166 protein-coding genes, 6 tRNA genes, 1 other RNA gene and 2 pseudogenes (1 of these 175 only partly in view) are annotated in these 185,803 nt (G+C 40.8%); 77 read left to right on the top strand and 98 right to left on the bottom strand.

Annotated features, from left to right (window positions below; genetic code table 11):
• Positions 1 to 268 precede the first annotated feature (268 nt).
• From AB6T38_RS03705 to AB6T38_RS03695, 3 genes are read right to left on the bottom strand one after another with little or no spacing between them, the layout of a single operon-like run.
• Entirely contained in the window at positions 269 to 1,309 is a 1,041-nt protein-coding gene (locus AB6T38_RS03705; protein ID WP_372546024.1) for a hypothetical protein, read from the bottom strand.
• Positions 1,302 to 1,901 carry a sigma-70 family RNA polymerase sigma factor gene (locus tag AB6T38_RS03700; RefSeq protein WP_372546023.1) on the bottom strand — a complete coding sequence of 200 codons (600 nt, stop codon included), beginning with the start codon at positions 1,899 to 1,901 and terminating at the stop codon, positions 1,302 to 1,304. The genes AB6T38_RS03705 and AB6T38_RS03700 overlap by 8 nt, the downstream gene beginning before the upstream one ends.
• A gap of 21 nt (positions 1,902 to 1,922) precedes the next feature.
• Positions 1,923 to 3,836: a von Willebrand factor type A domain-containing protein gene (locus tag AB6T38_RS03695; RefSeq protein WP_372546022.1), complete on the bottom strand. Its 1,914-nt coding sequence runs from the start codon at positions 3,834 to 3,836 to the stop codon at positions 1,923 to 1,925.
• A 340-nt stretch (positions 3,837 to 4,176) separates the two neighbouring features.
• Between AB6T38_RS03695 and AB6T38_RS03690 the strand changes: the two genes are divergently transcribed.
• From AB6T38_RS03690 to AB6T38_RS03680, 3 genes are read left to right on the top strand one after another with little or no spacing between them, the layout of a single operon-like run.
• Complete coding sequence (locus tag AB6T38_RS03690) at positions 4,177 to 5,286, top strand: efflux RND transporter periplasmic adaptor subunit (protein WP_372546021.1); 1,110 nt, start codon at positions 4,177 to 4,179, stop codon at positions 5,284 to 5,286.
• A gap of 14 nt (positions 5,287 to 5,300) precedes the next feature.
• Entirely contained in the window at positions 5,301 to 8,657 is a 3,357-nt protein-coding gene (locus AB6T38_RS03685; protein ID WP_372546020.1) for an efflux RND transporter permease subunit, read from the top strand.
• The gene (locus tag AB6T38_RS03680; RefSeq protein WP_372546019.1) at positions 8,650 to 11,718 is read left to right on the top strand and encodes an efflux RND transporter permease subunit; all 3,069 of its coding nucleotides are present in this window, start codon (positions 8,650 to 8,652) and stop codon (positions 11,716 to 11,718) included. Before AB6T38_RS03685 ends, AB6T38_RS03680 begins: the two co-directional genes overlap by 8 nt.
• A 110-nt stretch (positions 11,719 to 11,828) precedes the next feature.
• Here AB6T38_RS03680 and AB6T38_RS03675 read toward each other — a convergent pair whose 3' ends face one another.
• Positions 11,829 to 12,233, bottom strand: coding sequence for a TerB family tellurite resistance protein (locus AB6T38_RS03675; RefSeq protein WP_372546018.1), 405 nt, complete (start codon positions 12,231 to 12,233; stop codon positions 11,829 to 11,831).
• A gap of 74 nt (positions 12,234 to 12,307) precedes the next feature.
• Here AB6T38_RS03675 and AB6T38_RS03670 point away from each other — a divergent pair, with 74 nt between their 5' ends.
• From AB6T38_RS03670 to AB6T38_RS03645, 6 genes are all read left to right on the top strand, one after another.
• The gene (locus AB6T38_RS03670; protein ID WP_372546017.1) at positions 12,308 to 12,886 is read left to right on the top strand and encodes an RNA methyltransferase; all 579 of its coding nucleotides are present in this window, start codon (positions 12,308 to 12,310) and stop codon (positions 12,884 to 12,886) included.
• Positions 12,887 to 12,988: 102 nt separating this feature from the next.
• Entirely contained in the window at positions 12,989 to 14,161 is a 1,173-nt protein-coding gene (locus AB6T38_RS03665) for a hydroxymethylglutaryl-CoA reductase (RefSeq protein WP_372546016.1), read from the top strand.
• Between the two features lie 222 nt (positions 14,162 to 14,383).
• Positions 14,384 to 15,682, top strand: coding sequence for an efflux RND transporter periplasmic adaptor subunit (locus AB6T38_RS03660; protein WP_372546015.1), 1,299 nt, complete (start codon positions 14,384 to 14,386; stop codon positions 15,680 to 15,682).
• A gap of 89 nt (positions 15,683 to 15,771) precedes the next feature.
• Positions 15,772 to 16,488, top strand: a complete 717-nt coding sequence (locus AB6T38_RS03655; RefSeq protein ID WP_372546014.1) for an ABC transporter ATP-binding protein — start codon at positions 15,772 to 15,774, stop codon at positions 16,486 to 16,488.
• Positions 16,489 to 16,497: 9 nt separating this feature from the next.
• Positions 16,498 to 17,811, top strand: a complete 1,314-nt coding sequence (locus AB6T38_RS03650) for an ABC transporter permease (protein WP_372546013.1) — start codon at positions 16,498 to 16,500, stop codon at positions 17,809 to 17,811.
• A 10-nt stretch (positions 17,812 to 17,821) separates the two neighbouring features.
• Positions 17,822 to 19,051, top strand: coding sequence for an ABC transporter permease (locus AB6T38_RS03645; RefSeq protein ID WP_372546012.1), 1,230 nt, complete (start codon positions 17,822 to 17,824; stop codon positions 19,049 to 19,051).
• Between the two features lie 98 nt (positions 19,052 to 19,149).
• Here the strand turns inward: AB6T38_RS03645 and modC are convergent, their stop codons facing one another.
• From modC to AB6T38_RS03600, 9 genes are all read right to left on the bottom strand, one after another.
• Entirely contained in the window at positions 19,150 to 20,232 is a 1,083-nt protein-coding gene (modC, locus tag AB6T38_RS03640) for a molybdenum ABC transporter ATP-binding protein (RefSeq protein ID WP_372546011.1), read from the bottom strand.
• Positions 20,229 to 20,909, bottom strand: coding sequence for a molybdate ABC transporter permease subunit (gene modB, locus AB6T38_RS03635; RefSeq protein ID WP_372546010.1), 681 nt, complete (start codon positions 20,907 to 20,909; stop codon positions 20,229 to 20,231). Before modB ends, modC begins: the two co-directional genes overlap by 4 nt.
• Positions 20,909 to 21,715 (bottom strand): molybdate ABC transporter substrate-binding protein, encoded by an 807-nt coding sequence (gene modA / locus AB6T38_RS03630; protein WP_372546009.1) that lies wholly within the window; start codon positions 21,713 to 21,715, stop codon positions 20,909 to 20,911. The genes modB and modA overlap by 1 nt, the downstream gene beginning before the upstream one ends.
• Complete coding sequence (locus tag AB6T38_RS03625; protein ID WP_372546008.1) at positions 21,693 to 22,355, bottom strand: SDR family oxidoreductase; 663 nt, start codon at positions 22,353 to 22,355, stop codon at positions 21,693 to 21,695. Before AB6T38_RS03625 ends, modA begins: the two co-directional genes overlap by 23 nt.
• Positions 22,355 to 23,122 carry a 3-deoxy-manno-octulosonate cytidylyltransferase gene (kdsB, locus tag AB6T38_RS03620; protein ID WP_372546007.1) on the bottom strand — a complete coding sequence of 256 codons (768 nt, stop codon included), beginning with the start codon at positions 23,120 to 23,122 and terminating at the stop codon, positions 22,355 to 22,357. Before kdsB ends, AB6T38_RS03625 begins: the two co-directional genes overlap by 1 nt.
• Before the next feature lie 2 nt (positions 23,123 to 23,124).
• Entirely contained in the window at positions 23,125 to 23,325 is a 201-nt protein-coding gene (locus AB6T38_RS03615) for a Trm112 family protein (protein ID WP_348493125.1), read from the bottom strand.
• Positions 23,326 to 23,330: 5 nt separating this feature from the next.
• The gene (gene lpxK / locus AB6T38_RS03610; RefSeq protein ID WP_372546006.1) at positions 23,331 to 24,323 is read right to left on the bottom strand and encodes a tetraacyldisaccharide 4'-kinase; all 993 of its coding nucleotides are present in this window, start codon (positions 24,321 to 24,323) and stop codon (positions 23,331 to 23,333) included.
• The gene (gene msbA / locus AB6T38_RS03605) at positions 24,324 to 26,075 is read right to left on the bottom strand and encodes a lipid A export permease/ATP-binding protein MsbA (protein ID WP_372546005.1); all 1,752 of its coding nucleotides are present in this window, start codon (positions 26,073 to 26,075) and stop codon (positions 24,324 to 24,326) included.
• A gap of 147 nt (positions 26,076 to 26,222) precedes the next feature.
• Positions 26,223 to 28,451: a DNA internalization-related competence protein ComEC/Rec2 gene (locus AB6T38_RS03600; RefSeq protein ID WP_372546004.1), complete on the bottom strand. Its 2,229-nt coding sequence runs from the start codon at positions 28,449 to 28,451 to the stop codon at positions 26,223 to 26,225.
• 140 nt (positions 28,452 to 28,591) lie between these two features.
• Here AB6T38_RS03600 and AB6T38_RS03595 point away from each other — a divergent pair, with 140 nt between their 5' ends.
• Positions 28,592 to 29,116 (top strand): DUF2062 domain-containing protein, encoded by a 525-nt coding sequence (locus AB6T38_RS03595; protein WP_372546003.1) that lies wholly within the window; start codon positions 28,592 to 28,594, stop codon positions 29,114 to 29,116.
• A gap of 47 nt (positions 29,117 to 29,163) precedes the next feature.
• Here the strand turns inward: AB6T38_RS03595 and AB6T38_RS03590 are convergent, their stop codons facing one another.
• The 4 genes from AB6T38_RS03590 to smc all read right to left on the bottom strand — a co-directional run bounded on the left by AB6T38_RS03590 (position 29,164) and on the right by smc (position 36,892).
• A complete protein-coding gene (locus AB6T38_RS03590; protein WP_372546002.1) occupies positions 29,164 to 29,586 on the bottom strand; it encodes a DUF1801 domain-containing protein in 423 nt (140 codons plus the stop codon).
• A gap of 247 nt (positions 29,587 to 29,833) precedes the next feature.
• Positions 29,834 to 31,867, bottom strand: a complete 2,034-nt coding sequence (gene ligA / locus AB6T38_RS03585; RefSeq protein WP_372546001.1) for an NAD-dependent DNA ligase LigA — start codon at positions 31,865 to 31,867, stop codon at positions 29,834 to 29,836.
• Between the two features lie 97 nt (positions 31,868 to 31,964).
• Positions 31,965 to 33,392: a cell division protein ZipA gene (gene zipA, locus AB6T38_RS03580; protein WP_372546000.1), complete on the bottom strand. Its 1,428-nt coding sequence runs from the start codon at positions 33,390 to 33,392 to the stop codon at positions 31,965 to 31,967.
• A gap of 20 nt (positions 33,393 to 33,412) precedes the next feature.
• Positions 33,413 to 36,892 carry a chromosome segregation protein SMC gene (smc, locus tag AB6T38_RS03575; RefSeq protein ID WP_372545999.1) on the bottom strand — a complete coding sequence of 1,160 codons (3,480 nt, stop codon included), beginning with the start codon at positions 36,890 to 36,892 and terminating at the stop codon, positions 33,413 to 33,415.
• Positions 36,893 to 37,034: 142 nt separating this feature from the next.
• Between smc and cysZ the strand changes: the two genes are divergently transcribed.
• Positions 37,035 to 37,787, top strand: a complete 753-nt coding sequence (cysZ, locus tag AB6T38_RS03570; RefSeq protein WP_372545998.1) for a sulfate transporter CysZ — start codon at positions 37,035 to 37,037, stop codon at positions 37,785 to 37,787.
• Positions 37,788 to 37,877: 90 nt separating this feature from the next.
• Here the strand turns inward: cysZ and AB6T38_RS03565 are convergent, their stop codons facing one another.
• The 3 genes from AB6T38_RS03565 to nlpI form a co-directional block, all read right to left on the bottom strand.
• Positions 37,878 to 39,560, bottom strand: a complete 1,683-nt coding sequence (locus AB6T38_RS03565; RefSeq protein WP_372545997.1) for an EAL domain-containing protein — start codon at positions 39,558 to 39,560, stop codon at positions 37,878 to 37,880.
• A 95-nt stretch (positions 39,561 to 39,655) separates the two neighbouring features.
• Positions 39,656 to 41,092: a hypothetical protein gene (locus AB6T38_RS03560; protein WP_372545996.1), complete on the bottom strand. Its 1,437-nt coding sequence runs from the start codon at positions 41,090 to 41,092 to the stop codon at positions 39,656 to 39,658.
• 16 nt (positions 41,093 to 41,108) lie between these two features.
• On the bottom strand, positions 41,109 to 42,002 hold the full coding sequence (gene nlpI / locus AB6T38_RS03555) for a lipoprotein NlpI (RefSeq protein WP_372545995.1): 894 nt from the start codon (positions 42,000 to 42,002) through the stop codon (positions 41,109 to 41,111).
• Positions 42,003 to 42,268: 266 nt separating this feature from the next.
• Here nlpI and cdd point away from each other — a divergent pair, with 266 nt between their 5' ends.
• The 4 genes from cdd (at position 42,269) to AB6T38_RS03535 (ending at position 45,737) form a co-directional block, all read left to right on the top strand.
• Complete coding sequence (gene cdd, locus AB6T38_RS03550) at positions 42,269 to 42,670, top strand: cytidine deaminase (protein ID WP_372546046.1); 402 nt, start codon at positions 42,269 to 42,271, stop codon at positions 42,668 to 42,670.
• Positions 42,671 to 42,836: 166 nt separating this feature from the next.
• Positions 42,837 to 44,075, top strand: coding sequence for an adenylate/guanylate cyclase domain-containing protein (locus tag AB6T38_RS03545; RefSeq protein ID WP_372545994.1), 1,239 nt, complete (start codon positions 42,837 to 42,839; stop codon positions 44,073 to 44,075).
• Positions 44,076 to 44,103: 28 nt separating this feature from the next.
• Entirely contained in the window at positions 44,104 to 45,255 is a 1,152-nt protein-coding gene (locus AB6T38_RS03540; RefSeq protein WP_372545993.1) for a cupin domain-containing protein, read from the top strand.
• 23 nt (positions 45,256 to 45,278) lie between these two features.
• On the top strand, positions 45,279 to 45,737 hold the full coding sequence (locus tag AB6T38_RS03535) for a GNAT family N-acetyltransferase (protein ID WP_372545992.1): 459 nt from the start codon (positions 45,279 to 45,281) through the stop codon (positions 45,735 to 45,737).
• Positions 45,738 to 45,759: 22 nt separating this feature from the next.
• On the opposite strand, the gene AB6T38_RS03530 is transcribed toward AB6T38_RS03535, so the two are convergent.
• The 3 genes from AB6T38_RS03530 to AB6T38_RS03520 all read right to left on the bottom strand — a co-directional run bounded on the left by AB6T38_RS03530 (position 45,760) and on the right by AB6T38_RS03520 (position 50,234).
• The gene (locus AB6T38_RS03530) at positions 45,760 to 46,188 is read right to left on the bottom strand and encodes a DUF4826 family protein (protein ID WP_372545991.1); all 429 of its coding nucleotides are present in this window, start codon (positions 46,186 to 46,188) and stop codon (positions 45,760 to 45,762) included.
• Positions 46,189 to 46,200: 12 nt separating this feature from the next.
• Positions 46,201 to 49,254 carry an FAD-binding and (Fe-S)-binding domain-containing protein gene (locus AB6T38_RS03525; RefSeq protein ID WP_372546045.1) on the bottom strand — a complete coding sequence of 1,018 codons (3,054 nt, stop codon included), beginning with the start codon at positions 49,252 to 49,254 and terminating at the stop codon, positions 46,201 to 46,203.
• A 152-nt stretch (positions 49,255 to 49,406) separates the two neighbouring features.
• Positions 49,407 to 50,234, bottom strand: coding sequence for a hypothetical protein (locus tag AB6T38_RS03520; RefSeq protein WP_372545990.1), 828 nt, complete (start codon positions 50,232 to 50,234; stop codon positions 49,407 to 49,409).
• Positions 50,235 to 50,305: 71 nt separating this feature from the next.
• On the opposite strand from AB6T38_RS03520, the gene AB6T38_RS03515 reads away from it, so the two are divergent.
• Positions 50,306 to 51,244 (top strand): fatty acid desaturase, encoded by a 939-nt coding sequence (locus AB6T38_RS03515; protein WP_372545989.1) that lies wholly within the window; start codon positions 50,306 to 50,308, stop codon positions 51,242 to 51,244.
• A gap of 203 nt (positions 51,245 to 51,447) precedes the next feature.
• Entirely contained in the window at positions 51,448 to 51,666 is a 219-nt protein-coding gene (locus tag AB6T38_RS03510; RefSeq protein ID WP_372545988.1) for a tellurium resistance protein TerC, read from the top strand.
• Between the two features lie 79 nt (positions 51,667 to 51,745).
• On the opposite strand, the gene ppsA is transcribed toward AB6T38_RS03510, so the two are convergent.
• Positions 51,746 to 54,118 (bottom strand): phosphoenolpyruvate synthase, encoded by a 2,373-nt coding sequence (gene ppsA / locus AB6T38_RS03505; protein WP_372545987.1) that lies wholly within the window; start codon positions 54,116 to 54,118, stop codon positions 51,746 to 51,748.
• A gap of 211 nt (positions 54,119 to 54,329) precedes the next feature.
• On the opposite strand from ppsA, the gene AB6T38_RS03500 reads away from it, so the two are divergent.
• Together AB6T38_RS03500 and AB6T38_RS03495 are read left to right on the top strand one after the other, a co-directional pair.
• Positions 54,330 to 55,142, top strand: a complete 813-nt coding sequence (locus AB6T38_RS03500) for a pyruvate, water dikinase regulatory protein (protein ID WP_372545986.1) — start codon at positions 54,330 to 54,332, stop codon at positions 55,140 to 55,142.
• Between the two features lie 11 nt (positions 55,143 to 55,153).
• The gene (locus AB6T38_RS03495) at positions 55,154 to 55,837 is read left to right on the top strand and encodes a DUF2461 domain-containing protein (RefSeq protein WP_372545985.1); all 684 of its coding nucleotides are present in this window, start codon (positions 55,154 to 55,156) and stop codon (positions 55,835 to 55,837) included.
• A gap of 161 nt (positions 55,838 to 55,998) precedes the next feature.
• Here the strand turns inward: AB6T38_RS03495 and AB6T38_RS03490 are convergent, their stop codons facing one another.
• From AB6T38_RS03490 to AB6T38_RS03470, 5 genes are all read right to left on the bottom strand, one after another.
• Positions 55,999 to 57,219: an EAL and HDOD domain-containing protein gene (locus tag AB6T38_RS03490; protein ID WP_372545984.1), complete on the bottom strand. Its 1,221-nt coding sequence runs from the start codon at positions 57,217 to 57,219 to the stop codon at positions 55,999 to 56,001.
• Between the two features lie 197 nt (positions 57,220 to 57,416).
• Positions 57,417 to 58,811: a diguanylate cyclase gene (locus AB6T38_RS03485; RefSeq protein ID WP_372545983.1), complete on the bottom strand. Its 1,395-nt coding sequence runs from the start codon at positions 58,809 to 58,811 to the stop codon at positions 57,417 to 57,419.
• A gap of 134 nt (positions 58,812 to 58,945) precedes the next feature.
• Positions 58,946 to 59,938, bottom strand: a complete 993-nt coding sequence (ylqF, locus tag AB6T38_RS03480; RefSeq protein WP_372545982.1) for a ribosome biogenesis GTPase YlqF — start codon at positions 59,936 to 59,938, stop codon at positions 58,946 to 58,948.
• 199 nt (positions 59,939 to 60,137) lie between these two features.
• A complete protein-coding gene (locus AB6T38_RS03475; RefSeq protein ID WP_348493152.1) occupies positions 60,138 to 60,470 on the bottom strand; it encodes an RnfH family protein in 333 nt (110 codons plus the stop codon).
• Complete coding sequence (locus AB6T38_RS03470; protein WP_348493153.1) at positions 60,467 to 60,898, bottom strand: type II toxin-antitoxin system RatA family toxin; 432 nt, start codon at positions 60,896 to 60,898, stop codon at positions 60,467 to 60,469. The genes AB6T38_RS03475 and AB6T38_RS03470 overlap by 4 nt, the downstream gene beginning before the upstream one ends.
• Positions 60,899 to 61,038: 140 nt before the next feature.
• On the opposite strand from AB6T38_RS03470, the gene smpB reads away from it, so the two are divergent.
• The gene (gene smpB / locus AB6T38_RS03465; protein ID WP_303473886.1) at positions 61,039 to 61,518 is read left to right on the top strand and encodes an SsrA-binding protein SmpB; all 480 of its coding nucleotides are present in this window, start codon (positions 61,039 to 61,041) and stop codon (positions 61,516 to 61,518) included.
• A 173-nt stretch (positions 61,519 to 61,691) separates the two neighbouring features.
• On the opposite strand, the gene AB6T38_RS03460 is transcribed toward smpB, so the two are convergent.
• Positions 61,692 to 62,930 carry an NADH:flavin oxidoreductase/NADH oxidase family protein gene (locus tag AB6T38_RS03460; protein ID WP_372545981.1) on the bottom strand — a complete coding sequence of 413 codons (1,239 nt, stop codon included), beginning with the start codon at positions 62,928 to 62,930 and terminating at the stop codon, positions 61,692 to 61,694.
• A gap of 367 nt (positions 62,931 to 63,297) precedes the next feature.
• On the opposite strand from AB6T38_RS03460, the gene ssrA reads away from it, so the two are divergent.
• Positions 63,298 to 63,657, top strand: a transfer-messenger RNA (tmRNA) gene (gene ssrA, locus AB6T38_RS03455).
• A 94-nt stretch (positions 63,658 to 63,751) separates the two neighbouring features.
• Positions 63,752 to 64,078 (top strand): Arm DNA-binding domain-containing protein, encoded by a 327-nt coding sequence (locus AB6T38_RS03450; protein WP_372545980.1) that lies wholly within the window; start codon positions 63,752 to 63,754, stop codon positions 64,076 to 64,078.
• A gap of 100 nt (positions 64,079 to 64,178) precedes the next feature.
• Here AB6T38_RS03450 and AB6T38_RS03445 read toward each other — a convergent pair whose 3' ends face one another.
• The gene (locus AB6T38_RS03445) at positions 64,179 to 65,045 is read right to left on the bottom strand and encodes a hypothetical protein (protein WP_372545979.1); all 867 of its coding nucleotides are present in this window, start codon (positions 65,043 to 65,045) and stop codon (positions 64,179 to 64,181) included.
• Between the two features lie 279 nt (positions 65,046 to 65,324).
• On the opposite strand from AB6T38_RS03445, the gene AB6T38_RS03440 reads away from it, so the two are divergent.
• Positions 65,325 to 65,588 (top strand): substrate-binding domain-containing protein, encoded by a 264-nt coding sequence (locus tag AB6T38_RS03440; protein WP_372545978.1) that lies wholly within the window; start codon positions 65,325 to 65,327, stop codon positions 65,586 to 65,588.
• A gap of 23 nt (positions 65,589 to 65,611) precedes the next feature.
• Here AB6T38_RS03440 and AB6T38_RS03435 read toward each other — a convergent pair whose 3' ends face one another.
• Positions 65,612 to 66,472, bottom strand: coding sequence for a hypothetical protein (locus AB6T38_RS03435; RefSeq protein WP_372545977.1), 861 nt, complete (start codon positions 66,470 to 66,472; stop codon positions 65,612 to 65,614).
• A gap of 562 nt (positions 66,473 to 67,034) precedes the next feature.
• On the opposite strand from AB6T38_RS03435, the gene AB6T38_RS03430 reads away from it, so the two are divergent.
• The 20 genes and pseudogenes from AB6T38_RS03430 (at position 67,035) to AB6T38_RS03335 (ending at position 85,117) form a co-directional block, all read left to right on the top strand.
• Positions 67,035 to 67,958 (top strand): triacylglycerol lipase, encoded by a 924-nt coding sequence (locus AB6T38_RS03430; RefSeq protein WP_372545976.1) that lies wholly within the window; start codon positions 67,035 to 67,037, stop codon positions 67,956 to 67,958.
• 6 nt (positions 67,959 to 67,964) lie between these two features.
• Positions 67,965 to 68,858: a lipase secretion chaperone gene (locus tag AB6T38_RS03425; protein WP_372545975.1), complete on the top strand. Its 894-nt coding sequence runs from the start codon at positions 67,965 to 67,967 to the stop codon at positions 68,856 to 68,858.
• Between the two features lie 154 nt (positions 68,859 to 69,012).
• On the top strand, positions 69,013 to 70,086 hold the full coding sequence (locus tag AB6T38_RS03420; RefSeq protein ID WP_372545974.1) for a 6-phosphofructokinase: 1,074 nt from the start codon (positions 69,013 to 69,015) through the stop codon (positions 70,084 to 70,086).
• Between the two features lie 194 nt (positions 70,087 to 70,280).
• Positions 70,281 to 71,693 (top strand): annotated as a pseudogene (gene atpD / locus AB6T38_RS03415) (F0F1 ATP synthase subunit beta).
• A complete protein-coding gene (locus tag AB6T38_RS03410; RefSeq protein WP_372545973.1) occupies positions 71,683 to 72,072 on the top strand; it encodes a F0F1 ATP synthase subunit epsilon in 390 nt (129 codons plus the stop codon). The pseudogene atpD and the gene AB6T38_RS03410 overlap by 11 nt, the downstream one beginning before the upstream one ends.
• A 6-nt stretch (positions 72,073 to 72,078) precedes the next feature.
• Positions 72,079 to 72,447 (top strand): AtpZ/AtpI family protein, encoded by a 369-nt coding sequence (locus AB6T38_RS03405; protein ID WP_372545972.1) that lies wholly within the window; start codon positions 72,079 to 72,081, stop codon positions 72,445 to 72,447.
• Between the two features lie 2 nt (positions 72,448 to 72,449).
• Positions 72,450 to 72,737 (top strand): ATP synthase subunit I, encoded by a 288-nt coding sequence (locus tag AB6T38_RS03400; protein WP_372545971.1) that lies wholly within the window; start codon positions 72,450 to 72,452, stop codon positions 72,735 to 72,737.
• A 55-nt stretch (positions 72,738 to 72,792) separates the two neighbouring features.
• Positions 72,793 to 73,518: a F0F1 ATP synthase subunit A gene (locus tag AB6T38_RS03395; RefSeq protein ID WP_372545970.1), complete on the top strand. Its 726-nt coding sequence runs from the start codon at positions 72,793 to 72,795 to the stop codon at positions 73,516 to 73,518.
• Positions 73,511 to 73,789 carry a F0F1 ATP synthase subunit C gene (locus tag AB6T38_RS03390; protein WP_372545969.1) on the top strand — a complete coding sequence of 93 codons (279 nt, stop codon included), beginning with the start codon at positions 73,511 to 73,513 and terminating at the stop codon, positions 73,787 to 73,789. The genes AB6T38_RS03395 and AB6T38_RS03390 overlap by 8 nt, the downstream gene beginning before the upstream one ends.
• A 3-nt stretch (positions 73,790 to 73,792) precedes the next feature.
• Positions 73,793 to 74,629, top strand: coding sequence for a F0F1 ATP synthase subunit delta (locus AB6T38_RS03385; protein WP_372545968.1), 837 nt, complete (start codon positions 73,793 to 73,795; stop codon positions 74,627 to 74,629).
• 22 nt (positions 74,630 to 74,651) lie between these two features.
• A pseudogene (locus AB6T38_RS03380) lies at positions 74,652 to 76,230 on the top strand (alternate F1F0 ATPase, F1 subunit alpha).
• Between the two features lies 1 nt (position 76,231).
• Positions 76,232 to 77,134 carry a F0F1 ATP synthase subunit gamma gene (locus AB6T38_RS03375; protein WP_372545967.1) on the top strand — a complete coding sequence of 301 codons (903 nt, stop codon included), beginning with the start codon at positions 76,232 to 76,234 and terminating at the stop codon, positions 77,132 to 77,134.
• Between the two features lie 150 nt (positions 77,135 to 77,284).
• A complete protein-coding gene (gene uspE, locus AB6T38_RS03370) occupies positions 77,285 to 78,202 on the top strand; it encodes a universal stress protein UspE (RefSeq protein WP_372545966.1) in 918 nt (305 codons plus the stop codon).
• Positions 78,203 to 78,670: 468 nt separating this feature from the next.
• The gene (locus tag AB6T38_RS03365; RefSeq protein WP_372545965.1) at positions 78,671 to 79,117 is read left to right on the top strand and encodes a hypothetical protein; all 447 of its coding nucleotides are present in this window, start codon (positions 78,671 to 78,673) and stop codon (positions 79,115 to 79,117) included.
• Positions 79,118 to 79,250: 133 nt separating this feature from the next.
• Complete coding sequence (locus AB6T38_RS03360; protein ID WP_372545964.1) at positions 79,251 to 79,595, top strand: helix-turn-helix transcriptional regulator; 345 nt, start codon at positions 79,251 to 79,253, stop codon at positions 79,593 to 79,595.
• Positions 79,589 to 80,908 (top strand): type II toxin-antitoxin system HipA family toxin, encoded by a 1,320-nt coding sequence (locus AB6T38_RS03355; protein ID WP_372545963.1) that lies wholly within the window; start codon positions 79,589 to 79,591, stop codon positions 80,906 to 80,908. Before AB6T38_RS03360 ends, AB6T38_RS03355 begins: the two co-directional genes overlap by 7 nt.
• A gap of 60 nt (positions 80,909 to 80,968) precedes the next feature.
• Positions 80,969 to 82,633, top strand: a complete 1,665-nt coding sequence (locus AB6T38_RS03350) for an FMN-binding glutamate synthase family protein (RefSeq protein ID WP_372545962.1) — start codon at positions 80,969 to 80,971, stop codon at positions 82,631 to 82,633.
• 17 nt (positions 82,634 to 82,650) lie between these two features.
• A complete protein-coding gene (locus AB6T38_RS03345; protein WP_372545961.1) occupies positions 82,651 to 83,538 on the top strand; it encodes an NAD(P)-dependent oxidoreductase in 888 nt (295 codons plus the stop codon).
• Positions 83,539 to 83,841: 303 nt separating this feature from the next.
• Positions 83,842 to 84,528 (top strand): hypothetical protein, encoded by a 687-nt coding sequence (locus tag AB6T38_RS03340; protein ID WP_372545960.1) that lies wholly within the window; start codon positions 83,842 to 83,844, stop codon positions 84,526 to 84,528.
• A gap of 205 nt (positions 84,529 to 84,733) precedes the next feature.
• Positions 84,734 to 85,117, top strand: a complete 384-nt coding sequence (locus AB6T38_RS03335; protein ID WP_372545959.1) for an MAPEG family protein — start codon at positions 84,734 to 84,736, stop codon at positions 85,115 to 85,117.
• Between the two features lie 66 nt (positions 85,118 to 85,183).
• On the opposite strand, the gene rluB is transcribed toward AB6T38_RS03335, so the two are convergent.
• From rluB to AB6T38_RS03310, 5 genes are read right to left on the bottom strand one after another with little or no spacing between them, the layout of a single operon-like run.
• On the bottom strand, positions 85,184 to 86,041 hold the full coding sequence (gene rluB / locus AB6T38_RS03330; protein ID WP_372545958.1) for a 23S rRNA pseudouridine(2605) synthase RluB: 858 nt from the start codon (positions 86,039 to 86,041) through the stop codon (positions 85,184 to 85,186).
• Positions 86,041 to 86,709, bottom strand: coding sequence for an SMC-Scp complex subunit ScpB (gene scpB, locus AB6T38_RS03325; RefSeq protein ID WP_372545957.1), 669 nt, complete (start codon positions 86,707 to 86,709; stop codon positions 86,041 to 86,043). The genes rluB and scpB overlap by 1 nt, the downstream gene beginning before the upstream one ends.
• Positions 86,697 to 87,536 (bottom strand): ScpA family protein, encoded by an 840-nt coding sequence (locus AB6T38_RS03320; protein WP_372545956.1) that lies wholly within the window; start codon positions 87,534 to 87,536, stop codon positions 86,697 to 86,699. The genes scpB and AB6T38_RS03320 overlap by 13 nt, the downstream gene beginning before the upstream one ends.
• Before the next feature lie 13 nt (positions 87,537 to 87,549).
• A complete protein-coding gene (locus AB6T38_RS03315) occupies positions 87,550 to 88,170 on the bottom strand; it encodes an L-threonylcarbamoyladenylate synthase (protein ID WP_372545955.1) in 621 nt (206 codons plus the stop codon).
• 28 nt (positions 88,171 to 88,198) lie between these two features.
• Complete coding sequence (locus tag AB6T38_RS03310; RefSeq protein ID WP_372545954.1) at positions 88,199 to 89,044, bottom strand: PHP domain-containing protein; 846 nt, start codon at positions 89,042 to 89,044, stop codon at positions 88,199 to 88,201.
• 402 nt (positions 89,045 to 89,446) lie between these two features.
• On the opposite strand from AB6T38_RS03310, the gene AB6T38_RS03305 reads away from it, so the two are divergent.
• The 13 genes from AB6T38_RS03305 to AB6T38_RS03245 all read left to right on the top strand — a co-directional run bounded on the left by AB6T38_RS03305 (position 89,447) and on the right by AB6T38_RS03245 (position 100,423).
• Positions 89,447 to 91,045, top strand: coding sequence for an anthranilate synthase component 1 (locus AB6T38_RS03305; RefSeq protein ID WP_372545953.1), 1,599 nt, complete (start codon positions 89,447 to 89,449; stop codon positions 91,043 to 91,045).
• Positions 91,042 to 91,644 (top strand): aminodeoxychorismate/anthranilate synthase component II, encoded by a 603-nt coding sequence (locus tag AB6T38_RS03300; protein ID WP_372545952.1) that lies wholly within the window; start codon positions 91,042 to 91,044, stop codon positions 91,642 to 91,644. The genes AB6T38_RS03305 and AB6T38_RS03300 overlap by 4 nt, the downstream gene beginning before the upstream one ends.
• A 2-nt stretch (positions 91,645 to 91,646) precedes the next feature.
• Positions 91,647 to 92,675: an anthranilate phosphoribosyltransferase gene (trpD, locus tag AB6T38_RS03295; RefSeq protein ID WP_372545951.1), complete on the top strand. Its 1,029-nt coding sequence runs from the start codon at positions 91,647 to 91,649 to the stop codon at positions 92,673 to 92,675.
• The gene (gene trpCF, locus AB6T38_RS03290) at positions 92,676 to 94,058 is read left to right on the top strand and encodes a bifunctional indole-3-glycerol-phosphate synthase TrpC/phosphoribosylanthranilate isomerase TrpF (RefSeq protein WP_372545950.1); all 1,383 of its coding nucleotides are present in this window, start codon (positions 92,676 to 92,678) and stop codon (positions 94,056 to 94,058) included.
• Between the two features lie 77 nt (positions 94,059 to 94,135).
• A complete protein-coding gene (gene trpB, locus AB6T38_RS03285) occupies positions 94,136 to 95,317 on the top strand; it encodes a tryptophan synthase subunit beta (RefSeq protein ID WP_372545949.1) in 1,182 nt (393 codons plus the stop codon).
• A complete protein-coding gene (gene trpA / locus AB6T38_RS03280) occupies positions 95,314 to 96,120 on the top strand; it encodes a tryptophan synthase subunit alpha (protein ID WP_372545948.1) in 807 nt (268 codons plus the stop codon). Before trpB ends, trpA begins: the two co-directional genes overlap by 4 nt.
• Positions 96,121 to 96,145: 25 nt before the next feature.
• The gene (locus AB6T38_RS03275; RefSeq protein ID WP_372545947.1) at positions 96,146 to 96,445 is read left to right on the top strand and encodes a YciI family protein; all 300 of its coding nucleotides are present in this window, start codon (positions 96,146 to 96,148) and stop codon (positions 96,443 to 96,445) included.
• A gap of 10 nt (positions 96,446 to 96,455) precedes the next feature.
• Positions 96,456 to 96,878 carry an alternative ribosome rescue aminoacyl-tRNA hydrolase ArfB gene (gene arfB / locus AB6T38_RS03270; protein ID WP_372545946.1) on the top strand — a complete coding sequence of 141 codons (423 nt, stop codon included), beginning with the start codon at positions 96,456 to 96,458 and terminating at the stop codon, positions 96,876 to 96,878.
• Between the two features lie 167 nt (positions 96,879 to 97,045).
• The gene (locus AB6T38_RS03265) at positions 97,046 to 97,504 is read left to right on the top strand and encodes a hypothetical protein (RefSeq protein WP_372545945.1); all 459 of its coding nucleotides are present in this window, start codon (positions 97,046 to 97,048) and stop codon (positions 97,502 to 97,504) included.
• 94 nt (positions 97,505 to 97,598) lie between these two features.
• On the top strand, positions 97,599 to 98,105 hold the full coding sequence (locus AB6T38_RS03260; RefSeq protein ID WP_372545944.1) for a glycine zipper 2TM domain-containing protein: 507 nt from the start codon (positions 97,599 to 97,601) through the stop codon (positions 98,103 to 98,105).
• A gap of 49 nt (positions 98,106 to 98,154) precedes the next feature.
• Entirely contained in the window at positions 98,155 to 98,427 is a 273-nt protein-coding gene (locus AB6T38_RS03255) for a PepSY domain-containing protein (protein ID WP_372546044.1), read from the top strand.
• Positions 98,427 to 99,101, top strand: coding sequence for a response regulator (locus tag AB6T38_RS03250; protein WP_372545943.1), 675 nt, complete (start codon positions 98,427 to 98,429; stop codon positions 99,099 to 99,101). Before AB6T38_RS03255 ends, AB6T38_RS03250 begins: the two co-directional genes overlap by 1 nt.
• Positions 99,098 to 100,423 (top strand): ATP-binding protein, encoded by a 1,326-nt coding sequence (locus AB6T38_RS03245; RefSeq protein WP_372545942.1) that lies wholly within the window; start codon positions 99,098 to 99,100, stop codon positions 100,421 to 100,423. The genes AB6T38_RS03250 and AB6T38_RS03245 overlap by 4 nt, the downstream gene beginning before the upstream one ends.
• Here the strand turns inward: AB6T38_RS03245 and AB6T38_RS03240 are convergent.
• Positions 100,404 to 101,483: an AI-2E family transporter gene (locus AB6T38_RS03240; protein ID WP_372545941.1), complete on the bottom strand. Its 1,080-nt coding sequence runs from the start codon at positions 101,481 to 101,483 to the stop codon at positions 100,404 to 100,406. The two genes, AB6T38_RS03245 and AB6T38_RS03240, sit on opposite strands and share 20 nt — an antisense overlap.
• A gap of 111 nt (positions 101,484 to 101,594) precedes the next feature.
• Here AB6T38_RS03240 and folX point away from each other — a divergent pair, with 111 nt between their 5' ends.
• Complete coding sequence (gene folX / locus AB6T38_RS03235) at positions 101,595 to 101,960, top strand: dihydroneopterin triphosphate 2'-epimerase (protein WP_348493203.1); 366 nt, start codon at positions 101,595 to 101,597, stop codon at positions 101,958 to 101,960.
• Positions 101,961 to 102,035: 75 nt separating this feature from the next.
• On the opposite strand, the gene AB6T38_RS03230 is transcribed toward folX, so the two are convergent.
• Positions 102,036 to 104,552, bottom strand: coding sequence for an ABC transporter permease (locus AB6T38_RS03230; protein ID WP_372545940.1), 2,517 nt, complete (start codon positions 104,550 to 104,552; stop codon positions 102,036 to 102,038).
• A gap of 2 nt (positions 104,553 to 104,554) precedes the next feature.
• The gene (locus tag AB6T38_RS03225; protein ID WP_372545939.1) at positions 104,555 to 105,286 is read right to left on the bottom strand and encodes an ABC transporter ATP-binding protein; all 732 of its coding nucleotides are present in this window, start codon (positions 105,284 to 105,286) and stop codon (positions 104,555 to 104,557) included.
• Between the two features lies 1 nt (position 105,287).
• Here AB6T38_RS03225 and AB6T38_RS03220 point away from each other — a divergent pair, with 1 nt between their 5' ends.
• Both AB6T38_RS03220 and AB6T38_RS03215 read left to right on the top strand, forming a co-directional pair.
• The gene (locus tag AB6T38_RS03220; protein ID WP_372545938.1) at positions 105,288 to 105,944 is read left to right on the top strand and encodes an arylesterase; all 657 of its coding nucleotides are present in this window, start codon (positions 105,288 to 105,290) and stop codon (positions 105,942 to 105,944) included.
• Positions 105,945 to 106,023: 79 nt separating this feature from the next.
• A complete protein-coding gene (locus AB6T38_RS03215; protein ID WP_372545937.1) occupies positions 106,024 to 106,203 on the top strand; it encodes a hypothetical protein in 180 nt (59 codons plus the stop codon).
• 77 nt (positions 106,204 to 106,280) lie between these two features.
• Here the strand turns inward: AB6T38_RS03215 and AB6T38_RS03210 are convergent, their stop codons facing one another.
• The 11 genes from AB6T38_RS03210 to gltX all read right to left on the bottom strand — a co-directional run bounded on the left by AB6T38_RS03210 (position 106,281) and on the right by gltX (position 114,477).
• The gene (locus AB6T38_RS03210) at positions 106,281 to 107,579 is read right to left on the bottom strand and encodes an amidohydrolase family protein (protein ID WP_372545935.1); all 1,299 of its coding nucleotides are present in this window, start codon (positions 107,577 to 107,579) and stop codon (positions 106,281 to 106,283) included.
• The gene (locus AB6T38_RS03205) at positions 107,576 to 108,985 is read right to left on the bottom strand and encodes an amidohydrolase (RefSeq protein WP_372545933.1); all 1,410 of its coding nucleotides are present in this window, start codon (positions 108,983 to 108,985) and stop codon (positions 107,576 to 107,578) included. The genes AB6T38_RS03210 and AB6T38_RS03205 overlap by 4 nt, the downstream gene beginning before the upstream one ends.
• A 182-nt stretch (positions 108,986 to 109,167) precedes the next feature.
• Complete coding sequence (locus AB6T38_RS03200; protein WP_372545931.1) at positions 109,168 to 109,695, bottom strand: YaeQ family protein; 528 nt, start codon at positions 109,693 to 109,695, stop codon at positions 109,168 to 109,170.
• A 48-nt stretch (positions 109,696 to 109,743) separates the two neighbouring features.
• Positions 109,744 to 110,673 (bottom strand): tRNA dihydrouridine(16) synthase DusC, encoded by a 930-nt coding sequence (gene dusC / locus AB6T38_RS03195; RefSeq protein WP_372545929.1) that lies wholly within the window; start codon positions 110,671 to 110,673, stop codon positions 109,744 to 109,746.
• 59 nt (positions 110,674 to 110,732) lie between these two features.
• Positions 110,733 to 110,936: a DUF1289 domain-containing protein gene (locus AB6T38_RS03190; protein ID WP_372545928.1), complete on the bottom strand. Its 204-nt coding sequence runs from the start codon at positions 110,934 to 110,936 to the stop codon at positions 110,733 to 110,735.
• A 19-nt stretch (positions 110,937 to 110,955) separates the two neighbouring features.
• Positions 110,956 to 111,249, bottom strand: coding sequence for a DUF1272 domain-containing protein (locus AB6T38_RS03185; RefSeq protein WP_372545926.1), 294 nt, complete (start codon positions 111,247 to 111,249; stop codon positions 110,956 to 110,958).
• Positions 111,250 to 111,261: 12 nt separating this feature from the next.
• Positions 111,262 to 112,062, bottom strand: a complete 801-nt coding sequence (locus AB6T38_RS03180; RefSeq protein ID WP_372545924.1) for a YiiX/YebB-like N1pC/P60 family cysteine hydrolase — start codon at positions 112,060 to 112,062, stop codon at positions 111,262 to 111,264.
• A gap of 266 nt (positions 112,063 to 112,328) precedes the next feature.
• A tRNA-Glu gene (locus tag AB6T38_RS03175) sits at positions 112,329 to 112,404 on the bottom strand.
• A 223-nt stretch (positions 112,405 to 112,627) separates the two neighbouring features.
• Positions 112,628 to 112,703, bottom strand: a tRNA-Glu gene (locus tag AB6T38_RS03170).
• A gap of 177 nt (positions 112,704 to 112,880) precedes the next feature.
• Positions 112,881 to 112,956 (bottom strand) — tRNA-Ala (locus tag AB6T38_RS03165).
• 111 nt (positions 112,957 to 113,067) lie between these two features.
• Entirely contained in the window at positions 113,068 to 114,477 is a 1,410-nt protein-coding gene (gene gltX / locus AB6T38_RS03160) for a glutamate--tRNA ligase (RefSeq protein ID WP_372545923.1), read from the bottom strand.
• A 250-nt stretch (positions 114,478 to 114,727) separates the two neighbouring features.
• Here gltX and AB6T38_RS03155 point away from each other — a divergent pair.
• The 6 genes from AB6T38_RS03155 to AB6T38_RS03130 all read left to right on the top strand — a co-directional run bounded on the left by AB6T38_RS03155 (position 114,728) and on the right by AB6T38_RS03130 (position 119,422).
• A tRNA-Val gene (locus tag AB6T38_RS03155) sits at positions 114,728 to 114,803 on the top strand.
• A 28-nt stretch (positions 114,804 to 114,831) separates the two neighbouring features.
• Positions 114,832 to 114,907, top strand: a tRNA-Val gene (locus AB6T38_RS03150).
• A gap of 365 nt (positions 114,908 to 115,272) precedes the next feature.
• Positions 115,273 to 116,895 carry a response regulator gene (locus AB6T38_RS03145; protein WP_372545921.1) on the top strand — a complete coding sequence of 541 codons (1,623 nt, stop codon included), beginning with the start codon at positions 115,273 to 115,275 and terminating at the stop codon, positions 116,893 to 116,895.
• A gap of 131 nt (positions 116,896 to 117,026) precedes the next feature.
• Complete coding sequence (locus tag AB6T38_RS03140) at positions 117,027 to 118,814, top strand: ABC transporter ATP-binding protein/permease (protein ID WP_372545920.1); 1,788 nt, start codon at positions 117,027 to 117,029, stop codon at positions 118,812 to 118,814.
• 14 nt (positions 118,815 to 118,828) lie between these two features.
• The gene (locus AB6T38_RS03135; RefSeq protein ID WP_303474229.1) at positions 118,829 to 119,050 is read left to right on the top strand and encodes a DUF3820 family protein; all 222 of its coding nucleotides are present in this window, start codon (positions 118,829 to 118,831) and stop codon (positions 119,048 to 119,050) included.
• Positions 119,051 to 119,080: 30 nt separating this feature from the next.
• On the top strand, positions 119,081 to 119,422 hold the full coding sequence (locus tag AB6T38_RS03130; protein WP_372545918.1) for a hypothetical protein: 342 nt from the start codon (positions 119,081 to 119,083) through the stop codon (positions 119,420 to 119,422).
• A 69-nt stretch (positions 119,423 to 119,491) separates the two neighbouring features.
• Here the strand turns inward: AB6T38_RS03130 and rpsO are convergent, their stop codons facing one another.
• The gene (gene rpsO / locus AB6T38_RS03125) at positions 119,492 to 119,761 is read right to left on the bottom strand and encodes a 30S ribosomal protein S15 (protein ID WP_216047418.1); all 270 of its coding nucleotides are present in this window, start codon (positions 119,759 to 119,761) and stop codon (positions 119,492 to 119,494) included.
• A 241-nt stretch (positions 119,762 to 120,002) separates the two neighbouring features.
• Here rpsO and AB6T38_RS03120 point away from each other — a divergent pair, with 241 nt between their 5' ends.
• Positions 120,003 to 122,339: a M20/M25/M40 family metallo-hydrolase gene (locus tag AB6T38_RS03120; protein ID WP_372545916.1), complete on the top strand. Its 2,337-nt coding sequence runs from the start codon at positions 120,003 to 120,005 to the stop codon at positions 122,337 to 122,339.
• Positions 122,340 to 122,436: 97 nt separating this feature from the next.
• Here AB6T38_RS03120 and truB read toward each other — a convergent pair whose 3' ends face one another.
• From truB to AB6T38_RS03090, 6 genes are all read right to left on the bottom strand, one after another.
• Positions 122,437 to 123,387 carry a tRNA pseudouridine(55) synthase TruB gene (gene truB / locus AB6T38_RS03115; RefSeq protein ID WP_372545914.1) on the bottom strand — a complete coding sequence of 317 codons (951 nt, stop codon included), beginning with the start codon at positions 123,385 to 123,387 and terminating at the stop codon, positions 122,437 to 122,439.
• Positions 123,387 to 123,815 carry a 30S ribosome-binding factor RbfA gene (gene rbfA / locus AB6T38_RS03110; RefSeq protein ID WP_372545912.1) on the bottom strand — a complete coding sequence of 143 codons (429 nt, stop codon included), beginning with the start codon at positions 123,813 to 123,815 and terminating at the stop codon, positions 123,387 to 123,389. Before rbfA ends, truB begins: the two co-directional genes overlap by 1 nt.
• Positions 123,816 to 123,887: 72 nt before the next feature.
• Positions 123,888 to 126,497: a translation initiation factor IF-2 gene (gene infB / locus AB6T38_RS03105; protein WP_372545910.1), complete on the bottom strand. Its 2,610-nt coding sequence runs from the start codon at positions 126,495 to 126,497 to the stop codon at positions 123,888 to 123,890.
• 28 nt (positions 126,498 to 126,525) lie between these two features.
• Positions 126,526 to 128,019, bottom strand: coding sequence for a transcription termination factor NusA (gene nusA, locus AB6T38_RS03100; protein WP_348493222.1), 1,494 nt, complete (start codon positions 128,017 to 128,019; stop codon positions 126,526 to 126,528).
• Positions 128,020 to 128,068: 49 nt separating this feature from the next.
• The gene (gene rimP / locus AB6T38_RS03095) at positions 128,069 to 128,524 is read right to left on the bottom strand and encodes a ribosome maturation factor RimP (RefSeq protein WP_372545908.1); all 456 of its coding nucleotides are present in this window, start codon (positions 128,522 to 128,524) and stop codon (positions 128,069 to 128,071) included.
• A gap of 489 nt (positions 128,525 to 129,013) precedes the next feature.
• Positions 129,014 to 130,483: a mannitol dehydrogenase family protein gene (locus tag AB6T38_RS03090; protein ID WP_372545906.1), complete on the bottom strand. Its 1,470-nt coding sequence runs from the start codon at positions 130,481 to 130,483 to the stop codon at positions 129,014 to 129,016.
• 595 nt (positions 130,484 to 131,078) lie between these two features.
• On the opposite strand from AB6T38_RS03090, the gene AB6T38_RS03085 reads away from it, so the two are divergent.
• A complete protein-coding gene (locus tag AB6T38_RS03085) occupies positions 131,079 to 131,759 on the top strand; it encodes a response regulator transcription factor (RefSeq protein ID WP_372545905.1) in 681 nt (226 codons plus the stop codon).
• A 62-nt stretch (positions 131,760 to 131,821) separates the two neighbouring features.
• Here AB6T38_RS03085 and AB6T38_RS03080 read toward each other — a convergent pair whose 3' ends face one another.
• The 5 genes from AB6T38_RS03080 to AB6T38_RS03060 form a co-directional block, all read right to left on the bottom strand.
• A complete protein-coding gene (locus AB6T38_RS03080; protein ID WP_372545903.1) occupies positions 131,822 to 132,598 on the bottom strand; it encodes a CsgG/HfaB family protein in 777 nt (258 codons plus the stop codon).
• Between the two features lies 1 nt (position 132,599).
• The gene (locus tag AB6T38_RS03075) at positions 132,600 to 133,046 is read right to left on the bottom strand and encodes a curli assembly protein CsgF (RefSeq protein WP_372545901.1); all 447 of its coding nucleotides are present in this window, start codon (positions 133,044 to 133,046) and stop codon (positions 132,600 to 132,602) included.
• Positions 133,047 to 133,050: 4 nt separating this feature from the next.
• A complete protein-coding gene (locus AB6T38_RS03070; RefSeq protein ID WP_372545900.1) occupies positions 133,051 to 133,488 on the bottom strand; it encodes a CsgE family curli-type amyloid fiber assembly protein in 438 nt (145 codons plus the stop codon).
• Positions 133,489 to 133,556: 68 nt separating this feature from the next.
• A complete protein-coding gene (locus AB6T38_RS03065) occupies positions 133,557 to 135,020 on the bottom strand; it encodes a curlin (protein ID WP_372545899.1) in 1,464 nt (487 codons plus the stop codon).
• A gap of 30 nt (positions 135,021 to 135,050) precedes the next feature.
• A complete protein-coding gene (locus AB6T38_RS03060) occupies positions 135,051 to 135,446 on the bottom strand; it encodes a curlin subunit CsgB (protein ID WP_372545897.1) in 396 nt (131 codons plus the stop codon).
• Between the two features lie 529 nt (positions 135,447 to 135,975).
• Between AB6T38_RS03060 and AB6T38_RS03055 the strand changes: the two genes are divergently transcribed.
• Positions 135,976 to 138,474 carry a S8 family serine peptidase gene (locus AB6T38_RS03055; protein WP_372545896.1) on the top strand — a complete coding sequence of 833 codons (2,499 nt, stop codon included), beginning with the start codon at positions 135,976 to 135,978 and terminating at the stop codon, positions 138,472 to 138,474.
• A gap of 89 nt (positions 138,475 to 138,563) precedes the next feature.
• Here the strand turns inward: AB6T38_RS03055 and AB6T38_RS03050 are convergent, their stop codons facing one another.
• The 12 genes from AB6T38_RS03050 to AB6T38_RS02995 all read right to left on the bottom strand — a co-directional run bounded on the left by AB6T38_RS03050 (position 138,564) and on the right by AB6T38_RS02995 (position 151,842).
• Positions 138,564 to 139,322 (bottom strand): sulfite exporter TauE/SafE family protein, encoded by a 759-nt coding sequence (locus AB6T38_RS03050; RefSeq protein ID WP_372545895.1) that lies wholly within the window; start codon positions 139,320 to 139,322, stop codon positions 138,564 to 138,566.
• 89 nt (positions 139,323 to 139,411) lie between these two features.
• Positions 139,412 to 140,398, bottom strand: a complete 987-nt coding sequence (locus AB6T38_RS03045; protein WP_372545894.1) for an aldo/keto reductase — start codon at positions 140,396 to 140,398, stop codon at positions 139,412 to 139,414.
• Between the two features lie 173 nt (positions 140,399 to 140,571).
• Positions 140,572 to 141,207: a glutathione S-transferase family protein gene (locus tag AB6T38_RS03040; RefSeq protein WP_372545893.1), complete on the bottom strand. Its 636-nt coding sequence runs from the start codon at positions 141,205 to 141,207 to the stop codon at positions 140,572 to 140,574.
• 187 nt (positions 141,208 to 141,394) lie between these two features.
• On the bottom strand, positions 141,395 to 142,225 hold the full coding sequence (locus AB6T38_RS03035; RefSeq protein ID WP_372545892.1) for a prephenate dehydratase: 831 nt from the start codon (positions 142,223 to 142,225) through the stop codon (positions 141,395 to 141,397).
• Positions 142,226 to 142,362: 137 nt separating this feature from the next.
• The gene (locus AB6T38_RS03030; protein WP_372545890.1) at positions 142,363 to 144,438 is read right to left on the bottom strand and encodes an extracellular solute-binding protein; all 2,076 of its coding nucleotides are present in this window, start codon (positions 144,436 to 144,438) and stop codon (positions 142,363 to 142,365) included.
• An 88-nt stretch (positions 144,439 to 144,526) separates the two neighbouring features.
• Complete coding sequence (locus AB6T38_RS03025) at positions 144,527 to 145,699, bottom strand: mechanosensitive ion channel family protein (protein ID WP_372545889.1); 1,173 nt, start codon at positions 145,697 to 145,699, stop codon at positions 144,527 to 144,529.
• Between the two features lie 221 nt (positions 145,700 to 145,920).
• Entirely contained in the window at positions 145,921 to 147,873 is a 1,953-nt protein-coding gene (locus AB6T38_RS03020) for a response regulator (protein ID WP_372545888.1), read from the bottom strand.
• A gap of 22 nt (positions 147,874 to 147,895) precedes the next feature.
• Complete coding sequence (locus tag AB6T38_RS03015; protein ID WP_348489456.1) at positions 147,896 to 148,354, bottom strand: response regulator; 459 nt, start codon at positions 148,352 to 148,354, stop codon at positions 147,896 to 147,898.
• Positions 148,355 to 148,382: 28 nt separating this feature from the next.
• On the bottom strand, positions 148,383 to 149,855 hold the full coding sequence (locus tag AB6T38_RS03010) for an ATP-binding protein (protein ID WP_372545887.1): 1,473 nt from the start codon (positions 149,853 to 149,855) through the stop codon (positions 148,383 to 148,385).
• 40 nt (positions 149,856 to 149,895) lie between these two features.
• Entirely contained in the window at positions 149,896 to 150,123 is a 228-nt protein-coding gene (locus AB6T38_RS03005) for a histidine kinase (RefSeq protein ID WP_372545886.1), read from the bottom strand.
• A gap of 11 nt (positions 150,124 to 150,134) precedes the next feature.
• Positions 150,135 to 151,460, bottom strand: coding sequence for a sigma-54-dependent transcriptional regulator (locus AB6T38_RS03000; RefSeq protein ID WP_372545884.1), 1,326 nt, complete (start codon positions 151,458 to 151,460; stop codon positions 150,135 to 150,137).
• Positions 151,461 to 151,686: 226 nt separating this feature from the next.
• Positions 151,687 to 151,842, bottom strand: coding sequence for a hypothetical protein (locus AB6T38_RS02995; protein ID WP_372545883.1), 156 nt, complete (start codon positions 151,840 to 151,842; stop codon positions 151,687 to 151,689).
• 98 nt (positions 151,843 to 151,940) lie between these two features.
• On the opposite strand from AB6T38_RS02995, the gene AB6T38_RS02990 reads away from it, so the two are divergent.
• The gene (locus AB6T38_RS02990; RefSeq protein WP_372545881.1) at positions 151,941 to 152,930 is read left to right on the top strand and encodes a response regulator; all 990 of its coding nucleotides are present in this window, start codon (positions 151,941 to 151,943) and stop codon (positions 152,928 to 152,930) included.
• Positions 152,931 to 152,952: 22 nt separating this feature from the next.
• Positions 152,953 to 153,924, top strand: coding sequence for a diguanylate cyclase (locus tag AB6T38_RS02985; protein WP_372545879.1), 972 nt, complete (start codon positions 152,953 to 152,955; stop codon positions 153,922 to 153,924).
• A 54-nt stretch (positions 153,925 to 153,978) separates the two neighbouring features.
• Here the strand turns inward: AB6T38_RS02985 and AB6T38_RS02980 are convergent, their stop codons facing one another.
• The 7 genes from AB6T38_RS02980 to AB6T38_RS02950 form a co-directional block, all read right to left on the bottom strand.
• The gene (locus tag AB6T38_RS02980) at positions 153,979 to 154,695 is read right to left on the bottom strand and encodes an RluA family pseudouridine synthase (protein WP_372545877.1); all 717 of its coding nucleotides are present in this window, start codon (positions 154,693 to 154,695) and stop codon (positions 153,979 to 153,981) included.
• Positions 154,679 to 155,047, bottom strand: coding sequence for a YacL family protein (locus AB6T38_RS02975; RefSeq protein WP_372545875.1), 369 nt, complete (start codon positions 155,045 to 155,047; stop codon positions 154,679 to 154,681). Before AB6T38_RS02975 ends, AB6T38_RS02980 begins: the two co-directional genes overlap by 17 nt.
• 10 nt (positions 155,048 to 155,057) lie before the next feature.
• The gene (locus AB6T38_RS02970; RefSeq protein ID WP_372545873.1) at positions 155,058 to 155,582 is read right to left on the bottom strand and encodes a YgjP-like metallopeptidase domain-containing protein; all 525 of its coding nucleotides are present in this window, start codon (positions 155,580 to 155,582) and stop codon (positions 155,058 to 155,060) included.
• Between the two features lie 164 nt (positions 155,583 to 155,746).
• A tRNA-Met gene (locus tag AB6T38_RS02965) sits at positions 155,747 to 155,823 on the bottom strand.
• A 195-nt stretch (positions 155,824 to 156,018) separates the two neighbouring features.
• On the bottom strand, positions 156,019 to 156,321 hold the full coding sequence (locus AB6T38_RS02960; protein ID WP_372545871.1) for a 4a-hydroxytetrahydrobiopterin dehydratase: 303 nt from the start codon (positions 156,319 to 156,321) through the stop codon (positions 156,019 to 156,021).
• Between the two features lie 159 nt (positions 156,322 to 156,480).
• Complete coding sequence (locus tag AB6T38_RS02955) at positions 156,481 to 159,177, bottom strand: TonB-dependent receptor plug domain-containing protein (protein WP_372545869.1); 2,697 nt, start codon at positions 159,175 to 159,177, stop codon at positions 156,481 to 156,483.
• 232 nt (positions 159,178 to 159,409) lie between these two features.
• The gene (locus tag AB6T38_RS02950) at positions 159,410 to 159,856 is read right to left on the bottom strand and encodes a MaoC family dehydratase (RefSeq protein ID WP_372545867.1); all 447 of its coding nucleotides are present in this window, start codon (positions 159,854 to 159,856) and stop codon (positions 159,410 to 159,412) included.
• A 153-nt stretch (positions 159,857 to 160,009) separates the two neighbouring features.
• On the opposite strand from AB6T38_RS02950, the gene AB6T38_RS02945 reads away from it, so the two are divergent.
• The 3 genes from AB6T38_RS02945 to AB6T38_RS02935 all read left to right on the top strand — a co-directional run bounded on the left by AB6T38_RS02945 (position 160,010) and on the right by AB6T38_RS02935 (position 162,345).
• Positions 160,010 to 160,912: a LysR family transcriptional regulator gene (locus tag AB6T38_RS02945; RefSeq protein ID WP_372545865.1), complete on the top strand. Its 903-nt coding sequence runs from the start codon at positions 160,010 to 160,012 to the stop codon at positions 160,910 to 160,912.
• Positions 160,913 to 161,172: 260 nt separating this feature from the next.
• Positions 161,173 to 161,568 (top strand): DUF3718 domain-containing protein, encoded by a 396-nt coding sequence (locus AB6T38_RS02940; protein ID WP_372545864.1) that lies wholly within the window; start codon positions 161,173 to 161,175, stop codon positions 161,566 to 161,568.
• Positions 161,569 to 161,949: 381 nt separating this feature from the next.
• Positions 161,950 to 162,345 (top strand): DUF3718 domain-containing protein, encoded by a 396-nt coding sequence (locus AB6T38_RS02935; RefSeq protein ID WP_372545862.1) that lies wholly within the window; start codon positions 161,950 to 161,952, stop codon positions 162,343 to 162,345.
• A gap of 154 nt (positions 162,346 to 162,499) precedes the next feature.
• Here the strand turns inward: AB6T38_RS02935 and AB6T38_RS02930 are convergent, their stop codons facing one another.
• The 4 genes from AB6T38_RS02930 to AB6T38_RS02915 form a co-directional block, all read right to left on the bottom strand.
• Positions 162,500 to 163,399, bottom strand: a complete 900-nt coding sequence (locus AB6T38_RS02930; RefSeq protein ID WP_372545861.1) for an alpha/beta fold hydrolase — start codon at positions 163,397 to 163,399, stop codon at positions 162,500 to 162,502.
• Between the two features lie 93 nt (positions 163,400 to 163,492).
• Positions 163,493 to 165,292, bottom strand: a complete 1,800-nt coding sequence (locus tag AB6T38_RS02925) for an acyl-CoA dehydrogenase C-terminal domain-containing protein (protein ID WP_372545860.1) — start codon at positions 165,290 to 165,292, stop codon at positions 163,493 to 163,495.
• Positions 165,293 to 165,316: 24 nt separating this feature from the next.
• A complete protein-coding gene (locus AB6T38_RS02920; RefSeq protein ID WP_372545859.1) occupies positions 165,317 to 166,498 on the bottom strand; it encodes an acetyl-CoA C-acyltransferase in 1,182 nt (393 codons plus the stop codon).
• A gap of 61 nt (positions 166,499 to 166,559) precedes the next feature.
• Positions 166,560 to 168,680 carry a 3-hydroxyacyl-CoA dehydrogenase NAD-binding domain-containing protein gene (locus AB6T38_RS02915; protein WP_372545857.1) on the bottom strand — a complete coding sequence of 707 codons (2,121 nt, stop codon included), beginning with the start codon at positions 168,678 to 168,680 and terminating at the stop codon, positions 166,560 to 166,562.
• Between the two features lie 372 nt (positions 168,681 to 169,052).
• Here AB6T38_RS02915 and AB6T38_RS02910 point away from each other — a divergent pair, with 372 nt between their 5' ends.
• From AB6T38_RS02910 to AB6T38_RS02895, 4 genes are all read left to right on the top strand, one after another.
• A complete protein-coding gene (locus AB6T38_RS02910; protein WP_372545855.1) occupies positions 169,053 to 169,820 on the top strand; it encodes an SDR family NAD(P)-dependent oxidoreductase in 768 nt (255 codons plus the stop codon).
• Between the two features lie 180 nt (positions 169,821 to 170,000).
• A complete protein-coding gene (locus AB6T38_RS02905) occupies positions 170,001 to 171,647 on the top strand; it encodes a long-chain-fatty-acid--CoA ligase (protein ID WP_372545853.1) in 1,647 nt (548 codons plus the stop codon).
• Between the two features lie 162 nt (positions 171,648 to 171,809).
• Positions 171,810 to 172,346 (top strand): hypothetical protein, encoded by a 537-nt coding sequence (locus tag AB6T38_RS02900; protein ID WP_372545851.1) that lies wholly within the window; start codon positions 171,810 to 171,812, stop codon positions 172,344 to 172,346.
• Between the two features lie 39 nt (positions 172,347 to 172,385).
• Entirely contained in the window at positions 172,386 to 172,781 is a 396-nt protein-coding gene (locus AB6T38_RS02895) for a DUF3718 domain-containing protein (RefSeq protein WP_372545850.1), read from the top strand.
• A gap of 14 nt (positions 172,782 to 172,795) precedes the next feature.
• On the opposite strand, the gene AB6T38_RS02890 is transcribed toward AB6T38_RS02895, so the two are convergent.
• The 12 genes from AB6T38_RS02890 to AB6T38_RS02835 form a co-directional block, all read right to left on the bottom strand.
• Positions 172,796 to 173,755: a hypothetical protein gene (locus tag AB6T38_RS02890; protein ID WP_372545849.1), complete on the bottom strand. Its 960-nt coding sequence runs from the start codon at positions 173,753 to 173,755 to the stop codon at positions 172,796 to 172,798.
• Between the two features lie 106 nt (positions 173,756 to 173,861).
• Positions 173,862 to 174,836: an NADPH:quinone oxidoreductase family protein gene (locus tag AB6T38_RS02885; RefSeq protein ID WP_372545848.1), complete on the bottom strand. Its 975-nt coding sequence runs from the start codon at positions 174,834 to 174,836 to the stop codon at positions 173,862 to 173,864.
• Complete coding sequence (locus tag AB6T38_RS02880) at positions 174,833 to 175,876, bottom strand: phosphotransferase family protein (protein WP_372545847.1); 1,044 nt, start codon at positions 175,874 to 175,876, stop codon at positions 174,833 to 174,835. Before AB6T38_RS02880 ends, AB6T38_RS02885 begins: the two co-directional genes overlap by 4 nt.
• 53 nt (positions 175,877 to 175,929) lie before the next feature.
• The gene (locus AB6T38_RS02875) at positions 175,930 to 177,156 is read right to left on the bottom strand and encodes an acyl-CoA dehydrogenase family protein (protein ID WP_372545845.1); all 1,227 of its coding nucleotides are present in this window, start codon (positions 177,154 to 177,156) and stop codon (positions 175,930 to 175,932) included.
• Positions 177,157 to 177,501: 345 nt separating this feature from the next.
• A complete protein-coding gene (locus AB6T38_RS02870; RefSeq protein WP_372545843.1) occupies positions 177,502 to 178,656 on the bottom strand; it encodes a DUF1501 domain-containing protein in 1,155 nt (384 codons plus the stop codon).
• The gene (locus AB6T38_RS02865) at positions 178,653 to 180,020 is read right to left on the bottom strand and encodes a DUF1800 family protein (protein WP_372545841.1); all 1,368 of its coding nucleotides are present in this window, start codon (positions 180,018 to 180,020) and stop codon (positions 178,653 to 178,655) included. Before AB6T38_RS02865 ends, AB6T38_RS02870 begins: the two co-directional genes overlap by 4 nt.
• Positions 180,021 to 180,220: 200 nt before the next feature.
• On the bottom strand, positions 180,221 to 181,243 hold the full coding sequence (gene arsB, locus AB6T38_RS02860; RefSeq protein ID WP_372545839.1) for an ACR3 family arsenite efflux transporter: 1,023 nt from the start codon (positions 181,241 to 181,243) through the stop codon (positions 180,221 to 180,223).
• 16 nt (positions 181,244 to 181,259) lie between these two features.
• Positions 181,260 to 181,976, bottom strand: coding sequence for an arsenical resistance protein ArsH (gene arsH, locus AB6T38_RS02855; RefSeq protein WP_372545838.1), 717 nt, complete (start codon positions 181,974 to 181,976; stop codon positions 181,260 to 181,262).
• Positions 181,977 to 181,978: 2 nt separating this feature from the next.
• Positions 181,979 to 182,449 carry an arsenate reductase ArsC gene (locus tag AB6T38_RS02850; protein WP_372545836.1) on the bottom strand — a complete coding sequence of 157 codons (471 nt, stop codon included), beginning with the start codon at positions 182,447 to 182,449 and terminating at the stop codon, positions 181,979 to 181,981.
• 13 nt (positions 182,450 to 182,462) lie between these two features.
• Entirely contained in the window at positions 182,463 to 182,798 is a 336-nt protein-coding gene (locus tag AB6T38_RS02845; RefSeq protein ID WP_372545835.1) for a metalloregulator ArsR/SmtB family transcription factor, read from the bottom strand.
• Between the two features lie 109 nt (positions 182,799 to 182,907).
• Entirely contained in the window at positions 182,908 to 183,516 is a 609-nt protein-coding gene (locus tag AB6T38_RS02840; RefSeq protein ID WP_372545834.1) for a hypothetical protein, read from the bottom strand.
• Between the two features lie 87 nt (positions 183,517 to 183,603).
• On the bottom strand, positions 183,604 to 185,803 hold the 3' portion of the coding sequence (locus AB6T38_RS02835; protein WP_372546043.1) for a zinc-dependent metalloprotease. It continues 161 nt past the right edge of the window; 2,200 of the gene's 2,361 nt are visible here — the last part of the coding sequence; its start codon lies beyond the right edge, outside the window; it ends in the stop codon at positions 183,604 to 183,606.

Raw genomic sequence — 185,803 nt, 5'->3', positions numbered from 1 at the left:
ACTAGTTTGTTGAATTTAGCAGGAGCCAATTAAGTTACATTCTAAATTGAAAAATCACGGTATAAGTCATTTGCAGACTATCACTTAATCAATTGTTCAATCGCGGTTTAGTATATTAACTCTAGTGCTTCCATTAATTTAATAACGTTAGGTTTTCAATTTTTTTAGCCATTAAACTCTACGTAAAAAATAAGCAATAAGACTTTAACATCAAACCAGTTTATGGCTGTCTTAGAATTATTCTACTTTTATGGCTGTTCAAAACTATCTATTTACCTAATTTCTTTTGTTGTACATCCGTTAACACTTGCCAATACTTTTCTTCGATTTCGATCAAAGGATCAGACATTCTAAGTAGTGATAAATAATCATAAATATTCGTCTGCAATTGACTTACCTTCTGTTTTTTATCGTGATTTTGGTTAGTTGAACCAGACTGCTCTTCAAGTTTTTTTAATAAGCTATCTAGATATTCCGTGTTGACTTGTGTCATCGAATTTAAGTTTTGAGTATCGCTAGATTTTCCCGCTACATCAATTAAAGATAGTCTTCGCTGAGCTTGTGACTCTCGTTTGGCCGACTGCTCAACTTTATGTTTAACAAGTAAATTGGCTTTTTCATATGCTTGTTGAACTGCATCTTCCTGATTTAAAGCAATATCTGCAGGTATTTGCTGCTCAACATCAACTTCCCGAGGTAATTCTAGGTCCAATGCAAGAGGCTCAATTTCCACATTGTCCATTGCTTTTGCAGCTAACGTTAATGCTTCTTTTTCAGCGTATTGAGCCCGCTCAGGCTCATCCATCAGTTGCTCAGTAAATTCATCTTTCTCGGGCAAAGGCTCACTCGCCATTCTTGATGCTACTAAGGGTTCACTTAACTCTTTAGTTTGTAGTTTAGATTTTCTTGCTCGCTGATTCTCATCCAAAGTCGCCTGTTCTGCGATACCATAGGTGTCTACTGCCGCCTGTGGAGCTTGATCCAAACGTGGATCAAACTGCTCGTATTGAGTGTAAACCACTAAGCTTATGAACATTACTGAAGCCGCAATTGAAGCTGGCCATTGCCATTGACGCCAATTAGATGATTCTTTTTTAGTGTCAGTAGGTTGCTTGGCTAAGCCCAGTTTGTGGCTGTCCACTGACTCAATCTTAAGGCTGTCCAGTAATTTTTCAGAGCGCTGATTAGCTAAGTCCAAAATGTGGCTGTCCAATAATTCAGAGGGGGTGGGTTTGTCTTGAGATTGATATAAATTACTTACACCTTTATCGACTATATCGTCATCAGAGGAGGGTTGATTATCATTCATGAGAGGCAGCCTCCGATCTCCAGTCGGGTATTCTTTTAGATAAACAGTCTTTTAATTGAGCATAGGCATAACGCAATCGGCTTTTGGTTGCTTCATGGGACGAGTCGACAACCTCAGAAATTTGTTTTACCGTTAGTGTCGATTCTTCTTTAAGTAAAAACACTTCCAATAACTTCACCGGTAACCTTTGCATACAATCGTTTAAAAAGGCCCTTTGTTTATCCGCTATCAACGTTTTCTCCAATACCGTTTGATGAGCTTCATCATCAGTAGCTTGACCATCCACATCATCAGCAGAATCATCAATCACTTTTTCAACAACTCGTAAATGTCTAACTTGATCAACCACTCGATTACGCGCCATCGCATATAACCATGTAGAAAATTTAGCGTTTGATTCAAATGACTCAGCATTGTCAATAACCTTACTCCAAGTATCCTGAAATAAGTCTTCAGCTAATGGCTGATCTTTCAATTGTCGCAATAAATAGCGATACAAACCGCCTTTATGTCGCTCATATAAAAGCTTAAACGATGCTGCGTCTCCACCAGCAAATCGTTTAAGCAATTCTTCATCTACTACTTGATTCAAACGAGTTTATCTTCCCTAAAATTAATAAGAGGTCACCAAACTTAATCTTTGTGCCTTATTTTCTTTATTTAGCTTTTGTTTTTCAATGCTAATCGAGCCCTTGTTGTCTGTTGGCTCTGCATTGCTTACGTTCTCTGCATTTTCTGAGCGCAAGGTTTTGGCCATTCTCACTAAAGAAACAAATTCAGCACGGTACCCATAATCATCCTTACCTTTGTTGTCATTGGCAAGCGCTATCACCTTTTCTAAATCCAAATTGCCAGTGTATTTACTATTTCTTAATAATTGTGCAAAACCCACAACCGAAGTAGCAAATTTAAAATCAACAGATTGTGCATCAAAATCAGTAATAGTTTGTTTTTCAATTACTTGGTCAATAAGAATACTGTTGTCGTCGTCCAAAGGCTTATAACGTAGTTTGACATGCGCCAGCTCGTTACCCAAGTTAGCATTGCTATTTTGATTACGTTGTTGATAACGTAGCTCATCGTTGAACTTAGCACCATCTTGCAATACCACCTCATAAAATGCAGTTACCGTATGGCCATCACCTATTTCTCCAGCATCCACCTTATCGTTATTAAAGTCTTCGTTATTCAACCTACGGTTCTCATAACCTATTAAACGATATTCCGCCACCGCATTAGGATTAAACTCCACCTGAATTTTTACGTCACGGGCAACAGATTGCAAAGTTGCATTTAATTCTTCCACCAGCACTTTTCGCGCTTCCTGCAAGGTATCAATATAGGCGTAATTGCCATTACCTTTATCAGCCAATTGCTCCATCAAATGATCATTGTAATTGCCTTGACCAAAACCTAAGGTGGTTAGTTCAATCCCCTGCTCTTTTTGTTGTTCCACTAATTCGATTAATTGTTGATGATTCACCCTGCCAACATTGAAATCGCCGTCAGTGGCAAGGATCACCCGATTCACGCCATTATCCTTGAAGGCCTGCTTTGCCAACTTATACGCAAGCTCAATTCCCTCTCCACCATTGGTAGATCCACCAGCTGATAAACGATTCAAAGCCTGCTCTATTTTTATACTCTGATTCGCCTCGGTAGGCTCTAGTACTACACCAGAGGCACCAGCATAAACCACAATAGCAACACTATCCTTTGCCGTTAATTGTTTGCTCAGCATAGTCAGTGCTCGTTTAACCAAAGGTAACTTATTGGCCGAGTTCATAGAGCCAGATACATCCAACAAAAACACCAAATTTTTATCCATCGATTGAGCCTGTTCATCAAGTTCAGTCGACTTACTGCTTTGCTGTTCATTTACAGAATGCGCCTTTAAACCAATCCGCATCAACAAACGTCCTTCATTCCAAGGAGAGTTCGCTACCTGCGTATCAATAACAAAAGGATGACTAGATTCACTAGCCACTGGATACTGATAATCAAAGTAATTCACAAACTCTTCAATTCGTATGGCATCTGCAGGAGGCAGCCACCCTTGATTCAACATTCGTCTAGCGTTGCTGTAACTACCTGTATCCACATCGATTGAAAATGTAGAAACAGGCACATCTCGGGTCATAAACACCTGGTTTTCTTCGTGCTGCTGATAGTTTTCAGTAAAAGTCGGATTCTGAGGCTCCTGTGGTGGGTAGTGGCCAGGTGAAGTTGCCGCTAAATCAGCCATCGTAAATAACTGAGACTCAAGTCGATGCCGAGCTTGTAACTTACCTTGGGATCTCACATGAGCTTCTGCTCGATGAGCAGCCGCAGCGATTCGCTCCGCTTCAGCCATTTGTTCAGCTTGATTGCTTTGCTTATCACTTTCGTACGATGAGCAAGCCGCAAGACTAAAAGCCAGCCCAGTGGCGACAAAAAAATAGCTGAGTTTACCAAGGTTAAATCTATTTTTAATTGCTATATCCAGAGATGACTCAGTTGTTGAATTGACTGATTTAGTAGTGTTCATTTTTATTCCTTTTATATGTCGTTATCTGTACCAACGAATGAATATTAAAAAGGGGTTATTTATTTTTTAGTATTCAACAAAATTAGCTCTAGTTTCTTTTTCATTCAGCTATTAGCAAATCAACTAAGTATTAGTAAATTTCACCAAAAACAATTAATCAAATTCACAAAAAAATTAAACAACAAGCATATCTATATGATTTTTATATATTTTTCTCTATGGCACGGTGAGTGCTTAGTAAAAGAATAAAGACCCTCTTTCGAGTAGTCATTAACAACGACGTTATGCAGATTGTCGTTACAAATAAATTTAAAATGTTTGGTTAACTTTGGAAAATACAATGGACGCTAATAATTATCACAACCATGTTGCAATTTCACGCTCTTCTCTCAAGCAGTTATCACTGGCGGCTTTGCTTTGTTCCAGTTTCTTATTAACCGCCTGTGGACAGGCAGAAGCCAATAAGAATGAACAAGCCGAAACGGAAAAAGTGGCGGTTATTCCAATTCCGGTTGAAGTGAAGGCTTTAGCCCGTGGTGATATATCGTCCAACTATGCAACAACGGCAGTGCTGGAAGCGAAAGAAGAAGCTTTTGTTGTTGCCAGAGCATCGGGGATCATTGATCAAATATTAGTTGAAGAAGGTGATTACGTTGAAAAAGGTCAAGTTCTCGCGAAATTAGATCCCGAACGTTACGAGTTAAACTTGTTACGTGCAGCTGCGGATTTACAAGGTATTGAAAAAGAGCTCGCCAAAGTAAACAAGGTGTACCACAAAAAACTCATTAGTGATGATACCTACGACAAACTAACTGCCCAGTATGAATCTGCAAAAGCAACCTTAGCCCTAGCCAAACTCGATTTGAAAGAAGCAACCATAGTCGCGCCTATCAGTGGATATATAGCCGAACGCAATGCAAAAGTGGGTAATCTTACCGAGTCGTTCCAGCGCGAGCGCATGTTTCATATAGTTCAACAAAAACAGCTTTACGGCATTGTTTATTTACCAGAAAAAGAATTGTCTCGTGTACACAAAGATCAACAAGCGAGCCTACTTCTATCAGCGCTGGACAATACAACCATCAACGCTTTTGTAGAACGAATCAGTCCTGTCATCGATGCCAAAACCGGAACCTTTAAAGTAACCCTTAGAGTGCCAAACGAAGATAACCAGTTAAAAGCAGGTATGTTCTCGCAGGTCAGTTTAAATTATGACACCCATCAAAATGCAACGTTGTTACCTCGCAAAGCATTACTCGCCATCGACGATAAAACCAATGTGTTTGTAGTTGACGCAGACGGCATTGCTAACAAAGTCGCCATTAAGGTTGGTTACCAAGAAGGCAACTTTATAGAAGTAGTGGAAGGTCTTACAGGTGTTGAAAAAGTGGTGGTAACCGGCCATCAAAACCTCAAAGACAAAGCCGTTGTTGAAATCGTTAACAGCTAATTGAGGAATACATTATGAATCTAATTGAAATTGCGGTGAGACGTCCGGTTACCGTGTGGATGTTCACCTTAGCGGTACTTTTATTCGGGTTTGTTTCTCTATCACGTTTATCCTTGAACCTGTTACCTGAATTATCTTATCCCACCCTCACGATCCGCACAGATTATGTTGGCGCCGCCCCTGGTGAAATAGAGCAATTGGTTAGCAAACCCATTGAAGAAGCGGTTGGCGTGGTTAAGGGGGTTCGCAAAGTGACCTCGGCGTCAAAAGCAGGACAGTCAGATGTCGTTTTAGAGTTTGACTGGGGTACCGAAATGGACATGGCCAGCTTAGAGGTTAGGGAAAAACTCGATGTGTTGTTATTGCCCTTAGATGTCAAACGCCCTTTATTGCTGCGCTTTAATCCAAGTTTAGATCCCGTCATGCGCTTCGGACTGGGCGCTAACACAACCACTTCAGAAACCTCGTCCCCTTCAAGTTCATCTCCATCCCAATTGGCTTCGTTGAACGAAACGAGCATGGATGAAGCAAGCATGAAGCGTATCCGTAATTATGCTGAAGAAGATATTAAACGTAAACTGGAGTCCGCTGAAGGCGTTGCCTCGGTGCGTGTTGGCGGTGGTCTGGAAAACGAAATCCATGTGCTCATTAATCAGCACCGCACCAGCCAATTAAACATCCCATTAGCAGACATCATAAAACGCTTAAAAGAAGAAAACATCAATGCATCTGGCGGCCGCGTTGAAGATGGTTCACAAGAATACATCGTTAGAACCTTGAATCAATTTCAATCGTTAGACGATATGCGCAATTTGTATATTGCCACCCGCGATGGTAAACACATTCGTTTAAGCGATGTCGCAGAGGTGAATAACGCCTATAAAGAGCGTTCGTCTGTCACTCGATTTGATGGATTCGAAGGAGTTGAAATTGCCATTTATAAAGAGGGTGATGCCAATACCGTTAATGTGGCTAACGCAGTTAAAGCTAGACTCGATACCTTAAATCAATCACTGCCAGCAAACTACCAAATCCAAATGGTTTACGACCAATCTTTATTTATCGCCAGTGCTTTAGATGAAGTCAAATCAGCGGCCATTATAGGTGGCATATTAGCCATGTTTGTGTTGTATTTTTTCCTGAAAAATATCTGGCCAACCTTAATCATCTCCATATCTATTCCTGTATCCATCATTGCCACCTTTAATTTAATGTATAGCTACGATATTAGTTTAAACATTATGAGCCTTGGCGGCATAGCTTTGGCAATTGGTTTATTGGTTGATAACAGTATTGTGGTATTAGAAAACATCGATAGGCATAAAAAACACAATGCCAATACTCTAGAGGCTGCCGCGAAAGGCACCAAAGAAGTATCAATGGCCATAGTCGCCTCCACCCTCACCACAATGGCGGTGTTTTTTCCATTAGTCTTTGTTGAAGGTATTGCAGGACAACTATTTAGCGACCAAGCACTGACTGTGACCTTTGCATTAGCGGCATCCCTAGTGGTCGCGTTAACCCTTATCCCAATGTTAGCGGCAAGAGAAAAATCTCAACACTCAGGTAAAGAATTAGACCTTGGCCCTCGACCGGTTAAACAAAAACCCACAGGTTGGTTAAAACTAACGGGCTACTATTTGCTGTTACCACTGACACTTTTGGTAAAGTTGATTTTTTATGTGATCCCCGTGTTACTAACCAGCATTACATTGAGCCTGTTTAAGGGTCTATCGAAAATACTAGCATTGATATTTAAACCTATATTATGGGTATTTGATAGATGCTACAAAGCTATAGCAACAACTTATTATCATAGTCTCAACTTGGCTATGCAGGCACGCCTTGCCGTCATTGGAATTGTACTCACCTGCTCGGCTTTATCCTTAATACTTATGCCTAAAATCGGTTTAGAGTTGATCCCACCATTGGCCCAAGGGGAGTTCGATGTTGAAATTACCTTACCCACAGGCTCTAAATTAGACAATACCGATGCCGCGCTTGCAGCCTTAGCTGCCTTTACCCAACAGCAACCGCAGGTAGAGCGAACCTATTCATTGGCAGGCACTGGCAGTTTAATGAATGCTTCCCCCTCACAAGGTGGTGACCATTGGGGTAAATTAAACGTGGTAATGGCAGCTGAAGCTTCAGCTGCTGATGAACAACAAGTGATTGCAGCCATGCGCGAATATTTAAGCTCGCAAGCCGGTGTACAAAGTAAGTTTGGTACACCTGAGCTATTTAGTTTTTCCACCCCACTTGTGGTAGAAATTTCCGGATACGATTTACAAATGTTAAAACGTTACGGTGACAAGCTAGCCCAAGAATTGTCTGACAATGATCGATTTGCCGATATCAAAAGTTCATTGCAAAACGGTAATCCAGAATTAAAAGTGTTGTTTGACCATGCCAAGCTCGCGCAATTAGGCTTAAATGCACCTGATGTTTCCAAATTAATTGCGGCCAAGATTGGCGGTGAAGTGGCGAGTCAATTCAGTATTGACGATCGTAAAGTCGATATTTTAGTTAGAAACCAAATTACCCAGCGAGATTCAATTCAAGATATTTCGCAAATCGTAGTTAACCCAAACAGTGACAATGCTATCCCGTTGGCTGCGGTTGCCTCTATTGAAATGTCAGTAGGTCCCAGTGAAATCACCCGAGTAGGTCAACAACGAGTAGTATTAGTCAGTGCTAACCTGAATTACGGTGATTTAGGCGCGGCGGTAATTGATGCGCACTCAGCCATAGAAGCCGTTAATTTACCGGTCAGTTTACAAGCGAGAGTCACCGGTCAAAGTGAAGAAATGGAAGCAAGCTTTAATTCTTTATACCTGGCATTAGCGTTGGCGATTTTTATGGTGTATTTAGTTATGGCCTCACAATTTGAGTCCCTACTTCACCCATTCTTGATTTTATTTACTGTGCCCATGGCCTGCGCAGGATCAATATACGGGTTATATTTAACCAGCACCAATATCAGTGTGGTGGTATTTATTGGTCTTATTATGTTAGCAGGCATAGTCGTCAATAATGCCATTGTATTGATTGATCGCATTAATCAACTTCGTGCCAAAGGCGAAGACAAAATGACAGCCATTAAACAAGCTGCTCATAGTCGTTTACGACCTATTCTTATGACCACACTCACCACTATTTTGGGGCTGCTTCCCATGGCGATTGGTTTAGGTGAAGGTTCGGAGATTCGCACCCCTATGGCTATCACGGTGATTTTTGGTTTGTTGTTTGCAACCTTTTTAACCTTATTTATGATCCCCGTGTTGTACAGCCTATTTGACCGTAAGTCATATGTGCCAGAACACAACAAAACCTCAACACAACAAGTTACAAGTGAGGTGGTATATGGATAAGTTTGCTCACGCAGGCGCAGCATTGGCAAGTTTTGCCATACGACGTCCAGTCACCATCTCCATGTTATTCTTTTCGTTGTTAATAATGGGATTAGCCGCGAGTAAAATGTTGCCATTGGAAAAATTTCCAGGCATCGACTTTCCAGAAATTTTTGTTCAAGTGCCATACAAAGATGCGACTCCTGCGGAAATCGATAAAATGATCACCCAACCGGTGGAGGAAGCCTTAGCGACTATGTCGGGGATTAAACGTCTACGCTCCCGCTCTACGGAGAATAATGCCGAAATTCAAATTCGTTTTGATTGGGATACCAATATTAAAGCTAAAAGCATTGAAGCTCGCGAGAAAATCGATGCCATTCGGCACCTATTGCCAGAAGATGTAGAACGGGTATTGGTATTTAAATTTAATTTAAACGATATGCCGGTTTTTCAACTGCGATTATCTAGTGACCGCGATATATCCAATTCCTATGACTTACTAGAACGCAATCTTAAGATGCCCATTGAGCGCATTAAGGGAGTGTCAAAAGTCGAATTGTACGGCGTTCAGAAAAAACAAATTTCTATTCGATTGGATCCCCAACGTATTGCAGCGCTGCACATTGATACCGGTAAACTAACAAAAACCCTGAGAGACGCCAACTTTTCCATGACTGCCGGCCAGTTTTTTGATCTCGAGCAAAAAATCACCGTCAACCCGGTGGGTGAATACCGTAGTAAACAGGAAATTGCAGATCTTATTATTCAACCCAATGTGCGTTTAATGGATATTGCCACGGTGAAATATGAAACCCCTAGAGCCGAAGAAGGACGCCACTTAGATCGCACCCATGCCATTGGTCTAAATATCTTTCGTGAATCTGGTGCCAATTTAGTGGAAGTATCCGATGCTGTTATGCAAGAAATTGAAAAAGCACGGAACAGCACTGCCTTTAATGGTATCAACTTATTTATCATGGATGATGAAGCCGACTCAGTCACCACATCCCTACAAGACTTGTTGAATTCAGGGCTAATTGGCGCGGCGCTATCGATTATTGTGTTGTATTTATTTTTACGTAATCTCGCCACCACTCTTGTGGTGGTATTGTCTGTGCCTTTTGCAATTTGTATCACTCTAGCCTGCATGTATTTCTTAGGTTACACCCTCAACATATTGTCGTTAATGGGCTTGATGTTAGCAGTGGGCATGTTGGTAGATAATGCGGTGGTCGTTACAGAAAGTATTTTTCTGGCCCGTGAAGACGAGCCTGATCCAGTAGAAGCCACTAAAAAAGGCGTCGGCTTGGTAAGTTTGGCGGTAATTGCAGGTACAGCCACCACTGCCATTGTGTTTTTACCGAATATTGTTGGTGCCAAAGAAGAAATCACGGTGTTTCTGGAGCATGTTGCCGTGTCCATTTGTATATCATTATTTGCCTCACTCATTTTGGCACAAACTCTGATCCCGCTGTTGACTACAAAGTTAAAAATAAAACCCAAAGCCAAACAACAAAAACCGTCAAAAATGAAAGACTTGTATGAGTCAATCTTAACCTGGACCTTAAAAAACCAAGGGAAAACGGCTTTGATTGCAGTACTAATCCTAGTAAGCACTATGATCCCCATGTCCCTGTTAAAAAGCGACGAACAAAACAATGGCAACAATGGCCGTATTTGGTTGAATTATAATGTGCAAGCAAACTACAACCTCAAAGAAGTGGAAAAGACAGTAGCTAAAATGGAGGAGTATTTATATGCCAATAAAGAACGATTTTATATTAAACAGGTGTATAGCTATTTCACCACAGGAGAAGCCGTTTCTGGCCTAACCTTAGAAGATGATATCCCGATGAAAATTGCTGATCTTAAAACCTTAATCAAAGATGAGTTTCCTGCATTTGCACGGGCAAAACCCTCTTTTCAATGGGACCAAGGCAGTGGTGGCGGAGTCAAAATATCACTATTTGGACAGTCATCTGAAACCTTAATGGAAATCGCCAATGATATCGTGCCTGTATTAACAAGCGTTGAAGGCTTAACCGACGTTAAGGCAGACATAGATGGCCAAAATTTTGAGCTACAAATAAAAATAGATCGAGACAAAGCCTTTCGTTTTGGATTAAACACTCAGGATGTGGCAAACACTATTAGTACGGCGTTACGAGGCTCAAACCTACGTACATTTAGAAATGCCAGTAATGGCGAAATCGATATACGTTTGCTCTACGATGAAACCCTGCAAACCTCCATTGACGCATTACGTAACTTAATTGTGTTTAGAAACCTTGAGCAAAACGTGACTTTGGATATGTTGGCTGATTTAACAGTGAAACCAAGAATGTCCCATATTCAACGCGACGGCAGACAAACCGCTTTAAGTATTGGTGCAAACCTAGAAAGTGATCTCACCATTGAAGAAGCACAAGAGCGTATCGAAGCAATCATGGCTAATGTGCAACTCCCCAATGGTTATTCTTGGGCGTTAGACGGCAGTTTTCAGCGCCAAGATGAAGATGAAGGAGTGATGATTACAAATATGATCTTAGCCGTGTGTATGATTTATATTGTCATGGCAGCTCTTTTTGAGTCCTTACTGTTACCTACTTCGGTACTAACGTCGTTGATATTCTCGTTTACCGGAGTATTTTGGGCATTCTTAATTACTGGTAATCCCATGACCGTAATGGGCATGATCGGCATGTTAATTTTAATGGGCATAGTGGTGAACAATGGCATTGTGCTGGTTGACCGAATTAATCAGTTAGTGAATCAAGGCATCGCTGTGCAACAAGCGATTATTGAAGGTTGCCTGACTCGCGTTCGGCCAATCTTGATGACCGTTTCTACCACAGTGCTAGGCTTAGTTCCTTTAGCCCTAGGTGACGTTAGCATCGGTGGAGACGGGCCGTCTTATTCTCCTATGGCGATTGCCATAATCGGCGGTTTGATATTCAGTACCGTTACCAGTTTGTTCTTAGTCCCGTTAACTTATCTATTGTTACTCAAACTGCGTCGCAATGCTTTAGAGATGATCGCGGATAGTAAACAACTGGTGGCTAAGGTAACTGGTGCTTAACAGCTCTGCCTGTTAATCGGTGCCCTAAGAGCTAATTACTGCTCGCGGGGCTAAGGGCTGTTAACGGGGCTAAGGGCTATATACCAGCTAAAAGCTTTAGCCCATAGCAGTTAGCGTTTATCGGCTAATTTATCCATTAGAAAGTCGATGGCTGCTTTTTCAGATGCAACCAATTCACCATCGGCTTGGGCGATATCCTCGGCCAATTTTAAAGCTTGTAATTTCATTCCAGTATCTGACAATAGATTGGCGCGGTGAGCTAAAAAGTTTTCAATTTCATCCTCCGCAATCGCATCGATAACTTTCTTCTCAAGGGTCACATAATAATCCAGTTTATCGATTTCGCTAGACCACTCCAGTTTTGCTAACCAATCTTGCATATACCGTCTTTCTTGTTCATCAATGACACCGTCAATCATCACAAACATAAGTGCTATATCAAATAACGCCTGACGTTGAATTTGATCTGTACACTGACCTAAGTCTAAAGCTTGAATAAATATAGTAAACCTCATCAACTTGCTCCATGGTGTTTTATAATCCAATCTAAAGTATCCTAGCCCAAACTATCATAATCTGCTAATCAAACATGGCCAAATCTGCACAACAACATCAATCGAATCATTGCATTGTCGGACTCATTAATCCTAAAAGCCCAACAAATGTAGGGGCGGTATTGCGCGCTTCAGGCTGTTATGCTGGCGAAGCAATTGTCTATACTGGAAAGCGCTATGAGCGCGCTAAACAGTTTGCGACAGATACCAAAAATGCCCAGACACACATTCCGTTAACGGCCAAAGAAAACATATTTGACGACTTACCCGATGGTTATCAAAAAATTGCCTTCGAATTGGTAGAGGGAGCGACACCACTACCCCACTTCCAACATCCAGAAAAGGCAATTTATGTATTTGGGCCTGAAGACGGCTCAATTCCCCAACCAATCCTTAACCAGTGTGACGATATTGTATATGTGCCCACCATAGGCTGTATGAATTTAGCCGCCTCAGTGAACGTGCTTTTATATGACCGAATGGCAAAACAGCAAGATACAGTTTATTCCGATGAAATTATTCGTCACAGTCGAGATACTAATAACAAACTAAAACGAAAAACAAATTCTGCTAATAAAAAAACACCTAATGCATCGACAGAACTAAAAAATTAACAAATAAATAACATGGTAGCTTTCTAAATAGACATATTTATGTATTAATTGAAGCATGGTTTCACGCTGTTTACATCACATCGATAAAAAAGGAACGCTACTATGTCTGAAGATACTCGGATTCCCCGTGACCCAGAGAATGATCACACTGTTGAAATGGCAAAAATTCGTCGGCAGTTTTTAAAACAAAAAACTGGTGCCGATATGAAATACACAGGTGAGTTCAGTATTGACCCTGGGGTTCTACCGGGCAATGTAGAAAACTTTATTGGTATCGTGCAAATGCCAGTGGGCATAGCCGGCCCCGTGCAAATTAATGGTGAAAATGCCAAAGGGTTATTTTATGTTCCCCTTGCCACCACTGAAGGTACCTTAGTAGCCAGTTACAGTCGTGGGATGCGAGTAATTAATGAGTGTGGCGGAGTAAAAACCACAGTAGTAGAGGGCTGGATGCAGCGAGCCCCAGCCTTTATCTTTGAAGATGCCAGACAAGCCCGTGATTTTGGACAATGGGTGGAGCAAAATTTCGAACACATAAAAGCGGTGTCCGAGTCCACAACCAGTGTTGGTAAATTAGAACATATTCAACAATGGTCGGTAGCAAAAACTCAGTATTTACGGTTTAACTACACAACGGGTGATGCTGCGGGTCAAAACATGGTGGGTAAAGCCACCCTTGTTGCCTGCGAATGGATTAAAGCCAACTCTCCAATCCCGTGTATGTATCTACTTTCTGGCAACATGGATACAGATAAAAAGCACTCCCACTTAAATATGCTGCACTCCAGAGGAAAACGGGTCATAGCCGAGATTGTATTGAAAAAAGAGGTATTAGCGCGGGTAATGAACGTGGATACAAAAGTGTTAGCTGGAGCAACCACACTGGCCAATAACGGCGCTCAATTAGCCGGTGCAGCTTATAATGGCCCTCACTCGGCCAATGGTATTGCGTCATTATATATTGCCACGGGTCAAGATGAAGCCAATGTGGTTGAATCCCATGCTGGTATGCTATCCCATGAATTACTTGATAACGGTGATTTTTATTTAGCCGTCACCCTCCCCTCGTTAATAGTGGCCACCTTTGGTGGTGGTACCGGGTTGCCCACCCAACACGAGTGTTTACAATTATTGGATTGCGTTGGCAAAGACAAAGCCAATAAATTCGCCGAAATCGTTGCTGCAACTGTGTTAGCTGGCGACATCTCATTAGCCTGCGCGGTCATTGCCGGTCATTGGGTTAGCAGCCATGACAAAATGGGCCGTAATCGTTAAATTTTATTAGGTTATTCATAAACTCAGATACGGGCTCGTGAAACACGAACCCGTATTTATTCAACTGAGCTTCGAAATTTGCCCATAGTTTTTTATGCTATTTACCTTAGTTATCTATTCTCGCATTACTTGTTTAAAAATATTTTTTAAAATCATTTAAACCTTTTCAGCTAAGCCCTCGACTTACTCTCTGATTGTTCCAATAATTTCAGAGAAAAAAACATGAAAATTGAAGATACCAGTGGACAAGATGTCGTACTGGCAAATAAGAAAAATAAAAAGCCCCTCGTTATCATCATTGTTATTAGCATTGTCTTGCTTGTTAGCTATTTCACTTTAGCTCCAGCGTTAAGTAACTGGTCCAGCTCCGACTACTCCATTTCAGCTCAGCGCTTACGTCTTGGCACAGTTAAAAAAGGCGACCTAGTAAGAGATTTGTCGGTGCAAGGGCGAGTTGTCGCCTCGGTTAGCCCTAGACTCTATAGTCCTGCTCAAGGAACGATTACCTTCAAAGTAGATGCTGGAGATTCAGTTGAAATTAATCAGGTATTGGCTTTAATCGACAGCCCAGCGTTGACCAATGAACTAAAACAAGAAGAGTCCAGCTTGCAACGTTCGCAAATGGAGTTAGACAGGGAAAAAATACAGGCCAAAAAACAAGCCTTGGAAAATCAAAAGGCGGTGGATCTGGCACTAGTTGCACTGACTGCCGCTGATCGGGAAAAACGTCGCGCAGATAAAGCCTATGCCACCCACTCGATTAGTCAAATCGATTTCGAAAAAGCCCAAGATGACTTACAAAATGCAAAACTCGTCCACCAACATGCAGTACGAGATGCGCAACTAAATCAAGAAAGCCTAGCCTTTGAAATTCAAACTAAACAACTGCAATTGGCAAGACAGAGCTTGTTGGTGGAAGAATTAACTCGCAAGGTTGATGAATTAACCATGCGTTCCCCGGTCAATGGCATCGTCGGTAACTTAGCCGTACAACAGAAAAACCAAGTAACCCAAAATCAGCCTATTTTAAGCGTTGTGGACTTATCAGAATTCGAACTGGAGGTTGATATTCCAGAAAGCTACGCAGATGACTTGGCAATAGGAATGCCAGCACATGTCAGTTTCAATGGCGAGACGCATTTAGCCACCCTAGTCACTATCTCACCTGAAATTGAGAACAATCAAGTGAACGGGAGAGTGCGTTTCGCCGCCCATAATGCAGCCGGAGAAGCTCTAACACAGCCCCAAGGATTGCGCCAAAATCAGCGCTTAACCACGCGTATATTAATGGAAAGCAAAGCCGATGTATTAATGGTGCAACGGGGACAATTTTTAGACAGTGGTAGTGGCCGAATTGCCTACCGTGTCAAAAATGGTATGGCTGAAAAAACCACTATTACCACAGGTATTCGCAGCTTATCTAACGTCGAAATAATGCAGGGGCTCGATGCCGGAGACACCATCATCATATCAGGCACAGAACAATTTAACGGTGCCCAGCGAATACTCATCACCAATTAATTGGTTCGGTAGTGAATAGCGAGAACAAGCTCACAAACTACCGCCCCTAAAAATTTAAAAGAAAATTAGAACAAGAATAAGGAAAGCACATGTTAACCATGACAGATGTAAAAAAAGTATTTCGAACCGATCTAGTTGAAACTCATGCACTTCGTGATTTTAATTTACAAGTAGACGAGGGAGAATTCGTCGCCGTTACAGGCCCTTCTGGCTCAGGAAAAACCACGTTTTTAAACATCGCCGGTTTATTAGAAACCTTTGAAGGAGGCACGTATCAATTAGACGGTCAAAATGTAAGCCATCTTAATGATAAACAGCGTAGCCAACTTAGAAATGAAAAAATTGGTTTTATCTTTCAAAGTTTTAACCTGATTCCAGATTTAAATTTGTTTGACAACGTCGATGTACCCCTACGCTATCGAGGGTTTAAGAGTGCTCAACGGAAAAAACGCATCGAAGAAAGTCTTGAGTTAGTGGGGTTGGCTAATCGTATGAAACACCTCCCCTCTCAGCTTTCAGGGGGTCAACAACAACGTGTGGCTATTGCCCGTGCATTGGCCGGAAACCCACGGTTTTTACTTGCCGATGAACCCACAGGTAATTTAGATACCAAGATGGCACTGAGTGTTTTGGAATTACTGAAAGAAATTAATCAGCAAGGCACCACCATCGTCATGGTGACCCATGATCAGCATTTAGCTTCACAGGCTAAACGCAATATATATGTCCGCGATGGTCAAGTAAGTGAACTAACCGGCACGCCTGACTCCAGCATTGTTGCAATCAATCAAACTGCCATTGGTTAAGGACAAATGATGTTTACTTATTATCTTCGTTTGGCGTTAAAAAGTATCAAACGTAATCCTATTTTGAGTGCCTTGATGATCACCGCTATTGGCCTTGGTATTGGTGCAAGTATGACAACGGTAACCGTCAATTACCTAATGTCGGCCAATCCTATTCCCCACAAAAGTGAACAACTTTTTTATGTGCAATTAGACAGTTGGTCTCAGTTTGAACCGGCCCAGGAACCGAATGAGCCACCAGATCAAATTACTTGGACAGAGGCCACCAACTTAATGCAAGCCAAAAAAGCTTATCGACAATCGGCGATGGCTTCCACCGGCGGTGTCATTGAGCCTAAGGGTCAAGATGAAAAACCCTTTATGGCCAGTATTCGTTTAGCTTTTGCAGATTTTTTCCCGATGTTTGATGTACCTTTTTTGTATGGTAGTGGCTGGCCAGACAGCAGCGATGACAACAGAGATTATGTGGTTGTGATCAGCAAAGCCACCAATGAACGGGTATTTGGAGGTGAAAACTCCGTTGGCCGCACTATCCGTATTGTCGGTGAAAATTTTCGGGTTGTGGGAGTTCTCGACGATTGGCTGCTAGTGCCGCGTTTCTATGATGTCACCACCGGGGCTTTTGACGAAACGGAAGAAGTCTTTATGCCGTTTTACATGAAACAGGAATTAGAGTTAACCAACGGTGGCAATACCAATTGTTGGAAAACCCCTGAAGGAGAAGGTTTTACTGCATTTTTGCAATCCGAATGTGTTAACTATCAAATGTGGGTTGAACTAAGAAACGACAATGAAAAAGCCCAATATATGGACTTTTTAAACAACTATGTTAATGAGCAAAAATCACTTGGCCGATTTGCGCGACCACTAAACAACCGCCTCTCTAACGTGATGCAGTGGATGGAAAATCAACAAGTCGTTGCCGACGATGCACAGATCATGATGTGGGTGTCCTTTATGTTTTTGTTAGTTTGTTTACTCAACACCATAGGTTTACTACTGGCTAAATTTACCGGAAAAGCCTCTGAAATAGGCTTACGCAGAGCAGTAGGCGCATCTAAAACCGATTTGTTTATTCAACATTTAGTGGAAACTGCTTGTATTGGCGTAGCCGGTGGGATCTTGGGGTTAGGCTTAGCTTACCTTGGATTAGAAGGGATTAAATCCTTGTATGGCGAATTTGTACAACACTTAGTTGGATTGGACTTAACGATGATGATCAGCGCTATTTTACTGGCACTAATATCAAGTATTTTAGCGGGTATGTATCCCACATGGCGAGCCTGCAATATTGCCCCTGCCAGCCAGTTAAAAAGTCAATAAGGAGAAGACCATGAGCTCTAATCAATGGGAAATCGGTCCAATATTTCGTGCCTTGATGCGTAATAAAGTAGGGGCAATTTTAATTGCCATACAAATAGCGGTCACTATGACAATAGTGGTGAATTCAATTTTTATTATTCTTGAACGGGCACAGCGTATCGAACGAGATAGTGGTATCGACGAGATCAATAGTTTCTACCTAACTACCACGGGGTTTGGTGATGGTTTTGATCCTAAAAGCACAGCGTTTAATGATTTAGAACTAATAAGAAATACCCCTGGGGTGTTAGATGCAATACAAATTAATGCCATTCCCGTTAGTGGCGGTGGCTGGTCGATGAGTTTTCAAACTGAACCTGGGGAAGAAAAAGAAACCCAAGGTGCGGCTATTTACATGGTGGATGAACACGCTACCGAGGCTTTAGATCTGGAAGTAATTGCCGGAGAAAACTTTCTCCCCATAGACGTTCGATGGCGACAACCTGGACTTAGAGATTGGCCAGACAATGTATTGATCACCAAAGTGCTGGCAGAGTCGTTGTTTCCAGATATCCCTTATCAAAATGTGGTAGGAAAAACCATTTATATTAGTCAAACAGAGCCCATGATCGTTAAAGGGATAGTAGATAAAATTCAAGCACCTTGGGTAGGTTGGGATGATTTAGAACACACAGTGTTAACCCCTGAAATAACCGGATTCGAATCTAACCGCTACTATATCCGCGCCCAAGCTGGGCAGCGCGATCGAATCATGCCGATTATCGAAGAGGCCTTAGCCTCATCAAATAAACAACGGATTATTCGCGGTATGCGCACAGTACAGGAAACCCGAGAACGCAGTTATCGCGGTGACACTGCCATGATAAAAATACTATCGACGACCATGGTTATACTGACTATAGTAACCGGTTTGGGGATTGTTGGTTTAGCCAGTTTTAGCGTAAATCGTCGTAAAAAACAAATTGGTACCCGCCGCGCACTAGGAGCAAGCCAAGGTTTAATTGTTCGTTACTTTATGATTGAAAACTTTTTAATCAGCACTGTGGGTGTCATCTTAGGTGCAGTGCTAACAGTTGCGTTAAATATGCTGTTAGTGGAAATGTTTAGCTTAAATGCATTGGATTGGTATTTCATACCCGCGGGGATGATAGTCCTGTGGATGGTAGGCCAAATTGCGGTGTTCGGTCCAGCCCAAAAAGCAGCTAAGATCCCGCCAGCACTTGCCACGAGAACCGTTTAAAAACTCAAATCATGGGGAGCTTCGAATGGCGAAGCTCCCCATATTAGGCGTTTCCAGCCATGCTCACATGCATAAGAACCCGCTAACTTTTTAAAGGTTTATTTCAACACCACACCTTTAATCTGCGCGAACACGTTAAGAGCTTTAACCAACTTTAGTTGCGAAAAAGATCGTTGTGTAATCTGACTTAGTATCACCGCATTTCGAACCTGCAGTTTCAAAATTACACTGCCATTTTCGATATGTTTAAAATCCACTATTTGTGCAGGCAGAACATTGAGAATACTGGTATCTGTTGCTCGAGACAAAGACACACTCACATCTTTTGCATGTATCACTACTTTCATTGTCTGACCAATAAATTTGGCACTGCTTCTGTCAAAAGTATTCACCCAAATTTGACCCGCAGGTGTATCTAATGCACTGACATGTTGTTGTTCATCAATGGATTCAACGTTAGCGCTAAGCACACTTTGCAGATCTGACCCTAAGGTCAAAGGTTGATGCAGATCTGTAAGTAAATCAGCACTGTCACCCTGCCCTACAACTCCGCTTTTATCAATTAACACCACATGGTTAGCAAGTCGTGCCAACTCCGATTTAGAATGGGTAACATAGATAACAGGTATGGATATTTGTTCGAGTAAAGGTGCTAAATAATCTAGAAACAGGCTCTTCAGTTCATCATCCAAAGCACTTAAGGGTTCATCCAATAGTAAAAGATCAGGCTGTGTCGCTAGCGCCCTTGCAATTGCCACTCGTTGCTGTTCACCACCGGATAGTGAATTTGGCAAACGCGTTAACAAAGGTGTTAACTGCAACAGCTCAATCAACTGGGGAACATTAAAGCGTTCTTCTCTACCTTTATGGGCCTTTAACCCCTGATAGAAATAAATATTTTGTTTTACTGTTAAATGCTCAAACAGGCTTGCTTGTTGAAACACCATACCAATATGACGATGTTGGGGTGGCACAAATGTGTGCTGATCTTGCCACACTTGTGATTTAAAGGTGACCTGTGCATTCTCAACGTTTTCCAAGCCTGCGATCACTCTGAGGATGGTAGTCTTTCCTGCACCTGACGGACCAAACATTGCGGTTACGCCAGTAGATTTAAGCGTTAATTTAACCTCAACCTTTCCGCTGTGTAGCGGTTTCGAAAAACTTAGCTGCAAACTCATTTATTCACCATTTTGAAACCTTTATTGGTGCCGTAAACGATTAGCAGTAAAACAAACGAAAACACTAATAACCCGGCAGCTAACCAATGAGCCTGTTGATACTCTAATGACTCCACATGTTCGTAAATGGCGATGGAGACAACTTGAGTTTGGCCAGGAATATTGCCACCAATCATAAGCACCACGCCAAACTCACCAAGGGTATGGGCAAAGCCTAATACGGCTGCACTGATCACCCCAGGTTTCAACAGCGGAATAATAATCCGGAAAAAGCGCTCGGATTTAGAAGCACCTAAAGTGGCAGCAACCTCTAAAGGCCGTTGCTGTAAATTCGCAAATGCAGTTTGCAATGGCTGGATCACAAAAGGTAGTGAATAAATACAAGATCCGATAACTAACCCTGTAAAACTAAAGGCTAAATTGCCTGCCCCTAAGGCATTTGATAGTTGCCCCAAAGTCCCATTTGGACTCATCAGAATCAACAGGTAAAAACCAAGCACCGTAGGCGGCAGTACAAGAGGAAGAGCAACTAAAGCTTCAAATATAAATTTATATCGCCATTTCGATTTAGCTAACCAAAAGCTTAAGGGAAAACCAATGATTAATAACAGCAAAGTAGAAATTACAGCTAACTTGATGGTCAACCAGAAGGCTATTAAATCAGCTGAACCTAACATTATGGTATGCCATATCCGTGCTGGTCGATAATAGATTGCGCGGCTTTGGAGGATAAAAAATCCACAAATTCCTCGGCAATTGGCTTATTAGTTAGCAGAACTCCTTGCTGTCGAATAGGCTGATAATCGTTTGCGTCTAATTCAGTGAAGCCACTAATCGGCTCCTGTTGCACCATCGACAAGGCAACGATGGCAATTTGCGCATTCCCAGATTTCACATACTGCATCGCCTGATTAATATTTTCTCCCATTACGATTTTACGGCTAATTGCAGGCCATATACCTTTATCAAGCAACCAATTTTTGGCCGCTAATCCATAAGGTGCTAGTTTAGGATTAGCAATTGCAATATGTTCAACATCTTTATTGGTTAGCTCCCCTACGGAAAATTGGGACGATGTCATATTGGGATGAAACACCACCAACTTTCCGTAGGCGTAAGTAAAGGCTTTGTTTTGATGAGTTAAACCTAAGCTTTGTAACTGTTGTGGACGGACATCATCGGCGGAGAGAAATATATCGTAAGGCGCACCATGGGAGATCTGCGCAAACAACTTACCGGTGGACCCAGAACTGACTAATATTTCCTTGTTATAGGCTTGTTCAAACTCTGACTTTAACTGTTTTAAAGTCGATAAAAAATTGCTGGCCACAGCCACATGTATCACTTGATTAGCCCCAGCACTGCCCAGATGAAAAAGTGCTATGAGTCCACACAGCACCCCAAACAATTTAGTAATTAACGTCTGTTTTGGTTTTTTCATCTCTTGAATATGGCGTTGTTTACCAAGGTAAAATTTCACCATTTGAATGCCAAAAGCTACCGGTATTATCTAAATTTAACTCATCAATACGAGTTAATAAGCGTGCTGCTGCATCTTGAGCTGAGATATCACCGCCATAACTCACCATTTCAGTTTGCACATAACCTGGATGCAGGAGTGCTACGGCAATGCCCCGCTCTTTTAAGTCACTAGCCATAGATACCCCCACCGCATTTAAAGCAGCTTTAGACATGCGATACCCGTAATAGCCGCCGGAGCTGTTGTCTGTCAAAGAACCCATGCGACTTGTGATGTGTGCCACTTTGGCACCTTTTCTAAGCTGCTCGAGTAACGTTTGCGTAACCAGTAGTGGTCCTAATGCATTAACCCTAAACTGATGCTCGATAGTATGAGGGTCCCATTCAGTAATGGAATCGCGACCTAATACACCCGCATTATTAATAAGTAAGTCTATTTTTACGTCTTTTAATTTGCTTAATGCACTAGGTAAGGAGTCTGGGTTTCCCACATCTACCTTTGTCATAACCTTTGCGCCACTTTTGTCTAATTCGTCGGAGCTATTACGACATACCCCATACACGTCCCAACCTTGGGCTAAAAGCTGCTTTGTAAGTTCTAATCCAATACCGCGATTTGCACCCGTTATAACTGCATTTGGCATTATCCCTCTCCATTATTTAAGGTTTGAATGAGTTTTTCTAAGTCTTCTGGGGTATCTATGCCTGTGGGCGGCGCTTTTTGCGCATGGTCCACATGGATCTTTTCACCATGCCATAACACCCGCAGTTGCTCTAAAGATTCTATTTGTTCAAGACCAGACGGCGCCATGTTCACATACTGCTTTATAAAACCCGCTCGATAAGCATAAATACCGATGTGGCGTAAATAAAAGTCACCAATTTCATCAATACTGTCGGCATCCATAAAACGCGAACGGTCATAAGGTATGGCAGCGCGAGAAAAGTACAAAGCATATCCCATCTTATCAGTAACGACCTTAACAGTATTGGGATTAAATACATCTTCAACATCAGTGATTTTAACACCTAAGGTGGCCATCTCGGCATCTTTAAATTGAAATAGGTTTTCTGCTACTTGGCGTATATTTGCCGCAGGAATAAAGGGCTCATCTCCTTGCACATTGACCACTATCTCATGGGCTAATAGCCCTTCCACATCCACCACTTCAGCCAATCTTTCAGTACCTGACTCATGATGGGCTGCTGTCATACAGTAATTACCACCAAAATCCGTCACAGTTTTCGCGATGCGAGCATCATCAGTGGCGACAATAACTCGAGTAGCACCGGCTTCTAATGCTCTTTCATAAACATGTTGCACCATGGGTTTACCATTAATTTCAACTAATGGCTTGCCAGGAAAACGGGTAGATGCATAACGAGCGGGAATAATGACAGTGAATTTCATTGTTAACCTTTATCTAAATTTTCAATATCAGTGGATGTTAATTCCCTAGCTTCATTTTCTAACATCACCGGAATATTATCTTTAATTGGAAAAGCTAAACGGTCGAAACGACATATCAACTCAGAGTCTTTAGCCTGATATTGCAGCTTACCTTTACACACCGGACATGCCAGTATTTCCAGAAGTTTTTTATCAAATGCCATATGTATTATGTATCCTTTTTAATGGAGTCTAGTTTCTGTTTTAATTGTAAAGTAAAACTTTGCGGTAATGTTGCAAAAATCGGTAAATACCACCACTGTTCTTTTGCAATGTTGCGACATTTTACCGCATCTTTTTCGGTCATGACTATACTTCCGTCTGGAAAGTCTAAAGGTTTAAATTGGTAATGATCGATAAAAGAAAGATGTTGTTTAACCGGCACCTGTAAATCATCTAATAAGTCATAAAACCGCTGAGGATTACCAATTGCCGCTACGGCTGTAACTGGCTCGTCAAAATCACTGACGGTTTTTATTAGACTATCATCTTTTAGGTTAATAAAGTCCCCTGGTTTTATGCCCATTGGTATTTCAGGAGGTGAAGGCGCACCACTGTTATTAATTACGAAATCGACAGTTTGTAACCGTTTTTGTTTTTCCCTTAGTGGTCCCATGGGGAGCAACCAACCGTTACCGTGTTTTCGAGCTCCATCAATCACCACAATCTCAATATCACGATGCAAGGCATAGTGTTGCAGACCATCGTCACAAATCACCACATCACATTGATGTTTATCCACTAAATACTTAGCCCCTCTTGGGCGTTTAGGATCAATAACCACCGGACACTTGGCCCGTTGTTTTATTAATAAGGGTTCATCACCAACAAGGTTAACATCACTATTTAAATCCACACTGGTGGGGTAGAACGAGGTTTTACCACCATAACCACGGCTCAATATGCCAGGTTTGTATCCTTGCTGGCTTAGCCAATCTGCTAGAAAAACGACGACTGGCGTTTTACCATTTCCGCCCACTGAAATATTCCCCACAACAATCACAGGCACAGAAATTTTATGGGATTTGAGCCATCCAATCTTATAGCCTAATCGCCGCAATCCTGACAACAACCAAAACAGGCAAGTAACAGGAAAAAGTAGCCACTTAACTAACTGATGCTGGGGTGCTGGGTTAAACCAAACTTTTTCAATAAAGGTCACTTAGTGTTTATTCCCATCACTAAATTGCAACTTGTGAAGTTGCGAATACGCCCCTTGTTGCTGTAACAAAGTATTGTGGTCGCCTTGCTCAATAATTTTACCTTGTTCTATAACCATAATTTGGTCTGCATTTTCAATGGTAGATAAACGGTGAGCTACCACAATGCTAGTTCTATCCTGTTGTAATTTGTCTAAGGCATCTTGAATTAAGCGCTCTGATTCGGTATCTAGCGCAGAGGTCGCTTCATCTAAAATTAAAATGGGTGCATCTAGCAAAATTGCCCGAGCAATGGCAATACGTTGACGTTGCCCTCCCGATAATTTCAAGCCGTTTTCCCCCACCATAGTCTCGTAACCTTCTGGTAATTGATCTACAAATTCCTGAACATGGGCAATTTTAGCCGCTTCTAGAACTCGTGAGCTATCGACGTTCTCAGTGGCGTAGGCAATATTATTAAAAATAGTGTCATTAAAAAGGGTGACATGTTGAGAAACTAACGCAAATTGTTTACGCAGATCCGTTAATTTAATCTCTTCAATGGGAATATCATCTAAACGGATTTGGCCCTTCTGAATATTATAAAATCGAGTTAATAAACTTGAAATAGTCGACTTACCGCTACCCGAACGGCCCACTAACGCAAAGGTTTGCCCGACTTCAACCTTAAATGAAATATTACTCAAAGCCGCCGTGGGCGTCCCTGGATAACTGAACGTGACGTTATCAAACTCAATTTTACCTTTAAGTCGACTTATGTGCTTTTTCCCAGAGTCAATTTCAACCTCCTGATCAAGCACATCAAAGATACTGGCACAAGCCGCCATTCCCTTTTGGAACTCACTGTTCACGGTGGTCAATTGCTTTAAGGGTTTTAGCAACATGGTCATACAAACCACAACTGTCGTAAAAATACCTGGGGTTAGTCCTTCCACCATACTCGGCAAACTAGAAATATATAACACCACAGCTAAAGCAATGGATGCCAGAATCTGAATCGATGAAACACTCAACACGCGGGCAACCACTAATTTCATATTTTGCTGGCGATTGTGGTTATTACGTTCATTGAAGTTTTGTTTTTCTTGTTTTTGACCACCAAACATCAATACCACTTTATGGCCTTTAATAACTTGTTCTACAGACGAAGTTAAATTACCCATGGTTTGTTGAATGGTTTTACTGACCTGGCGAAAACGCTTGCTGACCACAGAGACGATTACCGCTACCACAGGCCCTATCAGAATAAAAACTAATGATAATTGCCATGAATAATAAAACATTACCGCCAACAACCCAATAACAAAGGCACCCTCGCGAATTAAGGTTAATAAAGCTTTACTGCCGGCCCCTGAAACTTGTTCTGTATCATAAATAACTTTTGATATAAGGCCACCAGAAGCATTGTCGTCATGGAAAGACACCGGTAAGTACATATATTTTTCGAACAATTGTTGGCGCATTTTCATGACGATTTTGCTGCCTATCCATGCCAGTGTATAAGTTCCCATAAAATTAAATAAACCACGAGCGATAAAAATAGGCACGACGAAATAAGCGGCAATACGCAATGTTTCAAAGTTCTGATTCCCCAAACTATTATCAATAATGGGTTGTAACTGAGAGAATATCCAAGAGTCGATAGCGGCATATCCGATCATGCCAATAATCGCCATCAAAAATGCCAATTTGAATTCCTTCAAATAGACTAGAAAACGTTTGAACAGAGATTGTGTAGGAAGCGTTGAATTCATTTATGGGCTACTTTTACGTTAGATAACTTGTTGATTATAGCTGTAATTCCAAGCTATTAAAAATTGATATTAGGTTTAATCTATTGTTTATTGAAAATCGAGTTGTGCCTAGCCAAATTGACTACTTTTAGAACAAAAACACAGCCTTTAATGCCATAAATAGCGATTAAACCAGCTTTGCAGTGGGTGGTCTCGAAAACCAATGACCTCAATGGGTTTACCACTTAAAGATAACTCGAAGCTAATTTGCCCTGACTGTGCGGTAGATAACAAAGCTATGTTTTGTGTTACATAACGATTTACCACCTGCTGCTTAGGAAATCCCCAACGATTTAAATAACCTTGACTGAAAATAACATATTGGGGCGAGGTTGCTCGAATAAAAGACATGGCTGAGGAAGTATCGCTGCCATGATGAGCGGCAACAAGAATGTCCACGTTCAACAGTTTTTGATATTTTTCTATGAGTTTGTGCTCAATATGTTTACTTATGTCACCCGGTAGCAAAACCGCCTGACGACCATCGGATATTAGTAAAACACAGGAATGGTCATTCCCTTCCCCACTGGTTTCGGCCTCTGGCCAAAGCCCTGTAACCGTCAAATTCAGCCATTGGAATGATAAGCTGCTGTTACACCTATCTTGATTCGACATAAAACCGTTAACTTCTACGCCTGCAAACAACTGTTTTAGACTGCCCCCGTGATCATTATCAAAGTGGCTTACAATGACCCAGTCAAGTTGATTGATATTGTGACGTTTCAACACAGGTAACACCACAGCATCCGCCATATTAAATCCACTGGGATATGCCGCTCCAGTATCGTATAAAAACCCACGCTCATCTTGTTCAATCAAAACTGAAAGTCCCTGCCCCACATCCAATATATGGATCTTCCAAGTTTGTGTATTAGCGGCGAAGAAGTAACTTAACAACGGAAAAACAGCAATAAAACTAACCAGTTTGAAGCTGCGCTTAATTGGCATGCATAACAAAATTAACATCAAGAATACCAACACCCATACGCTAATTGGAATGCCGGGAAGGGCAAAACGCGACCAACTTAGTTGTGCAAACCTCTGCAACCCCTCAAGGCTAAAGTCTAAAATCCAGTCGACCCAAGAAAATACCCATGCAGCCAAATATGCATTACACAGCAGCAACAAACAGCCGATTAAACACAAAGGCACGATAATAAGAGTCACCAAGGGTACCGCAATTAAATTAACTAACGGGGAGATAACCGAAACCATGGAAAAATAGACCGCCACAATGGGCATCATTAAGCAGCAAAGTAAAAGTTGTAGTCGCAGAACTACAGTACAAGTTTGCTTAATACGAGAAAGCAGACTTAGAGACTTAGGATCCTGCGGGGAAGCTGGCCATAGCCAAGTGACGATACCGATAAATAGGATTGCCCCAAAACTTAACCAAAAGCTTGCACTCAACAAACTCATGGGAGAAATCAGTATAAAAATAAAAAGATTGCCTAACAGAAACCAACCAAAAGTAATAAAACGAGCAGACATAAGCAGAATTGCCCAAGCGCATAACATTATCCAAGCACGCAGAGTGGGTAACGAAAATCCAGCCAAATACCCGTAACCGAATGTCAAAATTAATGTCGCCAACAAGATTAAGTGTTGGTAATTACGACCTTGGGGTAAATCAATGTAATGACTTATTGGACGAATAAGCATATTGAATAACAGATAACATAGGGAAGCCACAACACCTAAATGCAAACCAGAAATGGCCACCAAATGAGCCACGCCGGTTGACTGAATTGTTCGCCAATCGTTGACGTCCAATCCTGAACGGTCACCGAAGGTAATGGCTGCTATCCATCCACTGTGTTGCAAATTGAGGCTGTGAAATTTATCAATTAACTGCTGTCGAAAACTTACCCTATCATCAATTAATAATGCGCCTTGGTTAAGAACATAACCCGTGGCAACTATGTTTTGTGAGAGCAACCATTTTTGATAGGAGAATCCTCCTTCATTGGCTAGACCATGAATAGGCTTTACTTTTATGGGCAATGCCACGATTTGTCCCTGTTTAAGAGACCAGGTCGGAGATTTCCAATTAAGCCGTATACGAGACTTTCCATAATGGGCTTGCCCATTAATGCTAGTAACGATCAAATTGAATCTTGTAGGCGTTTTTGCACTGATGATAGTTTCGATTGAACCTGTTACTTGCCTAATTTGTCGAATATCTTGCTCTGGGAGTTGCCAATTAACCCGCCAATGGCCTACACTCGCCATCCACACAATTGCAATTAGCGCCCCTGAAACAAATATTGCGCTCGAAAAATAGTTACCTAGGGGATTTCGTGTGAATAGCCAGGCAATGAGAAGTAACACTGGCAACCAGTAAGCATTTGGTAAATGGGTCTATAAGATACTGGACACTGAGATTGTCACAAAACTGACAAGCCAAAGTTGTTTATAACGTTGTATAGTAGTTAGCAAATCCTTTGCCTCAACAGTGGTTTGAAATTCGGTTAACTATGCCTAAAAAGATTATTAAACGCTTTTTACCAGATCATCAGACAATCAAGAACCAAAAAGCGTTAAAAATGTTCGGAACTGTACTTCATGACCCCAATTTGTGGCATTTGAACAGAAAATCAGCTTCAGGAGCTTTCGGTATTGGGTTATTTTTCGCATGGTGGCCGGTGCCGTTTCAAATGTGGTTAGCAGCAGCGTCAGCTATTCCCTTGCGAGTAAATCTCCCCCTTTCAATGGCAACAGTTTGGATTACCAATCCATTCACTATGCCCCCCATGTTTTACCTTGCCTACCTATTGGGTACGAAAGTATTGGGCACACCAGAACGGCATTTTAAATTTCAATTGAGTTGGGATTGGGTGGTACAAAGCATGGAAACCATAGGCCCAGCGTTTTTGGTCGGCTGTGGTATCTGCTCAATTGTATGCGGTATTGTTGGATATTTTGGTCTTGATGCCATTTGGCGTTATTCGGTGAATAAAGCATGGAATAAACGCAAGTTACGAAAGCACAATAAGCAGTAAAATATCACTTTATTTTATTAGTTTGGAATGGGCTTCTATCTGCGTATTTATGCGGGGTAACGCGTATCCATGATGGTCAAATCTTGGTCAATTATTTGTTTCAATATATTCAAATCTACGTCAGCTAACCTATTGATATACAGACAGGCTTTACTCTTTTTGTGTTTACCAAGGGAGTCTAATAAAATGCTGTTTTCTGACAGGAATGCTGCGACATAAATGGATAGATTTTGTTTGCGAGGCGAAAACCCGCTGCGTAAAAACTGTTCTTGTTTACCACTTGCCAAGGTGTACGTGTAGCGACCAAAACCAATAATACTACTACCCCACATTTTGGGCTGCTGGCCAGTCACTTGCTTATAAATCTCTAATAATGCTAAACCATCCTCTCGACGACGTGTATTCTCAATACGATTAATAAATGAGATCACATCAGCATCATTTGCTTGGGTCTTATTTTTACTGGCCATAATATCAATGCCTGATTGTTTTATTTTTAAGTTAGTGGTTGCCCACTATACTAGCCTATTTTTAACAAGCAGCCAGCGATCAAACTTTGAACTTTCGGCCTAACAGTGAATGGATTGAATATAGTCGCAGATGGCAGTCTCAATTAGCACCACCTCCCCTTACCTAGCATCGGCGTAAACACATTTCTAACAGCAATTTGAAAAGGCTAAGGGCTGTTAGAACCGTTTGATTGACACACACTCAGGACTATCCTGAATGTTTTTCAAACAAATCAATTAAGCCTTGTTCCGTCAACACCTCTATTCCTAAGTCTTGTGCTTTAGTGAGTTTAGAGCCCGCTTTTTCACCGGCAACAAGGTAATCGGTTTTAGCCGAAACACTACCGGACACTTTCGCTCCCAAAGCTTGCAGTCTAGCCTTAGCATCACTTCGTCCCATGCTCTCCATGGTGCCAGTCAAAACAAAGGTTTTATCCTTTAAAGGCATTTCGTCTTCAGATTTAGGGATAATCTCTGGCCAAGTGATCCCCACTTCCAATAAATCATCGATAACTTGAATGTTGTGAGGTTCACGCAAAAAGTGATACACATGAGCCGCAACAATGACACCCACATCACTGACTTCTTGCAGAGATTCTTGATCCGCTGCTTTTAATGCGTCTAAATTGCAATAGTGATTAGCCAGATTAGCGGCAGTGGCTTCACCCACTTCTCGAATACCCAAGGAGTACAAAAATTTCGGAAACGTTGTGTGTTTAGCATCCAATAATGCATTCACCAAATTTGCAGCCGACTTGTCTCCCATACGCTCCATATTAGATAGTTGCGCCAGGTCTAATTTAAAAAAGTCTGCGGGGCTTTTTACTAACTCTTGCTCGACCAATTGTTCAATTAGTTTATCACCTAAACCATCTACATCTAGCGCTTTACGCGATGCAAAGTGTTTCATGGCTTCTTTGCGCTGAGCAGGACAAAACAAACCACCACTGCATCTGGCGACAGCTTCGCCTTCTATTTTTTCAACTGCTGATGAACATATTGGACACTGGGTTGGAAACACGATTTCTGAGGCATCTTCTGGACGCATTTTACTGACAACAGACACCACTTGCGGGATCACATCACCAGCTCGGCGAATAATCACCATATCGCCTTTTTTAACCCCTAAGCGCTGAATTTCATCCTGGTTGTGTAAGGTGGCATTGGATACCGTTACTCCACCGACAAAAACCGGCTCTAAGCGAGCAACAGGGGTTATGGCCCCGGTACGACCGACCTGAAATTCAACGTCAAGGAGTTTTGTCATTTGCTCTTGGGCTGGAAACTTTTGGGCAATGGCCCAGCGCGGCGCTCGTGACACAAAACCTAACTGCTGTTGCTGGTCAATGTCATTTACCTTGAAGACTACACCGTCAATTTCATAACTTAAGCCTTCTCGCATTTCCCCAATTTTTGCAAAATAAGCGTGACATTCTGCTGAGCCTTTGGCCACACTAATTTCATTACATACCGGTAATCCCCAGCTCACTAATTGACTCAAGCGTTGACTATGTTTATTCGCCATCGCTTCCACTTCGCCCTCTACCAAACCCATTGAATAGGCATAGAACAATAACGGACGACTGGCTGTAATTTTGGGATCGAGTTGTCGCAGACTTCCTGCTGCGGCATTACGGGGATTGGCAAATACTTTTTTATCGGCGCTGCGCTGCCTGTCATTTAGTTGCTCAAAGCCCTTTTTAGGCATAAACACCTCACCGCGTACTTCTAATCGCGCAGGAAAATCCTCGCCACGTAACATTAGCGGAACATTTTTAATGGTTTTGACGTTACTGGTTATGTTTTCCCCAACACGCCCGTCACCTCGGGTGGCAGCTCTAACTAGGATCCCATTTTCATACAAAATACTCACTGCCAGACCATCTAATTTGGGCTCGCAACTGTACTCTAAGGTAACATCGTGTTTAAGCCTATCGACGATACGTTTATCAAATGCATTCAACTCCTCATCATTAAATGCATTGTCCAAAGACAGCATAGGCACTTCATGTTCAACCTGTGTAAAAGCAGATAAAGCCTCTCCCCCAACCTTTTGACTCGGCGAGTCGGCACTAATTAATTCAGGGTGCTGTTTTTCGATAGCGTTGAGCTCTCGCATCAAACGATCGTATTCTGCGTCGGGAACTGACGGGTCATCGAGTACATAATATTGATAGTTATATTCGTTAATTTGTGTACGAATATCGTTTAACTGCTGCAATAAATCGGCAGATGAGCTCATGTATTTACCTACTAAACGGAATAGATGGGAGGCTAAAAATTTAGGGACAGTTTAATCACTGTCCCATTAATTGTTTAATTTTGTTAAGAATTTAAGTTTAGCGCGCGATCATGCGTTTTCTTTCAAATTCTCTGATTTTTTCAACATATTGTTGCAAGCTTTGTTTGGTCAAAGCACTGCGTCTACCGTCGAGTACTTGGGCGGAAAATTCATCCGCTATTTTACGCGCGGCATTGTGCATCATATTGAATACTTGATGAGGGTCCCCTTCAATGGGCAACATCATAAATAATGACACACCTAAAGTGGTAAAGTTTTCTAAGTTATCAATATCAAACACGCCAGGTTTGAACATATTCGCCAAGCTAAATAACACTGGACCTTTGCCGTTGCTATTCACATGACGATGGAAAATATCTTGGTCACCAAACTTAAACCCAAGGGTTAACAGCATCGGCAACAACGCTGCTCCCTGGATAGGGTTATCGTCATTAGCTCGCACATTCAACACTAAAACTTGCTGTTCTGGTGGTTGGCTGTCACTTTCTGTATTGGTTGGCGCCTTTTCTTGCGTACCTTGGGCATCAAGTTTTGATTCAGGTTCATCAAAGTCTATCTTCATCTGATCTTCACGGATTTTTGGCTCTTTACGTTTTCGTGATTTTGGTTCAGCTTTACTGCGCTTCACAAAATTTCGAGCCTGGTCAGCGAGGCTAACCTTATTCTCAGCACTTGATTGACCATTGCTTTGAGCTTCCACTTTAGGCTCTGGAGCTGTCTCTACATCAGCTTTTGCCGTTGGCGGAGTCTGTGCTTTTGGCTTTTCTGTGACCTCGGCTGTCGCAGTTACTTCATCGACGGCAGAAAAATCCATTGTTGAGTTGGTCGTAGTTTCAGGTTCATTCGGCTGCTCACCAGACTCAAGTTCGTTAGTTCTTAACAAAAATGGCGGAGGCTCTGGAATATCGCCGGTTTCAGCATTATCGATTGCACTCATTCGAGAACGCATAGCATGGACTTGCTGAGCCGCATATTCAGGCTTTGGCTGGGTCACTACAGAAGAATAAATTTTGGGTTTAGCCTGCTCTGAATCATTTGCCTGTGCATTGGTGTCTTCTTTGATGACATCACTGGCATCTTCAGACAAGTCAGTTTCAGAAACGTCTTTTGCTCCGGTTTTACCGTCTGCACCATCTTCTGTATTTTGCGAATCATCTGCAGTTTGTTTTTTAGGCGCTTGGCTGACCACGCGAACGGCACCAATCCCGAGTTCATCGAAATTATCGCCACCTAAACTCGGCTCAACTTTATTGCGGGATTTTTCAGCAGAGTCCATAACAATAACATCGGAATCTACATCGACGTCTTCTATATCATCGTCGTATTCGTCATCCCAATCTTGAGTTTCAAGGTTAGCATGCCCTTTTTCTTGTGAGTTTTTACGCACACTCCACATGCCATGCGCCAAAATACCTATGATGGCTACCCCACCAATGACTAAAAATGCTAGTCGTAATTCTTCCATATGAGCTTTATACCCTATTTTTATGCTTGAGCAATTGCCACAGCTTCTTCAACATCCACAGCTACCATACGAGAAACGCCTGGTTCCGCCATAGTCACACCAGTCAAATGTTTAGCCATTTCCATCGCAATTTTATTGTGGGTGATATAAATAAATTGTACACTTTTTGACATTTCAGACACCAGCTTACAAAAACGCCCCACGTTGGCATCATCCAAGGGTGCATCAACTTCATCAAGCAAACAAAACGGTGCTGGATTTAATCTAAAAATCGCAAACACCAATGATAAAGCGGTTAACGCTTTTTCTCCACCAGAAAGAAGGTGAATTGTACTATTTTTCTTTCCTGGGGGTCTTGCCATAATTGTCACCCCAGTTTCGAGTAAATCTTCGCCAGTAAGTTCCAAATAAGCAGAGCCGCCACCAAAGACCTTAGGAAACAGTTCTTTGAGACCATTATTTACATTTTCAAAGGTCTCTTTGAAACGGGTTCGTGTTTCCCGATCAATTTTACGTATGGCACTTTCCAAGGTTTCCAGTGCAGCCATTAAATCATCATTTTGATCATCAAGATGCTTTTTACGCTCAAATTGAATTTCATACTCTTCTACTGCGGCTAAATTTACCGCACCTAGACGAGAGACAGCCGCAACTGTGCTCTCCAAATGCTGCTGCCAACGGTTTTCTTCTGCTTCCTCTGGCATATTTTCTAGCAGACTTTTTAAGTTTTGGTTGAGCTCTTCTAAATGCTCTAAGGTACTGTTAGCGCGCACACGATAACCTTCACATTCAAGCTTTTTACTTTCTAAAAGGCTGCGCATTTGTTGAATTTTATCAACAATTCCTTGCTGTCCTTTTTCTGCTTCGGACAATAAGTTTTCAACCTCGGCCAAGTTATCGCTAATTTGAGTTTGCTGTAATTCAACCTCCACCCGCTGCTCTAATAGAATTGCCAGAGTATGTTCTTGTTCATCAGCAGGCTTAGCTAACTGTGCAAGTTCGTCAGAAAGTTGCTGTTTTCGGGTCTGCATTGATGCAACTAATTGTTTAGTCCGTTGATTCGCATCCCTAAAACCTTGCATTTGGCTAGTTAGTTGCTGCAGCGATAAGGCGAGTTGATGTGAAGTATTGGTTAAGGTTTCAACCTGATGTCGGGCTTGCTGTTCCCGCTCGTGTAATTGAGATTTTTGTTGCTCGAAGTCGAGTTGTTTAACTGACATCTCTTCAAGTTGCAGCTCTAACTCTTGGACTTGTTCAGAGAATTGCTCAGATTGCATTTTTTCATCTTCTAATAATTGCAATTGGCGGTTAAGTTCTAAATCCAATTTATTCTGTCTTTGTGAGGCTTGCTGTTGCTGCATTTCTAGCAAGTTAAGTTGGTTTTGGGTTTGAATCATTCCTTGCTCGGCTTGTACAAAGTCGGCTTGGTGTTGTTCAACCTGTGATTCAAGCTGCTCAGTGGTTTGCGCTAACTGCAAAGATACTTCTTCAATGTGCCGCAACTTTTCATCAATTAGTTGCTGGCGGTTGGCGGTTAATTCAGATATTTTTGCGGATCTTTCAATCAATCCAGATTGAGTATCCGTATCCCCTAAGTCTAACCAGCCTTTACCAAAACGCAGACCTTTTTTAGTGACAATACTTTGTCCCGGTTTTAAGGTAGCCAATAGTGCCAATGCCTGTTCGTTGCTATCTACCGCTAACACTTGGGCAAACCAATCGGGCAATTGTGAATTGCTGATTTTGCTTGCCAAAGTGCCTTCAGGTTTTATCTGACTCAATTGCTCTGAAAAGATAAGCTTGCCAGTTTCCAACTGCACATAATCGTCAATATGAGTTCCTTCTTCTAACCAAAACCCTTGTTGCCATTCAGTAGTCACAGCCTCGACGGCTTTTTCCCATCCAGCTTCAACCTCTAACACTTTCCATAAAGGCTGGTAATTTTGTTGTTTGGATTCTAATAGTTGTTCCAGAGTTTGATGTTCACTCGCGGCGCTTTGCAAACTTTTCAACGCGGATATTTGCGCATCCAATTGTTGCACTTGTCCTTTAATTTCAAACAACTCATTTTGATGTGCTTTTTCTTTTTCACGGGAACTAAGCAAGCTGGCTTTGCTGTGCTCTAACTGATGTTTAGCATTATCAAAATCTTCTTTGGCTTGCCCAACCAGCAACTGTAAGCTGTCGATTTGTTCGGCCACAACATCCTGTTCTAATTCACTTTGTTCTTGTTTTAACTCTCCAATGCGTTGTTGCGTTCGCATTTGCATATTCATGGTAGATTGAATTTGACTATGGCAACTTTGTACTTGCTGTTTACAGTGTTGATAGGCCTTTTCATGATCATGAAAATCATTGTTCAGCAATCGCAGTTCTTCTTGATGTTGAATTAACGTTTCTTGAGCATGTTCTAATTGAGCTTGTACCGCTTCTGACTCCGGTTCAGACTCCGCAATCTTGATTTCGAGGTTTTCAAGTTTAGTCGTTTCTTCAGCCGCAATTAATTCAGACTCTTCAATTGATTGAAGAATTTGCTGTAGTTCGTTTTCAATTTGGCTGGTCCGTTGTTTGGCATGCAAACGATTTTGCTCCAACTTAGTAATATCAGTACCTAATTGGAAATTCTGTTTTTGTAAGTCGGTTAATTGTTGCTTAAAGTTTTGTTGCTGTTCCCGATAAACGGTAATTCCTCGTTCATCCCCCCGCTGCTTAGCCACAAAGGCTTCAACCTCATTTTGCTGTCGCTCTATTTCACCTTCTAGTGCGGCTATATGTTCACTGTGCTTTAACCACCGTAATGCAGCGAGTTCACCTTTTAAGGTACGTTCTTTGGCTTTTAATTCTTTGTATTTTCGCGCAGCACTTGCTTGACGTTGTAGTTTGTCAATTTGCTGCCCTAACTCGGAGCGCACGTCTTCTAAACGCTCTAAGTTTTCTTTGGTATGGCGAATACGATTTTCTGTTTCACGTCGGCGTTCTTTGTATTTGGATATACCGGCCGCTTCTTCGATGAACACACGCAGTTCTTGGGGTTTAGATTCGATTAAACGGGATATGGTGCCCTGTTCAATGATTGCATAACTTCTTGGGCCTAAGCCCGTACCAAGAAATAAGTCGGTAACATCTCGGCGTCGGCATTTTGTGGCATTCAAGTAATAGGTTGATTGGGCTTCTCGGGTAACTACTCGTTTAACTGATAGTTCGGCATAGTTAGCAAATTCGCCTTGTATTCGTCCTGAAGAATTATCGAAAACTAACTCAACACTGCCTTGAGACACAGGCTTGCGGGCATTAGAGCCATTAAAAATGACATCGGTCATGGCATCGCCGCGTAAATTTTTGGCGGAACTCTCCCCTAACACCCATCGTACCGCATCGATAACATTAGACTTGCCACAACCGTTGGGACCAACAATTGCTGTCATATCATCAGGAAACGGAATATTGGTAGGATCAACAAAAGACTTGAACCCAGCCAACCGGATTTTTTTTAAGCGCATTCGGGATAGAGGATCTTTATTATAGTTTGTAGTGAATGTATCAAATGTCATCAAGTGTAACAATTGAGGATTTGTATTGATTCAGTACAAAGTTATACTAAATGCCTATTTTTGAACGTAATCCGCGAGAATGAGTAAAAATATGCAAAGTAATAGTGGTGCAGGATATTTTCTGCAAGGCTTTTCATTAATTAAAACAAAAGGATTAAAACGTTTTGTGTTTGTTCCTTTGGCAGTCAATTTAATTCTTTTTTCAGTGGCCTTGTACTTTTTAGTGGGCCAAATTGAGTCTTCAATCATTTATATAGTTAACATTATTCCTGATTGGGAATGGTTGAGTTGGTTAAAACAAGGATTAGCTTACATTCTTTGGCCCCTAGCCGTGATCACAGTGCTATTGGTGTTTGCCCTTTTATTTGGAACCTTAGCCAACTGGATAGCTGCGCCTTTTAATGGTTTATTGGCTGAAAAAGTGGAATTACATCTTACCGGAAAAAGCTTAGGCGACACGGGGTTGCTCGATGTATTCAAAGATATTCCGCGCACTCTGGGACGCGAGATGGCCAAACTTGCTTATTACATTCCTCGAGCCATAGGCTTTCTTATACTGTTTTTCCTATTGCCCGTTGCTGGTCAAGTTTTGTGGTTTTTATTTTCTGCCTGGATGATGGCGATCCAATATTGTGATTACCCATTTGATAATCATAAAGTTGGTTTTAAAACCATGCGCAGCACCCTAAATGAAAGCCGCACCCACTGCTTTTCATTTGGCATATTAGTAAGTGTGTTTTCGATGATCCCCATCATTAATTTTTTAGTGATGCCAGTGGCAATTTGTGGTGCTACGTCTATGTGGGTTCATGAATTACGAGATAAAGTGCCTCATCATCAATAATAGGTTGGGAAGTGACTAATCATCCTTAGATTGGTCGCTTTTATATACTTTTCACTGGTGTTAACCGATGTAAATTCAAACCTGATAAGGTCATTCAGTCAGAGATGATTTTGTCTTCATAAAAGTTTCAAAATCGTCGCTGCTCAAGGGTTGACTAAATAAATAACCCTGCATAATAAAACACTTATTTTGCACCAAAAAATCTGATTGTAGTTTGGACTCAACCCCCTCAGCAACTACAGCGATTCCAAGCGTTTCAGCTAGTTGAATAATAGCCTTCACAATAATTTTATCATGGGGGTTATTATCTAAATTACGCACAAAGGACCGGTCAACTTTAAGAGTATCGACAGGTAGTTGTTGTAAATAACGCAATGATGAATAACCGGTGCCAAAGTCATCCAGCGTAATACTAAATCCCGAGGTTTTAATTCGAGTCAAATGCTCCAACAAATCGGTTTCGGCTTCTTGTAAGGTGCTTTCAGTGACTTCAATGCGAATAGCATCGGCAGGCACCTGATATTGTTTGATTAAGCTATCAATTAAGTCAAAAGTATTGTGATGGTAAAACTGTCGGTTCGAAATGTTGATGGAAAGGGGGATCCGCTCATTTAATGACAAAGTCCAATGATCTAACTGCTCAAATGCTTTGGTTAAAACTTGGTTAAAAACCTCGCGTATCACATCTTGTTTTTCCGCAATACTTATGAATTCTGAGGCAGCTAAGACGCCTCGTGTTGGGTGTTGCCAACGCGCTAAACATTCAACTCCGACTACACGATTAGTGCGCAGATCAAACACAGGTTGGAAATACGGAACAAACTGGTTTTCCTGCAGACCTAGTTGTAATTCTTGTTCAACCACACGAATATCATTTAATTCTTGATTTAACGCGTCACTGAAAAATTGAAAACGATTACCGCCATCATGTTTGGCTCGGTACATTGCAGCGTCGGCGTGTTGCAACAAAGATTCAGCAGTATCAGCGTTATCCGGATAGATACTCACGCCGATGCTGCATCCCACTTCCATAACATTAGTGCCACTTCGTAATGGTTTTTTAACTTCTCGAATGAGCTTTTCACAGACTTTTGATACTGTTTCAGTGTCTTTGATATTACTCATGATCACCGCAAACTCATCACCTCCCATACGGGCGATTAAATCGCTTTTGCGTAATGACTTTTGTAACCTTTCTGCAACAGCACACAACAACGCATCCCCCGCATCGTGGCCCATGCTGTCATTTACCAACTTAAACTTATCTAAATCCAGAAACAAAACTGCAAAGCGTTTTGCAAGTCTTTGCGATTGACTAATTTCATGATCGAATAATTGGCTAAATAAATATCTATTTGCCAACCCGGTTAAACTATCGCGATACGCTAAGGTTGTTAAACTTTCATCAGGCAGTGAATCGACGGATTTGTCAGTCAGGCGCGCTAAAAAACAAATAAAACGTCCCTCATCGACTATGGGAGTGAGGTGCAGACTGCAGCACACAAGTTGTTTAGACTTACTTGCGATCATCACTTCAACGGTGCAAGCCTGGGCAAGGGCTTCATTTAAAACACCTTGCCACTTATTCGTAGTAGATTGCCGCAGTAGGAAAATATCGTGTAACGAGCCAGTTGATTGACTTGTTTGATTGTCGCCAATGATCTGTAAAAATGCCGTATTGGAGAACAATAAATTTCCAGATTCGTCCACCAATCCTGTGGGATCAGACAAAAATTCATAGGCTTTACTTAGGGTGGTAACATCAATTGGCATTTTTAAAACATCTCATTTTTAATTGTTCACAGTCATTGTAGTTAAGCATTTCAAAAAATGTAGACGACTTTTTGTGAGGTACTAGATAATAATCATTATGAACGATAATCATTATATTTATACCACCAATACCCAGCCTGTTTATGATCTCCTGTTGATTCGTACCATTGTGCAAAATTAACATATATAGGTATTAAGCTAAGTTTGTCATTTAACGAATCACGCCAGATTTGCAAATACAAATCGGGGATCACACCAACATCATGATGCTCCATAAAGGTAGTTTGCTTAACGGGCTTATAGGCGTTAGCAGGGGTTTGGTTACAAGTAGCCGTTTTAGTGAATTCGATTTTTTCGAATTTACGATGATATTGGGCATACTCGGTATCAACTATTTGTGGTTTGTTGTCAGCATACACCAAGTTCGGCGCTTGACCTGATGTACATAGCTTTTCAGCCATCCCTTGGTCAATTTCATACTCATCAATAAATCCCGCAAAATGGGCCAATTCATGTAAAAATACCTTATAATCATCTTCCTTATCCAGAAACATTACACCGTTATGCACATTAGCAATGCCCTTGTCGGATATAACAATTGCGTGGGTAAAATCAGTGGTACTTGCCAATTCAGATAGGGCTTGCAATGAGCAAGTTAGAGTTGTTTGTGTTTTATTGCTACAGCCTAATTCATTGGGCGCTAGCCACACAGGATGGTTGAAGCAAATAGGGAAAGAGCTAAAACGAGGATCAGATTGAAAATGCATTGCTAACTCACCTACTTGTTCTATCGCTCGCAAAGAGCCGGCTATAAATTGTATATTGAGGGCGCATTGGGGTTGCCTTAAATCATTGTTTATAGATTGCATTTGGTCTGATGCTTGCCAACGCATGCTTTCAATATCTGCAAGTAAAGCTTGGGTTTGTTTTTGCACATTAATATCTTGATTGTCAGCTTGTGTAAGCAACCATTGGATACTGTCCTCAGGACTCTGATTTAACCAAAGATGATCGGCATAAGCCCGACTTAGGCTAGGGTTGAGTTCAGCAGCCTGACCTAACCAGTTATTTTCTGCATCGGATGTGCCTAACTGCTTAAACCAATAGTACAAAGAGACAATGGCTTCTTTATGGCCAGAGGACGCCGCATTTTCTAACAACCTGACCTTTGTAGAACCAGTAGATGATAACAAAGCGAGTTGGAATTGACTTTCAGCATCGCCTAGTTTTGCGGCTAGGGACAGGTAATGCTTTTTGCTAGGTATGTCAGAACTGTTATTTGCAAGGTACGAGAGTGCGTTTAGAGAGCCTATTTCTGCACTTTTGTGGATCCAATAAAGGTGTTCATGCTCAATGGACATGCTCGATAATAAGGTTAAAGCATCACCATGTTTTTGTTCGGCGGCAATATACAGTGGACTGTATTGCTGGGCTTTTCGGCTACCTAAATCATATAAAAAGTTCGGCGAAAATACGCTATCGGCCCGTAACAATAGGGAAATCAGGGTAAATAGCAGAAAACGAAGTATCATTATTTACGCATTTGACTTAACTTTTTAAGTCTTCAGATGCCTGTTTACGTAACTTATCTATCTCCAGCCTTGCGTAACGATGTTCAACGTAATCATAAATGTTAGTGCTCAACACCATTTTAAAATAATTTAGAGCTAAGCCTCGCTCACCACGACTTTCGTAAAACTTACCCATGTAAAAATACACTTCGCACATACGCTGGTTTAGTTCAACGGTATTTTTAGGACCGATAACAAATCCATTTAATAGTCTATTGCGGCTAACCTTGCCTAAGTAAAAATCAACAATTATTGTCCCCCAATTATCATCGGAAAGGTTTTCACGGTGTTGTTTTAATTCCACCAATGCGGCTTCACCGTTCACTTCTTTATGAGCTAAATAAAGCCATAGAGCAGAAAAAGGATTTTCTTTGTCTTTATTATAAAACCGATAGAGGTCTTCCATTGCTAGTTCATTACGCTTGCCGTAATAAAGTGCGATCCCTCTATTTAATAACGCAAAATCTAACTCTGGGTTAATTTCTAAAGCAGAATCAAACGACTCATAGGCCTCGTTAAAGTCCATTTGTTGGGTAAAGTGAATGCCAATAGAATTATATGCTTCGGCCATATCTGGCTTTAATTGTTTAGCGCGACCAAAATCGTATTGTGCCAACCCAGCTAATCCCACGGTATCGTAATGGGTACCGCGTAAAAATAACAATTCGGCTTTTTCTTCATTACTCAATGATGTTTGAGTCAGTATTTGATTGTATCTAGCAATGGCTAGCTGCGATCTAAAGTTTAAAGGTTGCGGCTCTGGAATGAGAATACTTTCGACTTTTGAATGCAGCGCTGAACCCGAATTGATACTGCACCCAGTAAGGCCTGAAGAAATAAGAAATAAAGATAGCAAAAGGTGTTTATTCATATTGAATTGTAATGGCACTTGAAAGTTGGACAAATGTAACAGAAATTAAATCTATCTAGATTTAAAGGTTAAGAAAATAACGCCCAAAAGAGCAAGATAAGACTCGCCTATTTAGCCCTGAAAGTAAAGCCTAGCACTGCACAAATACGTATTATTCAGACCTAAACTAGCGCTTTTTATTATAGTAATTAACACTCTATTTTGATAAATACTTGTCAACACCTTAGGTTTTATCGCAAACTGTGTGGCCGTTTTAAAAATGTAAGATAAAAAACTTGGAAAAAGACACGCAAAAACTAATCCAGGCTGCTAGACAAGCACAATTAAACTCCTACGCCCCTTATTCAAATTTTAGAGTAGGCTCGGCAATTTTAGCGGATAACGGCAAAGTATATGCTGGATGTAATGTTGAGAATGCAGCTTACCCACTCGGGCAATGTGCCGAGGCCGGTGCAATAGCGTCCATGATTCTGGATGGTGGCCAAAAAATCGTTAAAATTTTAGTCGCCAGTCCAAATGAAAAAATCTGTCCTCCTTGCGGTGGTTGTCGCCAAAAAATCAAAGAATTTGCTGACAAAAATACCGAAATATTAATGTGTGACAACCAAGGTAATATTCAAACGGTTGATATAGCTGGCCTATTACCCTTTGCATTTGAACTCGACTAACAAGCCCAGTGATATAACAAACGAAGGGTTAGGAAACCGAGAACGCATCACAGCGAATTTAATTAATAATTACTTTCGACTAAAACTAGACTTGCTTGATATGGGAAGAATGCAATTTTGTTGCTAAGTTTAAAGATATAGGAATTAATTCGGCAAGGATTGCCAAATGATAAAAGATCTATTTCGGCAAATTGCCTTTCTTGGTATCAATGAAAACGATTTAGACAACCTTAGCCATATAAAAATAGTTAATACAATCTCGTTAATGGTTTTGACTTTTTTAGTTATACAACTGCCATTTATTGTAGGCTTTTGGCAGTATGGTGGTTTTCCAGTACTTGTATTATGCGTTCTACACATTGTTATTTTTATTCAAATACTTCGTTTCAATTGGCGCCATCATTTCGTTTCTGCCAGAGCCCTACTCATGTACGGATTCGTTTCCTACATTGGCATATCCAGTGTTATTTGGAGCATAAACTTACAGTTTCACTTTTTCTTTTTAATTGGCTTATTTGTTAGTCCTTTTCTGTATCGAGACTGGGAAAAGCGCCAATACATTCCTAATTTGGTTATTTATGTTGTGTGTTTTTGTGGAATTGAAGCATTTTGGCAATTTCCTCGTCATACATTGCAACCCAATGAAATCGAAAAGTTTTGGCTAACTATGGGAACATGTCTGATGATATCTGGCGCGGCGATCACCTCAAGCCTGTTGGTTTTCCAAAATACTCGCAGAGCACACTTGAGAATGAGTAGAGACAAAGCGCGCATATCTCATTTATTACAGAAAACCTTACCTAAACCGTTAATTAAACGTCTACTGACAAACTTTACAAACTGCCATTCAGCTATTCCGTTAGAGCAACACTCTTGCTCGGTATTATTTGCTGATATTCAAGGCTACACCCAGCTTTGCAGTAGTTCTAACACCCAACAAACAATGCAGTTACTAAATGCATTTTACTGTGAATTTGATTTAATTAGTCGTCAAAACCAACTGCAAAAAATAAAGACCAACGGTGATCAATATATGGCTGTATGCGGTATTTACGAAAAACGTCTTAATCCCGCTATACAAGCTTGTCAAGCCGCAAGAACAATGCTGCACAGCTTTAATAATCTTTGTCACCAGCTAAATCTAAATCTACAAATAAGAATTGGTATTGCTAGCGGACCTTTAACCGCTGGCTGTGTTGGGGTGGACAATATGCTTTTTGATGTGTGGGGAGAAACCGTCAACCTAGCCTCCCGCTTAGAAAGTAATGGGCAAGCAAGTAAAATTTTAGTGTGTCAAAATACGTATTTACATAGCCGAGCAGCGATTAAATTTGAGCGCGAACAGAAGCTTAATATCAAAGGACTTGGTACACTGACAGCTTATTTTATGAGTGAGATCCAATAACCTACAATAGAGGAAATTGTTAATCTAAATGTATACTTTAAACCTTCCCAGTAAACAGCGTTTTCTAGAGGATTATTGGCAGAAAAAACCGGTAGTTATCCGCCAAGCTTTTGCTAACTTCAGTGATCCTTTGGACGAACATGAACTTGCGGGTCTTGCTCAAGAAGAAGATATCGACTCACGGATCATCTCCAAGAAAAAAGGGGTTTGGGCAAATTCCCAAGGACCTTTTTCAGACTTTACGCCCCATTGCATCGGCGATTGGTCGCTATTGGTACAATCTGTTGATCACTATATTCCCGAAGCTAAAATGTTGTTAGACAGTTTCGATTTTATTCCTAATTGGCGAGTCGATGATTTGATGGTCAGTTACTCTGAAAGAAATGGTGGCGTTGGACCTCATATTGATCAATATGATGTATTTATTATTCAAGGCCGAGGTTCAAGACGCTGGCAAGTTGGCGAAAATAAACACTACAACTCTATCCAGCCAGCTAAAAACCTAAAACAAATTACCGGCTTCGATCCCATCATTGACGAAATCCTTGAGCCTGGTGATTTAATTTATATTCCACCAGGCTTTCCACATAATGGCGTTGCGTTAACACCATGTTTGAACTATTCCGTAGGCTTTAGAGCCCCGACTCAAAGAGAGTTGCTTGATGGTTTTGTTGACTATGCACAAGCCAAAAATTTGTTTAATCACCGTTATAGCGATCCTGATATCTCGTCGCGAGACTCGCGTTTTGAAATCAAATCGTCTGAGATTGAAAAAATTAGAAACATGTTTAAGGATATGATCCATTCTGTTCATTTTGATGATTTTATCGCGACTTATTTTACAGAAACCAAAGACATAGATATGTATTCGGCTGATTTAACAGAAAATTATACCCTTAATGAAATCATTAATATGCTCGACGATGGGGTGATGTTTCAGCGCAAACTCGACACCAGAATAATCCAGCAAAAAATGAGATTTAACGATAAATATCAAATAGTTACTTGGGTAAACCAACATCGTATAAACGTTGAGCCTGAACATGAAGATATGCTGTCGGCTATGCTAAATTCTACTATTTTGGATAGCGAAGAGAAAAATAATTACGCTAACGGCTTAATTTTTAATCAATTATTGGCTAGACTCGTTAATTCAGGGGGGTGGTACCCTGATATTTAACGAACTTTAAGGAGACTGCTTCAGTGACGTTAACTGTCCAAAACGTTGACTGGGAAAAAGCAAAACATACATTAAGTAGGTTAAGAGAAAAGGTTTTTGTTTACGAATGGCGCATTCCTAGAGAATGTGAATTTGATCAACAGGACATGCATGCTGTACATGTACTCGTACTTGACAATGAAAAACAAGAAATCGCAACAGGCAGACTAACCACTCGCGGAGAAATTGGTCGTGTTGCAGTTGTTCCAAAGTTTCGTGGGCCAGAAGTCTACCGCACACTGTTCGCGGCACTAGTTGATAATGCTAATCGATTAGGCTTGCAACAAGTATACGTACAGTGTGACATGGAAGGTGTAGAATACTATAAAAACCAAGGATTCAACCCAGTCGGTCCAGTTTATATGGATGCAGGAATAGCCAGACAAAAAATGGCATGTTCTACTGCAGAATTTTCACTCAACCGAGTGGAATTGACTCACTAATACAGCACCTTCATTTCTAACTTTAGGCTTTACCGCCCTTTATTTCTTTCCACAGCTCTTCTTGATTATAAAGTGCATAAAGTCCTTCAGCCCGCATAACTAACATTTCGGCAAACTGTTTCTGAGTGGCGTCAGTGTTGCTACTCTCTTCAATATCCTGTGCCTTTAACTGCCATTGGAAAGAAAATCGACGAAGTACATCTCTAGCACTTTTCTCACTTTCATAAGGCATAAAATCACAAGGTAAGTCGCCACTTATCACCCAATAATATTTGTTATCTAATGCTTTTATTTTCCAAACGGCTACATAAGGAGCTAAATATCGACATTCTTCAGTCACCACTGAATCGAAAATAACGCCATTTTCTGCCAAATGTTTATTTGCTCGTTGAAACTGTGAACGTACCCATTGAGTCATTTGCTCCTGACTCATTTTTTGAGGTTCTGTCATAACTATCCTTATCTATTTCTGTAATACTGCTAACAGTGCCTGTACTGGATGCTTAGGTTTGAAACCTTCGTATCTGTTCACTTGAGTACGGCATGAATATCCTGTTGCCAAAAGTGTTTGCTGAGGGGTTGAGTCCACCACCTGCTTCCAACTTAAGTCATAAATTCCTTTTGATTCTTGTTGATGAATTAGCTCATGACCAAAGGAGCCTGCCATGCCGCAACATCCAGTTGCGATAGGTGTCAAGTTTAAACCAAACCAAGAAAAAATTGCTTTCCAATGGTTATCATTTCCTGCAATGCTGGTTTTTTCTGTGCAATGTGAAATGAGTTTAAAATCGACATCAGGTGTACCATGAACTTGCATTTTGTCTAACAGCTCTCTTTCAAGAGTTTGACTAGCAAGCCACTCATTCACCAACTGAACATTAAAATTACCACGCTGACTACCTAGAATACGACTATATTCATCTCGATAACATAATACTAAAGAACCATCGATGCCTATCATAGGTAAGTTTAATCTTGCTATCTGATTTAAGAAATCAGCTGTGTTTTTCGCTGTTTTAGCAAATTTCCCTAAAAAGCCTTTAACATGTTGAGGTTTGCCGTTGGGCTTAAATGGCAGAATCACTGGATTAAAATTAAGTTTTTGCAATAATTGAATTAACGCTTCTACCACCTCAGCTTCGTAAAAGCTTGTGAAAGGGTCTTGCACTATCAACACTGTTGCAGCCTTTTCCCTTTCACTTAAGCCAGATAAAGTCTGCAAGTTAAAAGGCATGATTTGTTTTTGTTGAAGCCGCTTATCAAGTGACGGTTCAGACAATAACGGGGCATCTACATAACCTATATAGCGCTTTATTATATTTTTGAGCCAAGCTTGGCGTTGAAAGAAATTAACCATCGCAGGTGCTTTGGCCATCCAAGGCGCCATTGACTCAATATTGGCAGTTAATACGTCCTTAGCAGGACGCAAATAACGTTGATAATAAATTGCTAAAAATCGCGAACGGAAAGACGGTACATCTACGTTCACTGGACATTGGCTTGCACAGGCCTTACAAGCTAAACACCCTTCCATGACTTCTAGCACTTCGTGAGAGAAATCCGGTTTTTTCGATTTATATCGAGTGTTTTGCAGACGTTCAAACCAAGATGGGCGATCTTCGCCTTTTTCCAATTCAATTATATCCACCTTATTTTGACTAAGCAGACGTAACCATTCTCTGATCATCCCAGCCCGACCTTTAGGTGTATGACGACGATCACGGGTAATTTTACTCGACGGACACATAGTTGATGTGGTGTCGTAATTATAACAAAGTGCATTACCATTACAGCTCATTGCAGCCTCAAACGAATCGCGAACGGCAATGGGGATTTGTCTATCAAGATCACCACGTTTTAAATCGGAGACTTTGACCAACTGTTCTGTTGACTCAATGGGAGTGCATATTTTTCCCGGATTCATTTTATTTAGTGGATCAAAAACACTCTTAATTTTTCGCAATTCAAGAAATAATTCTTCACCGAAAAACTCTGGCCCATACTCACTGCGAAAACCTTTACCATGCTCCCCCCACATCAAACCACCATACTTGGAAACGAGGGAAACCACTTGATCGGAAACCTCTTGCATGATTTTTTGCTGATTTGGATCGCTCATATCTAAGGCTGGCCGAACATGCAAGACGCCCGCATCAACGTGACCAAACATGCCATAAAAAAGGCCTTTGCTATCTAAAAGGGCGCGAAATTCCATAATGAAATCGGCTAGATTTTCAGGAGGGACAGCGGTATCTTCAGTAAAGGCAATGGGCTTCTTCCAGCCATCCGCTTTACCTAATAAGCCAACAGACTTTTTACGCATTGCGTAAATACGATTAATATCAGCCACATCATAGGTTAGCTGATAACCAATTATGCCATCTATGCCTTGCTTTTGAGCGTTCTCTAACCTTTCACAAAGCTGCGCTATTTTGCTTTCTATTTGTGTTTTGTCTTCACTATTGTATTCAACCATATTCAAGCCGAGAACTTCTTTACCGGGAACGTCTTGAATAAGGTCTTTCACTGAATGCCAAATAATATCTTGTTTGGCCAAATTAAGGACTTTGCTATCAACAGTTTCGACAGAAGTCGCATTAGCGACAACCATATGAGGGGCATGTCGCAGGGCTGATTCAAACGAATCATATTTGATATTCACAAGGGCTTTGCATTTTGCAATTGGGGTAATATTCAGTTTTGCCTCAGAAACAAAAACCAGTGAGCCTTCTGAGCCAGTAATAACTCGACTAATATCCAGCTGGGTTAAATCATCGGATACAGTGTGCTCTAAATCGTAGCCTGTCAAAAAACGATTCATGCGCGGAAATTTAGCTAAGATTTGTTGTCGTTTATCCACACAGGTTTCAATTAGCTGTGCGGCAATATCAGTTAAACGACGATTTTGAGATTCTGCATTTTGTGCACGCTCAATGGCCATAGGAGCAGTTTCTAAAATAGTTCCATCCACCAAAACAGAGGTTAGTGCTAAAACGTGATCACTAGTTTTACCGTAAACTAGAGAGCCCTGCCCTGATGCATCAGTATTGATCATGCCGCCGATAGTGGCGCGATTACTAGTGGACAAGTCTGGAGCAAAGAAAAACCCAAGTGGGCGTAAGGCATCGTTTAATTGATCTTTCACAACGCCAGCTTGCACTCTCACCCAAGATTCTTCTGCGTTTATTTCAAGGATTGCATTCATATGACGTGATACGTCTACAATAATCCCACTTGTAAGAGACTGTCCGTTGGTACCCGTACCGCCACCCCTAGCACTAAATTTGACTTGCTCATATTGATTTGAAGTGCGACCAATTAAAGTCAGATCAGCAGTAGATTTAGGAAATATCACTGCTTGGGGTAATTTTTGATAAATCGAATTATCCGTGGCTACAGCTAAACGGCTTGCGTAACTGTATTCAATATCACCAGAGAAACCAGAAGCTGATAACGCTTCTAAATACATTTGGTAATGATTTTCTAACGCAGATTGTGGATCAATACTCGGTAACATTGTCACTGTTTTAAACGTCCAAAAAAGATAGGCATATTATAACCTGTTGCTTTGTGCTTTACCTAAATACATTCGATATAATTTATAAGTTGATTTCATCATACAAGATCAACTATCTAATTGATTTATATGAAACTAAAAATACATTGGTGTTAGGGTTGGTTCATTACATTTAGCCATAAAGGTGTAATTTTGTGATAATACTCAACGGTTTTATCGAACAATCTATTGCGCGCCGGTAAATCAATCAACTCTCTAGGTAACCAAGGATCTTTCGACAAATATTCAACAACTAAACGACCAAGGGCGAAACTGCGTACCAAAATATCTTGATCTGATTGACTTTCCATTGAATTGCATTCATTGGCAATCAACTCATTGGCATCAACATAAAATTGGTTTAATTCGTTTGTCGGCCAACTATGCTTAAACAAATTAGCAGTTTCAGGGTCAATATCGGTTAAATTGCCAATTAAAAGTTTTGGTTCTGCAATAATCGAATGAAAATGATAGACCGTCTCTTCAGCTAAGTCGCTTAAGTTATTAGGCCTTACCCAACCTAGATTTTGAAAAAACTTAAAACCAAGTAACTCTGCTTTACTATGTAACCGTCGCATAATAGTAGGCGTAAACTTATGCTGGAGTTGATTCACCAACAACCATTGCCCATTCCACTTTATGCTGCGTGGTTTTATGTCTAACCAAAATCGCGGCAGCACAAAAGGGTTCTTCCCCTTTGCCAAGGCATATTTTCCATTGTCTCGAATCAATTTTCCCTGTTTTGTCTGGCGTGACAATGCCATCCGCATAGACGCTTCACTAATCTCCAGTTTATCCGCAATCACCAATAATTGTTTTGCAGAAAGACCTGTCAATTCAGATATTTGAAACCCTTTGATAGCACTGAGCAATTCCAGCACTTTTTTATCGGCGCTGTCCGCGTCGAGTCGTTCAATAGCAATTTGATAATTCAACTTCATAACAAATTATTTGCAACTTCCCTATTTCTTGTTATACCTATACTTAGGTGATACTACTTGGATATACGACCTTGCTAAAACTTTCAGATCATATTTCTTCTGACGAATTAAAAGCCCTTTGTCAATCTTCTGATTTGGTGGGATGGTATCGTGTTTTAGTTAACTATGCATTGATTTCTGCTGCTGGCATAATTTTACTAATTTTCCCTTATTGGTACACATTTATTTGTTGTAGTTGGATTGTGGGGGGCAGGATATTAGGTATCGCCGTACTCAACCATGACGCTGGACACGGTACCTTATTTCGTAGTCACCGTCTGAATCATATTGTAGGTCGTTGGTTATTAGGTAGTTTGGTATTAGTTGATTACCATGCCTTTAAAACTGGTCATGGACTGCATCATCGTTATGCTGGTAGCAAACAAGATCCAGATAAATTATTTGTGATTGGCTACCCTGCAACACCTAGTAGTATGGTTCGAAAATTTGCCCGTGATTTCAGTGGCATTAATGGGTTTAAAGAAATTGCCTACCAAATAAGCGTTTCCAGTTGGCAAAAACGGCTACCAAACATAGTGGTTCATAGCGTTATTATCGTTAGCTTATTATTTTTCAATGCTCTGTGGATTTATAGCGTATTTTGGGCAGGCTATATTTTCATCTATCCAGCTCTTAGTAGAATTAGAATCATGGGCGAACATGGCGCGGTGACCAACATAAATGCTTTGGATCCACGCTTAAATACGCGCACCACCTTAACCAATCCATTCGTTTCCTTATTGATTTGCCCGAATAATGTTAACTACCATTTAGAACATCACATTCATCAAAAAATACCGGCGCAAAATTTAAAAAAAGCCCACGTATTATTTAAACAAAGAGGAATGTATGAGGGTTTTGATTGTATCGAAAGCAACTATTGGCAGGTGCTAAAAAAGTGTATTTCTAAGCGTCATGGTATATCAAACCTTACTCACCATGCCCCTTCTTCCGTCAACAATATGAGTTAATCAGTGATAGTTTGTCGTTGATAAACACAGAAAAAAGCTTAGTGAAAACGCACACAACACAACTTGTTACATGAAGAAACACATTTAAACTGAATTAAACGCTACACTAATTTAGTAGTCTAGGCGTGTTATCAACTTCGAAGTTGTATCTAACTAAGTCATTATTCAAATTAGTGAATGGTAACCAATAAAAAAGGAAGCATATGAAAAAGACAATACGAATTACCCTTGGCGCATTGTTATCAGCTGTAGGAATTGTGTTTGCCATCTTACCAGGCTCTATTCTATTTTTAATAAGCGGCTTAGTATTATTAAGTTATGATATCCCGTTTGCACGAAAATGTTTGCAGAAGTGCCAAAACTCATTGGCTATTAATGCTCGACGCTTAGATAGATACCTTCTCAACCGTAAATATCGTTAACAACAAACAGTAACTATCTTAAAAAAATAAAGGCAGGGTTAAACCTGCCTTTAGTGTATTTGCGTTCTTGCTATAGGAACTAAGCGTGTTTTTCGCCTAAGTACAACCAAGTTTCTACTACAGTATCAGGATTTAAAGAAACACTATCGATTCCTTGTTCCACCAACCAAGCAGCAAGATCTTCATGATCTGAAGGTCCTTGTCCGCATATACCAACGTATTTACCGCGTTTCTTAGCCGCTTTAATTGCCATACTCAACAAGACTTTAACTGCTTCATCGCGTTCATCGAATAAATGAGCAATTACCCCTGAATCACGATCTAATCCTAACGTTAACTGGGTTAAGTCATTAGAACCGATTGAGAAGCCATCAAAGATGTCCAAGAATTGATCTGCAAGTAATGCGTTTGATGGTAGTTCACACATCATAATGACTCGTAAACCATTTTCACCTTGCACTAAACCTTGCTCGGCTAGTAATTCGATCACTTTTTTACCTTCATCCACGGTGCGTACAAAGGGGATCATCACTTCTACATTGGTTAGACCCATAGTGTTACGAACACGTTTAATCGCTTCACATTCTAATGCGAAACAATCACGGAAGTCTTCAGAGATGTAGCGGCTCGCACCACGGAATCCAAGCATTGGGTTCTCTTCATCTGGTTCGTACTGGTAGCCACCTACCAAGTTGAAATACTCGTTTGATTTGAAATCTGACATGCGTACGATAACTTTCTCAGGTGAGAATGCTGCCGCAATAGTCGAAACACCTTCCACAAGTTTTTGAATATAGAACTCTACTGGTGATTCATAACCCGCCATCATTTCAGAAATTTCTTCTTTCAACTCTTCAGGTTGGTTTTCAAAGTCTAATAGCGCTTTAGGATGCACACCAATCATACGATTAATTATGAACTCTAAACGGGCTAAACCTACCCCTTTATGAGGTAATCTGGCGAAATCAAAGGCACGGTCTGGGTTACCTACGTTCATCATCACCTTTAATGGAATATCAGGCATAGAATCAATACGCGAGGTCACAACATCAAATTCTAATTCAGCATCATAAACATAGCCTGTATCACCTTCGGCACATGACACTGTGATTTTATCGCCATTTTCGATGGAGTCAGTGGCATTACCACAACCAACAACCGCTGGAATACCTAATTCACGGGCAATGATAGCAGCATGACAGGTTCTGCCACCGCGGTTAGTCACAATAGCTGACGCCTTTTTCATGATAGGTTCCCAATCGGGATCCGTCATATCCGTCACCAGTACATCACCTGGCTGAATTTTACCCATTTCATCAATTGAGCTTAATACTTTGGCTTCGCCTGCACCGATTTTATGGCCGATAGCACGACCTTCAGTGACAACTTTTGCTTTGCCTTTCAATTGGAAGTTTTCAATAACCTGAATATCTTCACGAGAACGCACTGTTTCAGGGCGAGCTTGTACAATGTAAAGTTTACCGTCAGTGCCGTCTTTAGCCCATTCGATATCCATCGGACGTTTATAATGTTTTTCAATGATTTGAGCTTGCTTAGCTAATTCCATGATCTCTTGGTCATTAATTGAAAACTCTAAACTTTGAGATTTGTCGACATCCACAATTTCAACTTGTTTACCATGGGACAAATCTGGTGAGTAAATCATTTTAATTAACTTACTGCCCATGTTGCGACGAACAATAGCAGGTAGGCCTTTGTCTAAGGTTGGTTTGTGCACATAAAATTCATCAGGGTTTACCGCCCCTTGCACAACCATTTCACCCAAGCCGTAAGATGAGGTAATAAATACTACGTCTTCGAAGCCAGACTCAGTATCGATGGTGAACATAACGCCAGAAGAGCTTACGTCACTTCTAACCATACGCTGGATACCAGCAGATAAAGCAACACCCTTGTGGTCATAACCTTGGTGAACACGATAAGAAATAGCACGGTCATTAAACAGCGAAGCAAAAACATGCTTAATCGCTACAAGAACTGACTCGTATCCTTTCACATTTAGAAAAGTTTCTTGCTGACCTGCAAAAGAAGCATCTGGCATATCTTCAGCCGTTGCAGATGAACGCACTGCAAACGAAGCCTCTTCACCAGCATCCCCTTGTAACTTTTCAAATGCGGTTTTAATTTCGCTTTCAAGTTTCGGTAAAAATGGGGTTTCAATTACCCAATTACGAATATTTTCACCGGCTTTGGCTAGCGCGTCCACATCGTCAACATCTAAACTATTTAGCACTTCATGGATACGCTCTTCGAGTCCACTTTGTTCTAAAAATTCGTTAAATGCATATGCGGTTGTAGCAAAGCCCCCCGGAACTTGAACACCTGCATTAGACAGGTTTGAAATCATTTCACCCAATGATGCATTTTTACCGCCTACGCGATTTACATCATTCATTCCCAACTGCTCATACCAAAGTACATATTCTTGCACTGCTAACACCTCAAAGTTTTTTGTCCTGGGCTCGAATGCTAAGGCGCAAACGAAATAAGTTTTGTTGCAAAATAGTGTTCAGATTGGTGCGTACGAATTTATTTTGTTCACCTTCTGGCTTTTTGCGTCAGGGATTTTAGAATGGTGTTAAGATGAAAGTAAAATTTAATTTCTTTCTGTAATAAAATTACAACATTGTTAAGGAATTGTAGTGAGATCAGCTTTTTACATATCTGATGGCACAGCCATTACCGCAGAAGTGTTTGGCCATGCTTTGCTATCGCTTTTCACGGTAGAATTTAAACATTACACCGAACCATTCGTAGAAACTGAACAACAAGCTAAAAAAGTACTAAATAAGATTTCAGAGGAATTTAAGGAAACAGGCTTACGCCCATTGGTGTTTTACACCATCGTAAATACTGATATTCGAAAAATGATATCAAAGTCTGTGGGGATTAATTATAACTTCCTCGACCAATTTGTCGCTCCCCTAGAAAAAGCGCTTGGTGTTCCCTCCATGCCGGAAAAACATAGAACCCATAGTATTCATGAAAAAACCTATGACAATAGAATTGATGCGGTAAATTATGCTTTAGCAAACGATGATGGTTCGAATGTTAAAGACTACAACGAGGCTGATATTATTCTTTGTGGTGTGTCCCGATCGGGCAAAACCCCAACCAGTTTATACTTGGCATTACAGTTTGGTATTAAAGCAGCCAATTACCCTTTCACCGAAGAAGATATGGGCGATATTTTAAAACTTCCCCCAGCACTGAGGCGCTTCAAAGATAAGTTGTTTGGTTTAACCATCGCACCCGAAAGATTGCATTCCATCCGCTCAGAAAGGCGTGCAAATAGCCGTTATGCATCAATGAAGCAGTGTCGAATGGAATTACGAGAAGTAGAAAACCTTTATCGCAAAGAAAAAATACCATTTTTGAACAGCACTAAGTTTTCCATAGAAGAAATGTCAGCTAAAATTTTGGCGGAAACCGGTATACAAAGACGTAAATATTAGGAAGTTATCGTATGTTTACTCATTTTGATCCAAGCTTGATGACTTTTCTGAGGCAACTGACTAGTAATAATGATAAAAATTGGTTTGCCGATCATAAACAGGAATATGAAGACAAAGTTCGTAGCCCTACCCTTAAATTTATTGACGGTATGGATAGCTGGATCAAGATGATTTCGCCCCATTACGAAGCCATTCCCAAAAAGATAGGTGGTTCAATGATGCGGCCCTATCGAGATGTTCGTTTTAGCAAAGATAAATCTCCCTATAAAACGAATGTAGGGATTCAATTTCGTCATGAAATAGGCAAAAATGTCCATGCACCGGGATTCTATTTACACATCGAGCCGGACAATGTATTTCTAGGTGTGGGGACTTGGCGACCAGAACCTGAAGCCTTAAAGTCCATACGCGAATACATTGCTTTAAAACCAGACAGTTACGAAGACGCAATTCAACACGCACCGTTTAACGAAATATATGAAATGTCGGGGGAAAAGTTAAAACGTCCGCCTAAAGGATTCAGTGCAGATCATGCACTTATTGAAGAGATAAAACGCAAAGATTTTATTGCCATATGTCGACTTCCTGAAGCCTTCTTGTTTGGAGGTGATTTATGTGAAGAAGTTGCTAGGCGCTATGGCAGAGCTCAACCTCTTCAGAAGTTTTTATGTGATGCATTGGCCCTAAGGTTTTAAGCTAAGCTTTTAGCTTTAAAAACCGCTATCTAAGACCAATCCTGAGCAGAACTTATTATGAGTTAGAGACATCCCAACGGCTAATTTTACTATATTTTAACTTCAAGACATGTTGCGAAAAACGAATAATAATGACCTTAAGCCCATTCAAGTAAACAGGCTTAATCAATATAATTCATGACTTCGTCTGTCCATTTTAATGCATCAGAGTAGCACTTTTTAAACAGTTCAAGTTCTTGTTTAGATAGGCGTTCAAATACTTCGTCGTCCAAACGTTCAATACCAATGGTGTTTTGCAGTAATTTACCCAAGTCATTGTCATGAAAAAGCAAGGCTGATTTAATCGAATCACTAAGGGTTAAGCTATCTAGTAGATCTTTGATTTCAACTTGAAATACTGCATCAATTCCAGACAGTAAACCAACCAAAAAACTTTCAGAAGAATCCGTTTTTACCCCACCCGTTAATGGATTATCAGAAAATAAAGATAAGGTTTTAGCTCTTACTAATAAGGTTCTAAATAGTTCGCTCGGTTGAGATGACTTTGATGCTAAGGTTAAGATCATTGCCCACTGTTTTACTACTTGTAAGCCAAGCCTTACCACAGCATCTTTAACCGAGGTTACTTCTCTAACCAATTGATAAATAGGACAATTAATCAAAGCTAAAATTTTAACAGTGAGTACAGGATCGCGAGAAATCAATTCAGCTACTTCATTGGCTTCAATATCATTTCGACTCAATTGAGAAACCAACTGCAACGCAGAATTTTTATTAGCATCAATTTTTTGACCGCTAATTAACGATGGTTTTTCCAAAAAATAACCTTGGAATAAATCGAAACCTAATTCCATGCATTCATCGAAGCTTGCTTGGTCTTCAACTTTTTCTGCCAGTAATTGAAAACCAATTTTTTTTAATTTCGGAAAAACCGCTTTTAATTTATTGAAATTAATATCAAGGATATCAATTTTTAATATCTTAATATGTTTGAAAAAAGGAAATTTAGAGGGTTCGAGAATGTAGTCATCTAAAGCGAATTCATACCCAAGACGCCTTAATTCAGCGATTCTTTCTAACACTTTCTCACTAGGTTCAACGGTTTCTAATATTTCAAAAATAAGATTATGAGGGGGTAGAGGGAAAAAATAATCTGAGTCTAAAAATTCCATATCAACGTTAACTAACATAGGAAGATCTAGGTTTACATTACTGTTAAAAACTGAGGTACACACGTTAACCAAAAGATCTCGAGTAGCGATAAGATTTTTGTCATCGCTATCAGAGTTGAATATATCTCCTCGATAAAGAATCTCACTGGCGACCATTTTACAATTTCGATCAAAAATAGGTTGTCTAGCAAATAAGATAGTCTCTTCCACAGGCTTCCTAAAAATACAACAAGTGTATAATTTAATAGTAGTCTTTTAACTATGAATTATAAACAGATGTTTAACATTTTTATATTCCACTTTAAGCTAATACGCGCATTCAGGGTTCACACTCACCGGTAAATATTCTTGGCGTAAAAATTTTACGTTTTAAAGGTGATGGCAGCGGGCGCAAAATATGTCACGCTTCATCTATGCTCAAAGGTGATTTTAACTTGATTCTTGCCCTCTCCTTTTGATTGATAAAGTGTGACGTCGGCATCTTTTAACCCTTTTTCTAAATCGAGTTCTTCTGAGGGCAAAGATACTTGCATTCCCATACTCACAGTTACCGATATCTGGGTGGTAGCGTTAATATCTATCTTAAGGTTACGAATTCCGTCCAAAAGGCGATCCGCCAAACTAGCTGCATCATCAGCTTCTTTAATTGCAGCGACAAAGGCAAACTCTTCTCCTCCGTATCGACAAAAAGCGTCATCTACTCGAAAGAAACCATTTAAGAACTTAGCGGTATCAACTAGGACAATATCACCAGCATCATGACCATAGGTATCATTAAATACCTTAAAATCATCAATATCTAATAAACCAAAAGCAACCAATGCCCCTCGCCTATTACACGACTTAATTAATCGGTGTGCATGATCAATAAAAAAACGTCGATTAGGGATATTGGTCAAAGGATCGTAGTACGCTATTTTTTCCAGTTTAGCATTGGCTAATTGAAGCTCTTTGGTTCTTTCATCAATTAAGTTTTCTAGTTCCGTCTTTAACTTTTTGAATTCATCGTTTTTGTTTTTTAATTGCTCGAGATAAAATTTACGTTCTGAAATGTCGCGCTCTATGGCAGCAAAATGCGTCACTTCATCATATTTATTTTTAAGGGGAATGATGTTCATATCAACCCAATAAGGTCTACCATTGGCATCATAGTTTAACAAGGTTTCACTGACCTCTTGGCAATTCTCCAGCGCACGATGAATACGATTAGTAGTTTGTTTATCTGTTAAAGGGCCTTGTAAAATTCTTGGCGTTTCACCAATTACACTGTCTTTACTGTAACCGGTCATTTTCTCGAAGGCTTTATTGACGTAAATAATTTTCGGACTGAGTGGGTAGTTAACATCTGTCGCGTCTGTGACGATGACCATGTCCTGAGTGTTTTCAACAATGGCTTTAAAGGAAAACAATTGTTTAGAATCTGAAATGTCAGTAAAGGTCACCACAATGAAGGCTTCTGGGCTACTAGGTTCCCCTTCAAAATAGGCGTTAATAAAAAACCAACTAATAGTATCCACAGAGCTGTCTAACACACCAATCACCTCGTTTTTGAGGCGTTCACGGGTTCGTTTTACTTTATTAACTGGATAATCTTCAATCAGCAGTTTTTTGCCTGACTCATCTAAAAATCGCCACTGAGGATCGATGGAACATTTACCGATTATTTGTTTATAGCTCAATCTTAATAAACGTAATGACGTCGGGTTTGCGTATATAATGGAGGTATCCCAGCGATGGATAACGACGCCAATGTGGGCGTTTTCGAGAAGCTTTTTGGTATTTAGCTCAATAAAGTCAGTCATCAAGATCATCTACAAAATGAATACGTATTAAGTATAGATCAAAAACCCGCTCCGTCTAATTACTTGGAAACATAAACCAATGGTAATATTTTTACCTAAATATTTGAATGGTCAGTAAAATTAGGCTAATTACTTCAACGCTTACGTCGTTTATTTTTAGTTTTTCCCTCCATTTTTATGGCTTTAGCATCGCGCTTATTTGGGGTTGCAGAACCGTCTTTAAATCGCTGTTTTTTAGCCTCTTTTTCGGCTATCTTTTGTGCCGCTAATTCAGCTACCAGTTTTTCTTCCTGGACTACCATATCTGGAGTTTCTAAGGTAATACGGCCCAACTTACCCGAACGCAACTCATTGATCAGAACCTCACAGATTTTATGTAAATTAACTCTTCCGCCGGCGCGTAAAGCACCACGTTTGCTTGCGGCAGCCTCTAGAAACTCAATTTCAGTATCGGGGATAACATCTAGACTAAATCTTTCCTGCATTAAGTCAGGATAGGCTTTGATCAGGTAATCCGCTGCATAGAACCCCACATCTTCATAGTCCATTGCGGTGTCTTTTATGGCTCCTGATGCTGCAAGACGATAACTACTGTTTTCGTTTTCGATTTTTGGCCACAAGATGCCAGGGGTATCAAACAGCACTATGCCACTTCCCAAATTTATCCGCTGTTGGGTTTTAGTCACAGCAGGGACATTACCAGTTTGCGCAATGATTCGATCGGCTAAGGTGTTAATCAGTGTGGATTTCCCCACGTTAGGGATACCAACAATCATTGTATTTATGGACTTAATACCTGCATCTTTCTCAGGTAACATTTTTCGACACAAATCAACGATTTGCTTAATTTTTGCTGGCTGCTCGGTGGTTGTAGGAAAGGTTTTTACGCCTTTTTCTTGCTCTAAATAGTCTTGCCATTTGAGCGTCAGTTCAGGGTCAGCTAAATCTGTTTTACTTAACACTTTTATACAAGGTTTTTCTCCTCGCAAGTGTTTAATAGCTGGATTTTCACTTGAATAAGGTATCCGCGCATCCAGCACTTCAATAACCAGATCCACACTAGGTAGAACATCTTTAATCTCTTTTTGGGCCTTATGCATATGCCCGGGATACCACTGAATTGCCATTATTATATTCTTATCATGTAATTGCTAAATCGAATTCATTACACGATAAGAATTCAAATTTGCATAAAAATTTTCAATTAAACTAAGAAGTAGATGATCCACGCTTGTTTAAATTTTCAGGTAATCAAACTAGATTAACGAGAGTGTGAACAACAGATTTATCTTCCAAATAACCGTCTACTTCCAAGTAATACGACCTTTAAGATTTAACTCTGCCACCCGTTACTTTATCAGCTCGCCCTTCTAGTTTAGCTTTTTCAGCACGGATACGGCGAACCTCTTTAGGATCAGCGATGAGAGGTCGATAAATCTCGATTCTATCACCGTCCTTGGGAATATCTGTTAGCTTGCATGTCCGATTCCAAATACCAATCTTCAATTTTGACAAATCAATCTCTGGAAAGCGCCGTAAAACACCCGACGCCTGTATAGCTTGCTCTGCGGTTTTATCTTTTTCGATGGTGACGCTAATCAGAGCTTGCTCTGTTGGTGTACCGTAAACTACCTCAACTGTAATTTGCGAATCGCTCATAGGTAAACCTCTTTCGCCCTGGCTGTAAACGCATTTACCATGTTAGTCGCCAGAGCATTGAATACTTTACCAAAAGCCATTTCCGCCAAACGACTCGAAAACGCAAAATCCAATTTTAATTCTATTTTGCAGGCATCATCGGCTAAAGCGGTAAACGACCAGCCACCACTTAAATGGGAAAAAGGTCCTTCAACAAGATTCATTTCAATGGTTTTACCTCTGTCTAAGGCATTTAATGTAGTAAACCATTGTTTTACCCCCGCTTTGGCGATCAACACTGCCGCTTTCATTGAATCGTTGTCGTGTTCAAGCACTTTAGTTTCTGCACAACCAGGCAAAAATTCAGGATATGAAGCTACGTCATTGACTAAATCAAACATCGATTCGGCACTAAATGCTACTAGCGCACTGCGATGAACACTTGCCATCCATTTTCCTCTTAATAACCTTGCAATTTCTCGTGGAAGTTTACCACGAAATACTCGATTGCATAGTTTATCCATGTAAATTCAACTATTTTTCAACTCATCTACAGACAAATTAAATCGGCCTGATATAATTCGCCACTATGAAGAAAAAGAACGCTAAATCAAATAAAAGCAATACGATAGCTTTAAACAAAAAAGCCCGTCATGACTATCACCTGCAAGATAAAATCGAAGCGGGTATAGAATTGCAAGGCTGGGAAGTAAAAGGCATTCGTGCAGGAAAAGTTAACTTAACAGATAGTTTTGTGAATATTCACAATGGCGAAGCTTATTTGCAAGGATGTAAAATCACTCCACTAAACCAAGCTTCTAGCCATGTTGTGTGTGATCCGGACCGTCAAAAAAAGCTGCTAATTCATCGCCGGGAAATTGATCGTTTAATGGGCGCGAGGGAACGACAAGGTTACTCGATTATTGCTACGGCTATGTACTGGAAACAGTGCTGGGTGAAAGTAGAAATACACCTTGCCAAAGGTAAAGACGCCCATGATAAACGCGATACGGTTAAAGATCGTGATTGGGCCCGCCAAAAAGAGCGCATGATGAAACACAGTGCTTAATTAAAGCCTTTAGCCAGCTAGGTTTAAGCCTTTAGCCAGCTAGGTTTAAGCCTTTAGCTAACTAGGTTTAACCCTTTAGCTAACTAGGTTTGACCCTTTAGCTAATTAGCCCAAATCGCTAGTAAGCTATTGGGCTAGGCTGTTTTCCCCTTGCCCCTATCTTCGTGCAATTATTACTTGCCCGGGTGCGGCTTATTTTGGCGATAACGCTTGGTTAATTTAGCGGCTATCACTTGGTCCAACACTAAGCTAAAGATGGCGGAAGCATCGATTTTAGCATCTTTACCAGTGCCGATACGCCGCAGTTGACGCTTAACAAGGGCCATATTTGCCAAGCCACTCAACGTTTTATTTTTCCATTGCACATGAGGTGTGATACTGACCATGCCAGGTACTTGTTGCCAATGATTGGGTAAGTCAGGATTGTAAGCAAGTGCGGTGGCCATTCCCACTAGATCAACCCCAGACTCCAGTACCTTCTGAGCTACCGGTAAGCGTTTAATACCCCCTGTTGTCATTATCGGAATTTGACTTTGTTGGGCGATATTACTGGCAAATTCAAGAAAGTATGCCTCCCTTGCCAATGTTCTATCATCAGCAGTACGTCCTTGCATAGCCGGCGCTTCATAACTACCACCGGAGAGTTCAACCACATCGATATTAGAGGGCTCAAGCATTTTCACAACAGCTAATGCATCATCCACATCAAAACCGCCACGCTGAAAATCAGCGGAATTAAGCTTCACCGCCACGGCAAAATCAGTAGCACAGGCAGCTCTTATGGCACTGACTATTTTTAGCAATAAACGGGCTCGGTTTTCTAAACTTCCTCCCCACTCATCAGTGCGCTGATTAACTAACGGAGATAAAAATTGCGCTAATAAATAACCGTGTGCCGCATGAATCTCAACGCCATCAAAGCCAGCTTTTTCAGCTAGTAAAGCGGTTGTGGTAAATCGTTGAATAACATCTTCTATTTCGTCTTCAGTCATCGCTTTGGGTTGACTAAATAGGGTTGAATGTTTACCAAGATCCAGTGCCACATTCGATGGTGACAAGACTTTGCCGCCCATTTTCTTAAACACCTGTCGCCCTGGATGATTAATTTGCATCCAAACCTGTGTATTATTCTTTTTAGCTTTTTGCGCTAATGTTGCAAACGGAGCTAGATCCGTACTTTGTTCTAACGCCATACCACCAGGGCCCGTCATGGCCATGGCATCCACCATGACGTTACCAGTAATGATTAGGCCCACTCCACCTTCTGCCCACTTTTGATATAAATTAAATAAGGTTTCATCGGGCAATTGTTTGGCGTTGGCTAAGTTTTCTTCCATCGCCCCCTTTACCAATCTATTTTTCAGGGTTTTACCACAAGGCAGCGAAAATTTTTCAAATATAGTGTTAAACATTACACCCTTCTTACTCAACAAAAATTCAACGTTACTTTTTCAATGCAAAATTGCTATTTGCACACCAACTAGGCCCATTAATTGAAACCCCCAAAAGGGGTATCGATGGTTGGCATCTACCTTAAGGAAATCTTATCATCTTCATACACTGGGTTGTCAAAATGCGTTTTTTTCATCAGCAAAAACAAGCAAAATGTCAACGTGGTCGCGGTTTTCATCCGTAAACCTGTACAATAAAACCGCAAGAACACAAAATCCTCTGATAAACGATTAAAACCCAACCACTTGAAACAAAATTTACTGCCCCCACATATTGTTTTATAGAAGGATGTGTTATCCTATCTGCTACTTGAAAAAGTACTACATCGGGGCTGATTTTGGATTCGACAGGAATCGGGATGCCTTAGGTGCATGCAGAGGTGCGGTTTGCCTCTTTAAACAGCCGCAAAAAAATAGTCGCAAACGACGAAAACTACGCACTAGCAGCTTAATAACCTGTATAGGCCCTTCCACTTCAGCCGTCTTCTATTCGTGAAGGTTAGGAAGGTCATACTAATAGAATAGCGAGGGAAACTTGTCCGAGGTTGAACCGCGAAATAGTATCGGAACAGCTACGAGGAATCCTGTTTGTCGGAGTCCAAAATAGTTAAATAAAAGACAAAATAAGCATGTAGTACCGACGGTTGAAGCTTTCTGGACGCGGGTTCAAGTCCCGCCAGCTCCACCAAATTTACGTTCGACGAACGACGAAAACCCTGCCAAAGCCACTAAAAACGGTGATTAACAGGGTTTTTTTATGCTTTAATGTTCGGTGAGGGTCGTTGACATTCGGAATTAATAGGGTGCATTTAGGGGTACAAATTAGCTATACGGAATTTTGTCCCCCTAAAATGCCTAAAGTTGCCACACCCCTTACAAATACAAAAATACAAAGCGCTAAGTCCCGTGACAAAGATTATATGATCGCCGATGGTAAGGGCTTGCGTATACGTATTCGCAAGAATGGAACTAAAGATTGGATATTTCTCTTTCAACTACCTTTTACTAATAAAGGTGCAGATGTGTGTTTCGGGTTATATCCAACGGTTTCATTAGCGGAAGCACGAGAGCGCAGAGCGCGTACTTTAGAGCCCCCCATGGACCATTGATACTTGACTTTAAGTAATGTGTCTATAAACGTCAGTGGATCAAGTCAATTGAAGTAATGTTAGGCTGTTTTTTAAAGGCGAATTAACGAAATTTAAATACCTAACATCCTAGATGTTCGTTGCTCAACCTCTGTTCAATTGCTGTTTGAAGCGCAACCGAAACCGGCATCGTATTCTTAATATAATAAAGTGATTCAATGTACATATTTGGGAGTAAGGAATGGACATGAGCTTCGCTACGATTATTAAATAACCACACTGTGGCACTGCGACGCCACGCCATATAATAGGAACAAAAAAATGGGACCGGATATTCTATTACAGGGATAAGATCATGAACTAGATTGCTAGGCTGCGTCCGTTCTAATAACCATTTTGTCAAAAAAACAGTGATGGGGCATTGAGTTAAAATACTATCAACAGCACCGTCTGTTACCCCGTTATCCGTCTCTGTATAGATTTCTACTTGATATTCGTCTAGTAGTTCTAGGTAATTTCCACACAGTGTCTTTAAAAAGGTTTCGGCTTCTGCAACGGCTAAGTTTAATTCGGGTTGTAAAAGAAGCTGTTTAAAAAGACCATCGACTTCAGATGCCGAAGCTATCGGCAGCGTTTCTAATAATAAAAATAGGTTTGAAAATGAAAATTTTAACTCTGCACTGATAACAGCCAATTCCTTTTGCAAAGACCGGTGATAGATGTCAGAAATTGTTTCTAACTGTTTAGGAGTAAGAGCGATTGACTGATTATGATGGAGTAAGTACCAAACTAAAGTGGGACTGTTTGTATATTGAGTAAAAAGCTTACCGGCATATTGTGGTTCGCCCAAAGCCAACTCTGTCAAACCATGAGGATCAAGAAAAGCAGGAGCGTTTTCTTCTCCAATAAGGTCATGAAACATCTCCAAATCTACACCTTTGTTGTTCAAACAACCAAGCAGAGTGGCTTCTATACACATTCCACACATTTATTAGATTTCCTATTTTAAAGATTGCCGATATCCGAACTAAATTGCTGATGAGTAATGTACTATTTTTTCACACATATGTATTTGTTTGTAATGGTCAACTTTTCTTGGACACTTTGTTAAGCACTTATCATTAATTTTATCTCATATTCGACTGGTGAGATGCTTCCCCGTTTTTGATATCGCCGCTACTGATTATAATATGGTTAGATATAATCAATAATATCCGCAATTGGCACATTTCTAACTGTCAGATCAAGTCGCAAGCATTTGAGCTAAATGTTAGATCGACAGAATCCCTTGGTAATCATACTACTACACCTAATCATGTTAACACCAAGCGACTTTGTCGTATCTTTATTACCAAGCGATTCTAAATTTGACGCCATATTCGCATATAACGAAGTCATGGAAATTGGTGCTATTTCCACTTTAGAAGGCAATGGCTGTAAAGTACCACAAGATATTTCAATCATTGGAATTGATGATGTGTTGTTATTACGTAGACGTGTAAAGCGTGAATCAAGCTCGCTAAAAAGTTAATCCACCAGCCATTTAGCGATATATTATTTATCCACAAACACATCAAAGAACCCACTTACATCAACAATATTGTTATAGCCGAATATCCAGCACATTTCTGCGGTATCCGAGAAGTCTATTCCACCTTTTTCAACTGCAGGATTGTTGTAACGTTCTTCGACACCATTGTATTTTTCAGCAATACTTTTTGCCAACTGCCATAAATGTCCTACTTTCTTGTCAGCCAAAGGACGTACCCAAAGGGTACGATCATCGTTGCGCAAACCAGGTGTTCCATTGCCCGTGGCATTGCCATCTGCAATTTTGGTATAATCTGTATGTTGCTTAACAAAGGCTAAGTCTTCAGGTGTTGCAGACTTTTGATTCCATTTACTATGTTGCACTAGATGAATACGGGTATTGGTATTGATTGTAGGAAGTATGTGTTGAACCTCTCGTACCATTGCCGCTGAAAAATCTGACTGCCCCGCTTCAGCAATCCAAATATCGCCACCATTTTTTAAGGTATTCTGCACTAGCACCATGACTTCTTGTAACGCTTGCTCTCTAGCGATGTGAGCATTGGACCAATGCTCAGCAAAAGCAGCATTAAACAATTCAGGCGCAGGCACATACAATCCTTCCTGAATTCCATAGGCCCCCGCAACGGCATGATATTTTACCTGAGCAAATCTAGGATGCCGTAACATTGTCGCCACGGCAGCAATAGTATGAATATCATCTACATCAGTTTTACTATCAAACTGGGCTAACAATAAATCTTTTGAGGTATCAAATTTACCGATAATAGTTGACGGTTCAACAGGTGTATTGGCTTGTGCCTGCAGGCTGGTCGCGCAAAAACCGAAAGCTAAAACTATAAGGGCGAGTATATTTTTAAGCATGATGCTGTCTCTTCTTTTAGGGCTGTTGATTTTTGTTGTATACACATATTAAATCTTCATCTAGTTTAGATTATCAATTGTTTTATATGGTATGAGTCTTATTTTGTATGTCGCCCACGGTACTTTTTCGGAGTAATGTGAGATTTTTTTAAATTGTGCGATTAGATATGATGGGCTAGAGAAATTAGTTTCGTAGCTAATTCTCTGGCCACGCTTTCCTTACCGACCCCAGATGGACCATACATCATCGTAAAATAAAAAATTTAACTGCTTTTTTAACTGTTATAGACAACCCTACACAACTGTGCGTAAAAACAGTATAAGAACATTCTCATTTAACCAGTTATTAGAAGCATATCGCTTCACCTTGTTGTTAACATATTATGTAATTCTTCGGGATGAAAGAATTCGGGTGAACTAATGTATGGATTTATCCCCAAATCGTCACCTAAAGTAGTCATTAATAGTGACTAAGTTTTTGTCCCGCGCTAACTAAATTTGACGTCTCATTAGACCATGTTAGGATAATGTAGTTTTTTTGTTAACAAAACGCACCCTAATTATGAAACTAAAATCCGCCTATTTGTTATTGCTTTTGATTTCACTATTACCATTTTCTGCCATGAGTTCTAGTTACACCAAAACCAAGTACCCCATTGTGTTGGTGCATGGTTTGTTTGGTTATGATGATATTTTCGGAATGGATTATTTTTATCGTATTCCTGATTCCTTGAGTAGAGATGGAGCGCAGGTGTTTGTTGTGTCAGTCTCTGCAGCCAATAGTTCTGAAGTCCGCGGTGAACAATTATTACTGCAAGTTGAAGACATATTGGCACTTACCGGGGCTGAAAAAGTTAATTTAATAGGACATAGCCACGGCGGTCCAACAACCCGCTATGCAGCCTCTGTTATGCCTGAGTTAATTGCCTCCGTAACCAGTGTGGGCGGCGTTAACTGGGGTTCACCTGTGGCTGACTTGCTGAGAAACCAAATTCCACCAGGAGCGTTACCGGAATATCTAGTGGGTTCAGCGGCCAATAGCTTTGCAAGCCTAATCGGCATAATCTCTGGGAATAGTGGCTTACCGCAAAATTCAATTGATAGCCTGGATTCTCTTACCACCGCAGGTGCAATGGAGTTTAATCAAAAATATCCTGAAGGCATGCCGCAAAACTATTGTGGCCAAGGCACCATGTTGGAAAGCAATGGCGTGGCGTATTTTTCGTGGAGTGGCACCCGTCCTTACACAAACTTTTTTGACCCTGTGGATGGGCCTTTGTCTATTGTTAGTTTACTCATTAACGAGCCAAATGATGGATTAGTATCAGCCTGTAGTAGTCATTTGGGGTATGTGATTAAAGATAATTATAAAATGAATCACCTAGATGAAGTGAATCAAACATTAGGTATACATCACTTATTTGAGACCGATCCCATCACAGTTTATCGCAAACACGCTAATCGATTAAAAAATATGGGGTTATAACTAAGGATGGGGAAAGCCCTTAGTTTGCTTATCGGCCTTGTCGTCATAACCGCAGTTTTTAGCCTGTTTTCAAACCAGGTTAAAAACTCGTCAAGCTCAACTATCGATAATAACAGCACCTTAAATGTGGCAGAAACGTCGATTAACCAAAATAAACAGATTAGCAACCATGGCAGCAAGCTCAAACTCTCTTGGTTTAATCTGGCCCTAAAAGATCGACTTGATCGTTTTACCGCAATGTTTGAACAAAGCGAACAGAAAATGTGGCAAGTGTTCAACCAAGAATGTGCTCTTTTTGAGAACTGCCAAGGGTTAACTGAGCTTTTTTCACGTTATTTAGAATATAAAAATTCACTCATTAATATAGACGGAGCTTCGCCAACAGATACCCAGACTTTTCGGGCTAGAATGGATGATCTAGTGATGCTGCGTGAGCAATTTTTCAGCCAAGCTGAAGTTGAAATGTTATTTGCTCGCGAGCAAGCATGGGATGAAGCGGCGTTGCAACGATTAGCAATTAGGCAAGATGAAAACTTATCAGCAGAGCAAAAACGGATGTTACTTGAGGCCCATATTGAAGCACTACCTGATTCATTAAAAAAATCCTTAACTCCAACTTTACAACTAGCAAAATTAACCTCACTGCATCAACAATCCCCTGCTCAAACTAGCACGTACAATGACTATGCCGCTGAATTTGGTGACGAGGCAGCACAGCGATTAATGGCGTTGCAACAAAAACGCGCAAATTGGCAGCAAAAACTAGCTGATTACCAATCTGAGGTAAATAAGTTATCTGCTCAATATTCTTCTGCGCAACTAACAAACAAAGTTCAAACCCTCAGAGACAAGATGTTTACTAAAAATGAACAAAAACGTCTTCAAGTACTCATTCATTGATAAATAATCATTGGCTGACTTTTTTGTCTATATCAGTATAAAAGTAAGGGTTATTACTAATAGCGTAATCACCCCACAGTGGTAAAGTCTTGAATAGACTTCTCCCCAATATGAATACATTGCAATTATAAATTAAAACGTAGGAAGCATAATAATGCGGATTGGGATTCTTACTGGCGGTGGTGATTGTCAGGGATTAAATGCTGCTATTCGAGCTGTAGCTAAATCATTAATGTTAAATAACAATGCCGAAATTATAGGTATTGAAGATGGGTTTGACGGCTTATTGAAACGTAAGGTCCGTCAGCTTAGCTATGCAGATTGCAGCGGGATTCTTTCCCTTGGCGGTACTATTTTAGGAACCAGTAATAAGGCTAATCCTTTTGACTATCAGGGCAAAGATTGCTCGGCTGACGTTATGTCTTATTATCATGAACTAGGTTTAGATGCAGTGGTGATGATTGGCGGTGACGGCACAATGTCAATTGCTTATGAGCTATCTAAGTTAGGAATGAACATTGTTGGTGTGCCAAAAACCATTGATAACGATTTGATGTGTACTGAGCGTACATTTGGTTTTCAAACCGCAGTGTCTATTGTTACCGAAGCTATTGACCGACTGCGCACCACTGGACATTCTCATAAACGAGTTATGATCCTTGAAACCATGGGCCGTTATGCAGGTTGGATAGCGCTGCATGCTGGCGTGGCCGGAGGCGCAGATGTGATCTTGATCCCAGAGTACCCATACAACATTGATGAAATTGTTTCAGCTTGCGAACTGAGAGCCAGTGAGCAACATTACTCTATTATTGTTGTCGCTGAGGGCGCTAAACCTGAAGATGGCACTATGGCAGTGCAGGAAACCATTGCAGATAGTCCAGATCCCATCCGCTTGGGTGGTATCTCAGATGTATTAAAAAGCCAGTTGGAAACACGCTTAAATGGCGAAGTTAGAGCAACATCTTTAGGTCACATCCAGCGTGGTGGCTCCCCCACGGCTAATGACAGAATTTTTGCAACGAACGTAGGCGCATTTGCCGCGAAACTCATTTCCGAAAATTTATTTGGTCGAGTTGTTGTGCAACAAAAAAATCAGTTAACCAGCGTACCTTTAGAGCAAGTTGCTAATCAAACTAAAGGGGTAGCTAGGGACAACATCACCTTACAAAGTGCCCTTTCTTTAGGGATAAGTTTTGGTGTCGCAAATTTAGACGCGATGGGGTAATCCTAGGATCAAACCAAAATATAGATAAGCGATAACCTTTAGGAAATTTATAAACCTTTAACGGCGAAAAGTCTGATCCCTACCAATCTAGTGTTGGCGGTGAAAGTTATAACCATCTTATAGACTAAGGCAAAACGTTAATGTCACGAATAGATCCCACGAATATGGCAGTCGAAGCTGAGCCACTCGCACCTATGCAAGTCGGGGTTGTGAGTGCTGTGCGTGGAAGTATTGTTGAAATCAAATTCGAACATAAACCGCCTGCTATTCACAATATCATCTACGCTAATAATCGCGCTATCGTTCTAGAAGTCCTAACCCAATTACCGGACAATAAAGTGCGTACTATTGCCTTAACCCCTACATAAGGTTTAGCAAGAGGCATGCAAGCAGAAGATTCTGGCCAACCTCTTACTGTTCCCATTGGCAAACAAAATGTATCTCGCATGTTTAATGTCTTTGGCACCCCTATTGATGGTAAAGATTTCAACCACCAATGTCAGCGCCGAAGTGTCCATCAAGCGCCTCCACTGCTTTCAAACTTATCTAGCCAACAACAAATATTTGAAACCGGTATCAAAATTGTCGACGTACTTTGTCCACTTGAGCGTGGTGGTAAAGCTGGACTGTTTGGGGGAGCTGGAGTAGGTAAAACCGTGCTGCTAACAGAAATGATCCACAATATGGTAAGTCATCAACAAGGAGTCAGTATTTTTTGTGGTATTGGCGAGCGCTGCCGTGAAGGTGAAGAGCTATACCGTGAAATGAAACAGGCTGGTGTTTTAGATAATATGGTGATGCTGTTTGGACAAATGAACGAACCACCAGGAAGTCGATTTCGCATAGGCCATAGTGCATTAACCATGGCGGAGTATTTTCGTGATGACGAACATAAGGACGTTTTACTTCTTATCGACAATATATTTCGCTTTATTCAAGCCGGATCTGAGGTATCTGGTTTAATGGGCCAAATGCCATCAAGAATGGGCTATCAACCAACTTTAGGAACTGAGCTATCTGGTCTCGAAGAGCGCATCGCAAACACCCAAAATGGTGCTATAACATCAATTCAGGCAGTGTATGTGCCGGCTGATGATTTTACCGATCCTGCAGCCACCCACACATTTTCACACCTTTCAGCAACCTTGGTGCTTTCTCGAAAACGAGCCAGCGAAGGGCTCTACCCATCAATCGACCCGTTGCAATCCAGCTCTAGTTTAGCCACCGCAAATATCGTTGGCCAACGCCACTACGAATTAGCCCAAGAAGTAAGAGAAATTCTAGCTCAATATGATGAACTTAAAGACATTATAGCCATGCTCGGATTAGAGCAGCTTGCAAACAAAGATCGTAAAATTGTTATTCGAGCTCGTCGTTTAGAACGCTTTTTCACTCAGCCTTTTTTTACCACAGAACAATTCACTGGAATGGAAGGACAATTTGTCAGTTTAGAAAATGCTTTGAATGGTTGCGAGCAAATTTTGCGAGGTGATTTTGATGACTACCCAGAAAGCGCGCTATACATGATTGGTGATATTAGCCAAGCAGTAAAATCTAACACTGAGAATGTCGAGCCAAACCAACAGGAAAATCAACATGCTAGTTAAAATTTTACTGCCCAACCAAATATTTTTGGAGTTAAAAGGCGTGAATAGTGTTGTTGTTGAAACGCCAGAAGGCAGCTTTGGCGTTTTACCCAATAGACTTGACTGTGTAACTCCTGTTGTCCCGGGAATATTGACCTATCAACTCGCAGCTAACGAGCATTCATATATTGCCATTGATGAGGGAATATTAATTAAAACCGGAAAACAGTTACTCATTTCCGTGCGCAGAGCAATTGTTGGAGGCTCTTTGCAGAAATTACACAAAACCGTTGAGCAAGAATTTTTAAAAGCAGATCAGGAACAGTTGGAATTACGCAGTGTCTTGGCCAAATTAGAAACCACATTCTTAAAGCAGTTTTCATCGATATCGAAAGATTAACTTACCATGAGTAAAACAGGCGGCACACAACAATCCCAAAAACAAGCAACGCAAGCGTTGGTTAAACAAGTAGCAACAAAAGCACAATTAAAACTAAACGCAAAACGCCGCTCCTCACCTGGAGTATGGTCAGGTTTAGGGATGATGGGAATTATTGGTTGGTCTGTGGCTGTACCTACTTTTCTTGGGGTAATGTTAGGCATTTGGATTGATAACAACTTCGAGCAACAACGTTCATGGACCCTAGCATTATTGCTTGCGGGGTTGGCCATTGGATGTTTCACCGCTTGGGGCTGGGTAAGTAAAGAGCACCAAGCGATCCATGATGCCGACGCTGATACTCAACATAACAATATAACAGACGAGGAAGACTAACTATGAGCGATCATTACAGTATGCTAATAGCGTTATTCGCAGGTGTTGTTTTGGGCATTAGTTTTTTCTATAGCTTATGGTTTACGGTACAAAAAGGGTTGCAGTCTAATCGCCCAGAATACTGGTTTATTGGTGGTTTTGTACTTCGCATGGGAGTCAGTGTGGCGGGCTTTTATTTTATTTCAAACCAGCAGTTTTGGCTGCTGATTTTGAGTCTCGTTGGCTTCTTAATTGGTCGAGTGATTACCAATAAAGTGCTAACTATTACGCCCAAACCCCAGATTCAGTGATTAAAAACAAAAAGCTTTAGTCGAATATTAGATAAAACAATAAAGGCTTAGAACCATGCATATTACGCCCGATGAAATTATTTATTGGCAATACGGCTTTTTTAAACTTAATGCCACTATCGTTTTTACCTGGTTAATTATGTTTATTTTAGTTTTGGGCGCGTACCTTATTACTCGTAATCTAAATGATCAATTGCGCCCGACCCGCTGGCAAAATGGTTTAGAAGTTTTGGTAGTGACAATTTTACAACAAATAAACGACGTGGGTTTACGCTCACCAGCAAAATATATCGGTTTATTGGGTACCTTGTTTTTGTTTATTGCCATGGCTAATTTGCTCACTATATATCCAAATTATGAGCCTCCAACCGGTTCGCTTTCCACCACAATCGCGTTATCACTTTGTGTATTTATTTCGGTTCCGTTATACGGAATAAAAAGCCAAGGGCCAATAAGGTACTTACAATCATACGCTCAACCTAACTTTTTTATGCTGCCATTTAATATTATAGGTGAGCTTTCTCGTACCTTAGCATTAGCGGTGCGTTTATTTGGGAACATGATGAGTGGTGCCATGATCCTTGCCATTCTATTAGTTATATCACCTTTTGTATTCCCAATAATTATGTCTTTGTTAGGGTTATTAACAGGTATGGTGCAAGCCTATATTTTCTTTATTCTCGCCGCTGTGTATATCGCCGCAGCCACTGCACAAGATCAGCAAACTATTCAAAAATACACTTCAATATCCATTTCTGCAAAGGAGAAAAATAATGGATAACCTCACCCTAATTGCAATTTGTTCAATCATTACTGCTGGGCTAACAATTGGTATAGGGGTATTGGGCCCTTCGTTAGCAGAAGGAACGGCAGTAGCAAATGCGTTAAAAGCACTTGCACAACAACCCGATGCCTCATCCACCATAACCCGAACATTATTTGTTGGCTTAGCCATGATTGAATCAACAGCTATTTATTGTTTTGTAGTGTCGATGATTATGCTTTTTAGCAATCCATTTTGGAATTATTTTATAGATAAAGCAGGAAGCTAAGCAATGCCTATAGATTGGTTTACCGTAATCGCTCAAACCGTCAATTTTCTAATACTATTGTGGTTGTTAAAGCGCTTTTTGTACCACCCAATTATTAACGGTCTGAATAAACGAGAAACCAAAATTGCGCAAATTCTAAGTGATGCAAAGGCAAAAAATGAACAAGCGAAAGTGTTGCAAACGGAGTATCAACTTAAATTAAGTCAAATAGAAAAACAACGCAGCGAGATCATTCATACAGCCAATCAAGAAGCGAAAGCTAAACGTCAAGAACTACTCGATATCGCACAACAAGAGGCGGCTGAAATTCTGGAAACTCGATTACATTCTATCGAACAAGAAATCCAAGCCTTGCAACAGCAAGTTGTGCAAAGAAGCATGCAGGAAGTCTTTAGTACGAGTCAAAAAATACAGAATGAACTTGCCGATAGTGAATTGCAAACATTGATGTTCAATAAGTTGTTGCTGCAACTTAACACCTTGAATAGAGAACAACACGCTCAGTTTAGTAAAGCGTTAAACGCCACTACAGCGCCTATTCATATTCACAGCACCTTCGAGTTAACTTCAGCACAAAAAAGCCGGTTACAACAATGGTTTGAAGAAACGTATTCATCAGACAAATTGGAAGCACTTGAGTTTAATTACACAATAAACCGAGAATTAATTTGTGGCGTAGAAGTTATTTTTGATGGCTGGAAAATTCCTTGGAGTACACAAAATTACTTGAATTCAATGAAAGAAAACCTGCAACACCAGTTGCCTAAAAAAGTGTCTACTCACATTAGCACCATAAAGACAGTTAATAAGCCAGATCTGGCGCAATCAAACATACGTTAAACCAAAAAAGTGAAGAGATAGAATGAAACAGGATCCTCGGGCAAGTTTACAGCAAAATTATGATTCACTATTTGAACAGCTAAACCAATCAAATAACGATGTGACGAGTAACTGTTTGCTTGAAGAAGTTGGTATTGTTAACAGTGTGTCTCAGGGTATTGCCACTGTAAGGGGCTTACCAGGTGTAGGTTTTGAAGAACTGGTGCTTTTCCCAAATAATATTTACGGAATTGCCTTTAATCTAGATGAAAATGAAGTTGGCGTAGTGTTGTTAGGTGACTATTGTCAGCTAAGTGTAGGTGACCAAGTAAAGCGAACTGGACGAGTGATGGACATTGTTGTGGGCGAACACCTATTGGGCCGTGTTATTAATCCTTTAGGCCATCCAAAAGATAGCAAAGGTCACCTTTCACAGGCACCTCGCTTACCCATTGAGCGCCCTGCTCCAGAAATTATGTCACGTTTACCAGTGACCGAACCATTGCAAACAGGCATTAAGGTGTTAGATGCCCTACTCCCCATTGGACGCGGGCAACGGGAATTAATCATGGGCGACCGACAGACCGGGAAAACCTCAATCGCCATTGACACCATTTTAAATCAGCGCGACAAAAACGTCCTATGTATTTATTGTGCTATCGCCCAAAAATCATCTTCAATTGCGAAAACCATTGGCATATTACAGCAGCACAATGCCCTTGAATACACAGTTGTTATGGTAACCGAAGGCAATGATCCGCCAGGATTGGATTATATCGCGCCCTATGCTGCAACCAGTATTGGCGAATACTTTATGCACGCAGGAAAAGATGTACTTATCGTTTACGATGATTTAACTCGTCATGCCCGTTCATATAGAGAGTTATCTTTATTACTTCGTCGTCCGCCTGGAAGAGAAGCATTTCCAGGAGATATATTTTATTTGCACTCGCGGTTATTGGAACGTTCAACTCACTTAAATGAAGAACATGGGGGCGGTTCCCTGACGGCCTTACCTATCATTGAAACCGAAGAACAAAATATGTCGGCTTACATTCCAACCAACCTAATTTCCATTACCGATGGGCAAATTTACTTGTCTCCCAAATTATTTGATTTGGGGGTATTGCCAGCAGTTGATGTGGGAAAATCCGTATCCAGAGTAGGCGGAAAAGCGCAAAGAGAGGGATTTAAAGCCGTTTCGGGCACATTAAAATTAGAATATGCACAATTCGAAGAACTGGAATCATTTGCGCGTTTTGGCGCTCGTTTAGATGACAGCAGTTTAGCAACAATCGAACATGGTAAGCGTATTAGGGGCCTGCTTAAAACAACCAGAGTCGTCCCCGTTGTCAGTACCTGCTCAAATTATTGTATTGTTAGCCCTAACACATCATTTCTTTGATGGGATTTCTCTTCAGTATATTCAACAGGCGCAAGATGCCGTAGTCGATGAAATTGATAACCTTCATGAGGATATTCAACACAAATTAGCCCTAGCGAATACCTTAACAGAACAAGAGCTCAAGGATATTCTAACTATGTTTAAACAAGTTTTAGCACCTTTGCAAAGCGGTTCTGATAGCCTTCCTCACGCTAATACGGAAAGCGGCGAATCATAATATGAGTGAATCGAACAGCGATTTACAACGTAAAATTGTCAGTGCAACTGATTTGAAATCAGTTGTTAGAACCATGAAAGCCATGGCTGCGGCAAATATAAATCAATATGAAAATGCAGTACTTTCACTGGAAGATTATTACCGAACCGTACAATTAGGACTAACCGCTTATTTTATCAATACTGACAAAAGTGACTATCCCGCTACAGAAAAGATATCCTCCCCATCAGATCATAAATCCAAAGTAGGAATTATTGTTATTGGCTCTGATCAGGGCTTGGTGGGGCAATTTAATGATATTTTAGTCGATTTTTTAAATGTGAAGCGGCAACAGTTCGGCGCGGCGCAACTGATATGGACAGCGGGTGAGCGAATACAGTCGTTACTCGAAGGACAAAAAGTTCTATTAGGAAGACAGTTTCCATTGCCTAATTCAATAGAAAGCATTACCTCTTTTGTTTCTGAGATTTTGATAGAAATCGAGCAACAACAAACAAAAAATCAGTTAAAAGAAGTTTATCTTTTTTTCAATCGTACTTTAGACAAACCTAACTATGGCCCTTGCTTTAAGCGGATATTACCTTTTGACCAAAAGTGGAAACACGAATTTGTATCACTAACTTGGCCTAATCAATGTATTCCAGAGTTGCTTGTTAATAATGCGACGACCTTTAGCACGCTAATAAAAGAATATATTTTCACATCCATTTTTAAAGGTTGCATAGAGTCACTAGCAAGTGAAAATGCAAGTCGACTTATAGCAATGCAGCGAGCTGAAAAAAATATAGAAGAGTTACAAGAGCAAATGCAAAAGTCATTCAATAAACTCAGACAAAGTGCCATTGATGAAGAGCTTGCTGATTTAGTGAATGGGTTTGAAGCCCTTACTGCCTTTGAAAAATGAAAATTATAGTAGGTATAAGGGAATCATTAGGTTTGCCTAAACATATTCGACTAAACTGTTTATTCACCAATATTGATCGACATCAAGTAGTGATTGAATAATCGGTGTATGGTCAAAGTGTATCGGCTTGATTCATTAATGGAGATTACTATGCAAACACCGCAAAAAATTCTAGTTGTCATCAGTGGCAAGCGTAAGCAGCATGAAGCCTTACTTCGGGCTTTAAAATTTGCCGAATTGAATGAAGTACATATTCATCTTCTGAATGTAATTTACGAGCCTATTTTAGATCTAACCGATGTGCTTTCAAGCGATCACCGTAAAGAAATGAAAAAAGAATATCTTGCAGATCGTTATCTCTATCTCAATACCATTGCTGAAGATCTGGAGAAAAAGAACATCCGTTGTACTACCCATGTCCAATGGTGTCGAGAGGTACACGAAGGTATCGAAGATGCCGTTAGCAAGATCCAACCGGATCTGGTGATCAAACGCATAACCGCAGACTCCATGAGTATAAATCCCTTTGCTATGCCAATCGACCGGCACTTGCTACGTTACTGCAAAGCACCATTGTTATTGGTAAAACACGCCACTTGGACAAACGCGCCTATATTGGCTGCGGTTGATGTGTTAGCCAAAGACGATAAACACGTTGCGTTGAATCAAGACATTTTGGAAGCGGCCCGACTTTTTGCACAGTTAGGAGAAAACGAAATACACACTGTGAGCGCGTATTTAGTGCATAACATGAGTGCCGCCATTGATTTCCCTACCATTAATTTTGAAAAACTCAGTGCCAATAGTGCTCAATTTCACAGTGATAAACTCGATAGCATGGAAAAAGCCCATGAAATTCCCATGGCCAAAAAGCATGTTGTAGCAGGCATGCCAGAAAAAGTAATCCCAAATGTAGTTAAACAAATCGACGCAGGACTGGTGATTTTAGGCACAGTGGCTCGTAAAGGCATTTCCGCAGCATTTTTGGGAAATACCGCTGAATCCATTTTGGCAGAACTCAATTGTGAGGTATTGGCTCTGAATATCGATGAGAGTGAGACGGAGTGATTTCAAAAAGCAAGAAGCCTAAAGCTCGTCAATAAAAAAAGATACCAAAAGGTACCCTTTACCTGGTTGATTTTTGTTCGAGTAACGAAAATAGCGTGTTCGCGATCTCAGTATTAAGGCCCTCCATAGGTTCTCATTACAAACATTTATCTGTTGTATGGGAGGAAGAAGCGACCAAAGAAAAAGTGGTTGTGACGGGTCCATCATATTGCGACGTGTATGCCCCACACCTAGAATTCATCTAGCCGATGGTACAGATATTTAAGAAAAGGGGTAACCACCATACTGGCGTTTTACTTTTTCAATCGGGATTAATTTATAATTAGGGTGATTCAAATCACAAATCGACTTGTTTAGTTTCGCCCCTTATTCTACTCTTAGAGTAAGAGCATCATCATTAACTCCGTATCCAGCGCTTATGGTGATGATTTGAGTGATTGTTAAACTCGACAAAGTACACGGGGTCCAATGAAATTATGGGAACATGGTAATTACGTTGTAGGTAAATGCCGACAAGTTATACTTTATAGTGGTCGAGGCCCTTGGAATGACGAAGCTCTTGAGAAAGGGATTAAAAATACCGGGGATGCTACAGAACTGGTTGATAAATCTCGCCCGTGGGGACAGATAACTTGTTTGTATGGAGAGAGTTTATTTCCCCCCTCAACCTATGAGATTTTTTTAGAACAAAATAGAATTCGTAAAAATAATGGTATAACTTGTATTGCCGTAGTGATCTTGAATTCGGATATTAGTAACACAATTAAGCAGCAACGCTCTATAGGTTATGAAGCGACAGGTATTGATTATGCTTTCTTTGACTCAGTCGATAACTCAATTCCTTGGTTAGAATCTAAAAAGATTGAATTGGATGTCACTGAAATTAAAACGTTTTTTGAAAACAGCATATTATAATATTACACCTACACAAAGTCCCAAAATCCGCACATTAAACCCCTAAACACATATAATGGCACCTAAAAGGAACTTTAAAACAATTCTTGATAAAGTTACAATTTAGGTACATTATCTAGGTATTAATCAAATAATGTTCCAAAATAGTAACTTTAAGGCCGTTATGCTAATTAAAGAAATTGTCTCAAATTTAGGCGAGCGTCTCAAACAAGCGCGATTAAATGCAGATTTAACGCAGCAAGACATTGCGGATAAAACAGGCCTTTCCAGAAAGGTAATTATGCGCGCAGAAAAAGGTCATGCTCAGTTAGAAACTGTGGTTGCAATTTTAGTCGCATTGGGGCTAAGTAAACAACTGGATCTGTTTATCCCTATTGCAACCGAATCCCCAGTTCAATTAGCCAAACGACAAGGACAAAAAAGACAACGTGCATCAGGCAATAATCCCCAACTGAAAAAAGGTGACCCAGCATGGTAAATGAAGTTGTCATGGTGAATTATCAGGATCAACAAGTTGGCGCTGTAAGTTACGATCCAGATAAACAGTTAGGCGCATTCGAATATACAACCGCATTTATTAACAGCGGAATACAGTTATCACCACTTAAAATGCCATTGTCGAAACAAATTTATACCTTCCCTGAAGCTGATTTTGCTGCCTTTAAAGGTTTGCCAGGATTAGTAGCTGACTCCCTACCCGATGACTTTGGTAATGCTGTTATTAATGCATGGGTTGCATCTCAGGGTAAGTCCCCCAAGGACATCACGCCCCTACAACGCCTAAAATATACCGGTACTCGCGGAATGGGCGCGTTAACTTTTGCCCCCGCTACCCGTCATAAGAACCTCAATGCTTCGCAACAATTGGAGGTTGAGAATCTTGTGGAAATTGCACAAGACATAGTCAATCAACGCTCAGAATTTAATGTGTCTTTAAACCAACAGGGGTATGAGGACAAAGAAGCCATGATGGCGCTCATGTCAGTGGGTATGAGTGCTGGTGGCGCAAGGCCCAAAGCGGTTTTAGCATTTAATCAAGATTTTACCCAAGTACGCTCTGGGCAAACTAATGCACCAGAAGGGTTTAGTCATTATTTAATGAAGTTTGACGGGGTAAGTGAGCACAACAAGGATCAGGAAACATTTGGTGATCCTATGGGTTATGGTGCCATGGAGTATGTATACTACCTTATGGCAACTGCATGCCAAATTGAAATGATGCCTTGCCATTTGCTCAACGAGGGAAAACGGCGACACTTTATCACCCAAAGATTTGATCGAATAGGCAATGAAAAAGTACATGTACAAACTTTAAATGGACTTGCTCATGTTAGCTTTAAACAAGTGGGTATCTATTCCTACGCAGAGTTATTTGATGTTGCTCGTGATCTAAGGTTATCGGCTAAAGAAGCAGAACAAATATTCAGAAGGATGGTATTTAATGTTGTGGCTCGAAATCATGACGATCATGCAAAGAATATTGCGTTTATGTTTAATCAAGAACAACAATGGACGTTAGCCCCAGCCTATGACCTCGCCTACAGTTACAAACCCGGCAGCAAATGGGTAAATAGCCATTGGATGTCAATAAATGGTAAGCGCGATAACTTTGCTAGGGAGGATTTTTACGCCTTTGCTCAACTCAGTCCCATATTCAACAAGCGAAAAGTTGATCGGATAATAGATGAGGTTGTAGAACAAGTGTCACAGTGGCAATATTTGGCTGTTGAACATCATGTGCCCAAGACACTCATTGAAGAAGTGCAGTCTAATCTTAGATTATCAATATAAAATAATTCACTGAATATTGTACTAATCTAACTAATGATTTAGTAATAAATGGGGAAAGTCATGCGTCTAGCATTTTATGTTTTTTGTGTATTCGGTTGGGGACTCTTAATTTTAGCCAGCAGTTTGTGGTCGGCCTCCATGTGGGGATTAGTGATTCTTATCCCCTTAACTATCGTTGGTTTTTACGATATTTTTCAAAGCAAACACGCGTTGCTTCGAAACTTCCCTATCGTTGGTCACGGACGATGGTTAATGGAAGATATCAGACCCTTCTTACGCCAATACTTTTTTGAATCAGAAACAGATGGTGTTCCAGTTAACCGTATGTTTCGCTCTGTCATATATCAGCGCGCAAAAGGCCAACTTGACTCCCTTCCCTACGGAACCAAACTACATACACAAAATGTCGGTTATGAATGGATCAGCCATTCTATTAGCGCCATTCATTACGACGAAACCCAGTCTGAACCTAGAGTAAAAGTCGGTGGACCGGATTGTAAACAGCCATATCAAGCTAGTGTCTTTAATATCTCAGCCATGAGTTTTGGGGCATTAAGTTCCAACGCTATTCGTGCCTTAAATAAAGGCGCAAAATTAGGTAACTTTTATCACAATACTGGAGAAGGAAGCGTAAGCCCCTACCACCTAGAAAATGGCGGAGATCTTGTTTGGCAAGTGGGTACAGGCTACTTTGGATGTCGTGATAATAAGGGCAAATTTGATCCTGAAGCTTTTCAACGGGTGGCTGAGCAAGAATCCATTAAGATGATAGAAATTAAGCTATCACAGGGAGCTAAACCAGGCCATGGTGGTATTCTTCCTGCGGATAAAAATACCGCTGAAATAGCACGAATAAGATTAGTCGAACCAGGTACCCGCGTCGACTCACCTCCCGGACATAGTGCCTTTTCTTCGCCCCTTGAAATGATTGAATTCATTAAGAAGTTACGGGATTTATCTGGCGGGAAACCCATTGGGTTTAAGCTTTGTATTGGTCAAAAAAGTGAATTTGTAGCCATCTGTAAAGCCATGATCCAGACTGGGATCAAACCTGACTTCATCACTGTTGATGGTGCCGAAGGGGGTACCGGCGCTGCCCCATTAGAATACTCCAACTCAGTGGGCATGCCGCTACGGGAAGCACTTGTCTATGTGTGCGATATTTTACAAGGGTTCGATCTTAAAAAAGATATTAAAGTCATCGCTAGTGGTAAGGCATTTACCGGTTTTCACGTGGTACGGAATATCGCCGTTGGTGCAGACATTTGTAATAGTGCCCGCGGCATGATGATCGCCTTAGGTTGCGTGCAAAGCTTAGTTTGTAATACCAATCAATGCCCCACCGGCATTGCCACGCAGAATAAAAATTTAGCCAACGGAATTGTGGTCGAAGACAAAGCCCAAAGAGTCGCCAGATATCACCAAGAAACGGTCCACGCAACCTTGGATATTGTCTCATCTGCTGGCCTATCGGATTACAACTCCATCCATCGCGGCCATATCTATCGACGCACCAGTCAAACAGAAATAAAACGCTATGATGAAATTTATCCTAGCCTAGTGACAGGCTGTTTATTAACAGATAATTATCCAGAGCAGTTTAAAAAAGAAATGCAGGAGTCGTCGGTCGATTGCTTCATGCCTAAAAGTTATGTTTTAGAATCCACTAGCGGCCTAAAAACAAAAACGGCTGAAGAAACATTGATTAGCGCTCAGCGCGCCTAAATTTAAAAGGAATTGCAATGCCGAATCAAGAACACTCAATTAACATCGCCTTTATTGGCTTAGGTGTCATGGGCTTCCCTATGGCAGGATTTTTAGCTAATGCTGGCCATAACGTGACCGTTTACAACCGTACTGCCAGCAAAGCTGACCTTTGGTTAGCGGAGTATAAAGGTGAAAAAGCGGCTACGCCTGCCGCTGCAGCAAAGGGCAAAGATGTGGTATTTGCCTGTGTCGGTAACGATAACGACTTGCGGGAAGTGACGATCGGTCCCGAAGGTGTGTTTAACACCATGAATAAAGAAAGCATCTTTGTTGACCATACCACCACCTCTGCTGCAGTGGCACAAGAGTTATCAGAAATAGCAAAATCCGAAAGTATTGGTTATGCCGATGCCCCAGTTTCCGGCGGTCAAGCAGGTGCGCAAAATGGTGCCCTTACGGTGATGATAGGTGCAGAACCACAAGAATATCAAAAAATAGAGTCACTCATTCGCTGTTACGCCAAAATGCAAAAGCTGTTAGGCCCCGTTGGCAGTGGACAAATGGCTAAGATGGTCAATCAGATCTGCATAGCCGGTGTGGTTCAAGGTTTATCTGAAGCATTGCATTTTGCTAAACAAAATGGTTTAGATGCAGAAGCTGTAGTAGAGGTCATTTCCAAAGGCGCTGCGCAATCTTGGCAAATGGATAATCGTGCAAGCACCATGTTAGATAACCAGTTTGATTTTGGCTTTGCCGTCGATTGGATGCGTAAAGATCTCGGTATCGTTTTAGACCAAGCTCGGGTATCTAATGCACACTTGCCATTAACCGCATTGGTCGATCAATTTTATAGTCAAGTACAAGCTAACGGTGGTGGCCGGTTTGACACATCTAGCTTAATCACCTTGCTAGAGAAAAACTAACTATTAGCAATACAAAAGATAAAACTCCCTTTTGTTTTCGGGGTGCTGTCATTCAACTATCAAGTTTTTGATAGTTGAATGATGACACTAGCCAACCCAACTCATTTTTACCTTTCGCGAAAATCACTAAGCTCTTTAGTTATTTAACTAATATATTGTTATTTTGCCTAACAAAATGAGTTTCCTTGTTTTAAGAAATTAAATAATCCAATACAATCAATACGTTAAAAACATGGTGTAAATTCTGCTTATTCTATTAAAAATAACACTCAATCTATCAAAATTATAATCACTAGGAATTTTATGTTAATCGCCAAACCACTAAAAACACTTTCACAAGCAATAATCGCCAGCTCAGCAGTAGTACTTTTGTCAGGTTGTATTATTCATGTTGGAGGCGGAAGTAACGATACCTCAAGTGGCAATAGCGTAAGTAGCGTATTTGGTGGTTTAGAAGTCTCACAAGGTAAGCATGTTTCTAATGTAACCTCCGTAAATGGCAGCATCCAATTACACGATAACGTTACAGCGCGCACGGTTGACACGGTCAATGGCAGTATTGAAATGGGCGAGTACGTATCTGTTCAAAATGCCACAACAGTGAATGGTGACATTTCTGCTCAACAACACTTTAGCAGTGCAGGTGTTGTCAAAACCGTTAACGGCGATATTAGTTTACAAGCTTTTTCAAACGTGGCTGAAGATGTTGAAACGATCAACGGCGAGATAAAATTAAATGGTGTTTTAGTAGAGGGCTCTGTTCACACCCATACTGGTGATATTCTGTTGACCAATAATACCCAGGTACTTGGCGACATTATCTTTCATAAAAACCGTGGCAACAATAGCTACCATTCGGTTCCCACATTGAGTATAAAACACAGTGCTACCGTAACCGGACAAATCATACTGTATCGTGAAGTTGAACTAAACATTGATGATGCTCAATTACTGAACAAAATTGAATTTCAATTCGACGACGATAAATAAGTTAATTTTATAACTGTACCAAATGTCATTCCCGACTATTCGGCCGCTCTATATTTCTATGTGTGAGCGGCCTTTTTTTTATTTATCGTTTAAGTGTATGTATAGCTACAGGCACTTAAAAGAGAATGAATATCAGTTTGTTTGTTCGAAGACGATAATGTTAATGTAAGAACCGATACAACATTATCAGTTAATTGAGAACCTTATGAATACCATAATAATCTGTTTAATTATTGCCACTGTATTGCCTATTTTATTTAAAGCGCCTTTAGCGTTTGCACAAAATAAAATGGGGGGATACGACAACCGAAACCCGAGAGAACAACAAAGTAAACTCACAGGTTTTGGCGCAAGAGCACGGGCAGTCCATGAAAATAGCTTTGAAGCACTGATGATGTTTATTCCTGGCGCCTTAATTGCCCTGATCACTCGAAATGTGGGTGACATTCCTCAATATTTAGCCATTGGGTTTGTTGTTTCACGTTTGATCTATGCTATTTGTTATTGGTTAGATATTCATGTACTTAGAAGTGTGGTGTGGTCAATAGGCTTGGCTTGTTCGATTGGTCTACTGATTATTTGTTTGTAAATTACCCTGCTCCATAAAAAAGCACCTACGACTTGAATCTATAGGTGCTTCATCGTTTTTAAAAGACTACTTTCGTCTTTTTAAATTTTTATTCAGTTTATGCTTTTTAACTGAGCGGCGCATACGACTGATGCGGACGTGGTCAAGTTTGTTGCGTTTTTCATTGATCAAACTTTCAGTTTCATTAGGTAACTGTACGGATTGACGCAAAGGGTTCAAATCTTCTAAGGGTAATTCAATCCACCCACCTTGAGGTAGACGTTTTTGCAGCTCTAAACCGCCGTAGTTTACTCTGATCAAACGGCTTACTTGCATACCCTGGGATTCCCATAAGCGTCGTACTTCGCGATTTCGGCCTTCTGACAATGTTACGCTAAACCATGAGTTTAGACTTTCATCATCGCCAGGACGTCGTCTTATGGTGGTAAATTTAGCCACACCATCTTCAAGCTCTACGCCTTTTTTAAGCTGTGCTATGATTTTCTCATCCACTTCACCGAATACTCGAACAGCGTACTCTCGTTCAATTTCATGTTTAGGGTGCATTAAACGGTTAGCCAACTCACCATCATTAGTAAATAATAACAAGCCACTGGTATTGATATCTAATCTACCCACCGCTATCCAGCGGCCGTTGGCAATTTTAGGTAAGCGATCAAATACCGTTGCACGTCCCTCAGGATCCTTGCGACTACACAATTCTCCTTCAGGTTTATTGTACATAAGTACACGGCAAACGGGCTTTTCTTGAGCCACGGTTAATATCTGGCCATCCACTCTAATCTGATCGGTAACTTCAACACGATCCCCCAAAGTAGCGACATTGCCGTTTACCGAAATACGCCCCTGCTCTATCCATTTTTCCATCTCACGACGGGAACCTTGACCAGCGTTAGCTAGTACTTTTTGCAGTTTTTCACTCATTAATGTAATTGCTCTTTATTGGGTCCTAGGTCAGCCAAATTTGGTGCTGAATCTTGAGACACTGTATCTGATTTCATTTGTTCAGCCACCGCTTTTAGTCGCTGTTCATCTTGTTGTTTCTGCTCCAATTCAGGAAGCACGTCAATACTTTTCATGGGAGGCAAATCAGCTAAGCTTTTCACCCCAAAATAATCTAAAAATTCTTTTGTGGTCGCATAGAGCGAAGGTCGACCTGGCACTTCTTTATGACCAACCACTTTAATCCACTCCCTTTCAGTTAAGGTCTTAATAATATGACTACTCACTGACACCCCACGCACATCTTCTATCTCCCCTCGGGTGATAGGTTGTCGATAGGCAATTAAAGACAGTGTTTCCAAAAGCGCACGTGAATATCGAGGGGCTTGTTCTTGCCATAATTTACTCAGCCATGGACTCAAACTATCCAGCGATTGAAAGCGAAAACCCGATGCCACTTCAATCAGTTGAATACCGCGAGGCGCATAATCCAAGGTTAACTCAGCAAGGGCAGCATCTAGCTTTTTGTTAGACACTCTCAAACCATCCAGTACCGTGGTTTGCAACTTTTCCTTGCTCAATGGCTGGTCGGCAACAAAAATGGCTGCTTCAACAATTTGTTTCAATTGTTCGTCGGTTAACCTTGCCATGCATCCTCTTCTGTTTCTCGTAGCTTTAGATGTATCTGACTATAGGGTTGTGCTTGCACCAATTCTACCAAACTTTCTTTTACCAGCTCTAAAATAGCTAAGAAAGTCACCACCACTCCAGCTTTACCTTCGGAGACTAAGAATAAGGTCTCGAAACCAAGAAAATTGTTTTTATTTAACAATTCTAAAATTCTGCTCATACGCTCCCGGGTCGACAACACTTCTCGTTCAATTTGATGATGCTCAAAGGCTTTCGCTCTTTTCATCACCGATTGAAACGCCAGTGCTAGTTCTTGCAGACTGACTTCTGGCTGTATTTTAATCGGTGCTATTTGCTCGTTGGGCTCGGCACTGGCACTAAATAGATCCCTTTCCATTCGCGGTAACGCATCCATTTCTTGCGCTGCTAATTTTATCGCTTCATATTCCTGCAAACGCCGTATCAATTCTGCTCTGGGATCGTCTTCATCCTCATCAGCATCCGCTCGCTTAGGTAATAATAGTCTCGATTTCACTTCAGCTAAAATGGCCGCCATCAATAAATATTCTGCGGCTAGCTCTAACCTAATTTCTTTCATTACCTCAACATAGTCCATGTATTGTTGGGTAATTTGTAATATCGGCAAATTAACGATATCGAATTTTTGTTTGCGTATTAAATACAAGAGTAAGTCGAGTGGCCCTTCAAATGCCTCTAAAATAACCTCTAACGCATCTGGTGGAATATACAAATCTTCCGGTTTTTCAATCATCGCCTCGCCATTCACAAAGGCAAGTGGCAATGGTTGTTGAATGGGACGCTTGTTTGGTGTTGACTCTTGGGTCATGGGTTAATTCGACTTAACCAAACACGCTAGTGTCGCCACTGCCTTCACGAATAATATCAATTCCGCCTTCAGACATGTCGATGACACTGGTAGGTTGCTCACCTAAGTAACCACCATTAATAATTAACTCCACCTGACGTTCTAATTTGTCTCTAATATCATCGGGATCAAATTCAGCTTGGGTTTCGCCAGGTAAAATTAAAGTGGTCGACATCAAGGGTTCGTCTAACTCTTCCAGCAATTGTAACGCGATAATGTTATCGGGCACCCGAATACCGATGGTTTTTCGTTTTGGATTCTGTAAGCGCTTCGGCACTTCTTTTGTCGCTTTTAGGATAAAAGTATAGGGCCCAGGGGTGTTATTTTTAATTAATCGAAAGGCGGTATTGTCTACCCGAGCATAATTCGACAGCTCAGACATATCACGACACATGAGTGTGAAATTATGTTGTTTGCCAATTTGCCGTATACGACAAATTTGCTCAAGGGCAGACTTGTCTTCCATTTGGCAACCAATGGCATAACCAGAATCAGTGGGATAAACTATCACTCCACCGGAACGAATAATTTCACAGGCTTGGCGTAATAACCGTTGCTGAGGATTATCGGGATGTACATAAAAATACTGGCTCATAAGTTTCCGTTACTCTACTAATTTACGACTATCTTTCTGGAATATTTTTCCAGTCATGCCACACAGGGGTTAAACGCTCTGAAATGGCTAAACTTTTACCTAACTCGGACCAACGGCTTGGATAATGGAAATCTGAACCGGTAGACGCTAATAGTTGATGCTCAATAGCTAGTTCCACCAGCAATTCTCTTTTAGCCGCAGCTAAATGCATATGATTGGCTTCAATTCCGTCACCGCCAGCTTCACTAAATTCTGCCACTAACCGACGTAACCACTTTGCGGTCATATCGTAATGACCAGGATGGGCTAAAACAGCTTGTCCTCCGGCTTCTTGAATCCAGGTCACTGCTTCAGGAATAGTTATCCACTCTGGTTTAACATGGGCTTTTTTACCCTTACCTAAATACTTTTTAAAGGCATCATCCAGGCTCGATACAGCATTTAGTTTAACTAATGCTTGGGCAAAGTGGGCTCGGGTGATTTGTCCCACTCCAGCAAGACGTTTCGCAACTTCGTATACACCTGGTACACCCGCCTTGTCTAATTTATGGGCGATTTTTTGTCCTCGCAGCTCTCGGCGTTGACTTTGATTGTTTAATCGCGATAGAAACACCGCGTCTTTATCATTCACATTCAAACCAACTATATGAATGTCAAAACCATGCCAGCTAGTTGACAACTCAACACCAGCAATCACAGTTAGTTGCCGTTTACATTGTTGTTGATAATGTTTTAGTTCTTGAATACCTGCAACGGTATCATGATCAGTTAATGCCAACACATCCACTTGCATGTTGTGAGCTCGATCTAACAGCTCTTGGGGAGTCAGTCGACCATCTGAATAACTACTGTGGCAGTGCAAATCTATTTTCATGGCTTCTATCTTATAACGCTTTAATTGGGCAATTTAAAACTTTTTATCGTTCGATGTATTGACACAACGAGCGAATTGTTTTCTTCTATAAGGGTACTGACGTTATTATATGTTAAACGTCAAAAAATATTCAGGTTAAATCCCTTGGGAGTTGATTAAATCCCTAAAAAAGACCCATAATAGCCTTAATTCAGGCGAAATGATTGTTTACAGAGTGAAATAAGACAAATGACACATACAACTTTTTCCACAAATAGTAAAATCTGGTGGTGGCACATCCCTAACTAGCGGGCTGTGAGTGTTTGTGTGTAACAAATAATTATTAAGAGGCCCGTTTATCGGGCCTTTTTCGTATCTGCCCGCAAACGCGTTAACATTAAAATCAAACTTGAGACGTAAAACATGAGTTTAACTCAACTAAGTGAAAAACCTGGAATTGCCGAAACCATTGTTAAACATGGTCCTTATGTAGCCGATCCACTCAGCGCCTATAAGCAACTATGTAAAACTAAAACAAATACGTTATTACTTGAGTCTGCGGAAATTGACAGCAAGGATAATTTAAAGAGTTTAATCTTGCTCGATGCAGCCCTAAAGTTAACTTGTCATGGTCATACCGTACTCATTCAAGGGCTAAACGACAATGGGGCCTCTGTGTTGCCATTGTTTGAAGAACACCTTCCTGATGGTGTAATCGCCACGCCAGACGCCAAAAATAACGCTCTTACATTGATCTTTTCCATACCCGATGCAAATCTTGATGAAGATGCCCGATTAAAAGCACCAGCGGTGTTTGATGCGCTGCGCTTAATCGTCAAAAATATTCAATGTTTGCGCCAACACCCACAAAATTTGTTCCTAGGTGGCGTGTTTGCTTACGACTTATTGGCCAGCTTTGAAACCTTACCGGATGTGCCTGATAGCGAAAACACCTGTCCCAACTTCGTGTTTTATCTAGCCCAATCTTTATTGGTTATCGACCATCAACTGCAAACCACAGAAGTTGTCAGTACCGTTTTTAGTGGCAAAAATGTAAGCAGTAGCTACTTTTCTGTCAGTCAACAATTAGAAGAAACCATTAGCCATTTAAAACAACTCGACCCGCAGTCGGTTCAAGCAGCCCCCACAGTTGCTGACATGCAGTTGGAAGTGGATAAATCAGATGAAGAATACAAACAAGATGTATTGAATCTTAAAGAACATATATTGGCTGGAGATATTTTCCAAGTTGTTCCTTCGCGCACCTTCAAATTACCCTGCACTGCCCCCTACGCTGCCTATGCAAATTTAAAGATACAAAATCCAAGTCCCTATATGTTTTTCTTGCAAGATGATGATTTTTGTATGTTTGGAGCCTCACCAGAGTCCGCTTTAAAATACGATAAACACAGCAATCAGATTGAGATTTATCCCATAGCGGGCACTCGCCCAAGGGGCAAACATGCCGATGGTAGTATTAATGTGGATTTAGATAGTCGCATTGAACTTAATCTGCGTGAAGACCAAAAAGAAAAAGCCGAACATTTGATGCTTGTGGACTTAGCGCGAAATGACGTAGCCAAAGTTTCCAAACCCGGTACGCGCTTTGTAAAAGACTTGCTTAAAGTTGACCGATATTCCCATGTTATGCATTTAGTTAGTCGTGTGGTAGGCCAATTAAGAGACGACTTAGATGCCCTGCACGCCTATGCAGCCTGCATGAATATGGGCACGCTTGTTGGTGCGCCTAAAGTCAGTGCCGCTTCACTAATACGCAAAGTAGAGAAAAAGCGCAGGGGCAGCTACGGCGGTGCAGTCGGTTATATCAATGGCAATGGCGACATGGATACCTGTATCGTCATTCGTTCAGCATTTGTTGAAAATGACATTGCCTACATTCAGGCCGGAGCTGGCGTGGTTTACGACTCAGATCCTCAATCTGAGGCTGACGAAACCCGAGGCAAAGCACAAGCGGTGATTACTGCGATTGTAAGTGCCCATGCTAAGGAGAAGAATTTATGAGCCGTCCAATAAGTGTGTTCCTACTCGATAATTATGATTCTTTTACCTACAACCTAGTTGATGAACTTCGATGTATGGGAATGGATTTAATAATTTATCGAAACTCAGTTTCGGCACAAATGATCTATTCACAAATACAGCAAAAAAACCAAGATTCAGAAGTACTATTACTGTTGTCGCCAGGGCCAGGTGAACCATCACAAGCTGGCTGTTTGCTGGAGCTGATTGAGCTGATAAAAGGCCAATTCCCAGTGTTAGGTATTTGTTTGGGCCACCAAGCCATTGTGAAATCCTACGGCGGAAACGTTATTCGTGCCGAACAAGTGATGCATGGCAAAGCCTCTTATATTGAGCATGACAATAGTGCCCTGTTTTCAGGCTTATCTAACCCATTGCCAGTGGCGCGTTATCATTCTTTAGTGGTGAGTGATATTCCTAGTGAATTAAATGTCATTGCCAACTTTGAAGGTATTCCCATGTGTGTGTATCATCCTGCCGATAGAATGTTGGGGTTTCAATTTCATCCTGAATCCATTTTGACATCCCATGGCAGCCAACTTCTTGAACAAAGCATTCGTTATTTAACGCAAAAGGCATAAACATGACTATCAATACTCTTTCCCATTTGGAATCGTTATACCTAGGTCAGGATTTATCACAGCAAGATTGCGAAGCCTTATTTTCAATGGTGGTGAAAGGTGAATTAAATGACATCGTCATCTCATCCATGTTAACTGCCCTGAAGATAAAAGGTGAAAAACCTGCGGAAATTGCAGGTGCAGCAGCGGCGTTAATCAATAATGCAGCGCCCTTCCCTCGTCCCGATTATCCCTTTGCAGATATTGTGGGAACCGGAGGAGATGGCCACAACACCATCAACATTTCCTCGGCAGCAGCCATAGTCGCCGCGAGTTGTGGTGTCAAAGTGGCAAAACATGGCAATCGCAGTGTCTCGAGCAAATCAGGTTCCGCTGACTTGTTTCGAGAATTTGGTATGGATCTCAGCATGAGTGCGCAAACAGCAAGAAACTGCCTAGATGAAGCAAATTTATGTTTCTTGTTTGCCCCCAATTACCATGCTGGAATTAAATTCGCGATGCCAGTCAGAACCACCTTAAAAACTCGGACTTTGTTTAATTTACTTGGCCCCTTAGCAAATCCTGGCAAACCAACTCATATGATGATTGGAGTGTACGCCCCAGAATGGGTAATGCCATTTGCTAAAACCTTAAAATTATTGGGTTACGAACACGCCCTTGTGGTCCATGGCAGTGGCTTAGACGAATTAGCTTTGCACGGTCCGTCGCAAGTAGCAGAGCTCAAAAATGGGGAAATTAATCAATATACGCTAACCCCAGCTGATTTTGGTCTGCAACAACACTCCCTGGAAAGTATTAAAGGCGGTGAGCCGGAAGAGAATAAGGCATTGATTGAAGCGGTATTAACTGGCAAGGGTCAGATTGCCCATCAATCGGCCGTTGCCATGAATGCGGGCGCACTGTTGAAATTAACCGGTTTAGCATCCACTTATGAACAAGGTGCGGAGATGGCAATCGAGGCCATGCAATCCAAACAGTCATTAAATACCATTTTAACGGCCGCCGAGATCAGTCAACAAGGAGTCCAGTAAGTGGCAAATGTACTAGAAAAAATAGTCGCCAATAAACGAGAAGAATTGGTGCAACGAAAATTAGATCTGCCACTGTCATCCTTTAAAGATTCGTTGACGCCTTCAGAACGCAGCTTTTATCAAGCCCTATCGAAACCGAATGCCGGTTATGTACTTGAATGCAAAAAAGCCTCTCCTTCAAAAGGGTTGATCCGAGACGATTTCAATCTCGATGAGATAATTGCCGCCTACGGCCCCTACGCTGCATGTATTTCAGTATTAACCGATGAAAAGTATTTTCAAGGTAAGTTTGAGTACCTAGAGTATGTCCGTGCGCGGGTCAGCCAACCAGTATTAAACAAAGATTTTTTTGTCGACCCTTATCAAATATATTTAGCTCGCCATCATAATGCTGATGCGGTATTGCTGATGTTATCGGTGCTCAATGATCAAGAATATGCTCAACTTGCTGCCCTAGCCGAACAATATCAACTCGATGTTCTAACCGAAGTCAGTAATGAGGAAGAAGTACATAGAGCCCTAGCCCTAGGCGCGAAAATCATTGGCATTAATAATCGTGATTTACGGGACCTAAGCACCAACTTAGCCACAACTGAACGTTTAGTCCCGCTGATTAAACAGAGTCAGCACCAATGTGTAGTAATATCTGAGTCGGGAATTTATACCACTAAAGATGTACGCAGACTTGCCCCACTAGTCGATGGCTTTTTGGTGGGCAGTTCTGTGATGGAAGAAGACGATGTTACCAACGCTGTTAAAAAGCTGGTTTATGGCGATGTCAAAATTTGCGGGATAACCAAGGTGGAAGATGCCCAAGTTATCGCCAGCAGTGGTGCAACCTTTGGTGGTTTAATTTTCGCTGAAAAATCCCCACGGGCTATCTCCCTTGAGCAAGCAAAGGCAATTGTAGAGGCTATCCCTTTCCATTATGTCGGGGTATTCGTAAATGAAAGCATCGACACTATTGTGGAATATGCCAATCAATTGAGTTTTGCTGCGGTACAATTGCACGGCGACGAGGATCAAACCTTTATTGATAACTTACGTACTCAATTGGACAGCAAATGTGAAATTTGGAAAGCATTTGGTGTGACTGATACTTTACCTGCGCTAGATTTAGCACAAGTCGATAGATTTTTACTTGATTGTAAAGTGGGCGAGCAATCTGGCGGCACGGGACAACAATTTGATTGGCAACTGTTATCCCAATTACCAGATAACAATAATGTGATGTTAGCTGGCGGGCTGAGTCCTCAAAACATTCAACAAGCCCGAGCAACTAAGGTTTTAGGGCTTGATGCTAACTCAAGGGTGGAAACTGCCCCAGGCATTAAAGATCAACAAAAGATTAGCCAATTATTTGAGCTATTGCGGCGCTATTAAAGTTTAATTCAACACCAGTTGAACACTAGCCCAAAGACAAATAATCGTTAAACAAATATTATAGATAAGAGAGCAACATGAATCACTTAGACAGTAAATTTGGCGAGTACGGGGGTATGTATGTACCAGAATTGCTCATACCCGCATTAGATCAACTCGAGCAAGCCTTTATCGACGCACAAAATGATCCTAGTTTTGTGGAAGAGTTTAATGGTCTGTTAAAAGACTATGCTGGTCGTCCAACCTCCATGACCTTGACCAAGAATTTGGTGAGTAATCCTAAGGTCAAACTGTACTTGAAGCGCGAAGACTTATTACACGGCGGAGCCCATAAAACCAATCAAGTGTTGGGACAAGCGATTTTAACTAAACGTATGGGCAAAACCGAAGTGATTGCGGAAACTGGCGCAGGTCAGCACGGCGTAGCTACGGCCTTAGCCTGTGCACTAATGGGCTTAAAAGCACGGATTTACATGGGTGCCAAAGACGTAGAACGTCAAGCCCCAAATGTGTTTCGTATGCGTTTAATGGGTGCAGAAGTCATTCCCGTAAATGCCGGTTCAGGTACCTTGAAGGATGCCGTTAATGAAGCCATGCGCGACTGGTCAGCCACTTACGACAAAGCCCATTATTTGCTCGGCACTGCTGCCGGACCTCACCCTTTCCCTACCATAGTACGTGAATTTCACCGTATGATTGGCGAAGAAACCCGTGCTCAAATTATGGAAAAAGAGGGTCGTTTACCCGATGCAGTAGTGGCTTGTGTTGGCGGTGGCTCCAATGCCATAGGTATGTTTGCTGATTTCATTGATGAGCCTAGTGTACGTTTAGTGGGTGTAGAGCCTGCTGGTAAAGGGATCCACACACCGGATCACGGCGCGGCCATCTGTACAGGTAGCAAAGGTGTATTACACGGTGCTTACAGCTATATCATGCAAGATAGCGACGGACAGATTGAAGAGTCCTATTCGGTTTCTGCAGGTTTAGATTACCCAGCAGTGGGTCCGCAACATGCTCATTTACATGATATTGGTCGCGCAGAGTACGCAGCTGTAACCGATGATGAAGCCTTAAATGCATTTCAATTGCTTGCCCGTAAAGAAGGGATTATTCCCGCCCTTGAGTCTTCCCATGCCCTCGCCCATGCCTTGAATATGGCAGATGAAGCAGAAGAGGAAACAATTATAGTGGTGAACCTATCTGGCCGAGGTGACAAAGATTTAGCCCACGTTTACAACATTTTGGGAGAACAAGAATGAGCCGTTATGACAACATGTTTGAACGCCTAAACAAGGATAATCAAGGATCCTTCGTCCCCTTCGTGATGTTAGGTGATCCAGACAAAGAAACCTCATTTAATATTATTAAGACCTTGGTAGAAAGTGGAGCCGACGCCCTAGAGTTAGGTATTCCTTACTCTGATCCTATTGCCGATGGTCCCACTATTCAAAAAGCAAGTATTCGTGCCCTAGACAATAAAATCACCCCAGCAGATTGTTTTGCTGTGATTAAACAAATTCGCGATATATTTCCAGAGATTCCCATTGGGCTGTTGTTATATAGCAACCTTGTGATCAAAAAAGGGTTACCTGAGTTTTATCAAGCGGCGAACGCTGCCGGTGTTGACTCCATTCTAATTGCAGATGTGCCTCTTCGCGAAGCACAACGATTTATCGACGTCGCTGAAGCCAACAATATCAATCAAATATTGATCGCGCCGCCCAATGCCAGTGATGAAACCCTTGCAGAGATTGGTCAAAAGTCCACGGGTTACACTTATTTACTCGGCCGAGCTGGTGTTACAGGGGCAGAAACGGCCGCCACTATTCCTGCCGATGAATTAATTGCTAAGCTAACTCAATATAAAGTAGCTCCGCCATTATTGGGCTTTGGCATATCAAAACCGGCACAAGTTACTGAAGCGATAAGCGCTGGCGCAGCTGGTGCCATTTCCGGTTCTGCCACGGTAAACATAATCGAACAAAACCTCGATAACCCGAGTAAAATGCTCGAACAACTGGCAAGCTTTGTCTCTGATATGAAAGCGGCTACCCATAAATAACTGATTTGATAAGAAGGATAATTCAATGTTGTATGTCATTTACGCTGAAGACGTAGCCAATAGTTTGCCATTGAGACTAAGCGTCCGCCCGGCCCATTTGGAAAGATTAGAGTCGCTCAAACAGCAAGGTCGTTTAGTGGTCGCAGGTCCTTGCCCGGCAATTGATAGCGCAACCCCAGGTGAAGCTGGATTTACCGGTTCAGTGATCATCGCTGAATTTGATAGTTTAAGCGCCGCACAACAGTGGGCTGATAACGACCCGTACATAGGTGCTGGAGTATTCAAAAGTGTAGTGGTTAAACCATTTTCACAAACATTACCCTAGGTAGCAAAACATGGCACGAATAGAGATAACAGAACACTTGAGCATATCAGACGATCAGTTTGATATGAGTGCTATTCGTGCCCAAGGTGCTGGCGGCCAAAATGTGAATAAAGTCTCCAGCGCCATCCACCTACGATTTGATGTTAACGCCTCTACTTTGCCCGAGTTTTACAAAACCAGCTTACTCAACAGCAAAGACAGCCGTATTACCAATGACGGTATTCTAGTTATCAAGGCGCAAAACTATCGTACTCAGGAACAAAACCGTGAAGATGCCATCACTCGATTAGTTGAGATTATTAAAAAAGCCGGTGAAAAACCCAAGCCTAGGCGCGCTACCAAACCCACCAAATCATCTCAAATTCGACGAGTGGAAAGTAAGAAAAAAGCTGGAAAAACCAAATCCCTGCGAAAAAAAGTCGACTTCGATTAAGAGGTTTACCCTAATCTTCCTCGCTTAGTTAACGATTCACATATACACACAATTACCACATCTAGTTGACGGAATGTCACCTTTAATTAAACAGTACCTCGTAAGGTTAGCCATTCAAGATTTTTAATTGCAAGCCGATATCCTGTGTAATAACGGGAGTTTAGCCAATGAAAAACACACACAAATTTACGCTTAAATTAATTAAAAGAGCTACTTTGCTTTGTGTGATCATGTTGAGCATTTCTGCCTGTAATCAATTGTTCTCGATGAAAATTGTACAATTTGCCGATAAAGATAGCTACCAAGCAGACCCTCAAACCTTGGAAACCGTGGATAGAACCTTCTACTCAGCTTTACATTTAGGTGATTGGCATTATCAAGGTTCGAACACCTCTTTTGGTGAAGTAAGAGCTTTTATTAAAATTCCTCAGAAACTGGATTTAGCCAAAAATGTGCAAGAGCAGTATTTACAGCAAATTATTTGTCCAGGTGAGGATAATCTAGATCTGTGGTACAAACTGAGAAATATGGATTTAGAAATACACATTTACACCAAAAATAAAAATAGTACGATTTCAGCTACCTGCGTAAATCCGTTACAGCAAGAGTCCATTCAATCAGTTTAACCCGGCCAACCTTAACTTACCGATAAGGTTCAGTTCAGTTATAGTTCAGTTAGTCTCGCCTATTATGATCCTAAGATTTCAAAGGAGAGACACAATGTTAAATCTAAAAAACATTTCAATCGCTACCTTATTGTTTGGTTTTTCAACGACTCAAGCCTTAGCCCATTATCATTATCATTATGCAAAAGTGATTAAAGTTGATCCTGTTTATCAATATACCGCGGTTAAACAGCCCGTGCAGCAGTGTTACCCAGTTCAACGAACGATCAGCTATAATAACTCTCACCAACGTGCTCAATCTACCATTGCTGGCGCGGTAATTGGCGGCGTGATCGGTAATGTAATCGGTGATAATCGCGGCAGCACAATAACAGGTGCGGTGATTGGTGGCGCAATTGGAAGTCAGGCCCAAGGGCCACAGTACAGTACTTCTGTCATTCAACATTGTGAGACTGTTTATCAAACATCAAAAAAAGTAAGAAAAATCAAAGGTTATAACGTAAAATATCGTTATCAAGGTGCAGCTTATGAAACCTTTATGCAGTCCCATCCTGGTAATACAGTGAAGGTCAAGGTTAAGGTTTCACCCAGAAGACATTAAACTTTTTGTTATTATTTAAACGCCAACGAGTCAGGAACCCATTTTGATTGTGCTCAGTAGACGTAAATTGATTTTGTTGTTGATGGCATTTGCCCTTAGCTTCGGCGGGCAAGTGTTAGCTCAAGAAAAATCAAACAGCAGCATTGATAAAGCCCAAGCCGCAGAAAAAGTGCTGAAGAAGGTTAGAGGCCGAGTATTGCGTGTTAACCAAAGCAAAAATACCTACAAGGTAAAAGTGTTACAAAAAACCGGACGTGTGGTCACGGTTGATGTCGATAAACGCTCAGGTAAAATAACCAAACAACGTAGTAGAGATAAATAATGCGCATTCTTGTAGTCGAAGATGATAGTAGGTTGTTAACCCAATTAGATCAGTTACTTCAGCAGCATGGTTATAGCGTAGATTTAGCCGATGATGGCGCTAAAGCCAGTTATTTGTTAGCTGAACACCCTTATGACTTAGCCATAGTAGATATAGGACTGCCTATTATCGATGGCTTTGATGTGATAAAAAATGCTCGTAAAAACAACGTCACCTGCCCGATTCTGATATTAACCGCGCGGGATCGTTGGCAAGAGAAGGTAGAGGGATTAGATGCTGGTGCTGATGATTACCTTACCAAACCTTTTCACAACGAAGAGCTCTTAGCTCGGGCAAAAGCTCTTATTCGTCGCTCATCAGGACAGGCTAACCCGTTAATTGAAAAAGGCCCCATAACCTTAGACACAACAGCTGAAGAAGTGACCGTAGATGGGCAATCTCTTGAACTCACTGCCTATGAATATAAGGTGCTAGAGTACCTTTTCTTGAATCCGCAAAAAGTAGTATCTAAAACTGAATTAACTGAACATATCTATGACCAAGATTTTGATTTAGATAGTAATGTTATTGAAGTGTTTGTAGGGCGACTGCGCAAAAAACTCGATCCGAAAAATGACTACAAGCCCATAGAAACCCTGCGCGGACGTGGTTACCGAATTAATCGAGAGCTATGATCCGATTATCCCTGCGCCTAAGAAGTTTTGCTGCAGCCCTGCTGGCATTGCTGCTTTTCATTCCCCTAGGCGCAATGACCCTAGAACAAGCCTATACGGATAGTTTGAGTCAATCTATGCTCGAACAACTGCGTATTCAAAGTCTCACTCTGATTTCTGAATTTGAAATGGTAGAGGCTGAGCCAGAAATGCCAGAACAGTTGTTTAACGATAAACTCAACATTCCAGGTTCTGGTTTATACGCATTTATTAAAATAAACGATGACATAGTATGGCAATCCTTATCCACTTTAAACTGGCCTGAACAACCTCGGTTAGATGCGCCTATTATCGGTAAAGAAATATTTTTAACTGATTTTGCTATGGGTAAAGATTATTTTTTGTACTCCTACACTGCTGAATTCGAAGGGGATGTCGACTTTGTACCAGTGAGTTTTTTCATCGTCCAAGATCAACTCACTTTTGAAAAAGAACGCGACGCTTTTTCAAATACGCTTTGGTATTGGCTCGGCTTTTTAGCTTTGTTACTTTTAATTGTGCTTATTGCCAGTTTGAACATGGCATTGAGTCCAATAAATACCTTAATTACGCAAATTAAAAAAACCGAAGAAGGCGATATTCAGCGATTACAACAAACTTATCCCCCTGAATTGGAAAAGCTAAAGCGTAGTATTAATCACCTACTGGATACCGAACAACAACAACGTAGTCGCTACAAAAATAGTCTTAGTGACCTTGCCCACAGCCTAAAAACACCTTTGGCCGTGCTGACCGGTAACCCTAACTTACCCCACTCTGCCAACGAGCCTCTTTCGCAAATAGACAATATTATTCAACGCCAATTGAAGCGCGCTGTTGCCGGTGCTGGCAGTGGTTGGGAACAAGGGATATGTGTATTGACCATAGTGCAAAAACTGCAGTCAGCGATGGCTAAAGTGCATGCGGATAAGCATTTAACCATCATCCTACAGGTTGATGAAAAATGCCAATTTAAAGGCGACCAAACGGATTTAATGGAATTACTTGGAAATTTAATGGATAACGCCTGCAAAGCCGCAAAATCCCAAGTCAAAGTAGCCGCACAGCAGAACAATAATCGTTTATTGATTACCGTAGAAGATGATGGTAAAGGTATTGAGCCTCAGCATCGTCAGGAGTTACTGCACCGAGGAAAACGCTTAGATAGCTATCAAGAAGGCCAAGGCATTGGTATGGCAGTGGTCAGCGATCTCATCACGGCTTACCACGGTAAGATGGAAATTACTGACTCCACTCTAGGTGGAGCCAGAATTGAAATGACCTTTACTCAGGCACCTGATTAACATCAGCCGATTCTTGTTCTTGTTGCTCTTCGGGAATATCTTCACTGTCTAACAAGACCGCAATCCAACGACTGTCCTCATTCGACTCTAGTGCTATTTTTACGATCATAGTGAGCGGCACAGACAATAGCATCCCTACCGTACCCAATAACCATCCCCAAAAAATCAATGATAAAAACACCACTAAGGTAGATAAACCCAGTCCTCTACCCAAAAATTTAGGCTCAACCACATTTCCCATCACAGTATTGGTGACCACATAACCAATAGCGGTAAGTCCAGCAATACCAGGGCCCAATTGCACAAACGCAAGAAGAACAGCTGGCACTGCGGCAATAATAGATCCTATATTTGGAATATAATTTAATAAAAATGCTAACACTGCCCACAACATAAAGTGGTCTAGTCCTAGGAAATACAACCAAAGACCAATCACGGTTCCCGTACCAATACTGACGATGGTTTTGATCACCAAATAATTTTTAACCGAGACTAAAAATTTGTCGATCTGCTGAATTTTCATAGATGGATCATCAAGGGCGATATGCACTTTTTTAGGCACAGAGTCGGCTTCAAATAACATAAACACAACGGTTAGAATGATCAGTAGAAAATTGGTTAATACACTACCAAAGCTAGTAAGTATATTGGTTGCCATACTCATGGCGATGCCCGGATCTAAATAAGAAACTAATAAATCACTATTAACTTCAATGCTAAACAAACTCTCAAGCCTAGTTGTTACCCAAACCAGCTCATCACTTAATTGTTGTTTGTATTGAGGAATATTTTCACGAAATTCGGCCATGGAGTTACCCACTAAACCTGCTAACATAAATCCAAATATCACAATTAATAGTATAACCAGGATGACCGATAACCACCGGGGTACCTTATATCTCGATGCCCAATGGATGATTGGATGACATGCCATCGCTATAAAAATTGATAATAAAAAAGGAACTACGATTGTGCTGGCAGCTTTAATTCCAGCTAAAATAACGACAACACAGGCTAACACGAGTATTGCTTTAATCGCAGTGGGCGACTTAGTTTCCATACAGATTCACATTGGATTATTTGATGTTGGCTGACAAACTAGCAGATAATAGCGCCATTGAAAACACAACGATTAGACAACATTTCGCGATTTTTAAGGAAGTAACAATAAATGAAGCTGAATCCAGCCACTATTAGAATTAAAAACCTTAGGTTACGCACTTACATTGGTATTAATGAAGATGAAATAGTGAACAAACAAGACGTTATCGTAAATGTGAAGATTCATTATAATGCCGAGCAAGCCACTGACTCAGACGATATGGAAGATGCGTTAAATTATAAAATCATTACTAAACGCATTATTAAGTTAGTCGAAGATAACCGTTTTTCTTTATTGGAAAAGCTAACCTCTGACGTTCTTGAAATTGCCGCCGAGCACCCTTGGGTGATTTACGCCGAAGCTGAAGTAGACAAGCCCCATGCTTTGCGATTTTCTGATTCTGTTTCCCTGTGTTTGTCCTGTACCAAAGAATAAAACCTGTTTTTCGTTATTCTGAATACTAAAAAAGGGCAAATTGCCCTTTTTTAGTTTGTGGTTTTAGATAATCGATTAAACCATCTTTCGCAATAATTGACTGGTATTCAACGCCAACAAGCGCCAACACCCAGCAGCCCCTAACAATCCTACCGTTATCGCACCAACAAGGGGGGCAATAATCCAGTATTCAAAATGCAACTTACCCTGCATTTCAAAAATTTGTGACTGCAATAGATACAGAGTGAGCTCATTGGCAAACGCCGCCATGAGACCCGCCACTGAGCCGATGATTAAGAACTCGTAAATCACGCTGGCACGTATTAAGCTACCTTTTGCCCCTAAGGTACGTAAAATCGCTAATTCTTGCTGTCGTTCGTCCATGCTAGCCTGAACTTGTGCGATTAATACCAAAGAACCGGCGATTAACACTAGAACTAAAATAAACTCAACGGCAACTGAGACCTGATCGACTATGTCCCGTAATTGATTAATTCTTGCATCCACATCAAATAGGGTGACACTGGAAAATGGCTGCATCAGTTGCGCAATCTTCGCCTTGTCATCGGTAGGAACATAAAAACTAGTTATGTAAGTGGGTAAATATTCTTGCATTGCTTCTGGTTGCAACACAAAAAAGAAATTAGGCTGCATGGTCTGCCAATTCACACTACGCAGGCTGGTTACGGTAACCGTAATCACCTCACTACCAATATTAAAGGTAAGCTTGTCATCTAACTTAATGTTTAACCTTGCCGCTAGTCGTTCTTCAACAGACACCCCATATTCGTCCCCGGTTTGCCATTCGTCTAACCATTTTCCAGCGACAATTTCATTTTCATTTTGAAGTGTGTTACTCCAAGTTAAGTTTGCCTCTCGACCCAAACCGTTACGACCACTATCTTGCTTGGCTTCATCTTCTTTAGTGATTTCGGTACGTATTTTTTCGTCATTAATAGATACAAACCTTGCCCGTACAACCGGATAAAACACATCCGTCTCAACCCCTAATTGGTTAAAATGTTGTTCCAATGCAGGCCGTTGTTGTTCGGTAATATTTGACATGAAATAGTTAGGCGTGCCTTGTGGTAACTGGTCGCGCCATTGTGAAACCATATCGTTACGCATAACCAAAACCACAAGTAACAGCATAATAGTCACCGAGAAACTAATTAACTGAACACTGTTATCCATAGCCCGTCTTTTAATTCTGGCCCAAGCTAATTGCCACGCTCCCATTTTACCCTGTCCGAGCTTTCGCCCCACAGCGATAAGACCATAGGTAATAGCCAATAATGCACAGACCAAAACAATACCTGAGACAAACAGGATTAAACTAATTTTCAAGTTCTGACTGTACGCCCACATCAACAATAAAATAGCAGAACCGGTGGCCGCAAACTGCAATACCCGTGAACTCATCCCCGCTCCGAGATCCCGTCTAAGAACTCGCAGTGGTGGCACCGAAAATAGTTTTAACAATGGGTACAGTGAAAATAAAACCGCACAAATCATTCCAGTGAAAACCGCAATAATTAAAGGTCGCCAGTGCCAGACGTCAATGGACACATTCACTTTATCGGCAATGGCTAACACCACCAGTTGTTGAATAATAAATCCAGCGACAGTGCCTAACACAATGCCTAACACAGTGATAAAAGATATTTGGTACAGATAAATTCGTTGTACCAATTGTTTACTGGCCCCTAGGGTTTTCATAATTGCCACAGGATCATAATGTCGTTGGCTGTAGCGCTGTGCAGCAACAGCAATGGACACAGCGGCTAAAACGATAGCCAACAAACTAGCCAGTAAAAAATACTGCTCGGCCCTACCCACAGAGCGACCAAGTTGCGAGTCATCATCTTCTACAGATTGCCAAGAATGAATTTCCCGATTTAATTGGGGTCGCAACCAATCATAATAATCATCTAAATCACTGCTATTGCCCACAAAAAAGTAGGTATAGTCAATTCTGCTGCCCGGGCCCGTTATATGAGTGGCAGCTAAGTCTTGAAGGCCAATGAGCACTTTGGGGTTTCCGCCAAAGACACTAAAGCCAGAATCGGGTACATCGGTTATCACCCGCGTTAAACTAAATTCTTTGTCTCCCACCTCAATTTTGTCACCGAGTTTTAAACCGAGTTTTTGTAATAACAGTGACTCAGCCCAGGCTTCTCCTGCGGCAGGTAATTCAGCGGTAAGCTCACCTAAGCCAAAGGCCTCTGTGGAAGTTTTTAACTCGCCTTTTAATGGATAACCATCAGCGGCGGCGCGCAGACTGGTTAAGGTCATTTGCTCGTTACCAAACACCATGGAGCGGGCATACACTTGTTGTGTGGTTTCTAAGCCTAACTCTTTAGCTTTCGCTATCCATGCTGGGTCAACCGGCTTATCCGACTCCAAACGTCGATCTGCGGCGATAAACTCGGCAGACTTTGCGGTTAGTGCACCTTGCAGACGCTCACTGAACAATGATAGAGACAATACTGCTGCAACAGACAAAATAATCGCAAACAGAATTATCGTCAGCTCGCCTCGCTTTGCTTCGTGCTTAAACAATCGCCAAGCTAAATTAAATCCATATTTCATGATTAACTAGCCTGTTGTTGCTGGTCTGGTTGAGTGTCCTGAGGATCAGAGGTCACCTCGGTTAACACGCCCCCTTGCATATTAAGTTGACGCTGGCACTGTTTTGCCAGTACCGGATCATGGGTCACTAGCACTAAGGTTGTGTCCGAATCGCGATTTAATTCGAACAACAATGATTCCACCTTTTCACTGTTAGCAGCATCTAAGTTACCCGTTGGTTCGTCAGCAAATAAAATCTTCGGTTTAGTAATAAAGGCACGAGCAATGGCCACACGTTGTTGCTCACCACCAGATAACTGATTGGGATAATGATTACCACGGTGAGCCAAGCCCACTTGTTCAAGAATCTCTTGACCAAGTTGTTTAGCGTTATCTAAGCCGGCAATTTCAGCTGGTAGCATAATGTTTTCTAACGCAGTTAGACTCTGAACTAACATAAAACTTTGAAAAATAAATCCGACTTTTTCACCACGCAATCTAGCTCGCTGTTCTTCATCCAAAGAATGCAAAGGTGAGCCCGCTAAGTAAATTTCGCCATCAGTCACTTGATCCAGACCAGCCAATAAACTCAACAATGTTGATTTACCGGAACCTGACGCACCAATAATGGCAACTGACTCACCAGCCTTGACTTTAAAACTAATTGGTTGAAGGATCTGAAGTTCACCTTCGCTCGTACTTACTACTTTGGTGATTTGTTTAGTTTCTATCATTACATTTGGAGTTGATGTCATAGTGCACTTATGGTTTAAAAGAGACAGAATTCGTCTGTTCAATGTTGGGTTAATAGTTATACTTTTACTGAGTATTTCAGATCACTTACAAGCTCAACAAGTTGACAATCCGCAAGCGGTAAAAATACTGATCTTGGGCGATAGCTTAAGCGCGGCTTATGGACTAACGCAAGAGCAAGGTTGGGTTAGTTTGTTACAAAATGCGTGGCAAAACCATGGCATAAACGTTGTAAACGCTGCAATTAGCGGTGAAACCACAGATGGCGCTCTAGCGCGACTGCCTAGACTACTCGAACAACACACCCCAACCCATTTATATATTGAATTGGGCGGAAATGACGGATTACAAGGTCATCCCGTAAAAAAGATGCGTGACAATATTCAAGGGATGATCGATATTGCTCAGCAGCAAGGGATAACAATAATCTTACAGCAAATGCAGATCCCCACGAATTACGGTCGCAGATATAATCAGATGTTTACCGGAATGTTCACTGATTTATCCGAACAAAATGATATTCCATTGATTCCGTTCTTTTTGCAGGACATTGCCTTAGATAAATCGTTAATGCAAAAAGATGGCATCCACCCCAATTTGCAAGCTCAGCCAATGATCGCTGATTATATGCAGCAACAATTAGAGCCGTGGATTCAGTAACAAAAAAACTAACGAATGTGCATGCTGTTATTTTTTGTACTATATTTATAGATAAATTTTAGCAACGAGGATGACAAAAATGGAAGTAGGTTCTTCAACTAGCAATTCTGCTGCTCAGGCAGCACCGCAACAGCAGGCGCGACAGGTTGACACTCAACAGCGACAAGCCGAGCTTGAATCTCCGGCACCGACATCGTCAGCAGAAAACAACCCTACACCTAATTCTCGTGTAGGCTCTTTGATTAATACTCAGGCTTAGTTGGTTTACAAGACAACCCTGATAACCAAAACAAAAAACCGAGCTAGTTAAGCTCGGTTTTTTGTTACTGACAACCGTTAAGGTCGAGTGTAATGCACACTCTTACCACTAACAGGTTGTAAATAGCGGTCACGGAGTTTTGTTTGACGAGAGGTCATGTCCACTAACTCACCGTTAATGATAACAACCTCAGCGCCCTCAGCCACTTCCATGGGATCACCAGACCAAACCACTACATCCGCTTGTTTACCTGCACTCAAACTACCCACTCTATCATCAATACCGAATATTTTAGCTGGGTTGATGGTTAACGCAGCAAGACCAGCATTGTAGGGTAAACCATGAGAAACCGCATTACCGGCATGCTGGGTAGCTAACCGAATGTTGTGAGTGTTCATGCCAATGGCAATTGTCACGCCGGCTTTTTGTAAACGTCCTGCATTTTCCATTGTGGCCGCTAATTGATCGAATTCGTAAGGCAAATTCGATTCAGGGTTCAGAATGACCGAAATATTTGCTTCAGCTAATTGGCTCGCCACCTTCCAACCTTCAGTGGCATATAACACCACAATATCTAGCGCAGGATGGCGTTGTTTTAATGCGATCACTTGAAGTAGGTCAGCTTCACGATGTGCAGCAATCATCAACGGTGTATCACCTTTGATAACCGGCACTAGGGCCATTGCATCATCTAGACTGCTCATACCGTACCATGGCGATTGTGGATTGAGTGTTTTACCGTTTACATAACTCGCTTCATCTAGAGCACGCTCCAAGGCAACCCAAAGTGCCGCGCGGCTACCACCACTGTGGTCTGCAGCGTCATTATCAACACCGGTAGTCACAAAAGCAGCTTTTTTCATCAGCGGGCCCATGCTTTGAGCAAGAGTAATTATAGCTCCTTGTCCTTGGAACAACTGACCGGTTCTATTCATGCTAGTCGCCGCCGAGGTCACCCCTTCTATGCGCGAAATTGCTAATAACGAAGAATTTGGATTAATTGCGTAAGATACGTCATATGCAGCGCCAGTGCTGCTGATTGCATTAGCAGAGGCACTGCTGTCTACGGTACCTGCAGACGAGCTAACTTCGACTAGTCCTAAAGAGGTAAACGCGCCGATCAAACCTGGGGTCACGACTTTACCTTTGCCATCGATAATTTCGTATCCGGTTAAGGCAGGCGTTTCCGTTAGGATAGTTTGAATTTTGCCATCTCTAATTAGCACAGTGGCATTATTAAGTGTGCCCTGCTCGGTCATGGTGTGAACAGTGGCATCGACGATTGCAATATTTTGCGCCAGGGCTACACCGCTAAATACACTACTTAACGAAACCGCTAATACAGCCAATGAACGTAATTTAGGTAAGTTAATCATTTGCTATCTCCTTCACCTGGTTGTCCCAACTCAAAGTCACTAACTGGCCAGCTACTGGGATCATTACGATCAAAGGCAAGGGCTCCATCAATATAGACGTTGACGGTTTTTGCATAAGTAGAAAACGGATCCGCACTCCAAAGCACTAAATCGGCATTTTTACCCACTTCCAAAGAACCGGTTTGTTCAAAAATCCCCAAGGATTTCGCCGGATTAGCAGATAACCACTGCCATGCATCCGCTTGCGATATGTTGATCCCAGCACGTTTACCATTGCCCCAAGCTTTCGCGGCTTCTTGGTTTAAACGTTGGATCCCCTTATCGTCATCAGAATGCACAATGGCACAAGCTCCTGCGGCATGAACCATAGGAATATTCTCTTGAATGCCGTCATAGGCTTCCATTTTAAAGCCCCACCAGTCTGCCCACATTGAAGAACAAACATTGTTTTCTTTTAATCTATCAGCAATTTTGTAGGACTCAACAGCATGGTGGAAAGAGCCAATTTGATAGTTAAACTCTTTCATTACATCGAGCATTGTGCCCATATCATCAGCACGGTAACAATGCATGTGAACGATAATTTCACCGTCTAGCACAGCTGCTAAGGTTTCTAATTTCAAATCCCGTTTAGGCACTTTAGGATCTTTACCTTGATCGTACTCGGCATAATAACGATCCCATTTGTTTTTGTAGTCTTGGGCATCAGCCCAGGCTTGGCGGTAGCCAGCAACGTTACCCATACGCGTTCCTGGGCCGCCTCGTTTACCGTATACTCGTTTAGGGTTTTCACCACACGCCATCTTCATACCGTAAGGCGCCCCTGGAAATTTCATATCTTGAATTACTCGGTTTGGCACGTTTTTAACCGTAACCGCTCGACCACCCACTAAGTTGGCTGACCCTGGGAGAATTTGTAAACTAGTTACCCCTCCCATCAGAGCGCGGTGAAACCCGGGATCCTGTGGCCAAATTGAATGCTCGGCCCAAGCTTGTGCAGTAACGGGATCCGTCATTTCATTGCCATCGGAATGGGATGCGGTATCGGGTGTGGCATAAACACCAAGATGGCTATGCACATCTATAATTCCGGGGGTAACCCACTGGCCTTTTCCATCAATAGTTTTAGTTCCATCTGGCACACTCACAGATTTTCCGATAGCTTGGATTTTGCCGTCACTGATAAAAACAGCACCAGACTCAATATAACCGCCAATTCCATCAAGAATGTGTACATTGGTAATTAACGTTGGTTCACTTTCCATCGCTTGATAGGTACTGGGGAACGGGTTTTTGTTGAGGGTGACTGGTGGCTCTTTTTCGGGTTGTTCTGCATCACAACCAGCCAATAACAGGCTAGCCAAAACGCTGAGGGACATCCCTGCGTAGGTAGATAGTAGTTTCATGATTTCCTGCCGTAAGTAAGTTCGTTTTTTTGTTTTTGTTTTCTAATGTATATCAATAACGAATGGTCAAACCCGCCTACCAATGTTTAATTCGCTCTGTTAAAGCCACAGAAAAAAGAAAGCTAGGTGGGTTTTGATAGAATTAAATATATCAGTTGTTGAAGATACTGCAATTAACTGTCTTAGAGTTCATCCCAAGGAACTTCGCATTCACCTAAGTTGGTGGCGATAAACGCAGATTGATCAGAAATCGTCACTGTCATATCCATGGTTCGTTCGATTAATTCACTTAGTTGGCAAATGTGCTGCCAATGGAATCGATAAAATTTTGCGTTTAACTGCTTAAATTTTGCTGCTGATTGTTGCCACCACACATCCGACTTAGTATTGAAGCTATATACCAAGACTTCAGAGGCTAAACGAGCCGCTTTTTTGATTCTTTCAACTTCAGGCTCACCTATTTCGATCCATAGGCTGATATCGTCGTTTGCTTCCTTTAACCAAATGTCCGGCTCTGCGGTTTCACTTAATCCTTTGGTTAATTCGAGACGATCTTGTGCATTAATACAAAACGCCACTATTCTCGCCATCATTCGTTGTGTTGTTTCTGATGGATGTTGTGCGACGATTAGGTTTAAATTGTCATAATGATGTCTGTCCATATCCGCTAACGAAATACGAAATTTATAAATTGTAGGCTTCAATGCCATCTCAAATCACCTTGATTGTTGCCCCCTATTAACGAGGGTTTTTGATTATTATGGTTGCTGCAGAACCGCGACAATGTCTGCAGATTTAGTCAAAGCACGAATACGTAAAAATAAATTTTCCGCCTGTGGATATTGTACTTTTAAATAGCCTAACCATTGTTTTATTCGATTTGGATAATATCGACCTTTATCACCAAAAATTTCATATCCTGAATAGGTCAACAGCAAGGCTTTAACCTGTTCCCAAGTCATTTCTTGAGCGTCTTGTCGTATCACTTGGGCTAGATTTGGCATCGCTAATGCGCCGCGACCTAACATTATGTCATCACACTGAGAGCGTTGTTGACAGAGAGTTGCATCTGTCTTTGACCAAATTTCACCGTTAGCAATTATGGGAATGTGTGTTTGCTGACGTATTTTGCCGATCCACTCCCAATACGCTGGCGGTTTATAACCTTCGGTTTTTGTTCGTGCATGTATTGCTAGACTATTAGCCCCAGCAGATTCAATAGCCTGGGCATTTTCAATGGCCAATGACTTGTCTTCAAAGCCTAAGCGCATTTTGGCGGTGACCTGGTGCTCTAATGGAACGGCTTTACGGACGGCCGATACGATTTTGTAAAGAGCTTCAGTCTCCTTTAGAAGAACTGCTCCGCCTTTACTTTTGTTTACGGTTTTAGCAGGACAGCCAAAATTCAAATCTACGCCATGGGAGCCTAATTCAATAGCTCTGACTGCATTTTCGGCTAACCAATCAGGTTCTTGCCCTAACAATTGCACTTTTACCGGCACACCTGAGGGTGTGAGTCCTTGCTGGTGCAACTCTGGGCATAAACGGTAGAACACTTTACTAGGTAACAGCTGATCCACCACACGCACAAATTCAGTCACGCAGGAATCAAAACCGCCAACTTGCGTAAGCATATCGCGCATTAGATGATCAACCACGCCTTCCATAGGCGCTAACACTATTTTCATTTCAAATAATTAAACTAAAGGGCTTCAGAAAGTCGCGGATTGTAGCAAGAATGGCAGTTTTATGATCTGTTATTTGAAATTTTGTTTCGTTGCCCTTTACGTTTTTCTACCTCAAGCAGTATGCTAGCTTTTTGTTGCTCGTTAGCACTACCCCACGCTAATATCTCTTCTATGCTGCGACAACAGCCCACGCAAACATCATTTTGGTCTAAGCAGCAATTGCGAATACAAGGTGAGTCAATATTTTGGGAGTTCAATTTCATCTGCTTTTTTAAGCCTATTTTATTTAGCCAGCACGGATTGACGAAAAGCTCGAATTTCATCGATGCTATAAGGACTGAGCACCCGTTTGTTTGATGCTGGCTGATGTTGCAAGCTAACACCCGACCGAAAATCAGTAGCTGGTCTTATGGGTCTGGCACTAAAGCCACCACCACAGTTAGGGCAAACATTCAAAAGTACAGTTTCAACACAGTCTTGGCAAAAGGTGCACTCGTAAGTACAGATAAACGCTTCTTCACTCTCAGGCGGTAAATCTTTGTCGCACCATTCACAATTTGGTTTCAGTTCAAGCACTTCAATCTCCAGCTAATCACTTGCAACAGCAGGTGGTTGGTTTTCTGTCTCTATCTTAGTTTCAGAATCCCAGTTAAAGGTATAGGGATCGAAGTGTTGTTCGATAGTGGGTTTTATAATGGCGAAATAAGGCGAGATGTCAAAGTCTCTTGGGACAAACAAAGTGTGGTGTCTAGATTGGAAAAAATGTTTAAGTTTAGATTGATAACCGCTGTTATTAGTAGGCTTTACTTTTTGCGGCAAAATAGGATAGCCAATGGACTGAAATCCTTGAGCTAACAAAGAAGAACAAATGGCTCGTGTCGGATCACCGCTCCCTAAAGACAGCATATTCCGTCTCCAACCCACAGGTACAGGAGGCGTTTGAATCAAGTATCGGGCTAAATCGAGAATATTTTTAGTGTCATACTGATGCCCTATTCGCTGTTTCCCGTAGGCTATTACTTTTTCAATATCCTCTTGATTGAGACTAACAGGTCGACAGATTCGAGTACCTTGTTCCACATACTCTTGTAAATTTATCACCCTAACCCCTTCCACTACATCAGCCTCAAGAAGCTGTACTTTAGCAATATCCGGTTTTTCAACACCATATTGGTCACTAATACACAAGGTGGCGTGTGACCAGCTGGATTGGGTTAAATATTTAATTGCAGTACTTACCCGACTAATACCGTCAATAAGCAATACGTCGCCCTTTTTTAAGGTTTTAATTAAAGCTTCAGGTTGGCAAGTGGTTTCACTTTGGTATGTTGGGCTAGGCTTTTGTAAAAAGTGCGCTATTTTATCGCCTATCCACGTCAATGGACTCAATGCTATTTACCGATAAGTTCGAATAGCACCTAATATGCAACAGCTACGCTATTTGTGCAAACTAGGGATTCAGATGAAATTAGAAACAAAGCTTTTAGAGCAAGCTCTCATATCAGTGAACAAGCTTATTGTGGACAGGCATAGATAATGCGATAGAAAAGCTCATTGAGGACAGGCATGGATAATATGATAGAAACGGTTCTATTTTCTTCTGGCATAAAAAACAGACATAAAAAAACCGCACTAAAAAGTGCGGTTTTTCTAATTGGCGTCCCCAAGGGGATTCGAACCCCTGTTACCGCCGTGAAAGGGCGGTGTCCTAGGCCTCTAGACGATGGGGACAGAAATTTTGCCTATCGAAGCAAGCTTCGATAAATTTCTGTAAGGCGAGTCGAGCCTGCGAGAGGAGCGACATTATTGGATGGTGAACCACCCTACAACTTTAAACGACTTACAAAAACCAATTTTCTATCTCTACTATTTACTTAATTCGCCCAGGAGTGTGAATTAAGCATTCCTTGTTGCCGTTGCCGGCCACCGAATACGTCCTGTATTCTGTTTAAAATGGCGTCCCCAAGGGGATTCGAACCCCTGTTACCGCCGTGAAAGGGCGGTGTCCTAGGCCTCTAGACGATGGGGACAGAAATTTTGCCTATCGAAGCAAGCTTCGATAAATTTCTGTAAGACGAGTCGAGCCTGCGAGAGGAGCGACATTATCGGATGATGAACCACCCTACAACTTAAAACGCCTTACAAAATCAAATTCTTGTCATATCTAATGTTTACTGGCCTAGGTGGTAGTAAACAATCCTTGATATTGGTGGAGCTAGGCGGGATCGAACCGCCGACCTCTTGCATGCCATGCAAGCGCTCTCCCAGCTGAGCTATAGCCCCGTGCTATATGTCACTAGTGGCTAAGCTGTTTTAGCTAGCTACCATTCCTTGACAGCGGGGCGCATTCTAGGCATCAGACCTTTTTATGTCAACGACTTTTTTAAGATTTTTTTATGTTTTTTCTCTGTTTGCTATATAAATGAGCGCTTTGTCGATTCGTTGTGCAATTTGTTCAGATTTTAACAGGTGTAACGTAACATCTAGAGAAGGCGAGTTCCCCGCCCCTGTCACAGCCACTCGTAACGGCATACCCACTTTACCCATACCAATCTCTAGTTCTTCTGCAGTTTCATTAATAGCGTTCTGAATTAACTCCGGGCTCCAATCAGTAATATTCGATAATTTTTCTTTAACTAACACTAACGCTTCTTTAGCAACAGGACGTAAATGTTTTTTCGCGGCCTTAGCATCAAACTCTTCGTACTCTTCATAAAAGTATCGACTAATCTGGGCTAACTCAACCAAGGTTTTCACACGATCAGCCTGTGCTTCAATAACCGCTTCAAGACTAGGTCCGTTATTTACATCGATGTTCTGTTGCTGAAAATGCCATTTGGCATGCTCTGCAACTTCAGCTGCCGGTAACGTTTTAATATAATGCTGATTTAACCAAATAAGTTTATCGGTGTTAAATGCCGAAGCTGACTGACCAATGGAATCTAAATCAAACAAATCAATCATTTCTTGTTTGGAGAAAATTTCTTGGTCGCCATGGGACCAACCCAAACGAACCAGGTAATTCAACAATGCTTGGGGAAGGTAACCATCATCTCTATACTGCATGACACCCACCGCACCATGCCGTTTAGACAGTTTTTTACCATCATCACCTAAAATCATCGATACGTGAGCATATTCTGGAACAGGCGCTCCTAGCGCTTTTAATATGTTTATTTGACGAGGAGTATTATTAATATGGTCTTCCCCTCTAACCACATGAGAGATTCCCATATCCCAATCATCAACGACAACGCAGAAATTATAAGTAGGGGTACCGTCACTGCGCTGAATGATCAAATCATCTAATTCAGCATTGGCGATTTCTATCTTACCTCGTATATGGTCATTGATTACGACTGTGCCTTCTAACGGGTTTTTAAAGCGAATAGCAAAAGGCTGATCTTCTGGATGATCTGTTCTGTCGCGCCAAGTTCCTGGATAACGAGGTTTTTCACCGGCAGTCATTTGCTTTTCACGAATATCATCTAATTCTGCAGAGCTCATAAAACACTTATAGGCTTTTCCTTCACTGAGCAGTTGGTCGATCAACTCTTTATAACGGTCGAAACGTTTAGTCTGATAGTAAGGTCCATCATCATAATCCAAACCCAACCAATCCATTCCTTCCAAAATGGCATCTATTGCCGCTTGGGTGGAACGCTCAATATCAGTATCTTCAATCCGCAATACAAACTTACCTCCTTTACTCTTGGCATATAACCATGAATAAAGTGCTGTTCTTGCACCTCCTACATGTAAATAACCGGTGGGACTGGGAGCAAAACGGGTGATCACGGACATTATTGTTTCCTTTTTAATTAAGTGCGCGAAGTTTACCAGTCTACGTAGGCTAAAAAAAACCAATTTTAAAAACTAATCCACGATAAGCGACTTTTTTAAGGCCATTTGTACATAAATCACTCGGCAAAATAGCCAAATGGATAGAAAATCAGCATTTAAACAATATTTTTATAGATTAGGGTTGACAGTCTAAGTCGCATATCTATAATAGCGCTCCACTTGCCAAGCACAGCAAGTAAAGAAGAAAATTGGACGCTTAGCTCAGTTGGGAGAGCATCGCCCTTACAAGGCGAGGGTCACTGGTTCAAGCCCAGTAGCGTCCACCAATTTTCTGCAAGATTTAAAGTTCAAAATGGACGCTTAGCTCAGTTGGGAGAGCATCGCCCTTACAAGGCGAGGGTCACTGGTTCAAGCCCAGTAGCGTCCACCATCTTTTTCCATGTTAGAAAATCTTTAGGCGAGGGTCACTGGTCAAGTCTTTCAGACCGAGCCGGCAGTAGCGTCCACCACTTTCCTCCATGTTGCAAAATATCTATTTCTCTATTTCTCTACTTCTAGACAGATTTAAAGCTAGACAGCCATAGTTCTAGCTTTACCTAGCAGGTAAGCAACTGAATGACTCATTTGCAAAAATTATTGGTATTGCCCCCCTACTCTTTTATTAAATACAAGTGCTGCAATAAAGGTTATTCCGTTGATTCAGGTCAAAAATTTTAACCTTGGATAGCAAAAAGACCTTATCAAAATCGTAAAAAGTACGATAACCTAGTTATCTGTTTGCAAATTTATTGGCTTATGAATCCCCAGATATCGAAAGAAACAAAAGTACTGGTCGTTGATGATCAAGTTTTAGCTAAAGGCTATATGAAATACTCTTTAGAAGAACTGGGTTTTAACCAGATTACTTATGTGGATAGAGCTCAACATGCATTGAATAAAATCAGGCATGAACACTATGATCTGATCATTTGCTCATACAACTTGAAAAAAGATCACGATGGTTATCATCTGTACGATCAGTTAAAACATAATGGCGAACTAGAGCCTAGTACCGCATTTATTTTTATTAGCGCCGATACCACCTCAGATTTAGTCCATAGCATTGTCGAATTGCAACCCGATGATTTTCTCGCCAAACCCTTTACTGTAAATGACTTAGATAAACGCTTAACCAAGGTATTGGTAAGAAAGCGTGCCCTCAAAAAAGTTTATCGCTATATGGGTAAAGGGCAGCTATCTAAAGCTCTTGCAGAGGTAGAGTTATTTTTATCTGAGCCCAAAAATGCTGAATTTTTCCCCTTAGCCCTTAAAACGAAGGGAGAGTTATTATTAGCCTGCGGTCATTACGAGCAAGCAAAAGAGTTTTATCAAGCCATTATTAATGTGCAGTCTTTTACCTGGGCGCAATTAGGCTTAGTGAATGCCCATATACGCTTAAATGAAGATGACGAAGCTGAAAAGTTAGTCCTTGAATTAGCGTTTAAGTCTGACTCCCAGTTGGCCGCTTATGATTTACTATCTGCGCTGCATATCAAACAAAAAGACTTTGATGTGGCGTTAGAATGCGTTGTGATGGCAACTGAAATATCCCCTCGCAACATCAGACGTCACAGAACGGCGTTGGATTTGTCACGGATCACCCATGATTATGAAACTCAATTTGACGCAGCTAAGAAAATTGTGCGTTTTGCCAAAGATTCAATTCATGATAAGCCGGAAAACTACTTAAACGTGGCCCGAGCTGGAATTGACTTCGCTATGACCGCTGATGAAAGTGAAACTTACAATTTACTTAAGCAAGCAAACGAATATGTAAAACAATTTAAGTCTGCTTTTCCAAAGGCCGAACTTCACGATCAAATTAAAGTGATTGATGCCCGCCTCCTTTATTTGCAAGACGAAAAAGAAAATGCCAAAGCCTTACTTGATCAGCTAGCTGAAGAAAATTGGGAATTAGAAAGTATGGATGCCCTGTTAGACAAAGCGAAAGCATTTCATGAGTTAGGACTGTATGAAAAATCTAACAATATAATGGATGTAATTGAGCAAAGATGTAAAAAAGACGAAAAGCAAGGTAGTCTATTTTTGCATTATGTAAAACAAGAAAAACAAGAACGCTCAACCATTAAACAAACACCTAAAGAACTTAACAACACTGCTGTTGCCTTTTATCGACGAGGTGACTTAGAAGATGCGTTACGTGTTTTCAGACAAGCTTTTACAGTAATGCCCAAAAATATCGCCATTGCTTTAAATTTGCTACAAGCTATCACGATGAACGAGAACACCAATAAATCCGATATTTCGATTCAAAAATTAATCGACAATTGTATTCGTGTGATTGAGAACGGTGAACTTAATGATGAGCAATTTGAACGCTATCAAAAAGTCAGAGAAATGTTACACGAGAGCGCTTAAGCTGGTTCAATTCGCACTAAACCTACATTTGGACTCTAATGCCCTGAAAATCGAGGTTCTTGTAAAACCGTCAATCAGTGAGTGAGCTTTTCTGATAAACTGACCCTACGTTTTATTCCTGCAGCAACAATATGCGTTCACGAAGAATACCAATTGATCCTGATACTCCTGTTAACTGGCTAGTTCTCAAACAGTTATGGCCGTACTTATTAGAATTTAAGCAACGAGTGTTTCTCGCATTTGTTTGCTTGGTGGCCGCCAAGTTAGCCAGTGTTGGTTTGCCTTTTGTGCTAAAACACACTGTAGATAGCTTAAATTCAAAAACAGAGCAGCTAATTCTCGCTCCCATTGCACTGATCGTTGCCTACGGAGCCTTGCGTCTTGCCAATGTTTTATTTGGTGAAATTAGAGACACCTTATTCGGCAGGGTGACAGAAAGAGCCATGCGTCGAGTTGGGTTACGTGTGTTTGAGCACCTACATAGCCTAGACTTAGACTTTCACCTGAATCGACAAACTGGCGGGCTCACCAGAGACATCGAAAGAGGTACCAGTGGCATAAGTTTTCTTATGCGTTTTATGGTTTTTAATATTGGCCCAACGCTAATAGAAATCGCCATGGTAGTTGGCTTACTGTTTTATAACTACGGATTTAACTTCGCCATCGTTATCCTTCTTTCAGTGGTGTTTTATGTCACATTTTCCATGAAAGCCACTGACTGGCGAACTAAATATGTACGTGAAGTCAATCTTGCTGACTCCAGTACCAATACGCGAGCCATTGATAGCCTCCTCAATTATGAAACCGTCAAGTACTTCAATAATGAAGCTTATGAAGCCAATCGCTATGATAATGACTTAGCAGGCTGGGAATCCGCTAGACGCAAAAACCGACTATCATTATTTGCACTAAATGGTGGACAGGCATTAATTATTGCCATTGCCATGACATCTATGATGGCCATGGCTGCCTATGGTGTTGCCGATAATAAGATGACCATTGGTGATTTTGTATTGATCAACGCATTTACCATGCAAATATTTATGCCCTTGAACTTTTTGGGGTTTGTCTATCGAGAAATTCGAGGTTCGTTAGCGAACATTGAAAATTTATTTGGTTTACTTGGCAAGTCCGCCACTGTTAAAAATGAGCATGACGATACGACTTTAAAGGTCAATGGTGCAGAGATCACCTTTAGCAATGTCGGATTCAGCTATCACCCCGACCGCCCTATTTTAGATAACCTCTCATTCAGCATAGGAGCTGGAGAAAAAGTCGCAGTGGTCGGTGAAAGTGGTGCGGGAAAATCGACTATCGTAAAATTACTATTTCGCTTCTACGATGTAACAAAGGGAAAAATACTGATCGATGACCAAGATATCAGTCAAGTTTCCCAACAGTCTTTACGAAAAGCCATTGGAATAGTGCCCCAAGATACAGTTTTATTTAATGACAGTATTTTCGAGAATGTACGTTATGGCCGACCTACCGCTAGCGATGAAGAAGTGAATCAAGCGATAGACTTAGCCCACCTCCGAAAGTTTGTAGACAGTTTACCTAAAGGTGCTCAAACCCAAGTGGGCGAACGTGGACTAAAACTTTCTGGTGGTGAAAAACAACGGGTTGCAATAGCCAGAACCATTTTAAAAAGGCCCCCTATATTAGTTTTTGATGAAGCGACGTCTTCGTTAGACAGCCAATCAGAAAAAGCGATTTTAGATGCCATTAAAGACGTATCCAAGGGGCATACAAGTTTGGTGATTGCTCACCGTCTTTCCACAATCATAGATGCTGATAAAATTGTTGTACTAGAGAAAGGGCAGGTAGTAGAACAAGGCACGCATAAAGAGCTTTTAAAGCAGCATGGTTTATATAAGAAGCTTTGGGATACCCAACAAAACTCAATACAACAAGATTAGAATGAAGCAAGCGAATGTTTGATCCAACAGTCATAAAACAAGCAGTCAACCAAACCATGCCATTTGGCAAGTATGCAGGCCGAAAACTGCTGCACTTACCTGAGCCCTATTTAGTCTGGTTTCATCAAAAAGGCTTTCCAGCAGGAAAACTAGGAGAACAACTGGCGTTAATGTATGAAATAAAACTTAACGGGTTAGAATCAATGCTCGCGCCTTTATTAGATGAAAACCAATAACGGGTTCCATATCTATTTGGAGGTTAACCCATGAGAGTATCGCGAAACAATACTAAACAGCCCAATGCTATTGACGAAAATTTGTTGGCTATCCATCAACGTATTGGTGAAAAGCTTTTGCAGTCCCCCGAGATGATCAACAAAGTTGAAGAGAAACTTGAATCACGATTCAATGCTGGATTAATTTATCGAGGCTTATATTTAGATTGGTGGTCAATTCTGGAACTGAAAGGTGATATGTCCAGTGTAGTCTCACAACTATGTGTTGAAAATGAACGGATGAATAAATTACGACGTCACTCACCTTTCGTGGGAATTCTTACTGAGACTGAGCGTGAAGAATTTTTCAACCAACAACAAGCTCGACTTTAACCCAATAGAATTTTTAAACTGGATCAAAAAAGGCGCTATTAAGCGCCTTTTTTATGCTATCAAATCGAATTAACGACGTAGACCTAAACGTTTTATAAGGTCTTGATAACGCTCTACATTTTTACCTTTAAGGTAATCAAGTAACTTACGACGTTGGCTAACCATACGTAACAAACCACGACGTGAGTGATGGTCTTTCTTATGATCAGCGAAGTGACCTTGCAATTTATTGATGTTGTTAGTCAATAAAGCAACTTGTACTTCAGGTGAACCAGTATCACCTTCTTTAACACCGAAGTCGGCAATTATTTGTGCTGTTTCTTGAGTAGTTAGTGACATATTTTTCTCCAAATTTAATAAAGACTCGCCGATCACTAATTCAGCGGAGTCGAAAGAGGGCGTATTATAGCGATGCAGCTATTTTTATCAAGGTAAATTACCGACAAATACTGATTATAAAACCTGAGTGATGCTTTAATTAATCTAACTCGAATTTGTTGCTTTTTTATTCTACATTAAACTAATAGTTATCAGCCCCCGTAGCCTAGCAAGCATACGGCAAATTTTACCAAGGAATGCCATGGCTCAATATGAAATGACAGCTTCAAGGCTTTATAGTTTCCTCGTAGTGATGGCAATTGTCTTTACAGTAGTATGGAGCTGGAATGCACAAAAACCCGCTGATGATGCTCAATATAAAATAGCTGACGAGACTATATCTATCGCCAATACTTGGGCTCACATAGCTAACATTAGTGAACTCCCCCACTTCACCGGCTCTAGCGGACATGCCAAGGTTCGAAACTATTTAGTCAATCAATTAGAAGAGTTAGATTTAGAGGTCGAAGTGCAAACAACCTTGGGGTTGCGATCAAACTATTTTGTGGCTTCAACTGTATCTAACATTATTGCCAAGATACCAGCTACAACACCTTCGGAGGGGAATAAAGCTTTAGCCTTAATGTCCCATTACGATTCGGCCAATGGCTATTCTCATGGTGCAAGTGACGCTGGCAGTGGCGTGGCGGCAATAATTGAAGCAACCCGCGCATTTTTAAACAGTGGATTAACCCACAGCAACGATATTTATATTATTTTTACCGATGCCGAAGAACAAGGTTTACTTGGCGCGCAAGGTTTTGTGAAAGAACATCCCTCGGCAGATAAAATTGGCTTAATTCTAAACTTTGAAGCACGAGGTTCTGGGGGACCAAGCTTCACCTTATTGGAAACCAATCACGGTAACAAAAATATAGTGGAAGGGTTAGTTGATGCTAAGTTGACCAACCCTACGGCTAATTCTTTGATGTATAGCATTTATAAAATGTTGCCAAATGATACCGATCTCACTGTATTTAGAGAAGAAGCTGACATCAACGGCTTAAACTTTGCCTTTATTGATGATCATTTCGATTACCATACTGCCCAAGACACTCCAGAGAGATTAGATGCGTCTAGCCTTAATCATCAAATTAGCTATTTATCGGCCTTATTACCCTACTTTGCTAATTCAGATTTAGAAAAACTCACCACTAACAAAGATGTGGTGTATTTTAATTTTGCTAATATTGCGCTCTATGACTATCCATTTTTATGGGTACTGCCCATAAGTATTTTAGTGGCACTGGTTTTTTTAATGATGTCCATTAGCGCCATTAACAAAAAACGGATTAAATTGAAGTCTGTATTAATAGCCACTTTCCCCATTATCCTAAATATTATTTTAGCATTCGCTATAGGCTTAGTAGGTTGGCATGTCTTAGTTTGGCTTTATCCGCAATTCAATGATATACCGCAAAGATTCCCCTACGGCGGTCACTACATATTAACTACCGCCATTTTGCTTACCATTTGTATGGGCTTTTTCACCTACCAAGTATTCGCTAAACGGTTTCCAAGCATAAGAATAGTTGAATGGTATTTGCCTATTATTGCCCTGTGGATTGTCATTAATATTTTAATTGGTATTTTTCTAACGGGAGCGGGCTTCTTTATTATTTTAGCCGTCGCTCCACTGGCAATTTTTGGCAATATTCTTCGATACAGAACCACGGCAAACAGAAAGGTCATTACCTATACGCTTTTTAGTTTACCCGGTTTAGTCATAATATCCCCTCTGATACCGACGATTGTGGTAGGACTAGGGCTTCCAAATTTAGCTATCGCTACAATAATGACCACGTTGTTACTGATGACCTTACTGCCAATATTTTTTATTATCAAAGGGCTCAGAAGTATTCAGTTATTTTGTTTAGCGGGCGCATTTATTAGTTTTGTTGGCATTCACCTCAACGCAGATTATTCTGAGGATCGAAAAAAGCCAAGCAGTATTAATTACCTATACGATACTGAGTCAAACCAAGCTAGGCTATTTTCCTATAACCAACATTTAGATAGTTTTGTTCAACCTTTTTTTACGCTTAAGGACACAGACACTAGTGATTTAATGGGCTTAGTTTCAGATAGAACGAGTCGTTCTGCCCATTATGCTAGCCAAACTCAGGCTCTTGATATCCAACCGGCGCATGTAACGGTAACTCACTCAGTAGATGAAAATGATATCAGCCAACTCACACTGAAAATCGAACCCAGTCGCCCTCTTAATTCAATTCAAATTATAAGTGATACACCTTTAGATGTGTTTGCATTGTCGATTAACCAAAAAGCATTCGACATATTAGGCAGTAGAAAACAGAATAACTCGGTGATGTACTATGTTGTAAATGATATGCAGCCCATTGACGTGAAAATAAAATATCGTCCTGATAGTCACCCGGCAACATTACGATTAGTGGAAACAAGTCGAGACTTAGCACAACATCTTATGCAATTAACACCTCGAGGAGAAGATATTATGGCCTCACCTTTTAAAGTAACGGATGCGGTTATTATTAGCCAAGTTATCATTCAAGAGTGATTTGCACCCATAAAAAAACTCAGAGCAAACAGTGTTAAATTAACTATTTACCCTGAGTATTGATTCACTCAACTTTAGTTTGTTATTGCAGAAGGGTTTATCTTACCACTAGGCGTTTAGGTGCAATCTGTAGATTATCATCAATGAAACCTACCCCTAAAAATAGCTCATTCGAATAAACTCTTACTTGAGAATCTAACGGCATAGATAGTTTTTGTATAGGATTAACTGGGTTTCCATTACAAAAATAGCTTGCTCGCTCAGGGTCTAGTTTAACTGCTGGCAGAGTTTTGACCGGTGAATCCATGGCTAATAACAATGCATCCATGGCCTCAAAACTGCTGTCATCCATAATATCCAATTCATTATCATTAATGACCTGTCGCATGGCCAACAATGCATCTAAGGTTATGACTTTATCAGCAGGATAGTCGGCTACTTTAGAGCGGTGTAAACGGCTAACAAAAGCACCACAGCCTAAAAGTTGGCCAATATCATCAACTAAAGAACGAATATAAGTGCCTTTACTGCAATGCACAATCATATCCACTTTATGGTCTTCAATCTTTTCAATTTGCAACGAAAAGATAGTGATTTTCCGGGCTTCCCTGGGTACTTCAATACCTTGTCTGGCATAAAAATAAAGGGGTTTACCTTGGTACTTTAAGGCCGAAAACATGGAGGGTACTTGATCCGACGTTCCCACAAAGCTCAAACAGGCTTTTTCAATTTCTGCTTTGCTAACCTCTACAGGTTTGCTCTCAACAATCTCACCATCAGCATCAGACGTTGTCGTACGCACACCCAAAGTGGCTGTAACTGAATAGGTTTTATCTGCATCCAGAAGAAACTGTGAAAACTTGGTGGCTTCTCCTAAACAAATAGGCAACATACCTGTTGCCAGAGGATCAAGGGCACCCGTGTGGCCAGCTTTTGCAGCATTAAAACAACGCTTAACCTTTTGCAGTGCATCGTTAGAGGATAATCCTAACGGCTTGTCGAGGAGTAACATGCCATCGATGGCACGTCCTTTACGCTTTCTCGCCATTAGTGATTATCGTCCGTGTCCTGATCTTCTTTATCTAAATCACGACCGGCTTTTAAGGCACGTTCTTTATCGTCATTCAGTGTTTGTGATACTAAAGTGGATATACGAATTCCTTCAGTGATTGACGTGTCTTGATAAAATTTCAAAGCAGGAACTGCACGCATACGCATACGTTTAGCTAACAAAGTGCGAATAAAGCCTTTGTTATCTTCCAAAATTTGATTAAACAATTTCAGTTTTTCTTCATCTGTTTCGAAAAAAGTCACATAGACTTTTGCATGGGCTAAATCTCGAGAGACATCAACCCCAGATACAGTCACCATGCCTAAACGTGGATCACGATTTTTAAATTCATTTTGGAAAATGCTGGCCACTTCTTTGTGGATTTGCTGTCCAACTCGTTCAGTGCGGGAAAATTCTCTAGCCATACTGACACTCCTAAATTCCAGTCAAAAACGGAGGCTTAAGCCCCCGTTTTAATTCTAATTGAAACGCGAGGGTTATATTTCGCGTTTTACTTCTACGGTTTCGAATACTTCGATTTGGTCACCGACCTTAACATCGTTGTAGTTTTTCACGCCGATACCACATTCCATACCGTTACGTACTTCTTGTACGTCGTCTTTGAAGCGGCGAAGTGATTCAAGTTCACCTTCATAGATAACTACGTTTTCACGAAGTACACGAATAGGCGCACTACGTTTAATGTTACCTTCAGTTACCATACAACCAGCGATTGCACCAATTTTCGGTGATTTAAATACATCACGTACTTCAGCCAAACCAATAATTTGTTGTTTGAACTCAGGTGCAAGCATACCGCTCATTGCTTGTTTAACTTCATCTATCAGGTCATAAATAACACTGTAGTAACGTAAGTCGATTTCTTCAGCTTCAATTATGCGTCTAGCTGTCGCATCGGCACGAACGTTAAAGCCAACCACAATGGCACTAGAAGCCGCAGCTAAGCTAGCATCAGTTTCAGTAATACCACCAACACCACTACCTACAATAATGACTTTTACTTCATCAGTAGAAAGTTTGGTTAAGGATTCTGAAATTGCTTCTACAGAGCCCTGAACATCGGCTTTTAATACCACATTCAGTTCACTCACATCACCGGCTTCCATGTTTGCAAACATGTTTTCAAGCTTGGCTTTTTGTTGTTTAGCTAGTTTCAAATCACGTTGTTTAGTATGTCGTTTGCTCGCAACTTCACGGGCCTTACGCTCATCTTGCACAACTAATGCGTCTTCACCAGCAATTGGCACACCGGATAAACCAAGCACTTCTACTGGTGTAGATGGACCGGCAACTGTTACTTCATGGCCATTTTCATCACGCATGGCACGCACACGACCGTATTCGATTCCGCATAATAGAATGTCGCCAGCTTTCAACTCACCTTCTTGAACCAGTACCGAAGCCACAGGGCCGCGACCTTTATCAAGGCGAGATTCAATAACGATACCTTTTGCTGGGCCAGTTGGTACAGCTTGTAAGTCAAGTAATTCAGCTTGCAAAGAAATCGCTTCTAGAAGCTCATCGATGCCCATACCTGTTTTAGCAGATACGTTTACGAATTGGTGTTCACCACCCCATTCTTCTGAAATAACTTCAAGTTGCGATAATTCAGTCTTAACACGATCTGGATCGGCAGCTTCTTTATCCATTTTGTTAACCGCAACAATCAAAGGTACGCCAGCAGCTTTTGCATGCTGAACAGCTTCTTTTGTTTGTGGCATTACGCCATCGTCTGCGGCAACAACCAAGATAACGATATCTGTTGCTACTGCTCCACGAGCACGCATGGCAGTAAACGCGGCGTGTCCAGGCGTATCTAAGAAGGCAATTCGACCATTATCAGTTTCAACGCTGTAAGCACCAATATGCTGGGTAATACCACCCGCTTCGCCATCGGCAACTTTCGCTCTACGAATGTAATCCAACAACGAGGTTTTACCATGGTCAACGTGACCCATGATGGTAACCACTGGCGCTCTGTTTTCTTTATCGCCAGATGCTTTATCAGCTAACAATTCGTCTTCTAATGCGTTGTCATTGACCAATTCATATTTGTGACCCATTTCTTCTACTACTAATACCGCAGTGTCTTGGTCCAATACTTGGTTAATGGTTACCATTTCACCCATTTTCATCATCGCTTTGATTACTTCAGTGGCTTTAATTGCCATTTTGCTAGCAAGTTCGCCAACACTGATAGTTTCACCAATACGAACAATACGTTCTACGGGTTGAGCTGGTTTGTTGAAGCCATGCTTAAGGTCAGCACCAGCATTCTTTTTCGATTTTTTACGACGACGAGAGCCGCGCTCTACTTGCGCATCTTCTTCATCTTCTGCTTCTTGAGCATAACGGTTAGAGTGCACATGCACTTCTTCAGCTTCTTGCTTTTTACGACGTTCTTCTTCTTCTTTCCAACGACGCTCATTTTCTTCTGCTAAACGTTTTGCTTCTTCAGCCGCTTTCTTAGCGTCTTCTTCAAGTTTACGTTGTGCTTCATCTTCCTGAAGTTTACGGATACGTTCAGCTTCTGCTCTTGCTTCTTCCTGAGCTGCCTTTTCTTCTGGAGACAATTGCACTTCTTCTTTTTGACGAGCTGCGGCTTCTTTTTTTGCTTGTTCAATTCTTGCCGCTTTTTCAGCTTCTGCTTTCGCTTTAGCTTCTGCCGCTTTTGCTGCTTTTTCTTCAGCTGCTTTTTTCGCTTCTTCAGCAGCTTTTTTCTCTGCTTCAAGTTTTTCCTGCGCTTCTTGCGCTTTACGCTTAGCTTCTTCTTCAGCTAAACGCGCTTCTTCAACATCAGTGCGTTTAACATAAGTACGTTTTTTACGTACTTCAACTTTAACAGCTTTTGACTTACCAACACTTAACGTACTAGTAGTCTTGCGTTGCAAGGTCATGCGCTTTGGTCCTTCCGAACCATTACCACCGTGAGATTTACTCAGGTGATCAAGCAATTGACGCTTTTCATCTTCGGTGATCATATCACCCGCTTTTTTTGTTAAACCTGCGTCTGCAAACTGCTGAACTAAGCGATCAACTTGAGTGCCTATGTCGGTGGCTAGTTTTTCGATGGAGACTTCTGCCATATAGCTGTATTCCTCTTGTTGATCTTACTTATTCTTCACTAAACCAAACGATGTTACGTGCAGCCATTATTAGCTGTCCGGCTTTTTCTTCGTCTAGTTCTTCAATATCACTGATTTCATCAGTACCTTGTTCGGCTAAGCCCTCAAGGTCTGTAATTCCTCTACTTGCTAGTACGTAGGCCACATGGCGCTCCATACCTTCGAGGTTTAGTAATTCTTCTTTTGGTTCAGAAGCTTCAAGTGACTCTTCATTCGCCAAAGCTTGTGTGGTTAATGCCGCTCTTGCTCTACCACGAAGTTCTTCAACCATGTCTTCATCGAAACCTTCGATGGCTAACAATTCATTAGCTGGAACATAAGCGATTTCTTCGACTGTTGAGAATCCTTCGTCAACCAAAACGGCAGCGAAATCTTCGTCAATATCAAGACTTTCAATAAACACACCTAACACCTTCGAGTTTTCCTCTTCGTGTTTAGAGTTTAAGTCTTCAACGGTCATTACATTAAGTGTCCAGCCAGTTAACTGGCTGGCTAAGCGTACGTTTTGACCACTACGACCAATTGCCTGTGCTAGGTTGTCTGCTTCAACAGCAACATCCATCGAACCTGCATCTTCGTCAACAACGATTGATGCCACTTCAGCAGGTGCCATAGCATTGATGACGAATTGCGCTGGATTCTCATCCCACAACACGATATCAACACGTTCACCGCCAAGTTCACCAGAAACGGCTTGTACACGAGAACCACGCATTCCTACGCAAGCCCCTACAGGGTCCAAGCGCTTATCGTTAGTTTTCACAGCAATTTTAGCGCGTGAACCTGGATCACGGGCAGCGGCTTTAATTTCTAACGTTTCTTCTGCTATTTCCGGCACTTCGATACGGAACAATTCAACCAACATATCTGGGTGTGTTCGGCTAATAAATAACTGTGCACCACGGGCTTCGGGACGGATTACGTATAACAAACCTCGTACTCTGTCACCTGGGCGGAAAGTTTCGCGAGGAAGCATATCGTCACGGTAAATAACCCCTTCAGCATTATTACCTAAATCGATAATAACGTTGTCGCGATTCACCTTTTTCACTGTACCTGTAACCAAATCACCAACACGATCTTCATATTCCGCAATCATTTGTGCTCGCTCGGCTTCACGTACTTTTTGTACGATAACCTGTTTAGCTGTTTGCGTAGTGATACGATCAAATTTAATTGATTCAATCTGATCTTCTATAAATTCACCCAATTGAATCTCAGGATCATCTACTTGGGCTGCAGAAAAGGTAATTTCTGCATACGGGTTTTCTTGTACCTGATCATCAGGAATAACTACCCAGCGGCGAAAAGTATCAAAATCGCCCGTTTCGCGGTCGATATTTACTCTTACTTCAATTTCGCCTTCATTCTTCTTTTTAGTAGCGCTGGCAATAGCATATTCTAATGCCTCAAAGATTTTCTCTTTGGGAACCTGTTTTTCATTTGAAACGGCTTCTGCCACTAACAAAATTTCTTTATTCATCGTTGCCTCACTGATTGCTTCCCTAAGAAAGCGCTAATATGAATCTTTCTTAAAATGTTGGAACCAAATTACCTTTTTCGATATTTGCTACGGCTAAAACGAATTCTTGACCATCAACTTCTACCGTTAAATTTCCATTGTCTACACTTAACAATGTACCTTTAAAGTTTCTTCTATCATTCATTGGCATACGCAACCGTATTGCCACAACCTCACCAACACACTGTTGATAATGGGCTTCTTTAAAAAGCGGTCTATCCATGCCAGGAGATGACACTTCTAGGTTATATTCAGTACTAATGGGGTCTTCCACGTCTAGCACTGCACTAACCTGTAAACTCACGTCAGCGCAATTCTCAACAGTAATACCATCAGGATGATCTATATAGACACGCATCGTTGAGTGTTTTCCGGCACGAACAAATTCTACTCCCACCAGCTCAAAGCCTGCAGCTTCAACTGGTGCAATTAGCATATCCGTGAGTTTTTGTTCAAGTTGTGACAAAAATAAAGCTCCAAATACAAAAAAAGGGCGAAAAGCCCAGATATAGTAAACCAATAATAACAACAAAAAGCCCCGGACAAGCGGGGCTTTTTGTTTCTGGACCCTAACCCACTATTCAACTCTTATGGCTGCTTAACAAACTGAATGCGAAACGCGAAACAGAAGTTGTGCGGACCGTCGAATAAGTGGTCGCAAGAATCGACTCACCTAATAAGGTAATTCTGGAAAAATCAGTATCTTTTCTTGCAGTTTCTAAGTCAGTTAAACCAACTAATCGAGACGTTACTATCCAATTCAGAGGGAGCCCGTCTCAAAAGATGCGCATAGTATACGTACGTCAACACTGAGTTGCAAGGTAAAGAATAGAATGCATTACATCAAAAGCTTTGCTCAACAAGGTCACGGTCAATCAAACTAGCAACGCATTTTTCATTCTATACATACCCATAAACTTCAACATGCAGATGAATGAGCGCTAAAAGCGAAAACTCATTCTTCTAAACGGTTCAAACAATCCGTCAAATTTTGTTGATTGATAGTGGACAAGGTTGTTACATGACCTTTAACTATGCTTCTAAACTCCTCATTGCTCGACAAATCGTCAAATATGGAGGTTAAATCCAAGATTGCATCAGTTAGTTGCAGGGGATCATCAGCGTGCTTTTGTGCTAGTTTGAGTAAGTTTTGTGCCATAGGGTCAACTAACTCTTGTTGCTCTTCGTAACGTTTGCCAACAAATAAGCACCAAGCAGCTACAGGAACACAAAGCAGTTTGATACTACGCTGATTGTGCATGTTATCTTTAATCGGGTTAAGTATACGAAATGGCAGTTTTTGTGAGCCATCCCAAGCTATTTGTGCCAACAGATGACGAATATTCTTATTGTGATATCGGTGAATAATATCTTCGGCATACTGTTCTAAATTCATGCTATCTGAATTTCCAATTGACGGAACTATTTCTTGGGACAGTAATTTTTTTATGAACTGCTCAATTGCAGGTAAACTGATTGCTGAATAAACCGTTTCCAGTCCACATAAACTCCCTAAATAAGCCAAAGTTGAGTGTGTACCATTTAACACTCGTAGTTTTGCCTTTTCGTACTGATGTACATCATCAGTAAAGATAACCCCAACCTTATCCCAAGCAGGTCTAGGGCCACTGAATTTATCTTCAATTACCCATTGGCTAAAAGACTCGCGCTGAATAGGCCAAGCATCATCTACACCAATTTCCTGTTGAGTTTTCTCTCTCAACTCATCATTTGTAGCTGGCGTGATACTGTCTACCATAGTGTTGGGGAAACAAATATTCTTTTCTATCCATTGACTCAAAGAGCTGGATATCTCTGCAGCAAAAGTCAACACGGCTTTAGCCAGTTTATCTCCATTGCCCGATACATTGTCGCAGCTAATAATAGTTAATTCACTATTCTGCTCGGTGAATCTTACGTTCAATGCAGCCACTAAAAGGCCAATGGCAGAAACCGGGGCATCAGGTGTCGCCAAATCATGTTTAATGTCAGAATTTTGCCTATCAAGCTCGCCTTTACTATTAAGGCAATAGCCCTTTTCAGTTACGGTTAACGAAATTATATGCGTAGCAGCATCGGTCATTGCATCCATCACTTGTTGCCGCTGCTCCCCTAACACAAACATCTGATTAAACACTCCGACAATTTGTACATAGGGAGCTTCATCCAACACCATTAATGAATATAAATTATCTTGGCTGGCTAACTTATCTCGCAGATCTCTGCTACGTAAGGATACACCATCAATCTTCCAGTTCCCGCCTTGTTCAGACATAGCTAAATCGGTATACACAGCTTGATGAGCACGATGAAATGCACCCGGTCCTAAATGTACAATGCCACGGGTAGTTGTTTTCAAGTTATATTCTGGTAAACGAACTTCTTTAGGGAGTGATTGCAATACTTGTCGATCTAATCCTGACATCAAACGGGCCTTTTAAATGAGTAAGCTTTAACGCTAAGTTCTTGGTTGAGTTTACTACCAATTGAACAGTTATTTTATTGTATAAACAGTGGCCTAATACTGAAATTGCAATTCAGTATAAACCTTTTTCCGCACAATAAACTTTTGATAATTATCTATAAAGCATCATATTTGGAGGATAAAAAACAGACTTTTTAAGATAGCCTGTAAATGCATTTATTCGATTTGAAGATCGTAACACAACTTTCGACGTTTACTGAAGCCTCTAAACACTAGTACCCATTGTCGATTTTCAACCCAAATTATTAGGCTTTAATTGTAATAAAAAGTGATACTTGAAATAGCTTAAAAATGGATTGTTTAAATCATAGATTCATCTATCAATAAATTCGATTCATTTTCTAAATTCTTTGTAAGTGACTAATTTAACTTTGTTTATTTCACTCTAGAAAAGTGTGTAAATAACAGTAATATTAGAGTGTATTTTTTTTACCTTTTCTTATTGAACTTATGAGTCCATGTATGTATTCTGAGTGTTACAAACTCGTTAAGCATCATAATAAAAAGAAAGTAAACTCTCAAAGGACTCTAAGCTATGCAAGGAAATAGAGCGTTTGTAATTTCTCCTCAAAAAGAAGATATCCACAAAAAGCGGCACTGTAAATTAAACCACTTTCTAGATCTTGTAGATGCCTGTGGATTTGATTTACAGGTTGGAAACTTTTGTCCAAAATCTGATTACATTGCGTCTTTCGATGTGATTTTTGTTGATTGTAAAACAATTAACAAAAATTCAATTCAACAAGTTCCGGTTTTAAAATACAAAAATCTAATAAAGATTATCTTATTCAATGCAAGTAGTAATTTAGATTTTGAAGTTGCAGCCATTAAACACGGCATATCAGGTATTTTTTACGCAAATGATAAACTTGAAATAGTAATTAAAGGTATTAACACCATTAAACAAGATAGAAAATGGTTTCGTAGAAATGCCCTTGAGTTGCTAATCGATGAAATGTTGAGTGATGCTAATTTTTCCACAGATATAGTGGACAGAAGTCAAACAGGATTCTGGCAACAGTCTTTAACTAAGCGCGAACAAACTATCGTCAAATACATTAGCCAAGGTGCACAAAACCAAGAAATAGCCGATCAACTGCATATCAGTGTCAATACGGTCAAAACCCACATCTACAGTATCTTTAGAAAAACCAGTTGTAGAAATCGAGTAGAGTTAATCACCTGGTCTAGACAAACAACAGAAACTGCTTGTTAATAGGCTGTTTCTGCGTTATTCAACTCCTGTATTGTGCAATCAAATTAGTTTGAAAAGGCAAACTAAGTTCGCGCTTTCCACACCCCCTTATTAATACCTTTGAGCACCAGTTCAGAAATAGCTTTTTCGATACTCTGTTGCACACAAGTAAACATAGGTTCATTAGTGGTATAGCCCGCTTCGATTTCGGCTAGCCTTTTGTAACTGATATAGCGAAACAACCCCGCACGGATCTCTTTGCTCAGAACCTTTTTACTGGTTGAAACAGAAATTAAAACTTGACCAGTTCGAACATCAATAGCGCGCATATAAACTGAAATTTGATCTTCTCTATATAACTCTGAAGCATTAATACCAAAATATTCAGCACCAAACCCTCCCGTTCTAATATTCGAGTCGTAACTGATTATTCCCCCCTCAATGATGATTTTAGCTGTGGTTAAGGGTGGTAATTCGGTTTTTTCATTAGCATTGCTATCGCTTTGGAGAGCCGCCCTGACTATTTTTCGCTCTGTAAGAATGTTCTGCAACCCTTCCCGTTCAACGGGTAAAAACCAATCAGTTTCACTTAAAGCTTGCATCAAAATAGATGTTGCTCCTTGGGTCACAGCGGTACTAAAAGAACTGGCACCTGCGCTCGGTTTATATTGACCAGTTTGATCTCTAAATGCATAAACTGAAACAGGAATAGAACCAAAAGGCTTAGGTAAACCTTTTAGCTCTTTTAAGGTAGAGGAATCTTCAATGACGATTGCTTCTTCGGTGGCAGGAGGAATAACATTTGTAAAAGAACTACACCCTGATAACAATAAAGTGGCCAATACAACATAATACTTCATATTATTCGAACCTTGGGATTTCGACGATAGTAATTTCATCGGTAACAATATTGCTGATTTCAACAATTATGCTATCTGGGTTGCTAGTGATTAACTCCACTTGAAACTCGCCGCTAACAAATATGGAATCTTCGGAAAAGATACTTTCAATGGGGTCACCATTTTCATCATAACTGACTTCGCCAAATGCTAAATCGGTCACTTCTCTGACGATTCTATTAATGTAGGCTCTTTCTAATGACTCTTGTAAACTCTCAGCATAGGTTTTTGAAGCACTTGAGGCACTATGGGTATTTTGAGCATTTGCTTTACTTAGCAAAAAACTACCGTTCAATGGGTTCCCACCAAAACTTGGATTAATGGGTTCATATACTAGTTCAGTTGCCAATAGTGGTGAGGAAAGTATTCCCATCAGGAAAGTTAAATTAACTATGTTTATTTTTTTCATATTTTTACCATTCATCTTCCGCAAGGTCAGGGTTGTTTTGGGTCATGCCTGAGCGTGAAAGAGCATCGACTAAAAGTACCACTGCGGTTTCAACGCGTTCTTTGATTGGGGTTTGCCTGCGCCCCATATAGGTTTGATAAATAATTTGATTATCAAACCGCACTGTTAATTTCGTTCCGGCTTGGGGAACAATAATTTCTTTAATGTGAACATTTTGGCCAAATGTATCGGGGATATCTCGCCAGTATTTACCAAATTCGCTTGCGAACTCATGTCCTTGACGACTGATAGTATTGTCTAGCAGTAGACCACTTAGAGTGAGTTCATCCGCCGCCACAAAGACAGGTTTAAATAAAATTAAACCAACAAGACACAACCTTCGAGTAAGCTTTAACGTTAAGTTTGAAAGTCGTGTTAAGGAATTTTTATTCGTCAACTTCATTTGTAAAAACAACATCACTAAGATCAAAAAGAAAAGGGGGAAGAATCCCCCTTGTTCAAGACCAATTTTTACAATTGAGTAATAGTAGCGACATTATAGTCGCCGACTTGACTAACAGATATACTGCCGCCGGTGCCACTCATGCTGCCAGTAACTAAGTTATCGTTACCCACTTGTGAGATAGACAGACTCATACCGTCACCCGTAATGGTCATCGCGTATGTATCCTCACCAACAATCCAGTTATCATTTCCTTCTTGTAAAATATCGACACTATTTTCAGAACCATTGATGAGTAAGTCCAACACATTCAAGTCACCATTTTGAGCGACATCTACGGTATTAAAATTACTCTCAATGTTGCCGCCTAAGCGAATCACAGCATCATTTTGGTTACCCATTTGTTCAACGTCAATTAAGTTATCATCAGCATAATAACCACTAGGACCATCTTCCCCTACTCCAGCTTCCGCTAACAAGGTATTTTCATTCCCTTGCTGAGATATACTTACTTCATTGTAGAAACCATCGAAATTTACTGTGCTTGCTAAATTAAATTCACCGTTTTGCAAAATAGAGAAGTCGTTGTAAGCCCCGATAGCGCCTGTATAGCCAATATTGCCGTAACCTATTTGAGTGATCTCGTAATCACTTCCGTCACCTAGGTTGTCAATAGTTGCTTCGTTAAAGGTACCAATTTGTGTGATCTCAGCACTTGAATCATTGCCTTCAAACAACCCGAGTTCAGCGGAGTTATCGTCGCCAGACTGTTCAAAATCTATGCTGTTGTCATCACCATAGATATAACCGTATATGCGGTTGTATTCTCCATCAGATTCAAGTTTAACCTCATTATCGTTACCCGTAATTTCTGAGAAACTAGCAATGTTAAAGTACCCGCCTTGATCTACCTCAACTTCGTTGTCGTCACCGACAAGATTGCTAATATAGGATTCCTGCCAATCTTCGGTTTGCGTAATTTCCACTTCATTACTATAACCATTAATGGAGTTGTTCGCCCAGTTGCCGCCATCACCTTGATCCACAATTAAAATATTGTCATCACCGCTAATATCATTTATTGAACGATTAAAAATAAAACCAAGGGGACCGCCATCTCCCATCTGTGTAATCTCTATTTCATTAAAATTTCCTTGAACAACAATTTCGGCATCATTTTGAATGCCATTTTGATAAAGTGTTACATCATTTTCATCACCGGTGACGGTGCCATAAATGATATTACTTTCCCCCATTTGTTCCGCGTCAACCATATTTGCATCACCCACGATGGTGATATCAAGGCCATTAAAATCGCCTTCTTGCATTAATATGGCTTCGTTACCTACAGAATTACCAATGGAAGCAGATTGAGTTAAGTTGATAACGTTACCCACAGCATCAATCATGAAATCTGATTGGATTGATGGATTGTCATCTTTAACTGTATTTTGTGCTTGAGCAATACCAGCCTGAGCTGCTAATACCGCCATTAAAATTGAACTGGCTACTGTCGTTTTTCTAAACTTCATTTTATTCTCCATAAGTCATTGTAAACAGCTTTACTTCTTATATTGGGTGATGTTTACAACCATATCGTTTCCAATTTGATGAACTATAAAACTTTGCTCACCTTGTTGGCTTATATTCGCCAAGTTAAAATCACCTTGTTGCACAACCTCGAGCAAGTTTTCATCACCGCTTTGCACCAAATCAACGTAGTTTCCCACCCCAATTTGTGTGATGTCCGCAAAATTGCTATGACCAGTTTGTGTAACACTTATATGATTTAAAGAATTGGCTGTTTGAATTATATGTGTTGTGTTGTGTATGCCGTATTGATCAATAATTAGCACGCTTTGTGATGCTTCAGAATTGACGGTACGAGCTAGACTTAAAGTCAAAGGAGAGTCTACAAGGTCTAGAGAGTCTTGTTGTGAAAAGCAAGGAGGGGACAAAAGTAACAACCCGCTAGATAGGATAACTGACCCCAAATGTTTGAGACAGTGAGTCCTCCAAAGTCTGTTAATCTTATTGCGGGGGCTTCCAATCATCTGATACTACTCCTTGTCCACTACAAATGCGGCTCTGAAACCTGCAAACGACTTTAAACCCAACTGACTAGCAAGCGCTATAGCCCTAAAGTTGTATTTGTTATCCTTATAAAAATCACATACTTAATTAAACACCAAACTTGACCAAATCAACCAGTTAGCACTTTAGTGCTAGTAAATATCGCCTTTAAAATGGGCTTGTAGAGGTAAGAATTTCACTCCTAATCCTTTAGTACCAGAATCACAAAAATGCCCAATATTTTTACCAAAAAAGTTGTATTTTCGTTATTCAAGGTAGATAAAAACCATAATTTAGGGCTACTCTGAAATAGTTGTGTAAATGCAAGACTCATTGTTAAGTTGTTTGGAGAATCTATAACCGTCGCTTAGCGTAAAGCTAAGTTTGTTTGTGTTTATTTAGGATTCTTTAATTATGAAAGCCAAACTTTCTGCAATCACACTGGCGTTGTTACCAGCGCTAGCCGTCAGCCATGCCTATGCTTCCAGTTCGCATGGTTATAAAACAGACTCAGTCTTAGTTGTATATAAAGACAGTGCTTCTGTAAGCCAAAAGAAATCGGCCAGAGCTAAAATAGCTGCCCGCATTACTGATTTAAACAAAGATGAAATTGATGATCGCTTTTCTCATTTGATGAATGGGCGATTGGCAAAATTAAAGCTGAGTGGGAGGTCTGTAAAATCTGCTCTTGAAACACTTAGAGCCGACCCTGCTGTTTTATATGCAGAACCAAACTATATCGTCAGTAGAGCGCTCATTCCAGATGATGCCGATTTTGGTTCTCTATGGGGGTTAAATAATACAGGCCAAAGCGGCGGCATTGAAGACGCTGATATCGATGCCCCCGAAGCTTGGGATATTACCACTGGGGACAGCAGTATTGTAATTGGTGTTATTGATACTGGTGTTGACTATTTGCATGAAGATCTATCCGATAACATGTGGATGAATCCAGGTGAAATTGCTGGTGACGGAATAGATAATGATGGCAATGGTTATGTTGATGATGTTTATGGCATAGATACGGTCAACGGTGATACCGATCCGATGGATGATCAAGGTCATGGATCCCATGTTTCAGGAACTATCGGTGCTACAGGTAATAATGGTATTGGCGTTGTGGGCGTGAACCACCAAGTGTCGATTGCGGGATGTAAATTCCTTGCGGCAGATGGATTCGGTGATACCGCTGGTGCTATCGAGTGTATTGATTATTTTGTGTCGCTAAAAGATGCTGGCGTAAACGTCCGAGCACTCAATAACAGTTGGGGCGGTGGTCCTTTCAGTCAAGCCTTAAAAGATTCGATTACAATTGCGGGTGATGCAGATATTTTATTTGTAGCTGCAGCAGGAAACGATGGAACTGACAATGATGTACTCCCTCACTACCCCTCTAATTATGAAAATGACAACATCCTTTCAGTGGCAAGTGTTAATCGTACAGATGGTGATTCTGGATACTCTTATGGATTAACCACTGTCGATATGGCCGCGCCAGGCAGCGCTATTTTATCGACTACTCCAGGAAATGGCTATGCGAGCTATTCAGGCACATCAATGGCAACTCCACATGTTGCTGGTGCAGCAGCTCTAGTTTGGTCATTAAATCCTGATTTAACGGCACTTGAGATGAAAGACCTGTTAATGGCTACAGGTGATGATAATGCGGTAATGCAAGGTCGAACCGTTACTGGAAAACGTCTCAATGTCCATCAGGCATTATTAGACGCAGATCCCACTCCTGGGTTTAAGTTTAGTGTTAGCCCAGTTAATTTAGAAATTACCGCAGGTGAAAGCGCTGTTTATACATTCGAAGTGGCTAGCATCTCTGACTGGGAAGGTGACGTTAGCCTATCGTTAACTGATATTTCTGGTCTAGGTATTTTATCAGCAACCACTGTAGAACCGAGGGATACTTTTACCTTAACAGTTGATACGGCAGATGATACGCCTTATGGCGACTACGAGTTCACAGTAACGGGAACTAGTGGTGACATTGTCAAAGAAAAAACCTTAGGTTTGTATGTGTTGCCACTAGGACTAAACGACTTTGTTTATAGTAACAACACCTCTATACCTACCCTGCCGAATGAAGATGATCCTGATGATATTGGTATTGATTCAGTGATCAACATTGCTGATCCATTGACCGTTTTTGGAACTAGTACTTTTGTTAATATCACCCATACTTACAGAGGCGACTTAGTTCTTACATTGACCTCTCCTTCTGGCACATCAACAGTACTTACAGCTAACACTGGCGGTAGTGAAGATGACATTGTTGAGAGCTTTGAATCCAGTGCATTTGATGGTGAAGTGGCAACCGGTGATTGGACATTAAATGTGCTAGATATCTATAACGGTGATAATGGTAATCTTAATGGTTGGGAACTCACGATTACTGGAATAGGTGAAGTTGCAGAAACACCACCCGTATCAGCCTTTAGTTATGAATCTGACGGTTTACAGACTACCTTTACCAATGAAAGTACAGATGTCAACAATGATATTGTTAGCTACTATTGGGACTTTGGTGACGGCGCGACTTCGGTTGACGTCAATCCAGTTCATATATTCCCAGCTACGGGCAGCTATGATGTTTCCTTAACAACAACTGATGCTGAAGGTCAATCGGACACAGCGATTCAAAGCGTTGCTGTTTCCAGTGTCGATATTGAACTTGAAATCGATAGAGCCTATTTATCTCGCTTCGGTAACTTACTAGTTGATTTGTCATACTCAGGTTCTGGTGCAGATATGGTTGATATCTACCGTAATGGTGATCTACTCGAGACAGTAGAAAACACAGGTAGTTATCGTGATAAAGAGTATCGCGCCTCAGGTACCACCTTTGTGTACATGATTTGTGATGCAAGCACTGCATGCTCTGAAGAAGTTACCGCTTCTTTTTAAGAGTTAGCTAAATGAACTGAAAGCCCTGTTTTACGGGGCTTTTTTATTTTTTTTACCATCCTGATGATTACAGCTCAAGACCACTAAATTTATTGGTATATGGCGATTCCGGCTTGCCAAATTAAGTGGATAGACATCAACGTCAGGACAACCTTAAAAATCCGCTTAAACTTTTCTGCAGGAAGCTTTTTAAGTAGCTTAATTCCAAACCAAGTACCCACTGTGCCGCTTAATACCATGACAATAATTAATGGCAACCAATCCCAAAAAGCAAAGCCTATGACACCAAATACTAGCGCTTTTAAACAATGTTGGAAGGTCATGCACGAGGAAAACGTTGCAGTAAAAGCTAATTTTTCATAATTGTTCATGTACATATAGCTCCCCACTAAAGGACCACTAGCACCAACAAACATAGACAAAAACGTGGTGACAATACCAACCACAATTTTCCCAAATACTGACGTTTCACTAAGGGTTGGTAGCTTTGCCCATAGTAAATAAATAACAAACACACCTAGTAATAGCTTCATTAACGCTAAGGGCAGTTGGGTAACTACCAAAGACGCAGAAAATGCCCCAATAATGGCTCCCAGCCCAAAATAAACCAGCATTTTTTTATCAAGGTGGGGAAAGGTTAAAATAGCCCTATTTGCATTTGAGCCTAATTGAACAAGACCGTGTACCGGTATAACTGCAGATATTGGCATAACAGCGGCCATCACCAGCAACAGAAAAAACCCTCCTCCTGCACCAAAGCCAGCTGTGATAAAAGAGCTAAAACCCGCAACTATGATTAATAGCAGAATAAGTTGCGGACCTAAAAAATCATTAACAAAAAATTCCATGCTTGTTCATCACAATTTTCAAAACGTTGAAGCCCATTACCTTTGTATGGTTGGGCCAATGAATATGCAAAACAGGTGTTGCCTTTAAATTAAAACTCTTCAGTATCAATTTCTAACTGTGTGGCAGATGGATACCGCCCTCCAGTGACAGCACTACTATTAAAAACCTGCCCCAGCTTTTTTAAATCAGCGGGTTTAATAACAATTTTTGAAGCTTGCATATTATCTTCGAGGTGGTCTACTCGTCTGGTGCCAGGGATCGGCAGGACATGAGGCCCTTGATGTAATAACCAAGCCAGGCTTAACTGGGAAAGCTTACAATCATATTCATTGGCGATACTCTGGAGTTGCTTAAGTAATACTAAATTCTTTTGTAAATTTTGAGTTTGAAACCGTGGCATGTTTTTACGAATATCCAAGTCTAAAAAAACACTTGAATCGCTAATTTCACCGCTTAAAAAGCCTCTTGCTAAAGGTGAAAAGGCAACAAATGCGATGCCCAACTCCAAACAGGTTTCTAAGCAGGCTAGTTCGGGGTTACGTGTCCACAATGAATACTCACTTTGTAGCGCCGAAATTGCATGTTCCGAGTGGGCTTTTCGTAAAGTTACAGCGGATACTTCAGACAGGCCAATACTCTTAATTTTCCCTTCATTAACCAAACGAGAAAGCTCTCCAACACTTTCCTCTATGGGGATACTTTTGTCCCAACGATGCAAGTAATACAAATCCAATACATCTGTTTGCAAACTTAACAATGACTGCTCTATAGTCTCTCTGATAGCTTTAGGGCTGCCGTCAATGACACGTTTTCCATTTACCCCTCGCATACCACATTTACTGGCCAAGAAAATACGCTGTCGATGGGGTTTGAGTACTTTGCCCACTAATTTTTCGTTAGCTCCAAAACCGTAAAGTGCAGCAGTATCAAAATGGGTAACACCTAAATCTATTGCTTTTTCGAGCAATGCAATAGCCTCTTTCTCTTGAGGTGGATTACCATATGCATGACTCAAATTCATACAGCCTAGGCCAATCTCAGATACCCAAGTACCTGCTATACTTCTTTGTTTCATATGATTATTTTAATTCCATGTTAATTTTAAAGCGGTTAATAATGTTAAATAAATGCAGACACTAAAAACAACTTTAATTAGCTTTCCCACTGCTTCGCACTAAGCCATTTAGCAATACAAATAATACCGCTAAAATAACACTCTAAAACCTAAACACCATTGGCATTTCAATTCTATTGGTTGGCTAATTTCTCTTTTTCCAATGCCCATATAACTGAATCACGCTTAAGCATATTTTCAGTATGTTGAGCTAAATTTGGTAAGTCTGATAGGCTAAAATTACAGCGTTGTAAACGCGTTATTATCCAAAAAATGTAAGCATCCATGGCGCTCCATTGTTCACCATACCACCAAGTGCTGTCAGCTAACCTCTGTTCTACCCAAGTTAATCCTTCATGCAAGGCAGCAAGGGCTTTTTCTTTAACACTGGTAGCACAACTCTCTTCGGCAAAAAAAGTAGGGATACAGAATCGAGTCACTAAAGGGTGAATAGTGGATGAACAAAAACATAGATCAGAAATTTGTTGATATTCAGCTAAACCAGTGTCGACTTTAGGTAATAAATTAGCTTTTGGAAATTGCGTGCTAATATATTTAATGATCATCGGGTTTTCAGTCAGAACTTCGCCTGCTATAGCAAGTGCAGGTACCTTCGACTTAGGGTTGATTTGCTTAAATTCAGCGGTTTTGTGATCGCCATTCATTAAATTCACCCATTGAATATGGTAGTCAGCTTTCGCCTCTTCTAATAAAATCAAAGAAACTCTTGAGCAACTACCTGGCATCGCAAATAAGGTGATATTGGACATAATTTACCTATGTTAAACATGTTTAGTAATGCAATTTTTCGAAAAAAAAGATTGCATAATTTAAGAGTAGAGTTCGACTATATGGCTAAGAATTTAGGTTGTGAATATTGCATCGCCATCAATTTAAAAAGTTAAATAGAATCCACTGGAAAACCAGAACAATACCCTCGCCTAAATAAAAAGCAGATTAACTAAGGGTTTTAGCCTTTTTATAGGAACCGAGTAATTTTATTTTATTCGTTTTGCCAATCTCATTTAACGCATCCGCCACCATAGGATCATCAATATTCCCATCAAAATCGATGAAAAAATGATATTTGCCAAACGTTTTGCGCGTCGGACGAGATATTATCGAGGTGAGGTTGATATTTCGCTTAGAAAATGAAAGCAGTACTTCCCCTAAATAACCTGGATGATCATGATCGTCGAGAACAATTAAGCTAGTCTTGTCCGCTTCCTTTGATGTAGGCAATGCCGTTTTAGACATAACTAAAAACCGAGTTTGATTATTTTTATAGTCATTTACTTCTTCAACAACCAGTGGAAAATCACTTTTTCGATAAGAAGTAGATGGAACTATTGCCGCACTGGGTATTCGTGCATCTTTAAAGCGATTAAGAGATTCAATATTGCTATCTGTGGTCACTATTTTTGCATGGCTGATTTCATCTAAAAATTCAAAACATTGGCCACGAGCGACAAATTGCACATACAGTTGTTGAATGTCAGATAACGATTTAGCGTTACTGATCATAGAAAACTTAATAGGTAAAATAATTTCACTGACAACATGCAAATCTGCAGCAATAAGTTCATCTAAGACAAGGGCTATAAAGCCTTCGGAGAAGTTTTCAATAGGTATGATACCTATATCACAGCTTTTACCTATTTCAGCAAGGGTGCCAACAATCGTTGGAAAATACTCCACTTGATAGGTGTCTGTTTGATTGGCGGTATAAATACCTGTGGCCATATCAGAGAATGTTCCTGGAGGCCCTAAAGTCGCAATTTTTTTCATAACATCTTGTTCTTAATACAAGAAACCGATTGTACACTTTCCAGATAGATCGCAACAGTGGAAGATGGGATTTTCATTGTAGAATGGCGTTTTAGGGCAAATATTTTTATTTCGGATTCAATTTAATCACAATACGACTAAAAATAACCCGATATTCGCATTTGTCGCTCAACCAAATTTTGACTTTGCTTCAATGCAAACTCAATCGTAATTTCTTTTCTCAAGGCCTTCGCTATAAGCTCGGCAACTTGATCGCCCATTGATGTAAATTCAGGAATAGGCACAAATTGAACGCCTAAATAGGGGCTAGGCTTAAATGTTGAATGGTACAAGTCGATACTATTAATGGTCTCCATTACCACTGGAGCAAAAGGCGCAGCTTTGATATAGGCTTCATTTTCGTATAATGATTTACGCGTTCCTTGAGGTACTAAGTGCCAACCATACTTTTCTGCAACTAATTGAATGTACTCTTTAGATGTGGCCCATTGTGCAAACTTAGTGGCGGCATCTTTGTGAGAAGAAGAGCTTGGAATTGCTAACGACCAAGTCCACAGCCAATTTGATCCGTTTTTATGCAGTGCGATTGGAGCATTTACCATTTTGATATGCCTACTCAACTCAGATTGAGTTGAATCAGCTAGTGCACTGGCGGCGATAGAGGCATCGATCCATATTGCACACTTTCCCCTTTTAAACAGATTGAGATTTTCTATGTAATTATTATCTATTGCGTTTGGTGGGCCAAACTTAGTAATCAAATCAACATACATGGAAACTGCATTATGCCATTCTTTAGTAGCAATTTGAGGTCGCCAATCTAAGTCAAACCAACTTCCACCATAACTATTCACCATAGTCGTAATCAATGCCAAATTGGAACCCCACCCGGCTTTGCCACGTAAACAAATACCATAAACTCCCTCTTCAGGTGAATTTAGTTTATTGGCAAAGTCATATATTTGTTCAAAGGTTGGCTGTTGCGGCATAACAATGCCAGCTTGTTTAAATAAGTCAGTACGATAATAAGTTACTGAGGACTCAGCATAAAAAGGTAAAGCATAAAGTTGTTCATTGACGGAAACGTCATTTTTGACGCTTTCAACAATATCATCGAGAGCGTATTTCTGCGGTAAAGAGTCTATTGGTACTATCCAATCATTTTTAGCCCAAATAGGTACTTCGTATGAACCTATTGTCATAACATCGAACTCACCAGCGTGTATTGACAGATCTGTTAGTAACCTCTTTCGCAACACCCCTTCATCTAACACTTTCCATCTTAGTTTTATATTAGGATTACTGGCTTCAAAATGACTAGAAAGGTCTTTTAGAATGAGCATGTCCGCGTTATTAACTGTACCTATAAGCAAAGAAGTTTTATTTGCTTCCTTACCCTCATTAAACGGCGAAATAGAAAAGCCATGCTTAGCTAAAATTTCTGCTAGACGACCATCAGCCCCCATTGACGCTAAACCTTGATTAAATAACTCTAGATAGCGTTGTGCATTTACATTGCTTTTGGTAAAGGCTATATGAAAGGCTTTATCAACAAGAGGAGGATAAACAAACTCTAACTTTCCAATCATATGAGGACGCTGAGAAACAATTAAGTGACCAGCACTAAACTTATCAATAAGTGCAAAATCAATCCGTTTGGCGTAAAGTTTATCAATATTTATTAAGTTGTTTGACACATATTGCTTACTTAAATATTGAGCTTCTTCAATTAATTGTTCTGAGGCGCTTCCTCTTACTAAACCAAAATGATAGTTGCGTAATTCACTGAATATTGCATTTATATTCTTTTTGTCAATATCAACAGATACCTCTGTATCTTTGCGCTTCAATAAGCCTATGACATCTCCAGGAAAAGGTTTTGAATACAGAAACGTGTCCGTGAGTAGGTTGTTTTCATATACAGGTAGTACGCCGTCGACTTTGCCTTCGGTTGCTAACTTTTGGGCTCTTGCTGCTGGATAATAAACAATTTTAACTCTTATACCTTGGCGATTAAATGCTTCAGAAACAATTTGATGCACATAACCTTGATTAGGCATGTTTATTCCAATATAGGGAACATGCTGTTCAGCGACCAGCAAAACTTGTTCTTTAGCGCTTAAAGAGCCTATACAAACTAGAGGCAGCAGAAACCAAAGCATCTTCCTCTTACGCAGTAACTCTGCAAAAGCCATAGGTTGTAACCAATTCATTTGGGATGACTCCATTTACCCTCAAAATTCAAATTCGAATAGTTTTTTACTAAAATATCTACCCAACTATGCTATCTACCTATACTAGCTACAATATATTCTGCCCTTGTTCTGGATTTCTCGCAGATTTAGCCTGCTCTCGAATAGTATCTGCATCGCTACTCAAATCTTCTGTAAAATCTGATTCTTGGTGTTGATTTTTAATTTTAGCTGATAAAGTTCGATTTTCCAATTGATTGTCCTGTTTTTTCAATAGCTTATCTTTTTCTTCATCGCTTTCTTGTTGTTTTTGCTTACCTGCAACTAAATGATCAGCGACGGTTAATTTAATACCATCAGGAAAAATAACCTCTCTAGCATCATCCGGCATACTTATACCTGCTTGTTCGAACTCATTTAATATTGTTCTCATTAATAATGAAGAAACTTTTAGTAAACTATGTTGATGGGTATCGATCCAAAAGTACACTCTAAGATTAACCGTTGAAGATGCTAAATTATCAACTAAAACTTGAGGCTCAGGTTCTTTTAACACAGCTTCAGTCATATGCAGCACTGTCATTGCGAGCTTTTGTGCTTCAACAACACTTGAATCATAGCCAACACCAATAACAAAATTACCTCTAGAATTAGGGTTGGCACTGATATTCCTGATGATATTTTTGTATACAGTTGAATTTGGGATCTGAATATGGTCGCCATCAAAATCGAGTAAAGTGGTTGCTCTTGCAGTCACTTGCTTTACCACCCCAATATGACTTTCAACCTGGATGATATCACCAATTTTAAACGGTTTTTGAATACTCAAGAGTAAACTAGAAATAAAATTTTCCGCAATATCTCTAAACGCAAACCCGATAATTAAACCCGCAACGCCCGTACCGCTTAAAATGGCAACGGCAAACTCACTTAAACCAGCAAAACGCAGAAAAATGTAAGCACCCAATAAAATAATCAATAATTGGAAAACTCGTCTTATAACCACCTTGATAAGTAAACTGGAGCTAATGTAAGAGAAGGGTTTAAGCATCCACTCTGAAATGTAGCGAGAAGATAGATAAAAAACGATGAAAACTGCCAACCCAAAAATAACAGAAGGTAAAGCTTGCAAGAATTCCAACCAATAAGATTGGACTTCATTCCAAATAACATTCGACTCTTCAACGATAGTCGTTGGTGTACCTATCTCGCTTTGGGCATGTACTTGAAAACAACTCATGATGAATAAGTATAGGAGATTAAGCGCTAATTGTTTAAACATTAAAAATCACACCTCACCTACAGTTGCTGTAAAACTTTACTCTACGCTACTAATCTTTCATTGCGAATTAGCAGCTTTTTACTTAACCGGTTATCGACCAACTTTTCACCGTCCAAAGTACCCTCTTTGCATGGAATATTAAAATAGGCCACTTAGGTCAATGGTTAAATATTATTTAATCCCATGTACTCGTTATCTTAGCCACCGATTTAGTTGTTGAACTAAGCAAATAGATTTTGTAACTGTTGCAAACTAATTGGTTTGAGCAGAGCACTTTTGATGCCGTTATCTGTTAATTCTTGATCAGAGACTTCTTCACCACTGATAATGATTAAATCACTATTTTCCTGAAGCTGATGAATTTCAGTAGCCAAATTAAGGCCGTTGCCATCAGGGAGATTTTTGTCTAACAAAATATGACTAAACTTGTTGCTTTGAGCAATCCGATTTAGACACTGCTTACAAGAATTGGCAACCTCTGCCTTAGTTCCTAAACTTTCTAATAATAGAACAATGAGTTCAGCGGCGTCTGCATCGTCCTCTACAACCAATACACTTGCCTGTTCTTCATTATCAGCTTGGGTTTGATTAGCGCTTTGTACTTCAAGCTCGGTTTCACTTGTCGATAAATAGGCAGCAATGGATTGATACAATACGTTGCGATCAATTGGTTTGCCGATAACGTTATCAAAACCTAAGGACGTCAACTCGATGTCAACACCTTTCATATTCGCTGCCGTTAATGCTAAAACAGGTTTATTGAAACCTTGATTGCGTACTTCAACAATTGCTTTTCGACCATCCATAACGGGCATATGAATGTCCATTACAACCAAATCAAAATCATTATCAGGTTCTGATATTGCCATAAGAGCTTGACTACCATCTGCCGCAAAACAAACTTCAAGTCCAAATGAACGACACATTTCACCCACCAACTGCCTGATATCTAACAAGTCATCAACAATCAATATTTTTCCTGCGAGCTGAGCAAAGCAGTCAATTGGTTTAGTGTCAGATACTTTAACGTCCAAGGGCTTAAGGGTAGATCGCAGTTGCTCTGGTAGCTTCAAACTAACGGTAAATTCACTGCCCTCGCCTAGTTTTGACTTTACGCTTATTTCCCCTTCCATTCGCCTCACTAATTCGGTAGCAATGGCTAGACCTAGGCCTGCCCCCTGCTCTTTTTTTAAGGTGACATCTTCTAGTTGCTGAAAAGGTATAAAGATGACGTCAATTTCACTCTCAGCAATGCCAATTCCCGTATCAGAAACCTTAAATCGAATTTTTTCGGGCTCAGCGGGATCATAATCAACCCATAACGCTACCTCACCAAAATCAGTAAATTTGATAGCATTGAACAGCAAATTGATGATGACTTGGCGAAGACGAGTAGGATCGGCATAAATGGACTCTGGAGCCCTTGCAGAAGAGTAGAACTGCAGACTCAGACCTTTTTCACTTGCAGGCATTTGCATTAGAGTCAAAATATCCCCAACAAAACTATTCAACTTTACATAAGCAGGTTTAAGTTGCAGTTTTCCGGCAGCGATTTTTGATAAATCCAGAATATCGTTAAGCAGACTAAGTAGATGCTGCCCATTATTAAGAATAGTTGACAGCTCTTTAGTTGCATCTCGGGCTTTATCTCCATTTAACAGTAATTCGGTGTACCCCAAGATTGAGGTAAGAGGCGTGCGTAACTCATGACTTAAGTGGGCAATAAAACGGTCTTTTGAGCGACTTTCTATTTCAGCATCTAGGCTCTGTTGCCGCGCTTTTTCTATCTCAGCTCGAGAAATGGCGTAACGAATAGCGCGAGTAAACCTAGCGTTAGTAATATCCCCTTTTACCAAAAAGTCAGCTGCACCAGCCTTTAATGCCAGTCTATCGAGATCTTCGTCAGACTGACCAGTTAACATAATGATTGGTACATGAGAACCTAGCGCCTGAGCCTTTTCTAATACATCAATGCCAGTATAAGCGCCAAGACGATAATCCAGCAGACAAATTTCATGAACATTACGCTCTAGTTGTCGCAATGCATCTTCTAGATTAGTAACCCAATCAATTTCAAAGCGATAACGATCAAGTTTCTCTAATTGATCTTGGGTGAGAATATAGTCATCTTCATCATCTTCAATAATTAAGATCCGCGCTGATTTCACATCCATATTAGACAATCACCCTAGTTTTTTATTCACTATTTTCAGGTAGCTCTACTATTTCTACCCAATATTTCCCCAACGCTTTCATCACCTCAACTAGCCCTTCAAAATTAACCGGCTTGGTTATATAAGAAGCGGCCCCTAAACCATATCCCTTAACTTTATCTTCCTCTTCTTTAGAGGTAGTTAAAATAACCACTGGAATACTTCTTAGGTTTGGATCGGCTTTAATTTCGACTAACGCCTCACGTCCATCTTTACGAGGCATATTTAAGTCGAGCAAAATTAAACCAGGTCTAGGATAGGTTTCCTTATCAGCGTATTTGCCCACCCGTTTTAAATAGTTCATTAACTCGACGCCATCTTCAACACACTTTAGGCTGTTCAAAACTCGGCTTTCATTCAAAGCATCTTGTGCGAGCAATCTGTCATCGTCGTCGTCATCAGCCATTAAAATAATTAACGACTTTTTATTTGAATAAGGCATTTATTTCCTTTCTAAATTATTTCTTTCATTAAATTTTATTTAGCACAGCATCAGTGGGTAATTTAATCACAAAAATAGAACCTTTACCTAATTCACTAGTAGCTGAAATTGTTCCACCATGTCGTTCCACAATTCGCCGACACACAGCAAGACCTATCCCCGTGCCTTTGTACTCGTTACGCCCATGTAAGCGCTGAAACGGAACAAATATTTTTTCAGCAAATTCATTTTCAAACCCGACGCCATTGTCTTTAATTGTGAACACATGCATGTCGCCAATGGAGATACCATTATCAATGATGGCCTTTTCGTGTCTGTATTCCAATTCAATAATAGGAGCAGTATCTGCTTTTCTAAATTTAATTGCATTTGACAATAAATTTAAAAATAACTGGTTTAACTGACTAGGGTCACCTTTGATTACAGGCAATTGAGGAATAATAAGAGTTGTATTACTTTCATCTATGGCTATTTCTAAATCACCTTCAATCGCCTCAATCACCGATGACATATCAACGTCTGTAAAGTCTTTACCTCTAGTTGAAACCCGAGAAAACTCGAGTAAATCACTAATTAAATTAGACATACGCTCAGCCGCATTTTTCATCCGGTTTAAGTAGTCGGAACCTTTATCACCTAACTTTTCTGAATAGTCTGATTGTAATCTATCACCAAATGCGCGAATTTTTCGAAGTGGCTCTTGCAAATCATGGGATGCCACAAAAGCGAAATCTTCAAGTTCGCGGTTACTGCGGGCTAACTCTTCAGAATAAACCGTTAATGTTTGAGTCCGCTCTTCCACTTTTAAAGCCAAGTTTTGGTTTTGTTTCTCCAATGAGTTTCGAAACTTTTCTTCGCTCACCAGATTCAGTCTTGCTAATACAATTAACCCCAACAACAATAATGCACTGGTGATAGCAGAGGTGAAAAATGTAAATACGGACTCTTTCTCCGCTCGATTTAGCTTGCTGTAAAGAAAGTTTCGATAAGTTAGCTCGTTATCAATTACTTGCGAAAATAATTGACCAAGATCTTTAGTCAACTCGTTACCCTCTCCCCCTTTTACTAAGCGAATTGCTGACCGCTCACGATCAGATTGCGCTAAGGCAACGGTTTTTTCCATCTCATCCATTTTCATTTCGGTAAGTTGGATTATTTCGTTGATCAGCGTTTTTTGGCCTTCTATATCCACTTCAACTACGCGTACTTTTTCAATCTGATCAGACAGTTGTTTAACTGAATTTTTATAGGGAGCAAGATACTCTTCAATTTCAGTTAATAAGTATCCTCGTTGACTACTTTCCGCTGCAAGTAACATGATATGTAACTCATCGAGTACTAAAATCACGTTACCAGTATTGGTCAGGTTTTCCTGTACTTTGGCTAGATCTCGGGTAGTTTTAACAGCCAAATAAGCATTTACGCTGATAACACCTAAAACGATAATAGTAACTGCAAACCAAGTAAAAACGGTGTTGCCAAATAAACGACCTTGTCTCATAAATTGTTACTCATTGTTAAGTCATACTGAAACGACAACACTAATCGTTTTTGTCTTTTTGAGAATCACTAATCATCTGAAGTTTGTCGCTACAATCTTGACAGGCTGTAATAATTTTACTCAATGCATCAACCGCTTTATCGCGAGGTAAATCATTCTCCAAAACTAACTTGACCAATTCTGCGTTCATCGAAATGCGATTTAAAGGACCTCGTGCATCGTGAACTAAGGTCCTAAGGTCAAGGTTTTGATTACTTTCTGTTGTCATTGAATATCCTGTTATTGTTCAAAGTCACCATAAGCATGTAAACGGTTATATAATGTTTTAGTACTTATACCGAGCATCTCTGCCGCAAGAGTCTTGCTTCCATTTACTTTTTCCAACGTTGCGCGAATTAGCTCTTTTTCAACGTTTTCTATAGTTTGTCCTGCTGAAATCTGATTCGTTGAGCTTGAATTAGATGCAAAAGGAGAAGCAAAACTATTAGGTAAATCCACCGTCGACGAATCTGGATCGCTCATTATAAATGCCCGATGAACCGCGTGACGAAGTTCTCTCACATTGCCGGGCCACTCATATTCAGTTAATCGCGTTAACTGAGGTTGACTCCACGCAAAAGATGTTCCATTTTCTTGATTAAGCTCATTTAAGAAAGCCTCTGCCAGTAACGGAATATCTTCTTTACGTTCACGCAAAGTAGGAATATCGATGGGAAAAACAGCTAATCGAAAATAAATATCTTCTCTAAGAACCTTACTTTCAGCCAACTCACTAACGCTTCTATTGGTAGCTGAAACCACTCGACAATTCACGTCTATTTCCTTAGTTCCCCCCACCCGAGTAACACGTTTTGATTCTAGAACACGTAGCAGGTTTGGTTGCATATCAATGGGCATCTCGGTAACTTCATCAAGAAATAACGTCCCCTTTTCTGCCCGCTCAAATACGCCATCTTTTCGCCCAACAGCGCCGGTAAAAGCCCCTTTTTCGTGACCGAAAAGTTCGCTGCCAATTAGCTCCTTAGACAAGGCTCCACAGTTGGTAGCAATTAATGGACCTTCGCAATCGCTTGCAGCATGGATAGCTTGGGCTACGACTTCTTTTCCCACGCCACTTTCCCCCATTAACATAACATTGGCGTTGGTTTTAGCGACTCTCTCTATCATTAGGTAGAGCTCTTTCATCTGAGCAGATTCACCGATTAAACAACCAAAATGCAGAGATTTACTTAATTTTTTAGGCGCTTTTTTAGATTTGCGATTCAATACCTGTTCAATATCTTCTCGCTGAAGGGGTTTTACTAAATAGTTAATATTTGGACCACACAAGCCAGCTAACATCCCTTTGACAGAAGGGTGGCCTGTAATTAAGGTAACAAAAGTTTGCTTTCCAGCGCTTATCTCAAGTTCATCGATAAGATGTAATCCGCTACCATCAGGCAACATAAAATCAAGTAATATATGATCAAACTGTTGATGCTCTAACCATTGCCGCGCTTCCTTTAACGAGCCCGCTACGGACACCTCATGGCCCAAGAATTCGATAATTTGATAAGCCACATCTGTAAACTCATTATCATCATCAACCAATAAAACTTTTAACACATCATCGTCCTTTAATAATCTCTATATTTAAACTACGAACATTTATTACGAAGTGAAAGAACATTGCCCTACTAACTTGTTTTAATCAACTTTTAATCACCTTTTACGTATTACATAAATTCGGAGTTTTTCGTTAAAACGTGCAAATTTTTCACACTAATGAAAGTATTACTCAAATAACCATATTTCGATCACTCCAAAGCTCAGAAATTTTTAAATGGCGAATTCACGAATCGGTTAACAACAAAGCGCCAGTAATAGTAATGACATCCCGTACTTTCATATAAATATTGCGTTGGTGTAGATATTGCTGTTTTAAGCACAATGAATCTTCGTTTAGTACGGTAAAGCCGTTTAGCAGACTAAAACGACGAGTTTTCAAAAAGGTTTAGCATTTACATTTTGATTATTTTAAATCGGTAGACGGAATCACCGCTCTGAAAAATCTCTGTTGATTACATTAAAAAGGCAAATCCTTAGGTGAAAAGATTAGCGGGTTTAACGATATTAATTGCAGATGACAACGCATTAACATTGGAGGCTTTGAAGCGATTACTTGAAATGTCTGGTGCAGTGGTTGCCGCCGTTGCCAATGGAGAAGAAGTGATTGCTCGTCTTCAATCTTCGCCAAAAAAATTTGACGTCATCTTATTAGACATTAATATGCCTACCTTGGACGGTCTAACTACAACTAAAAAAATTAGATTAGATCAACGCTTCGACAATTTACCCATTATCGCCGCTACAGCAGATTGTCAGCCTGAAGATCAGCTTAAGTGTTATGAAGTTGGCATGAATGCACACCTAGCTAAACCCATTAGCTTGCATAAACTTTGTGAAGGAGTACTCGCAGTTTTGCAAAAACACCCTAGTAATCAATCCGTTGAGATTTTAAAAGACTATAGCACTGTGACGGATTCAGAGCTTAGACAACAAGTCTTAGACCGCTTCGGTCAAAACCATGACGTAGTGGAAAACCTAATTACCCTATACGCCCAAGAGTTTTTAGAACAATTAAATATTCTAAAACACACTCGTGATTCAAAAACAATTATCTCATCGCTACATATTCTCAAAGGGTTAGCCGGAACAATAGGTGCTAACGATGTGTATAATTATGTGGTTAGTTTTCATGCTTTGGCTAAAAAAAACCAATTAAACGAACAGCAAAATATAGAGATGCTGGAAACCCTTTCTAGATTACATGCGTTCAACCTCCAGCGTTTACAACAATTGTTTGTAAAAACTGAGATGCCTAAAAACACCGAATCACATAGCAACCCGCAAATTAACCAAGACAGTCGTCAAAAGATCATTCATTTATTAGAACAAAGTGATCTATCTATCATCCGGTACGTTAACAACTTGATTAAACAGTTTCCCGACGACAATGAATTAGCAACTCTCAACAAATATGTAGAGCAGTTGAAGTTTAAAGCAGCATTGGAATTCATTTTAGGTCAATCATGAAGCTGTACACAGAGTATCCATAATGACAAATAAACAGGTAAGTTTTGGCAATATATCTCATCGTACACCTATTATGCTTATCGCAGACGATCAGCCTTTAGTGGTGAGACAGATATACGAAGTGTTTCAGGACGACTTCCACATTTTTATGGCAAGCGACGGCGCTCAATGCGTTGAAATGGCCAACGAATTACTACCGGACATCATCCTCCTAGATATCAATATGCCGCATTTAGACGGCTTTCAGGTTTGTGAAAAGATAAAGGAAAATGTGATCACCTCACATATTCCTGTAATTTTCATTACCTCAAACATTGATGAAGCTGATGAAGTAAAAGGGTTTGAGGTGGGTGGCGTTGACTTTATTCGTAAGCCAATTAATCCCACTATCATGTGGGCGCGAGTGCAAAGCCATGCGCAGATCAAACGACAATCGGATTTGCTACGCAGATTAGCCTTAATTGATGGTTTAACTGGCGTGAGCAATCGTTATCAATTTGACGAACAGTTGCTTACTGATTGGTTATCCTGTGCACGAGAGAAAAACTCACTGGCCCTGCTGATGATAGATGCGGATAACTTCAAACAGTTAAACGACACCTATGGACATCAAGCTGGAGATAAATTCTTAAAAGTACTTGCAGAAAAAGTAGCTACCTGCGCTCATCGTCCCGGTGACTTAGTGGCGCGATACGGTGGCGAAGAGTTTGCGTGTATCCTTCCCAATACTGATCTTGCTGGAGCGTTAAAAGTTGCAGAAGACATTCGCACTTTAATCGAGCAAACCGTCGTTTGCTTAGAAACAAGCCGAGACCAAATTTCAGCCATTAAAACCACCGTTAGTATTGGTTTGCACTGCTTAGTTCCAGACCGAAAGGATCAACCTGATGTTTTAATTAAAAGTGCAGATCAGGCATTGTATCAAGCCAAGGCTTTGGGAAAAAACCAAATATGTATTTTTGAACATGAGCATATTAAACAGGCTTCAAATTAAAATAATAGCAAGCATAACCAACCTAGGATTCCCCACAACCGCCTTATAGAGTATTTAGAAAGGTGGCGGGCAGACTCCGTGCACTTTTTTGCCTGTAACGGGGTGTTCGAAGACGATACTTTCCGCATGCAACATTAGCCTATCAGCCCCCGCAAAACTATCGCCAGTGCCATATAAATCACAACCTAAAATAGGATGTTGTATAAACTGGCTGTGAATACGTAATTGATGGGTCCTGCCGGTTTGCGGCTGATACCGAACACGAGTTGCATGGGGAGTCGTTAAGCGCTTCAATACGGTATATTGGGTAACAGCCGCTTTGCCTTCTACCGAGCAGATTTTAACTTTTGGAAATAGATTAGGATCTTTGGCAATAGGTTGGCTAATTTGTCCTTCATCCTGTTCAAGATGCCCATGTAACAAGCTAACATAGGATTTTTGAACTGTACGCTGCTCAAATTGCTTAGCCAGATGGCGGTTAACTTGTTTATTCAAGGCAATCACCATAATGCCTGATGTTCCTATATCTAAACGGTGAACCATAGTTGCAGAACTAAATTGTTTCACTAACCGAAAATGCACAGAGTCATAGTTCTTGGGATTTTTACCCGACAAAGAAAGCAAACCACTTGGTTTATTGATCAGTAAAATAGACTCATCTTGATAAAGTACGCTAATGTCATCTAAACATTTTGGTGCTACAAAATTATCGACAATGCTGTTTTTCGCAGCTTTGGTCGTGGCTAAGTCAGGCTTATTTTCCACTGACAAAGTCACACCACGAATTTAGAACTTGCTTGAAGTCTTCCAGTCCACAGCCTGAGACAGATTCTTGATCATATAACTCAGTCCCTTCGGGAAGTTCATCAGGCCCCTGCATATCCAAGTCCTTAGATCTGACTTCCACTTCATCAAAGTCCATTTGCAAATCAAACTCTAATCCCGTTGACCGGTACTCTTTGATTTGGCGTTTTTCGAGTGAATCAATAGCAGAAAAGATTTCCATTATCTTATCTTTATTTGTCCCAAGTTCTTCTGAAAACCAACGGGAAAAAGCCTCATGTCCCATCTCAAATTGCGCTTCAGGAATACCTCGTAAATTGCGTATAAATTGATAATTCATGGTTACCTTATTAAGGGTGTTGTGGCTGGTTCTGGTAAACCTCGCCTTTATGCTCAAGATGCGTTAGATAAACTCGTACATCAAACTCTACCTGGTGGTAATTGGGTAACATATGACAACAAAGTTGATAAAACGCTTTGTTATGTTCCTTTTGTTTTAAATGCGCCAATTCATGCACCACTATCATGTTTAAAAATTCAACGGGCGTATTTTTAAATAAGGTACTGATACGAATTTCATTCTTACTTTTAAGCTTTCCCCCCTGCACTCGAGACACATAACTGTGTAAACCTAGGGCGTTATCAACCACATGGATCTTCTTATCAAATACTACTTTACTCAAAGGTTGGGACTTTTTAAGGTATTGATTTTTTAACGTGATGACATATTCACGCAATGCATTATCGTTTGGCACACTATGCACCAGCGGATATTTTTTCAGCAGATAGTCAGTTAAACGATCAGACTCTAACAATTCAGTTATTTGCTGCTGTAAATCAGGGGAATAAGCGGATAGATATTTGAGCGATGACACAGTGTTACTTTCAATAATGGGTGAGAGTCTAGTTTAACTTGCTAACAACAGTTAGTCACTAACGGTCTTAGTGCGCTATTCAACTTAATAAACAGTTTGAGCCTTTGAAAGGGAGTTTGCTTAACACAAACAAAAAAGGCCTCGAATAATCGAGGCCTTGAATGTGGTTGCGGGAGCAGGATTTGAACCTACGACCTTCGGGTTATGAGCCCGACGAGCTACCAGACTGCTCCATCCCGCGCTTGAAACTGGTTTGATTGGGTAGTTGTTTTGTTTCTCTTCCCTCTCAAGTGGTGCGTATTATACATAGCCATTTACGCTGTGCAAGCAAGATATGCAAAAAATATAATAAAACTTTCATATCTCTGACCGTTCGGTCAAAATTAAAACAAAAGGCTTATTTTACGTACAATTAACCTCACTCTTGTTATTAAAACTAATGAAATAAATCCATTTTTTCTGCCAATTTAAAATCTAATTCACTGATCCCATCCACATCATGGGTAGTTAATTCGACTTCCACCTTGTTATAAACATTAAACCATTCTGGATGGTGGTTTAACTTTTCTGCCCAAATCGCAACTTGTGACATCCAACCAAAAGCACGAACAAAACTCTTAAACTTAAAGGTTTTAATTAATTTACTGCCGTTAACTTGCCACTTTTGTTCTTCACTTTTTCCTTCGTTAAGATCTAAAAGTGCATCTCTGATTTGTTGTTGGTTGTATTTTTTAGCCATAACTTAGTGTCCTTAAGTAACTTGTGGGTGTTAAGTGTTGATAAAAAATTAAAGAATTGAAAGATTTCAGTCAAAAAGTGATTGCTCAATATGGCAGCGCTTATTTACAAAAAAAATCCCCGAACCTAGTCGGGGATTGTGTATGGTCAATTATATAGCTTAGAACTCTACCGCCAATCTAGCGTATATTTGTCTACCACGTGGATCATGAACTTTCGAATCAAACCCACTGTTAGTGAACAATTGCGGAGGGTTTTCATCCATTAAGTTAATACCACCAATAGATAGTACATAGCTCATGTCAGTTTCAAGCATAGAGCCTAAGTCCAGGTTATATTGAGCATCAATAGTTACATGGCTATCTACTTCATAGTAACTATTGGTTGCACACTCACCGCCCGTTGCCAATGTACCATCGCTACAGTTTTGGTCATCATCATAACCACTGATGTAACGAACAAATACGTTAGCCGCATGAACACCCGCGCTCCAATGTAAACCAAGATTCATACGTAACTCTGGTGAAGACACTCCGATATTATTGAAGTTACGTCTGCCAGCCCCATCAATCATTCCTGCTTGAGGATCATCTAAATCATATTTAGTAATATATGTCGCATTAATCGATGGCGTAAAGGTTCCTGCATTATCTGTTTCAACTTTGTAACTGCCCACAATATCTAATCCAGAAGTTTCCAATGAACTCGCATTTACATAAGTATTGTTAACTTGTAACACTGGACCGGTTAATGGATCCCCCGCTCGCACTACACGATCAGGGTTGGTTGCATCAGAGTTTAAAACAGCTTGTGCATTTTCTTGAATAATAAGATTGTCAAACTCGAAGGTCCAATAATCCACTTCAATTGACAAGTCATCAATTGGTTCAAACGATATGCCTAGATTATATGCAGTGGATTCTTCTGGAGTAAGGTCTTCATTCCCTGATGTACGCACCGCTGCAAATGACTGAGCTTCTTGAACCGGATCAACCAATTGTTGTAGCGTTGTCACTCCACCATTTCTTAAAAATACTGTTGGCGCTCTAAAGGATGTTGAAATGGACCCTCTAACAGAAAATGTTTCACTTGCTCGGTAAGAGAATGCCAATTTAGGATCCAAGGTATCCCCAATAGTACCGCCGTAATCTTCATAACGTACCGCTATTTGAATATCAAGATCTTCAGTTACAGGTAACGCTAATTCACCGAACATTGCCCACACATCTAATGAACCGTCAAAATCGGGGTTACCAATTACAAACGTAAAACTGTCCTGGTTAGCAAGTGAATCATAATCTTGTGACAATTTTTCCTCTCTGTATTGCATTCCCAACGCTATCCCTACAGCTCCGCCATCCATTTCAAATGCCTCGAAAGATGCTAATCCCTCGAACACTTCTAAATCAGATTTTGAGTCAATAAGTTGTTCGCCGGTAAATGAATCAATCACATATTGTGAGTTTGGTGCAGTTGTATATGACGTTGCAAACGGATTAAAATATTCACAATCGCCTTCACCAGGTGTACCTGTCAATGGGTTACACTGACCTCCACCTAGACCATTTAATGCTAAGTTAAATTCAGTGTTTAACACATCTGGTACTTTAAATAAGAAGTCATTCACCGCTCGGGTATAACTGACTTCCCAGAAACCATTTTCTAGCTCTCCTTGCAACGCGGTATTAAATCGAAAGGTGTCTGACTCAGTTTGTGCTGCATCACCTTCAAAACCATTACCTTCGGCACGGCCGAAGAATGCCACTGGAGCACCAAAGGGGTTTTGCGGATGATCCGCTGGCACTAAGGGTGAAGTTAAAATTGGGAAGCTCGGCGCTCCTCCTCGCTCTGCTCGGTTTCTTGCATAACCAAATTCAGTTGTCCACATAATTTCGTCAGTTAACTGGTAGGTACCTTGGGCGTAAATATTCGTGCGAGATTCATCTGCTACGTATGAATAGTAAGGACCAAAATCGAAACCACAAAGACCAATTTCAAGACCGGGAATGGTGCCACTTGGAGCACGTATATCAGGATAACCGCCGAACTCTTCACAACCATAAGGGTCAATAATAGGTAAGGTCCCTACCCCTGGAATGGTTAAAAAGTACGAACCTGGATTACCCAAAGCACTGGTATCATCTTGAGGCCGACTTAAACGACGGTCGCTAATAAACAATGGTGAACGGTTTGTATAGCTAACCGCAGCCATAATATTGCCTTTGTCACCGTTAGCGCCCCATAAACCTTGAACTACGTATTCCTTATTATCGCCATGAGCTCCATCCTGGTAGTCAAAGCTCATCATAGCGCCTTCATAATTACGTTTAGTTATGAAGTTAACCACACCTGCTACCGCATCAGAGCCATAAAGTGCTGAAGCACCATCTTTGACCACTTCCATACGGTTTATGGCAATCATGGGTACCAATGAACTAGTATCAACGAAGTTTAGACCGTCATTTGTTGGTTGGGAGTTAACAACCTGGCGACGATTATTCAAAAGCACTAAGGTTGATGCAACCCCGAGTCCACGCAAGTTAATATTGGATGTGCCTGCAGTTGCATTTTGGGTAAACGCATCAGGATTGTTTTCCGTTCCTGAATTGATAGTTAGTGTTTGAGTAATGTCTGCAATATTTTTAGCACCGATTGCGTCTATTGCAACGCTATCGATGACGGCTAAAGGAGATGGTGATTCAAAATTTTCCGAGCGTCTAACAAAGCTACCCGTCACCATTATTAGTTCAACTTCTTCATTAGCCTGTTGCTCTTGCGCAACTGCCAAATTAGGCATCGCTAAAAATTGCGCAGAGACAATTGCCGCTAACGCGCTAATACGAGTCTTGATTTTCATTGAGTGTCCCCTAAATCAACGTGATCAGTAGTGGCCAAAGCAACATCCAAAAACAATGTTATTAAACCTATACTTTCACTTGATAATTTAATTTTTGTTTTGAGCTAGCAACTTCTCCCAGCCTCCGACAAATATTAGGGGCATATTCACCATATGTAAATTTACTGTTACTTATATGTAAACATTTCCTAAATATATGGCCCTACCAGTCACTTGGTAGGTAAATAAAATTCTATTGAATCAATAGCATTAAAAACTTACCAATCATGGCGGGCTTTTCTCTATTTTCAATTTCTACTTGCGTATTGAAGCGATAGAGAACCCCTGTAGATTTAGTTGTTTTGGAATCCAAGCTAACCTGATAGCGAATGCGATCATTTACTCTAACCGGCTCTAAGAAGCGCAAACTATCAACACCATAATTCAGTAACGTTTGCTTAGTTGGATTCAATTTAATTAGTTGATAAAACGCATTTGGCATTAACGCCGTTGACAATAATCCGTGGGCAATTGGCATTCCAAATGGGCTTTCTTTTTCACAACGTTCTTGGTCCACATGGATCCATTGATGATCTTTAGTTGCATCAGCAAATTGATTAATTATTTCTTGATCAATAGTAATCCAATCGGTGTGGCCCAATTCATCACCTTCCACTAAATTGATTAACGATTTTGACATGTATCACCCTTATTTATATACATTTATTAACAAATTCTTTAAATCTTACCAACACAAGCACTATTAATAAAATGAATGTTATGTATAATGTTCCATCATGATTTCTAATGGCTAACCTATATTAGGTAAGTGTAAATTAAACATAGGATCCACATGAATTTAAATCGAATTGACTTGAATTTATTTGCTGTTTTTGATGCAATTTATACCGCTGGCAGTCTTACCAAAGCAGCAGATGTATTATGTATCACCCAACCAGCAGTCAGTAACTCTCTTGCTAGATTAAGAGACATGCTAAATGATCCATTGTTCGTCCGTACAGGTCATAGCATGACACCAACGCCAGTGGCTCAAAATATTATAGGGCCCGCTCGCGACGCACTATCTTTATTGCGCAAAAGTGTACAAGACAGTCATACATTTATCCCTGAAACAGCGGAAAAAACTTTTCACTTTGCGACTCGAGATCTTTTTGAAGCTAGTCTCATGCCTCGACTTCTGGCCAATTTACAAACCCGAGCACCAAAAATCGCCATCACTAATTTTGAACTCTCAAGTAACGCTGTGGTTTCGGCAATGGCAAGTGGCAGCCTAGACTTTTTCGCTGACTCATCTACCTTTACAGACCCCCATTTGTGCAAACATCAATTTACTCAAGACAGGTTTGTGGTAATGGCTCGAAAAAACCACCCCGACCTTCGTAATGGCATAGATTTGGAAACATTTTTAAGGCTCGGTCAGGTTAATGTTTCCCATAGACGAAGCGATCCAGGTCCGATTGAATTGGCCTTAGACAAAATTGGCAAACGTCGTAAAATAGTTTTGCGTGGTCAGCATTTCCTAACCATTCCAAGTATCATAGTGAAAACTGATTTAATTGCTTGTATCCCCTACCATCTAGCAAAACATTACGATCTTTCTTTTTATGAAATGCCTTTTGATGTGCCACCTGTGGAACATTATTTGTACTGGCATGTAAGTGCGGATCATGACCATGCTCACATTTGGATGAGAGAACAAATTTTTGAAGTTGCACGTCAATTTAACCATCATTAAAATGCTATTTGAGCCATTTCAATTAGCGGGAATCCCTTTATTTAAAACTTTTTATTCCCCTATCGCGGGGGAATCAGGTTGTGCTTGTAGTTCAAACTAACCAGAGTGCAAAGAATTATGAAATTAGGGCTAACTTGCATCGTATCTAACTATATACCTTAGTATTAACTGTAAGGTTTTAAGTGTTTAAAAATTGGCGTTTAATTAAAAACGTCAAACACAGACGCAACTTATATGTTAATTTACAGAGGAATTTAACCATGTTGAAAATTGTTAAAGCTTCAATTGCCATCGCAGCCACTTCTTTACTTTTAACGGGCACCGCACAAGCCGATATTAACGATGCTTTGCAAAACATTTGCACCATCGTCAAAACTGATGATAAGAGTGAACTTCGTAAGAAAATGAAAAAAGTCCACTCTGACTATAAAATGAAATTAAAAGATTATTACTCCGGTGTAAGCTGTAACGGTAACAGCCTTATACGCACAGCTATGTTAAGCGACGCGGTTAATACTGGTACATTAATGGTTAAAAAAATGCCAAAGTCTAATTTAACCTCTCCTGAAAATGACGGAAAAACGCTACAGGCTTGGATAGCAGAGAATGGCCTAGATACTTCACCTATCTCAGCCGTTATTAAAGACCGTATCTAAGAAAGAATAAAGAACTGAATCAGTTCAACATGGTAGGTAGGCATGCAATGTCTACATCCTTGGAAAACAGCCTCTTTTGAGGCTGTTTTTCGTTGTTCAAAACAAGCGTTGCTTAAGTGTTAATTAGTTAAAGTCACTCCTGTATAATTGAGATGCAATTAACAAAAGTCATTTGAGTGGTCACCCAAACGTGGATTTTTGAATGATATAAAGTAATTTACATAGCAATATCATATGGATAGATTAAATCAGCCCCATTTAGGTATCACTTCAAATACCTTTGTATCAAGGTTAAGATTTTAAACTAAAGTCTAATACTGTTTAATTAAAACCGTCAAACACAGACGCAACTTATATGTTAATTTACAGAGGAATTTAACCATGTTGAAAATTGTTAAAACTTCAATTGCCATCGCAGCCACTTCTTTACTTTTAACGGGCACCGCACAAGCCGATATTAACGATGCGTTGCAAAACATTTGCACCATCGTCAAAACTGATGATAAGAGTGAACTTCGTAAGAAAATGAAAAAAGTCCACTCTGACTATAAAATGAAATTAAAAGATTATTACTCCGGTGTAACCTGTAACGGTAACAGCCTTATACGTACAGCTATGCTAAGCGACGCGGTTAAAACTGGTACGTTATTAGTTAAAAAAATGCCGAAGTCTAATTTAACCTCTCCTGAGAATGATGGTAAAACGCTACAAGCTTGGATAGCAGAGAATGGTCTGGATGCTTCGCCTATCTCAGCCGTTATCAAAGATCGTATATAAGAAAGAATAAAGAACTGGAACAGTTCAACATGGTAGGTAGGCATGCAATGTCTACATCCTCGGGAAACAGCCTCTTTTGAGGCTGTTTTTCGTTTTTATAGACTATAATATTGCTTATCAAACACTGGCAAAACTGCACAAAATCAGATCAACCTTAATCCAAAAAATGTTCAATTAGTTGATTTACTTGTTGCGGGTATTGATGGTGTAACCAATGATTAGCATTCTCAAAGGGAACCACTTTTAAATCCGCTACAAATTCATCTAACTCATTTAACACCTCAGGCACAAATGCTAAATCTCGGATACCCCACATCACTAAAGTAGGTACGTTAATTCTAATATTTGGGATCTTCATATTCTGTGTGTCAGTCACAGGGCCTGACCCGTGACCATTAGTATTAATCGGCGCTAATTGTGGCATAGCACGATAATAGTTCAACATAGCATCAAGAACCCCAGGGATTTGCCAACTGCTTTGGTATTCTGCGATTTCATCATCGCTCAATGCTGAATTGCCATCTTCATCTAAGAACATATCGGTTAAGAAGCGAAAGTTATCTTTTGCTACCGTTTCAGTTGCATCCTGAGCAATCAATTGATGTATGTAGGCACTTTTTTCCCGTTGCTGTTGATTGCATATCATTTCACGAGTAAATGTACTTGGGTGAGCTGCGTTTAAAATAATTAAGCGTGCAAATAAATCACCATGAAAGGCCACAAGCGGCCACGCAATTGCCCCGCCCCAATCATGCGCTATAAGTGAAACAGGCTGGCCTGACGACACAAAGCTGACAAATCGACTCATTACCTCAATTAAATTGGTAACTTCATAAAACTCAACGTCCTTTGGTTTTGATGATTGATTATAACCGGGTAAATCAGGTGCAATAACACGATAATGTTTTGAAAAATGCATTAATTGATAACGCCAAGTTTGCCAGTTTTCAGGAAAACCATGTAAAAAAATAAGGGTACCTTTTGGCGACTCACATTGAGACATCTCTATGTAGTGAATATAACATTCATCAATTTGAACCAGTTTACTTTGCATTCTCATATCCCATTATTGTAATGAACAGAACAAAAAAAGCGGATGATACTTCATCCGCTACTGATCGACTTACATTTCTGATGTCAGTTTATTTTAATCAATTAAGAAATAATCAACAGGCATACTCATCAAGTTTTCAGAGCCTGTTTCTATAGCCGATGCATGAGAACGAGTACGTGAAAGCAAACGCGCAAAATAGAAGTCAGCCGTTTGCAGTTTTGCTTCATAAAAAGCGACCTCAGAAGTGCCAGCATCTAGCTTTTCTTGTGCAACAACGGCCATTTTTAGCCATAGGTAGCCAACAATGATGTAGCCAGAGTACATTAGGTAGTCTACGGAAGCTGCGCCAACTTCATCTGGATTACTAGCTGAACGTTTAGCAATTTCCTGAGTCATTTGAGACCACTCATCAATGTGTGATTCAATTGCATTTGACCATGCGTTAAATTGAGACTTATCACGAACACTCAAGCAATACTCTTGAACTTCCTTAATAAAAACTGTTAACAGTTGGCCTTTAGAACCTAAAATTTTACGACCTAATAAATCAATAGCTTGAATACCAGTAGTGCCTTCATACATTGTACATATTCGTGTATCACGGGCTAGTTGCTCCATGCCCCACTCTTTAATGAACCCATGTCCGCCATAGACTTGCATACCATAACTAGTAGCTTCTTGGGCAGTTTCAGTTAAGAACGCTTTAACGATTGGGGTCAATAATGCCAATTTAGCTTCAGCAACTTGTTTGTCTGCTTCATCTTCACTGTATAGGGTAATATCTACCATTTGCATACAATAGATGGCTAACGCACGATTTCCTTCAGCGAAGGCTTTTTGAGTTAGCAGCATACGACGAACATCAGGATGTACAATAATTGGATCTGCGGGACCGTCTGGATTAACCGCGCCCTTTGTAGAACGGAACTGCAATCTGTCTTTAGCGTAAGCTAATGCACCTTGAAACGCGGCTTCTGTTCCAGCTAGACCTTCTAAACCGGTACCAATTCGAGCAGTGTTCATAAAGGTAAACATACAATTCAAACCACGGTTTGGTGGGCCAATTAAGTACCCCTTGGCATTATCAAAATTGATCACACAAGTGGCACTCGCTTTAATTCCCATCTTATGTTCAATTGAGCCACAATTAACATTATTACGATCAACAATTTCACTTTGCTCATTAACGTTAAATTTAGGTACAACAAACAATGAAATACCTTTGGTTCCTGCTGGTGCATCTGGCAAGCGAGCAAGTACGATATGCACGATATTTTCAGAGAAATCATGCTCCCCAGCAGAAATAAAAATTTTCGTTCCAGTTAGACTATAAGTACCGTCATCATTTGGAACCGCTTTGGTTTTCAACATACCTAAGTCGGAACCACAGTGTGATTCGGTCAAACACATAGTACCTGTCCAGCGACCTTCAATTAGCGGAGGCAAAAATGTTTGCTTTTGCTCATCGGTACCATGACTATTAATAGTGGCAATACACCCTTGGCTCAACCCTGGGTACATAGCCCAAGAATGGTTTGCACCTGAAGTCCATTCAGCAATCGCTGAAGCCAAAGAATAAGGTAACGCCTGACCACCAAATTCAACGGGGTGTGTCATTGACGGCCAGCCGCCTTCACAATACGTTTTGTATGCTTCTTTAAAACCTGGAGGTGTGGTGACGTTACCGTCTTCCCACTTACACCCTACTTCATCACCAATAGCATTGATCGGCGCTAACACGTTTTCAGTAAATTTAGCAGCTTCTGATGTAATAGCTTCAACCATTTCTGGATTGGCATCTTCAAAACCTAATTTTTCATAGTGTTTTTCAAAACCAAGCAGCTCGTTCATAACAAATAAGGTATCACGTACCGGAGATTTATAATTTTGCATAATTTTTACTACCTTATTATTCTATTAATATACTTCAAACAGACCAGCAGCACCCATGCCACCGCCAATACACATAGTACATACTACGTATTTAGCGCCTCTGCGCTTGCCTTCAATTAATGCGTGTCCAACCATACGCGCACCACTCATACCATAAGGGTGACCAATAGATACCGCACCGCCATTTACGTTAAGTAGCTCAGCTGGAATACCAAGAGTTTTCTGGCAATAAAGCACTTGTACAGCAAATGCTTCATTAAGCTCCCAAAGACCAATATCTTCCATTTTCAAACCATGCTGTTTAAGCAACTTAGGAATGGCAAAAACCGGACCTATGCCCATTTCATCTGGTTCACAGCCAGCTACAGCAATGCCTCTATACGCACCTAACGCATTAAGGTTCAATTGCTCAGCTAGTTTGCTGTCCATCATTACACTGGCTGAAGCACCATCAGATAGTTGACTAGCGTTACCGGCGGTAATACAGCCACCTTCGATAACAGGTTTAAGGTTATTCAAGCCTTCAAGAGTCGTCTCAGCACGGTTTCCTTCATCTTTAGTCAAAGTAACTTCTTGTAAGCTTTGCTCTTTGGTTTCTTTATTAATAACAACTTTGGTTGTGGTCACTGGCACTATTTCATCGTCAAATTTACCCGCTTGCTGTGCAGCAGCAGTCCGCATTTGACTTTGATAAGCGTATTCATCTTGTTCATCACGACTGATGCCATAACGGTTAGCAACCACTTCTGCAGTTTGCAACATGGGCATATAAATATCTTTGTGCTTGGCCACTAAAGCTTTATCGACCGCGCGATACATGTTCATTTTATCGTTTTGAACTAAGCTGATTGAATCCAATCCTCCCGCTACCATAACAGGCACATTATCGGTAATAATGTGTTTCGCTGCGGTGGCGATAGCATACATACCCGAACTACATTGACGGTCTAAGGTCATGCCACCAACAGTCACAGGTAGTCCGCCGGCAAGAGCACCTAAACGACCAATATTCATACCGCCAGAGCCTTGTGTTAAGGCACTACCTAAAATAACGTCATCCACGCTTGCTGGATCAATACCGGCTTTTTTAACCGCAGCGCTAATAGCGTGACCGGCTAAGCTTGGTGCTTCTAAATTATTAAAAGCACCGCGATACGCGCGGCCAATTGGAGTACGTGCTGTTGAAACAATTACTGCTTCTTTCATAATCTTTCCTTAAATTCTTGTTTTCTAAAAATCTTAAAAATACGTTTAATGTTGATAATGCTTACTTACGGAAGTCAGCGAATCGCTTACCTTGCTCTGCTAGTTGTTTTAATAAAGGCGCCGGTTCAAACCAAGCTTTTCCGTATTCACCAAACTCATCGCGGTATTTACACATGGCGGCGTACACTTTATCCAAACCAATTTCATCCGCGTAATGCATAGGGCCACCACGATGCACAGGGAACCCATATCCGTATACATAGATAACATCGATATCACTGGATTTAGCGGCAATGCCCTCTTCCAAAATGTAGGCACCTTCGTTGATAAGTGTGAAAATGCAGCGTTCTAAAATTTCTTGATCACTATGCTCACGCTGCTCAACGCCTAGACGCTCAGCTTCTTTTTTGGCAATCTCTGCTACTGCGGGATCTGAAATGGGTTTTCTATTGCCCTTCTCATAAAGGTAGGCACCTTTACCCACTTTTAAGCCTACTCGGCCATCTTCAACCAGACGATCGGCGACCACGGCATAAGTTGGATCATGAGCAATATGTTCTTGTCTAGATTGACGAATGAAATAACCAATATCCAAACCGGCCATATCACCCATAGTGAACGGTCCCATGGGTAAGCCAAAATCATAGATGACTTTATCCACGTGCTCCGGAGATGCGCCCTCTAGAAGCATTCTGTTAGACTCTCGACTATAAGGTTCGATCATACGGTTGCCCACAAAACCGAAACATACGCCAACTAACACACCCACTTTGCGAATTTTCTTGGCTAATTGCATGCTTGTTTTGATCACATCAGCAGAGGTCTTTTCACCTTTAACCACTTCCAACAACTTCATTACGTTGGCTGGACTGAAGAAATGTAGGCCAATGACATCTTCTGGACGTGAGGTACAATCAGCGATCTCATTTACATCCAGGGTAGAGGTATTGGAAGCTAAAATTGCACCTGGTTTACAAACGGCATCAAGTTGAGTGAAAACTTGCTTTTTCACATCCATTTTCTCAAATACCGCTTCGATAACTAAATCGACATTGGCTAAACCCGCGTATTCTGTTGTGCCTTGTAGCAATGCCATGCGGTCTTCAACATCTTGTTGGCTAAGCTTGCCTTTCTTCGCAGAGTTTTCGTAGTTACGACGAATAACACTTAAGCCTTTATCTAGGGCTTCTTGCTTAAGCTCTAGCATGACAACAGGGATACCAACGTTCGCAAAATTCATTGCAATGCCGCCACCCATGGTGCCTGCACCAATAATACCAACAGACTTAATTTCTCTGACTGGGGTAGATTTATCAAAATCGGAAACGTGCCCTGCTGCTCTTTCAGCGAAGAAGAAATGTTGTTGCGCACGAGCTTGAGGTGAATTCATGCACTCCATAAACAATTCGCCCTCTTTTTTGAGGCCCTCATCAAGAGGTAAGCGAACTGCAGCTTCAACAGCTTGAATACAGCGCTCCGGAGAGAAAAAACCACGGGCTTGCTTGGCAATTCCTTGACGATACTGCGCAAACAATTCTGCTGGCGCAGTCGCAGGATCAATCTCGATGTCTTTCACTCGTTTGATTGGACAACCATCGCTGATTAGCCCTTGGATGAATGCCAAACTATCAGTTAATAAGCTTTCAGGTTTTTCAACAATTAGGTCGAACACACCAGACACTGAAGAAGCTTTAACAGGCTTACCAGACACAATCATATCCAACGCTTTAGCTACACCGGCTAAACGTGGTAAACGCTGAGTACCACCAGCACCAGGTAAAATACCCAAATTCACTTCTGGCAAGCCAACTTTATTGGCAGCAAACGTAATTCGGTAATGGCAGGCTAAAGCAACCTCTAATCCGCCACCAAAGGCTGGACCATTTAATACTGCGATAATGGGTTTGTTGGCATTTTCAATTAACTCGAGAACTTCGGGTAAAGGAGGTTCAATATCTCCTGAAGAAAATTCACTGATGTCAGCGCCACCGGAAAATAAACCTAGCTGAGATGAAATAGCAATCGCTTTGATGTTTGAATCAACTAAGGCTTTTTTTATCTCGTCAATTAATCCTATTCGTACCGACTTCGACAATGCATTAACGGGTGGGTTTTGCATCATCACTAAGGCGACTTCACCTTGAATTTGACTTACTACAGCAGCAGATTGTTCAGCGCTCATAAAATCCTCTAATTTTAGATTATTCACTAATAGAACTAAGATACTAGGCCAGCCCAACTAATCATCCAAATTTATTGATTTTATAATTAGAAATAAATGAAATTGATACAGCCGATAGCAGTTGATTTTGCTGATTATCAGCCAAACTGCCGTTAAACGCTTACTTCATAGCTGTTGACTTTCGGTTTTGCATCTGATTTTCTAAGTACCTAGTTTTACATGCCATTAACACAAAGATATTTTTCAGCTTATCAAAAAGTGCTTAGATTTTAGCTGATTTTCTGCAACTGAAACCAATATTGTCGGGCGCGAAAAGGTGAAGCTGAAAGGTTGTTAATACGATTTAAATTGTTTTTAAAGAAGGTAAATGTTTTGGACTCACTTCTCAATTTTAGCGGCCAAGTGGCCATGATCACAGGAGCTGCCAGTGGATTTGGTCGTCTGCTGTCACAAGGATTAGCAGCCAGAGGCTGCAACTTAGTAATAAGCGATATAAATCGTGAGGAGCTAGACAAAACGGTTTCTTCTCTTCAGTTGGGTGAAAACCAAGTTATATCAATGCTTTGTGACGTCAGCAAAGAAGACCAAGTTAAGGCAATGGTAGATGCCGCCATGGAAAAATTTGCTAGGTTAGACATAGGTGTAAATAACGCTGGCATTGCCCATCCTTTAACGCCCCTGCATAAAATCGATCAAGGCATTATGGACAAGCAAATGGCGGTTAATGTAAATGGTGTTTTATATGGCATGAAGTACCAAATTGAGGCCATGTTAAAACAAGGATCTGGACATATTCTCAACCTAAGCTCAATGGCGGGAATCGGTGGTGCGCCCAAAGGTGCTGCTTACGCCGCAGCGAAACACGCAGTGGTTGGTTTAACCCGTACTGCCGCCGTGGAATATGCCAAAAAAGGGATCCGTGCTAATGCTATCTGCCCTTTTTATAGTCCAACTAATATTTTGGCAGTAGACGGTTTTGACTCTCCAGAAAGTCAACAACGTTTAGCTCAAGGATCACCCATGCGACGCTTAGGTGACCCTCAAGAAATAGTGAATACCATGATACTGATTTTATCGCCTGGCAACTCGTATATGAGCGGCCAAACCATCGCCATTGATGGAGCCGTTAGCGCCTGGTAAAGGGCGTTAGCGCTTGGTAAAACAACCAAAGTGCTGGCTTAGCTAACTGGCACTAAATAGAAGTCACAGAAAGACTAATGTGCTGATATTAAAGGTTATTTACAAACTGACACTGCACTCCAAAATAACCAATATCGCTATATCGAATGACAATTTATTTCCCTGAATAGGAGCCGATAAATGCAAGGACTAATGATGAAAACGCAATTGATGATATCGTCAATTTTGCGTCATGCTGAAAGAAACTTCCCCACCCGTGAAATCGTATCTGTCACCGCAGACAATCCAAGACATCGATATACCTATAAAGATTTTGCCAAACGTACCCGCCAATTAGCTAATGCATTGGAGTCTATGGGTGTCGAATTTGGCGATCGCATAGGTACCCTAGCTTGGAACGATTATCGTCACCTTGAATTATATTACGGAATTTCCGGAACAGGTATGGTCTGCCATATGATCAACCCAAAACTTTTTCCCGAACAAGTGAATTACATAATCAATCATGCAGAAGATAAAATTTTGTTCGTTGATGTGTTAGTGATGCCATTAGTGGAGTCGTTACAAAGTCACCTGAAAAGTGTTGAAAAGATTGTAGTATTGACCGATAAAGATCACATGCCGCAAACAACCTTGGACAATGTCATTTGCTACGAAGAACTCTTAACCCAATTTGATGATGACTACCAATGGCCTGAGTTCGATGAAAATAGTGCCGCAGGGATGTGTTATACCTCGGGTACAACAGGCAATCCAAAAGGTGTTGTTTACAGCCATCGCTCAACTATTTTACATGCCTATGCTGGTTCATTACCCGATACCACAAACGCGTCATGTAAAAGCGTTACCATGCCTATCGTACCTATGTTTCATGTTAATGCTTGGGGTATCCCTTATGCGGGAGTCATGGTTGGCAGTAAATTAGTTATGCCAGGACCTAAAATGGCGGATGGTGAAACTCTACAGTCATTGATTGAAAACGAAGGGGTTACCCTCAGCTCAGGTGTACCCACCATTTGGATGGCGTTATTGGAATACCTTGATAAAACCGGCAAAAAAGTCCCCACTTTAAGCGCCGTTACTTCCGGCGGAGCAGCTTGTCCTAGAGGCATCATTGAGCGCTTTAAAAACGACTATCAAACAGAAGTGAAACAGGGTTGGGGCATGACTGAGATGAGTCCTCTTGGCACTGTGTTTACGTTATCTCCAGGCATGGAAAACCTAACTGATGAAGAAGATACCGAATTAAGACTCAAACAGGGTAAAAGCGTATTTGGCGTCGAAATGAAAATTGTCGACAATGAAAACAACGAGTTACCTTGGGATGGTGTTGCTTTTGGTGCGTTAAAAGTCAAAGGGCCGTGGATTGCAACAGGTTACTACGGTATGTCACAAACTCCTGGAGATGCTGATTGCCCAGTAGATACAGATGGTTGGATGAATACTGGCGATGTTGCCACAATAGATCCACAAGGCTATTTACAAATTACCGACCGTACCAAAGACGTGATTAAATCGGGGGGAGAATGGATAAGCTCAATCGACATCGAAAACGCTGCAGCCAGCCACCCACAAATAGCCGAAGCAGCAGCAATTGGACGTTATCATCCGAAGTGGACAGAACGCCCCTTGTTAGTCGTAGTGCTAGCTGAAAATGCCGATTTAAGCCGTGAGGATGTGATTGAATACTTAAAAGACAGAATGCATAAATGGTCACTGCCAGAAGATGTTGTTTTTGCTAAAGAACTTCCTCATACAGCAACCGGAAAACTGAATAAATTAGCATTACGGGATACCTTTAAAGACTACCAATTCCCCACTAAATAATGCAATCAATGATATATCATAAAGTGCTAAGCGCTTTATGATATATCCCCCCTCATGTATTACTCCCTATACCCGTGTATCAATCCCTCTATATCTTTGTCCAACTACATTAATTTAAAGTTAACCCCTAAAATTTTTATTAGTAATACGGACAACTCTAGAATGAAAATACTCACCGCTTTGATATTGATCTGCTCTTTCTCAGCACAAGCCTCCATTATAGGTACTGAGGTAGTGTGTGGTATTGAGCCGTCAATTATTTGGGATTGTGACAATAAAATGTCTATTGCTAAAGAGAATGAAAGTGAATTTAACTTATTATTGGTGGGCAACCCCCATCTGAGTGTGGATTTTGAAGATAACTCTCTGATGATCAGTAACCTACACGGTAACTTAGGACTTGGTGCTAACGAATTACTTACTTTATCGATACTTCCCAACCTATTCAATCCTGCCGACTTTGACCTGCTGACTAATGTGGTGGGTTTTGATGCATCTGATATTAATTTCAATGGGGAGTTGATGGCGCTCAATTTACATAATACTCGCTGGTCATCGGACGACTATATTTTACTCAGCTTCATGAATAGCGCTAATGCCATATCAAATGCGCCCACCTTATTACTCTTTTTGATTGGCATCGTTGCTTTGAGGCGACGTTTAATTAAAAACAACCGTAACTTCCAGCTCGAAAAATAATCTTAAATTGATTAGCAGTTTGAAACAGGGATTAATCAGTTGATAAAAAAATTATTTTTTATTTTAACCGTTGTAATGATAAATGTATTTTATGCAAGCAACGCTAAAGGAGATATTAATACGGCTTTAAATAGTCTTTGTGCCATCGTTACTTCCAATGATTATTCGAACTTACAGCAAAAACTAACTGAAATGAGAATCCAATATAGACTGAAGCTACAACACTATTATGACGGGATTAGTTGTGGTGGACAGAGCCTCATTAGAACCGCTTTGCTAAATGAAGCTCACCATACAGCGCAACTGTTGATGAAAAACCTGCCTAAGAGCAAATTAACGGCCCCAGAACGCGACGGCAAAACATTGCGACAATGGATTGATGAAAAAAACCTCTTGGGCACTCCCAGCTCAGATTTTTTATCAAACCAACTCTAGAAACCTGATAGTTGTTAATCACTCTCACTTAAATTATCAACGCTTTGTTTTATCAATTGAACTCCTTGAGCTTTCTTAAGGTCATGGACTCGAGGATACTCTTCCTCTAATAATGCCAATACAGACATCATGCCCCAATGATAACCAGAAGATAACATTAGGTACGCAAAATCATTGTGCTTGTTTAGCACCTCGATATCGCTATAACGAACTGACAGCCGAGATACTTCTTCGCCATATAATTCAACGTTTTCAAACTTATTGATTTCAAAAAACAAAGATTGATATGCTGCTGATTGTTGATAGGCGTGACTGTAAACCAATGCATCAAATTGTGCATAATGTTGATCAAGTAACTTTTGAAATGCTTTGTCGCCGTTACGAGCATGCGCCTGTAATCCATTTAAGTTTTCCAGAAGAGCGCTACCAAAAGAACGCCAGACAACTGAATTGCGATATCCCAAATAGTAAGCGTTGCCTTCATCCACTTTTCCATCGCATAGCTCGGCTCGCAAACCTGGAGACAGCTCATCCGCCAGTTTTATTTGGTGGGCATAACCTTTGGCATAACTGATGCTAAAAAGGCGATAAGCGAGCTGAGAAACATCTGCTAAAACATTTTTCTCTTGTTCAGAGGTAAATAGAGCCTCAGACTCTGCCAAGGTTTGCATAGCGTCAGTGAAAATGGGTTGGTTTTGATTATAAGAGTTATCTAGTGTTCTGTGGTCTAGATCAGCTGAGCAAGAGTAGGTTTTTAAAAGGCTATTCCAACTTTGTATGCTGGTAGCCCGCACATGAACCATGCCCGTAAAAATGTTTCCATGGACAAAGTGTTCTGCCTGACTTAGTAGTTGATTGTGCTCATTGAACGCGTCTAACTCGGCTTTAGTTAATGCCTTTTGGGTCGAACAACCACTTAGCAGCATCCAGCCTACTAACAGTAAAACGATAAATTGACGCGAAGATACATCCATGAACAAAAAGGGCCTCAGAAAAATGAGGCCGCAGTGTATTATTTCACTTGCAGTGATTCAAGCACGAATATTAGCCGCTTATATCATCTATAGTGAATTAATCGGTTTAAGGTCTCAATGCCATTTTACCTTTGACTTCACGTCCGAGTACCTTGTTAAGGGCTTCGTGCGCCCGTTCTAACGGCAATGTTTGATCCACAATTACTTTAACTTTGCCTTGCAAATACCAAGTAAGTAGCTCTTTCATATTAGCTTGGAATTCTTTAGGTTGATGCTGAGTAAATGAACCCCAGAATACTCCTACCACAGAATACCCTTTCACTAGAGCTAAGTTAACTGGAAACTCTGGGATAGTGCCACCGGCAAACCCGACTACCAACAACCGCCCATTCCAGCCCATGCTGCGTGAACATGCATGGAAGGTATCCCCGCCAACACATTCATAAACCACATCAGCACCCTTGCCACCGGTTGCCTCTTTTAACGCTGTTTTAAGATCCTTTTCGGTGTAATTGATCAGGATGTCAGCACCATTTTGTTTGGCAATATCAAGCTTCTCTTGAGTAGAACAAACAGCAATCACTTTTGCACCCATGGCTTTACCAATTTGTACTGCGGCTAACCCTGTGCCACCAGCTGCACCTGTAACCACTAAGGTTTCTCCTGGTTGAATGTCGGCGCGCTGTTTTAACGCATGATGGGCCGTAGCGTGGGCGGTAACTAAGGCCGCAGCTTCATCGTCAGGAATTTCATCAGGTAAAGGCAGAACATGGGTAGCCGGAACAGCGACTTTTTCAGCATACCCACCTAACATGCACAGAGCAATAACGCGACTGCCAACTTTTAAATGTGGAACTCCTTCCCCTACTTCGCTAATTACACCTGCAACTTCACCACCTGGAATAAATGGAAAGTCTGGTTTGATCTGGTATAGGCCTTGTACTAATAATCCATCAGGAAAATTCACCCCAGAGGCACTTATATCTACAACAACCTGACCTTTTTCAGCTTTTGGGTCAGGTACATCTTCGTAACTCAATTTTTCGACGCTGGCGAACTCTTTACACACTATTGCTTTCATTGATGTTCCTCAATTAATTCTACAGCCATTCTGGCTAACGGCGGTACCATGGCTCCCACTTTATTCGCTTGTGCATTGGATGCATTGCCTTCTTGGGCACGTTTAGCGACACCTTGCGCGATAGCAGCCAGACGGAAGAAACTAAAGGCTAGATAGAAATGCCAATTTTCAATTTTATCTAAACCTGCACGTTGACAATACCAATCAACAAACTCCTGCTCACTGGGTATGCCTAAAGCTGGCCTATCCACACCACCTAAACCACTAGAATGGCCGATATGCGCTGGCAGACGCAATTGCATACACTGATAAGCTAGGTCAGCTAGTGGATGCCCTAGAGTGGATAGCTCCCAATCTAAAACCGCAATAATCTCTTCTGATGTTTTCGAAAACATTAAATTATCTAGGCGATAGTCACCATGAACTAGGGATACTTTGCCATCATCATCTGGAATATTGTTGTTTAACCAAGTGATCAATGTATCCATGTCTGGAATAGGATCAATCTCTGATAATTTATATTGTTTCGACCAGCGGCTAAGCTGCCGTTCAAAATAATTACCGGCTTTACCGTAGTCACTCAGCCCGACTTCGCCCACATCCACAGCATGCAAATCAGCCAACACTTGCCCCATCTGCTTATACATTGCATGGCGTTTTTCATTGCTTTCAATCTCCGGCAGACTACTATTCCAGTAAACCGCGCCATCAACATATTCCATCACATAAAACATACTGCCAATGACACTGGTGTCTTCACACAGGTGATAAACCTTGGCCACTGGCACTTGAGTATCTTGCAATGCATTGATAACTTTAAACTCTCGGTCCACTGCGTGAGCTGATTTGAGCAATTTCCCCAGCGGTTGACGTCTGAGTACATAACTCGTGTCTCCCGCCGTGATCTTAAACGTGGGATTCGATTGACCGCCACTAAACTTTTCAGCTTTAAAGGCCCCCGTAAAATCAAATACGTTGGCACGAAAATAAGCTTCTAACGTTTCCATATCAAGCTGGTTAACTGAATCTGATTTCGTCACTTCAACCCCTTTAAATAGTTAATTTAGCTGATTAATTGATGTTGCGTTTAAATCTAGCTTTGTTGCTTTCCAACATGATCTTTAATCAAGTTACGACCGAGTTGCATCATGTGCACTTGATCTGGGCCATCTGCCAATCTAATGGTTCTTGCATAGGCATAAATAGCCGACAATACAGTATCTTGACTGGTTCCCTCAGCGCCGTGCATTTGGATAGATTGATCAATCACTTTACACGCCATGCTTGGGGCAACAATTTTAATTGCTGCGATAATATCTCGTGATACTTTGTTGCCGTAACGGTCCATTTTATCAGCCGCTTTAAGAGTAAGCAGTCTAGCCTGCTCTATGTCACAATGCATTTGAGCGATAGATTCTCTCACCGATTGCTGCTTACTTAGAGGTTGACCAAATGCAACACGATTCTCAACCCTTTCGCAGGCTAAATCTAGAGCACGTTGAGCACAACCGATAAGACGCATACAGTGGTGAATTCGACCCGGTCCTAAACGACCTTGGGCAATGGCAAACCCTTCACCCTCACCCACTAATAAATTGCTCGCAGGCACGCGCACATTTTCAAACAACACTTCTGCATGACCAACAGGCTCATCATAAAAGCCCATGGCTTTCATTGGACGCACTACAGTGACACCAGCGGTGTCCATAGGTACTAATATTTGAGATTGTTGTCTATGTCGGTCCGCTGAAGGATCTGTTTTCCCCATTACGACCATGATTTTACAGTTGGTATTCATTGCACCACTGGTATACCACTTACGGCCATTGATCACATATTCATCGCCATCACGAACGATAGCAGTTTCAATATTGGTGGCATCACTGGATGCTACAGCAGGTTCGGTCATCGCAAATGCGCTACGAATTTCACCATTGAGCAAGGGCTCTAACCATTGCTTTTTGTGGGCTTCACTGCCGTACTTAGACAATACTTCCATATTACCAGTATCTGGCGCGCTACAGTTGAATACTTCTGGGCTCCATAACACTCGTCCCATTGCTTCACACAATGGCGCATATTCAAGGTTGGTTAATCCCGCCCCATAAGGTAAATATTCTTCAGGTAAAAACAGATTCCACAAATCCGCAGCTTTAGCTTTCTCTTTTAACTCTTGCATTAATGCAGGCGTTGTCCAGCGTTGCGGATTATTATCCACAAGCTCAATATATTTTTGCTCTATGGGATAGATATTTTCGTCCATAAACTGGTTAAGACGGTCAAGTAAAGCTTGGGTTTTTGGAGAGTAATCGAAATGCATGAAATGTATCCTCTGATTTAGAATACAAAAATAGTAGAGATATTAGTCGTATAAGTTTAATTAATTATTCGAATACTTTTGTATTAGTTTTATATATAAATTGTAATTAACAATCAAAAATAGAAGGTAAACCATTGTTATTAATAAACTTTTAAAACAAAACAAGCATAGCGACAATGAAAAACAAAACAACTTATTGATAACAATTAATTTACACAAAGGGTTGAGGCAAGCATTCACGCATTTATAATGAAGCTACTATTGATGAATTCAAAAAAGATCCATGTTGGTGCACGGTGATTAAGCCAGAAACAACAATATGCAGTTGAGATTTACAGGGTTTTATTAAACCTTAATTAGCCGTTCGCTAAGCGGTTTTATACCCGGAAAGACATTCGCCAAGTTATCGAACGATAATCCCCAATGTTGTTGCAGCACTGTAGCTATCCAACTTCTCACATCCGAGGTAGGCATTAAATCCCGACCAGCAAAACGCTGCTGTTCGCTCAACCCCGGCCACTGCCCTAGCACCCGCTTACCTTTAAGCGCTCCACCCAATAAAAACATCGCTGAGGCGGTACCATGATCAGTGCCCTTAGTTCCGTTTATGGCCACAGTTCGTCCAAACTCTGTAGTCACCATTACCACAGTATTTTTCCATGTTGCTGCCAATCCAGTCTTTAATTCAGCAAGGCCTTTATCAAGAATATCAAATTGCCGGTCCATTCGATTTGCTTGATTACTATGAGTATCCCAACCATTTAGTTCTAACATTGCACAATTGGCCGAGTCATTCCGACTTAGAAGCTCACCACAATGCCTAGCCAAATACGAAAAGTTTGCTCGGGCACGACTTTTGTTATTCATTGCTAGCATATCTCGATTCTTCACGGCATCTTCTAACATCATCAAAAATTCAGAATTCTCTGCATAAAGGAAACGCATACGTTCAATTAAATCATCATCAGTAGCCGTAAAATAAGATGGAAACCAAGTCTGACTGGCTGGACTACCGCGTAGTGCAATAGGCACAGTTTGTGCTATAGCTAACCCATGTCCATGCATTGACTCCACAGCTCTTGCTAACCAACCGCTATTATAATTCACTTGGTTTAAACCGCATTCCATAAAATCTTGGCCATCAAAATGTGATCGCTTACGATAACCTGACGCAACCGCTACAACGGGTAAAAATTGCTCATTTTGATACCATTTGAAACAGTTTTTAAGGGCTGGATGTAAAGCAAAACCACTATCGATATTTAACAATTGGTTTTCTATGGGATTGACTAAAGGTCCACGTATGTTCATAAAATCAGGATCTGCCAGAGGCATTACGCCATGTAATGAATCCATAGCACCTCGTAACATCACCCATACCAACTTTTTGTTATTCTTTGCCATTGCCCCTGCGTTAGCAAAGGCGCCGTTAACCGCAGTATGCGCAATAATCCAACCAGCCATACCCGCTTTTATAAAATCTCGTCTGTGCATGCTCATCTTGTTTGAAACTCCGGACTCATTAGCAATAAGGTGACGGCTTGACGTTTAGTTTCCGCTCGAGCAATGGATAACACCGTATTTTTTTGTAGTAACGGCCCTAACGCCTGTTCGCCTATCGCCAATGGGTGCTTTTTAACAAATTTACTAATGTGTTCGGCCCATTCAATTCTCCCCATCATAGCCCTTGGTCCAGCCCAAAATCCTTTGCTGTCTTCATAGCCTGCGGGCGAACCAGCAGAAAAAGGCTGTTGCCCCAAAATAGCCAAACTTTTCAAAAAACTAGGTTTGATTGATTCAAGTCCACAAACACGACAAGTTGATATTAAAAACTCCCTTGGGGTTTTAAATTTAGAACTGTCTTCTACCCAACTTAAAGGATTGGTTAGCATGGCTTTTACCACTTCGAAAATATTTCCTTTGGTTTCTGCCCATTTAATCACCATCCCGTCTACAATTGCTTGAGGAGGATGATCATTAATGAAGTGTTTAACCAGTTTTGTCGAAACAAATTCAGCAGTTTTTTGATTGACACTCAGATCATAAAGTATCTCTTGGCCTTGTTTTAAACCACCGGCAGAGTATGTTTTACCGAATATTTGGCGACTACCTGGCTCATGGGCTATTTGCCGAAATTCAAACCCGTTTAAACCTTTTTTAGACAGCCCCCAACCGGAAATCGCTTTAGCGAGTTCAGTGACATCATTTTGTGTATACCCAGCGGTAATGCCAAGGGTATGTAACTCTAATATCTCTCTCGCTAAATTTTCATTTATACCCTTCTTTCCTTCTCCTCTTTTACCAACTCTTGAATTGGGACCAATGGATTTTTCATTATTTAAATACAACAGCATAGCTGGGTGGCTTTCTACTGCAATAAGCATGTCTGAAAAATGCCCAGTTAAATTGGGGGCTATTGCCTCCATTTCTAAAGTGGGAGCAAGCGCTCTTAAATTAAAACCATTTGCACTGACACTAAAATGATTGGAAAAAAAGTCCACTAAGCGCCAAAAGAATGGGCGTTCTGTAGCAAGTAAATGGGAAAGAGAATGCGACATGGCCAAGTTGATCTGGTTATTTATTATTTCTTTCGTGCTGTCACTAGTTTGTTGCTGCATAGGTTGCTGAACCTTTGCAATACTTGTTTTTTCCTGGTCACGCAGCTCTCGATAAAAAGCCAGTTGTTCTGCAGCCAACAAACTACTCCATGGATAATTGAGTTGTTTTAATTCATGGGAAATAGTTTTGGGGGTAATTTGATCAAGCAACCAATTTAGCGCATCGTTCTTAACATGAGCAACGGTCTGTGAGTTAGCACCATAACCAAAACGATTGACGGCAATAAATGTCTGTTTAGAAGACATAGTAGAACTCTTAAGCAAAAACTAATGGTTAAAATTTAAAGGTCTTTAATGATAGAAGCAAGAAAGATTACGAAACATTTACAACTTTAAATCCATGTAGTTAACAAAAATCAAGAACTGAATTTTGTTAACTGCGGTTTAACTTTATATCTTTTGTTTAGCGCTGAGTGATGCCACTTTGCACTGGCATCACACGCTAATTAGGCTTCATCAAACCAATGGCGGGTGCGATTAGCAAACCAAACTAATGAAAGCATTACGGGAACTTCCACCAACACCCCCACTACCGTTGCCAAGGCTGCTCCTGAGTGCAAGCCAAATAACGAAATGGCCACTGCCACAGCCAGTTCAAAGAAGTTAGAGGTGCCAATCATACAAGCTGGAGCGGCTACCTTGTGGGTGAGTTTCATCTTCTTCGCTACGAAGTAAGCAATAGCAAAAATACCGTAAGTTTGAATTAACAGTGGAATGGCTATCAATAGGATTGCTTCAGGCTTGGCTAAAATGGTTTCTGACTGAAAACCAAATAACAGAACAACTGTGGCCAATAAACCAATTATTGACCAAGGTTTCATGGTTCCTAAAAATCGATCAATTTGGGTACTTTGTTCGTTCTGCTCTAACTTTTTACGAGTAATTGCACCCGCCACAAGTGGGATCAAAACGTAGAGCACAACGGATAGAAATAACGTATCCCAAGGAACCGTTATATCAGTCACCCCTAACAATAATCCTGCAATAGGGGCAAACGCAAAGATCATAATGATGTCATTGATAGAAACCTGCACTAGGGTGTAATTCGCATCCCCTTTAACCAGTTGGCTCCAAACAAACACCATAGCTGTACACGGCGCTACACCGAGTAAGATCATTCCGGCAATATATTCTGTGGCCGTTTGCGGGTCTATCCAATCTGCGAACAGCCCTTTAAAAAATAACCAGCCTAGAAACGCCATAGTAAAGGGTTTGATTAGCCAGTTGACGACTAAGGTAAGTGCTAAACCTTTGGGTTTTTTACCCACATCTTTTAATGATGAAAAATCAATCTGTACCATCATTGGGTAGATCATTAACCAAATCAAAACCGCAATGACAATATTCACATGGGCATATTCAATACTAGCAATAACAGCAAATGCACCCGGTGCAATACTGCCAGCTAAAATACCCAAAATAATGGCTAACCCCACCCACACTGATAAATAGCGCTCAAACATTCCCATGGTATATTCCTCTATTTTATATTGAGCGCTGGTTTACCCGCTGGCTTACTTGCTCAGCAGATTCAACACGTTCAGAATAACGGTCAACAAAATAGTCTTTGTTGTTGCGCAATAACAAAGTGAATTTCATCAACTCTTCCATCACATCAACGATGCGATTGTAATAAGCTGAGGGTTTCATCCGATCGTTTTCATCAAACTCTAAATAGGCTTTTGCCACACTCGATTGATTTGGGATCGTTACCATACGCATCCAGCGGCCTAAAATGCGTAATTGATTAACCACATTAAATGACTGGGAACCACCACAAACTTGCATCACCGCCAAGGTTTTGCCTTGAGTTGGACGCACACCGCCGATATTTAACGGCACCCAATCGATTTGGCTTTTAAAGATACTGGTCATAGAACCATGTCGCTCAGGTGAACACCATACCTGACCTTCCGACCACAGCATAAGTTCACGCAGCTCTTTGACTTTTGGATGATTATCATCTTCCGTGTCGGTTTGCGGCAATCCCTCAGGGTTGAATATTTTGGTTTCTGCGCCGAAGTGGGTTAACAATCTGGCACACTCTTCAACCACTAAGCGGCTAAAGGCCCGTTTTCGCATGGAGCCATGTAACAACAAAATACGCGGTGCATGTTCAGCAGGTTCTGCCAAGCATTTTTCATAACTTGGTTTATGCAAGCTTTGCTCGTCAATGTTAGCTAAAGAGGTATCCTGAATCATAATTAGTGCGCTCCCAATTCAGCTAAAGCCAATTTCAACTGGCTAGAATCAAGGTCTTTTTCGGCTAAGGTTCTCAATTGTTTGACCCTGGCGGTAATCTCCTCAATGCAAGCTTCAAAAGAGGCGGCGATCTGTGCTTCTGACCCTTGGACCTTAGAGGGATCACTTAACCCCCAATGAACTTTTAAAGACTTTCCAAACCATAGGGGACAAGACTCTCCTGCGGCTGAGTCACAGACTGTGACCACCAAATCTGCATCGAAGTGTTCAAAGTCGTTCCACGATTGACTCTGCAAACCCGCAATTGAAATACCCGCTTGTTGCAAATATTTGATGGATAAAGGATGAACTTCTCCAGCGGGCTGACTACCCGCACTCTTTGCTTCAATCACCTCCCCCGCTAACTGATTTGTGATAGCTTCAGAAAGGATGCTACGGCACCGGTTGTGAGTACAAATGTATAAAATTTTCATGCTAAAACCTTAATTAACAGCAGTTAGAGGGAATTATTTGTGCAACCTTAAGTCTGTCTAGTGCCTCTTCATAGTACGACTTGTTATGCACACTAGATTCGCTGATCACCTTATTTGCCCATTCAGGTAATTCAGGGTGAAGTCGGTAATACACCCACTTTCCCCGTCTTTCATCAAGTAACACACCACATTTACGTAACTCGGCAAGGTGGCGGGAGATTTTGGGTTGTTCAAGACCTAGCGCCTGCATAAGATCACAAACGCACAACTCACCAAATTCCGCGATCAACATTACGGATTTCAGTCGAGTATCGTCAGACAGACATTTAAAAATTTTTAAGGGGCTCATACACACATTCGAATATTCATATATATTATTTATCATATATGTGAAATTTCACATGTCAATGGGTAATATCAATTGCTGTTAATTAGAATATGTAGATTGTCACTTGGACTTACGCTCTTTTAGGTTTAGTGGAGATAACCATTTTAATGCCAAATAGGGTTAATAAAATTAATAGCATTAGACCCAAAAAACCGAAAACTTGATTAAACTCTTTGAATGGGGTCCACTGCAAATAATGTATTTTGTACAATAAATTGATAAGCGCAGTATCTTGGCCACTTTGTCTTAAACTAAGTTGCGACCAGTTCAAGATCACCTCGACACCAGTGTTTGTAAGAGCTTGGTTGCCGTCAATGGATACCACAACCCCATAACGTTGAGGATCATGTAAAAATGTATCATTGATGAGCAATTGCAAGGCTTCACCGTCGACTAACTTCTTAGGTTGATAGGAAATAGGATCTAAATGCTCTAAACCATCTTTTGTTTTCACCAATAAATGATGGCCCAATATGGTTTTAACAACTTTTGCTTCCAACCAGTTAGCCTCTGGCGGAATAACAAATGCGCTCTTTAAAGGATAGGTTTTAATCGCGAGTTGATCATAAGCACCTTCATAGCCAGGCTTAGTAAAAAATATGAATCCAGTTACGACCCAACCAAACATAGGTAAAATTAACAATATACCGATGACTCTATGCATTTTTCTACTTTTCATTGCTGTTCCCGAATAACCTATAACTACTGTTAAATCATAAAAAAGCCGGCAAAAGCCGGCTTACATATTATTTATGAATATTGATGTTTAGATTGGCGAACCGGGAGGAAGTGGTTTCACTTCAAAGTTGCCTTTCCATTCACCTGTTGCCATAAACCAATCCAACTGTTTGGCCATAACTTTGTTTTGACCATAACGTGAATTTTTCTTCAACCAAGTGTGTAAATCCATCAAGCCATCTAACAATGCGCCTTGGGCTTCTGGAGCAATTTCCTTAACCTGCATTGCTTGGATAACACTATTGAGCACTACATAATCTACCCGCAGCTTAACATTAGCAGCAAATTTACTCGATTTTTGCTGTATTGTCGCATCGAATAATTTCTCTAGCAGAACAGGGATAGTTAATTGATCTCGACTATTTATCGGACGCGCTGCAAGGCGATTTAAGCGTTCTGCTTTAAGTAGTAGACCCAAAGTGTACCCAGCTCCCGATTCCGCAGCACTAATGGGATCAAAGCTCAACCCGTTACGACCATGGAAACTTTCATGGGTATTTGACTCACCCAAACTCTTAGGCGCGATTAACGCTGTAATGTTAGCGGGAATATGCAGAAATTCAGGTGAAAGGGTTTCAAGCATGGCATCTAGCGCCGCCATTTGTGCATTTTGCTCAACATAGGATACGCCCTTAGGTTTTGGGTAATCACCTTTGCTTTCATAGGCATAGTTTAAACCACCAATTAGTTTAACTACAGCGTCTAGCTGATAACGGTGGAGGTAATAAATCGGTACTAAGGTTTCTTGCAATGACGCTAGAGTTTTCCCTTCAGGAATGGAATTAATACCAAATTGTGACAAAGCAACATCGCGCACTTCTATTAGGTTGTGTAACTCTTCAACCGGATCTTTACCGTTGTCCCACAAATGACCAATAGGACTGATAGCATGGCTAGGTCTAGCATCACGATCGCTTATATAAAGTAAACCAGAATTAAGTGCTTTTTGAATCGTATCTTTTAGATAGTCCTCTTCATTTACACCATCAGGTAAATCTTGATAACCATAAGCAATGGTGTGGTCATCCCATTTTCCCATTCCCACTGCGTAAGCATCAGAGATATCCACTTTGCCATTTTTTATTCTGACCGTAGGATGGGGGTAATCCATTACCGACTCACGACCATAAGCACTAGCGGCAAAGTTATGCGCCAGACCTAGGGTATGACCCACTTCATGTGCGGAAAGCTGTCTGATACGAGCTAAGGCCATTTCCTTTTGCTCTTCGATACTACTATCATTTTGTTTAAATGGACTAGTTAAACCCAAAGCAATGAGGTAATCCTGACGTACACGCAGTGAACCCAAGGTAACCTGGCCTTTAATGATTTCACCTGTACGCGGGTCGCGCACTGACATGCCGTAAGACCAGCCACGAGTTGCGCGGTGAACCCAATTGATAACGTTGTATCTAACGTCCATGGGATCCGCATCTTCAGGCAACATTTTCACTTGAAACGCATTTTTGTAGCCAATTTTAGTGAACGCTTGATCCCACCACATTGCACCTTCATACAAAGCACCTCTCACCGGCTCAGGAACACCTGGATCTAAGTAGTATATGATAGGCTCAACGGCTTCACTGACCGCAGCGTTGGGATCTTTTTTAAATAATCGATGACGTCGAATTAAACTTTGCTCCATTGAATCTTCAATGGGCACCGAATAATCCTGAAATGTCATTTTATTAAAGCCAGAATTAGGACTAAACGCTCTAGGCTCAAACTTATCGTCAGGCAATCTGATTAATGAATGATGCAAATGTACGGTTACGCTATCAGGAGAAGGAGTGACTTGTTGTAGGTACTTGCCTGGATTAGTACCACCAAAGGTAACTAGTGATTCCATCTCAGTATTGTCGACAAAGGATTTAGTGCGTGGCATATAGACTGCACTGCGTTTCGTATCCACTTTAAAGCTGCCCTGTTTGGCACGAGTTAAGCGCGCTGAAATTCCGTGGATATCAGATAACAAAAACTCCGTATAGTCGACTAAAACAGCGCCATCTTGTTGGGCTAAAATCTTAAAGCCGGCGATAACAGAATCAGCAAAAGCTTCATCAATACTGGCCGCTTCGGCAGCATTATCCGTAGTCGAACGGAACTGTGTATTAAGCTGCTTTAGGAGGACTTTATCGCCAAAACGTTCGAAAACAACTAAACGTGTTTTACCAAGTTGCAGTCTATCGAGGCCAATATCATTTGAACCAATACCTTGAGGTAAGCTA

It is taken from the genome of Aliiglaciecola sp. SL4, from assembly GCF_041538045.1.
In the GTDB taxonomy this organism is placed as follows: Bacteria; Pseudomonadota; Gammaproteobacteria; order Enterobacterales; family Alteromonadaceae; genus Aliiglaciecola.
This window is presented reverse-complemented; position numbering and strand designations above follow the sequence as displayed.

Coding starts and splice junctions, on each gene's coding strand:
- AB6T38_RS03705 (WP_372546024.1), bottom strand. CDS start 1,309: ATGAATGATAATCAACCCTCCTCTGATGACGATATAGTCGATAAAGGT.
- AB6T38_RS03695 (WP_372546022.1), bottom strand. CDS start 3,836: ATGAACACTACTAAATCAGTCAATTCAACAACTGAGTCATCTCTGGAT.
- AB6T38_RS03690 (WP_372546021.1), top strand. CDS start 4,177: ATGGACGCTAATAATTATCACAACCATGTTGCAATTTCACGCTCTTCT.
- AB6T38_RS03685 (WP_372546020.1), top strand. CDS start 5,301: ATGAATCTAATTGAAATTGCGGTGAGACGTCCGGTTACCGTGTGGATG.
- AB6T38_RS03680 (WP_372546019.1), top strand. CDS start 8,650: ATGGATAAGTTTGCTCACGCAGGCGCAGCATTGGCAAGTTTTGCCATA.
- AB6T38_RS03675 (WP_372546018.1), bottom strand. CDS start 12,233: ATGAGGTTTACTATATTTATTCAAGCTTTAGACTTAGGTCAGTGTACA.
- AB6T38_RS03670 (WP_372546017.1), top strand. CDS start 12,308: ATGGCCAAATCTGCACAACAACATCAATCGAATCATTGCATTGTCGGA.
- AB6T38_RS03665 (WP_372546016.1), top strand. CDS start 12,989: ATGTCTGAAGATACTCGGATTCCCCGTGACCCAGAGAATGATCACACT.
- AB6T38_RS03660 (WP_372546015.1), top strand. CDS start 14,384: ATGAAAATTGAAGATACCAGTGGACAAGATGTCGTACTGGCAAATAAG.
- AB6T38_RS03655 (WP_372546014.1), top strand. CDS start 15,772: ATGTTAACCATGACAGATGTAAAAAAAGTATTTCGAACCGATCTAGTT.
- AB6T38_RS03650 (WP_372546013.1), top strand. CDS start 16,498: ATGTTTACTTATTATCTTCGTTTGGCGTTAAAAAGTATCAAACGTAAT.
- AB6T38_RS03645 (WP_372546012.1), top strand. CDS start 17,822: ATGAGCTCTAATCAATGGGAAATCGGTCCAATATTTCGTGCCTTGATG.
- modC (WP_372546011.1), bottom strand. CDS start 20,232: ATGAGTTTGCAGCTAAGTTTTTCGAAACCGCTACACAGCGGAAAGGTT.
- modB (WP_372546010.1), bottom strand. CDS start 20,909: ATGTTAGGTTCAGCTGATTTAATAGCCTTCTGGTTGACCATCAAGTTA.
- modA (WP_372546009.1), bottom strand. CDS start 21,715: ATGGTGAAATTTTACCTTGGTAAACAACGCCATATTCAAGAGATGAAA.
- AB6T38_RS03625 (WP_372546008.1), bottom strand. CDS start 22,355: ATGCCAAATGCAGTTATAACGGGTGCAAATCGCGGTATTGGATTAGAA.
- kdsB (WP_372546007.1), bottom strand. CDS start 23,122: ATGAAATTCACTGTCATTATTCCCGCTCGTTATGCATCTACCCGTTTT.
- AB6T38_RS03615 (WP_348493125.1), bottom strand. CDS start 23,325: ATGGCATTTGATAAAAAACTTCTGGAAATACTGGCATGTCCGGTGTGT.
- msbA (WP_372546005.1), bottom strand. CDS start 26,075: ATGAATTCAACGCTTCCTACACAATCTCTGTTCAAACGTTTTCTAGTC.
- AB6T38_RS03595 (WP_372546003.1), top strand. CDS start 28,592: ATGCCTAAAAAGATTATTAAACGCTTTTTACCAGATCATCAGACAATC.
- AB6T38_RS03590 (WP_372546002.1), bottom strand. CDS start 29,586: ATGGCCAGTAAAAATAAGACCCAAGCAAATGATGCTGATGTGATCTCA.
- ligA (WP_372546001.1), bottom strand. CDS start 31,867: ATGAGCTCATCTGCCGATTTATTGCAGCAGTTAAACGATATTCGTACA.
- zipA (WP_372546000.1), bottom strand. CDS start 33,392: ATGGAAGAATTACGACTAGCATTTTTAGTCATTGGTGGGGTAGCCATC.
- smc (WP_372545999.1), bottom strand. CDS start 36,892: ATGCGCTTAAAAAAAATCCGGTTGGCTGGGTTCAAGTCTTTTGTTGAT.
- cysZ (WP_372545998.1), top strand. CDS start 37,035: ATGCAAAGTAATAGTGGTGCAGGATATTTTCTGCAAGGCTTTTCATTA.
- AB6T38_RS03565 (WP_372545997.1), bottom strand. CDS start 39,560: ATGCCAATTGATGTTACCACCCTAAGTAAAGCCTATGAATTTTTGTCT.
- AB6T38_RS03560 (WP_372545996.1), bottom strand. CDS start 41,092: ATGATACTTCGTTTTCTGCTATTTACCCTGATTTCCCTATTGTTACGG.
- nlpI (WP_372545995.1), bottom strand. CDS start 42,002: ATGAATAAACACCTTTTGCTATCTTTATTTCTTATTTCTTCAGGCCTT.
- AB6T38_RS03545 (WP_372545994.1), top strand. CDS start 42,837: ATGATAAAAGATCTATTTCGGCAAATTGCCTTTCTTGGTATCAATGAA.
- AB6T38_RS03540 (WP_372545993.1), top strand. CDS start 44,104: ATGTATACTTTAAACCTTCCCAGTAAACAGCGTTTTCTAGAGGATTAT.
- AB6T38_RS03530 (WP_372545991.1), bottom strand. CDS start 46,188: ATGACAGAACCTCAAAAAATGAGTCAGGAGCAAATGACTCAATGGGTA.
- AB6T38_RS03525 (WP_372546045.1), bottom strand. CDS start 49,254: ATGTTACCGAGTATTGATCCACAATCTGCGTTAGAAAATCATTACCAA.
- AB6T38_RS03520 (WP_372545990.1), bottom strand. CDS start 50,234: ATGAAGTTGAATTATCAAATTGCTATTGAACGACTCGACGCGGACAGC.
- AB6T38_RS03510 (WP_372545988.1), top strand. CDS start 51,448: ATGAAAAAGACAATACGAATTACCCTTGGCGCATTGTTATCAGCTGTA.
- AB6T38_RS03495 (WP_372545985.1), top strand. CDS start 55,154: ATGTTTACTCATTTTGATCCAAGCTTGATGACTTTTCTGAGGCAACTG.
- AB6T38_RS03485 (WP_372545983.1), bottom strand. CDS start 58,811: ATGACTGACTTTATTGAGCTAAATACCAAAAAGCTTCTCGAAAACGCC.
- ylqF (WP_372545982.1), bottom strand. CDS start 59,938: ATGGCAATTCAGTGGTATCCCGGGCATATGCATAAGGCCCAAAAAGAG.
- AB6T38_RS03475 (WP_348493152.1), bottom strand. CDS start 60,470: ATGAGCGATTCGCAAATTACAGTTGAGGTAGTTTACGGTACACCAACA.
- AB6T38_RS03470 (WP_348493153.1), bottom strand. CDS start 60,898: ATGGCAAGTGTTCATCGCAGTGCGCTAGTAGCATTTAGTGCCGAATCG.
- smpB (WP_303473886.1), top strand. CDS start 61,039: ATGAAGAAAAAGAACGCTAAATCAAATAAAAGCAATACGATAGCTTTA.
- AB6T38_RS03460 (WP_372545981.1), bottom strand. CDS start 62,930: ATGTTTAACACTATATTTGAAAAATTTTCGCTGCCTTGTGGTAAAACC.
- AB6T38_RS03445 (WP_372545979.1), bottom strand. CDS start 65,045: ATGTGTGGAATGTGTATAGAAGCCACTCTGCTTGGTTGTTTGAACAAC.
- AB6T38_RS03440 (WP_372545978.1), top strand. CDS start 65,325: ATGTTAGATCGACAGAATCCCTTGGTAATCATACTACTACACCTAATC.
- AB6T38_RS03435 (WP_372545977.1), bottom strand. CDS start 66,472: ATGCTTAAAAATATACTCGCCCTTATAGTTTTAGCTTTCGGTTTTTGC.
- AB6T38_RS03430 (WP_372545976.1), top strand. CDS start 67,035: ATGAAACTAAAATCCGCCTATTTGTTATTGCTTTTGATTTCACTATTA.
- AB6T38_RS03425 (WP_372545975.1), top strand. CDS start 67,965: ATGGGGAAAGCCCTTAGTTTGCTTATCGGCCTTGTCGTCATAACCGCA.
- AB6T38_RS03420 (WP_372545974.1), top strand. CDS start 69,013: ATGCGGATTGGGATTCTTACTGGCGGTGGTGATTGTCAGGGATTAAAT.
- AB6T38_RS03410 (WP_372545973.1), top strand. CDS start 71,683: ATGCTAGTTAAAATTTTACTGCCCAACCAAATATTTTTGGAGTTAAAA.
- AB6T38_RS03405 (WP_372545972.1), top strand. CDS start 72,079: ATGAGTAAAACAGGCGGCACACAACAATCCCAAAAACAAGCAACGCAA.
- AB6T38_RS03400 (WP_372545971.1), top strand. CDS start 72,450: ATGAGCGATCATTACAGTATGCTAATAGCGTTATTCGCAGGTGTTGTT.
- AB6T38_RS03395 (WP_372545970.1), top strand. CDS start 72,793: ATGCATATTACGCCCGATGAAATTATTTATTGGCAATACGGCTTTTTT.
- AB6T38_RS03390 (WP_372545969.1), top strand. CDS start 73,511: ATGGATAACCTCACCCTAATTGCAATTTGTTCAATCATTACTGCTGGG.
- AB6T38_RS03385 (WP_372545968.1), top strand. CDS start 73,793: ATGCCTATAGATTGGTTTACCGTAATCGCTCAAACCGTCAATTTTCTA.
- AB6T38_RS03375 (WP_372545967.1), top strand. CDS start 76,232: ATGAGTGAATCGAACAGCGATTTACAACGTAAAATTGTCAGTGCAACT.
- uspE (WP_372545966.1), top strand. CDS start 77,285: ATGCAAACACCGCAAAAAATTCTAGTTGTCATCAGTGGCAAGCGTAAG.
- AB6T38_RS03365 (WP_372545965.1), top strand. CDS start 78,671: ATGAAATTATGGGAACATGGTAATTACGTTGTAGGTAAATGCCGACAA.
- AB6T38_RS03360 (WP_372545964.1), top strand. CDS start 79,251: ATGTTCCAAAATAGTAACTTTAAGGCCGTTATGCTAATTAAAGAAATT.
- AB6T38_RS03355 (WP_372545963.1), top strand. CDS start 79,589: ATGGTAAATGAAGTTGTCATGGTGAATTATCAGGATCAACAAGTTGGC.
- AB6T38_RS03350 (WP_372545962.1), top strand. CDS start 80,969: ATGCGTCTAGCATTTTATGTTTTTTGTGTATTCGGTTGGGGACTCTTA.
- AB6T38_RS03345 (WP_372545961.1), top strand. CDS start 82,651: ATGCCGAATCAAGAACACTCAATTAACATCGCCTTTATTGGCTTAGGT.
- AB6T38_RS03340 (WP_372545960.1), top strand. CDS start 83,842: ATGTTAATCGCCAAACCACTAAAAACACTTTCACAAGCAATAATCGCC.
- AB6T38_RS03335 (WP_372545959.1), top strand. CDS start 84,734: ATGAATACCATAATAATCTGTTTAATTATTGCCACTGTATTGCCTATT.
- rluB (WP_372545958.1), bottom strand. CDS start 86,041: ATGAGTGAAAAACTGCAAAAAGTACTAGCTAACGCTGGTCAAGGTTCC.
- scpB (WP_372545957.1), bottom strand. CDS start 86,709: ATGGCAAGGTTAACCGACGAACAATTGAAACAAATTGTTGAAGCAGCC.
- AB6T38_RS03320 (WP_372545956.1), bottom strand. CDS start 87,536: ATGACCCAAGAGTCAACACCAAACAAGCGTCCCATTCAACAACCATTG.
- AB6T38_RS03315 (WP_372545955.1), bottom strand. CDS start 88,170: ATGAGCCAGTATTTTTATGTACATCCCGATAATCCTCAGCAACGGTTA.
- AB6T38_RS03310 (WP_372545954.1), bottom strand. CDS start 89,044: ATGAAAATAGATTTGCACTGCCACAGTAGTTATTCAGATGGTCGACTG.
- AB6T38_RS03305 (WP_372545953.1), top strand. CDS start 89,447: ATGAGTTTAACTCAACTAAGTGAAAAACCTGGAATTGCCGAAACCATT.
- AB6T38_RS03300 (WP_372545952.1), top strand. CDS start 91,042: ATGAGCCGTCCAATAAGTGTGTTCCTACTCGATAATTATGATTCTTTT.
- trpD (WP_372545951.1), top strand. CDS start 91,647: ATGACTATCAATACTCTTTCCCATTTGGAATCGTTATACCTAGGTCAG.
- trpB (WP_372545949.1), top strand. CDS start 94,136: ATGAATCACTTAGACAGTAAATTTGGCGAGTACGGGGGTATGTATGTA.
- trpA (WP_372545948.1), top strand. CDS start 95,314: ATGAGCCGTTATGACAACATGTTTGAACGCCTAAACAAGGATAATCAA.
- AB6T38_RS03275 (WP_372545947.1), top strand. CDS start 96,146: ATGTTGTATGTCATTTACGCTGAAGACGTAGCCAATAGTTTGCCATTG.
- arfB (WP_372545946.1), top strand. CDS start 96,456: ATGGCACGAATAGAGATAACAGAACACTTGAGCATATCAGACGATCAG.
- AB6T38_RS03265 (WP_372545945.1), top strand. CDS start 97,046: ATGAAAAACACACACAAATTTACGCTTAAATTAATTAAAAGAGCTACT.
- AB6T38_RS03260 (WP_372545944.1), top strand. CDS start 97,599: ATGTTAAATCTAAAAAACATTTCAATCGCTACCTTATTGTTTGGTTTT.
- AB6T38_RS03250 (WP_372545943.1), top strand. CDS start 98,427: ATGCGCATTCTTGTAGTCGAAGATGATAGTAGGTTGTTAACCCAATTA.
- AB6T38_RS03245 (WP_372545942.1), top strand. CDS start 99,098: ATGATCCGATTATCCCTGCGCCTAAGAAGTTTTGCTGCAGCCCTGCTG.
- AB6T38_RS03240 (WP_372545941.1), bottom strand. CDS start 101,483: ATGGAAACTAAGTCGCCCACTGCGATTAAAGCAATACTCGTGTTAGCC.
- folX (WP_348493203.1), top strand. CDS start 101,595: ATGAAGCTGAATCCAGCCACTATTAGAATTAAAAACCTTAGGTTACGC.
- AB6T38_RS03230 (WP_372545940.1), bottom strand. CDS start 104,552: ATGAAATATGGATTTAATTTAGCTTGGCGATTGTTTAAGCACGAAGCA.
- AB6T38_RS03225 (WP_372545939.1), bottom strand. CDS start 105,286: ATGACATCAACTCCAAATGTAATGATAGAAACTAAACAAATCACCAAA.
- AB6T38_RS03215 (WP_372545937.1), top strand. CDS start 106,024: ATGGAAGTAGGTTCTTCAACTAGCAATTCTGCTGCTCAGGCAGCACCG.
- AB6T38_RS03210 (WP_372545935.1), bottom strand. CDS start 107,579: ATGATTAACTTACCTAAATTACGTTCATTGGCTGTATTAGCGGTTTCG.
- AB6T38_RS03205 (WP_372545933.1), bottom strand. CDS start 108,985: ATGAAACTACTATCTACCTACGCAGGGATGTCCCTCAGCGTTTTGGCT.
- AB6T38_RS03200 (WP_372545931.1), bottom strand. CDS start 109,695: ATGGCATTGAAGCCTACAATTTATAAATTTCGTATTTCGTTAGCGGAT.
- dusC (WP_372545929.1), bottom strand. CDS start 110,673: ATGAAAATAGTGTTAGCGCCTATGGAAGGCGTGGTTGATCATCTAATG.
- AB6T38_RS03190 (WP_372545928.1), bottom strand. CDS start 110,936: ATGAAATTGAACTCCCAAAATATTGACTCACCTTGTATTCGCAATTGC.
- gltX (WP_372545923.1), bottom strand. CDS start 114,477: ATGTCCGTGATCACCCGTTTTGCTCCCAGTCCCACCGGTTATTTACAT.
- AB6T38_RS03145 (WP_372545921.1), top strand. CDS start 115,273: ATGAATCCCCAGATATCGAAAGAAACAAAAGTACTGGTCGTTGATGAT.
- AB6T38_RS03140 (WP_372545920.1), top strand. CDS start 117,027: ATGCGTTCACGAAGAATACCAATTGATCCTGATACTCCTGTTAACTGG.
- AB6T38_RS03135 (WP_303474229.1), top strand. CDS start 118,829: ATGTTTGATCCAACAGTCATAAAACAAGCAGTCAACCAAACCATGCCA.
- AB6T38_RS03130 (WP_372545918.1), top strand. CDS start 119,081: ATGAGAGTATCGCGAAACAATACTAAACAGCCCAATGCTATTGACGAA.
- rpsO (WP_216047418.1), bottom strand. CDS start 119,761: ATGTCACTAACTACTCAAGAAACAGCACAAATAATTGCCGACTTCGGT.
- AB6T38_RS03120 (WP_372545916.1), top strand. CDS start 120,003: ATGGCTCAATATGAAATGACAGCTTCAAGGCTTTATAGTTTCCTCGTA.
- truB (WP_372545914.1), bottom strand. CDS start 123,387: ATGGCGAGAAAGCGTAAAGGACGTGCCATCGATGGCATGTTACTCCTC.
- rbfA (WP_372545912.1), bottom strand. CDS start 123,815: ATGGCTAGAGAATTTTCCCGCACTGAACGAGTTGGACAGCAAATCCAC.
- infB (WP_372545910.1), bottom strand. CDS start 126,497: ATGGCAGAAGTCTCCATCGAAAAACTAGCCACCGACATAGGCACTCAA.
- nusA (WP_348493222.1), bottom strand. CDS start 128,019: ATGAATAAAGAAATTTTGTTAGTGGCAGAAGCCGTTTCAAATGAAAAA.
- AB6T38_RS03090 (WP_372545906.1), bottom strand. CDS start 130,483: ATGTCAGGATTAGATCGACAAGTATTGCAATCACTCCCTAAAGAAGTT.
- AB6T38_RS03085 (WP_372545905.1), top strand. CDS start 131,079: ATGCAAGGAAATAGAGCGTTTGTAATTTCTCCTCAAAAAGAAGATATC.
- AB6T38_RS03080 (WP_372545903.1), bottom strand. CDS start 132,598: ATGAAGTATTATGTTGTATTGGCCACTTTATTGTTATCAGGGTGTAGT.
- AB6T38_RS03075 (WP_372545901.1), bottom strand. CDS start 133,046: ATGAAAAAAATAAACATAGTTAATTTAACTTTCCTGATGGGAATACTT.
- AB6T38_RS03070 (WP_372545900.1), bottom strand. CDS start 133,488: ATGAAGTTGACGAATAAAAATTCCTTAACACGACTTTCAAACTTAACG.
- AB6T38_RS03065 (WP_372545899.1), bottom strand. CDS start 135,020: ATGAAGTTTAGAAAAACGACAGTAGCCAGTTCAATTTTAATGGCGGTA.
- AB6T38_RS03055 (WP_372545896.1), top strand. CDS start 135,976: ATGAAAGCCAAACTTTCTGCAATCACACTGGCGTTGTTACCAGCGCTA.
- AB6T38_RS03050 (WP_372545895.1), bottom strand. CDS start 139,322: ATGGAATTTTTTGTTAATGATTTTTTAGGTCCGCAACTTATTCTGCTA.
- AB6T38_RS03045 (WP_372545894.1), bottom strand. CDS start 140,398: ATGAAACAAAGAAGTATAGCAGGTACTTGGGTATCTGAGATTGGCCTA.
- AB6T38_RS03040 (WP_372545893.1), bottom strand. CDS start 141,207: ATGTCCAATATCACCTTATTTGCGATGCCAGGTAGTTGCTCAAGAGTT.
- AB6T38_RS03035 (WP_372545892.1), bottom strand. CDS start 142,225: ATGAAAAAAATTGCGACTTTAGGGCCTCCAGGAACATTCTCTGATATG.
- AB6T38_RS03030 (WP_372545890.1), bottom strand. CDS start 144,438: ATGAATTGGTTACAACCTATGGCTTTTGCAGAGTTACTGCGTAAGAGG.
- AB6T38_RS03025 (WP_372545889.1), bottom strand. CDS start 145,699: ATGTTTAAACAATTAGCGCTTAATCTCCTATACTTATTCATCATGAGT.
- AB6T38_RS03020 (WP_372545888.1), bottom strand. CDS start 147,873: ATGGATGTGAAATCAGCGCGGATCTTAATTATTGAAGATGATGAAGAT.
- AB6T38_RS03015 (WP_348489456.1), bottom strand. CDS start 148,354: ATGCCTTATTCAAATAAAAAGTCGTTAATTATTTTAATGGCTGATGAC.
- AB6T38_RS03010 (WP_372545887.1), bottom strand. CDS start 149,855: ATGAGACAAGGTCGTTTATTTGGCAACACCGTTTTTACTTGGTTTGCA.
- AB6T38_RS03005 (WP_372545886.1), bottom strand. CDS start 150,123: ATGACAACAGAAAGTAATCAAAACCTTGACCTTAGGACCTTAGTTCAC.
- AB6T38_RS02985 (WP_372545879.1), top strand. CDS start 152,953: ATGACAAATAAACAGGTAAGTTTTGGCAATATATCTCATCGTACACCT.
- AB6T38_RS02975 (WP_372545875.1), bottom strand. CDS start 155,047: ATGAATTATCAATTTATACGCAATTTACGAGGTATTCCTGAAGCGCAA.
- AB6T38_RS02960 (WP_372545871.1), bottom strand. CDS start 156,321: ATGGCTAAAAAATACAACCAACAACAAATCAGAGATGCACTTTTAGAT.
- AB6T38_RS02955 (WP_372545869.1), bottom strand. CDS start 159,177: ATGAAAATCAAGACTCGTATTAGCGCGTTAGCGGCAATTGTCTCTGCG.
- AB6T38_RS02950 (WP_372545867.1), bottom strand. CDS start 159,856: ATGTCAAAATCGTTAATCAATTTAGTGGAAGGTGATGAATTGGGCCAC.
- AB6T38_RS02945 (WP_372545865.1), top strand. CDS start 160,010: ATGAATTTAAATCGAATTGACTTGAATTTATTTGCTGTTTTTGATGCA.
- AB6T38_RS02940 (WP_372545864.1), top strand. CDS start 161,173: ATGTTGAAAATTGTTAAAGCTTCAATTGCCATCGCAGCCACTTCTTTA.
- AB6T38_RS02935 (WP_372545862.1), top strand. CDS start 161,950: ATGTTGAAAATTGTTAAAACTTCAATTGCCATCGCAGCCACTTCTTTA.
- AB6T38_RS02930 (WP_372545861.1), bottom strand. CDS start 163,399: ATGCAAAGTAAACTGGTTCAAATTGATGAATGTTATATTCACTACATA.
- AB6T38_RS02925 (WP_372545860.1), bottom strand. CDS start 165,292: ATGCAAAATTATAAATCTCCGGTACGTGATACCTTATTTGTTATGAAC.
- AB6T38_RS02920 (WP_372545859.1), bottom strand. CDS start 166,498: ATGAAAGAAGCAGTAATTGTTTCAACAGCACGTACTCCAATTGGCCGC.
- AB6T38_RS02915 (WP_372545857.1), bottom strand. CDS start 168,680: ATGAGCGCTGAACAATCTGCTGCTGTAGTAAGTCAAATTCAAGGTGAA.
- AB6T38_RS02905 (WP_372545853.1), top strand. CDS start 170,001: ATGCAAGGACTAATGATGAAAACGCAATTGATGATATCGTCAATTTTG.
- AB6T38_RS02900 (WP_372545851.1), top strand. CDS start 171,810: ATGAAAATACTCACCGCTTTGATATTGATCTGCTCTTTCTCAGCACAA.
- AB6T38_RS02890 (WP_372545849.1), bottom strand. CDS start 173,755: ATGGATGTATCTTCGCGTCAATTTATCGTTTTACTGTTAGTAGGCTGG.
- AB6T38_RS02885 (WP_372545848.1), bottom strand. CDS start 174,836: ATGAAAGCAATAGTGTGTAAAGAGTTCGCCAGCGTCGAAAAATTGAGT.
- AB6T38_RS02875 (WP_372545845.1), bottom strand. CDS start 177,156: ATGCATTTCGATTACTCTCCAAAAACCCAAGCTTTACTTGACCGTCTT.
- AB6T38_RS02870 (WP_372545843.1), bottom strand. CDS start 178,656: ATGAGCATGCACAGACGAGATTTTATAAAAGCGGGTATGGCTGGTTGG.
- AB6T38_RS02865 (WP_372545841.1), bottom strand. CDS start 180,020: ATGTCTTCTAAACAGACATTTATTGCCGTCAATCGTTTTGGTTATGGT.
- arsB (WP_372545839.1), bottom strand. CDS start 181,243: ATGGGAATGTTTGAGCGCTATTTATCAGTGTGGGTGGGGTTAGCCATT.
- arsH (WP_372545838.1), bottom strand. CDS start 181,976: ATGATTCAGGATACCTCTTTAGCTAACATTGACGAGCAAAGCTTGCAT.
- AB6T38_RS02850 (WP_372545836.1), bottom strand. CDS start 182,449: ATGAAAATTTTATACATTTGTACTCACAACCGGTGCCGTAGCATCCTT.
- AB6T38_RS02845 (WP_372545835.1), bottom strand. CDS start 182,798: ATGAGCCCCTTAAAAATTTTTAAATGTCTGTCTGACGATACTCGACTG.
- AB6T38_RS02840 (WP_372545834.1), bottom strand. CDS start 183,516: ATGAAAAGTAGAAAAATGCATAGAGTCATCGGTATATTGTTAATTTTA.